The 179739-nt window shown below is 67.5% G+C and carries 174 protein-coding genes, 1 tRNA gene and 3 pseudogenes; 96 read left to right on the top strand and 82 right to left on the bottom strand.

Annotated elements, in window-relative coordinates:
- Positions 1 to 195 (top strand): annotated as a pseudogene (locus tag ASE96_RS18335) (bifunctional D-altronate/D-mannonate dehydratase); the annotation flags it as partial.
- A gap of 141 nt (positions 196 to 336) precedes the next feature.
- On the opposite strand, the gene ASE96_RS18330 reads toward ASE96_RS18335, so the two are convergent.
- The 4 genes from ASE96_RS18330 to ASE96_RS18315 form a co-directional block, all read right to left on the bottom strand.
- The gene (locus ASE96_RS18330) at positions 337 to 546 is read right to left on the bottom strand and encodes a hypothetical protein (protein WP_056433817.1); all 210 of its coding nucleotides are present in this window, start codon (positions 544 to 546) and stop codon (positions 337 to 339) included.
- A 202-nt stretch (positions 547 to 748) separates the two neighbouring features.
- Positions 749 to 1876 (bottom strand): cyclase family protein, encoded by a 1128-nt coding sequence (locus ASE96_RS19335; protein ID WP_162238839.1) that lies wholly within the window; start codon positions 1874 to 1876, stop codon positions 749 to 751.
- Positions 1877 to 1881: 5 nt separating this feature from the next.
- Positions 1882 to 3519, bottom strand: coding sequence for a purine-cytosine permease family protein (locus tag ASE96_RS18320; RefSeq protein WP_056433886.1), 1638 nt, complete (start codon positions 3517 to 3519; stop codon positions 1882 to 1884).
- Positions 3520 to 3645: 126 nt separating this feature from the next.
- Positions 3646 to 4743 carry a hypothetical protein gene (locus tag ASE96_RS18315; protein ID WP_056433815.1) on the bottom strand — a complete coding sequence of 366 codons (1098 nt, stop codon included), beginning with the start codon at positions 4741 to 4743 and terminating at the stop codon, positions 3646 to 3648.
- A 121-nt stretch (positions 4744 to 4864) separates the two neighbouring features.
- Between ASE96_RS18315 and ASE96_RS18310 the strand changes: the two genes are divergently transcribed.
- Positions 4865 to 5647: a phosphatase PAP2 family protein gene (locus ASE96_RS18310; protein WP_056433812.1), complete on the top strand. Its 783-nt coding sequence runs from the start codon at positions 4865 to 4867 to the stop codon at positions 5645 to 5647.
- On the opposite strand, the gene ASE96_RS18305 is transcribed toward ASE96_RS18310, so the two are convergent.
- Complete coding sequence (locus ASE96_RS18305) at positions 5644 to 5937, bottom strand: MerR family transcriptional regulator (protein ID WP_056433810.1); 294 nt, start codon at positions 5935 to 5937, stop codon at positions 5644 to 5646. The two genes, ASE96_RS18310 and ASE96_RS18305, sit on opposite strands and share 4 nt — an antisense overlap.
- A gap of 152 nt (positions 5938 to 6089) precedes the next feature.
- Here ASE96_RS18305 and ASE96_RS18300 point away from each other — a divergent pair, with 152 nt between their 5' ends.
- From ASE96_RS18300 to ASE96_RS18285, 4 genes are all read left to right on the top strand, one after another.
- Positions 6090 to 6515, top strand: a complete 426-nt coding sequence (locus tag ASE96_RS18300) for an Hsp20/alpha crystallin family protein (protein WP_056433883.1) — start codon at positions 6090 to 6092, stop codon at positions 6513 to 6515.
- 116 nt (positions 6516 to 6631) lie between these two features.
- Complete coding sequence (locus ASE96_RS18295; protein ID WP_056433807.1) at positions 6632 to 6985, top strand: J domain-containing protein; 354 nt, start codon at positions 6632 to 6634, stop codon at positions 6983 to 6985.
- Positions 6986 to 7069: 84 nt separating this feature from the next.
- Positions 7070 to 7459 carry a hypothetical protein gene (locus tag ASE96_RS18290; protein ID WP_056433804.1) on the top strand — a complete coding sequence of 130 codons (390 nt, stop codon included), beginning with the start codon at positions 7070 to 7072 and terminating at the stop codon, positions 7457 to 7459.
- A gap of 122 nt (positions 7460 to 7581) precedes the next feature.
- Positions 7582 to 9132, top strand: a complete 1551-nt coding sequence (locus ASE96_RS18285) for a glycoside hydrolase family 1 protein (RefSeq protein WP_056433802.1) — start codon at positions 7582 to 7584, stop codon at positions 9130 to 9132.
- A gap of 16 nt (positions 9133 to 9148) precedes the next feature.
- Here the strand turns inward: ASE96_RS18285 and ASE96_RS18280 are convergent, their stop codons facing one another.
- Together ASE96_RS18280 and ASE96_RS18275 are read right to left on the bottom strand one after the other, a co-directional pair.
- The gene (locus ASE96_RS18280) at positions 9149 to 10219 is read right to left on the bottom strand and encodes an App1 family protein (RefSeq protein ID WP_056433799.1); all 1071 of its coding nucleotides are present in this window, start codon (positions 10217 to 10219) and stop codon (positions 9149 to 9151) included.
- 59 nt (positions 10220 to 10278) lie between these two features.
- Positions 10279 to 11031, bottom strand: coding sequence for a DUF72 domain-containing protein (locus ASE96_RS18275; protein ID WP_056433796.1), 753 nt, complete (start codon positions 11029 to 11031; stop codon positions 10279 to 10281).
- A 46-nt stretch (positions 11032 to 11077) separates the two neighbouring features.
- On the opposite strand from ASE96_RS18275, the gene ASE96_RS18270 reads away from it, so the two are divergent.
- From ASE96_RS18270 to ASE96_RS18260, 3 genes are all read left to right on the top strand, one after another.
- Positions 11078 to 12877 carry a glycoside hydrolase family 15 protein gene (locus tag ASE96_RS18270; protein ID WP_056433793.1) on the top strand — a complete coding sequence of 600 codons (1800 nt, stop codon included), beginning with the start codon at positions 11078 to 11080 and terminating at the stop codon, positions 12875 to 12877.
- A gap of 96 nt (positions 12878 to 12973) precedes the next feature.
- Entirely contained in the window at positions 12974 to 13282 is a 309-nt protein-coding gene (locus tag ASE96_RS18265; RefSeq protein WP_056433790.1) for a YegP family protein, read from the top strand.
- Positions 13283 to 13367: 85 nt separating this feature from the next.
- Positions 13368 to 14129, top strand: a complete 762-nt coding sequence (locus tag ASE96_RS18260; RefSeq protein ID WP_056433787.1) for an SDR family oxidoreductase — start codon at positions 13368 to 13370, stop codon at positions 14127 to 14129.
- 15 nt (positions 14130 to 14144) lie between these two features.
- On the opposite strand, the gene ASE96_RS18255 is transcribed toward ASE96_RS18260, so the two are convergent.
- The 3 genes from ASE96_RS18255 to ASE96_RS18245 are packed head-to-tail and all read right to left on the bottom strand — an operon-like array spanning position 14145 to position 17229.
- Positions 14145 to 14522 carry a sterol carrier family protein gene (locus tag ASE96_RS18255; RefSeq protein ID WP_056433784.1) on the bottom strand — a complete coding sequence of 126 codons (378 nt, stop codon included), beginning with the start codon at positions 14520 to 14522 and terminating at the stop codon, positions 14145 to 14147.
- Between the two features lie 2 nt (positions 14523 to 14524).
- The gene (locus ASE96_RS18250; RefSeq protein ID WP_056433782.1) at positions 14525 to 15541 is read right to left on the bottom strand and encodes an asparaginase; all 1017 of its coding nucleotides are present in this window, start codon (positions 15539 to 15541) and stop codon (positions 14525 to 14527) included.
- Positions 15542 to 15576: 35 nt separating this feature from the next.
- Complete coding sequence (locus tag ASE96_RS18245; RefSeq protein WP_082492845.1) at positions 15577 to 17229, bottom strand: molybdopterin-dependent oxidoreductase; 1653 nt, start codon at positions 17227 to 17229, stop codon at positions 15577 to 15579.
- Positions 17230 to 17520: 291 nt separating this feature from the next.
- Between ASE96_RS18245 and purD the strand changes: the two genes are divergently transcribed.
- Complete coding sequence (purD, locus tag ASE96_RS18240) at positions 17521 to 18831, top strand: phosphoribosylamine--glycine ligase (protein WP_056433779.1); 1311 nt, start codon at positions 17521 to 17523, stop codon at positions 18829 to 18831.
- Positions 18832 to 18833: 2 nt separating this feature from the next.
- On the top strand, positions 18834 to 19805 hold the full coding sequence (locus tag ASE96_RS18235; protein WP_056433776.1) for a phosphoribosylaminoimidazolesuccinocarboxamide synthase: 972 nt from the start codon (positions 18834 to 18836) through the stop codon (positions 19803 to 19805).
- Positions 19806 to 19825: 20 nt separating this feature from the next.
- Here ASE96_RS18235 and ASE96_RS18230 read toward each other — a convergent pair whose 3' ends face one another.
- On the bottom strand, positions 19826 to 21094 hold the full coding sequence (locus tag ASE96_RS18230; protein WP_056433772.1) for a helix-turn-helix domain-containing protein: 1269 nt from the start codon (positions 21092 to 21094) through the stop codon (positions 19826 to 19828).
- Positions 21095 to 21223: 129 nt separating this feature from the next.
- Here ASE96_RS18230 and ASE96_RS18225 point away from each other — a divergent pair, with 129 nt between their 5' ends.
- Positions 21224 to 21478: a hypothetical protein gene (locus tag ASE96_RS18225; protein ID WP_056433769.1), complete on the top strand. Its 255-nt coding sequence runs from the start codon at positions 21224 to 21226 to the stop codon at positions 21476 to 21478.
- A gap of 159 nt (positions 21479 to 21637) precedes the next feature.
- Here the strand turns inward: ASE96_RS18225 and ASE96_RS18220 are convergent.
- The 5 genes from ASE96_RS18220 to ASE96_RS18200 all read right to left on the bottom strand — a co-directional run bounded on the left by ASE96_RS18220 (position 21638) and on the right by ASE96_RS18200 (position 29065).
- Positions 21638 to 21714, bottom strand: a tRNA-Pro gene (locus ASE96_RS18220).
- A 127-nt stretch (positions 21715 to 21841) separates the two neighbouring features.
- Positions 21842 to 23671 carry an ABC transporter ATP-binding protein gene (locus tag ASE96_RS18215; protein ID WP_056433767.1) on the bottom strand — a complete coding sequence of 610 codons (1830 nt, stop codon included), beginning with the start codon at positions 23669 to 23671 and terminating at the stop codon, positions 21842 to 21844.
- Entirely contained in the window at positions 23668 to 25500 is a 1833-nt protein-coding gene (locus ASE96_RS18210) for an ABC transporter ATP-binding protein (protein ID WP_056433766.1), read from the bottom strand. Before ASE96_RS18210 ends, ASE96_RS18215 begins: the two co-directional genes overlap by 4 nt.
- Positions 25501 to 25822: 322 nt before the next feature.
- Entirely contained in the window at positions 25823 to 26770 is a 948-nt protein-coding gene (locus ASE96_RS18205; RefSeq protein WP_056433762.1) for a metallophosphoesterase, read from the bottom strand.
- A gap of 3 nt (positions 26771 to 26773) precedes the next feature.
- On the bottom strand, positions 26774 to 29065 hold the full coding sequence (locus ASE96_RS18200) for a transglycosylase domain-containing protein (protein ID WP_056433760.1): 2292 nt from the start codon (positions 29063 to 29065) through the stop codon (positions 26774 to 26776).
- Between the two features lie 37 nt (positions 29066 to 29102).
- Between ASE96_RS18200 and ASE96_RS19295 the strand changes: the two genes are divergently transcribed.
- Genes ASE96_RS19295 through ASE96_RS18190 form a run of 3 tightly spaced genes read left to right on the top strand, consistent with a single transcriptional unit; the run spans position 29103 to position 30758 of the window.
- The gene (locus ASE96_RS19295) at positions 29103 to 29258 is read left to right on the top strand and encodes a DUF4177 domain-containing protein (protein WP_144671455.1); all 156 of its coding nucleotides are present in this window, start codon (positions 29103 to 29105) and stop codon (positions 29256 to 29258) included.
- A gap of 2 nt (positions 29259 to 29260) precedes the next feature.
- On the top strand, positions 29261 to 29830 hold the full coding sequence (locus ASE96_RS18195) for a RidA family protein (protein ID WP_056433757.1): 570 nt from the start codon (positions 29261 to 29263) through the stop codon (positions 29828 to 29830).
- Between the two features lie 16 nt (positions 29831 to 29846).
- Positions 29847 to 30758, top strand: a complete 912-nt coding sequence (locus ASE96_RS18190) for an NUDIX hydrolase (RefSeq protein ID WP_056433754.1) — start codon at positions 29847 to 29849, stop codon at positions 30756 to 30758.
- Between the two features lie 349 nt (positions 30759 to 31107).
- On the opposite strand, the gene ASE96_RS18185 is transcribed toward ASE96_RS18190, so the two are convergent.
- Positions 31108 to 31785 carry a Crp/Fnr family transcriptional regulator gene (locus ASE96_RS18185; RefSeq protein WP_011693220.1) on the bottom strand — a complete coding sequence of 226 codons (678 nt, stop codon included), beginning with the start codon at positions 31783 to 31785 and terminating at the stop codon, positions 31108 to 31110.
- Between the two features lie 206 nt (positions 31786 to 31991).
- Between ASE96_RS18185 and ASE96_RS18180 the strand changes: the two genes are divergently transcribed.
- Positions 31992 to 33176: a MarP family serine protease gene (locus tag ASE96_RS18180; protein WP_056433751.1), complete on the top strand. Its 1185-nt coding sequence runs from the start codon at positions 31992 to 31994 to the stop codon at positions 33174 to 33176.
- 50 nt (positions 33177 to 33226) lie between these two features.
- Here the strand turns inward: ASE96_RS18180 and ASE96_RS18175 are convergent, their stop codons facing one another.
- Complete coding sequence (locus ASE96_RS18175) at positions 33227 to 34324, bottom strand: DUF2332 domain-containing protein (RefSeq protein ID WP_056433749.1); 1098 nt, start codon at positions 34322 to 34324, stop codon at positions 33227 to 33229.
- Between the two features lie 2 nt (positions 34325 to 34326).
- Positions 34327 to 34800: a type II 3-dehydroquinate dehydratase gene (gene aroQ, locus ASE96_RS18170; protein WP_056433747.1), complete on the bottom strand. Its 474-nt coding sequence runs from the start codon at positions 34798 to 34800 to the stop codon at positions 34327 to 34329.
- Between the two features lie 188 nt (positions 34801 to 34988).
- Here aroQ and ASE96_RS18165 point away from each other — a divergent pair, with 188 nt between their 5' ends.
- On the top strand, positions 34989 to 35963 hold the full coding sequence (locus tag ASE96_RS18165) for an SMP-30/gluconolactonase/LRE family protein (protein ID WP_056433744.1): 975 nt from the start codon (positions 34989 to 34991) through the stop codon (positions 35961 to 35963).
- 14 nt (positions 35964 to 35977) lie between these two features.
- Here ASE96_RS18165 and ASE96_RS18160 read toward each other — a convergent pair whose 3' ends face one another.
- Positions 35978 to 36376: an SRPBCC family protein gene (locus ASE96_RS18160; protein ID WP_056433742.1), complete on the bottom strand. Its 399-nt coding sequence runs from the start codon at positions 36374 to 36376 to the stop codon at positions 35978 to 35980.
- Between the two features lie 25 nt (positions 36377 to 36401).
- A complete protein-coding gene (acs, locus tag ASE96_RS18155; protein WP_056433877.1) occupies positions 36402 to 38432 on the bottom strand; it encodes an acetate--CoA ligase in 2031 nt (676 codons plus the stop codon).
- A 340-nt stretch (positions 38433 to 38772) separates the two neighbouring features.
- Here acs and ASE96_RS18150 point away from each other — a divergent pair, with 340 nt between their 5' ends.
- From ASE96_RS18150 to ASE96_RS18130, 5 genes are all read left to right on the top strand, one after another.
- Complete coding sequence (locus tag ASE96_RS18150) at positions 38773 to 39399, top strand: hypothetical protein (RefSeq protein WP_056433739.1); 627 nt, start codon at positions 38773 to 38775, stop codon at positions 39397 to 39399.
- Positions 39396 to 39878 (top strand): hypothetical protein, encoded by a 483-nt coding sequence (locus ASE96_RS18145; RefSeq protein ID WP_156367661.1) that lies wholly within the window; start codon positions 39396 to 39398, stop codon positions 39876 to 39878. Before ASE96_RS18150 ends, ASE96_RS18145 begins: the two co-directional genes overlap by 4 nt.
- Positions 39879 to 40082: 204 nt before the next feature.
- The gene (locus tag ASE96_RS18140; RefSeq protein WP_056433733.1) at positions 40083 to 41501 is read left to right on the top strand and encodes a US12 family protein; all 1419 of its coding nucleotides are present in this window, start codon (positions 40083 to 40085) and stop codon (positions 41499 to 41501) included.
- A gap of 138 nt (positions 41502 to 41639) precedes the next feature.
- The gene (gene nth, locus ASE96_RS18135) at positions 41640 to 42410 is read left to right on the top strand and encodes an endonuclease III (protein WP_056433874.1); all 771 of its coding nucleotides are present in this window, start codon (positions 41640 to 41642) and stop codon (positions 42408 to 42410) included.
- A complete protein-coding gene (locus ASE96_RS18130; protein ID WP_056433731.1) occupies positions 42407 to 43105 on the top strand; it encodes an NUDIX hydrolase in 699 nt (232 codons plus the stop codon). Before nth ends, ASE96_RS18130 begins: the two co-directional genes overlap by 4 nt.
- A gap of 45 nt (positions 43106 to 43150) precedes the next feature.
- On the opposite strand, the gene ASE96_RS18125 is transcribed toward ASE96_RS18130, so the two are convergent.
- Positions 43151 to 43411, bottom strand: coding sequence for a YegP family protein (locus ASE96_RS18125; protein WP_056433728.1), 261 nt, complete (start codon positions 43409 to 43411; stop codon positions 43151 to 43153).
- Positions 43412 to 43551: 140 nt separating this feature from the next.
- Positions 43552 to 45276, bottom strand: coding sequence for a bifunctional 3'-5' exonuclease/DNA polymerase (locus tag ASE96_RS18120; RefSeq protein ID WP_056433725.1), 1725 nt, complete (start codon positions 45274 to 45276; stop codon positions 43552 to 43554).
- Positions 45277 to 45417: 141 nt separating this feature from the next.
- On the opposite strand from ASE96_RS18120, the gene ssd reads away from it, so the two are divergent.
- The 7 genes from ssd (at position 45418) to ASE96_RS18085 (ending at position 50719) form a co-directional block, all read left to right on the top strand.
- On the top strand, positions 45418 to 46581 hold the full coding sequence (gene ssd / locus ASE96_RS18115; RefSeq protein WP_082492844.1) for a septum site-determining protein Ssd: 1164 nt from the start codon (positions 45418 to 45420) through the stop codon (positions 46579 to 46581).
- The gene (locus ASE96_RS18110; RefSeq protein WP_082492843.1) at positions 46578 to 47948 is read left to right on the top strand and encodes a TadA family conjugal transfer-associated ATPase; all 1371 of its coding nucleotides are present in this window, start codon (positions 46578 to 46580) and stop codon (positions 47946 to 47948) included. Before ssd ends, ASE96_RS18110 begins: the two co-directional genes overlap by 4 nt.
- 179 nt (positions 47949 to 48127) lie before the next feature.
- Positions 48128 to 48769 (top strand): hypothetical protein, encoded by a 642-nt coding sequence (locus ASE96_RS18105; protein ID WP_082492842.1) that lies wholly within the window; start codon positions 48128 to 48130, stop codon positions 48767 to 48769.
- On the top strand, positions 48766 to 49368 hold the full coding sequence (locus ASE96_RS18100) for a type II secretion system F family protein (RefSeq protein ID WP_056433721.1): 603 nt from the start codon (positions 48766 to 48768) through the stop codon (positions 49366 to 49368). Before ASE96_RS18105 ends, ASE96_RS18100 begins: the two co-directional genes overlap by 4 nt.
- A gap of 129 nt (positions 49369 to 49497) precedes the next feature.
- Positions 49498 to 49827 (top strand): DUF4244 domain-containing protein, encoded by a 330-nt coding sequence (locus ASE96_RS18095; protein WP_442853915.1) that lies wholly within the window; start codon positions 49498 to 49500, stop codon positions 49825 to 49827.
- A gap of 107 nt (positions 49828 to 49934) precedes the next feature.
- Positions 49935 to 50318 carry a TadE family type IV pilus minor pilin gene (locus ASE96_RS18090; RefSeq protein WP_056433717.1) on the top strand — a complete coding sequence of 128 codons (384 nt, stop codon included), beginning with the start codon at positions 49935 to 49937 and terminating at the stop codon, positions 50316 to 50318.
- On the top strand, positions 50315 to 50719 hold the full coding sequence (locus ASE96_RS18085) for an Rv3654c family TadE-like protein (RefSeq protein ID WP_082492840.1): 405 nt from the start codon (positions 50315 to 50317) through the stop codon (positions 50717 to 50719). Before ASE96_RS18090 ends, ASE96_RS18085 begins: the two co-directional genes overlap by 4 nt.
- 43 nt (positions 50720 to 50762) lie before the next feature.
- On the opposite strand, the gene ASE96_RS18080 is transcribed toward ASE96_RS18085, so the two are convergent.
- Both ASE96_RS18080 and ASE96_RS18075 read right to left on the bottom strand, forming a co-directional pair.
- Positions 50763 to 53147, bottom strand: coding sequence for a DEAD/DEAH box helicase (locus tag ASE96_RS18080; RefSeq protein ID WP_056433714.1), 2385 nt, complete (start codon positions 53145 to 53147; stop codon positions 50763 to 50765).
- A gap of 53 nt (positions 53148 to 53200) precedes the next feature.
- Positions 53201 to 53893: a GNAT family N-acetyltransferase gene (locus ASE96_RS18075; RefSeq protein ID WP_056433711.1), complete on the bottom strand. Its 693-nt coding sequence runs from the start codon at positions 53891 to 53893 to the stop codon at positions 53201 to 53203.
- A gap of 217 nt (positions 53894 to 54110) precedes the next feature.
- On the opposite strand from ASE96_RS18075, the gene trhO reads away from it, so the two are divergent.
- Positions 54111 to 55004: an oxygen-dependent tRNA uridine(34) hydroxylase TrhO gene (gene trhO, locus ASE96_RS18070; RefSeq protein WP_056433706.1), complete on the top strand. Its 894-nt coding sequence runs from the start codon at positions 54111 to 54113 to the stop codon at positions 55002 to 55004.
- Positions 55005 to 55064: 60 nt separating this feature from the next.
- Here the strand turns inward: trhO and ASE96_RS18065 are convergent, their stop codons facing one another.
- From ASE96_RS18065 to srmL, 4 genes are all read right to left on the bottom strand, one after another.
- Complete coding sequence (locus ASE96_RS18065) at positions 55065 to 55598, bottom strand: DUF6023 family protein (RefSeq protein WP_056433703.1); 534 nt, start codon at positions 55596 to 55598, stop codon at positions 55065 to 55067.
- Between the two features lie 74 nt (positions 55599 to 55672).
- Entirely contained in the window at positions 55673 to 56248 is a 576-nt protein-coding gene (locus ASE96_RS18060) for a hypothetical protein (protein WP_056433702.1), read from the bottom strand.
- Positions 56249 to 56312: 64 nt separating this feature from the next.
- The gene (locus ASE96_RS18055; RefSeq protein ID WP_056433701.1) at positions 56313 to 56768 is read right to left on the bottom strand and encodes a hypothetical protein; all 456 of its coding nucleotides are present in this window, start codon (positions 56766 to 56768) and stop codon (positions 56313 to 56315) included.
- Positions 56769 to 56826: 58 nt separating this feature from the next.
- Entirely contained in the window at positions 56827 to 57984 is a 1158-nt protein-coding gene (gene srmL, locus ASE96_RS18050; RefSeq protein WP_056433698.1) for a PheS-related mystery ligase SrmL, read from the bottom strand.
- 303 nt (positions 57985 to 58287) lie between these two features.
- Here srmL and ASE96_RS18045 point away from each other — a divergent pair, with 303 nt between their 5' ends.
- Both ASE96_RS18045 and ASE96_RS19665 read left to right on the top strand, forming a co-directional pair.
- The gene (locus ASE96_RS18045) at positions 58288 to 59058 is read left to right on the top strand and encodes a MerR family transcriptional regulator (RefSeq protein ID WP_056433692.1); all 771 of its coding nucleotides are present in this window, start codon (positions 58288 to 58290) and stop codon (positions 59056 to 59058) included.
- Positions 59059 to 59180: 122 nt separating this feature from the next.
- Entirely contained in the window at positions 59181 to 60836 is a 1656-nt protein-coding gene (locus tag ASE96_RS19665; RefSeq protein WP_056433690.1) for a DUF7059 domain-containing protein, read from the top strand.
- Between the two features lie 141 nt (positions 60837 to 60977).
- Here ASE96_RS19665 and ASE96_RS19005 read toward each other — a convergent pair.
- Positions 60978 to 62030, bottom strand: a pseudogene (locus ASE96_RS19005) (MFS transporter); the annotation flags it as partial.
- 214 nt (positions 62031 to 62244) lie between these two features.
- On the opposite strand from ASE96_RS19005, the gene ASE96_RS18035 reads away from it, so the two are divergent.
- The 9 genes from ASE96_RS18035 to ASE96_RS17995 all read left to right on the top strand — a co-directional run bounded on the left by ASE96_RS18035 (position 62245) and on the right by ASE96_RS17995 (position 72661).
- The gene (locus ASE96_RS18035) at positions 62245 to 62925 is read left to right on the top strand and encodes an ArsR/SmtB family transcription factor (RefSeq protein ID WP_056433688.1); all 681 of its coding nucleotides are present in this window, start codon (positions 62245 to 62247) and stop codon (positions 62923 to 62925) included.
- Positions 62926 to 63106: 181 nt separating this feature from the next.
- Positions 63107 to 65830, top strand: a complete 2724-nt coding sequence (gene topA, locus ASE96_RS18030; RefSeq protein ID WP_056433685.1) for a type I DNA topoisomerase — start codon at positions 63107 to 63109, stop codon at positions 65828 to 65830.
- 140 nt (positions 65831 to 65970) lie between these two features.
- Positions 65971 to 66429, top strand: coding sequence for an SseB family protein (locus tag ASE96_RS18025; RefSeq protein ID WP_056433682.1), 459 nt, complete (start codon positions 65971 to 65973; stop codon positions 66427 to 66429).
- Between the two features lie 63 nt (positions 66430 to 66492).
- The gene (locus ASE96_RS18020; RefSeq protein WP_056433679.1) at positions 66493 to 67536 is read left to right on the top strand and encodes a Ppx/GppA phosphatase family protein; all 1044 of its coding nucleotides are present in this window, start codon (positions 66493 to 66495) and stop codon (positions 67534 to 67536) included.
- A 108-nt stretch (positions 67537 to 67644) separates the two neighbouring features.
- Complete coding sequence (locus ASE96_RS18015) at positions 67645 to 67986, top strand: YciI family protein (protein WP_056433676.1); 342 nt, start codon at positions 67645 to 67647, stop codon at positions 67984 to 67986.
- A 10-nt stretch (positions 67987 to 67996) separates the two neighbouring features.
- Positions 67997 to 69343, top strand: a complete 1347-nt coding sequence (locus tag ASE96_RS18010) for an RNA polymerase sigma factor (protein ID WP_082492838.1) — start codon at positions 67997 to 67999, stop codon at positions 69341 to 69343.
- Positions 69344 to 69583: 240 nt separating this feature from the next.
- Positions 69584 to 70417, top strand: a complete 834-nt coding sequence (gene proC / locus ASE96_RS18005) for a pyrroline-5-carboxylate reductase (RefSeq protein WP_056433673.1) — start codon at positions 69584 to 69586, stop codon at positions 70415 to 70417.
- Positions 70418 to 70473: 56 nt separating this feature from the next.
- Entirely contained in the window at positions 70474 to 71058 is a 585-nt protein-coding gene (locus ASE96_RS18000) for an HhH-GPD-type base excision DNA repair protein (protein ID WP_056433669.1), read from the top strand.
- Between the two features lie 79 nt (positions 71059 to 71137).
- The gene (locus tag ASE96_RS17995; protein WP_056433859.1) at positions 71138 to 72661 is read left to right on the top strand and encodes an FAD-dependent oxidoreductase; all 1524 of its coding nucleotides are present in this window, start codon (positions 71138 to 71140) and stop codon (positions 72659 to 72661) included.
- A 32-nt stretch (positions 72662 to 72693) separates the two neighbouring features.
- On the opposite strand, the gene ASE96_RS17990 is transcribed toward ASE96_RS17995, so the two are convergent.
- On the bottom strand, positions 72694 to 73332 hold the full coding sequence (locus ASE96_RS17990) for a potassium channel family protein (protein ID WP_175558467.1): 639 nt from the start codon (positions 73330 to 73332) through the stop codon (positions 72694 to 72696).
- Between the two features lie 40 nt (positions 73333 to 73372).
- Positions 73373 to 74803, bottom strand: a complete 1431-nt coding sequence (locus tag ASE96_RS17985) for a TrkH family potassium uptake protein (protein WP_056433667.1) — start codon at positions 74801 to 74803, stop codon at positions 73373 to 73375.
- 103 nt (positions 74804 to 74906) lie between these two features.
- On the opposite strand from ASE96_RS17985, the gene ASE96_RS17980 reads away from it, so the two are divergent.
- On the top strand, positions 74907 to 76130 hold the full coding sequence (locus tag ASE96_RS17980) for an acetoin utilization protein AcuC (protein ID WP_056433664.1): 1224 nt from the start codon (positions 74907 to 74909) through the stop codon (positions 76128 to 76130).
- A gap of 19 nt (positions 76131 to 76149) precedes the next feature.
- On the opposite strand, the gene ASE96_RS17975 is transcribed toward ASE96_RS17980, so the two are convergent.
- Positions 76150 to 76656 carry a hypothetical protein gene (locus ASE96_RS17975; RefSeq protein WP_056433660.1) on the bottom strand — a complete coding sequence of 169 codons (507 nt, stop codon included), beginning with the start codon at positions 76654 to 76656 and terminating at the stop codon, positions 76150 to 76152.
- Between the two features lie 162 nt (positions 76657 to 76818).
- Between ASE96_RS17975 and ASE96_RS17970 the strand changes: the two genes are divergently transcribed.
- On the top strand, positions 76819 to 77397 hold the full coding sequence (locus ASE96_RS17970; protein ID WP_056433657.1) for an ArsR/SmtB family transcription factor: 579 nt from the start codon (positions 76819 to 76821) through the stop codon (positions 77395 to 77397).
- Positions 77398 to 77547: 150 nt separating this feature from the next.
- Positions 77548 to 78885: an NADP-specific glutamate dehydrogenase gene (gene gdhA, locus ASE96_RS17965; protein ID WP_056433654.1), complete on the top strand. Its 1338-nt coding sequence runs from the start codon at positions 77548 to 77550 to the stop codon at positions 78883 to 78885.
- A 35-nt stretch (positions 78886 to 78920) separates the two neighbouring features.
- On the opposite strand, the gene ASE96_RS17960 is transcribed toward gdhA, so the two are convergent.
- Entirely contained in the window at positions 78921 to 80249 is a 1329-nt protein-coding gene (locus ASE96_RS17960) for an alpha-hydroxy acid oxidase (protein WP_056433651.1), read from the bottom strand.
- A gap of 136 nt (positions 80250 to 80385) precedes the next feature.
- On the opposite strand from ASE96_RS17960, the gene ASE96_RS17955 reads away from it, so the two are divergent.
- The 4 genes from ASE96_RS17955 to ASE96_RS19000 all read left to right on the top strand — a co-directional run bounded on the left by ASE96_RS17955 (position 80386) and on the right by ASE96_RS19000 (position 83151).
- The gene (locus ASE96_RS17955) at positions 80386 to 81075 is read left to right on the top strand and encodes a FadR/GntR family transcriptional regulator (RefSeq protein WP_056433648.1); all 690 of its coding nucleotides are present in this window, start codon (positions 80386 to 80388) and stop codon (positions 81073 to 81075) included.
- A gap of 261 nt (positions 81076 to 81336) precedes the next feature.
- A complete protein-coding gene (locus ASE96_RS17950; RefSeq protein WP_056433646.1) occupies positions 81337 to 82449 on the top strand; it encodes a 3-deoxy-7-phosphoheptulonate synthase in 1113 nt (370 codons plus the stop codon).
- Between the two features lie 189 nt (positions 82450 to 82638).
- Positions 82639 to 82851, top strand: coding sequence for a helix-turn-helix domain-containing protein (locus ASE96_RS17945; RefSeq protein WP_024365616.1), 213 nt, complete (start codon positions 82639 to 82641; stop codon positions 82849 to 82851).
- Between the two features lie 201 nt (positions 82852 to 83052).
- The gene (locus tag ASE96_RS19000) at positions 83053 to 83151 is read left to right on the top strand and encodes a 30S ribosomal protein bS22 (protein ID WP_003792170.1); all 99 of its coding nucleotides are present in this window, start codon (positions 83053 to 83055) and stop codon (positions 83149 to 83151) included.
- A gap of 228 nt (positions 83152 to 83379) precedes the next feature.
- On the opposite strand, the gene ASE96_RS17940 is transcribed toward ASE96_RS19000, so the two are convergent.
- Positions 83380 to 84198 (bottom strand): HAD family hydrolase, encoded by an 819-nt coding sequence (locus tag ASE96_RS17940; RefSeq protein WP_056433643.1) that lies wholly within the window; start codon positions 84196 to 84198, stop codon positions 83380 to 83382.
- A 121-nt stretch (positions 84199 to 84319) separates the two neighbouring features.
- Here ASE96_RS17940 and ASE96_RS17935 point away from each other — a divergent pair, with 121 nt between their 5' ends.
- Together ASE96_RS17935 and ASE96_RS17930 are read left to right on the top strand one after the other, a co-directional pair.
- Positions 84320 to 84580, top strand: coding sequence for a glutaredoxin family protein (locus ASE96_RS17935; RefSeq protein WP_056433640.1), 261 nt, complete (start codon positions 84320 to 84322; stop codon positions 84578 to 84580).
- A gap of 90 nt (positions 84581 to 84670) precedes the next feature.
- Positions 84671 to 85366 (top strand): redox-sensing transcriptional repressor Rex, encoded by a 696-nt coding sequence (locus ASE96_RS17930; protein ID WP_056433856.1) that lies wholly within the window; start codon positions 84671 to 84673, stop codon positions 85364 to 85366.
- Positions 85367 to 85471: 105 nt separating this feature from the next.
- On the opposite strand, the gene ASE96_RS17925 is transcribed toward ASE96_RS17930, so the two are convergent.
- The 3 genes from ASE96_RS17925 to ASE96_RS17915 form a co-directional block, all read right to left on the bottom strand.
- Positions 85472 to 86287, bottom strand: coding sequence for a hypothetical protein (locus ASE96_RS17925; protein WP_056433638.1), 816 nt, complete (start codon positions 86285 to 86287; stop codon positions 85472 to 85474).
- A gap of 212 nt (positions 86288 to 86499) precedes the next feature.
- Positions 86500 to 87204 (bottom strand): hypothetical protein, encoded by a 705-nt coding sequence (locus tag ASE96_RS19660; protein ID WP_235500334.1) that lies wholly within the window; start codon positions 87202 to 87204, stop codon positions 86500 to 86502.
- 238 nt (positions 87205 to 87442) lie between these two features.
- Entirely contained in the window at positions 87443 to 87991 is a 549-nt protein-coding gene (locus tag ASE96_RS17915) for a YceI family protein (protein WP_056433633.1), read from the bottom strand.
- Between the two features lie 206 nt (positions 87992 to 88197).
- On the opposite strand from ASE96_RS17915, the gene ASE96_RS17910 reads away from it, so the two are divergent.
- From ASE96_RS17910 to ccsB, 5 genes are all read left to right on the top strand, one after another.
- Positions 88198 to 88863, top strand: coding sequence for a histidine phosphatase family protein (locus ASE96_RS17910; protein WP_056433630.1), 666 nt, complete (start codon positions 88198 to 88200; stop codon positions 88861 to 88863).
- Positions 88864 to 88865: 2 nt separating this feature from the next.
- Entirely contained in the window at positions 88866 to 89486 is a 621-nt protein-coding gene (locus ASE96_RS17905; protein ID WP_056433629.1) for a TlpA family protein disulfide reductase, read from the top strand.
- 13 nt (positions 89487 to 89499) lie between these two features.
- Positions 89500 to 90255 carry a cytochrome c biogenesis CcdA family protein gene (locus tag ASE96_RS17900; RefSeq protein WP_056433626.1) on the top strand — a complete coding sequence of 252 codons (756 nt, stop codon included), beginning with the start codon at positions 89500 to 89502 and terminating at the stop codon, positions 90253 to 90255.
- Positions 90256 to 90470: 215 nt separating this feature from the next.
- Positions 90471 to 92177 (top strand): cytochrome c biogenesis protein ResB, encoded by a 1707-nt coding sequence (resB, locus tag ASE96_RS17895; RefSeq protein WP_156367666.1) that lies wholly within the window; start codon positions 90471 to 90473, stop codon positions 92175 to 92177.
- Positions 92177 to 93286, top strand: coding sequence for a c-type cytochrome biogenesis protein CcsB (gene ccsB / locus ASE96_RS17890; RefSeq protein WP_056433623.1), 1110 nt, complete (start codon positions 92177 to 92179; stop codon positions 93284 to 93286). Before resB ends, ccsB begins: the two co-directional genes overlap by 1 nt.
- A 130-nt stretch (positions 93287 to 93416) precedes the next feature.
- Here the strand turns inward: ccsB and ASE96_RS17885 are convergent, their stop codons facing one another.
- Together ASE96_RS17885 and ASE96_RS17880 are read right to left on the bottom strand one after the other, a co-directional pair.
- Positions 93417 to 94379 carry a hypothetical protein gene (locus tag ASE96_RS17885; RefSeq protein WP_056433620.1) on the bottom strand — a complete coding sequence of 321 codons (963 nt, stop codon included), beginning with the start codon at positions 94377 to 94379 and terminating at the stop codon, positions 93417 to 93419.
- A gap of 118 nt (positions 94380 to 94497) precedes the next feature.
- Positions 94498 to 94923, bottom strand: coding sequence for a PLD nuclease N-terminal domain-containing protein (locus ASE96_RS17880; RefSeq protein ID WP_056433617.1), 426 nt, complete (start codon positions 94921 to 94923; stop codon positions 94498 to 94500).
- A 151-nt stretch (positions 94924 to 95074) separates the two neighbouring features.
- Between ASE96_RS17880 and ASE96_RS17875 the strand changes: the two genes are divergently transcribed.
- Positions 95075 to 95383, top strand: a complete 309-nt coding sequence (locus tag ASE96_RS17875) for a DUF4229 domain-containing protein (protein ID WP_056433614.1) — start codon at positions 95075 to 95077, stop codon at positions 95381 to 95383.
- A gap of 65 nt (positions 95384 to 95448) precedes the next feature.
- Here ASE96_RS17875 and ASE96_RS17870 read toward each other — a convergent pair whose 3' ends face one another.
- From ASE96_RS17870 to ASE96_RS17850, 5 genes are all read right to left on the bottom strand, one after another.
- The gene (locus ASE96_RS17870; protein ID WP_056433611.1) at positions 95449 to 96330 is read right to left on the bottom strand and encodes a 1,4-dihydroxy-2-naphthoate polyprenyltransferase; all 882 of its coding nucleotides are present in this window, start codon (positions 96328 to 96330) and stop codon (positions 95449 to 95451) included.
- 48 nt (positions 96331 to 96378) lie between these two features.
- Positions 96379 to 97527: an AMP-binding protein gene (locus ASE96_RS17865; protein WP_200913092.1), complete on the bottom strand. Its 1149-nt coding sequence runs from the start codon at positions 97525 to 97527 to the stop codon at positions 96379 to 96381.
- 9 nt (positions 97528 to 97536) lie between these two features.
- Positions 97537 to 98490 (bottom strand): 1,4-dihydroxy-2-naphthoyl-CoA synthase, encoded by a 954-nt coding sequence (locus tag ASE96_RS17860; protein ID WP_056433604.1) that lies wholly within the window; start codon positions 98488 to 98490, stop codon positions 97537 to 97539.
- Between the two features lie 21 nt (positions 98491 to 98511).
- Complete coding sequence (locus ASE96_RS17855) at positions 98512 to 98952, bottom strand: VOC family protein (protein ID WP_056433602.1); 441 nt, start codon at positions 98950 to 98952, stop codon at positions 98512 to 98514.
- Between the two features lie 138 nt (positions 98953 to 99090).
- Positions 99091 to 99852: a CPBP family intramembrane glutamic endopeptidase gene (locus tag ASE96_RS17850; protein ID WP_056433599.1), complete on the bottom strand. Its 762-nt coding sequence runs from the start codon at positions 99850 to 99852 to the stop codon at positions 99091 to 99093.
- A 52-nt stretch (positions 99853 to 99904) separates the two neighbouring features.
- Here ASE96_RS17850 and ASE96_RS17845 point away from each other — a divergent pair, with 52 nt between their 5' ends.
- The 3 genes from ASE96_RS17845 to ASE96_RS17835 are packed head-to-tail and all read left to right on the top strand — an operon-like array spanning position 99905 to position 102543.
- Entirely contained in the window at positions 99905 to 100873 is a 969-nt protein-coding gene (locus ASE96_RS17845; RefSeq protein WP_056433596.1) for a metal ABC transporter substrate-binding protein, read from the top strand.
- Complete coding sequence (locus ASE96_RS17840; protein WP_056433593.1) at positions 100870 to 101664, top strand: metal ABC transporter ATP-binding protein; 795 nt, start codon at positions 100870 to 100872, stop codon at positions 101662 to 101664. The genes ASE96_RS17845 and ASE96_RS17840 overlap by 4 nt, the downstream gene beginning before the upstream one ends.
- 3 nt (positions 101665 to 101667) lie before the next feature.
- Positions 101668 to 102543 carry a metal ABC transporter permease gene (locus ASE96_RS17835; protein WP_056433590.1) on the top strand — a complete coding sequence of 292 codons (876 nt, stop codon included), beginning with the start codon at positions 101668 to 101670 and terminating at the stop codon, positions 102541 to 102543.
- A gap of 138 nt (positions 102544 to 102681) precedes the next feature.
- Here the strand turns inward: ASE96_RS17835 and ASE96_RS17830 are convergent, their stop codons facing one another.
- Positions 102682 to 104577 (bottom strand): hypothetical protein, encoded by a 1896-nt coding sequence (locus ASE96_RS17830; protein ID WP_056433587.1) that lies wholly within the window; start codon positions 104575 to 104577, stop codon positions 102682 to 102684.
- On the bottom strand, positions 104574 to 105032 hold the full coding sequence (locus ASE96_RS19290) for a hypothetical protein (RefSeq protein ID WP_162238838.1): 459 nt from the start codon (positions 105030 to 105032) through the stop codon (positions 104574 to 104576). The genes ASE96_RS17830 and ASE96_RS19290 overlap by 4 nt, the downstream gene beginning before the upstream one ends.
- A 343-nt stretch (positions 105033 to 105375) precedes the next feature.
- Between ASE96_RS19290 and ASE96_RS17820 the strand changes: the two genes are divergently transcribed.
- Positions 105376 to 106836: an amino acid permease gene (locus ASE96_RS17820; protein WP_056433581.1), complete on the top strand. Its 1461-nt coding sequence runs from the start codon at positions 105376 to 105378 to the stop codon at positions 106834 to 106836.
- Positions 106837 to 107159: 323 nt separating this feature from the next.
- Here the strand turns inward: ASE96_RS17820 and ASE96_RS17815 are convergent, their stop codons facing one another.
- A complete protein-coding gene (locus ASE96_RS17815) occupies positions 107160 to 107336 on the bottom strand; it encodes a CsbD family protein (protein WP_056433578.1) in 177 nt (58 codons plus the stop codon).
- A 133-nt stretch (positions 107337 to 107469) separates the two neighbouring features.
- Here ASE96_RS17815 and ASE96_RS17810 point away from each other — a divergent pair, with 133 nt between their 5' ends.
- From ASE96_RS17810 to ASE96_RS17755, 13 genes are all read left to right on the top strand, one after another.
- The gene (locus tag ASE96_RS17810; protein ID WP_056433575.1) at positions 107470 to 107928 is read left to right on the top strand and encodes an SRPBCC family protein; all 459 of its coding nucleotides are present in this window, start codon (positions 107470 to 107472) and stop codon (positions 107926 to 107928) included.
- Entirely contained in the window at positions 107928 to 108602 is a 675-nt protein-coding gene (locus ASE96_RS17805) for a pentapeptide repeat-containing protein (protein ID WP_056433572.1), read from the top strand. The genes ASE96_RS17810 and ASE96_RS17805 overlap by 1 nt, the downstream gene beginning before the upstream one ends.
- A 166-nt stretch (positions 108603 to 108768) precedes the next feature.
- Complete coding sequence (locus ASE96_RS17800) at positions 108769 to 109998, top strand: thiolase family protein (RefSeq protein ID WP_056433569.1); 1230 nt, start codon at positions 108769 to 108771, stop codon at positions 109996 to 109998.
- A complete protein-coding gene (locus ASE96_RS17795) occupies positions 109998 to 110828 on the top strand; it encodes an enoyl-CoA hydratase/isomerase family protein (protein WP_056433566.1) in 831 nt (276 codons plus the stop codon). The genes ASE96_RS17800 and ASE96_RS17795 overlap by 1 nt, the downstream gene beginning before the upstream one ends.
- A 2-nt stretch (positions 110829 to 110830) precedes the next feature.
- Entirely contained in the window at positions 110831 to 111748 is a 918-nt protein-coding gene (locus ASE96_RS17790; RefSeq protein WP_056433563.1) for a 3-hydroxyacyl-CoA dehydrogenase family protein, read from the top strand.
- Between the two features lie 107 nt (positions 111749 to 111855).
- Positions 111856 to 112860 (top strand): sugar phosphate isomerase/epimerase family protein, encoded by a 1005-nt coding sequence (locus ASE96_RS17785; RefSeq protein ID WP_056433560.1) that lies wholly within the window; start codon positions 111856 to 111858, stop codon positions 112858 to 112860.
- Positions 112861 to 112997: 137 nt separating this feature from the next.
- A complete protein-coding gene (gene dhaL, locus ASE96_RS17780) occupies positions 112998 to 114755 on the top strand; it encodes a dihydroxyacetone kinase subunit DhaL (RefSeq protein WP_056433557.1) in 1758 nt (585 codons plus the stop codon).
- A complete protein-coding gene (locus tag ASE96_RS17775; protein WP_056433554.1) occupies positions 114752 to 115234 on the top strand; it encodes a ribose-5-phosphate isomerase in 483 nt (160 codons plus the stop codon). Before dhaL ends, ASE96_RS17775 begins: the two co-directional genes overlap by 4 nt.
- 2 nt (positions 115235 to 115236) lie before the next feature.
- The gene (locus ASE96_RS17770) at positions 115237 to 116223 is read left to right on the top strand and encodes a 3-hydroxyacyl-CoA dehydrogenase family protein (RefSeq protein WP_200913091.1); all 987 of its coding nucleotides are present in this window, start codon (positions 115237 to 115239) and stop codon (positions 116221 to 116223) included.
- 34 nt (positions 116224 to 116257) lie between these two features.
- On the top strand, positions 116258 to 117025 hold the full coding sequence (locus tag ASE96_RS17765; protein ID WP_056433551.1) for an SDR family NAD(P)-dependent oxidoreductase: 768 nt from the start codon (positions 116258 to 116260) through the stop codon (positions 117023 to 117025).
- A 12-nt stretch (positions 117026 to 117037) separates the two neighbouring features.
- On the top strand, positions 117038 to 117163 hold the full coding sequence (locus ASE96_RS19735) for a hypothetical protein (protein WP_268753772.1): 126 nt from the start codon (positions 117038 to 117040) through the stop codon (positions 117161 to 117163).
- 85 nt (positions 117164 to 117248) lie between these two features.
- Positions 117249 to 118598, top strand: a complete 1350-nt coding sequence (locus tag ASE96_RS17760; RefSeq protein WP_056433548.1) for an MFS transporter — start codon at positions 117249 to 117251, stop codon at positions 118596 to 118598.
- A 120-nt stretch (positions 118599 to 118718) separates the two neighbouring features.
- The gene (locus ASE96_RS17755) at positions 118719 to 119516 is read left to right on the top strand and encodes a triose-phosphate isomerase family protein (protein WP_056433545.1); all 798 of its coding nucleotides are present in this window, start codon (positions 118719 to 118721) and stop codon (positions 119514 to 119516) included.
- 162 nt (positions 119517 to 119678) lie between these two features.
- On the opposite strand, the gene ASE96_RS17750 is transcribed toward ASE96_RS17755, so the two are convergent.
- Complete coding sequence (locus tag ASE96_RS17750) at positions 119679 to 123302, bottom strand: TM0106 family RecB-like putative nuclease (protein ID WP_056433542.1); 3624 nt, start codon at positions 123300 to 123302, stop codon at positions 119679 to 119681.
- 170 nt (positions 123303 to 123472) lie between these two features.
- Between ASE96_RS17750 and ASE96_RS17745 the strand changes: the two genes are divergently transcribed.
- The 5 genes from ASE96_RS17745 (at position 123473) to ASE96_RS17730 (ending at position 130320) form a co-directional block, all read left to right on the top strand.
- Entirely contained in the window at positions 123473 to 124078 is a 606-nt protein-coding gene (locus ASE96_RS17745) for an SOUL family heme-binding protein (protein ID WP_056433540.1), read from the top strand.
- Positions 124079 to 124230: 152 nt separating this feature from the next.
- Positions 124231 to 126633: a Tex family protein gene (locus ASE96_RS17740; protein ID WP_056433849.1), complete on the top strand. Its 2403-nt coding sequence runs from the start codon at positions 124231 to 124233 to the stop codon at positions 126631 to 126633.
- Positions 126634 to 126871: 238 nt separating this feature from the next.
- Complete coding sequence (locus tag ASE96_RS17735) at positions 126872 to 128266, top strand: OFA family MFS transporter (protein ID WP_056433538.1); 1395 nt, start codon at positions 126872 to 126874, stop codon at positions 128264 to 128266.
- Between the two features lies 1 nt (position 128267).
- The gene (locus ASE96_RS19405) at positions 128268 to 128411 is read left to right on the top strand and encodes an MFS transporter small subunit (RefSeq protein ID WP_200913090.1); all 144 of its coding nucleotides are present in this window, start codon (positions 128268 to 128270) and stop codon (positions 128409 to 128411) included.
- Positions 128412 to 128556: 145 nt separating this feature from the next.
- Entirely contained in the window at positions 128557 to 130320 is a 1764-nt protein-coding gene (locus ASE96_RS17730) for a gamma-glutamyltransferase family protein (RefSeq protein WP_056433846.1), read from the top strand.
- Between the two features lie 5 nt (positions 130321 to 130325).
- Here the strand turns inward: ASE96_RS17730 and ASE96_RS17725 are convergent, their stop codons facing one another.
- The 8 genes and pseudogenes from ASE96_RS17725 to ASE96_RS17695 all read right to left on the bottom strand — a co-directional run bounded on the left by ASE96_RS17725 (position 130326) and on the right by ASE96_RS17695 (position 136770).
- Positions 130326 to 131462, bottom strand: a complete 1137-nt coding sequence (locus ASE96_RS17725) for an alpha/beta hydrolase (RefSeq protein ID WP_235500332.1) — start codon at positions 131460 to 131462, stop codon at positions 130326 to 130328.
- A 153-nt stretch (positions 131463 to 131615) separates the two neighbouring features.
- Positions 131616 to 131753: a hypothetical protein gene (locus ASE96_RS19770; RefSeq protein ID WP_326952862.1), complete on the bottom strand. Its 138-nt coding sequence runs from the start codon at positions 131751 to 131753 to the stop codon at positions 131616 to 131618.
- Positions 131750 to 132583 (bottom strand): HNH endonuclease signature motif containing protein, encoded by an 834-nt coding sequence (locus ASE96_RS19655; protein ID WP_326952927.1) that lies wholly within the window; start codon positions 132581 to 132583, stop codon positions 131750 to 131752. Before ASE96_RS19655 ends, ASE96_RS19770 begins: the two co-directional genes overlap by 4 nt.
- A 25-nt stretch (positions 132584 to 132608) precedes the next feature.
- On the bottom strand, positions 132609 to 133497 hold an 889-nt coding region (locus tag ASE96_RS19650), incomplete at its 3' end, for a DUF222 domain-containing protein (RefSeq protein ID WP_326952860.1).
- 222 nt (positions 133498 to 133719) lie between these two features.
- Positions 133720 to 134457, bottom strand: a pseudogene (locus ASE96_RS17710) (YqjF family protein); the annotation flags it as partial.
- Entirely contained in the window at positions 134457 to 134861 is a 405-nt protein-coding gene (locus ASE96_RS17705; protein ID WP_056433529.1) for a DUF1622 domain-containing protein, read from the bottom strand. The pseudogene ASE96_RS17710 and the gene ASE96_RS17705, both read right to left, overlap by 1 nt.
- Before the next feature lie 45 nt (positions 134862 to 134906).
- Positions 134907 to 135788, bottom strand: a complete 882-nt coding sequence (locus tag ASE96_RS17700; RefSeq protein WP_056433526.1) for an SDR family oxidoreductase — start codon at positions 135786 to 135788, stop codon at positions 134907 to 134909.
- Positions 135789 to 135867: 79 nt separating this feature from the next.
- Positions 135868 to 136770, bottom strand: a complete 903-nt coding sequence (locus ASE96_RS17695) for an MSMEG_6728 family protein (protein ID WP_056433523.1) — start codon at positions 136768 to 136770, stop codon at positions 135868 to 135870.
- A gap of 214 nt (positions 136771 to 136984) precedes the next feature.
- Between ASE96_RS17695 and ASE96_RS17690 the strand changes: the two genes are divergently transcribed.
- Positions 136985 to 137512, top strand: coding sequence for a hypothetical protein (locus ASE96_RS17690; RefSeq protein WP_056433520.1), 528 nt, complete (start codon positions 136985 to 136987; stop codon positions 137510 to 137512).
- 111 nt (positions 137513 to 137623) lie between these two features.
- Here the strand turns inward: ASE96_RS17690 and ASE96_RS17685 are convergent, their stop codons facing one another.
- A complete protein-coding gene (locus tag ASE96_RS17685) occupies positions 137624 to 138295 on the bottom strand; it encodes a transglycosylase family protein (protein ID WP_056433518.1) in 672 nt (223 codons plus the stop codon).
- A 271-nt stretch (positions 138296 to 138566) separates the two neighbouring features.
- Positions 138567 to 141215, bottom strand: coding sequence for an excinuclease ABC subunit UvrA (locus ASE96_RS17680; RefSeq protein ID WP_056433515.1), 2649 nt, complete (start codon positions 141213 to 141215; stop codon positions 138567 to 138569).
- A 48-nt stretch (positions 141216 to 141263) separates the two neighbouring features.
- Here ASE96_RS17680 and ASE96_RS17675 point away from each other — a divergent pair, with 48 nt between their 5' ends.
- Complete coding sequence (locus ASE96_RS17675; RefSeq protein ID WP_235500330.1) at positions 141264 to 142355, top strand: adenosine deaminase; 1092 nt, start codon at positions 141264 to 141266, stop codon at positions 142353 to 142355.
- A 138-nt stretch (positions 142356 to 142493) separates the two neighbouring features.
- Here ASE96_RS17675 and ASE96_RS17670 read toward each other — a convergent pair whose 3' ends face one another.
- From ASE96_RS17670 to ASE96_RS17660, 3 genes are all read right to left on the bottom strand, one after another.
- A complete protein-coding gene (locus tag ASE96_RS17670; protein ID WP_056433512.1) occupies positions 142494 to 143468 on the bottom strand; it encodes an aldo/keto reductase in 975 nt (324 codons plus the stop codon).
- A 92-nt stretch (positions 143469 to 143560) separates the two neighbouring features.
- Complete coding sequence (locus ASE96_RS17665; RefSeq protein WP_156367659.1) at positions 143561 to 144022, bottom strand: helix-turn-helix transcriptional regulator; 462 nt, start codon at positions 144020 to 144022, stop codon at positions 143561 to 143563.
- 9 nt (positions 144023 to 144031) lie between these two features.
- Positions 144032 to 145081 carry a TerC family protein gene (locus tag ASE96_RS17660; protein ID WP_056433507.1) on the bottom strand — a complete coding sequence of 350 codons (1050 nt, stop codon included), beginning with the start codon at positions 145079 to 145081 and terminating at the stop codon, positions 144032 to 144034.
- 260 nt (positions 145082 to 145341) lie between these two features.
- Here ASE96_RS17660 and ASE96_RS17655 point away from each other — a divergent pair, with 260 nt between their 5' ends.
- Complete coding sequence (locus ASE96_RS17655) at positions 145342 to 147075, top strand: SulP family inorganic anion transporter (RefSeq protein ID WP_056433504.1); 1734 nt, start codon at positions 145342 to 145344, stop codon at positions 147073 to 147075.
- A 31-nt stretch (positions 147076 to 147106) separates the two neighbouring features.
- Here ASE96_RS17655 and ASE96_RS17650 read toward each other — a convergent pair whose 3' ends face one another.
- Genes ASE96_RS17650 through ASE96_RS17640 form a run of 3 tightly spaced genes read right to left on the bottom strand, consistent with a single transcriptional unit; the run spans position 147107 to position 149864 of the window.
- Entirely contained in the window at positions 147107 to 147541 is a 435-nt protein-coding gene (locus ASE96_RS17650; RefSeq protein ID WP_056433502.1) for a DUF2177 family protein, read from the bottom strand.
- Entirely contained in the window at positions 147538 to 149406 is a 1869-nt protein-coding gene (locus tag ASE96_RS17645) for an AMP-dependent synthetase/ligase (protein WP_056433499.1), read from the bottom strand. Before ASE96_RS17645 ends, ASE96_RS17650 begins: the two co-directional genes overlap by 4 nt.
- Complete coding sequence (locus ASE96_RS17640) at positions 149403 to 149864, bottom strand: MarR family winged helix-turn-helix transcriptional regulator (protein ID WP_056433497.1); 462 nt, start codon at positions 149862 to 149864, stop codon at positions 149403 to 149405. Before ASE96_RS17640 ends, ASE96_RS17645 begins: the two co-directional genes overlap by 4 nt.
- Positions 149865 to 150029: 165 nt before the next feature.
- Here ASE96_RS17640 and ASE96_RS17635 point away from each other — a divergent pair, with 165 nt between their 5' ends.
- The 3 genes from ASE96_RS17635 to ASE96_RS17625 all read left to right on the top strand — a co-directional run bounded on the left by ASE96_RS17635 (position 150030) and on the right by ASE96_RS17625 (position 153017).
- A complete protein-coding gene (locus ASE96_RS17635) occupies positions 150030 to 150896 on the top strand; it encodes a DUF1295 domain-containing protein (protein ID WP_056433494.1) in 867 nt (288 codons plus the stop codon).
- Between the two features lie 200 nt (positions 150897 to 151096).
- On the top strand, positions 151097 to 151987 hold the full coding sequence (locus ASE96_RS17630; RefSeq protein WP_056433491.1) for a pullulanase X25 domain-containing protein: 891 nt from the start codon (positions 151097 to 151099) through the stop codon (positions 151985 to 151987).
- A gap of 235 nt (positions 151988 to 152222) precedes the next feature.
- Positions 152223 to 153017 carry an alpha/beta fold hydrolase gene (locus ASE96_RS17625; protein ID WP_056433488.1) on the top strand — a complete coding sequence of 265 codons (795 nt, stop codon included), beginning with the start codon at positions 152223 to 152225 and terminating at the stop codon, positions 153015 to 153017.
- Positions 153018 to 153405: 388 nt separating this feature from the next.
- Here the strand turns inward: ASE96_RS17625 and ASE96_RS17620 are convergent, their stop codons facing one another.
- Both ASE96_RS17620 and ASE96_RS17615 read right to left on the bottom strand, forming a co-directional pair.
- Entirely contained in the window at positions 153406 to 155181 is a 1776-nt protein-coding gene (locus ASE96_RS17620) for a glycoside hydrolase family 13 protein (RefSeq protein ID WP_056433485.1), read from the bottom strand.
- Positions 155182 to 155353: 172 nt separating this feature from the next.
- Complete coding sequence (locus ASE96_RS17615) at positions 155354 to 156646, bottom strand: mechanosensitive ion channel family protein (RefSeq protein ID WP_082492836.1); 1293 nt, start codon at positions 156644 to 156646, stop codon at positions 155354 to 155356.
- A gap of 190 nt (positions 156647 to 156836) precedes the next feature.
- Here ASE96_RS17615 and ASE96_RS17610 point away from each other — a divergent pair, with 190 nt between their 5' ends.
- Both ASE96_RS17610 and ASE96_RS17605 read left to right on the top strand, forming a co-directional pair.
- Positions 156837 to 157547, top strand: a complete 711-nt coding sequence (locus tag ASE96_RS17610; protein WP_082492835.1) for a hypothetical protein — start codon at positions 156837 to 156839, stop codon at positions 157545 to 157547.
- 4 nt (positions 157548 to 157551) lie between these two features.
- Entirely contained in the window at positions 157552 to 158340 is a 789-nt protein-coding gene (locus tag ASE96_RS17605; RefSeq protein WP_056433480.1) for a hypothetical protein, read from the top strand.
- Between the two features lie 34 nt (positions 158341 to 158374).
- On the opposite strand, the gene ASE96_RS17600 is transcribed toward ASE96_RS17605, so the two are convergent.
- From ASE96_RS17600 to ASE96_RS17590, 3 genes are all read right to left on the bottom strand, one after another.
- On the bottom strand, positions 158375 to 158749 hold the full coding sequence (locus ASE96_RS17600; protein WP_056433477.1) for an ArsR/SmtB family transcription factor: 375 nt from the start codon (positions 158747 to 158749) through the stop codon (positions 158375 to 158377).
- Positions 158712 to 159989, bottom strand: coding sequence for an MFS transporter (locus ASE96_RS17595; protein WP_056433474.1), 1278 nt, complete (start codon positions 159987 to 159989; stop codon positions 158712 to 158714). The genes ASE96_RS17600 and ASE96_RS17595 overlap by 38 nt, the downstream gene beginning before the upstream one ends.
- 169 nt (positions 159990 to 160158) lie before the next feature.
- Positions 160159 to 160422 (bottom strand): YegP family protein, encoded by a 264-nt coding sequence (locus ASE96_RS17590; RefSeq protein WP_056433471.1) that lies wholly within the window; start codon positions 160420 to 160422, stop codon positions 160159 to 160161.
- A gap of 198 nt (positions 160423 to 160620) precedes the next feature.
- Between ASE96_RS17590 and ASE96_RS17585 the strand changes: the two genes are divergently transcribed.
- The 9 genes from ASE96_RS17585 to ASE96_RS17545 all read left to right on the top strand — a co-directional run bounded on the left by ASE96_RS17585 (position 160621) and on the right by ASE96_RS17545 (position 168458).
- Positions 160621 to 160926 (top strand): acylphosphatase, encoded by a 306-nt coding sequence (locus ASE96_RS17585; protein WP_056433468.1) that lies wholly within the window; start codon positions 160621 to 160623, stop codon positions 160924 to 160926.
- 140 nt (positions 160927 to 161066) lie between these two features.
- The gene (locus ASE96_RS17580; protein WP_056433466.1) at positions 161067 to 161402 is read left to right on the top strand and encodes a cupin domain-containing protein; all 336 of its coding nucleotides are present in this window, start codon (positions 161067 to 161069) and stop codon (positions 161400 to 161402) included.
- Positions 161403 to 161485: 83 nt separating this feature from the next.
- Positions 161486 to 162826 carry a diacylglycerol/lipid kinase family protein gene (locus ASE96_RS17575; protein ID WP_056433463.1) on the top strand — a complete coding sequence of 447 codons (1341 nt, stop codon included), beginning with the start codon at positions 161486 to 161488 and terminating at the stop codon, positions 162824 to 162826.
- 115 nt (positions 162827 to 162941) lie between these two features.
- Positions 162942 to 163844: an ABC transporter substrate-binding protein gene (locus tag ASE96_RS17570; protein ID WP_056433460.1), complete on the top strand. Its 903-nt coding sequence runs from the start codon at positions 162942 to 162944 to the stop codon at positions 163842 to 163844.
- 6 nt (positions 163845 to 163850) lie between these two features.
- Positions 163851 to 164888, top strand: coding sequence for an amino acid ABC transporter permease (locus ASE96_RS17565; RefSeq protein WP_056433457.1), 1038 nt, complete (start codon positions 163851 to 163853; stop codon positions 164886 to 164888).
- A complete protein-coding gene (locus ASE96_RS17560) occupies positions 164885 to 165652 on the top strand; it encodes an amino acid ABC transporter ATP-binding protein (protein WP_056433455.1) in 768 nt (255 codons plus the stop codon). Before ASE96_RS17565 ends, ASE96_RS17560 begins: the two co-directional genes overlap by 4 nt.
- Before the next feature lie 84 nt (positions 165653 to 165736).
- On the top strand, positions 165737 to 166339 hold the full coding sequence (locus ASE96_RS17555; RefSeq protein WP_056433452.1) for a class I SAM-dependent methyltransferase: 603 nt from the start codon (positions 165737 to 165739) through the stop codon (positions 166337 to 166339).
- Positions 166340 to 166415: 76 nt separating this feature from the next.
- The gene (locus ASE96_RS17550) at positions 166416 to 167774 is read left to right on the top strand and encodes an MFS transporter (protein WP_056433449.1); all 1359 of its coding nucleotides are present in this window, start codon (positions 166416 to 166418) and stop codon (positions 167772 to 167774) included.
- A gap of 303 nt (positions 167775 to 168077) precedes the next feature.
- Positions 168078 to 168458 (top strand): VOC family protein, encoded by a 381-nt coding sequence (locus ASE96_RS17545; RefSeq protein ID WP_056433445.1) that lies wholly within the window; start codon positions 168078 to 168080, stop codon positions 168456 to 168458.
- A gap of 132 nt (positions 168459 to 168590) precedes the next feature.
- On the opposite strand, the gene ASE96_RS17540 is transcribed toward ASE96_RS17545, so the two are convergent.
- Positions 168591 to 169673 (bottom strand): glycerophosphodiester phosphodiesterase family protein, encoded by a 1083-nt coding sequence (locus tag ASE96_RS17540; protein WP_056433443.1) that lies wholly within the window; start codon positions 169671 to 169673, stop codon positions 168591 to 168593.
- A 362-nt stretch (positions 169674 to 170035) separates the two neighbouring features.
- On the opposite strand from ASE96_RS17540, the gene ASE96_RS17535 reads away from it, so the two are divergent.
- Entirely contained in the window at positions 170036 to 170455 is a 420-nt protein-coding gene (locus ASE96_RS17535) for an ester cyclase (RefSeq protein ID WP_056433440.1), read from the top strand.
- Between the two features lie 52 nt (positions 170456 to 170507).
- Here ASE96_RS17535 and ASE96_RS17530 read toward each other — a convergent pair whose 3' ends face one another.
- The 11 genes from ASE96_RS17530 to ASE96_RS19765 all read right to left on the bottom strand — a co-directional run.
- Entirely contained in the window at positions 170508 to 171266 is a 759-nt protein-coding gene (locus ASE96_RS17530; protein ID WP_056433437.1) for a DinB family protein, read from the bottom strand.
- A 53-nt stretch (positions 171267 to 171319) separates the two neighbouring features.
- Positions 171320 to 171901, bottom strand: coding sequence for a histidine phosphatase family protein (locus ASE96_RS17525; protein ID WP_056433434.1), 582 nt, complete (start codon positions 171899 to 171901; stop codon positions 171320 to 171322).
- 58 nt (positions 171902 to 171959) lie between these two features.
- On the bottom strand, positions 171960 to 172412 hold the full coding sequence (locus tag ASE96_RS17520) for an SRPBCC family protein (protein WP_056433431.1): 453 nt from the start codon (positions 172410 to 172412) through the stop codon (positions 171960 to 171962).
- A gap of 73 nt (positions 172413 to 172485) precedes the next feature.
- Positions 172486 to 173661, bottom strand: coding sequence for a flavin-containing monooxygenase (locus ASE96_RS17515; protein WP_056433428.1), 1176 nt, complete (start codon positions 173659 to 173661; stop codon positions 172486 to 172488).
- 40 nt (positions 173662 to 173701) lie between these two features.
- A complete protein-coding gene (locus ASE96_RS17510) occupies positions 173702 to 174001 on the bottom strand; it encodes a hypothetical protein (RefSeq protein WP_056433425.1) in 300 nt (99 codons plus the stop codon).
- Between the two features lie 89 nt (positions 174002 to 174090).
- Positions 174091 to 175809 (bottom strand): helix-turn-helix transcriptional regulator, encoded by a 1719-nt coding sequence (locus ASE96_RS17505; protein ID WP_056433422.1) that lies wholly within the window; start codon positions 175807 to 175809, stop codon positions 174091 to 174093.
- 207 nt (positions 175810 to 176016) lie between these two features.
- Entirely contained in the window at positions 176017 to 176766 is a 750-nt protein-coding gene (locus ASE96_RS17500) for an ArsR/SmtB family transcription factor (RefSeq protein ID WP_056433419.1), read from the bottom strand.
- 33 nt (positions 176767 to 176799) lie between these two features.
- The gene (locus tag ASE96_RS17495; protein WP_056433416.1) at positions 176800 to 177699 is read right to left on the bottom strand and encodes a potassium channel family protein; all 900 of its coding nucleotides are present in this window, start codon (positions 177697 to 177699) and stop codon (positions 176800 to 176802) included.
- 94 nt (positions 177700 to 177793) lie between these two features.
- Positions 177794 to 178147, bottom strand: coding sequence for a hypothetical protein (locus tag ASE96_RS17490; protein WP_056433413.1), 354 nt, complete (start codon positions 178145 to 178147; stop codon positions 177794 to 177796).
- 411 nt (positions 178148 to 178558) lie between these two features.
- The gene (locus ASE96_RS19285) at positions 178559 to 179152 is read right to left on the bottom strand and encodes a DUF6994 family protein (RefSeq protein WP_156367658.1); all 594 of its coding nucleotides are present in this window, start codon (positions 179150 to 179152) and stop codon (positions 178559 to 178561) included.
- A gap of 339 nt (positions 179153 to 179491) precedes the next feature.
- A partial coding sequence (locus ASE96_RS19765; RefSeq protein ID WP_326952838.1) for an FG-GAP repeat domain-containing protein occupies positions 179492 to 179739 on the bottom strand: 248 nt, incomplete at both ends.

Raw genomic sequence — 179739 nt, 5'->3', positions numbered from 1 at the left:
GAATACATGCAGCACTCGGACAAGACCAACGAGGTCTTCGAGCAGTCCATGACGTTCGTGGACGGGTACCTGCACCCGGGCGACAAGCCCGGCATCGGTGTCGAGTTCAACGAAGAGGCCGCCGCCGCGTTCCCGTACCAGCAGGCCTACCTGCCCTACAACCGCCTCGTCGACGGAACCGTTCACGACTGGTAACCGGGCACCACTGCTGACACGGCTGCACCGGTAGCCAGGAATTAGTGCCGGGCGCAAAGAAGGTCCCGGGCGGGAGTCGAGGCTCAGCCGCCCGGGACCTGGCTTTGTGCGCCTGAGTATGCTCCCCAGGCAAACTCGGGGTTAGTGAATGAGTTCCCTGGTCATGCCGAAGGGGACCTGATCGGACAGCGCGGCCGTGTAGTGGCCGGGCTTGTGCCGGGTGATCAGGATGCCGTGCGTCCCTGTTGCCATGGCGATCTGCTGGAGTCCGCGAACGGCGTCGTCGAGCCGTTCGTCCAGGACCTGGCGGCTGTCGACTTGGATTTCAATGCACTCGGTTATTGTGGTCATCGCTCTGTTCTTTCTTGGGAGTTACTCGTTGGCCCCAATAATTGAAGCGACAATAACGTCATATTTATCGGCCAGTCAAATCACCACGCGGGCTCTCCTCGGAGCCTGTCGGAGCCGAAGATTCGACCGGCGCCGACCACGTGGCGCTGACCTGCAGTTCCACCGCCGCCGCCGTCCCGGTCGTGAGGATGCTCACCCCGGATCAGCCGGGGAAGAGCGAAAGGTGTTCATGCACGCACCAGACCCTGCCGTCCCCGCTGCGGCTGAAGACGATTGTCTCGCGTTCGTCGCTCGTGTGGCGTCCTCCGTCCGCGTCTGTCCGGGCCGTCGTGACCACACGATGGGAAAACACCGCGGTTGGCCCGAGCAGCTGAATGCGCTGATCCTGGCTGCTGCACTCCAGCACCTGCCAGCCTGATGCCAGCCAGCCGTCCCAGAGGGCGCGGTAGTCGGACCTTGACGCGGGGCTCTCCGCTTCCGGGTGAAAGATGAAGGTAGCGTCCGGGCTAAAGGTAGCGAAGTAGGATTCAGTGTCGCAGGCCGCGAACGCTGCGATCAGACGGTCCGCAGCGTCTTGGACCTCCCTGAGGCTGAGGTCGTGGTCAACGGGCCTGGCCGAAGCCGTGGGCTCTGCTGCCGCCAGCGTCCGTGCCACTGCCCGGATGGGTGCACCGTCGGCGCCGGGGATACTCAGCGGAAAGAGGAAAACCTCGACCCCGGAGCCCGACTCCAGGGCCTCGTGAACCTGCTCGAGGCCCGTGAGGTTCTCCACGATGATGCAGCCGTTTCCGGCCAGGATGTCGTGCGCCGGGAAATCGTGGGCGGCCGCGGATACGACCGCTCCGGCATGGGGGGTGGGATCCACGCTCAAGGCGTCGAGGCCCACGGCGCGGTAGCCGCGGTCAACGATCAGCTGCGCCGCTTCGGCGTCGAGCCACGGGTGTTTCAGGTAGCCTTCCGTTCCCCATGCCTCAGCGAACCCGGTCCGCAGCAGGAGGAGCCTTGCCGGGTGGCCGGGGCCCGCTGAGGCAGCAGCGGCCGGGGCAATCCCCGAGAGATGAGCGGCGGTGATGGGACGCCCGTATTCCACGCCGCGGAGATCCACCAGCTCGGCGGTCCCGCTGAACAGCTCCAGGGGAAGTTTGTCCAGGGACGCCCAGCTGTCACTGACGTGCAGCGGCGCGTCGGCGTGGGTGCCGGAGTGGGTGCCGATGGCGAGCGAGAGCACGTTGGCGCCTTCTCCGGCCACGGTCAGGGCTGATTCGACCCGGACTTCGGGGTCCCCGGGGTAGACGGGCATGCCGGTGACCAGCGGAACACTGAGATCCATCCAGGTCACGGCCTTGCCGCCAGTTCCGCGTCGCGCTCGACCTGACGCTGCAGGTCCGTGCCGGTGCCGCCCACCGGCACAATGTTGCCTGCCGCGTCGCGGACGGGCGGCACAGCGGTGTTCTTCGAGGGGATCCAGCGCGGCCCGGCGGCCGGGAACACTTCGCGCGGCTCAGGGAAGGCCCACAGCAGGCCCAGGTAGAGTACGGCGGCCAGCACCAGCGATGCCGGCAGGCTGATGTCAACGCCCCCGGCCAGATTTCCGAGGGGTCCCTGGAACTGGCCGGGCATGTTGACCATGCTCAGGCCGGCTACGGCGCTGACCAGCCACGCGACCATCCCGCGGGGGTTCCAGCCGTGGTTGAACCAGTACCGGCCTCCGGTCTGGCGACGGTTGAAGACCTGGAGGGCATCGGCGTCGTACCAGCCCCGACGGGTGATGAAACCGATGATCATAACCACCATCCAAGGTGCAGTGCACGTGACGATCAACGTGGCGAAGGTGGAGATGCTTTGCACCAGGTTGAAGGCGAAGCGGCCGACGAAAATGAAGGCGATGGCCAGGACACCGATGAACAGGGTGGCCTGCACGCGGTTGAAGCGCGGGAAGACGCTGCTGAAGTCCAGGCCGGTGCCATAGAGGGAGGTCGCGCCCGTGGACATTCCACCGATGAGGGCGATGGCACAGAGCGGCACGAAGTACCAGGCCGGGGAAACTGCCAGCAGGCCGCCGACGTAGTTGGGAGCCGCAGGATCCATGAACTCCGGCGCCTTCGTGGCGATAATGGAGGCCGTCGCGAGCCCGAAGACAAACGGAACCAGCGTGGCCAGCTGGGCGAGGAGCGCGGCACCCATGACCCGGCGCTTGGGAGTGCTGGTGGGGATGTAACGTGCCCAGTCGCCCAGGAACGCGCCGAATGAGATCGGGTTGGACATCACGATTAGTGCGGCGCCGATGAAAGCCGGGATGAATCCGGCGATGCCCACTCCGTCAAATCCGGTCCCGAAAGCGCCCTCGAAATTCAGGTTGAGGTCACCGGCGAAGGCAACGAAGCCAACGATAAAGAGCAGCGTGGCTGCGGTGACGGCAATTTTGTTCACCAGCAGCATGAACTTGAATCCGTAAACACAGACGGCGAGCACCAAAACTCCGAAGACGCCGTAGGCGAGGGCAAACGAACCCATCTCCTGCGGCAGACCCACCAGCCGGTTCAGGCCGCCGACCAAGGCATCGCCGGAACTCCAGACGGAGATGGAGAAGAACGCCGTGGCTGTCAGCAGCGACAGGAACGACCCCACAACCCGGCCGTGCACGCCCAGGTGCGCGGAGGAGGACACTGCGTTGTTGGTCCCGTTCGTAGGGCCGAACACAGCCATCGGGGCCAGCAGGAGGGCGCCGACCACCAGCCCTGTGACCGTCGCGGCGAGGCCTTGCCAGAAGGAGAGCCCGAAGAGGATGGGGAAAGCACCCAGGAACGCCGTCGCGAAGGTGTTGGCGCCTCCGAATGAGACCCTGAAGAGATCGAAGGGGCTGGCGTTCCGGTCCTTCTCGGGGATCCGCTCGATGCCGTAGGTCTCCACCTCGGTGACCTTGCCTCGGTTCCGTGTATCGGGGGCGGCAAGGCCGCGCCGTGCGTCGGACATGGTGTTCTCCATCCAGCTCATCATCCAGGGTGAGTTGCTTAATAAGCATCACAAGTTGATTGGAAGGCTACATTGTGAAGCGGCTCACAGCAAGGGCGGCAGGCGTTGCGCCATCGGTGGCGCCTCTTAGGTGAGGACGGTGAATTCTTCCGCGGGATAACGGACCCCGTTGACCTGCAGCTGCAGGGTATGGCCGCCGGGGTGGTGGACGCGCGTGGTCATTTGGCGGAACGCGTGGCGCTTTGAAAAGGTCCGTGACTCGCCCGGGGCCAACACGGCCGTTCCCAGCTTGAACACCTTCTCCGCGCGGGTGCCGTTGGCCTTGGCGTAGTGCACCACGTAGTCGACGGCGAGCCGCGCCTCCGCCGGTCCGGTATTGGACACCGCAAACGTGAAGGCGAGCTCCCCGGGAAGCTCGACGACGGCGCGGTCCAGCTGCGGTGCCGTCACGGCGAGCGAAGCAGGCGGGAATCCCAGCAGTTCCAGCGCGCCGGGGTGGGCCTTCTTAAGCAGGGTACGCAACCCGTGCCGGACCACCTTGGACGTGTTCCCGTCGGGCTCGGCCATCCATCTGGCCGCCGTGGCAACCACTTCGTCAGGGGCGTGGCGGGCCAGGTCGTTGAGGTGGTTGGCCACCGAGCGCCGGACATCTTCGACCGGGTCCCGGTACAGGGCGTCGAGGATCGGCAGGGTGGCGGCGGGCCTGTCCGTGATCTCCGGGACGCGGATCGCCCACGGCAGGTAGGCCCGGGTGCCCTCGCTCGCGAGCCGGCGGACGTGCCAGTCCGGATGGGAGGTCCAGTCCTGGATGACGGCCAGGGCCCGGTCAAGATCGGCCGCGAGGAGCCGCCGGATCGCGAATTCCCCGGTGAGCCGCGGCGTCAGCTCGGCGAGGAGCGCCAGGCAGTCCTCGAAATCGCCGGGGTCCGCGCGCGTCAGGGCGAGGGTCACCGCCGCCTCGGTCACGGGCCAGATCATCCAGCCGGTGAAATCCGGATCCTCCAGCGCCCGGCGGAAGATAGCCGCCGTGCCGGCGTAATCTTCCGGCAGGTCAGCCAACAGGGCGCGGCTCAGGAGGTCGGTGCGCCCCCGCAGGCTCAGTGGATCGAGGTGCCCGCCCGTTCCGGCGAGGCCCGGGAATGTGCGTCCCGGCGAGGCAGCACCGAGGATCCGCTCCAGCGAGCGGACGGTGCCCGCGTTGATCAGTTCATTCATGACGCCCATGGCATCAGGCTACCGGGGAGCGCTGCGCGGCAGCAGCGGGGCCTTGCGCCCCCGCTGCTGCCGAACCGGGATATTCTTCACAAAGGAAATGTCCAGACACGGCGTAGAGGCGGATGCGGAAATGGCTAAGGAAACTACCGGGAAATCGCCCGGCCGGTGGCGCGTATTCCACGACAAGTTCGTGGTGGAGGAACGCTACATGGAGGTCCGGGACCGGAAGAACCTGTACCGGATCGCCGTCGGCCTGGTGATTCTTGGCGTCGTCCTGTTCCTCTCGATCCTCGCCGGTGTCCTTCAGCAGGGCGGCCTGACCGCCGGCGACGAACCGGTCCGCTCCTGGCTCCTTACTCTCCGTTCCGAACCGCTGACGACCATCATGATCTTTCTCGCGGTCGTTTTCGGACCCGTGGCACTGCCGATCATCATCCTGGTGGTGACGGTCGCCTGGGGGTTGCTGGCCAAGCACGCCTGGCGGCCGATGCTCCTGGCCGGCGCCATGCTCACCGGGGTGATCCTGGCCCAGATCATCGGGCGCACCATTGACCGCCAGCGCCCGCCCGTGGACCTAATGCTCTTCGGCGCCGACTTCACCTTTTCCTTCCCGTCCGGCCACGTCCTCGGCGCCTGCGACTTCCTGCTGGTCAGCACCTTCCTGATTTTCTCCCGCCGGCACAACCGCATGGCCGCCGTCGCAGGCTTCCTGCTGGCCGGCGTCGGGATCTTCTTCGCCGCGGTAAGCCGGCTGTACCTGGGCTACCACTGGCTGACCGATGCGCTGGCCTCACTGTCCATCTCGTTCGTGATCCTGGGCGGCGTGATCGCCCTGGACACCTGGCGGACCGCCCGGGTCCGCGGCGAGGAGATCACCGGAACACTCTCCAAGGCCGATACCAGCCAGACCTAGGTCCGGCGTGACCGTAGCCGACTCAGCTCGCCCTGCAGCCGGGCATTGACGGCTTCCAGCTCCAGCACCTTGGCCACCCCGGCAAGATTCAGCCCCTCCTCCAGCAGTTCGCCGATTCGCTGCAGCACGGCCAGGTCCGCGTTGCTGTACTGCCGCGTTCCGCCGGCGGTGCGGTCCGGCGTCAACAGGCCCTTCCGCTCGTAGAGCCTGATGTTCTGCTGCCCGGTCCCGACCAATTGGGCCACCACGGAGATCGCGTAAACGCCCAGCTCCTCACCACGTTCGGTCATGGCGCTCCTTCGCAGATATTCGATGTTCGGTTTCCCTCTTGCATCAGTTTCGCACTGGTGCTATAAAAAATCTATATCCACCACTACAGATAATCGGGTGGTTTGGATACAGGAAAATGGCACACTTATCTCGCATAAAGGAGTGGGAAATGATGTTGATGCGTACGGACCCGTTCCGTGAACTGGACCGGCTGACGCAGCAGGTCTTTGGAACGACGGCACGGCCGGCGGCCATGCCTATGGACGCGTGGCAGGAAGACGACGAGTTCGTCGTCGCATTCGATCTTCCCGGCGTCAACGTTGACTCGGTGGACCTCGATATCGAGCGCAATGTCCTGACCGTCCGGGCTGAACGGCGGGATCCGACGCCCCCCAATGTTGAACTGATTGCCGCGGAGCGGCCGCGCGGCGTCTTCAGCCGCCAGCTCATCCTTGGCGACACCCTGGACACCGAGAAGGTCAGGGCGCAGTACGCCGACGGTGTGCTGACCCTCCGCATTCCGGTGCTGGAACGGGCCAAGCCGCGGAAGATTGAAATCACGCACACGCAGGACAAGATGCAGGAGATCGGGACGTAGCTGGGCGGCGGACGGACCCCGCTAGTTCACCGATGAGGGCGGGAACCAGCCGGCGCCAGCGGCGCCTGGTTCCCGCCCGGTCCGTACACCGGTCCGTCCAGAGGGCGGTGAATGGCATGAACCGAGATCCCCGTGACTACTACGCTGCACTGCGCGTACCGCCGGATGCGACGGCCGCCCAGATCCGGCATGCTTTCCGGGCGCTGATGCGCCTCCGCCATCCCGACGTCGGACTGTCCGCCGGAGGTGGCCAGGGTGACGTGCACGACGGCGACGAGGCGCGGCGCATCCTGGAGGCTTTCGCAGTGCTGCGGGACCCGAAATCCCGGGCGGAATACGACCCCGACGGCGGCGTTCCTGGCCCCGGCGGTGCCGTTGCCGGGAGCCGGAACGTTCCGGTGAGGCTGCACAGGGATGCCCAGCCGCTGTTCCGGGCCACCCCGGTGCGCTGGGAACGGGGGCCGTCGTGACCTCGGGCCATGGCCGGGCGCAGCACCAGCCATGAAACGACGGCCGAAAACACACTTCAGAAGGACCACAGAAGGAGGGCGGCCATGAGCGCATGGCGCCGCTACGATTCGCATCTTATGCCGGTCTTCCACGAGCGCTTCGAGGCCCGGTGGGGCCAAGGCACCGCGCCGTTCCTGGACCCGGAAGCCCACGAAGCGCCGCTTCCGCGGGCGCAGTGGATCAATGTCGACACCGGGGCCGCCCTCGCGGTGGTTCCCATCTGGACAATCGATGACAGCCAGCACCGTTCCTTCGGCGTCTTCTACCTGCCTCCGGGCGGGGACATCTGGGTGCTGCGGCCGGGCTACACGAGTTACCTGGAACCTACCGCTGACGAGACCGAACAGCTTCACTCGTTGCGGAACGACGCTTTCAAGAAGGCCGTAGCGCACGCCAAGGAATTCCTGTTCGGGCCTGAGGCCGCGTCGTACTGAGGCGCGGTGAATGCTTGCGCGGTCAGGGACCCGGACCGGCCCGCGGGCGTCGGTCGTGGCGCGGGGGTGCGCCACGGCCTAAAATCAGTCCACTGCCGGAAACTACATAGGGGAATCCACTGATGAAAGCATCCGCCAAGGACGTGGCCGCGCTGCTGCCGCCGCGCTTCACGCTGGGCGTGGCCACCGCCGCCTTCCAGATCGAAGGCGCCCTGGACGAGGACGGCCGCGGCCCCTCGGGCTGGGACCACTTCGCCGCCAGGCCCGGTGCGATCGTAGGGGACCACAGCCCCGCCGTAGCGTGCGACCACTACCACCGGATGCCCGAGGACGTGGCCCTGATGAAGGAACTCGGAGTTGATTCCTACCGTTTTTCCCTGTCCTGGTCACGCATCCAGCCCGGCGGCAGCGGCCCGGTCAACCCCGCGGGCCTTGATTTTTATGACCGGCTGATCGACCTGCTGCTGGCCAACGGGATCGCACCGATGGCCACGCTGTATCACTGGGACACGCCGCTGGAGCTGGATGAAGCGGGCGGCTGGATGAACCGGGACACGGCCTACCGGCTGGGAGAGTTCGCCGCGATCGCGGCGGCCGCGTACGGAGACCGGGTCACCCGCTGGGTGACCGTGAACGAGCCCGCCACGGTCAGCACCAACGGCTACATGCTGGGGATGCACGCGCCGGGCGAAGCGCTCATGCTCAAAGCCCTGCCCAGCGTCCACCACCAGCTCTTGGGCCACGGGCTGTCGCTGCAGGCACTCCGGGCCGCCAACGTGCCCGGCGAAATCGGGATCACCAATGTCTATTCACCAATGGTGCCCGCTTCGGTCAACCCGCTGGACAAGCTCAGCGCCGGCCTGATGGACATGGCCCAGAACCGGCTCTATGCGGACCCCGTGCTGCTTGGCAAGTACCCGGACACCATCCGGGCCGCCACCTTCTTCTCCTCGTTCAGCCCGTCCAGCGAGGACATGGAGCTGATCTCGCAGCCGCTGGACTTCTACGGGCTCAACTACTACATGCCGACCCGCGTGGCCTCCGGTCCGGGGGACGGCGCCGTGCCCAAGGGGATGGCGGAGGCGATGGGCGACGACCTGAGCGGCACCACGCTCGGCTCACCGTTCCACATTGCGTCCTTCCCTGACACCGAGACCACCGCGTACGGCTGGCCCATCAAACCGGAGTACATGGCCGTCGCGCTCGCGGAAATGGCCGAGCGATACCCTGACCTTCCGCCGGTCTATATCACCGAGGGCGGGGCGAGCTTCGAGGACCTTGAGATCCAGGACCCCGACGGCGGGCTCATCATCCCGGACGAGCGACGGGTGCGCTACCTGGCGGACCACATTGCCACCGCCCTTGAGGCGACGTCACCCGGAGGCGCGGCAGCGTCCGTCGACCTGCGCGGCTACTACGTGTGGTCACTGATGGACAACTTCGAATGGTCGGCCGGCTACAGGCAGCAGTTCGGGCTGCTGCACGTGGACCGGGAAACCCAGGAGCGCACGAGGAAAGCCTCGTTCTACTGGCTCCGGGAAGTCCTCAAGGCGCGGCACCGGAGTGCCGCCCCGGAGGCCCCTGTCGCCGCCACGGCGCCGGAAGCCGGCGTCCAGTCTGCCGCCGCCGCGGTGGGGGCTTCCGACGTCGAACGCCCCCACCCTGTGGGCTGAGTCCAGCCGGGGCAGGTTAGAGCAGGTCCAGGTCCTGCAGACTCTTCGCCATGCCTGCGCCGTCCGGGGAGTAGATCCACGGGACCTGGGAGCCGGTATGGTCGCCGGTCTCCGAGTGGCCGCCGGCCAGGACGGATTCGCTGGCGGAGAGCTGGCGGATGCCGATGGCGGCCACCAGGTCGCCGTGCTGCTGGGCGAAGTGTGAGTAGATTGCCTCGTCGTGCTGCCCGTTGTCCCCGAAGAGCAGCCAGCGCATGTTCGGAAACTCCTCGGCGAGCAGTTCCAGGTTGCGGCGCTTGTGCTCCTGGCCGCTGCGGAACCAGCGGTCCTGGGTGAGGCCCCAGTCCGTGAGGAGCAGGGCGCCCGAGGGGTACATGTTCCGGGTGATGAAGCGGCCCAGGGTGGGGGCTGCGTTCCACGGCCCGGTGGACAGGTAAATCACCGGCGCCTCCGGGTACTCCACCATCAGCCGATCCATCAGCACGGCCATCCCCGGCGTCGCCATCCGGGCCCGCTCGTTGAGCACAAAGGTATTCCACAGGGCGAGGAACGGCCGGGGGAGCGCGGTGACCATGATCGTGTCATCGATGTCGGAGACGATTCCAAGTTTGGTGTCGGGGGAAATGACGAAGATCTTCGCGGTGGCAGGCTCGGTCCCCTCGGCGCGCAGCACGGCCGAGTGCCAGCCCGGCGTGAGCTCCACCTGCACCACCGTGTCCACCAGCCCGCCGCGGTCCGCTTGCACCCGGGCCGTCACGCCGCCGATCTCGATTTCCACCTCGGAGTATTGGATCGGTACGGACGTGAACGCCCGCCAGCCGCGGATGTTCTGGTTGCCGTTCTGCGCTGCCTGCTCCGCCCGGCTGCCGGGGTTCGGCTTGCTGGTCAGCACCACCCGGCCGAGTACCCGGACCCACGTGGTGGAGCCGTAGCCCTGGTATGCGACGGTCTGCGGGACGAAGTCCCAGCGGCGGGCAGTTTTCAGACGCAGAGTGTTGACGGTATCCGAGACCCAGTGCGCCAGGCGGAAAGCCCGGTTGCCGGTGGCCGGTTGCTGGGCGGGTGATTGCTGTGACGCCAATTCCATGCCTCAACTCTCCCACATGGGCCTGTTCCACAGCCGTCTGCGTCCGAGGGTGCCACGGTTCAGGTGTCGCCCAGCATGTGGCGCAGCCCCATGGCGTTACGGACGGCGTTGCCGCCGCCGTCGTTGTTGAAATACACAAACACCTCCTTGCCGGCCTCCTGCCATTCGCGGATCCGGTCCGCCCACCAGCGAAGGTCGTCGTCCGGGTAGGAGCCTCCGTAGAGGTGCTCCCGGTCCGGTCCGTGCAGCCGGACGTAGACGAACCCGGCGGTGGCGCGGAGGACGCACGGGAGGCCCGCTCCGCTCATGATGCAGTATGCGGCGCCGTGCCGCTCCAGCAGCGCGTAGACCGCGGGTTCGTCCCAGCTGGGGTGGCGCAACTCCACGCTGACGCGGATCCAGTCGGGAAGCGCCGCCAGGAAGTACTCCAGCCGCTTGTCGTCCCGGGGGAAGTCCGGGGGCAGCTGGACCAGCAGCACCGCCCGATTCTCACCCAGTTCATGCCAGCTCCGGGAGATCCGCTCGATCCATACCTCCGGAGCGAAGAGCTTCTTGCCGTGCGTCAAGCCGCGGGGGGCCTTGACGGACAGCAGGAACCCGGGCGGAAGGCGCCGGCGCCAACTGGCGAACGCGGCCTCCCGGGGCCAGCGGTAGAAGCTGGCGTTGAGCTCCACCGTGGAGAATCGGGCCGCGTAGTACGCCAGCCGCTCCCGCGCCGGCAGCCCGGGCGGGTAGAACACGTCCTCCCAGTGGTCATAGCTCCAACCGCTGGTTCCGACGTGCACACGTCCGGCCTGGTGCCTTTTCAGCATCTACGGATCCTAGTCCCAAGGGAACCGCGTGTGGCACTGTAAGTCCATGGCTCGCATCGAGGATTACGCACTGGTCGGCGATCTGCACACTGCGGCCCTGATCAGCACCGAAGGCTCGATCGATTGGCTCTGCCTGCCGCGGTTCGACTCACCGGCGTGCTTCAACGCCCTGCTGGACACGCCCAGTGCCGGGCGCTGGCTGCTCGCGCCGGAGGGCGGCGGCGAATGCACCGGCAGGCACTACCGCCAGGAGACCCTGATCCTGGAGACCGAATGGGTGACCCCCACCGGGGCGGTCAAGATCATCGACTTCATGCCGCCCCGCGACGGGGTGGCGGACATCGTGCGGATTGTGGTGGGCGTCCGCGGTGCGGTCAGGATGCGCGGTGAGCTGGTCCTGCGCTTCGACTACGGGCACATCGTCCCTTGGGTCCGGCACGACGAACACGGCATCCATGCGGTCGCCGGTCCGGATGCCGCGTACCTCGTGACCGAGGCGCCGCTGCGCGGCGAGCGCCTGCGGACCATCAGCGACTTCACCGTCAGCGCGGGGGACCGGGTGCCGTTCGTCCTCACTTGGACGCCGAGCCATCTGTCCCGGCCGCGCACGGTCGACCCGGAACGAGTCCTTGCGTCCACCGAGGAATTCTGGCGGCAGTGGACTGCCAAGTGCACTGTCGCCGGGCCCCACCGGGCCGCAGTGCAGCGCTCCCTGATCACGTTGAAAGCGCTGACGTTCGCACCTACCGGCGGAATCGTGGCGGCCGTGACCACCTCCCTGCCGGAAGAACTGGGCGGCCAACGGAACTGGGACTACCGTTTTTGCTGGCTCCGCGACGCCACCCTGACGCTGCAGGCGCTGCTCGCGGCGGGCTACACGGAAGAGGCCGCTTCCTGGCGCGACTGGCTGCTGCGGGCCGTAGCGGGGGACCCCAAGGACCTGCAGATCATGTACGGCATCCACGGCGAGCGCCGCCTGCCCGAGGTGGAGCTGCCCTGGTTGCGGGGGTACGAGAACTCCGCCCCGGTCCGGATCGGGAACGGCGCGGCCGGACAGCTCCAGCTGGATGTCTGGGGCGAGGTCCTGGACTGCCTGTCCCTGACCCGGAATTCGCTGCTGACAAGCACCGACGAGTCCTGGGACGTGCAGCTGGCCCTGATGGAGCACCTGGAGTCAGTCTGGGACCGGCCCGACAACGGGCTCTGGGAGATGCGCGGGCCGAGGCGGCATTTCACCCATTCCAAGGTCATGGCGTGGGTGGCCGCCGACCGGATGGTCAAGGGCGTCAGGGATTTCGGCCTGCCCGGCCCGGCGGACCGCTGGGAGGAACTCCGGGACACGATCCATGCCGAGGTGATGTCCCGGGGATTCGATGCCGAACGCAACACCTTCGTCCAGTCCTACGGGAGGCCCGAGCTCGACGCCAGCCTGCTGCTCATCCCGCGCGTCGGGTTCCTGCCCCCGGATCACCCGCACGTGATCGGCACCATTGATGCCGTCCAGCGCGAGCTCACCCGCGACGGTTTCCTGCGCCGCTACAACCCGGCAGAATGCGACGACGGCCTGCCCGGCGAGGAAGGGGTTTTCCTGGCCTGTTCGTTCTGGCTGGTCGAGGCTCTCTTGGGGGCGGGCAGGCACCACGAGGCGCACGAATTGTTCGAGCGGCTGCTGGCGTTGCGCAACGACGTCGGTCTCATGAGCGAGGAATGGAGCATCGAGGACGGGAGGCAGCTGGGAAACACCCCGCAGGCGTTCAGTCATTTTGCGCTCGTGAAGAGCGCCCTGGAGCTGCAGGAAGACGGCGTACACCGCAGCGACACTCCGCTGCCGGGGCGTGGACGGTGAAGTCCGGTTCTTGAGTCCCTGGCGTTGTTCCTCCAGGCCGTAGATAAGTATACTTACTAATATCCCAACGTGGGGTGGAGGATAAAGGAGTGTGCGATGGCTGGCTATTTTGAACTCGTGGACGCGCCCGACGGCGGCTACAGGATCCGCATGCTGGACGGAACCGGCAGCCTGATGGCCGTCTCCGTCACTTTTCCCACGAAGCGGGCAGCCGTGGCCGGTATCGCCCAGGCCCGCGAAATCGCCGGAACGGGACTCATCCGGGACCGCAGCGCCGGCAGTCAGGCCGCGCCGGTGGGTCCGCTCTCCCGGGTGACCAGAAGAACCGCCGGCGGCGCCGGCCGGGGGACCTCGCTGTCCGGAGGATCGCTGGCCGCAGGAAAGCGGGCGCGCGCCCACCACTGAGTGGTCCGCTCCGCGAGATGACACGTCGCCGCAATGTTGTCGCCGAACACTGCCGTGAAATGCGAACTCGGCATACGCTAGCCGGATGACACGACATCACCTGCCCGGCCGAGTCGCCGTAGTCACCGGCGCCGGATCGGGGATCGGACGGGCGGTAGCCCGGCTCATGCTCGCCGACGGCTACCGGGTGGTGCTGGCCGGCCGCCGGGAATCGCCGCTGCTGGAGACCGGCGCGGGACATGCCCAGGCGCTCGCCGTTCCGTGCGATGTGACAGTGCCCGACGACGTCGAACGGCTGTTTGCCGAGACCCTCAAGCTGTGGGGCCGCGTGGATGTGCTGTTCAACAATGCCGGTGTGTTCGGCCCTGCCGCCTCCGTGGATGAGATCAGCCTGGCCGACTGGGACGCCACCGTGTCGGTGAACCTGACCGGCTCCATGCTGTGCGCCGCCGCCGCCGTCCGGGCAATGAAGGCCCAGTCGCCGCAGGGCGGGAGGATCATCAACAACGGCTCGATCGCCGCACATTCGCCCCGGCCCCGGACCGTGGCCTACACGGTCACCAAACACGCCATGACCGGGCTGACCAAGAGCATCGAACTCGACGGCCGCGGCTTCGGGATCACCTGCGGCCAGATTGACATCGGCAACACGGCCACGGAGCTGATGGAAACGATCGGCGTCGGCTCCGGCGCGGTCCAGGCCGACGGCAGCAGCCGTGTGGAACCGACTTTCCCGGTGGACGAGGCCGCCCGTGCGGTGCTGCTGATGGCCGGGATGCCGCCTTCGGCCAGCGTCGGATCCCTCGTCATCACCGCAGCCGGGATGCCGTTCATCGGACGGGGCTAGCCGGGCGCTGACAGCTTAGAGCGGCAGCAGGGCGGACAGATCGGCACGCAGCCCCGAGGCAGCCACGCGTCCGGCGTCGACGGCGTCTGCCCAGCTCAGCCGCCCGCTGACCATCGCCAGCCAGGTGGCGGCGTCGCACTCAATGACGTTCGGCGGAGTGCCGCGGGTATGGCGCGGGCCTTCCACGCACTGCGTCACGCCGAAGGGCGGGACCCGCACCTCCACCGAGTTTCCGGGGGCGCGGGCGGTGACCTCCTCCAGGGAGTAGCGGACCGCCGTCGCGAGCGTGTTGCGGGGGACCGGGGTGCCGGCCTCGGGGCCGCTGTTCGCCTGCCATGCAGCGAGGGCCGCGCGGCCCTCATCGATGGCTATCCGGCGTCGGGCTACGGCCATGGCTAGTCGAGCAGGGCCGAGACGGCGTGGCCCAGCCGGATCTTGCCCACCGGCCGGCCGCCGCCGAGTACGGGGGTGACCACCTTGTCCAGGACACTGGCCACCTCCGGGACTTCGACCGCGCCGGCTGCGGCCAGCAGGGTCAGCCCGACGAGCGTGGTGGCCCGGATGTTTCCGTCCAGGATCTTGATCGCGACCGAGGCGCCGGTGGGGGTGGCCATCACCAGTACGCCCTCGGCGCCGATCTTGGCGAGGATCCCGAGGTCGTCCATCACTACCGTGTTGCACTCGCCCTTGCCCTGCACTGCCCACGGGTAGTCCAGCATCGACGTGGCAATCGTGGCGGCGCGGGCATTGGAGTTCTTGTCCCCGGGGGCCTTGGCGAGTTTGGAGAAGGCCCGGGCCAGCCCGGTCAGGGAGACGGCGGCCACGGGGGCGCCGCAGCCGTCGATGCCGAGGTGGGCGATGCTCTCGCCGCAGTACTCCTCGATCACTGAGCGGATGCGCTGCTGCAGGGGGTGGTTCGGTTCGAGGTAGCTGCGGGTGTCCCAGCCGTTTTCGGTGCAGGCCCAGAGGAACGCGGCGTGCTTGCCGGAGCAGTTGAAAGCGAGTTTGGACTGGCCCCGCTCGGTGCGGACCAGCCAGGTGCGAGCGGTCTCATCCTCGGGCCAGGCCACCGGGCACTGGAGCTGCTCTTCCTTGACGCCGGCGGCCTTGAGCATGCCTTCGACGACGTCCATGTGGTCCAGTGAGCCGACGTGGCTGCCGCAGGCGATCGCCGCCTGCGCGCCGCGCAGGGGGACGCCGGCCTGCATGGAGGCGAGGGCCTGCAGCGGCTTCAGCGTGGACCTGGCATAGATCGGCGTGGTGATGTCGCCCAGTTCGGTGACGACGGTGCCGTCCCCGGCGATGAGGACGGCGGAGCCGATGTGCCGGGACTCCACGAAGCCGCTGCGTTCAACGACGGCCAGTTCGACGGCGGACTCGACGGTGAAGGTGGCATGCGAATTCAAGGGCATGCAGCAAGTCTATGGTGCCCGGCGGGGATACCCGGTTATTCCACGGTCACCATCAGCGACTGCCAGCCGGACGCGCCGTCGGGCACGGGATCCGCGCGCTTGTCTGTCTGGACCTCGCCGGTTCCGTCCGTGGCCCGGGCCTTGATGTAGTGCGGGCCCGGGGTGGCTTCCCAGTTGTAGGACCATTGCCGCCAAGTGACCAGCGAGGCCTCCTCGGAGAGGGTGGCCTCGGCCCAGGGGCCGTTGTCGATCTGCACCTCAACCTTGGTGATGCCGCGCGTTTGGGCCCAAGCGGTCCCGCCGATCGCGACCCGCCCGGCCGGCACCTTGGCGAAGGACTTCGGGACTTCCACGCGGGCCATGGTCTTGATGGGGCCGCGCTCGGACCAGCCGCGCTGCGTCCAGTAGGCCTTGCTGTCCGCGAAACGGGTGACCTCCAGGTCCACCACCCACTTGGTGGCGGAGACGAAGCCGTACAGGCCGGGAACAACCATCCGCACCGGATAGCCGTGTTCCAGCGGCAGGGCTTCACCGTTCATCCCGATCGCCAGCATGGCATCCCGGTCATCCTGGAGGACGTCCAGCGGGGTCGAGGCGCTGAAGCCGTCGACCGAGGTGGAGAGCACCATGTCCGCGCCCTCCGTGGGCCGGGCCATCTTGAGCACGTCACGGATGGGCATGCCCAGCCATTTGGCATTGCCGGCCAGGTTCCCGCCCACCGGGTTGGACACGCAGGTCAGGGAGACATGGGACTCGATAAGGTTCGCGTCCAGCAGGTCCTGGAAACTGAGCCGGACTTCCTGTTCCACGAGACCATGGATGCGCAGCTCCCACTCCTGGGCGTTGATTTCGGGCACGCTCAGGGCGGTGTCGATGCGGTAGAAGTCGTTGTTGGGCGTCAGCCACGGCGTGACCCCGGGCGCCTTGGACTGCACCCCGGCGGGCACCGCGGGAGCAGGCTTCACCGGCGTCGGGAGCTGGAGGGATTCGCGGGCCTGGGCCACGTTGCTGCGGGCCGCGCTGAGCATACGTCCGCCGGTCGCGGCGATGGCCGATGCCGCCGCGGTGACTCCGGTCGCGGCGAAGAAGGCGCGGCGGCTGGTGGCGGGACGCTCCGGGTCCTTGGCGGCCAGGTCAGCGTCCATCTCCGGCCACGGCTGCATCCGCCACAACCTCGTGACGAGGAACCGGAGCGCAATGAGTCCGGCCGCGGTGCCGATCAGCGTAGGAATCGCATCCAGCGGCCGCACACTGGCCCGGGTCACCACACTCCCGACGATCACGGCGCCCATCAACAGCACGCCCGCGACGCCGAGGGCCCACTTGCGGTAGGCCACAATGCCCAGGACGCAGGCGAGCAGCAGGATGGTCACCGCCATGCCGACGAACAGCGCAAGCTTGTCATTGGTGCCGAACGTGGCGATCGCGAAATCCTTCATCCACGACGGCGTGAAATCGATGAAGGTCGAGCCCAGGGCGATCACCGGCGTCGCCCGCGCCGTGAAGAACGCGCCGATCAGCTCCGCCACTGACAGTACGACGGCCGCCGCTGCGACCCCGGCCAGTGCGGCGAGAGCGGTGGGACCGGACAGAAGCCGGGCCGGCCTGTGCTTGCCGGGATGTTTCCGGGCGGGCTTCCCTAGGCTGAGTTCTTCCGCGGGGGGCGTCTGCGTGCTGGGCTTCTCCATAACTAGTCTTCGCAGCCGCACGCGCCGCGGATGGCCCGGGGCGGGGCTTCCATGGGGACATGCCCTCCCCTCGGGCGGAAGGATGAGCATGTGGGCAGTATGTCCAGTGGGTCCGGCCAACGCTGGGCATGTCCCGTGGGCGGAGGTGGCTGCGCGTGGGGCATGCCCTCCCCTCGGGCGGAAGGATGAGCACGTGGGCACTATGTCCAGTGGGTCCGGCCAACGCTGGGCATGTCCCGCGGTGGTCACAGCTTAGGAGCCTGCCGGGTCCACAAAGTACCCTTGGGAACTGTGAAGGTACTTGTCATCGGCCCCGGCGGCCGCGAACACGCCATTGTCCGATCCTTGCTTGCAGACCCGAACGTTACCGAGGTCCACGCGGCCCCGGGCAACGCCGGCATCAGCAAACTGGTCCCCACACACGCCATCGACGCCAGCAATCCCGACGCTGTCGCCGCCCTGGCCACCAAGCTCGCCGTCGACCTGGTGGTGGTCGGCCCCGAGGCGCCGCTGGCCGCGGGCGTTTCCGACGCTGTCCGCGCCGCGGGCATCCCGGTGTTCGGCCCCAGCAAGGCCGCGGCCCAGCTTGAGGCCTCCAAGGCGTTCGCCAAGGAAGTCATGGCCGAGGCCGGTGTCCCCACCGCGATGGCCCGGGTGGCCGGCAATGCCGAGGAAGCCGCCGACGCGCTCGACACGTTCGGCGCGCCCTACGTCGTCAAGGACGACGGGCTCGCCGCAGGCAAGGGCGTGGTGGTCACCAACAACCGGGACGAGGCCCTCGCCCACGCGCAGAGTTGCTTCGATGCCGGCGGCACCGTGGTGATCGAGGAGTTCCTGGACGGCCCCGAGGTCTCCATCTTTGTGCTGTGCGACGGCCGGAACACCGTGGCCCTCTCCCCGGCGCAGGACTTCAAGCGGATCTTTGACAACGACGAGGGCCCCAACACCGGCGGCATGGGCGCCTACACCCCGCTGGAATGGGCCCCCGAAGGCCTCGTCCAGGAGGTTCTCGACCGCGTCGCCCAGCCCACGGTCAACCAGATGGCACTCCGCGGCACCCCGTTCGTCGGTGTGCTCTTTGTCGGACTGGCCCTGACGTCCCGCGGCACCCGTGTGATCGAGTTCAACGTCCGCTTCGGCGACCCGGAAACCCAGGCGGTCCTCGCCCGCCTCAAGACCCCGCTCGGCGGGCTCCTCATGGCAGCGGCCAAGGGCGAACTGGACAAGGTCCAGCCCCTGCGCTGGTCCAGGGAGACCGCCGTCGCCGTCGTCGTCGCGGCCGAAAATTACCCGGACGCCCCGCGCACCGGTGACCGGATCCGGGGGCTGAAGAAGGTCGAGTCGATCGAAGGCGTCCACGTGATCCACGCCGGCACCAAGCTCGACGACGAAGGCAAGGTTGTGTCCGCGGGCGGACGGGTCCTCGCCGTGGTGGCGCTCGGCACGGACCTTGTCGAGGCCCGGGAACGGGCGTACGACGGCGTCGAACTGGTCCAGCTCGACGGAAGCCAGTTCCGCACCGACATCGGCGGCAAGGCGGCCCGCGGCGAGATCAAAGTGCAGACGCCCGGCGCCCCTGCCGCCACGAAAGCGAAGGCCTGAGCATGACCCGTGAATCCCTGCCGGATGCCACCGAACCCACACCGTCCGCGCCGAAGGGCGGCCTGGACACCGCGACGCTGGACCTGCCGGGCTGGAAACACATCTACTCCGGCAAAGTCCGCGACCTCTATGTTCCGGTGGACGAGTCCATCACGGAGCGCATCGGCCAGGAGTGCGTCCTGGTGGTCGCCAGCGACCGCATCAGCGCCTATGACCACGTCCTTGCCAGCGAGATCCCGGACAAAGGCCGCATCCTGACCCAGCTGAGCCTGTGGTGGTTCGAACAGTTGGGCGTGGAGCACCACGTGCTCGCGTCCACGGTCGACGCCGGCGTGCCCGCCGCGGTGGAGGGCCGCGCGATGATCTGCAAGAAACTGGACATGTTCCCCGTCGAGTGCATCGCCCGAGGCTACCTCACCGGCTCCGGGCTCGTGGAGTACCGGGAGTCCGGCACTGTGTGCAGCATCCCGCTGCCGGAGGGCCTGGTGGACGGGTCCCGGCTCGACGAGGCCATCTTCACCCCCTCCGCGAAGGCCGAGGTGGGCGAGCACGACGAGAACATCACCTTTGACGCCGTCGTGGCGACCGTCGGGGAGGGCATCGCGTCCCGGCTGCGCGAACTCACCCTGGAGATCTACACCAAGGCAGAGGCCATCGCCCGTGGCCGCGGCATCATCCTGGCCGACACCAAGGTGGAATTCGGCTTCGACGTCGCTACCGGCGTCATCACGCTGGGCGACGAGGTGCTCACCCCGGACTCCTCACGTTTCTGGGATGCCGCCACTTACGAGCCCGGCAAGGCCCAGCCTTCCTACGACAAGCAGTACGTCCGCGACTGGCTGACCTCGGCCGCGTCCGGCTGGGACAAGTCCTCGGACGTGGCACCTCCGGCGCTGCCGGCCGACGTCGTGGCCCGCACCCGCAGCCGCTACGTCGAGGCCTACGAGAAACTTACCGGCCGGACGTTCGCCTAGGGTGTCAGGAGGCGGCCCGCTTAGGCTCCGGACGACGCGGCGGCCTCCGCTCGGCGCTGGGCCAGCCGGATTTCCAGTACGGCGTCCATCGACTGCTGGACCCGGTCCGAGGCGCCGGCCGCGCTGAACTCCTTCTGGGCTTCCTCGAGATAGACCAGGGCCTCCTCGGAATCGCCGGCCGCCTTGAGCGCCTTGCCGAGCAGAAGCGACACTTCGCCGGCGGTGTGCTTGGCGAGTGCGTCCTTGTCGGCGTGGATCTCGCGCAGTTTCTGGACGGCTGCGACGATGTCCCCGGTCAGGTAAAGCCAGCGGGCCCGGATGAACGCCACCTCAAGCTGGTCCGTCTTGTTGCCGCCCACGATCGAGAGCGCCAGCTCAGCGCGCTCAATCGACGTCAGCGTCTCCGGCTCCACGATCCCGGAGGACAGGCGGACGGCCGCGGAGGCCTTGTTAAACCGGGCCCAGAGGTCAATGTCGTTCGCGGGGGAGAGCAGCTGAGCCGCCCGCTCATGGTACTTAATGCCCTCCGGGTAGTCATGGCGCATAAAGGCCACGTTGCCGATCACCCAGGCGACCTCGCCGGCCAGCTGGGTCATGGAATGCTCGTCCATCTGATCGTTCATGGCCTGGCAGTATTCCCAGGCCTCGTCCAGCCGGCCGCTTTCGGCCAGCGCCCCGATCAGCGCCCGCAGTGCGCCAATGACCAGCGTGGAGCCCTTGGGCAGTTCGGCGCAGAGCCGCACGGCCTGCTGAGCATGCTCGACGGCGGCGGTCAGCTGCCCCTGCCCCTGTGAGGCCGCGGCGAGCATCTGCCGGGCACGCACCCCCAAGCCTGCCGATTCGGCGGCCATAGGGTGATCCAGGAGCCGCTGGACGATGTCCTTGCATTCTTGCCACTGACCCTGCTTGATCAGGCATTCAGCCTGCATATAGGTCATGTTCCACCAAGCGCTGGTGTTCCTGGCTTCGAGGGCGATTTGGGCCGCTGCCGCGGCATGGGTCGCTGCCAGGGAGTAGTCGCGCAGATCCCAGGCCTGGCGCGCATACAGGCCCGAGAGTACATATTCCGCGTCACTGACGGACACTGGCTGGCTCCACGCTTCCAGCGCCTTAGGCGCAAGCTCGAGCCGTCGGGCCAGCTCCTCGATGACGTCGGCCGTCGGTTCACGGCGTCCGGTCTCCAGCAGGGAGATGTAGCTGGGCGAGTACAGGTCCCGGCCCAATTCCGCTTGCGTCAGGCCACGCTCAAGCCGTTCCGCTCGGAGTTTCTCCCCGAATCCGTTCCCCACGGATACCTCCTAATTCCGGACAATCTTTGTACTAAATGCTTGACAGTCTCTGTGGAAATCATTTTACAATGTGTGTCAACAAGGGTAGTGCTGACTTGGTAAGGACCCCGACTCATATTGAGGAACTCTATGTTGAAGAAGATTGCGGCCGGCGCCGTCCTGGCAGGCGCTCTGGCATTCTCCGCTGCGGCTCCGGCCGTCCTGTCCATTGGTTCCACCGGTGACGCTGGCTTCACCGCCGTCGGCAACTGGCCGGATCCCATGAAGGCACCCCAGGCCGTCGGTAACTGGCCTGACCCGATGATGTACTCCACGAATGTCGGCAACTGGCCCGACCCGATGACGTACTCTACGAATGTCGGCAACTGGCCCGACCCGATGTAAGCAATAGCTCTGATAGCTCCGGGACATGCGCGAACCATGTCCCGGAGCTATTTTTTTGCCGTGACACTCATCGACTGCTCCGTTGCCGCCCGTTTGAGGCGTCAAAATCCCGGACACACAAAGAAGAGGGCCTTCCGGATGGAAGGCCCTCTTCTTGATTGGTCGGGATGACAGGATTTGAACCTGCGACCTCGTCGTCCCGAACGACGCGCGCTACCAAGCTGCGCCACATCCCGATCCGTTACTTCAAAAGCAACTTCACAAGAGTATCCGATCAGGGCCCCGGATGCGAAATCGTGCCACGGACGGCCGCGCAGCAGGACGCACCTTGCGCGCGACCGGGCCGCGAAGCGCCGGTGCGAATCAAACCAGCGAGTCCTTCCAAGCGCCGTGCAGCTGCGCGAAGCGGCCGCCGCCGCCGATCAGCTGCTCCGGGGTGCCGTCCTCGACCACCCGCCCGTCGTGGACCACCAGCACCCGGTCGGCGGTCTCCACCGTCGACAGGCGGTGCGCGATGATGAGGGCGGTGCGGCCGCTGTCAGCGCCAATGCCCTGCAGCAGCCCGGCCAGTCCGGTTTGGACGAGCCGCTCGGACGGGATGTCCAGCGAGGAGGTGGCCTCGTCCAGGATCAGTACGGCCGGGCGGGCCAGGAACGCCCGGGCGAAGCTGATCAGCTGGCGCTGCCCGGCGGACACGCGGCCGCCGCGCTTGTTGACGTCCGTGTCGTAGCCCTCCGGGAGTGCGTGGATGAACTCGTGCGCCCCCACGGCCTTGGCTGCGGCCTCGATCTCCTCCCGGGTGGCCCCGGGCCGGCCGAGGGCGATGTTGTCCGCGACGGAGCCGCTGAACAGGAACGCCTCCTGGGTGACCATCACGACGTTCCGGCGCAGATCCGCCGTCGCGAGCTCCCGCAGGTCCACGCCGTCGAGCGTGAGCGAGCCTGCGGAGACGTCGTAGAAGCGGGCGATCAGCTTGGCGAGCGTTGACTTGCCGGCACCGGTCTGGCCCACCAGTGCCACCGTCTGGCCGGCGGGGATGTGCAGGTCCATGGCCGGGATGATGACGGGCCCGTCGCCGTAGCGGAATTCGACCCCCTTGAAATCAATGGTTCCCTGGGCATCGTGCAGGGCCACCGGGTTTTTCGGCGGCCGGACAGTGGGAACTTCCTCGAGCAGTCCGGAGACTTTCTCCAGTGCCGCCTGGGCGCTCTGGAAGGAGTTGTAGAACATGGCCATCTGGTCCACCGGCTGGAAGAAGCGTTTGGTGGACAGGATCAGGGCCAGCAGCACGCCGACGGCGAGGTCGCCGCCGAGCACCCGGAAGCCGCCGAACAGCAGGACGACGGCGACGCAGACGTTGCCGATCAGCACCAGGCCGGGCTGGAAGACGCCGTTGAGGTTGATGGACCGGACCGTGACCTTGCGGTAGTCCTCGGCGAGTTCGGCGTAGAGCGCGGCATTTTCGCGTTCCTTGCGGAAAGCCTTGACCGCGCGGATGCCGGTCATGGTCTCGACGAAGTGCACGATCAGCCGGGCCGAGACCACCCGGGATTCGCGGAACGCGATCTGGGAGTGCTTCTGGTACCAGCGGGCCAGGAAGTACATCGGCACGCCGGCGGCCAGGACCAGGAGTCCGCTCCGCCAGTCGAGCGCGAACACCGTCGCGGCCGTGAACACCATGAACAGCATCCCGGAGGCCAGCGAGCTGACCCCGGAGTCCAGGAGTTCGCGCAGCGCCTCCAGGTCCGAGGTCTGCCGCGCGATGATCCGCCCCGAGGTGTACTTCTCGTGGAATTCGAGGCTGAGTCGCTGGGTGTGCCGGAAGACCCGGACGCGCAGGTCCAGGAGCATCGCCTGGCTCAGTCTCGCCGTCGAGGTCACGTACAGGGCGGTGAGGCACGCCGTGGCAACCGCGGCAGCGAGGTAGGCGGCGCCCGTGAGCATCAGGGGGACGTTGTCGCCGGCGATCAGGGCAGGGAGGGCCCGGTCGATGCCGAAGGCGATCAGCGCCGGCCCGGCGACGCGGGCGGCCTGGGACAGCACGACGGCGGCAATCGTCAGCCAGAACCGCCGGCGGACCGGGCGGATCAGGGAGCGGAGCAAGGCGAGGGAGCGGCGCCGGACGGTTTTGCTCTCGGTCTTGGACAGGTGCGCGTTGTCCTCGTTCGCGGTTCCGAAGGTTGCGCTGCTCATCGGGAAACCTCCTCGGCGTTGAGGCCGGACAGCTCTGAGTCCAGCAGATCGGAGTCCAGGTCGCGCGGTTCCGGGTCGAGGCTGGCAATCACGTAGCGGTAGTGGGGATTCTCCGCGAGCAGTTCGGTGTGGGTGCCGACGGCCGTGATCCGTCCGTCCTCCAGCAGCGCCACCCGGTCCGCCAGCGCGACGGTGGAGGGCCGGTGGGCCACGATCAGCGTCGTGGTGGCGGTGAGCACCTCCCGCAGCCTGGTCTCGACGAGCTCCTCGGTGTGGACATCGAGGGCGGACAGCGGATCGTCCAGGACCAGCACCCTGGGCCGGGCGGCGATGGCACGGGCCAGGGCGATGCGCTGCCGCTGCCCGCCGGAAAGGCTGAGCCCTTCCTCACCGATCAGGGTGTCCAGCCCGTCCGGGAGCGAGTACGCGAAGTGGGCCTGGGCGACGTCGAGCGCCTCCTCGAGGGCCTCCTCGCGGCGCTCGGGCGGGAGGCCCGCCGGGGCGCCGAGCAGGACGTTGTCGCGGACCGAGCTGGAGAACAGCGTGGTGTCTTCGAACGCGACGGCGACCACCGTGCGGAGGTCCTCGACGCTGAACTCGCGCAGATCCACCCCGTCGATGGTGATGGAGCCGGCGGTGACGTCGTACAGCCGGGGGACCAGCTGGAGCAGGGCGCTCTTGCCGCTGCCTGTAATTCCCACCAAGGCCATGGTTTCGCCGGGCCTGATGTCCAGGCTGACGTCGTTGAGGATCGGTTTGTCCGGGGCGTCCTCGTAGGCGAACGTGGCGTGGTTGAAGCTGAGGGCGCCCTGCAGCTCGGCGGGGTGGCGCGGATTTTCCGGGCTGGTAATGGTGTTCACCGAGTCCATCACCTCGAAATGCCGGTCCACGGCGGTCTTGGCGGTGAGGGCCATGGCCAGCAGCATGCCGCAGAATTCCACCGGGGCGGCGATCACGGCGGCGGTGGCGAAGAATGCCACCAATGCGCCGATGCTCAGCTCGCCGGTGGAGGCCAGCATGATGCCGACGACGAGGCCGGTCCCGAGGGCCAGCTCCGGCAGGAGGGTGACCACCAGGCTGAAGGTGGCAACGTGCTTGGCCTTGGCGATCTCCGTCTGGCGGAGCTCCTCCGCCTGTTCGTTGAAGTTCTCCAGGGCCTCGCGGCTGCGGCCGAACGCCTTGAGCACGCGGATCCCGTGGACCGATTCCTCCACCGTGGTGGCGAGGTCGCCGGCCTGGTCCTGGCTGCGCCGGGCCACCTTGCTGAAGCGGGTGCGGAAGCGGAAGCCGTAGATCATGATGGGTACCGCGGCGGCGAGGAAGATCAGTGCCAGCTGCCAGCTCATATTGAACATCACGGCCACACCGATCACGACGGTCAGGGTGGTGACCACGAGCATGATGGCGCCGAAGGCCATCCAGCGGCGCAGGAAGTTCAGATCGGTCATGGCGCGGGAGAGCAGCTGCCCGGAGCCCCACCGGTCGTGGAAGGAGACGGTCAGGTCCTGCAGGTGGCCGTAGAGGGACACCCGCATCCGGGTCTCCACCGTGGTGGCGGGGTTGATCACGAACTGCCGGCGCAGCGCCACGAGTCCGGCCTCGGCGATGCCCAGGCCCAGGATCACGAGGGAGGCGGTCCACACCGCGTCCGTGCTGCCCCCGGGTTCCAGGGACTGGTTGATCAGCACCCGCAGCACCTGGGGGATGGTTAGGGCCACCACGCTGGCGAGCAGGGCGCAGAGCAGGCCCATGACCAGCCGCGGAATGATCGGCTTGACGTGCGGATAGAGACGGCTGATGGAGGAGAAAAATGAGGTCTGCTTGGCCATGCCTGCTTCTTAAAACGCAACTGCGAAATAGCTAACGCAACTGGATGTAGTTTCCTGTAGCAACTACCCTAGGCCATCGGGTGACCGGGTTCACATGAAAATCGACAGCATCAGGATCTCGCCCAGTAATTACATTCCGCAATGGCTTCGCGGCGCGCCCCGCGGGACATGTCCGGTCCCCGGCGCAGGGCGTGGACATAAGCGCTGCCGTGCCGCGGGACATGTCCGGTCCATAGCGCAGGGCGTGGACATAGGCCCACTATGTCCATCCGTGCAGCACAGGGGAGAGCATGTCCAGTTGGTATCGAGGGGAGCGGGCGGCTCAGGAACGCGGAGTGAGCGTCAGCAGAACGGCCTCGGGCCGGCAAGCGATCCTGACCGGAGCGAAACGGGAGGTGCCGATGCCGCCCGAGACGTTCACCGGCGTCGTGCGTCCCTTGCTTTCCCAGTCGTGCAGGCCCTTGGCGCGCCAGGTCGGGAGATCGCAGTTGGCGACGAGGGCGCCGAAACCCGGGACGCAGATCTGGCCGCCGTGGGTGTGCCCGGCCAGCAGCAGGTCGGCGCCGTCCTCGGTGAAACGGTCCAGGACACGCTGGTAGGGGGCGTGGATGACTGCGACGCGAAGATGCGGTCTGCTGTCCCGGCCCTTCGTGCCACGGGGCCAGCCCGCGTAGCGTTCGAGGCCCAGGTGCGGATCGTCGACGCCGGAAAAATCAACGCGCAGGCCTTTGATCACGAGCGATTGGCAGCGGTTGGTCAGGTCCACCCAGCCGCCCATGCCGAAGCCTGCACGGAGCCGGGGCCAGTCCAGCCTGGCCGGCTCCTTGGTGTGCGAGGACGGCCCCTGGAAATACGACACCGGGTTCTTCAGCGTCGGGGCGAAGTAGTCGTTTGAGCCGGGAACAAAGACGCCCGGGAACTCCATCAGCGGATGGAGCGAGTCCAGCAGGGGCTCCACTGACTTGGCGTGGCTGAGGTTGTCGCCGGTGTTCACCACCAGGTCCGGCCGCAGTTCCGCCAGCGAGGACAGCCATTCGGCCTTCCGGTGCTGCCCGGGCACGAAATGGATGTCGCTGAGGTGCAGCACCCGGATAGGGCCAAAACCGGCCGGGAGGATGGGCAGGGTCTCCTCGCGCAGGACGAACTGGTTCTTTTCCCAGAGTCCGTAGCCGGTCACGGCGGCGCCCGTCACGGCACCGGCTGCGGCGGTTACGGCAAAGCCGCGCCCAATGCTTCGGACGCGGCTTGCCAGATCAAATCCCCCGGCCACGGGCTACTTCTTCTTTTCCGGCGGCGCGGACGGCGCCGGCTCCTTGGGAGTAGCGCTCTCCGTCGACGGAGCCTTGGTGTCGCTGTTGTTGCTGTCGCTGTTGTTGTTGCTGTTGTTGTTGCTGGGCGGCTGGTACGGCGCGGCTTCGTACAACAGGTTCGACGGCGGTTCCGGGAACGGCTCCGTGCCGTGCGAGGGGGCGATCTGCGCCATGAACTGGGAGAACATGGGGCCGGCGATCATGTAACCGTCGATGCCCGTGTAGAAGTTCCCGTTGATCGTGATGTTCTGCCCGGCACGCTTTTGGTTGGTCAGCGGGTCGCCGAACCAGGCCGCCGTCGCGAGGCCCGTGGTGTGGCCGACAACCCAGGTGGAACCGTTGTTGTTCGACGTACCGGTCTTGGCCGCGATCGGGAAGTTTGTCCGGGTGGAGATCCGCGGCTGGATGAGCGATCCGGACCCGCGGTTCAGGACCTCCTGCAGCGCGTAGTTCACGCCGCGGGCGACCTCCGGCTTCAGGGCGTCCCGGCAGTTGGTGGCCTGGGCGGGCAGCTGGGCTCCGGTCGCATCGGTCACGGAGGTAATGGCGATCGGGGCGCAGTACCGGCCGTCGTTGGCGAATGTGGCGAACGCGCTGGCCATGGTCAGCGGCGAGGTCTGGGTGGAACCCAGGAGGTTGGCCACAACGGACATGTTGACCGGCGAGTTGTCGAGGCCGTTGTGGATGCCCACCGCGTCCACGATCTTCTGAATCCCGCAGAAGTCCAGCTGGGCGGCGGAGGCGAAGGTGACCGTGTTGATGGAGTTGTAGAGGCCCCGCAGGACCGTCATGGGCTTGTAGTAGTCCGGATCCGCGTTCTGCAGGTCGGGCGCGGCACCCAGACCTTCTTCGGCGGAATTGTAGGCGCCCGTGGTGGTGCCGCAGGAGTTCCGCCACTGGAAGTTCAGGGGGTACTTCCGCACAGAGCCATCGACCACGGTATTCATGGATTTGCCCTCGTCCAGCCACTGGGCGAAGGTGAACGGTTTCATCGTGGATCCCGGCTGGGCGCCGCCGAGGCCGTTGATGTCATTGCCTTTTTCGTCGTACTTGTCGACGTTGAAGTTCAACTGGGTGTCGAACTTCCCCTTGGCGGGCAGCCACGAGGTGTTCTGGGCCATGTTGGTGATTTTGCCCGTGCCCGGCTCCACGGAGACCAGGGCGGCGCCCCACTTGTCCGGGTTCGCCCCGGCAGCGGCATCCACCTGCGCCTGGGCTGCCTTCTGGGCGGCGGGCTCCAGGGTGGTCTTGATCGTCAGGCCGCCGCGGAAGACCTTCCGCTCACGTTCTTTCGCGTCCGCGCCGTACGCCGGGTTGTTGAGCAGCAGGTGCAGCACGTAATCGCAGAAGTACGGCGACGTCGGCGAGTAGGCGCAGCCCTGCCGGGGCTGGGTCACCTTGGTGGTGACCGGCGTGGCGACGGCGGCTTCATAGTCCGCCTGCTTGATCTTGCCCTGCGTGTACATGGCCTTCAGCACCAGGTCGCGGCGGTTCTTGGCGTTCTCCGGGTTGGTGATCGGATCGTAGAACGACGGGCTATTCACAACGCCGGCGAGAAGCGCCGCCTGCGGGAGGGTCAGTTTCTTGGCGGTGGTGCTGAAGAACAACCGTGAGGCTGCCTCAATGCCGTAGGCGTCGCGGTTGAAGAAGACGATGTTGAGGTAGCCCTCAAGGATCTCCTCCTTGGTGAACTTCTTCTCCAGAGCGATGGCGAGCTTCATCTCGCGGAGCTTGTCCCCGACGCCCTTGTTCACGCCGTTCAGGAGGACCTCGTCGCCCTTGCCCTCGGCCTCGAGGGAAGAGTTGATGACATTGTTCACGTACTGCTGCGTGATGGTCGACGCGCCCTGCTTGTTGCCCCGGGCGGTGCTGACCAGCGCGCGCATGATGCCGGTGGTGTCCACGCCGCCGTGTTCGTAGAAGCGGCTGTCCTCGATGGCGATGACCGCGTTCTTGATGTGCGGGGACATGTCATCCAGCGACACGCGGGTGCGGTTCTCGAGGTAGAGGTTGGCGATGACGCTGCCGTCGGCCGCCAGAATCTTGGTGGACTGGCTTGGCGGATCAACCTTCAGCTCCGCCGGAAGGGTGTCGAAGAATTTGATCGACCCGCTGGCCGAGCTGCCGGTGACGGCGGCCGCAGGGACCAGCAGTCCCGCCACCAGGACGCCACAAATGGCGCTCACGCCCAGGAAAAGAAGGATCTTTCCGAGGGTGGTGGCCGTGTCAAATAAAGGGTTCTTACCAGTCGCCATGTTTTCCACTTTACCGGCAAGGACTAGGCTTTAGCTCATGACCAAATGGGAGTACGCCACGATTCCGCTCATTATCCACGCCACAAAGCAGATTTTGGACCAGTGGGGTGACGACGGCTGGGAGCTTGTCCAGGTTGTTCCGGGCCCCGAAGGAAACGGCCTGGTTGCCTATCTCAAGAGGGAGAAGCAGTAGCCATGAGCACCCCCGCATCTTCCGCTCCGGGCGCGTCCGGAGACTCCGAAACTCCGGACCGCAGCACCTCAGGAACGGGCGCGTCGTCCGCCGTCGAGCAGCGCCTCGCCGAGCTGGGCCTGACCCTGCCGGAGGTTGCCGCCCCGGTGGCCGCCTACGTCCCGGCTGTGATTTCCGGCAACCATGTCTACACCTCGGGTCAGCTGCCGTTCATCAACGGCCAGCTGGAAGCGACCGGCAAGGTGTCCTCGGGCACTGAAGGCGCCTCGGACGAGGCCACGGTCTCACCGGACGCCGCCCAGCGGTACGCCGCGGTGTGCGCCGTCAACGCCCTGGCAGCCGTGAAGAGCGTCATCGGGGACCTCGACCGGATCACGCGGATCGTCAAGGTTGTGGGGTTCGTCGCCTCCGACCCGTCCTTCACCGGCCAGCCCGGTGTGATCAACGGCGCGTCCGACCTGCTGGGCAAGGTCCTCGGCGACGCCGGCCAGCACGCACGGTCCGCCGTCGGCGTGGCCGTCCTTCCGCTCGACTCACCGGTTGAAGTCGAACTGATCGCCGAATTCGCCTAGAGGGCCGGTCAGTTCCTTGCCTCAGTTAGCCCGACGACTGTTTGTCCTTCCCCCGGATCTTGAGGGGGCGGCCCGCAGCTGGCTTGAACACGGCGAACGGACGCCCCGCGCGGCACGGTTCGCTTCCTCGGTGGTGCTGCTTCGCGATTCGCCCACGGGCCTGGAGACCTGGCTGGGTTACCGGCCGGGATCGTCACCGCTGGGTGTCCTCGCCTTTCCGGGCGGGTCGCTGGAGGCGTCCGACGACGACGCGGTCGGCTGGCTGGGCCCCTCACCGCAGCATTGGGCCGAGCAGATGGGGACCGTCGACGTCGGACTGGCGCGCCGCCACGTGGTGGGCGCCATCCGTGAACTGTTTGAGGAAACCGGCATCCTCCTGGCCGGCCCGGACCTGTCCACCACGGTGGAGGCCACGTCCTCGGCCGAGTGGATGCGGGCCCGCGTGGCCGTGGCGGAGCAGGAGAAGTCGTTTACCGAGGTGCTGGCCAAGCGCGGGCTCTCGGTGCGGACGGACCTGCTCAAACCCCTGGTCAACTGGCTCAGCCCGGACTTCGCGCACCGCCGCTTCAACACCCGGTATTTCGCGGCCACCGTGCCGATGAACCAGCAGCCCTCGTTGCTCGCCAGCAAGGGCGTGTGGGGCCGCTGGGTGTGCGCCCGGAAGGTCATCGACGGCCGGGACACCACCGAGCTCGGCGACGAGGCGGGCCAGGAGAACACCGTCGGGCTCACCCTGAGCCAGCTGCTGGTGCCCGGCTCGGAGATCATGCTGGAGAAGATGGCGGCGGCCAACGGCTGCATCGCCTACCTGAGCTACAAGCGCAAGGCCCACGTCTACCAGCCGAAGCTTGTCGAGGAAAACGGACAGCTCCTGCTCGAGGTGGAGGCGGCCAAGACGGTCGCCGGAGAACCCCAGCGCGAACGCTGACCCCGGGGCGCTGAAGGGCCGGGGCACTGGCTGGCAGGACCGCTCAAGGGACATGCCCTGTGCAGTGCCCCAACAGTGGACATGCCGCCCGTTCATCCCGCCCTGCCACTGGACATGCCCTCCGCGGGCCCGAGCCAGTGGACATAGTGGCATTATGGCCACTCCTAGCTGCCAGGAACGGGCATGTCCGGTGGGATGTGAGCCCAGGGATGGGCATGTCCGGTGGGATGTGAGTCCAGGGATGGGCATGTCCCGCGGGCGGGCGTTCTTTCGGGCTTAACCACCGAAGGCCGGCGCCGTTTTCACGGGCCGGCCTTCGGGCGAACTGCGGGTGTGCTGCCAAACGGGCCTAGCGGGAACGCTGGCGGAGGCGCTGCATGTCGAGGATAACGACGGCGCGGGCCTCCAGGCGCAGCCAGCCGCGCTGCACAAATTCGGCGAGGGCCTTGTTGACCGTCTCGCGGGACGCCCCGACCAGCTGGGCCAGTTCTTCCTGGGTGAGCTCGTGGGCCACCAGGACGCCGTCGGTCGCGGGACGGCCGAAGCGGTCTGCCAGGTCCAGCAGCGCCTTGGCGACGCGGCCCGGAACATCGGAGAACACCAGGTCGGACAGGGAATCGTTGGTGCGGCGCAGGCGGCGTGCCAGGGCCTGCAGCAACTGTGCGGAAACCTCAGGGCGGGTGCGCAGCAGGGCGTTGAGGCTCTCGTTCTTCAGCCCGGCCAGCCGCGTTTCAGAGACGGCCGTTGCCGTGGCGGTCCGCGGGCTCGGATCGAACAGTGCCATCTCGCCGAAGAGCTCACCCGGGCCGAGGATGGCAAGCAGGGACTCCCGGCCGTCAGGGGACGTGCGGCCGAGCTTGACCTTGCCGGAGACGATGAAATAGAGCTGGTCGCCCTGGTCACCTTCCCGGAATACCGAGGCTCCGCGTGAGAGGTCCACCTCGGTGAGTTCGTCCGTCAGCAGACGGAACGCCTCGTCGTCGAGCGTGGCGAAAAGGGGGGCGCGGCGCAATACCTCGATATCCATGAAATCTCCTGACTAAAACTGTGTCGGCTGGGGCGCTTCAGCCATTGTTTCAGAATTTTGGCGCTTCTGTGACGTACTTGGCACCGAAACGCGCCAAACGTCGTGGAGGGGGAGCCAGCCCGGCTGTCCGTGGCCTCCGCGGACGCTCGGCAAATTGTCAGTCTGCGCCGGTAGAATTGGGGCTTACCCGCCTTTAAGGAGCCTCGGTGTTCGGCTTGACCATCCTGGACCTCGTGTTGATTCTGACACTGCTGTCCTACCTGTTCCACGGCCTTCGCAACGGCTTCCTCGTCACAGTCGGCGGCATCGCCGGGTTCGCCGCGGGCGCCGTGGCCGCGTTTGTGTCCGTCCCCATTGTCAGCGGCCTGGTGGAGGACAGCGGCTGGCGCCTCACGGCGATCATTGCCACCGCCGTTTTGCTGATGATGCTGGGGCATGGGATTGGCACCGCCATCGGGCGCAACATCCGCAGCGTCGTCAAAATCAACCCGCTGCGGTCCGTGGACCGGTTGGCCGGCGGAGGTGTCAACGTGGTGGTATCCGCCCTGGTGATGTCGATGCTGGCGTTCAGTATCGGCGCACTCGGCGTGCCCTTCGTCTCCCAGCCGCTCGCCGAATCCAAAGTGATCCGCTTCATCGACGGCGTAACCCCCGTACCGCTGAAAACCTCGATGGCCCAGCTTCGGTCCGCGGTGATCGGTGAGGGCATCCCGACGCTGTTCGAGGGCATCGGGGAAGGCCAGCCGGTGGCCATTCCGGATACCAGCACCGACACCCCGGCGCTGAACAGGGCCGCGGATTCGGTCCTGAAGATCGCCGGCACCGCCTACCAGTGCGGACAGAACCAGACCGGGACCGGTTTCGTGGTCTCGCCCGGCCGCGTGGTCACGAACGCCCACGTGGTTGCCGGCGTGCCGGAGCCGGTTGTGGAGATCCCCGGCGCCGGTGCCCTGCCCGGGCGCGTGGTGTACTTCGACACCCAGCATGACCTCGCAGTCGTGGCCGTGGACGGCCTGCGGACCGCCCCGCTGCCCCTTAGTTCCGACCTGGCGGCCGGCAGCCCGGCGGCGTTCGCCGGGTACCCCCACGGCGGCCCGTTCCAGTCCAAACCTGCCACGGTGCAGGACATCGCGACAGTGCTGGTGCCGGACATTTACGGCAACAACCCCGCGCCGGCGGACGTTTACCGGATCGCCGGGGACGTCCAGCCGGGCAACTCGGGAGGCCCGCTGCTGACCAACGACGGCCAGGTGGCCGGAGTAATTTTCGCCAAGGCCACCAGCGGATCCCCGCTCGGTTACGCCATCACTATGGCGGACCTGCGACCGGTCGCCTCCCAGGCGCCGGGCCTTGCGAACGCGGTCTCCCCGGGCCAGTGCATCCAGAAGTAACGGGCCAGAAGTAGCGGGCCAGAACTCACTGGGCGCCGGAATGCGGCCGGTCAGAGCCACTCCAGGCTCTGGCCGTGGGGGCCTGTGATCGCCACCGGCTTCCCGTTGTGAAGCAGCAGGAACCGGCCGCGGAGCCGCTCGTCGTCCATCTCCGGGACCACGCTGGAGCCGTCGGCCTGGAGGATGACGGTGTGCCCCTCGTTGGAGAGCCAGTGGCAGCCGGTATCGACGGCGAGCCGCGCCATTGCGGCGCGGAACCGGTCCCGGGCGGCCGCATCGAGGTAGGCCAGGACCGCGCTGTGGAAGACCACCAGAATGGCGTCCGACGGCGCCTGCGCGGCCAAGTCGAGGAACCGGTCGTTGAGGTCCCCGGCCACCAGGAGGGGCGGGTCGGCCCGCGCCACGGCGATCGCCCGGCGCAGCCGCTCGCGGCGGAAGTCCTGCTCCGGCCAGATCAGCGCCTCCAGCCAGGCGACGTCGTCGGGGTTCCGGACGTCGAGGGGGTTCAGATCGATCCCCGCCCGCCACACCACCGGCGGGAGCGCCGCCGGGAGCGGGACCGGGCCGGTGACGGCGCAGCCCAGGACCGGGTAACTGCCGGGAGCAGCGCCGGCCGGGTCCAGCCGGGTGAGCCCGGGGCCGGCGTCGTACTCATAGCCGTAGCGTTCGGGAAACAGGTTGAGCCCGGCCGAGGCCCCGACCTCAAGCAGAGCGAGCGGCCGCCCGCCGGCGGCGGCGATCTGCGCCAGGGAGGGCAGCAGGGTGGCGCAGCGGCCGGCCTCGTTGGTCTGGGTGGCCCGGGTGAGCACTATCCGGGAGACGTCCTCCCAGTGCGCGTCCAGGAACGCCCGGAAATCCGGGTAGGGGCTGATTTGTGCGCCGAGGAAGCGTGCCGCCGCGAGCATCAGCAGGGGCTGGCGCTTGTTGTGCGGCCACTCGTCGATCCGCCGGAGCAGCTCCGGGTCGTCCGCGATGCCCACCGACCATTCGGCGTAGCACGCGGAATTCCCAGGCGCGTCGACGGCGCCGAAGTGCCGGTACCACTGCGATGTCCCGGATTCCGCTCGGCCTGATACCGCCGGGCCTGGTTCCGTTGGGCCGGGCCGGGGAGCGGCCGGCTCCCTGCCGGCGGGATCAGCGGGGGACATGCTCAGTCCCGGCTGGCCTGCAACCCGGCGAGGTACTCAACGGCGAACCGGTAGCCCAGGATCCCCGCGCCGGCGATCACTGCCTTGCTGATGTCCGAGAGGTACGAGTGGTGCCGGAACGCCTCGCGGGCGTGGACATTCGTGATGTGGACCTCGACGGCGGGCAGCTGCACCGCGGAGATGGCGTCCCGGATGGCCACCGAGGTGTGGGTGTAAGCGCCGGCGTTGATCACGATGCCGACAGCCTTTCCGCGGGCGGCATGGATGGCATCCACAAGGGCACCCTCGTGGTTCGACTGGAAGCACTCGACGTCGATGCCGTGCGCCGCGCCGGTGTCCTTGGCGAGTTGTTCGACGTCGGCCAGGGTGGCGGTGCCGTACTTCTCCGGTTCGCGGGTGCCGAGCAGGTTCAGGTTGGGCCCGTTGAGGACCAGGATGGTGCCGCGGCCGGCGCCATCGGGGGTGGCTTCGCTCATGCCTGCCAATGTATCGCGTTGCGCCGCGGGCCGCCGCACCCGGCCGCGGACCGGGCGCTCAGATGACAGCCCGGGACCGGCCCGCGGGCTCTGGCCTGCGCCGGGCGGCGTGCCTACACTGGAAGTACCATCGCGGGGAGCTCCCGTGCTGGCCGACCCGCGCGGAAAGCCCGATCTCGGAGCACATCATGCGCAATATTCAGGTAAAACCAATCCGTTGGATCGCCGTCGGCATCCTCGCCCTGGCGGCATTTCTCGTGCCGGCACCCCTCGCGACCGCCGACCGGGCGCACGGCGATGAGCGGTCCTCGGTGATCAAACTCCCCGGCGCCACCGGTGCTGAGGGCATCGCCGCAGGGGCGGGCAGCACCTTCTTCGCCGGCGACCGGCTCAACGGCAACATCTTCCGCGGAGATATCGACAGAGGCACCGCAAAGCTGTTCATCACGGCGCCGAAAGGCCGGGCAGCCCTGGGTATGAAGGTCGACCGGGACAATGAGCTTCTCTTCGTCGCCGGCGGCGCCACCGGCCAGGCCTATGTGTACGACCTGGAGACGAGGAAGACCGTGGCCGTGTATCAACTGGCCAAGGGCGGCGACAAGTTCATCAACGACGTCATCCTGACCCGCGACGTCGCGTGGTTCACCAATTCCAGCGCCGGTGAGCTTTACCGGATCCCGATCAGCCATGACGGGAACCCGGGCAAAGCCCGGACAGTCGCCCTTGAAGCGCCTGCCGGAACCGTGGACGAAGGATTCAACCTCAACGGCATCGCCGCCGCTGATGAGGGCCGCACACTGATCGTCGCCCACACCGGCCGCGGCGCCCTGTACGCCGTGGACACGCGCGACGGATCCAATAAGAAGATCGAGGTCACTAACTCCGCCGGGGACCCGGTCGCACTGCCGAATGTCGATGGCATCGTCGTCCGCGGTGGCACCCTCTGGGCCGTCCAGAACCTCCTCAACCAAGTCAGCCGGATCGACCTGAACGGACGCGTGAGCTCCGGTGAGGTGGAGGAAGTCATCACCAGCAAGAACTTCGACGTCCCCACCACGGCGGCGCTGTTCGGCAACACCCTCGCACTCGTCAACGCGAAATTCACCACGCCCGCGGCCAAGAGCTTCGAGGCAGTCCTCGTCAGGGCCCGCTCCGGCGACTGAAGGCCCGCGAGCCCCTAATGTGTCGCGAGCCGCTCAATCCGGCGCAGCGCCAGGGCGCACACCGGAAGGTAGGCGGGCGCCCACCACGGGACCGTAAAGGTAACGACGCATCCGCCGCCCTGCGGAACGATCCGGTGGCCGTTGGCCGGGATCCCCGCCACGGACCAGGACCAGTACCGTCCGGGCTCAAACGCCGTCACGGTGTACGGCAGCGCCACGCCCAGAACGGTCCTGACCCTGCCGCGGCTGCCGAAGGCAAGCCCTCCGCGGAAGGGCCCGGACCCGGGCCCGTCCGCGGCCGGCTCGGCACCGGTGATCGACGGCCCCCAGGCCGGCCACTTCCCGGTATCGGTGAGCAGATCCCAGATGTCCTCCGCGGACGCGTCAATCCGGCGCGACACGGAGAAGCTCATCCGGGCAGCCCGGGCCGGTGCCTGCTCACTTTCTCAGCGACTGCGCGATCTGCGCCATGACCGTGTTGTCGGCCAGTGTGGTGGCATCGCCCACCTCACGGCCTTCCGCGACGTCCTTGAGCAGGCGCCGCATGATCTTGCCCGAGCGGGTCTTGGGCAGTTCCGGCACCACGAGGATGGTCTTGGGCTTGGCGATCGGCCCGATTTCCTTGCCCACGTGGTTCCGGAGTTCCTGCACGATCGCATCGCCGGTGTCCACGGCGTCCCCGCGCAGGATCACGAAGGCGACAACGGCCTGGCCGGTGGTTTCGTCCGCGGCGCCCACGACGGCGGCCTCCGCGACGGCGGGGTGGCTTACGAGGGCGGATTCGATTTCGGCGGTGGATAGCCGGTGGCCGGAAATGTTCATCACGTCATCGACCCGGCCGAGCAGCCAGATGTCGCCGTCCTCGTCCTTTTTGGCGCCGTCCCCGGCAAAGTACATGGTCTCGAAACGGGACCAGTAGGTTTCCTTGAAGCGCTCCGGGTCGCCCCAGATGCCACGCAGCATGGCCGGCCACGGTTCGCGGATCACGAGGTATCCGCCGGAGCCGTTGGGCACGGACTCGCCGAGTTCGTCCACAACGTCCACGGCGATGCCGGGCAACGGGACCTGGGCGGAGCCGGGCTTGGTGGCCGTGACACCGGGCAGCGGGGCGATCATCTGCGCGCCGGTTTCGGTCTGCCACCAGGTGTCCACGATCGGCGCGGGAGTTTCCTTCCGTTCGCCGTTCTTGCCGGCGTTGCCGCCGATGACCTCGCGGTACCACATCCACGCTTCGGGGTTGATGGGCTCGCCCACCGAGCCCAGGACCCGGATCGAGGAGAGGTCCGACTTCGCCGGGATCTCCTTGCCCCACTTCATGAACGTCCGGATGGCGGTGGGGGCGGTGTAGAGGATGGAGACCTTGTACTTCTCCACGATCTCCCACCAGCGACCCTGGTGCGGGGAGTCCGGGGTGCCTTCGTAGATCACCTGGGTGGCGCCGTTGATGAGCGGGGCGTAAGCGACGTAGGAGTGCCCGGTGATCCAGCCGACGTCGGCCGTGCACCAGTAGACGTCGGTTTCGGGCTTGAGGTCGAAGACCGCCTTGTGCGTGTAGGCGCCCTGGGCGAGGTAGCCGCCGGTGGTGTGAAGGATGCCCTTGGGTTTGCCGGTGGTGCCGGAGGTGTAAAGGATAAAGAGCGGGTGTTCGGAGTCATGCCCGACGGCGGTGTGCTCGGCAGAGGCGGTCCCGACCGTGTCCGCCCACCAGTGGTCCCGGCCCTCGTGCCAGTCGATGTCCTGGCCGTTGCGCTTGACGACGACGACGTTCTGCACGGTGTGGCCGCTGCCGTCTCCCTCGTGGGACAACGCTTCGTCGACGGCGGGCTTGAGCGCGCTGGGCTTGCCGCGCCGGTACGTGCCGTCCGCCGTGACGACGAGCTTGGCTTCGGCGTCGTCGATCCGGGAGCGCAGCGCCTCGGCGGAGAAGCCGCCGAACACCACCGAGTGGATGGCGCCGATCCGGGCGCAGGCCAGCAGCGTGATGACGGCCTCGGGAATCATCGGCAGGTACACGGCCACCCGGTCGCCCTTGGCGACGCCGAGGGACTCAAAGGCGTTGGCGGCCTTCTTGACCTCCTCGGTGAGCTGGGCGTACGTGTACGTCCGGGTATCGCCCGGTTCACCCTCGAAGTAGATGGCAACCCGGTCCCCGTGGCCGGCCTCGACGTGGCGGTCCAGCGCGTTGTAGGCGGCGTTGATCTCGCCCCCGACGAACCACTTCGCGAACGGTGGCGTGGACCAGTCCAGGGCCTGCGTGAAGTCCTTGCTCCAGCTCAGCAGCTCGCGGGCCTGCTTCGCCCAGAAGGCGGGCCGGTCGGCGTCGGCCTCGGCATAGTCCGCGGCGGTGACCACCGCGTTGGCGGCGAACTCGGGGGAAGGGGCGAACTTCCGGTTCTCCTGTGAGAGGTTTTCGAAGGCATCGCCCTGGGGCGCCTGCGTTGTAGTGGAGCCGGGTGACTGCTGGGACATGGTGAACCTCATCATTCATCGATCCGTGCTGCGCGGGACCGCCGTCCCGCCGCAGCACCGTGCCGCATGCGCGGCGTCGGGCATCGGCTGGTCACGGTCGGACCGCTAAAGCTGTTCCGAAATACACACTATCGCCTGAGCCCTTCCCGACGTGTGCCGCGTCACACAGCGAACCGTGAGCGGTGTTTGTTAAGCGCCGAATGGTGGTGGGGCACCCGGGGGATCTGGTGCTGGTGACCTTACGTCGTCACAATGGGGCCTAGGAGGACGCACTGCCAGTTGGGGGAAGGGGATCGTGAGACTTTTGGGCCGGGCGCCGGATAACCCGTGGCCGAATGACATGGCCATCCGAGTGGACGAAACGCCGCATCAGCTGACTGTCCTGCTGTTCATCCGCCACGCCTGGGTCATAGCGGCCGACGTCGATGTGCCCCGCCTGGACCCGCTGCCCGAGGTGGGCCTCTCCCGGATCCCTGAGACGGCCGCGCCCGCGGGGTGGGACGCCCGCTGGCGCCGGGCCTGGAAGCGGGCCTGGGACTGGTATTCCGTGGAGGAGCCCGACCCGACGATCCACCCCACTCCGGAGTACATCCGGGCCGCCTCGCAGCCGGGTCATGCCCTCGATCCCCTGATTCCGCCGTTCTGGCAGGCGGACCACGGCTGGGAAGGGATCGACGTCCACGCCTACAATGCGTGGGAAATGGCGTCCAGCCCGCGCGCCTACTCCCGTCCTCGCCGGAACGCTGCCGCGTCCCCGGAGCCTCAGAGCCTGGCTGCCCTGATCGCCGCTTGGGAGAGCGGACTGGATACCGTGGTGGTCCTGCCGTACGAAGGCTACTTCGCCCGACGCCTGACCGTCCGGCACCTTGCGGTTTCAGCTGCCACCCGCAATGAACCGGTCGCGTACAGCCGGGCCTTGCGGGCAGCAGCCGGCACCACGCCGCCGCAGGCAACCGGAGAGTCATGAATCAGCCTCCGGGACAACGCCGGCGGATGCGGGCGCTGGCCTGCATCCTTGCGACCGGCGTCGTGCTCGGTGTGGGGGCCTGTGCCGGGCCACCGAACGCCGCCGACCGCAGCTACCGCGGAGTGGTGGCGTCGCCCTACGTCGCGCCCACAGTGTCCGCGGGTCCCTCGACGACGGCGTCCGCCGCACCGCCTCCCGGACTCGGAACGCCCTTGGCGGGGTGGGTGGACAGGCCCCGGCGGTTCGGCCTCACGGTGTGGGGAAGCTCCAGTTGCCCGCCCGTCCCGACCCGGATTGAAGCGACCGGCCCGGACCGGGTGACCATCACCTTCGAGGAGGCCCGCGAGAGGGCCTGCACCGCCGACCTGGCGCCCACGACGTACGAATTTACGGTTCCGGCCGGCGCGGACTCCCTGCCCCTGGCCGTGACGCTGGCCGACAGCCAGGGTCAGGCGATGCACACTCTGGTGCTGGAATGACGCACGCCGGGAGCCGTGGCGCCGGGAAGGGCGGCCTTATTCCATGCCCATGTCCCCGGCTCGTCAGCTAGTGATCGGCCAGCCACTTGACTAGGCTGAGATGAAGTTGTGACATCCGATGGAGGCGACGGGACCGCGCGCGGTCCCGTTTTGGTCTGCCGTTAGACGGTGCTGTCCAGAGCGCCGCCGTGTAAGGAGAACCGAATGAACGAGCAAGCAAACGGGCAGCTCAAGGCGCCCGCCCAAACCCAGGCGAACGGCGGAGCGGACCGGCCCGCCGGCTACGGGGAAGCCCCCCGTTTCACGGTGGACAAGGCCAGCAAGAAGGCCGGCAAGAAGAACGAGGCGGTCCTCGGACCCTTCACCATCCGCGACCTGACGGTTTTCGGCTCGACGCTGATCCTCTTTATCGCCTCGCTGATCCCGATGTTCGCCGTCCGGTATAACCTGTGGAATCTGGGCAGCCTGTTCTTCCTTGGCCTCGGGATCATCCTGCCCGTGATCGTGGCCGCCCTGTTCGTGGCACGCCGTGTCAGCCCGGGAACCAAGATCCGCATCGGCTCGCTGTCAGTGGACCAGTTCGGCTCCGTGGTGGCGTCCTTCGCCGTTGCTTTCTTCTTCCTGTCCGTCGCGGGCGCGTTCGTGCCCAGCATGTTGCTGGCCCTCATCGGCGCCCTCGGTCTCCTCTCGGCCACCGTCCTGGCCCGGTTGATCCCCTTTTTCGCCGGAGATTTCCTCGACCGCGCTGAAGTGCCCGCCCATATTGTGGCCCGCGACTCGGCCGTCCCCGTCCACAAACCCCGCGCGCCCAAGGCTCCGAAAGAGGCCAAGGATGACAAGGCGCCCAAGGCCGCCGGCACCAGTGCCGTCGCCGGCTGGGCGAAGCGCATGACCCCCGGCGGACAGTCCGCGGCCACGGGTACTGCCCCGCATGGCGACGCGTCGTTCGGTCCAGGAGCGGGCGCCGTTGCCGCCTCGGGTGCGGCAGCTGCAGCTGCCGGTTCCGCGGCTTCCGCCCCCGCCGCTGCCCAGGGCAAGCCCGCCCCCGAACCGTCCGCCCACGAAAAGCCTGCCCAGGCTGCCGGCCCCGCCCCGGCCGTCAGCTCCCCGGCAACCCAGGTTGCGAGCACCGTTCCCGCGGCCTCCGCGACGCCGGCCGCCGCGACGGGCCCGGGGGCGCCGTCCGCAGCCCCCGCGCCGTCGGCTGCCCAGCCGACCCAGGCTGCCGCCGTCGCGCCTCCCGCCGCCGAGCAGACCCAGGCTGCCGCCGTCGTGCCTCCCGCCGCTGAACAGACCCAAGCCGCAGAGGTTCCCGCGGCCTCCGATCACAGCGCCCCCACAACGGTGAACCCGCAGGTGCGCCAGCAGGAGCCGATCGGGGCCACCATCGACCCGGCCAGCCGTCCCGAGGAACACGCCGCCCAGCCCGCGTACGAAGCCTTCTGGTTCGCCGTCGCCCAGCCCCGCACCGCCATGGACGAGCACAGCGGTGCCGCCGCCTTCGTAATCCAACCCGGCGGCTGGGTGCTCGCCCTGGAGGACCGCGGCCACGAATTCCTGGTCCAGCACACCGACGGCCGCGTGGGCGTGCTCCGGGACCTCAGCAACATCGAACGCGGTTAGCCGGCACCCGTGGCCACCGACTCCAGCGATCCTGCCGCCGGCAGCGCCACGCCGGCACCCAAAAGCGCTGGTCGCACGAACGCCGGTTCCAGGAACAGCGGGACCGTAAGCGCCGGGCCGCGGCTTGCGGGGGAGTCCCTGCTGGCCCTGAAACGGCGTGCCCGGCGGATCAACAAGGCGCTGGCGGAGCAATATCCGTATGCGCACGCGGAACTGGATTTCCGCAATCCGTTCGAGCTGGTGGTGGCTACGGTGCTTTCCGCGCAGACCACCGACGTGACAGTCAACCAGATCACGCCGCTGCTGTTCGGGCGCTACCCGGACGCGCGGAGCATGGCAGAGGCGGACCCTGACGATCTTGAGGCCATCATCAAGCCCACCGGGTTCTTCCGGGCCAAAACCCGGAACCTGATGGCGTTGTGCAACCGGCTGGTCGATGAGTACGACGGCGAGGTGCCCGGACGGCTCGCTGATCTGGTGACGCTTCCCGGCGTCGGGCGGAAGACCGCCAATGTGGTGCTCGGCAACGCCTTCGGCGTCCCGGGGATCACGGTGGATACCCACTTCGGCCGTCTCGCGAGGCGGTTCGGCTGGACGGATTCGGATGATCCGGTGAAGGTCGAATCCGACGTCGGGGAACTGTTCGAACCGAGGGACTGGACCATGCTCTCGCACCGGGTGGTCTTCCACGGCCGGCGCGTGTGCCATTCGCGCAAACCGGCCTGCGGGGCCTGCGCGGTGGCAAACTGGTGCCCCAGCTACGGCATGGGGGAGACCGACCCGGAGAAAGCGAAAAAACTGTTGAAGTACGAACTGGCACCGGGCCAGGAGGAGCTGCTGTCAAAGCTTCTCGCAGAGACGCACCGGGCCGCGGAAATCCGGATGGAATCGCAGAGGAAGCCGCTATGACGGCCCGGCAGGACCTCATCGACCTGGTGGCCGCAGTGGAAGCCGGAACGGCGCCGTCACCGGATCCCCGGTGGCGTGAACTCGTCGTCGAACCCGGGGAAAGGGTCCGCCGGGCGGCCGTGCTGATGCTCTTCGGCTCCCTCGACAATGTCCCGGCGGCCTCGGTCAAAGCCCTGGCTCCGGCCGATCTGGACGTCCTGCTGCTGCAGCGCGCGCAGACCCTGGATGACCATCCCGGGCAGGTCGCCTTCCCCGGCGGCGGCATTGACCCGGGCGAGTCCGCGACCGATGCCGCTCTGCGGGAAGCGGAAGAGGAAACCGGGCTGGACCCGGCCGGCGTCGACGTCCTCGGCGTGATGCCGGAACTGGCCCTGCCGCGCGGAAACTTCCTGGTCACCCCCGTCCTCGGCTGGTGGGCGTCCCAGTCACCCGTGCGGGTGGTGGACTATGGCGAATCCTCCCAGGTGTTCCGTGTCCCGGTCCGCGACCTGCTGGACCCGGACAACCGCGTGATGGCCACGGTGACCCGGGCCGGACAGACGTTCCAAAGCCCCGCATTCACCGTCAATGACGTGGTGGTGTGGGGCTTTACCGGGATGATCCTCAACCAGCTGTTCGACCAGCTGGGATGGGCGGTTCCTTGGGACCGCTCGAGCTTGCTCAGTGTCGACACGTGGAGTCGGCTCCACGGCTAAGACTGGGCTTCAAACGCGTCCCCCGCCTGGATAACGGGCGAGCGCTCAGCCGGAGGCCAGGCTGGCACTGGCCCGCGCGGCGGCGCTACGGGTGGCAGCCTGCGGGGGGACGGACTTGCTGCGGGCACCGGACTTGTCTACGACAAACCCGGTGGCGGCGTTCTCCCGCACGGCGTTGATACCCGCGGCAGCGCCCTTGATGGTGTTGAACAATGGTGAAACGGCAACCACCGTTCCGTCAGATGCCGTCAGCTTGAAGAAGTACTTCTTCTCGCCGGCCATGGCGATCTCGAAAATGCCAGCCAATGTGCTGCCTCCCCAAAAAATATGCGTCGTTGCATTGCCGGACGACTATCGGATCAGCCACCGGCCTTACCGAGCGTAACCGCCGTCACAGGCGGGCACAACGCTACCGACGGGTACGTTACGGCGGGGGACGCCAGGGCCTATTTGGCGGTATCGTACGAGTCCACGACCGCCACGCTGACCGGGAATTCCACCGGAATCCTGCCGAACAGCAGTTCCTTGGCCGCGGTCGCGGCCTCCTCGATCGCCCGGATGCAGTCGGCCACGGCGGCTTCCGGGCAGTGGACCATAACTTCGTCGTGCAGGAAGAAGACCAGTTCCCCGCCCGGCGTCCCGTCAGCACGCATGGAGCGGAGCCGCCGTCGTAGCTCTGCCAGCCAGCAAGCGGCCCAGTCCGCCGCGGAACCCTGGACGACGAAGTTGCGGGTGAACCGGCCGCGCGAGCGGGCGATCGAATCAGCCCTGCGCTGTTCCTCGGCGCTGGTCGACTGCTGGCTTTGCAGCCATCGCTCGGACGGCGGAGGGCTGCTGCGGCCCAGCCGTGAGGTGACCGTCCGTCCGGCCTCACCTTCGCGGGCGGCATGCTCCACGAAACCGACCGCGCGTGGATACGTGCGGGTCAGCTGCGGCATCAGGCGCCCCGATTCGCCGGTCGTTGCCCCGTAGATAGCCCCGAGCAGGGCAACCTTTGCTTTGGCGCGGTCGCCGCCGAAGCCCTGCGCGGCGATGCCGGCATACAGGTCCTTGTCCCGCGCAGCCTCGGCCATCTTCGAATCCTGCGCCAGCGCCACGAGCACCCGGGGCTCAAGCTGCGAGGCGTCCGCGACGATCAGCTTGTGCCCCGGATCGGCGTGCACTGCGCCGCGGATCTGTCGCGGAATTTGAAGGGCCCCGCCGCCGCGGGACGCCCAGCGGCCGGAGACCACGCCGCCCACCACGTACTCCGGCTGGAACCGGCCGTTCTTGACCCAGGCATCAAGCCAGGCCCAGCCGTTGGCGGCGTGAAGGCGGGAGAGCTTCTTGAAGGCCAGGAGCGGTTCGATCGCCGGGTGGCTGGATTCCTTCAGTTCCCACTGTCGGGTAGTTTTCACCTCGATGCCGTTCCGGTGCAGCGCCCGCATCAGCTCCTGCGGGGAATCGGGGTTCAGCGCGGGCGAATTCAGCAGATGCCGCAGCTCGGCGGTGAGCGCTTCCAGTTTGGCCGGGCGGTGGCCCTGGGGAGGCCTGGGTCCGAGGTAGTCGGCGAGGATCTGCTCGTGAAGTTCCTCGCGCCACGGCACACCGGTGTGCTGCATTTCCGCCGCGATCATGGCGCCGGCGGACTCGGCCGCGAGCAGGAGCTGGAGGCGTTGCCTGCGGTTGTCACCGGGGCGCTCGACACCGGTCCCTCCCGCCTGACTGAGCGCGTCCTGCTGGGCGGCGTATTCGAGGCGAAGGTCTTCAGGGGTGTGGCGGGGCGCGTTCCGCCAGCCGGGATCATCAAACAGGGCGCCCTGGTCGGCCGGCGGTGGCGGCGGCTGCAGGGCGCGCGGAGGCTGCTGCAGCTCGTCGTCCTGGATCAGTTTCTCGGCGTTCTGCGCGTACGCGGTGTGGGCCGTAAACTCCGAGTGCGCCAGGATCGCGCCGCACAACGTGAGGTCGTAGCAGCGTTCCAGCTCCACCCCGGCGGCCAGCAGGGCGGGGTACCAGTCCTGGGTGCGGTGCCAGATCCAGCGCGGCCGCCGCTGTTCGAGTTCACGCACGACGCCGGACAGCCCGGCGGCGCTGACGATCTGCGGTGCCGGTGCGGCCGGGTGCGGCGCGCCGTCCGCGGTGACTTCCTGGAGAGCTGCGCCGTCGGCGTGGGCGGCGAGCAGCAGGTACATAGGGTCAATTCTGCCGTGCGGCGCGGGGTCCTTTGTCCACCGGATTGCCAGTCGGCCTGTCCGCAGGATTGTCCGCGTGGCTTGTCCACATAGCGGCTGGCCCGGGTTACTGCGGGTTTGCGCGACGGGAAGAGTTGCCGCATGAGTCGTCACGAGTTACCCACGCACCGACCCGGTCCCGGGGCTGGCCTTCTGCACGGCGCCGGTACGGTGACCAGCTCCGGGACCGGAGCCGGGGTGGGCGCCGGGCCGTGGCTCCCGGACGGGACGTCGGAGACGCTGCTGGTGACGGGGTTCGAGCTGCTGCGCGGCGAGGTGGAACGGATCGTGGCGGCCTCGGGCGGCCAGCTGCGCACGGTGGGGAACCTCAGGGAAGCGGTGCCCTTCTGGGACACAGCCGCTGCGGTGCTGGTCGGCAGTGACATCAGCGAGTTGCCGCCGCGGGGTCGGTCGCCCGCGGTCCTCGTCGGCCTCAACGACGACGGCGACCGGCTGTGGCACCTGGCAGCTGCCATCGGCGCTGAACGCGTCGCAGTGTTGCCCGATGCCGCTACCTGGCTCGCCGAGTATCTCAGCCGCGTCCGCACACCTGAGCCGGGCGGACTGGTCCTTGGGATTGTCGGCGGCTGTGGCGGCGCGGGATCCAGCACCGCCGCGGTCTGGCTGGCCCACGCCGCCGCCCGGGAGGGTGTGCGTGTCCTGCTGGTGGACGGAGACCCGTGGGGCGGCGGGCTGGAACTGGCGCTCGCCGCCGAAGAAACGGCCGGTCTCCGCTGGCCGGATCTGGCCGACGCAAGTGGCACGATCGATCCCCGCCAGCTCGCCGATTCCCTGCCCCTGGCCGGGGGATTCCCCTTCCTGTCCTGGCCCGGGAACAAGCAACCCCACAGCGGGGTGGCCCCCGAAGTCGTGGCCGGAGTGCTGGACGCCGCCCGGCGCGGCTTCGAGCTGGTGGTCGTGGACATCGGCCGGGGCCGGGAAACGCTGCGGTCTTTCGCGTGGGACTGCGACAGGATGATCGTGGTTGCGCCCGCGCTGCTGCGGGCTGCCGTGGCAACGGCCCGGCTCCTGCAAGACCTTCCTCCGGTGGAAACTGTGTTGGTGGTGCGGGGCAGACCGGGGACCGCGTTGGATGCGGAATTGGTGGCAGAATCCGTCGGGCTGCCCCTCGCCGGCATCATGCCGGACGTCCGGAGGGCCGCGGCCGCCACGGAGAACGGGCGGCTGCTGGACGCCGGACGGCAGCGCAATGTGCGGCGGTTCGCCGGCATGGTGCTTGAGTTCGGCGCGGGACGCCCCGCATGAGCGCCCATTCTGCGCCGGGCCCGCCAGACGTCAGCGGACGCCCGGGGGTTCCGCGGTACCGCCCGCCCGCCCGAGCCACCGTTGATGCGCGGCTTCTGGAGTCCGTCCGGGAATCCGTGATGTCCGACGCCGGGCCGGTGACCCCGTCGCGCGTGGCGGCCGCCGTGCAGGCGAGCGGACGCCTGCTGGGGACTGCCGGTGCCTTGGCGGCGGTCGAAGGGATCAGCGCGGAATTGAACGGCCTCGGACCGCTGCAGGCGCTGGTCCGGGACCCATCCGTGACAGACATTTTCGTCAACGGCCCCGGCGCCGTCTGGCTGGACCGCGGGGACGGCCTCGAAAGGGCGCCGGTGGCCTTCTCCGGTGAGCCGCAGGTCCGTGCGCTGGCCGCGCGGCTCGTGGCTGCCGGTGGACGGCGCCTCGATGATGGTTCGCCCTGCGTCGACATCAGGCTCGAGGGCGGCTTCCGGGTCCATGCTGTCCTGCCGCCCATCTCCACGGCGGGGACCCTCCTGAGTATCAGGATCCGGCGTGAACGGGTCTTCTCCATGGACGAGCTGCGGCGGAACGGGATGTTCGGAGCCCAGGTGCAGGGCGTGCTGGAACGGATGCTGGAACGCCGTTTGAGTTTCCTGATCAGCGGGGCCACAGGCTCTGGGAAGACAACGCTGCTCGCCACACTTCTCGGCCTGTGTGCGCCGGGTGAGCGGCTGGTCCTCATTGAGGATGCCGCGGAACTGAACCCGGTTCACCCGCACGTCGTCTCGCTGGAGGCGCGGCACGGCAACTTGGAAGGCGGCGGCGTCGTGGATTTGGGCGAGCTCGTGCGGCAGTCATTGAGGATGCGGCCGGACCGGCTGGTGGTGGGGGAGTGCCGGGGTGCCGAAGTGCGGGAACTGCTCGCTGCCATGAATACCGGCCACAGTGGAGGCGGCGGCACCATTCACGCCAACACCGCGGCCGACGTCCCCGCCCGGCTGACAGCGCTCGGGGCGCTGGCCGGGATGGGGCAGGACGCGGTGCGCCTGCAGGCGGCCAGCGCCCTCGACGCTGTGGTCCATGTGGAAAGGCTGAACAACGGGCGGACTGTGTCCTGCATCGGCGTGCTCCAAGGCAGCACCGCGGGCCTGGTGGTCGGCTCCGCGCTGGACATTTGCCGCGGGGCTGTCCGCGCGGGGCCAGCCTGGCCCAAACTCGCGGAACGTCTCGGGCTGGACCCTGGCGGATGGGACCCGGGTGGATTGGACCCCGGCGAACTGGACCCCGGCGAACTGAACCCCGGCGGCAAGAACGCGGCCGGCCCCGCGGGACCAGCGCGGCCGCCGGAGAGAGCGGGGCGGGGGGACCGGGGCGGGGGCGAGGGATGACGGCCCTACTCGTGGGAGTTTTGGCACTCGCTGTGTGCCTGGCGTTTTCGCCGGCGGGTGCCCCACACCAGCGGATTCGTGGGGCCCTTGCCGGCGTACGGGGGGTTCCTGCCGGCAGTGCGGAAACGCGTCCCGGCCCGGCGTCCCGATGGCCGCGCAGGAGCGCTCCTGCGGTATCGATGAACCTGATCGTTCAGCAGTTGGCGGCACTGCTGAGGGGTGGCCGCACCCCCGCCCGCCTGTGGGATGAGTTGTGGCTCCTGCATGTGGGCGATCCCGCCGCGTCCGTGTCCGGGGAAGCCACTGCCGGCCAGCAGGTCCTGGCGCCGGAATCCGTGCGGATGCTCGCTGCGGCCCGCGCGGCCGCGATGCGCGGGGCTCCCGTGGGTGCCGCCATCCGCTCCGCCGGAGCGGCGGCATCCGGCCGAACCGCCGGGGCGACCAGAACCAGCGGTGCCCGCGCGTGGGTGTACGAGCGCCGCGTCTGGTTTCAACTCGCCGCCTGCTTTGACGTTGCCGAAGCCACCGGCTGCCCGCTGGCGGACGTGTTGACGCGTTTTGCCGCCCAGCTGGAGGCGGAGGACGACGCCGAGGCCGCCCGTCAGACGGCGTTGGCGGGACCCCGCGCGACCGTACGGCTCCTGACCTGGCTGCCGTTCCTCGGCCTGGGCCTGGGCTTGCTCCTGGGCGTCGACCCCGTCGAGGTCCTGCTGGGAACCCCCTGGGGCGTGGCGGCGCTCGCGGCGGGCCTGGCGCTCACAGTCGCGGGCCGCTTCTGGTCCGCCCGGCTGGTCCGGTCAGCGGAGGGGCTTCAGCCATGACACCAAGCGCAGCGGGACTGGTGGTGGTTGCGCTTTTGGGGGTCGCCGCAGCTATTGCTCTGTCCGACCGGGGCAGGACACGCCGGCGACTCAGACGCCGGATGAAGCGTGCTCCGGACGACGCAGAGCCGGGCCAGGACCGCCGCAACGATGACCCTTCCGGGCAGTCCGGGCTCCGTGACACGGCGATGATGCTGGAACTGATCGGCGCGATGCTCGACGCGGGAGCCGGGCTCGGCCGTGCCCTCGCCCTGGTGGCCGACCTGGCCGACTCGGAACTCCGGGGTCCCCTGCGGCCAGTCGTCGCGGCGCTCGCCGTCGGTGCCGATTGGGATACCGCCTGGCGCAGCTCCAGTGTCCGGTCGCCGGGACTTCTTGCCCTGCGCGATGCCCTGGGATTTGCCGCGCTCACCGGCGCTCCCTCGTCCGCCATCCTCTATGCCCAGGCGGCACGCATGCGCCGCGAGCGGTTCCGGGCCGCGGAGAAACAGGCCGCAGCCTTGGGGGTAAAGCTCGTTGTCCCGCTTGGCCTGTGTTCCCTGCCAGCCTTCGTCTGCCTGGGCGTGGTTCCTGTGCTGCTGGCGATGCTCCCGGGCTGATTCTCAAGGCCGATTCTTACTGGCCCCAGGGCGCGGTTGGCCGAGACTATTCCCCCACAGCCTGCGTGTGCCGCATCTTTTCCACTTGGCAGGAAGCGCACCTTACTGGCGGTGTACGCAAACGGAAGAGTGGAAACTGCCGGCAGCCCCGCCGGAATCCAACGAAGGGAACGTCCCATGTCATCTCATCATTTTGCGCCCACCCGCACGTCCGGGAAGGTTCACACCGGGCCGGAGGACGCCGAGATCCGCGAAATCTATCCCGGAGCAAGTGACGCGCTCCGGACCCGAAGGCCGGGAAAGCTCTTTGGCTCCGAGGCAGGCATGGCGACGGCCGAGTACGCCATCGCCACGCTTGCCGCTGTCGGGTTTGCCGGCATTCTCGTGTTCATCATGCGCAGTGATGAGGTCCGGGGTTTCCTACTGAACCTCATCCGCACGGCGCTCGCCTTGCCATGAGCCCGGGACAGCCGGCCAAGGTAAGGAACGCGGCAGCGGCAACTCCTCGCGCAGCAGCGACCGCGTGGCGGCGGCCGGGATCGGGCGGCCGGACGTGCCGCGGCGCCGTGACGGCCGAATTCGCCGTGGCGTTGCCCTCGGTCCTGCTCCTGCTCGCCCTGCTGCTGGCCGGCTCAGCGGCGGGCGTCACCCAGCTGCGGCTGGAGGAGGCAGCCAGGGCGGGCGCCCGCGCCCTGGCCCGCGGTGAAGATGCAGCCGCGGTGGACGTCATCGTTCGCCGCCTCGCCGGCAACGCGGCGGCATCAGCCGTGGCGTCCGACGGCGGGTGGCTCAGTGTGACGGTCTCGGCCAGAGTTCCCGGAGCGGTCGGCTCTCTTCTTCCGTGGACCCTCTCGGCCCGCGCGTGGGTCCGCGGCGAATCGTCCGGTCCGTCAGCCGCGGCCGGGGTGCCCTCGGTCTGGCACCATCAGGTGCAGGGTCTCGCCGCATGAGCAGGCTGGCGACGCGCGGGTCAGCCCCGGGCGAGCACCCGCAAAACCCGGAAAGCCCGGGACACCTGGAACGTGGTGCCGGAACCGTCCTGGCGCTGGGCCTGGGGATGCTGGTCGTTCTTGCGGCGGTCCTGATTGTGCTGCTGGCCCAGTCGGGGGCAATGGCGTTCCGCGCGGCGGCGGCTGCGGACTTGGCGGCCCTCGCCGCCGCGGATGCGGCCCGCGGGATCACCCCAGGGGAACCGTGCGCAGTAGCCGCGGATGTCGCGCGCAGGAATGGCGCCAGGATCCTCAGCTGTTCGGAAGGAACGGGAAGTACCGTGCAGGTCCGCACTGAGCTGGAAATCCGGACGCCCGTGGGCGGGGCAACCGGACTGGCCAGAGCCGGCCCGCCGCCGTGAGCCGGTGCCAGCCGCCGCCGGGGGCATGTCCCGCCAACCTCGGCTAGGCCTGCAGCGGAGCCGCGTGGTCCGGCTGCCCGGTGCGCATCTGGTCCGTCGCGTCCTCGAGCAGCACGTCGATGAGGGTAACGGCGGCGTCCTTGTCGAGCGGATTGTTTTTGTTGCCGCACTTGGGCGACTGCACACAGGACGGACAGCCGGACTCGCACTCGCAGGCCTTGATTGCGTCACGGGTTGCGGCGAGCCAGACCTTGGCCTTGTCGTAGCCGCGCTCGGCGAAGCCAGCCCCGCCGGGGTGGCCGTCGTAGACAAAGATGGTCGGCACTCCGGTGTCGGCGTGGATGGCCGTGGACACCCCGCCGATGTCCCAGCGGTCGCTGGACGCAACCAGGGGCAGGAGTCCGATCGCCGCGTGTTCCGCGGCGTGCAGGGCGCCGGGGAACTGCGCCTCGATCAACCCCGCACCGGTCAGCGAGCGGTTGTCCATGACAAACCACACCGCCTTGGTGAACAGGTCCCGGGCACCCAGCTGCAGCGGTTCCTCACCAAGGATCTCATTCGAAATCAGGGCCTTGCGCTGGAAGGAAACTACCTGCGTTGTCACCTTCACATCACCGAAATGCACCGCCACGTCGCCCCACTGGGTGGTGCGCTGCGTCTCGAGCACCTCGATCTGGGTCACGTCCCGGGCCGTGGTGTAGTAGTCCGGATTCGCCCGCCGCACCATCACGCAGTGATCGTCCTCGTTCAGGTCCTCCACCACGTAGCTCTCGCCCTGGTGGACGTAGATGGCACCGGTGTGGGCCTGGTAGTGCGTCTGCGGGGAATCCATGGTCCCCAGCAGGGACCCGGTGTCGGCGTCCACAATGCTCACCGGGCCGCCGCCGTCGGCCCTCAGGTTCACCATTGCCGCCGCGCTTTGCGGGTGGGTCCAGAACCATCCGGCGGGCCGGCGTCGCAGGTAGCCCTGGGTCACCAGCTGATCGAGCAATTTCTCGGACGTGGCGCCGAACAGCCCCAGCTCGGCGTACCCCAGCGGCAGTTCGGCGGCGGCGGCACACAGGTGCGGCCCAAGCACATAGGGATTGGACGGGTCGAAAACGGTGGCCTCCACGGAGACGTCGAAGATCGCCTCGGGGTGATTCACCAGGTAGGTGTCCAGCGGGTCATCGCTCGCGACGAAGGCGGCAATGGCATCCTGGCCAGCCCTGCCTGCCCGGCCGATCTGCTGGAACAACGACGCGCGGGTCCCCGGCCAGCCGGCGACCAGCACGGCATCGAGGCCGGAGATGTCGATGCCCAGCTCCAGGGCCGACGTGCTGGAGACGCCCAGCAGCTCGCCGGAGCGCAGCGATTTCTCCAGGGCACGGCGCTCCTCCGGCAGGTAGCCGGAACGATAGGCCGCCACCCGCTGCGGCAGGCTGGGGTCCACCTCGTCGAGGAGGCGCTTGGTGATGGTGGCGATGGTCTCCGCGCCGCGCCGGGACTTGATGAAGGCGATGGTCCGTACCCGCGAGGAGACCAGATTGGCCAGCAGGTCCGCGGTTTCAGCTACGGCCGTCCGCCGTTCCTTGGCGCCGTTCTCGCCGCGGAGTTCGGTCAGGGCAGGCTCCCAGAAGGCGACGGTGGTGGAACCGTGGGGTGAGGAGTCCTCGGCCACCGCACGGACGGGCGCGCCGATAAGCCGGCCGAAGGACGTACCGGGCTCGGACGCCGTGGCGGAGGCTGCGATGAACACCGGTCCTGAGCCGTCCGAGCTGTAGTAGGCGCAGATTCGGCGCAGGCGGCGCATGAGGTTGGCAACGTGGGATCCGAAGACGCCGCGGTAGCTGTGGGCCTCGTCCACGATCACGTAGCGCAGCCGGCGGAAGAACCGGGCCCACCAGGCATGGTTGGGCAGGATCCCGAAGTGCAGCATGTCCGGGTTGGCCAGAATGAAGTTCGCGTGGTCCCGGATCCACCGGCGGGACGCGGGGTCGGTGTCGCCGTCGTAGGTTTCGGCCCGGACAGTGGGGAGCTTCAGCGCCCGGATGGCGGCCAGTTGGTCCGCCGCCAAGGCCTTGGTGGGGGACAGATAAAGGGTGACGGCGCCGTCGTCGTGGATCTTGCCCGGATCGGCGAGGACCCGCAGTTCGGAGCGGTGGACCGCATCGAGGGCCGGCAGTTGGTAGGCCAGCGATTTTCCGGAAGCGGTGCCGGTGGCGATGACCACGTGCTCGCCGGCGTGGGCGAGGTCGGCGGCCTGGATCTGGTGGCGGTACGGCTCGTGGATGCCGAGGGTGCCGTAGGCGTTCACGAGATCGGGGTGCGCCCACTCGGGCCACGGCGCGTGGACGGCCTGGCGGGCGGCGATGGTGCGCACATGACGGAGCTGTTCCGGGTCCGGGCCGCGGCCCAGCAAAGGAATCAGGGACTCATGTGGGTTCACTCGTCCATTCTTTCACCCGGCCTCAAATCGTCCGGGACGCACCACCCTGGGACTCAGACCACGGACAGGTCGGAGCCCTCATCCGAGGCGGAGAGCATCAGCACATGGCAGACGGCGGTCCAGCCGAGGTGCGAATACAGTTTCTGCCCGTCGAGCGAAGCGAGCAGCAGCCCGGATTCGACGTCGTGCTCGAAAGCCTGGGCGGCCAGTGCCCGCATGATGAAACTTCCCAGGCCCCGCCGCTGGAATCCTGGCTCCGTGACGATCTTGTCGAAGATAGCGGTATGGCCCACTACAAACACCCGGCCGCTCGCCGCAACCTCGTCCCCGGCGTAGACCACGGCATGGTGGACACCGTCCGTTCGGGACGGTACCCACCGGAGGTCATCATCCGGAAGCCAGGGATCCTCGGCGTCCTGTGTCTCCATGTCCACGATCATCATCGTCTGCGAGGCTGACGTGACATTGAGCCCGTGCTGCTGGGCGAGGTTGGTGTAGCGCGCCACATCATTCGTGAGGATCGTGAGGATGCGGGCGGGTATTTCAGCGGTGATAGCGGCCAACGCGGTGAACTCCGCATCGGAGGGGTCGTGGGCGAAGTATTCCCACTCGTGGGTGGTGTCCGCCCTGCGGACAGCAGGGAAAGTGCCCTCCTTGCGCGTCTCATATCCCCGGCACCCGGCCCAGCCGGTGACCCAGATTTCCAGCAAATGGCGGGTGTCTTCAACCATGGCCTCAAGACTCATGTGATGAGCGTATTCCAGCCCCGCCACAAGTAACAGGGGCCGGGTCCGGGAACGGGCCTTGCTTACGCAATTGTGATCCAAGTCTCCGTCGCTGCCGGTGCGGCCGCGACTGGACAACAGCTCCGGTTTGGCGGAACTGCCCGGCTGAAGGGCCCCAGGACGGCCACGGGGGTGCCCCGGCTGCCCTGCTTTTTTGTCCACCCAGTACCCTTAAAACGTGGCTTTGAACAGAATTGTGCTCTTTTACGGCTTTACCCCTCTCGCGGACCCGGACGCCATCCGGCTCTGGCAGCGTGCCCTCTGCGAGAAGCTCGGCCTGACGGGCCGCATCATCATCTCCAAGGACGGCATCAACGCGACCGTCGGCGGCGAGCTGAACGCCGTCAAGCAGTACGTCAAGACAACCCGCGAATACAAGGGCTTCCACGGCATCGACGTGAAGTGGTCCGACGGCGGCGCCGCGGACTTCCCCCGGCTAAGCGTCAAGGTCCGCGACGAGGTTGTGTCCTTCGGCGCGCCGGGCGAGCTCAAGGTCGATGCCGGCGGCGTCGTCGGCGGCGGAAAGCACCTCAAACCCGAGGAACTGCACCAGCTCGTAGAAGAGCGGAAGGAGTCCGGCGAGGAGGTCGTGTTTTTCGACGGCCGCAACGGCTTCGAGGCCCAGATCGGCAAATTCAAGGACGCGATCGTTCCGGACGTGGCCACCACCCACGACTTCATCAAGGAACTCGACTCGGGCAAGTACGACGCGCTCAAGGACAAACCGGTGGTGACCTACTGCACCGGCGGTATCCGTTGTGAGGTCCTTTCCAGCCTCATGGTGAACCGCGGGTTCAAGGAGGTCTACCAGCTGGACGGCGGGATTGTCCGCTACGGCGAAACCTTCAAGGACCAGGGCCTGTGGGAGGGCTCCCTCTACGTGTTCGACAAGCGCATGCACCTGGAATTCAGCGAGGACGCGAAAACCATCGGCGAATGCGTCCGCTGCTCGGCGCCCACGAGCAAATTCGAGAATTGCTCCAACCCGTCCTGCCGCACGCTGACGCTCTACTGCAAGGACTGCGGCGCCAGCCCGGAGACGCTCCGTTGCCCGGACGGCTGCGCGGCCTGACACCCTGCGGCCTCGCGTCCGGCCGGGCCCTTGCCCTGGCTGACCGCTGAGCCGGAAGCGTCAGATCAGGCTCACGCGGTAGGCGAAGTTGGCGCCCCTCCGCGCCTCCACCGCGATGTGGAGCACGGCGTCGGCGGGCAGGTAGACCACGTTGACCCGTGAGGTCCCGCAACGAAGGTTCAAGTCCACCAGGTCGAGGTCGCCATGGCTGACGTTGAACGACACCCGTCGCGGGCCCCGGCAGGCCAAGGTCAAGGCATACGTGCCCTCGGGCAGTTTCGCGGTGGTCTCCTCCCGTTCCTCCCCGGCCTCCAAGACACCGTAGTTGGAGTGGAAGACTTCCCCGTCGGCGTCGGGCAGCACCTCCGCGGCCCACTCGTCGAGTTCCGCGCCGGAGACCGGCCGGTTCAAGGCGGGGTCCCGCGGCAGTGCCGCGTCGGTGAATGCCGGGGCGGAGGCGGACGAGCTCCCGCTGGAAAAGTCCTCGTCGTATTCGTAGGCACAGCCGGACAGTGCCGTTCCCAGCACAAGCAGGATTCCCACGGCGGATGCCGTGCGGGTGCGGGGAACGCCCTGCGCTGGAAGAGCGGGCATATGCTGACTTTAAGCCCGCCGGCGTCCTGTCCGCCAGAGTCCGACGGCGGGCGCCGGACGCGGCGCTCCGGTGATTACCGCCCCGGCCCGTCGAAGCTGATCCGGATGCCTGCGACAGCGCCGGTCGCTGGCCCGGGGACGCCTCCGCCATAGCGGACAAGGTGAGCCGAGACATCCCCGGGTTCCAGGACCAGCAGCGCTCCGGTCACGCTGCCGCAGTCGAGGTTGCGCTCCAGGAGGGTGCCGCCCTCGCGGGCGCCCTGGATGACGGACAAATGCGCGTCCGGCGCCCCGATGCAGGCCGCGGAGATCTTGTATCGGCCGGCCCGGGAAATTTCGCCCGACACCGAGAATCCCCCGCTGCTCGTGTCGCCGATTCCGCCCGAGCCGCCGAACAGGAGACCTTCCGGCAACCCGCCGAGGACAGCATCCAACGTCAACAGGTTGCGGGTTTCGGCGGCAACGAGTTCCGGATCCCGGGTAGGCAGCGGCGCGCTGGCCGCGGGAGTGCGGGCGGACGGGCCGGCCGCGGCCGGTACGGTTCCGACGTCGTCGGCGTATTCACACCCCGCCAGCCCCGCAGCGACGGCGCCCGCCGTCAGCAGCAGCGCAGTGCGGACCTTCCAGTGCGTACCCCCAGTAGCAGACATGCACCGAGCCTAGCCGCGGGGGTCGCGGGCGCAAGTCACAGCGGCCCTCGTGGCCGGCGCGCTCCTACGCCGCAGGCGCCAGCTGGTAGGCGTAGATCAGCGGAGCGTCAACACTCGATGTACTGATGCGGAGCGTGCCGTCGGCGGGGACCTTGATGCGTGCCGCCTCCCGGCTGCCGTTGCAGGCCGCTCCGGCCTCGGCCAGCCGGGCGCCGTCGAGGGTGACGTCGAAGAAGGCCTTGCCCCCGCCGTCGCAGGTGATCGTCAGGATGTAGGTGCCCGCCCCGAACCCGGGGGCGGTCTTCACGATCGGTTCCCGGTTGAGGATCTTGCCCGCGTCCTCGAGCACCGTGCCGTCGGCCGAAGGAAGGGCGGTGGCCTTCCACGCCGGCACATCGGCCGACTCGATGGAACCGGCCGGGGAGCATGCTGCGGCGGCAAGTACGATGGCGGCGCCCGCCGCGACGCCAGATGCGCGCTGCAGGATGGCCCGGGCGCGGCGGGAAATGGGGAAGAGCATTCCTCCAACTTACCGCCGATGACGGCGGCACCCGGTTCCTCCCGCGCCCGGACCCGCCTTACTCCGCGGTGAGCTCCAGCACCCGGCCCCGGTGCAGGGCCAGGTACACGCGGTCCCGCAAGCGGTTGGCCTCGCCGTCCGTCAGCGTCCGGTCCAGCGGCTGCAGCACTAGCCGCAGCAGCACATTCACCTGGTCCGGAGCGAGACGGAGCCGTTCGACGGCGGCCGGCGGAAGCGCCGGCGCCGAGGTGACTGCCCTGACCTCCAGCGCAGACAGGACGTCGGCCTCCGTCCCGAGGGCCGTCCGCGCGCGATCACCCAGCAGTTCGACGTCGGCCTCGGCCGCGGAGCCGAGCACGAGGGACAGATCGCGCCTGACCTCCGGCATGACCGACACCGGGCGGTAGGGGAGCAGGTCCAGCAGCTGCGCCTGGATGTCGGGGTTCGCTGCGCGCAGGAGCCGGATGTCCCGGATTCCCTTGCGCAGCATCAGCGCACGGTCCAGGCCCAAGCCCAGGGCGAGGCCGGCCCAGCGACGCGGATCCAGCCCGGAGCCGCGGAGAACCTGCGCGGCGACAAGGCCGCATTCGGCCAGTTCCAGCCATTCCCGGCCGCCGTCCGGCTGGGTCACCAGCACGTCAAGCTGCCTGCCGGTGTCCGTGTAGCTGTGGGTTGCGGGGCTCGCGCGCCATTCGACATCCGGGTGCAAGGAGGCCGGAAGGACCGCCTCCACGACGGCAGCCATCATCTGGTCCAGTTCGGCGGCGCCGAGCAGGCCGCGCGCTTTCAGTCTCCACAGGTCCACCTGGTGCGGAGCGCCGACGTGGGTGCGGTCGATCGAGTCCCGCCGGTACACCAGGCCGGGCAATGCGTGCAGCCGGTCATAGTGGCCCATTTCTGTGCGGAGCGAGTCCAGCAAGGCCGGCACGCCGGCCGAGGTGTGGCTCCGCAGCATCACCGTGGGGCTGACATGGCGGGAGTAGCGCGAATCACGGGTGGCGTCGTGAGGGGAGTAGCCCAGGCGGTCGTAGTTGTCGGCGGTCGCGACGAGGGGGCTGAGCCGGTGGGTTTCCGCCTCGATGTTCCAAAGGCGTTCCAGTGCCCTTGTGATGTCCGCCAGTAGCAGGGACATCGCGTGAGGCCCCTGCTCGGGATCGGCCAAATCGCGGAGTTCCAGGGCGGATTGCAGCTCGGTGGGGGTCAGATAGGTCTTCATGTGGGGTCCTTGGTCGTGAGTGCGGGAGGGGGAGCTTCACCCTCAGCCGCTGCACCGGACGGACCCCGGCGGCTGCAGTTATGCGCGCGACTGGAAGCCCGTGCGGCCGGAAAGCGGCCGAGGGCTGATAAATCGCTGCTGCGTGTGCATGCCACCATGCTACTGCAGGCCGCAGGGGCCCTCCCGGCCGGCGCGCACCCCTTGACCTTGACGTAGCGTCAACCTCTAGCATCGGATTACCGGCCCGGACGGGGCCGGCCAGGCCCGGACAGGGCCGGCGGCGAAGCGGAGGGAGGCAGCCAGATGGAATGGTCCGTGCAGCAGATCGCCCGAACCGCTGGGACTACCAGCCGGACGCTGCGCCACTATGACGACATCGGGCTGCTCAAACCCAGCAGGACTGGAGGCAACGGCTACCGGTTTTACGACCAGTCGACTCTGGTGCGGCTGCAGCGCATCCTGCTCCTGCGGGACCTCGGGCTCGGGCTGCCGGCAATCGCCGAAATCCTCGACCACGAGCCCGATGTCGAACAGGCGCTGGGCCGCCACCTTGACTGGCTGCGGCAGGAACAGGACCGGCTGGCACGTCAGATTGTGTCGGTCCGGCAGACGATGGAAGCACTAAAGGATGGAGGACAGATCATGGCGGAACACATGTTCGACGGCTTCGACCACACCCGCTACAAGGACGAGGTGGAGGAGCGCTGGGGCAAGGACGCGTTCGCGAAAAGCGACGCGTGGTGGCGCGGGATGGCTCCTGCCGAGAAGGAGACGTGGAAGCAGCGTTCCCGGCAGCTGGGCAGCGACTGGATTGCGGCGGCCGAATCGGGTGTCTCAGCGGGCAGTGCGGAGGCGCAGGAGTTGGCCCGGCGACAGGTCGAATGGCTGACCGGGATTCCCGGCACACCTGCCTCGGCGTCCGCGGCTGGTGGCAGCGGCGATGTGAAGGACTACGTCACCGGACTCGGCGAGATGTACGTTGCCGATCCGCGCTTCGCCGCGAACTACGGCGGCGAAGCCGGGGTAATGTTCGTCCGTGACGCCTTGCAGATCTATGCCGCGAAGCACCTCTAGGGTCGGACCCTTTTGTGCCCGCCCGGGGGTCGGACCCTTTTGTGCCCGCTCCGGTGGCCGGCCGTTAAGTGCCCGGCGCCCGGGACCGCCGCGGCCGCCGCGGCCGGGACTAAACTTGTCCGGTGACTCCCTCAACGCATTTCACGGCAGGCAACACCCCCGACGCCCCCCGCAGCGATCTCCCCGACCTGCTCGATTCCCTGGCCCGGGACCTGCGCGGCATCGGCTACACCGTTGACGGCGTCGCCGCACTCCTCGGCCCTGCCGCGCACAGCGCCCTCAGCCGGGATCAGCTCGTTCCCGCGCTGATTGTCACCGAAAAGGCGTGCCACGGGGAGCCGACGACGGCGGCGCTCGCCGCCGTCGTCCGTCTCTGGCTGCTGGCCGAACCGCAGCCGGCCGCAACACTCGACGCCGCCCTGCCCGGGGTCCGCACGCAGGGGCTGCTGGAGCTGGGCCTCGTAGAGCCGGCAACGGAGGGCCGGGTCCAGGCGAAGGTGGATCTGCGGCCGTACGGCTGGGACGGAGCCGCCGGGGAAGACGCCCAGGGGGATAACGCCCAGGGGGAAAACACTGGCGGCGGGGCGGAACTCTGGGTGGCGAGCGATCTGGCCGCCCACCAGCGCCCGGGCGTCCTGCGCCACGACCACGTGCTCGGGATCGGACAGGCGTCCACCACCCTGGTGCAGGTCACCGCCCGACGGCACGCGGCCCGGGCGCTGGACCTCGGCACCGGATGCGGCATCCAGACATTCCACCTGCTGCACCACGCTGAGCACGTGACGGCCACCGACATCTCGGACCGCGCCCTGGCGTTCACCCGCTTCAACCTGCTGCTCAACGCCGGCGAGCTCCACCTGGACCCGGCCGATCTGGAAGCCCGCGTGAGCCTGCGCCGGGGCTCCCTGCTCGACCCCGTGACGGGTGAGGAGTTTGAGCTGGTGGTCTCCAACCCGCCGTTCGTGATCACGCCGCGCACCCCGGGCGAGTCCGCCGCGGACCAGTTCACGTACCGCGACGGCGGCCTGCCGGGCGATGACATCGTCGCCGCGCTGGTCCGGGCCCTGCCTTTGGTGCTGGCTCCTGGCGGAACAGCCCAGCTTTTGGGCAACTGGGAGATCCCGGCGGGCGCTGACTGGGCCGAACGGCCGCAAAGCTGGGCCAGTCCGGACGCGGACGTCTGGTTCATCCAGCGTGAGCAGGTCAGCCCGGAGCAGTACGCCGAGACCTGGCTGCAGGACGCCTCCGAGGCGAGGGACCGGAGGCTCTACCAGGACTCGTACGCCGCCTACCTGGACGACTTCGCCTCCCGCGGCGTTGATGCCATCGGCTTCGGAATGATCTGGCTGAGGCGTCCCGCCGGGGACCCGGTCCTGAGGCGCTTCGAGGAGATCACCTATCCGATCGAGCAGCCCGTCGGCTCGCACCTGGGTGCCGCGGTGGAACGCGCCGACTGGCTGGCCGTTAACGATCTGGCGGCCGCGCACCTGCTGGTGGCCGAGGACGTCACCGAGGAGCGGCACCAGCGCCCGGGCGCCGAACACCCCGGCGTCATCCTGCTGCGCCAGGGTGCTGGCCTGCGTCGCACCAACTTGCTGAGCACCGAGCTGGCCGGCTTTGTTTCAGCGTGCGACGGCGACCTGTCCGTCGGGCAGATCATCGGCGCCCTGGAGGCGCTGCTGGGCGGGGGCGAGGACTGGAACGGCGAGACCTTCCGCGCTGGTCTCCTCACCGAGGTGGCGAACCTGGTTCGCGACGGCTTCCTGCTGCCTGCCTGAGGCGCTAATTCCGGCTGACGGGGCGGCGTCTGCCTCCGGCCCCGCGTCGGCTGCCGGTTCCGCTGCCCCCTCGCTGCCGAAGCGGGGCAGGACATACGCGGCGACGCCCAGGGCCACCAGGACCCCGGCCACCCCGGTGACCAGGAAACTCATCCGGATGGGGAGCAGAGCGCCCAGCAGCCCGCCCAGGGCCAGCGCCCCGATGGAGACGGCCCGGGTCAGGCCTCCGAGGATCGCCATCGCCTGGCCGCGCCCGCTTTCCGGGATCCGCAGGATCGCGATCGCCCCGAAGCACGCGTTCAGCACACCGCAGGCGGCCCCCATGGCGGTGTAGGCCACGAACAGTAGTTCCACACTCGGCACCAGGGCCATGATTCCCAGGAACGCGGAGGTCAGCGCCATCGAGGCCAGCAGCACGCGCAGCCTGGTTGGCGGGGACTTGATCCGGCCGGCCATCGCGGCCCCGGCAGCCATGCCGAGACCGAACGAGGCTGCCAGCAGCCCGTACTGGGTTTCGGTGGCGCCGAGCTCGTCGCGGGCCAGGAACACTTCAAGGACGTTGGTCGCCTCGCCGACGGTGATGAAGAACAGGGCCCCGAGGACCAGGGCCCAGACCAGGCTGTCCCGGCGGATAATGCGCAGGCCGTCCAGCAGGGCGGGAACGTCCTTACCGACCCGCTCGGCGGCAGTTCCACGACGGGTCCGGATGAGCATGGCGGCCACACCCATTGCCAAGTAGCTGGCACTGGCCACGGCGAACACCAGGCCGGATCCGCCCGAGCCGCTGAGCAGCCCGCCTGCGGCCGGTCCGACCATGCCGGCGATCATGATGGTTGCCTGCATGGTGCCCAGCGCCCGGGGGGTCCGTTCTTCCCCGACGATCCTGGGCAGCAGCGCCTGCCAGGTGGGCCCGGCCACCGCCTGGGCGGTATCGAGGAGGAAAGTCATGGCGAACAGTGCCGGAAGGTAGTTGTCCAGATACTGCATGCCCAGACCCATGCCGGCAACCGCCGCGGCACTTACCACGGACGACGCCGTCGCCAGCGTCCGGGAATCCCTAGTGTCCGCCAGCCGGCCGGCCCACGGGGCGAGCAGCACGAGGGGGAGCGCCGAGCAGAACAGATAGGCCGCCATGAGCCAGGGTCCGGCCACCGAGGTCTGGCCCGCGGCGGCGAGGTTCTGCAGGTGCAGCATGACGCTGACGATGACGGCGCCCATGCCGGCCGTGGCGACAAAGCGGGCGCTGCTGGCGAGGAGGAAATCGTGGTTTCGCCAGAGGGGCCGCGCCGCCCGGGACTCGTCCGGCAAGTTATGAAGTATCTGTTTCATAAATAGCAAGCTACTCTTTCCCGGAATGCAGTGTCAAGCAGTTCTTTCATAGTTTGGTGCCGCTCGATAGACTGGTGGGGTGAATGCAGAATCCCCCACGGCGGAGCCACCGGTACCTCCGGCCGCCAAACGCCGGCAGCGCCCGGAAAAGAAAGTGGAAATCACCGACCCCAAGGCAATCCGGGCGCTGGCCCACGCTGCCCGGCTGGAGGTAATTTCCGAACTGTATTCAACCCAGGTGAGCCGGACGGCCACGGAGCTCGCCGCCCAGACCGGCCTCACCCCGAGCGCCATGAGCTATCACCTGCGCGCCCTGCAGAAGTGGGGCATCGTGGTGCCGGCCGCCACCGCGGGCGACGCCAGGGAGCGCCGCTGGAAGGCCGCGGGCACCGACTTCACTATTAACTCGGGCGGAGGTGTGGCGAGCCCTGAGTTCGCCGTGCTGGACCTCGAATTGGACGCCTACCGCCGGCGTGTCAATGCCTACGCCAAGACCCGGGACGAGCAGCGCCAGCGCGGCGAAGCCGTGGACGGGCCCTCCTCCGTGGTGCTGGCCAGCAATTTGCTCTACCTGACGCCGGACCAGCGGGCGGAACTGAACAACCGGCTCTTCGACCTGCTTCGGGACTATGAACTGGAGGACCCGGACCATGTCCCCGCAGGTGCGGAGCGTATGGCGACCATGTGGTCCATGATCCCGGATGACCGGGGAAAGGCTCCTGCGACCCCAGCTGGCACCCCTCCCGGAACCCCGGCCTGACAGCCTCCCGGCCGCGTGGGCCGCGCCCGGCAGAAGGCTGGAATTGCGGGCCTTCATTACGTCCGGAAGTCGTGCCCGGAGGCCCGCGTTTTCATGCGGGATGCGCGGGAATCCGCAAAATATGGTGAACTAGGCGGGTATGGGCGCATCTGCCCGAGAAACCTTTTTCTGTAGGAGCACCGTGCCAAGCAAGGCCAAAACCGGTAAGAAACTCGTGATTGTGGAGTCTCCCGCCAAGAGCAAGACCATCGCCAAGTACCTCGGCGAGGGCTTTATTGTTGAGGCCTCCATTGGTCACATCCGGGACCTTCCGCAGCCCTCGGAACTGCCTGCGGACCTGAAGAAGACCTCGGTGGGCAAGTTCGCCGTCGACATTGAAAACGACTTCAAGCCGTACTACGTGGTGTCTCCGGACAAGAAGAAAAAGGTCGCCGAGCTCAAGGCCCAACTCAAAGACGCTGACGCTCTTTATCTCGCGACCGATGGGGACCGCGAGGGCGAGGCCATCGCGTGGCACCTGCTGGAAGTGCTCAAGCCCAAGGTCCCGGTGTACCGGATGACCTTCGGTGAAATCACCAAGGAAGCCATCCACCGCGCCATGGACAACCTGCGCGACGTCGACCAGGACCTCGTGGACGCGCAGGAAACCCGCCGTGTGCTGGACCGCCTCTATGGCTACGAGATCTCCCCGGTGCTGTGGCGCAAGGTGGCCCGCGGCCTCTCCGCCGGCCGGGTGCAGTCCGTTGTGACCCGCATGGTGGTGGACCGCGAGCGTGAGCGGATGGCCTTCAAAGCAGCCTCTTACTGGGACCTGACCGGACAGTTCGGCGCCGGTTCCGGCTCGTTCAAGGCGAAACTGGCCATGGTCGACGGCGCCAAGGTCGCCAGCGGCCGTGACTTCAACGACAGCGGCGAGCTGACTTCCCGCAATGCCGTGCACCTCAACGAGGAACTCGCCACCTCCCTGGCCGCGGGGCTGCAGGACGCCGATTTCCGGGTCCGCTCCGTCGACACGAAGCCGTACACGCGCCGTCCGGCCGCGCCGTTCACCACCTCGACGCTGCAGCAGGAGGCCGGCCGCAAGCTGCGCTTCTCCTCGAAGAGCACCATGCAGGTGGCCCAGCGGCTGTACGAAAACGGCTACATCACCTATATGCGTACGGACTCCTCCGCGCTGAGCAACGAGGCCATCACGGCCGCGCGGCGCCAGGCCTCCGAGCTGTACGGCCCGGAATACGTCCCCGCGTCACCGCGCGTCTACAGCGGCAAGGCAGCCAACGCGCAGGAGGCGCACGAGGCCATCCGTCCCGCCGGTGACTCGTTCCGCACCCCCGCCCAGGTGGCCAAGCAGCTCTCGGGCGACGAGTTCCGCCTGTACGAGCTGATCTGGAAGCGCACCGTCGCCTCGCAGATGGCCGACGCCAAGGGCTCCACCGCCACCATCCGCCTCGGCGCAGTCGCTGCCGACGGCCGCGACGCCGAATTCTCGGCCTCCGGCACCGTTATCACCTTCCCCGGCTTCCTCGCCGCCTACGAAGAGGGCAAGGACGAAAGCCGCGACGACGACTCCGAGGAAGCCCGCCGGCTGCCGAACGTGGCCAAGGACGACGCGCTCACCGCTTCGGAGATTGCCGCCGTCGGGCACGAAACGTCCCCGCCGCCGCGTTACACCGAAGCGTCGCTGACCGCCGAACTGGAAAAGAAGGGGATTGGACGCCCGTCCACGTACGCCTCCACCATCTCCACCATCCAGGACCGCGGCTACGTCCGGAAGCAGGGCTCCGCACTGGTCCCGAGCTGGATCGCATTCTCCGTCATCCGTCTGCTCGAACAGCACTTCCACGACTACGTGGACTACGAGTTCACGGCCGACATGGAAGCGGACCTCGACAAGATCGCCAACGGTCAGGCCGAGGGGCCCGCCTGGCTCAAGCACTTCTACTTCGGTGAGGATTCCAACCCCGGACTGCTGAGCATCGTCAACAACCTCGGCGAGATCGACGCCCGCGAAATCAACTCCATTCCGATCACCGAGGGCATCACGCTGCGCGTCGGGAAGTTCGGCCCGTACCTGGAAAGCTCCGTCCCGACCGTCGATGCTAAGACCGGCGAAGTGGTTGAGGCCGCCCGCGCCAACGTCCCCGAGGACCTGGCCCCGGATGAGCTCACCGCGACCAAAGCGGTGGAGCTGATGGAAACTGCCGCCCCCGAGGAGCGCGTGCTCGGCACGGACCCCCACACCGGCCACGCCGTCGTCGCCAAGAACGGCCGCTACGGCGCCTACGTCACCGAGATCATCCCGGAGATGACCGAGGAGCAGCTCGCCAACCAGCCGGTGGAGTACTACAAGAACGGCAAGCCGAAGCCGCCGAAGAAGCCCGTGAAGGCCAAACCCCGCACGGGATCGCTGTTCGCGTCGATGAGCGTGGACACCATTACCCTGGAAGAGGCCCTGCAGCTCATGAGCCTGCCCCGGGTGCTCGGCCAGGACGCTGAAGGCAACCCGATCACAGTGCAGAACGGCCGCTTTGGCCCGTACCTGAAGAAGGGCACGGACTCCCGGTCCATCGGCTCGGAAGAGGAAATCTTCACGATTACGCTGGAGCAGGCCCTGGAGATCTATTCCCAGCCGAAGCAGCGCGGCGCCCGCGCCGCCGTCCCGCCGCTGGCCGAGTTTGGCCCGGATCCTGTCTCGGAGAAGAACATCGTGGTGAAGGAAGGCCGGTTCGGCCCGTACATCACCGACGGCGTCACCAACATCACCGTGCCGCGCTCCACCTCACTGGAAGAGCTCACCCGGGAACAGGCTGTCGAGCTCCTCGCCGAGAAGCGCGCCAAGGGACCGGTCAAGCGCACGACGACGGCCCGCAAGGCCCCTGCCCGCAAGGCTGCCGCCAAGAAGTAGATGGTGCTGCCCGAACCGTGCAATCCTCTGCGTGCTCGCTCGTTCCTCGCTTAGACGCACGCTGCCGGATCACTCCGGTTTGGGCAGCGGGGAGAGAGTTAGGAATTGCGGACCCGGGCGCAACGTGATCGAGTAGAGACATGACTGAACAGCCCGATCACTTGGACCTCCAGCCGCTGAACGACCTCGAAGAGAAGCTTGCCCGGGGGGAGCAGCCGGACGCCAACCCCGTTGACGTCATCCTCGCTTTCCTGAACAACGAGGTTTACATTGTCAGCTCCGATGCGCTCGAGGGAGCCGATTCGCAGGTGGAGCCGCTGGTGCTGGCCAACTCCGCCGGGAAGCCTGTCCTGGCCGTGTTCTCCCACCCGAGCCGCGTCACTGAACAGTACCTGGAGGCCGCACCCAACGTGCTCGGCACCCAGGGCGCCGCGATCCTCGGCAACCTCGGCGACGACCTCGGCATGGTCATCAACCCCGGGGCGGCGTTCGGCTTCGAGATCGATCCGGAAGGCGTGGCGAACATCCGCCGCGACTTCAAGCCGGCCGACGAGGCCGATGGTCCCGATGAGGCCACCGGCGGGAACAGCCAGCCCTAATCTGGTGCTCCGGGCACGGCCGGTCCGTTAGGCGGGCCGTGTTCCCGGGGGAATAATGGCACTATGCGTCTAGGCGTCCTTGATATCGGATCAAACACCGTCCACCTTCTGCTCGTGGACGCCCATCCCGGTGCGCGCCCTGTGCCGTTCGCCTCGCACAAGCGCCCGCTGTCCCTCGTGCAGTACCTCGAGAGCGACGGCAGCATCAACGACGCCGGCCAGCACGAGCTGATTGAGTTCGTCCTGGAAGCGTGGGAATTCGCAGCCAAACACAAAGCCGAAGACCTGCTGGCGTTCTGTACTTCCGCGATCCGCGAGGCCGCCAACGGTCCTGCGGTGCTGGCCCGGGTCAAACATGAGACCACCGTGACGCTCCGGGAACTGACGGGCAGCGAAGAGGCCTCAATGACATTCTTCGCCGTCCGCCGCTGGTACGGGTGGGGTGCCGGGCCCATCCTGAACCTGGACATTGGCGGTGGTTCCTTCGAAATGGCCTACGGGGAGGACGAACTCCCCGAACTGGCAACGTCCGTCCCGCTTGGAGCGAGCCGGCTCACCCGGGACTGGCTGCAGGAGGACCCGCCCTCGGCCAAGAGCGTCAAGGAACTCCGCCGCTACATCCGGACCACGCTCAAGCCGGTGGTACGCGACTTGGGGAAGCTCGGCAAGGCGAACCACGTGGCAGGCACGTCCAAGACCTTCCGCTCGCTGGCCCGGATCGCAGGGGCCGCGCCCAGTGCCGCCGGCCCCTACGTCAAGCGGGAACTGTTCGCCTCGGATCTGGGACTCTGGGCTCAGCGCATCTCGGCCATGGACGTGGAGGACCGTCTGAATCTTCCCGGCGTTTCTGAAGCCCGGGCACCCCAGCTACTGGCCGGCGCCCTCGTGGCCGAGGCCGCCCTGGAACTGTTCGAGTTCCCCAGCATGGAGATCTGCCCCTGGGCGCTCCGCGAAGGCCTCATCCTCCGGAGGCTGGACCAGCTGGTCTTCGAGGGGCCGCTGGATCCCGCACCCCACGTGACGCAGATCGACCACCCCGCCGAGCCACAGTCACCCGACGGTGACCCGGCGGACGCCACGCAAGCCGCACCAGCCGACTCCCGGTGAGACTCGGTGCCCCGGTTACCGGCGTCGTGTCGATCCTGGCCCGTACCGTTCGTCTAGAAGGTGAGAGGCCGGCAGGGAGCCGACCGCATCGTCAAGGAGGACACCACCATGGCACAGTATCTGCTCAGCGTTTACCAGCCCGTCGGCCCCGCTCCGACGCCGGAATTTCTTGAGCCCATTATGCAGGACCTCGAGGTCCTGAACCGCGAAATGAAGGCCGCTGGCGTCTGGGTGTTCGCGGCCGGTCTCCATCCCACCGATACCGCCACGGTGGTGCGGCAGCAGGGTGCCGGACTGCTAATCACCGACGGTCCTTTCGCTGAGACGAAGGAGCACCTGGGCGGGTTCACCGTTATCGAAGCGGCGGACCTGGACGCCGCCCTCGGCTGGGCCGGCAAGCTGGCCCGCGCCACCACCCTTCCCATCGAAGTGCGCCCCATCCAGCACTAGGTATTCCGGGATGGTCCGCGAAGCCACGCCAGACCGATCTCCGCCGGAGCCAGGCGGGACCCCCGCACCCGCCCCGGCCAGGGTTCCCGGCGCCGGGGCCCTGGAGGCGGACATCGCCCGCGTCTTTCGGCAGGAATACGGGCGTGCGGTCGCCGTCCTGACCCGTGTGCTCGGGGACATCGACACCGCCGAGGACGCCGTCCAAGATGCCTTTTCCCTCGCCGTCCGGCACTGGCCGTCAACCGGCATCCCGCCAAGCCCGGCAGGTTGGATCATCACCACTGCCCGGAACCGGGCCATCGACGGGTTACGCCGTGAGGCCGGGCGCGGGGACAAACAGATCAAGGCCGCGCTGTTGCAGGCCGGCCGCTCACCGGAACCCTTGACGCCCGAGGATCAAGTCATCGCTGAACTCACGAGGGAGGGCACGGTGGACGATGACAGGCTGCGGATGATCTTTACCTGCTGCCACCCCGCCCTGGCCACCAACGTGCAAGTGGCGCTGACACTGCGGCTGCTGGGAGGGCTCACGACGGCGGAGATCGCCCATGCGTTCCTGGTGCCGGAAACCACCATGGCCCAGCGCCTTGTCCGGGCCAAAGCGAAGATCCGGGATGCCAGGATTCCGTACCGGGTGCCGCAAGGCGCGGAACTGCCGGCCCGCCTGCCGCAGGTGCTTGCTGTGGTGTACCTGATCTTCAACGAGGGCTACAGTTCCAGCTCCGGTGGCCCGCTGATCCGGGAGGACCTCTGCAGGGAAGGGATCAGGCTGGGCCGCCTGCTGGCAGCGCTGATGCCTGACGAACCCGAAGCGACGGGCCTGCTGGCGCTGATGCTGCTGACCGAATCACGACGCCCCGCGAGAGACTCCAACGGCGGTCTGGTGCTCCTGGCGGAGCAGGACCGGCGCTTGTGGAACCGGGCCCTCATCGCCGAAGGCCAGGAGCTGCTGCGTCAATGCCTGCGGAGGAACCGGCCCGGCCCGTACCAGCTCCAGGCCGCGATCAACGCCGTCCACAGCGACGCGTACGATGCCGCAGCAACGGACTGGGGGCAGATTCTCCGGCTCTACGACCAGCTCGCCGGCGTCGCGCCCGGACCCGTGGTGGCTCTCAACCGGGCAGTCGCGCTGGCCGAGCTCGAGGGCCCGGAACCTGCTTTGGTGGTCGTCGACGCGCTCGGGCTGGAGAACTATTACCTGGCCCACGCCGTCCGGGCCGACTTCCTGGTCCGGCTGGGCCGCAGCGCCGAGGCTGCCGCGGCATACCGGTCTGCGCTGAACCTGGCCCGCAACGAGGCGGACAGGACATTCCTGGAAGACCGATTGCGGGCCCTTGGACCGGGCAGGGCTCCATAACCCGGCCATTGACCGCGCAATGTGAACAGGGGAGTTAACGACGAAGGCACCGGCCGTCTGCTGCGGGAAAATGGGGGGAAACCCGCTGCAGACCACCGGTGCCGGGCAGACATCCGCATGTCTGCCGCATCACTCGCACCCTCAATGAGGTAATAACTACGTTAGTCACGGAGTTTGTGAAGATGCTGACCTGAAGATGGGAGCTGGCTGTGAATCGGGGCGGACTGCAATGATGGGGGCATGAGCAACCGAATCGCATTCCTGGGCTGTGGATCAATGAACGAGGCCATCATGGGCGGCCTGATCGCGGGCGGCGCCGACCCGGCAGACATTGTCGCCACCGTTCGCCGCGCCGAACGGGCCGACGAACTCGCCAAACGGCATCACGGCATCACGGCCATCGCCGGCGAGGAAGAGCCTGAGAACAACAAGCAGGCCACCACCGGCGCCGCCGTCGTGATCCTGGGCGTCAAGCCCGTGGGCATCGCGGATCTGGCCCGCGAGATTGGCGATTCGCTGGCTCCTGACGCGATCGTTATCAGCGTCGCTGCAGCCGTCTCGCTGGAGCAGCTGGAAGCCGCCCTGCCGGCTGGCCAGGCCGTGATCCGGACGATGCCGAACACCCCTGCGAAGCTCGGCCGTGGCGTCGTGTCGGTGTCGCCGGGGACGCATTGCTCCGCGGCGCAGCTCCAGCTGGCCAAGGACGTCCTGGCGGCCGCGGGCACAGTCGTCGAAATCCCCGAGTCCCAGGTCGACGCGCTGTCCGCGATCAGCGGGTCCGGCCCGGCGTACGCGTTCTACCTGGCCGAAGCAATGGCGGACGCCGGCGTCGAACTGGGACTCGACCGGGAACTATCGCTGCTGATTGCGCGCGAAACCGTCGCGGGGGCAGGCTTCATGCTGGCCGAACCGGGTGCGGATCCGGCGGCGCTGCGCAAAGCCGTCACCAGCCCCAACGGCACCACCGAACGCGCGATCGCCACTTTCGACGAGCGCGGCCTGCCCGCGATCATTGCCGACGGCGCCCGCTCCGCCGCTGCCCGGGCCGCGGAGATCACCCAGCAGCTCGCCTAGCCGCCCCGCAGGCGGAACCCAAGACCCAGACCGGACCGAGTGGCAGGATAGGACCCATGGAACTGCACATCACGGGGGACCCCGCGGCGGATAAACTTCTCAGCGACGACGCGTTTGCCCTGCTGACCGGCATGCTGCTGGACCAGCAGGTGACCATGGAATCGGCTTTTGCCGGTCCCGAAAAGATCCGGACGCGCCTTGGGTCCATGGACCCCGCCGCGATCGCCGGCTACGATCCCCAAGAGTTCGTCGAGATGTTCAAAGAGCGCCCGGCCGTCCACCGGTTCCCCGGATCCATGGCCGGCCGCGTCCAAGCCCTTGCCGAGACGGTCCACAGCGACTGGAACGGCGACGCTACCGCCATCTGGACGCAGGGTGACCCTGACGGGCAGGAGGTGCTGCGCAGGCTCAAGGCGTTGCCGGGATTCGGCGAGCAAAAGGCGAAGATCTTCCTGGCCCTGCTGGGAAAGCAGTGCGGGCTCCAGGCTGAAGGCTGGCGGGAGGCCGCCGGACACTATGGCCAGGAGAACGCCTTCCTGTCCGTCGCCGACATTGTGGATCCGGAGTCGCTGAGCAGGGTGCGCGCCAGCAAGCAGGCAGCCAAGGCCGCGGCCAAGGCGGCGAAGACCGCCGGGCCCTGATCCTGCGGCAGCTCAGCCAGCGTTGCCGGGATGAGTGCGCCCGACGGCGGAGGAACCCCTAGTGGTGGAGGTCGGGACCATGAACGAACAGCCGGTAGGACGACTCCTCTCCCTCTGGTCGGCCACCGGCGGAACCGCCTCGTACGCGCCCCTCGAGGCGTCCCTGGACGTGGACGTTGCCGTGATTGGCGGCGGCGTCGCAGGACTGACTGCCGCACTGGCCCTGAAACGGGCTGGCCAGACGGTGGCCGTGCTAGAGGCGGCGGGGGTGGGCACCGGCGTCACCGGGAACACCACGGGCAAGGTCACCTCCCTGCACCGGCTTGCCTACTCCGAACTGGCGGCTCGCCACGGCGCCGGCACCGCCGGCACCTACGGGCAGGCCAACGAGGCGGCAATTGAACACATTGCTGGCGTCGTGTTGGCGGAGGGAATTGACTGCGGCTTCCGGCGGGTGGCCAACTACACCTACGCCGAATCCGGGCGGGCGCTTGCGCTGGTCCGGGAGGAAGCGGCGCTGGCCGCGCGGCTGGGGCTGCCGGCATCCTTCACCACAGATGTTCCGCTGCCTTTCGCAGTCCGGGGCGCCGTCCGTTTCGACGGCCAGGCTCAGCTCCACGCGCTCAGGTACGTGCAGGGCCTGGCCCGTGCCGTGGACGGGAACGGCAGCTTTGTCTTTGAGGAGTCGCCCGCCACGGGTTTCCGTGACGGCTCCCCGGCCGTGGTGGCTACGGAGCGGGGATCAATCCGGGCCACGGAAATCATTGTGGCGACCAACCTGCCGTTCGGTGACCACGGACTTTTCGCCGGGCGATGCTACGCGCACCGCTCGTATCTCGTCGCCGGCCGGAGCGCCGTTCCTCCGCTGGACGCAACCTTTGTCAGCGTAGATGAGCCGATGCGCTCCATCCTGACCGTCGACGTCGGGGGCAGCAGTTACGTGCTGGCCGGCGGTGAAGGACACCCGGCCACCGAAAGCGTTGATTCCGCCGAACGGTACCGAAGGCTCGCGGCTTTTGCCCGCGACCGCCTTGGCGCCGGGGAGATCGCCTTCCGCTGGTCCACCCAGGACGCCATGCCTGCCGACGGGCTGCCGTACGTGGGCCTCATGGCTCCGGAGTTCCGGCATGTCCACGTGATCACCGGGCTGCGAAAATGGGGCCTCACCAACGGCACGGCCGCAGCCCTGATCCTGCGGGACACACTGTGCGGCACCGACAACCCGTGGGCCGCCGTCTTCGACAGCACCAGAAGCGCGCATGCAACAGGTGCGGTACCGGCGGTGCCGAAGGAGTCAGTGCCTGACGCCGACGGTGCTGCTCCCTCGGAGATGGCCGTGCCCGAGGTAGCCCCGGGCGAGGGGAAGGTGGTGGAGGTCGACGGGGCCAGAACTGCCGTGTACGTCAGCCCCGAGGGGGACGTCCAAGCTGTCTCGGCAGTCTGCACGCACCTTGGCTGCACTGTGGAGTTCAACTCGACGGACGTGACGTGGGACTGCCCCTGCCACGGCTCCCGGTTCACCACTGATGGCATCGTTATCCAGGGGCCGGCCACGAGGAACCTGGCCGGCCCGGCGCCGGACCGCGCCGAGTCCGCCCGGTAAGGTGCCTAGCGCCGGGGCGCTGTTGACGGCCGCTACGGCCGGGCGGCGAACCGTTCCAGCAGGTCCACGTGCCCGGAAACAATGAGCATGTCCCGTGAGGACACCTTCGTCTCCGGCCGGGCGTAGGTGAAGTCCTCGCCCGGGGATTTGACGCCCACAATCGTGACACCGTATTTCGACCGGACCTTGGATTCGTCCAGCGTGAAGCCCACGGTTTCACGCGGCGGATACATCTTCACGATCGCGAAGTCGTCGTCGAACTCGATGAAGTCCAGCATGCGGCCGGAGACCAGGTGCGCGGCGCGGACGCCGGCGTCGGCCTCCGGGTAGATCACGTGGTTGGCGCCGATCCGGGTCAGGATCTTGCCGTGCGAGGGCGTGATTGCCTTGACCCAGAGGTGCTCGATGCCGAGGTCCACGAGATTCACGGTGATCAGCACCGAGGATTCGATCGACGTGCCCACGCCCACGACGGCGGAGCTGAACTCCTGCGCGCCGAGCTGGCGGAGGGCATCGATGTTGGTGGCGTCGGCCTCGACGACGTGCGTCAGGACGCTGGACCACTTCTGCACCAGGCTCCGGTCGCGTTCGATGGCCAGCACCTCGCGGCCCTGCTTGACCAGTTGTTCGGCCGTGGATGCGCCGAAGCGGCCCAGGCCGATCACCAGCACGGGGGCGTTGTGGGCGGGGCGGTTGACGGCGCCTGAGGAACTAGCCAATGATCGGTCTCTCTTCCGGGTAGTGGTACAGCTGGCTGCGCTGGCGCAGGGCCAGGGCGGCGGCCAGGGTGACGGTGCCGACGCGCCCGGCAAACATAAGGGCGGTAAGGACATAAACGCCCGACGGCGGCAGCTCGGCACTGAGGTTCGTGCTGAGGCCCACCGTGGCGAAGGCGGAAATTGTCTCAAAGAGCACCCGGTCCAGGGATGCCCCGCTGATGTGGAGCAGCAGCATGGCCGACACTGCGACGAGGGTTGCGCCGGCGACGATGACCGAGATGGCCACCCGCATGGTGCCCTCGGGGATGGTGCGGCCGTAGACCTTCACGTCGGAGTCACCACGGGCCTCGGCGGCGATCGCCAGGAACATCACGGCGATGGTGGTCACCTTGATGCCGCCCGCCGTCGACGCTGAACCGCCGCCGGCGAACATCAGCGCGTCGGTGAGCAGCATGGTGGTGGAATCCATCTGGTTCTGGTCCACGAGGTTGAATCCGCCGGACCGGGTCATCACGGACGCGAAGAGCGAATGAATGACCTTGTCCGCCACGTTCATGCCGCCGATGGTCCGCAGGTTCTCCCATTCCATCAGCCCCCACAGCACGGTCCCGCCGACCAGCAAAATGAGCGAGACCTGGATGGTCAGCTTGGTGTGGAGGTTCCACTTCTTCCAGTTCAGACCGTTCTGGTGCAGCACCATGACCACCGGGAACCCGAGGCTGCCGAGGAAGACGCCCACCATCAGCGGGACGAGGATCCACAAATCGGTCTCGTAGGGGACGATGCCGTCAGAGTGCGGGGTGAAACCGGCGTTATTGAACGAAGAAATCGCGTAGAACACCCCGTGCCACACGGACTGGCCGAAGCTTTCGCCCAGCATCAGGAACCGCGGGATCAGCGCCAGCGCCAGCGTCGCCTCGATCACCACTGACGTCACGATGACAATCCGCAGCAGGGTGCCCACCTCGCCGAGGCGGCCGGCGTTCATGGCCTCCTGGGCGATCAGCTTGCCGCGGACGCCCAGCTTCTTGCTCACCATGAGGGCCAGTAGCGAGGCCAGGGTCAGGGTGCCCAGGCCGCCCACGAAAATGCCGACCAGGATGACGAGCTGGCCGAAGAAGGACCAGTGCACTGCCGTGGACACCACGGTCAGGCCCGTGACACAGACCGCAGACACCGCGGTGAACATGGCCTGGTACAGCGGGGTGAAATCACCCGTCGCCGACGCCATCGGCAGGGACAGCAGGGCGGTGAACACCAGGATCACCATGCCGAACGCGGACAGGGCCAGGCGGGCGGGAGAGGTGTTGGCGATGTTGTCGATGAAGTCGCGAAGGCGTGTGAAGATCCACAGGCCTTCCCGCTCCGGAGTGCCGGGGTGCCAGCTGGCCGGGCTCTTGGACCTCGACTGGCTCTGCGTCATGTGTGACATTTCCTTGCTAGAAACTGTTTCCTTCAGTAGTAAACCACTAAACCCCGCGCAATGACCGGGGAGGGGGCTCCCACGCTCGGGTAGCCTGTGATTGATGACATACCTGCCGGGGCTCGCACAGACCGCACTGCCAACGACGGTGGTGTGGGATCCAGCCATGACCGCCTACAATTTCGGCCACGGCCACCCGATGGCCCCGGAGCGGATGGAACTCACCGCCCGGCTGGCCGGGAGCCTTGGCCTGCTGGACCTGGACCACGTCACGGTGGCGGCCCCGGATGTCGCCAGCGACGCGGAGCTGTGCACGGTCCACAGCCCGGACTTCGTCGCCGCGGTGCGGCGCGTGAGCGCGGATCCCGGGACCCCGGACCTGGACCGCGGACTCGGTACTGAGGACGACCCGGCCTTTGCCGGTATGCACGAGGCGAGTGCCCGGCTGGCGGGCGGCTCCCTCCTGGCAGCCGCCGCCCTTCTGGACGGCACCGCCGTCCGAGCGGTGAACTTCGGCGGGGGCATGCACCATGCGGCCCGCGAACGCGCCAGCGGTTTCTGCATTTACAACGACGCGGCCCTGGCCATCCAGCGGCTGCTCGACGGCGGTGTGCAGCGCGTTGCGTATATCGACATCGACGCCCATCACGGCGACGGAACCCAGAGCATCTTCTGGGACGATCCGCGGGTACTGACGATTTCCCTGCACGAAACGGGGCTCACCCTGTTCCCGGGAACCGGTTACGCCAACGAGATCGGCGGGCCCAGCGCCCAAGGCAGCGCCGTGAACGTGGCACTGCCGGCCGGGACCGGTGACGGCGGCTGGCTCCGGGCATTCCACGCGGTAGTGCCGCAGCTCGTCGGGGCGTTCGAACCGGAGGTCATCGTCAGCCAGCACGGCTGCGACTCCCACCGGCTGGACCCGCTCACGCACCTGAACATCAGCGTCGACGGCCAGCGGGAGGCCGCCACCGCCATCGGCAACCTCGCGGACCGCTATTGCGACAACCGCTGGATCTCCACAGGCGGCGGGGGGTACAACGTGGTCACCGTGGTGCCGCGGGCCTGGAGCCACCTGATCGCCATCGCGGCCGGGCGCCCCGTGCCGTTGCGCACGCCTGTGCCGGAGGATTGGCGCAGTTACGTGAAGGAGAAGTACGGGGCCAAATACGGTGTGGCCGCACCGGAGATGATGGGCGACGACGTCGACCTCTGGTGGCGCTCGTGGGAAGTCGGTTTCGATCCGAACGACGCCGTGGACCGGACGGTCATGGCCACCCGCAAGGAAGTCTTTCCGCTCTACGGGCTGGATCCCTGGTTCGACTAGCGGGGACCGGCAGTTGCGGCTAACCAGCGGACGGCTGGGGGCTAGGCTTCTCGGTCTGGAACACGACCCCCGCCGCGCCAATGATCCAGCCCAGCAGCGACAGCGAGAATGCCCCGATCAGATCGGTGGAGGCGGTGCCCTTCACGAGCCACACGCCGAGCACCAGCATCCCGATCACCAGATAGACCATCAACGCCGTGATGACCCGGCCGGACAGCTTTGTGGTGATCCCGCCGGCGTCGAAGATGCCTTCGCTGGCCTGTCCGGCGGACCCCCCGCCGGCCTGTTCCTCCCGGCGCACCTCGGCCATGGTGAAGCCGAGCGCGGAGGCGGTCAGTGAGCTCAGCGACGTGGACAGCGCCCCGGCCGCACAAACGACGGCCCCGTTCAGCTTGGGCGGCGTGCCCGGAATCTCCGGGATGAACACCCAGACCTGGATCAGCACGTTGCCCCAGACGATCACGAAGAGGGCCAGGAACACGGCAGCGATGATGTTGAACAGCTGTTTCCGGAAGATGTCGCCCATGGTCGTGCACTCCTCTGCGTCCTCAGGCTGCGGCCCCACCCGCCGGGCAGGCGGTGGGTCCCGTTCTAGCACCGCGCCGGGCACGGGGCAATGCCCGGCGCATGCAGTGAGGGCCGCAATTAGTGGATGCCATCCGGCGTATATGTCGCTAGTGTGGAGGGCATGGTGACAGACGACGTATTTGCCGTCATTGCTGAGGCAACCCGGCGTGACATTCTGGTATCCCTTCGCAAGGGGGACAAAGCAGTGGGGGAGCTGGTCCAGGAGCTCGAGGCCAGCCAGCCCACCATTTCCAAACATCTGAAGGTACTCCGCGAAGCGGACCTGGTGAGCATGCGCGCCCAGGGCCAGAAACGCTACTACACACTCAATCCCAAGCCGCTGGCCGGGATCGCCAACTGGCTGGAGACGTTCGACGTCGCCAGCGCCGCCTCGGCACCAGCACAGCCACCGGCACAGGAAACGTCATCTGCGCCGTCGCCGGCGCGGATGCCCGACCACCGGCTGCAACCCGTCCCGGACACCTTGGCCGCCGCCGCCACCGCCGCTCCGGCTCCGCAGCCTGCCGCCGCGCTCGCCGGACGGGCCGCCGGCAGCCCGCTGAGTCCCGCCGTCGTTCTCCCCGTGGGGACGGCCGGCGAGGATAAAATGCCGCAGCAGATCGGCCGGACCGTCGGCCGGGCGGCCACCAAAGCCGCCGACCTCCTGGCCAACCTGCCGAAGTTCGGCCGCAAGAAGTAACCCTGCCCGTTTGTGACCCGCGTCACCGGCATTCCTGTCACACGGGGCGATTAGCGGTGCCCGAATGGATATCCCTTCCGGCCCGGTGCAACCATGGAAAGGCTTGTTTTGGTGCGCCCGATGAGGGGCGCTGAAGTTTAGGGAGTTGCAATGGACGCACGGCTTGAAGCCATCCGGGACACGGTGCTGGCACGGAATCCCGGCGAAGGGGAGTTCCACCAGGCCGTCACCGAGGTCTTCGAAAGCCTCGGCCCGGTCCATGACCGGCACCCCGAATTCCTGGAGGGCGCCGTCCTGGAGCGGCTCTGCGAGCCCGAACGGCAGATCATCTTCCGCGTCCCGTGGGTGGACGACGCGGGCCGCTTCCAGATCAACCGCGGTTTCCGGGTGGAGTTCAACTCGGCGCTTGGTCCCTTCAAGGGCGGACTGCGGTTCCACCCCACGGTGAACCTTGGCATCGTGAAGTTCCTCGGCTTCGAACAGATCTTCAAGAATGCCCTCACCGGGATGCCGATCGGCGGCGGCAAGGGCGGTTCCGATTTCGACCCCCGTGGTCGCTCCGACGCCGAGATCATGCGCTTCTGCCAGTCCTTCATGACCGAGCTGTACCGCCACATCGGCGAGTACACGGACGTCCCGGCGGGGGATATCGGCGTCGGCGGCCGCGAAATCGGCTACCTCTTTGGGCAGTACAAGCGGATCACCAACCGCTACGAATCCGGTGTCCTTACCGGCAAGGGCATCTCCTGGGGCGGCTCCCTGGTCCGGCCCGAAGCCACCGGCTACGGCACCGTGATCTTTGCCGAGGAAATGCTCAAGACCCGGGGCCTTTCCCTGGACGGCCAGCGCGTGGTGGTTTCCGGGTCCGGCAACGTCGCCATCAACGCGATCGCCAAGGCGCAGACGCTCGGCGCCAGCGTGGTCGCCTGCTCCGATTCCTCCGGTTACATCGTGGATGAGGCCGGGATCGACGTCGCGCTGCTGCGCCAGATCAAGGAGGTGGAGCGCGGCCGGCTCAAGGAGTACGCAGCCCGGCGTTCCGCCGTCACCTACGTGGACGGCGGCTCCGTCTGGGACCTCGACGCGACTGTGGCCCTGCCGTGCGCCACTCAGAACGAGCTCGACGGCGACGCGGCCGCGCGGCTGGTCCGCAACGGGCTGCTCGCGGTGGGGGAGGGCGCCAACATGCCCTCGACCCGTGACGCCGTCGCGGTGTTCCAGGAGGCCGGCATCCTGTTCGGCCCGGGCAAGGCCGCGAACGCGGGAGGCGTGGCAACCTCCGCGCTGGAAATGCAGCAGAACGCCAGCCGCGATTCCTGGTCCTTCGCGCACACAGAAGAGCGGCTCACCGAGATCATGGTCGGAATCCATGACCGCTGCGCGGCCACCGCGGACGAGTACGGGGACCCGGGGAACTACGTGCTGGGCGCGAACATCGGCGGCTTCGTGAAGGTGGCCGACGCGATGCTCGCCCAAGGCCTCATCTAGGACCTCCCGCGCCGCCCCACTCGCGGAACTGCGGGCTACTTCTTGAGGATCCGCACGTGGTCGGGGGTCAGCTCCGAGATTCGGCTGACGCCCAGCAGGGCCATGGTGCGGAGCATGTCCTTTTCCAGGATCTCGATGGCCCGGTCCACGCCGGCCCGTCCGCCGGCCATCAACCCGTAGAGGTAGGCGCGGCCGATCAGTGTGAAGTCGGCGCCCAGGGCCAGTGCGGCGATGATGTCGGCGCCGCTCATGATGCCCGTGTCCAGAATGACCGCCGCGTCGCTGTTGTCCGCCTTGAGCGCCGCCGAGACGTCCGGAAGCAGGTGGAACGGGATCGGCGCCCGGTCCAGCTGGCGGCCGCCATGGTTGGACACCACAACGCCGTCGGCGCCGTGGTCTACCACCCTGCGGGCGTCCTCGACGGTCTGGATGCCCTTGACCACGAGCTTGCCCTTCCACGTTTCGCGCAGCCAGTCGAGGTCGTCGAACGTCAGGGTGGGGTCGAACATCGAGTTGATCAGGTCCGCGACCGTTCCGGTGTAGCGCGACAGTGACGCGAAGGTCAGCGGCTCGTGGGTGAGGAAGTTGAACCACCACGCCGGCCGGTAGGACGCGTCCAGCACGGTCTTGACGGTCAGTGCCGGCGGGATGGTCATGCCGTTCCGGACGTCGCGCAGCCTGGCCCCGGCGACGGCGGTGTCCACGGTGACCATCAGGGTGTCGTTGCCGGCCCTGGCGGCGCGCTCGATCAGTTCCAACGAACGGTCGCGGTCCGTCCACAGGTAGAGCTGGAACCAGTTCCGGCCGCCGGGTGCTGCGGCGGCCACGTCCTCGATGGAGGCCGTGCCCATGGTGGAGAGGGTGTAGGGGATGCCGGCGGCGGCGGCGGCCTGGGACCCGGCGTACTCGCCCTCGGACTGCATCATCCGGGTGAAGCCGGTGGGTGCGATGCCGACCGGCAACCGGGACGGCTTGCCAAGGATCTGCGTCCCGAGGTCCACGCGGGAGACGTCGCGCAGGATACCGGGGCGGAACTCGATGTCCAGGAAGGCCTCGCGGGCACGGCGGAGCGTGATTTCACCTTCGGCGGCACCGTCGGTGTAGTCGAACGGGGCCTGTGGGGTGCGCCGTTTGGCCATGTCCCTGAGGTCCCAGATGGTGCTGGCGCGCCGCAGCCTGGCGGCGCGGCTGAACTCGGGCTTCTTGAACTGCATCAGCGGGGCGAGGTCCGAATACTTGGGGACACGGCGCTTGAGGGCTGCCGGGATGCTCCCCGGGGCGGGTGCGGCTAAGGGGCTGCCCGTGCCGGTGTCTGCGGGTGTCGTGGGCGCCTCGGGGATGCCGGGTTCGATCGTCTGCGTCATTGCTGCCTCCGGGCAGGTCTGGTGTTCCTGGATGTCGGGACCCCGCCGGACCAAGGAGCTAAGCTCAGCCGTCGGGGGAGTGTGGTCCAACCACAGTCTAGGCGTGTGGTCCAACCACATCAAGTAGTATGAGCGCATGCGTACCCACCAGCTTGTCCTGCAGTGGATCGAGGGCCAGCTTTCCAGCGGCCAACTGGCTGTGGGCGGGCGGCTCCCGGCCGAGCGCTCGCTCGCCGAGCAGCTCCAGGTCTCCCGCACATCCGTCCGGGAAGCCATCCGCGTCCTGGAGGCTATGGGTGTGCTCCGCGCCGGGGTGGGTTCGGGCCCGGATGCGGGGACCGTCGTCATCGCCGATCCCACCGCGGCCCTGGGCTCGGCGCTCCGGCTGCACGTCGCCACCTCGCACCTGCCCGTCCGGGACGTCGTGGAGACGCGCGTGCTGCTGGAGTCTTGGGCCGCCTCCCGGGCGCGGCCGGAGTCGCCCGCCCTCGCCGAGGCGGCCCGGCTGCTGGAGCAGATGGACGGCTGCGCCGGGACGGAGGAATTCCTTGGCCTGGATGTCCGCTTCCATCTGGCCCTCGCGGATGCCGCGGGCAATGCCGTGGTCAGCGCGATGATGGGTTCCCTGCGCGAAGCCATCCAGGATTATGCCGGACGCCTCACCGGAAACCTCCCTGACTGGGATGCCACTGCCACCAGGCTCCGCGCGGAACACCGGGGGATCCTGGCGGCCATCACCAGTCACGACGGCGGCCGCGCGGCGCAGCTGGTGGCGGACCATATCGAGGGCTACTACGCGGAAGCCGGGCTGGGCCCCGGGGCGTGACCCCACAGCTGATCTTTCGGCCAGGGCCACTATGTTACGGGCCGGACTTTGCCGAGGAGACAATCGCCGGGCTATGGTCGAGTCATGACTAACCGTTGGTATGCGTATTTTTCGTTGGCTCTGGAGGGGCCCGCGTCTAGCTGACACGCATCCAACCTTCCTTCAGAGCCAACAGGGCAGAGATCATTCTCTGCCCTTCGCCATTTCCCGGCGGGCTCTGATCTGGGCCCGCTCCGCACCCCCGGAACAGGACCCCCGCACATGAGCATCGAAGCAGCCCCCGAATCCCAGCAGTCCACCTCGAACCTGCGTGTCAGCGAGTTCACCCCGCTGCCGACCCCGCAGGACGTCGTCGCGGAACTGCCGCTGGACACCCGCCTGGCCGACGTCGTCGCCCGGGGCCGGGACGAGGTGCGCGCCATCATGGACGGGGTCGATGACCGCCTGCTCGTCATTGTGGGGCCCTGCTCCATCCACGATCCGAAAGCCGGCCTGGAGTACGCCCGCCGGCTGGTTAGCCAGGCCGAGCAGCACAAGGAAGACCTGCTGATCGTGATGCGGGCATACTTCGAGAAGCCCCGCACCACCGTGGGCTGGAAGGGCCTCATCAACGATCCCCGGCTCGACGGCAGCCACGACATCGCCGCCGGGCTGCGCGCCGCGCGCCGCTTCCTGCAGCAGGTCACAGCGCTCGGCCTGCCGGCGGGGACCGAGTTCCTGGAACCCATCAGCCCGCAGTACATGGCGGACCTGGTCTCCTGGGGCGCGATCGGCGCCCGCACCACCGAAAGCCAGATCCACCGCCAGCTGGCGTCCGGGCTGTCCATGCCGATCGGCTTCAAGAACGGGACCGACGGCGACCTGCAGGTCGCGCTCGACGCGTGCAGCGCCGCCGGGGCGGCGCAGGCGTTCCTCGGCATCGACGGCGACGGCCGGGCGGCTCTGGTCTCCACCGCAGGGAACCCGGACACCCACATCATCCTCCGCGGCGGGCGAAAGGGGCCAAACTACTCCGCCGCCGATGTCGAGGCCACCACCGCCAAGCTCGCGGCCAAGCAGCTCAACCCGCGCCTCATTGTTGACGCGAGCCACGCCAACAGCGGCAAGAACCACCACCGGCAGGCGGAAGTCGCCCTCGAAATCGGCTCACAGCTGGAGCACGGAGGTGCCTCAGCCGGGGCCATTGCCGGCGTCATGCTGGAGAGCTTCCTCGTGGGCGGTGCCCAGAACCTCGACGTCGACGAGCACGCCGCCGGAGCGGACGCGCTGGTCTACGGCCAGAGCGTGACAGACGCCTGCATGGACTGGGACGTCACGGCCTCGGTACTGACGCAGCTTGCGGCGTCCGCGCGCATCCGCCGGACGCGGGCCTAGGAAGTCGGGCCGGCAGGGCGGAGCCGCGGAATTTCCGTTTCCGGCACCTGGGATTGCGGCGCAAGTCTTTCACATGGGCACCATCAGCCCCTACAGTATCTAGTACATGGTTGTTTGATGACTCAGCATCGGCACACCGCCATGTCACTCAGATGGGGCTGTCGTTCGCTTGAGTAAAGGAATAAGGAAATGTCTTCGGAGGCTAACTTCTCCAACGCACGCTTCTTGACCGTGGCCGAAGTCGCGGATGTGATGCGCGTGTCCAAAATGACCGTGTACCGGCTTGTTCATTCCGGCGAGATGCCGGCAGTCCGTTTCGGGCGCTCCTACCGGGTGCCGGAAACCGCCGTCGAGCAGTACCTCAAAGGTGCTGTTGTCGACGGGCACACGGAAACAGCTTGACCCTTCCGCGTCTTCTGCGGCCGGAATAGGGCCTGCAGGAGACCATGAGGCGTCAGCGGTCGTGGTGTGCCCCCGATAGGCGGTACCCTGTTAAGGAACGTTTTACGTCATTGTAAGAACCTGTCAGTTGTACAGTCTGCTGCTTAGACCGCGGACCCTTTCCAACAGGCAGGTACTGCATCTAGCCGGTAAGGAACTTTCGTGGGTTCAGTTATTAAGAAGCGTCGCAAGCGTATGGCCAAGAAGAAGCACCGCAAGCTGCTTCGCAAGACGCGCCACCAGCGTCGCAATAAGAAGTAGAGATACTTCACACCATGTGAATGCCCGTTGCCGTTATGGCAGCGGGCATTTTCTTTGGCGTCCCACCCGTGGTTCGGAGATGCGCCGCGGATTCGGACGGGCGCTCCGGGTTCGGACGGGCGACGCGGGTTCGGACTGACGCTACGCGGGTCCACGCAGCGTCCGTCCGAAAGTGCAGCGTGAGGCAGGAAGCGTAGCGGAAACGGGCGGGTCGGTCGGCGGTGCGGGTCAGACGGTGGGCCCGCGGAAGCGGGAGAACCCCCGCCAGAGGCCGTAGATGGCTCCTCCAACAGTGGCGGCCTTGAGCCCCAGGGTGGCCGCGCGCCGTCCGGAGCGGAAGTCGTAGACCGGCCAGTTATGCTCGCGGGCATGGCGGCGGAGCCGGGAATCGGGGTTGATGGCCACGGGGTGCCCCACCATGCTCAGCAGCGGAATGTCATTGTGGGAATCGCTGTAGGCCCAGCAGCGGGCCAGGTCCAGGCCCTCGGTCTCGGCCATCGCGCTGACGGCCACCGCCTTGGCCGGGCCGTGCAGGATCTCGCCGACCAGCCGGCCGGTGTAGGAGCCGTCCAGGATTTCGCCCACCGTGCCGAGTGCGCCCGTGAGGCCCAGCCGGGTGGAGATCACCGTGGCCACCTCGATCGGTGTCGCCGTCACGAGCCAGACTTTGCGGCCCACCCGGAGGTGCTGTTCGGCGAGGGCCTTGGCCCCCGGCCAGATCCGGGATTCAATCATTTCGTCGTAGACTTCTTCGCCGAGCGCCTCAATGTCTTCAACGGTGAATCCGGAGGCCAAGCCCAGGGCGGTGTCGCGGACCGCGTGGACGTCATCCATGTTTTCCCCGCGCAGCACGAACATCAGCTGCTTCCAGGCAAAGCCGGCCGCCTGGGGAATGGTGAACGCCCCGCGCTGGTGCATCTTGCGGGCCACATGGAACAGGCTGGCGCCGCGCATCAGGGTGTTGTCGACGTCGAAGAACGCGGCTTCGCCGTGCTGCGGTGCTGCAACAGGCTCAGTGACCACAGCGGCGTACTTCTCTTCGGGCATGCCACGAGTCTAGTCAACGCCGGGGCCCGTTCCCGCCGCCCTGCCGCGGCGGTGGTGCCGGATGTGCCGGATGTGTCGGGTCGCGTCGACGCGGGACGGGCCGCCGGGCTACCGTGGAGCCATGCCGAACCCCGACGTCGTCCTCATCACCAAAGCCGACTGCCACCTGTGCTCGGCGGCGCGGGCAGCCGTCGACCGCGTGACAAAGAGCCTGGGAATCGGTTGGCGGGAACAGCCGGTGGATGACGACGCCGAACTGCGGGAGCGCTTTGCGGAGGAGATCCCGGTGGTGCTGGTGGACGGTGTCCAGCGGGACTTCTGGAAGATCGATGAAGTCCGGCTGGAGCGGACACTGCGGCGGGTGCTGGACCGGCAGGCCTGACGCGCCGGGAGCGGTCCGACAGACTGCTTTGTTCGCTGAACCGCGGGGGCTCTAGAGTGGAAGTCACAACGCGACTCAATGGAGCAGATAGTGACTTCGCTCGATTCATCCCCTGAGGCGCTGCCCGGGGGAGCAGGGACTGCCTCCAAGCAGATTCCGCCCGCAGCCGTGGCCCGGCTGACCATCTATCTGCGTGCCCTCACCACCCTGCTTTCGGAGGGCGTGGACAGGGTGTCCTCCGAATCCCTGGCCGAGGCCTCAGGCGTCAGCTCCTCCACACTCCGCAAGGACCTTTCCTATGTCGGCTCCTACGGGACCCGCGGCGTCGGCTACGAAGTGCAGTACCTCAACCGGCACATCGCCGCGGCGCTCGGCCTGACGCACGACTGGAAGGTCGCGATCGTCGGTGCCGGCAACCTCGGCAAGGCCCTGGCCCGGTATGGCGGGTTCGAGTCCCGCGGGTTCGATATCGTTGCGATTTTCGATGCCGACCAGTTGGTGGTGGGCAGCGAGGTGGGCTGGCTGCGTGTCAGTGACGCCGCGGATCTGGAGCCGGTGCTGCAACGGACCGGCGCCAACATGGTGGTCCTGGCCCTGCCGGCCGCCGTGGCCCAGGACGTCTGCGATCGTGTGATTGCCGCCGGTGTGCGCAGTATTCTCAGCTTTGCGCCGGTGATGTTGCAGGTGCCGCCCGGCGTGAACCTGCGCAAGGTGGATATGGCCACCGAACTCCAGATCCTTGCCTACCACGCACAAAGGGCGCAGGACCCGGAGGATGCTGACTAGTTTCAGTCAGCCGTCCGGCTCCCGCGCCCTCAGCGCTGGTACCTGGCCGCCGGATACGGCGGCCGGGTTTCCCTGCTTAGTGCTGGTGCTTGTTAGTGCTGGTGCCTAGTACGGGCCGCCCGGCTGCCCGTACGGGTTGGCAAACGGCTGCTGCTTACTGAAGTACGGCGACGCTGCCGGCAGGTACAACAGCACAATGCCGGCGATCCCGAGGAGAACGGCCAGCGTGCCGAGGCTCAGCGGGAAAATGCTGAAGATCGACAAGGCCGCGAAGACTGTGCCGAGGATCCGTGCCCAGTTCTTGCCTTTGCGCACGTTCAGGGCGACCAGGGCGTAGAGCCCCGCACTGATCAAGGCGAACACGAGGATGCTGCCAACGAGGACGCCCCGGATGTCCTCAAAGCTGACGTCCGCGCCGCTTGCGGACATCTGCTCTTCGAACATGTTCCGCATATCGGGGGAGTCCAGGGTGCCGAGGGCCATCAGCAGGGAGAGGATCCATACCACGCCGGACGCGACGATGAGCCAAAAGGCCGTGTTGACCAGCTGGGGCATGCCGGACGTGGCCTGCGGCTGCTGGGAGGGGTACTGGGCATAGGGGGACTTGCCGTACTCGGGCTGTCCATACCCTTGCTGTCCATACCCTTGCTGACCGGGCTGCGGCTGGTTGTACTGCGGCTGGTTCTGGCCGTACTGGGGAATCTGCGGTGCGTTCTGACCGTACTGCGGCGCGGACTGACCATACGGTGGCGCGGACGGCGCCTGACCATACTGCGGTGCCGAGGGCGGCGTCTGTCCGTACTGCGGGGCGGACGGCGGCTGCTGACCGGGCTGCGGCTGGTTCTGGCCGTAGCGGGGGGCCTGCTGGTCGCCGGGCTCGGGGGCGTCCGGGTTCGACGGCGGGACTGGCGGGATGCTCATGGGCGTTCCTTTGCATGGCGGACTGGTTCGGATACCGGAAACAGCTTCCTGCCCTGCCCCCAGCATGGTTACGTCCACCGTACCGCGCACCGGCGTCAGGGCGGATCATTCCGGAGAGGTATTCTCACCGCGCGTCAGGCGGGCGCCGCGGGGTGCGTCCACGGGCAGGGGGAGGCCGCCGCGGCAGGGCTCGGACGGTAATCAGGGATGGTTCAACTGCGCCCTCGCAGCGAGGCGAACCATGCCTGCGAGTTGGGCAGCCACATCAGCACGGTCGCCACGAGGCTGATGACGAAGCCCGGCCAGCTGCCGCCGCCCCGGCCGTCGGCCGCACTCGCGTTGAGGATGGCCAACAGCAAGGAGATGCCGGCGACCATCGTGAGGGCGAAGCGGGCCCATTCGTGCCCTTCCTTCATTTTCATGGCAAGGATCACCTGCGCCGCGGCGAGGGCGAGTGCCAGGAGCACCAGGAGGAGCACCACGAACCCTAGACCAGGAGCCACTGCCAGGAGCACGAAGGACCCGAAGAGGCCGATGACGCCGCCGAGCAAGCCCAGCAGTCCGCCGATGAGCCAGATCCAATAGGCGACCTTGAGCTCAGTCGGCAGCCACGTCACCGTAAACATGCCGGAGAAACCTTCGCGCGGCATGGCGTCGTTGAAGTTCCGCGGCCGGTCCGTCGGCAGTTCAAAGCGGAAGCCCCCAGCCGGGCGGCCCGGCGCTTGATCCCCAAGTGGCGGCTGGTAATCCCGCGGCTGGTAGCCCGGAGCCTGGTAACCCTGCTGCGGCGGCTGGTTGCCCTCCGGCGGAGCCGGCGTGACCCGAGGCGGCTCGGCGCCAGCGGGCGGGACGGTGCCCGGCTGCGGGGGCCGGGCACCCGGCGGCTGCGGCGGGGGTACCTCATTGGGGTTGCTCATGGGTCTCACTGTAGACCGCGAATCTGGCGGTATCTAGGGAATCTGGGTGTGTTGCGGAGCATGTCGGAGCGGATCAGAAACGGGCCGCCGCGCACTGCTCAAACGGCCCTCGGCCTCGGCGGCCGCAGTCCGGGATAAACGCGGCACCCCGCTCCGTCGCAAGGACGAAACGGGGTGCCGGAGGCTGAAAGCCCCAGGGTGGCCCGGTCGCGGGGACCGGCCAGCCATGTGGTGCGGACTAGGCCGCGGGGGCGATGAAGGCCAGTTCCAGGTTGACGGCAACCTTGTCGCTGACCAGCACGCCGCCGGCTTCGAGGACTGCGTTCCAGGTCAGGCCGAAGTCCTTGCGGCTGATCGTGGTCTCGGCGGACAGGCCGGCGCGGGTCATGCCGAACGGGTCGACTGCAACGCCGTTGAACTCGGTCTCGAGGGCCACCGGGCGGGTAACACCCTTGATGGTGAGCTCGCCCTGGAGTTCGTAGGCGTCACCCTTGGGGACGATGGTGTTGGAGACGAAAGAGATTTCCGGGAACTGCTCGACGTCGAAGAAGTCCTCGCCGCGGACGTGGCCGTCGCGGTTGACGTCGCCGGAGTCGAAGCTCGCGGTCTTGATGGTGGCGTTGACCTTTGAGTCGGCCACGTTTTCGGCGAGGTCCAGGGTGGCCTCTGCGTCCTTGAACTGGCCACGGACCTTGCTGATGCCCGCGTGGCGGACGGTGAAGGCAATCTCGCTGTGCGAGTTGTCGAGGGTCCAGGTGCCGGTGGTGACGTTTGCGGGAAGTGCCATGGTGTTTCTCCTTGAGTCGGGTGCTGCGCTTGGTCTGGTCGTTAGTTGAAGCATCATTTGTTGAAGTCTCAACTAACTGCTTCACCCAGTATAAACATGCATTTGCATCTTTTATTCCAACTGCGGGGAACATTTTTCAAAACGCCTCAGTTCTACTTCATGTAGAAGATTTCGAATCGCCCGACATCTTTGAGAAACTGGTACACATGCCCCAAGCCACTGTTCATTTGCTCCGCCACGGCGAGGTCTACAATCCCGATGGCGTCCTGTACGGCAGGCTGCCGGAATTCCACCTGTCCGAGCTTGGCAGGGAGATGGCCCGGACGCTTGCCGAGCACTTCAGGGAGCGGACCGCACAGGGAGCGAATATCGTCCACCTCGCTGCCTCGCCGCTGACGCGCGCGCAGGAGACGGCGCAGCCCATCTCCGAAACGCTCAACCTCCAGATCGCCACCGAGGCCCGGATCATCGAGGCAGCTAACTACTTCGAAGGGCTCCACGTCGACAAGGCGGAGATCCTCAAGCCGAAGCACTGGCCCATGTTGCGCAATCCGTTCCGGCCCTCCTGGGGCGAGGCCTACAAGGACCAGGCCGCCCGCGTTATGGCCGCGGTGCAGGACGCCCGCCTGCGGGCCATCGAACTCGGAGGCGAGGGTGCTGAAGCCATCCTCGTCAGCCACCAGCTACCCATTTGGGCCACCCGGCTCAGTGCCGAGGGCAAGCCCCTGTGGCATGATCCGCGCAAGCGCGAATGCACGCTCACTTCGGTCACGTCCCTGGTGTTCGACGACGCCGGGAACCTCCTGCGCGTCGAGTACAGCGAGCCTGCTGCCGCCCTTCTCCCCGGTGCGTCCAGCACCCCCGGAGCCTGAGCATGACCGGAAACAACGCCAGCGCGTCACCCGTGTCCCGCCGCAGCGTCCTGACGGCGGGCGGTGCGGCCCTCGCCGCCGTACTGGGCCTCTCCGGTTGCGCCCAGGAGGACGCGCTGGCCCAGCAGGCCAAGGCCGGAGACAACAAGAACTATGTGGCCGGCGACGGCTCGGTGACGGAATTCGCCGTCGCAGACCGCAAGAGCCCCATCGCCATCCAAGGCACGCTCTTTGACGGCACTGCTGTGACTGCTGAGGCCTTCCAGGGCCAGGTGACGGTGCTCAACTTCTGGTTCGCGGCCTGCGCACCCTGCCGGGTGGAGGCGCCCACACTGGAGGCCCTGCACCAGGATTTCAAGAGCCAGGGCGTGCAGTTCTTCGGCGTCAACCTTCGCGACGAAAAGGCCACGGCGGAAGCGTTCGACAAAACCTTCAACCTGACCTACCCGAGCTTCAACGACAAGGACGGCGCCGTGCTGCTGGCCGTATCAGGCCTGGTCCCCCCGGGAGCGGTGCCTACCACGCTCGTCCTGGACAAGCAGGGCCGGGTGGCGTCCCGCGTTCTCGGCGAGATCCAAAAGGGCACCTTGAAGTCACTTATCGCCGCTGCCGTGGCCGAGTAGCGGGCCGGCCACCGTGAACAGCCCCTTCGCCGAAGCCATCCTGAGCGGATCGCTAGTGCTTGCCATCCCGGTGGCGCTGCTCGCCGGGTTCGTCTCCTTCCTGTCGCCCTGCGTGCTGCCCCTCGTGCCGGGGTACCTGGGCTACGTCACGGGACTGACCGGCGTCGACCTCCAGAAGCAGAAGCGCGGCCGCATGCTGGCCGGCATCGGGCTGTTTGTCCTGGGCTTCTCCGTGATCTTTGTCTTGCTGGGTGGGGCGTTCGGGCAGCTGGGGACCCTGATCACCGGCTCGCAGAACGCCTGGATCACGCAGGTCCTGGGCCTGCTCGTGATCGTCATGGGCGTCGTGTTCATGGGCGGCTTCGGCTGGCTCCAGCGCGACGCCAAGATCCAGTCCAAGCCGCCGGCGGGGCTGTGGGGTGCGCCGCTGCTGGGCATCACCTTCGGCCTGGGCTGGGCGCCCTGCATCGGCCCGACCTATTCCGCGGTCCAGCTGCTGAGCCTCTCCGGCGGATCGTCGGCGACCAAGGGGGCCTTCCTGGCGTTTGTGTACAGCCTGGGCCTGGGCATCCCCTTCCTGCTGATTGCCCTGGCCGTGCGCCGCGGCATCGGCGTGATGTCCTTCTTCCGCAAGCACCGGCTCGCCATCCAGCGCATTGGCGGCGGAATCCTGGTGGGGCTGGGCCTGCTGATGGCCACCGGCTTGTGGGGGACCTGGGTTTCCGAGTTGCAGTACTGGTTCCAAACCGATGTGAAATTGCCGATCTGATGAGCGAGCGAGTGAACGAAGAGAAGAATCTCCCAGCCGACGGCACGAAGCGCGCCGGCCCCCAGCCTGACGGCCCCCAGCCCGACGGCACGAAGCCGGACGTCACGTCCGGCGTCACCAAGCCCGGCGGCACGTCCGGCGGAGCCGGTGTGAAATCCGGCAGCAGTCCAGTCGCGGCCGCAAAGGCTGAGGCTGTCCTGCCCACGCTTGGCCCAATGGGCATGCTCCGCTGGGCCTGGACCCAGCTGACCAGCATGCGCACCGCGCTGTTCCTGCTGCTCATGCTGGCCGTCGCTGCGGTCCCCGGCTCGCTCTTTCCGCAGCGGCCCGCCAACCCGTCGATCGTCACGCAATACATCAAGGACAACCCGGATTACGGCAAGATCCTCGACTCGCTCCAGCTCTACGATGTGTACTCCTCGGCGTGGTTCTCTGCGATCTACATCCTGCTCTTTATCTCGCTGATCGGCTGCGTGGTCCCGCGCGCCATCGCGCACTACAAGGCAATGCGGTCCCAGCCCCCGCGGACGCCTGCGCGGCTGTCCCGGCTGCCCGAATACGGCACGCTCGTGATCCCCGCCAAAGCCGGGATCCCGGCGTCGGAGGCTATTGAGGACGCGGCCGCACTCCTGAAGAAGCGCGGCTACCGCGTCGACGTCCGCGATCGCGACGGCGCCCGGCCATCGGTGGGCGCGGAACGCGGTTTCCTGCGCGAAGTCGGCAACCTGGTCTTCCACACCTCGCTGATCGGCGTGCTGGTGTCCGTCGCAATCGGCGGGCTGTTCGGGTACAGCGGGCAGCGGATCCTCGTCGAGGGCGACACGTTCGTGAACACCCTCGTCGGCTATGACCAGTTCACTCCGGGCACCAACTTCCAGAGCAGCCAGCTGCAGCCGTACTCGGTCCAGCTGGACAAGTTCCAGATCACTTTTGACCGGGAATCCGAGGGCAAGGTCGGCCAGCCGATCGACTTCAAGGCCGACGTGACCACAAAGGAATCGCCGGATGCGCCCGCCAAGAAAGACGTGCTGAAGGTCAACGACCCTCTCACCCTCGGCGGCACCAGCATGTACCTCACGGGCAACGGTTACGCCCCGGTGGTCACCATCCGCGACGGCGCTGGCAACGTCGCCATGCAGGGTCCGGTGGTGGCCAAGCTGCAGGGCGATAACTACTATTCCTCCGCCGTCATCAAGGTCCCGGACGCCAAGCCGGAGCAACTCGCCTTCGCCGGCTTCTTCCTGCCCACCGCGTTTGTCACGGATGAAGGCGTGTCCTTCAGCGGCGATCCGGAACTGTTCAACCCGCAGCTGACCCTGAACTCGTACTACGGCGACCTCGGCCTGGACGACGGCGCCCCGCAGAACGTCTTCGAACTCGACGTCAAGAAGCTCACACCGCTCAACGCCCGCAACCTCGACGCCGGCGGCATCACCCTCGCACCGGGCGCCAGCTACACCCTGCCGGACGGCAAGGGCTCCATCAGCTTCGACGGCGTGAAGCGCTACGTCGGCGTCGATATCCACCACAATCCGGGCCAGCTGTATGCCCTGATCTTCGCGCTCCTGGCGGTGGCCGGCCTGGTCACTTCCCTGTACGTGAACCGCCGCCGTGTCTGGGTCCGGACGGGTACCCACGACGATGGCCGCACCATGGTGGAGTACGGGCTCCTCGCCCGCGGCGAGGACCACCGGCTGGCCGGGGAGGCTGCCGCGATCCGCAGGCTGCTCGCCGGCGCCTGGGATCTCGAGGACCAAGGCTCCCAGTCGGCTCCCAGCGGGAGCGCGGATAATGACCGGGCGGACACCTCCAATCCCGGTACCGGTACGGGTGCTGATACCGAGCAGGACTCAGCGGACCACCCCGCAGCAGACTTCATCCAGTCAACAGCAGGCTCTTCCGAGTCAAAGAAGGATCAGTAATGCTCCCCATCAACGAAACCATGGGCCAGTACAGCGAGTTGTTCATGCTCCTCGCGGCGGGCACCTACACGGTGGCTTTCATCGCCTTCGCATGGGACCTCGCCAAGAGCAGCAAGACGCTGCGCGCGGTGGACCTGAAGGCCGCCGAGCTGTCAGGTGCCGACGCCGCCCGCGTTCCGGTCGCTGCCGGCGTCGGGGAGTCCTCCGGTGCTGTTAACCGGGCCGACGGGGACGTGGCAGGGCCCGTTGGCCGGGCTGAACGCCCGACGTCGTCCGTGGCGGGTGCCGCTGCCGGGAACGCCGCCGGGGTTGGCCAGACCGCCGACGGCACCATGCGCTACTCCGCCGAGCGCCGCGCCCCCGCACGGGTCGCCGTCGCCCTAACCGTGCTGGGTGCCGCCATCCACGCGGCCGGCGTCATCACCCGGGCCATCGGCTCGGGCCGGGTGCCGTGGGGGAACATGTACGAGTTCCTGACCACCGGTGCGTTCGTGGCCGTGGCCGTCTTCCTGCTGGTCCTGGTCCGGCGCGACCTGCGCTTCCTGGGCACCTTCGTGGTGGGCCTGGCGATCATCATGCTCGTGGCCGCCTCTGTGGCGTACTGGACGCCGGTGGGCCACCTCGTGCCCGCGCTGCAGAGCTACTGGCTGATCATCCACGTTTCTATCGCGGTGCTGTCCTCCGCGCTGTTCACCTTGACGTTCGCGATGTCCGCGCTGCAGCTGGTCCAGTCGCACCGGCAGAAGACCATCGCTGCCGGCGGCGCCGACAAGCTGGGCTTCATGCGCCTGGTCCCGTCCGCGCTGAGCCTCGAGAACCTCTCCTACCGGATCAATGCCATCGCCTTCGTCGGCTGGACCTTCACGCTAATGTTCGGCGCCATCTGGGCCGAGAAGGCCTGGGGCCGCTTCTGGGGCTGGGACACCAAGGAAGTCTGGACGTTCGTGATCTGGGTGGTCTACGCCGGCTACCTGCACGCCCGCGCCACTCGCGGCTGGACCGGAACCCGTGCCGCCTGGCTGTCGATCGTGGGGTACCTCTGCGTGGTCTTCAACTTCACCATCGTGAACCAGTTCTTCAACGGCCTGCACTCCTACTCGGGGCTGTAACCGGCCGCTCCATGGCTCCGCGAGCTGCCACGAACGGCCGCTACGGAACTCCACGGGGCTCCCTGGGCTCCGCGATGCTGCCGTTCGCCACAAGTGGCCGCTATCCCACCCCGGATAGCGGCCATTCGTGTCAGCTGGGTGGAGCGGGGGCGGTGCGCTTGGGACTCCGGGCCGGCTCGGAGGTCCAGCCGCGCTCCTGTAGCGCCGCCCGCACCCGGGTCACGGCAGTCGGCGTCATGCCGGGTGCCAGCGGGTCCAGGTCCGTCTGCGTCAAGACGACAACGCGCCATCCGCCATCCCTGGCGTTTTCATCTCGAAAGATGTCGCTGCGGCGCTGCGCCGGATCGGCGTGATGCGCGCCGTCGTACTGGATCGCGACCTTCTCCCGCTCGTAGGAGAGATCCGGGTCCTGGATCCAGCAACCGGTCTCGTCGAAAATCGGGACGTTGATCCCGGGCTCCGGCAGACCATGGCGAGTCAGGAGCAGCCGGAGTTCGGTCTCTTTGGGTGAGTCCGTGTGGGCGCGCATCAGTGCCCGGGCACGCATGGCACGCCGGTAGCCCGGCTTGCCCCGTTTCCCGGCGAGCAACGTGTCCAGGGCATCGACCGTGGTCAGCGGGTTCCTCCGGCGCAGCAGAAAGTCGCCGGCCATCACCAGATCATCGAGGCTCAGTGTGCCGGCGAGGTCGAACCACGTCCGCAGTGGGGACGTGCAGCTCACCCAGACCCCGGCCACGATCTCGCCCGGTTCGAGTGACTGCTGATGGCCCACGACATCCTTGTAGCGCACGGCCCGTCTGCCCGGATCACTCGTCAGGTGCACGACAGCCAGGTCCGCCAGTGAAGCCGGCAGGGGGAAGCCCCACAGCGCCGCCGCAGACAGGTAACTCACTACAGTGCCGGTCACAGCAGTCAGGGCGCGCAACCGTTCCATCAGGCCACTCTGGGTGGTTGCCGGGACGCGCACACCGTGGCAGGGGTTGACGAGATCCCGGGCCCGGGTTCGACGTCGGCTCAGCCCGGCGGCGCGGGCCTCGGCCACGGTGAAGGGGTGGTTGCGAAGCTGCGGGGGAAGCTCGCTGGGCAGGTGCATACGGGCATCCTGCGACCGTCAGGAAGTGTCTCGGAGGTTATCCACAGTGTGGAGGAGGAGAGGGTCCTGTGAGCGGCCGCGAAAAGGATAACGAATGCTGTGAGGCGCCAGCCGGGTACTACTTGACCTCGTCGGTGCCCTGCGCGTCGCCGCTGCCGGAGGCCTCGCCTGACTCGGACGCCCGAGTGCCGGGGGTGCCCTTGCCGTCGTCGAGCTTCTTTTCTTTGGCGTCCAGCTCGTCCTTGAGCTTCTTGAGCCGGTCGGCTTCGGTCTGCTGGCGGCGGCGGAGTTCGAGATTGCGCAGGAATTCCGGGTCGTCGTCGGGAGCTAGGGGGTGGCTGTAGTTGGCGCGCGCTGGGCTGGTGCCGCGGGGGCGGCCGATGAGGAACCACAGGATGGCACCGATCACCGGAAGGACAATCTGCACCACAATCCAGGCCGGCTTTGAGATGCCCTTGGTCTCGCGAGGGTCAGTGCGGATCACGTCGACGAGCCCGTAGACGAACACGACGATGACGGCGACGACAACCACTACACGGAGCATGTAATCAGTCTAGCCTCCGGGGGACTCTCCGGCTTCTCCCGGTGAGCCGGCGCCCGAGGAATGCATTTGTGGGGCGCCGGAGATGGGTCCCAGGCGGGCAGGATACGGGCGTCGGTGGGCCGGGCCGCCACGGGGCGGCTAAACTTTGAGTGTGGCTTTCCTGAAATACTCCCTGATCCGGCTGGCGCTCTTTGTGCCCTTGTTCGCGCTGTTCGTCTACCTGCAGCTCGGATGGCTACTGGCCGTCCTCTGCGCGGGAATGATGGCCTTCGCGATCAGCTTCCTCTTCTTCCAGAAGCAGCGCGACGCCGCCGCCGCATCACTGCACCACCGATTCTCGGGCCAGGCCAAGCCGTTGCGTAGCGCCGGAGAAGTTGACGATGCCGACGCCGAAGACCGCCTCGTCGATGAGCACCCGGACATCACTGTCCACACGGACCGCCGCCCAAAGGACGCCTAGCCTCGTCACAGCTGGCGAAAACCCCGCGGCACAGGCCGCGACACCCGCGCCCGCCCGAAGTACCGCTAGAACCCGTGGCTCAGCACCAGGCCCAGGGAGAACAGCACCGCATATCCGAGGTTGATCAGCCCTGTCTGCTTGAGCACCGGAATCAGGCTCTTGCGGCGCCGGCCGGAGATCATCAGCCAGGACGGCATCAGGCTGGCCGGGATCAGCAGCAGCACGATCAGCATCCAGGGCCGGGTCGGAGCCAAGACGATCGGCAGCAGGATCGCGACGGCGAGCATCAGCACGTAGCTTTCCCGCGCATGTTTGTCGCCGAGCCGCACGGCCAGGGTCTTCTTCCCGGCCTTCCGGTCGGTGGGGATATCGCGGACGTTGTTGGCCATGAGCAGCGCACAGGCGATGAGGCCCGTGCCGATCGCACCGATGATGGCGGCGAGGCTGATCTGGCCGGCCTGCGTGTAGGTTGTGCCGAGCGTGGCGACAAGGCCGAAGAACACGAACACGAACAAATCGCCCAGGCCCATGTAGCCGTAAGGGTTCTTCCCGCCCGTGTAGCCCCACGCCGCGAGGACGCAGCCGATGCCCACCAGGATCAGCCACCACGTCTGCGAGAGGATGACCAGCGCCAGGCCGCAGACCATCGCCAGCCCGAACGCGGCGAATGCCGCGTATTTGACGTGCTCGGGCTTCGCCGCGCCGGAGCCGACCAGCCGGAGCGGGCCCACGCGGTCCTCGTCGGTGCCCCGGATGCCGTCCGAGTAATCGTTGGCGTAGTTCACGCCGACCTGCAGCAGCAGGGCCACCAGCGCGGCCAGCACGGCATGGAGCGGCAGGAATGCGTCCATCTCGTACGCGGCCGCCGTGCCGATCAGGACAGGCGCGATCGCGGCCGGCAGCGTGCGCAGTCGGGCGCCTTGGATCCATTGAGCGGCAGTTGCCACGTTGAGTACCTCGTGTTGGTTTGGTTCAACCGGGAGTGCCCGGCTGTTCTATTTTCCCTGATGGAGCTCGGTGAGCCGAACCGTCATGGCCAGCCGGTCGGGTTTCCCGTTCGGCAGCATGAGCAGTTCGCCGGTCGCCAGGACGGTCTTTGGGGCCAGGGCGCCCAGCGCCGGGGACCAGGCGGCCCCGGCGGTGAAGCCTGCGATGCCCTGCGGGGAGCCGTCCGCTAGCGCCACGTATGCGGCGAGGGCCTGGCCCCATTCGGCGGACGGGACCCCGGCGACAAAGGCGGCCTGCACGCCGTCGAGCCGCTCAAGCTCCGCCTGCACATGCGCGGCGGAGACCTTCACGCCGCCGGTGATGACGACGTCGTCGGCCCGGCCGAGGACGGTCAGTTTCCCGTCCGCGTCCAGCGCGCCGAGATCATTGGTCCGGTACCACCGCACGCCGTCGTCCTCGACGAACGCCTCCGCGGTGAGTTCCGGGGCGTCCAGGTAGCCGGCGGCGATGGTGGACCCGCCCAGCAGGATGCGCCCGTCATCGGCCAGCCGCACCTCGACACCCTCGAGCGGAACGCCGTCGTACACGCAGCCCCCGCAGGTCTCGGCGGAGCCGTAGGTGGTCACTACGCGGACGCCGGCGTCGCGGGCCGCTGTGAGCAGCGCCGGCGGGACCGGCCCTCCGCCCAGCAACACCGCGTTGAAGCGGCGCAGCGCGGCCAGCGTCTCGGCCGACGGGGCATCCAGTAGCCGCTGCAGCTGCGTGGGCACGAGTGAGGTAAACCGCAGCTTGTCGGTCATTTCCTGCGCCGCCGCGGTGAAGGCCTCCGGGGTGAAACCGCCGCTGAGGTCCATCGCCCAGGGCCGGGTGCCGGCGAACAGGGAGCGGACCAGCACCTGGAGTCCGGCCACGTACTGCACAGGAAGGGCGAGCAGCCACTGGCCTTCTCCCTTGAGCGCCAGGGCGGTGGCCATCGAGGACGCCGCCAGAGCGTCGAGCGTCAGCACCGTCGCCTTGGGCGTGCCGGTGGAGCCGGAGGTCCGCACCACGGCTGCGGCGTCCTCCACTCCCGGGGTTTCGAGCAGCTCCACAGCCGGGGACCCGTCCGGACCGGCGGAGAGTTCGACGGCGGGGCCCTCACCGCGGAGGGCGGCGGCCAGCGCCGTGAGTGCGGGCTCGATGTTCACAGCAGTCACGTGATCGCCCTAGAAGTAGTAGGGGAAGTTGGACCAGTCCGGATCGCGCTTCTCCAGGAAGGCTTCCTTCCCCTCCACCGCCTCGTCCGTCATGTACGCCAGCCGGGTGGCTTCGCCGGCGAAGACCTGCTGGCCGGCCAGGCCGTCGTCGGCCAGGTTGAACGCGAACTTGAGCATCCGGATGGCCTGCGGGGACTGCCGGGCGATGTCGGCGGCATATTCCAGCGCCACGTCCTCGAGCCGCTCGTGGTCCACGGCCTCGTTGACGGCACCCATCCGGACCATGTCCTCGGCCGAGTATTCCCGGGCCAGGAAGAAGATCTCCCGGGCGGCTTTCTGGCCGATCTGGCGGGCCAGCAGCGCAGAGCCGTAGCCGGCGTCGAAGCTGCCGACGGTGGCGTCTGTCTGCTTGAATTTTCCGTGCTGGCGGGAGGCGATGGTCAGGTCTGACACGACGTGGAGGGAGTGCCCGCCGCCGGCGGCCCAGCCGTTGACGACGGCGATCACCACCTTGGGCATGGTGCGCATGAGCCGCTGGACCTCCAGGATGTGGAGCCGGCCGGCGCGCGCGGGGTCGATACTTTCCTGGGTCTCACCCTCTGCGTACCGGTACCCGTCCCGGCCGCGGATCCGCTGGTCCCCGCCAGAGCAGAACGAGTGGCCGCCGTCCTTGGCGGAGGGGCCGTTGCCGGTGAGCAGCACGGTGGCCACGTCCGGGGTCATCCGGGCATGGTCCATGGCGCGGTACAGCTCGTCCACGGTGCCGGGGCGGAAGGCGTTGCGCACCTCGGGCCGGTTGAAGGCAATGCGGACGGTCGGCAGGTCGCGCACCACGGTGCCGTCCGCGGAACGCTCCACCTGCCGGTGGTAGGTCATGTCCTGGAAATCGTCGAAGCCGGACACAGTGCGCCAGCGGCTGGGGTCAAAAACGTCGGATACCTTGGCGGGGATTTCGTTGCTCACAGTCCGAGTCTAGTAATCGGCTCAGCTGATGCAGAACTCGTTGCCTTCCGGGTCCGCCATGGTGTGCCACGAATGCGGGCCCTGGCTGGCAGTCCAGAGGAACGTGGCGCCGCGGGCTTCGAGGGCGGCGCGCGCCCGGTCCTTGTCCGCGCCGGCGAGCCTCACGTCCCAGTGGACCCGGTTCTTGATGGTCTTCTCCTCCGGGACCGTCTGGAAGAGGATGCGTCGCTCGGGCGATGTGGCGTCGAGTTCCTCGGGCGGGCGGATGGCTGCCCCGGCACCCCACACAAGATGGCCGTTGTGGATCGTGGTCTCGGCCTCCGTGGCGAAGCCCTGCGCGATCATGGAGCGGATGAAGGACTCGTCCTGCGGCTCCACGGCCCACTCGAGGGTTTCGGCCCACCAGTCGGCGAGCTCATGCGGGTTCCGGCAGTCGACGGCGATCTGGATGTTGAGTGTCATGGAAAGAAACTACGACGCCGGGGCCCGCGGCGGTAGGTCCCAGAAGCAAGTTCCGGCCACGCACCAAGCAACGCGGGGTGACTTAGCGCCCATAATGGGCGGCGGAATGGGCCGGCGGTGACCCCGCGTTGCTTTTGGTCAGGGCTGGGCGTTCTGGAGCTGCTCCATGAGTTCCGGCGGGATGGCATAGATGAAAACGACGGCCAGCAAGTTCTTGGAGGCGTGCACGAAGTAGGCAAACATCACGTTCTTGCCGGTCCAGACATACACGAAAACGAGGACCGCGCCCATCGCGAGGTAGGGCATCAGCACCGGCAGGGTCAGGTCTTCCTGTCCGACAATATGCAGGGCGGCGAAGAGCACCACGGACAAGGCACAGCACACCCACAAGTTGACGCGGCGGCTGAGCTTGCCGATCAGCAGGTGCCGGAAGATGTACTCCTCCACAAAGGGGCCCACGATCACCAGCAGCGGCACCATCAGCCAGGCCGGCACCTGCTGCATGAGCGCCTGCAGGCCGGCCTGGTTGGCGGACGTCTGCGGCGGCCCGGTGAGCGAGACGAGGACCGCGGTGAGGATCATCATGGCCACCACCGCGAGGGGGACCATCAGCATCGTAAACCAGGGCCTCGTGGCGAGGACCTTGAGATCCCGGGCGGCGACGTGCCGGACGGCGGCCAGTGCCAGGACCCCGATGCCGCCGTAGAAGATCAGATTGACGGAGTAGGACGCCACGGCAGGGTTGGGCGACAGCTGGAGCATCAGCGGCACCAGCAGCCCGCCGGCCACAGCGAAGAAGACGGCGACGGCCACATACATGCCTGCCGTGATGAAATCGAGCCGCGAGAACCGGTACAGTTCCGGCCGCGGCGCCGGTGGTGTGCGGAGAGCGGTGCCCATGCCACCAGCCTAGCGCCGCAGCCGAAGGGCCGAGTCACGTATAATATTCGGTATGCCTAATATTTTGTTTCGGTCCACCAAAGTCGTTGGCCGAACTCCCCGCCTCCGCGGCGTTGGCGCCGCCGTCGCCGCGGCTCTGCTCGGACTGTCCCTGGCCGCGTGCGGGGGTGTGGGGCAGGGGTCGGTGGCCGGTGACGAGAAGCCGGTGGTGCTGACCACCTTCACCGTGCTGGCCGACGTGGCGCAGAACGTGGCGGGGGACAAGCTGCAGGTCGAGTCCATCACCAAGGCCGGCGCCGAGATCCACGGATACGAGCCCACGCCCGGGGATATCCGCAAAGCATCCAAAGCTGACCTGATCCTGGACAACGGACTGAACCTTGAGGCCTGGTTTGCCCAGTTCGTTGAGGGCCTGGACGTTCCGCATGCCGTGGTGAGCGAAGGCGTGGAAGTGATGTCCATCAGCGAAGACTCCTACGAGGGCAAGCCAAACCCGCACGCGTGGATGTCGCCGGTCAACGTGCAGCTCTACGTGGACAACATGGTGAAGGCGTTCTCGGAGCTTGATCCGGCCAACGCCGCGGCCTTCGAAGCGAACGGCGCAGCCTACAAGGCCAAGCTGCAGTCCGTGAAGGACGAAATGGTCCGGAAGCTCGCAACCGTCCCCGAGGCGCAGCGTGCCCTGGTGACATGCGAGGGCGCCTTCTCGTACCTGACGCGCGACGCCGGCCTCCGCGAGGTTTACATCTGGGCCGTCAACGCCGAACAGCAGGCCACCCCGCAGCAGATCACCAAAGCCATCGAATTCGTGAAGGCCAACAAGGTCCCCGCCGTCTTCTGCGAGTCCACGGTGTCGGACGCCCCCATGCGCCAGGTGGTGGACGCGACGGGGTCGGCGTTCGGCGGCGTGCTGTACGTCGATTCGCTCTCCGAGGCGGACGGCCCCGTCCCCACCTACCTGGACATGATCCGGCACGATTCCAAAATCATCACCGAAGGCCTGACGGGAGCGGCATCATGAGCAATCCGGCAATTTTGGTGGACCACGTCACCGTCCACTACGGGGAGGTCCTGGCGCTCGACGCCGCCTCCCTCTCCGTGGATGCGGCCCGGATCTGCGGGCTAGTGGGCATGAACGGGTCCGGCAAATCCACGTTGTTCAAGGCGATCATGGGAATGGTCAAGCCCGACGCCGGCCGTGTCCTCATCAACGGCGAACCTCCGGCGAAAGCGCGCAAGTCGGGCGGAATCGGCTATGTCCCGCAAAGCGAGGACGTGGACTGGCAGTTCCCGCTGTCCGTCCGCGATGTAGTGATGATGGGCCGCTACGGGCACCAAGGCTTCACCCGCCGCTCGTCCAAGGCGGACCGCGACGCCGTCGACCTCGCCCTGGACCGGGTGGAGCTGTCCGAATTCGCCAACCGGCAGATCGGCCAGCTCTCCGGCGGGCAGAAAAAGCGTGCGTTCGTGGCCCGCGGAATCGCCCAGGGCGCCACCATCATGCTCCTGGACGAGCCGTTCGCCGGGGTGGACAAACGCTCGGAGGCCACGATTACGCGCCTGCTGAAGGAACTCGCCGCCGATGGCTGCACCATCCTCATTTCCACCCATGACCTGCACGCCCTGCCCCAGCTCTGCGACGAGGCGGTGCTCCTGATGCGCAAGGTCCTGATGCACGGCCCGCCCGAGGTGGTGCTGCAGCCGGAGCACCTGGCAAAAGCCTTCGGGCTCGACGTCCTCAACCGGGAGCTCCCCGGCCCTGACCGGGACCTTCCGGCCCGCGGCGTTTCGAACCAGCCGGGGAGGAACTGAGCCATGGACCTCTTTGACCTCCTGCTGGAACCGCTGAGTTATGACTTCATGGTCCGCGCCATCGTCACCACGGCGCTCGCGGCCATCGTCTGCGCCGTGCTGAGCTGCTGGCTGGTGCTGATCGGCTGGTCGCTGATGGGGGACGCAGTCTCCCACGCCGTGCTGCCCGGGGTTGTGCTCGCCTACATCGTCGGTGCCCCGTTCGCGCTGGGAGCGCTCGTGTTCGCCCTCATCGCCGTAACCCTGATCGGGGTGGTCCGCAACACCAGCCGGGTGAAGGAAGACGCGGCGATCGGGATCGTGTTCACGTCGCTGTTCGCCCTGGGCCTGGTGCTCATCTCGGTCACGCCGAGCCAGACAGACCTCAACCACATCATTTTCGGAAATCTGCTCGGCGTCAGCGTTCCCGACCTCATCCAGGTTCTGGTGCTGGGAGTCGTCGCCTTTGCCATTCTGATTCTCAAGCGGCGTGACCTCACGTTGTACGCCTTTGACCCCACGCACGCCCATGCAATAGGGCTGTCCCCGAAACGCCTCGGTGCCCTGTTGCTGGGCCTGCTGGCGCTGACCTCCGTGGTGGCGCTGCAGACCGTGGGCGTGGTGCTGGTGGTGGCCATGCTGATCATTCCCGGAGCCACGGCGTACCTGTTGACGGACCGGTTCTCCCGCATGCTCGTGATCGCCCCGGTCATCTCCGCAGTGTGTTCCATCGCCGGGATCTATCTCAGCTACTACCTGGACACCGCCTCGGGCGCCATGGTGGTCCTGACGCAGGGGGCCGCGTTCGCCGTCGTCTATCTGTTCAGCCCGCGGCAGGGGCTGATCGGCACCCGGCTGGCGATGGCCCGGCGCCGGAAAGTGGCAGCGCTCGCCGCCTGATGCGGCCCGGGCCGCGTCCGGCGACGGGCCCCGGATACGGCTAACGCCCGGGCCGAGGGCGCCGGGCGTTAGCTATTGGGATTGCAAGTGCTCAGGATCTAACGGAACTGCTCTGGATCTAACGGACCTGTTCCAGATCTAACGGAACAGGGACCCGTACGTACCCATGATGATCCGGTCGCCCGGGGTGGACTTGCGGAGGTAGTCCACCACGGCCCAGTCATCGAGCGAGATGCATCCGGCTGTCGGCACCTTGTTCATGTGCAGGAAAATGGCGAAGCCGGCGTCCTGGACGATGTTGGGCCGGTTGTAGTTGATGACTGCGCCCTGGCGGTAGTAGCCGCCGCTCGCGAACCACCACATGTTCTCGTCATAGCCCACCCAGGAGGACGACTCGTGGTACTTGTTGTACGTCGCCGTCCAAGGGTTACCGCCCCACCGCGAACGGGGGTTCAGTGTACGGTAAGGAAGCTTCGTGCCCGGGTTGCCCAGACCGAAGGCTTCCGTCACGGAATACGAGCCGGTGGGGGAGTACAGGTTCCGGGTGGGACCGGACGGGACGCCCGGCGGCTTGAAACCTGAGGCACCGACGTAGCCGTCAGTCCGCCAGTCCGGCACATAAGCTCCGGCGACGTTCATGCAGTACAGGTTGGTCGCGTGGGACACTCCGTAGCCCGAGGTCCAGGTGAGGAGGACACGGTTCGCGCCGTGCGTAGGGTACTTGGACTGGCCGTTGTTGAGCTTGTGGCATTCAGACATGCCATAGACCCTGGTCCCGGCGGAGCGGGACCAGGTGATTTCCCCGCGCTGGTAGGACTGCACGCAGGCGCTGCCAACGCAACGCTCGCTCGCGATGGGGTACCCCAGCGAGCCACCGGGGCCGCCGGCTGAGATGAACTTGCTGTCGATCCCCCGGCCGGAAATCCAGGCACCCGTGGTGGGCGACCAGTAGATGCGTCCGCCCTGGAAACGCTGCACGCAGCCACTGGCGGCTTGTCCGCAGGTCTCGCTGGCGAGCGGGTAGCCCAGCATACTTCGCGACGATCCGACGGCGGAATACCGGCTTCCGATGGCGCCGCGGGCCACGTGCGGGCCCGTGGCGGGCGACCAGAAGATGCTGCCACCCTGGAAGCGCTGCACGCAGCCACTGGCAGTCAGGCCGCAGGTTTCTTCCGTTACCGGGTAACCCAGCACACTGTTCTGCGCTCCGCCTGCCTTCCAGCGGCCCAAAATCCCGCCCCAGACGACGTGGCCGCCGATTCCCGGTGCCCAGTAGATCTGGCCCTTGTCGAACTGCTGGAAGCATCCGGATGCCTTCAGCCCACAGGCCTCGGCAGCGACGGGGAGGCCAAGGACTGCCTCGCCGCCGGCGGCGGCCCAACGGCTCCCGATGCCGCTTCGGGCGGAGAATTCCAGAAACTTCGTTCCGGTCCATGCCACCACGCGGCCGCTGGAGAACTTCTGGAGCGTTCCGCCGGACACGGCAGTCTCATCCGTGACGGGATGGCCGTAAAGCGCCAGGCCGCCCTTGGCATGCCAGCGGGGGCCGGTGTGTCCCTCGGTCCGCAGGACCGGGTGCGCCCCCGTTGCCGAGGTCCAGAAAATGGATCCGCCTTCGAACGCCTGGCTGCAGACGCCGAGTGAGCAGACCTGGTTGGCGGTCGGTTCACCGAGGGGGCCGGCGGCACCCTTCAGTGAAGTCCACTTCGCCTCGAAGGGTCCTTGGACGACGAAGGCCGGAGGCGTCGGCTCTTCCGTCGGGCTCGGCGTCGGCGTTGGTTCGACCAGGGGCAGTGTCTCCTCCGCGGTGGGTTTCGCCGTTGCTGTTGCAGTCGCAGTGGCGGTGCCTTCCGGAGCCGGTACGGCGGGGACCGGGGCGGTCCCGGTCGGCGTCGGTGTTCCGGTTGGCGTGGCCGCCAGGGTGGTTGGCGTCGGAGCAACCGTTGCGTCATCGGCGAAGGCCGGCCCGACCGTCAGCGGCCCGGCCGTCAGCCCGACGATCACCGCCGTGATGAGAAGCAGCTTCTTTTTCATGGGGCATCCTCTACGGAGACGACTGGCGTGCAGGTACCGTTGCTGTCTTTGGTCTTGGCGAAGTTCGCCGCGGCTATGTCAGCCGACTGGCCGGCGGGAACTGTTTTGGTGATGAGCGTGTGCCCTGCCACCGCCGGGCCCGCGGTGACCCCGATTGCCACGGAAAACACTTTGTTCTTGTCGCTGTTGTTGACGAGGGTCCCCTTGAAGGACCACGACCCGTCGGCTGTTGCGGTGCAGACGTGCTGCTGCAAGGCGTCGGGTGCGTTCAGCGACGTGGAAACATCGGCGGGCTCGGAGGTACCCGGCGCCGGAGATGCTGATGTTTGTGGTGCTGATGCTGCTGGCGTTGCTGCTGTGCGGCTCTCGCTGGGTCCGGCCGGGCCGGAACCGCCGCTCGAACACCCCGCCAATACGAGAAGCAGCACTGCAGGCAGTAGCGCTCTCTGTTTCATGTTCCCCCCTGAATCACGGCGTTACTGCCACGGCCTGCAGTGACGGTGCAGGCGCCCCGGCCAGGAAAATCCCTCGCCGGCATGCTCAGAGTAATGGAAGCAACGCCCTGACCAGCGCTTTTGCGTCAAAACATCGCTATTACTGCGGTTCGCGGGCGGCCTGGGATGTAGCCCGGGTCACGCCGGGGTCCTGAATGCTAGTACGATGGATGAGCCGCGCGAGCTTCGACACTTGTGAGGTTCGGTACACGCCTTGGTCCCTTCCGGGGGCTTGGGCCCGAATTTTGTGTACTTGAATCCACGGTCCTGTCCCGGCCATACCTCGACCTACAAGGAAACAGCTGTGCCATCAACTACCCCCACAGAACTTAAGAGCCCGACGGCGCAATCCGCCGTCGTCGACTCGACTCTCAGCGCCGAGGGCTACAAAAAGTCCCTGAGCGGCCGGCAGGTCACCATGATCGCCATGGGCGGCGCAATCGGCGTCGGCCTCTTCATGGGTGCCGGCGGACGCCTGGCCTCCACGGGTCCCGCGCTGATCTTCTCGTACGCCATTGCCGGCGTCATCGCCTACCTGCTGATGCGCGCCCTGGGCGAGCTGATCATGTACCGCCAGACGTCGGGCTCGTTCGTCAGCTATGCCGGCGAAATGTTCGGCAAGAAGGGCGCGTATGTGTCCGGCTGGATGTACTTCATCAACTGGGCCATGACCGGGATCGCCGAACTGATCGCCATCGGACTGTACTTCCAGTTCTTCTTCCCCAACGTGCCGGTGGAACTGACCGCCATCGCAGCGCTGCTGCTGCTGGTGGGCGTCAACCTCCTGAGCGTCAAGGCGTTCGGTGAATTCGAGTTCTGGGCTTCCTGCCTGAAGGTGGGCGCCATCCTCATCTTCCTGGCCGTGGGCACCTTTATGGTCATCACCAACGCCCAGGTGGGCGACGGCAACGCCTCGGTCAACAACCTCTTCGCAGCCGAAGGCGGGATGTTCCCCAAGGGTGCGCTGGTCATGATCCTGGTCCTGAACGCCGTGATCTTTGCCTACAACGGAATTGAGCTCGTGGGCATCACCGCCGGCGAAATGCAGGACCCGGCCAAGGAAGTGCCCAAGGCCATCCGCGCGGTCGTCTTCCGCATCGTGGTGTTCTATGTCGGTTCCGTGACCCTCCTGGCCATGCTGCTGCCCTCGGACCAGTACGTGGCCGGCACGTCGCCGTTCGTCACGGTGTTCGGCCAGATGGGCCTTCCCTGGATGGGCGACGTTATGAACATGATCGTCATCACCGCCGCGCTGTCCTCCTGCAACTCCGGCCTGTACTCGATCGGCCGGATCTTCCGCACCATGGCCAACAATGGACATGCTCCGGAGTGGCTGACCAAGATGTCCAAGAGCCACGTGCCGTATGCCGCCATTCTGGCCATCGGCGGCGTGTACCTCGTCGGTATCCTGCTCAACATCTGGCTCGGCGGCTCGTACGCCTTCGACCTTGCGCTGAACTCCGCGTCGATCGGCGTGATCTTCACCTGGGGCGCCATCTTCGCCAGCCAGATCGCGCTGCGCAAGACCAAGGGCAAGGTGTCGTCCCTGCCCGCGCCCGGTGGAACCTGGACGAGCTGGGCGGGCCTCGTTGCGCTGCTGGCCATCACGGTGCTGATCGGCTTCGACACCATGACCAGCAAGAGCGGTGACGTGTTCCACCTGGGCCTCTGGACCCTTGCGACCATCCCATTCTTCGCGCTGCTGCTGTGGCTCGGCTGGCACAAGGTCAAGAACAACGAACCCAAGAACGCGCTCTTCAACTAACCGTTCAGGGCAAGAAGCAACGCAGACGACGGCGGTCCTCCGGTGAGGGGGCCGCCGTCGTTCGTTTAGGCCGGTGACGCCGTGCAGGGCGTGGGGGCGCTTGAGCCCGGGTCTCGGCCCGTGCTGTTCGCGGCTACGCCGACGATGCGCCCATTGGACGAGAATGGCCGCTATCCGGGGTGGGTTAGCGGCCGTTTGTGGCGAATCGGTGGGGCCGGGCGCCTGCAAAAAGGCCTGCCCGCGCAGCCAAGAACCCTGCCCACAAAAAAGCGGCGACGGACATCCCCCAAAGGAATGTCCGGCGCCGCCGTCTTGCGTCAGGACTAGTCCCGCTTGAAAGCGTCCTTGGCGTTCTCGCCGACCTTCTTGGCGTCCGCGACTACCTGGTCCTTCTGGCCCTCGGCGCGCAGTTCGTCGTTGTTGGTGGCGTTGCCAGCAGCTTCCTTGGCCTTGCCGCCGAGGTGCTCTGCTTCGTTCTGAATCTTGTCTCCGATACCCATGGTGTGAACACCTTTCGTTTCCGGTTGAAATTCAACGTCTTTTCAGAATAACACAAAGCATGCTTACTAATTCAAGGGGGTATCAGGTTGCGAGGGATGAAATCCGCGGGGGAGCCGGGCTAGGCTCAATGGCATGGAGCACAAACTCAGCCTGACCCAGCACGTCAACGCACCGGCGGACAAAGTGTGGGCGGTCATTTCCGACATTCCTGGTTCGGCCGCAACCGTGTCCGGCATCGACTCGATCCAGATGCTGAGCGACGGCCCCTACGGCGAGGGCACGCGCTGGAAGGAAACCCGCACCATGATGGGCAGGTCGGAAACCGTGGAAATGTGGGTGTCCCAGGCGAGCCCTCCCCGGAGCACCACGGTGAAAGCGCTGCAGGGCGGGGCCGACTACACCTCACGCATGACGCTGGCCGATCGCGACGGCGGCACGGACCTCACAATGACCTTCGGCGCCGACCTGATCAATCCCTCCCGGATGAGCAAACTGGCGATGGCGCTCTTCGGAAGGCTGGGCATGCGCATCACCCGCAAGGCCCTCGCCAAGGACCTGGCAGAAATCGCGGCCAAGGCCGAGTCGCTCTAATGGCGCGGGGCATCGCGTCCAAAGCGCCAAAGATCACCGCGCCGCGGCTCAGCCCCGTCCGGCTCGAAGAGCTCCAGGACGACCCGGCTCCGGACTTCCAGCCGGGGGCGAGGTACGACGGCGTCCGGTTCAGCAGGGCGTCGGCCGACGGCCGGGAACTCGCCGGCGCCGATTTCGCCGAGTGCGACTTCCAGGGCGTGTCCTTCAATGAGACCCAGCTGCGCGGCGCCAGTTTCCGCGACTGCATCCTGGCTGAGATGTACGCCCCCGTGTTCACGGCAGCCCGTAGCACGCTGCGCGACGTCGAGATCGGGAACCCGCGCTGGGGTTCCGCGGAACTCTACGAGAGCGGCTGGCAGTCCGTTCGGATCGACGGCGGCAAACTCGACTACGTGAATCTGCGCGGGGCCAAGCTCACGGACGTCCAGATCAGCGACTGCATCATCAGTGAACTGGACCTGGGTTCCTGCACGGCAACACGGGTGGCGCTGAAGAACTGCACCATCGGCACACTCGACGTCGCGGGCGCCAGGCTTAAGGACTTTGACATCCGCGGCACAGATTTCCGCGTCATCAGCGGCCTGGGGAGCCTCGCGGGCCTGGTGATCGATGACTACCAGCTCGGCCTGCTTGCCCCGCTGATGGCGAGCCATCTCGGCGTCGTGGTCGCGTAATCCGGCGGAGGCCTGATTGACCCCCTTGCCGTGCCGTGTAATCTTTATAGAACGAACGGTCGGTAAATTGGCGCGCTGACGGTTGGCCGTGGAGGCCGCCGCCGAAAAGAGTTCGCTCGATGACAGATTCGATGACAGAGACGTTTATCGCGTGAAGGGTGTACCCATGGCATCAGCAGCAGCAGGACCACAGGCATTTCTCGTAGGCGGTGCCCGCACTGCGGTGGGCCGCTACGGCGGGGCGCTCTCCGCGGTCCGCCCCGATGACCTGGCCGCCCTGGTGATCCGCGCGGCCGTGGCGCGGGCCGGACTGGATCCGGACCGCATCGACGAAGTCATCATGGGCAATGCCAACGGCGCAGGCGAGGAAAACCGCAACGTCGCCCGCATGGCCACCATCCTGGCCGGTCTCCCGCTGCACATTCCCGGCATCACCGTGAACCGGCTCTGCGCCTCCGGCCTGAGCGCCATCATCATGGCCAGCCAGATGATCAAATCCGGAGCCGCGGACATCGTGATCGCCGGCGGCGTCGAATCCATGAGCCGTGCCCCCTGGGTCCAGGAGAAGCCGCAGGCCGCCTTCGCGAAGCCCGGACAGATCTTCGACACGTCCATTGGCTGGCGCTTCGCGAACCCGCTGTTCCAGAAGGGCGAACTCTCCCGCGGCGGCAAGATGACCTACTCCATGCCGGAGACGGCCGAGGAAGTCGCCCGCATGGACGGGATCACCCGCGAGGACGCCGACACCTTCGCCGTCCGCTCCCACGAACGTTCCCTCGCGGCCATCGCCGCCGGCCGCTTCGCCGGCGAGATCGTCCCGGTCACCGTCAAGACCCGCAAGGGGGAAACCGTCGTCGACACCGATGAAGGCCCCCGCGCCGGCACCACGATGGACGTCCTCTCGGGCCTCCGCCCCGTCGTCGCCGGCGGGTCCGTGGTCACGGCAGGAAACTCCTCCACCCTTAACGACGGCGCCTCAGCGATCATCGTCGCGTCCGAAGCCGCCATCGAGCGGCTCGGGCTCACCCCGCGCGCCCGGATCATCGACGGCGCCTCCGCCGGCTGCGAGCCTGAGATCATGGGCATCGGGCCCGTCCCGGCCACCCAGAAGGTGCTCGCCCGGACCGGTCTTGGCGTCGGCGACCTCGGCGCCGTCGAACTCAACGAGGCCTTCGCCACGCAGTCCCTCGCCAGCATGCGCCGGCTTGGGCTGGACCCCGAGATCGTGAACCGCGACGGCGGCGCCATCAGCCTGGGCCACCCGCTGGGTTCGTCCGGGTCACGGATCGCGATCACCCTGCTGGGCCGGATGGAGCGCGAGGACGCCCGGATCGGCCTCGCCACGATGTGCATCGGCGTGGGCCAAGGCACTGCGATGCTGCTGGAGCGCGTGTAGTGGCGGCCGCCGCGACGGGTCTCAACCCGCAGGATTTCAGCACGCTGCTGATCGACGAACGCGAGGACCGGCTGGTGGTGCTCCTCAACCGGCCCGAGGTCCGCAACGCCATCGACCAGCAGATGGTCGACGAGCTGCACGCCGTCTGCGCCGCGCTGGAGCAGACCCCGAAGGTGCTGATCATCGCAGGCACGGAGGGAGTCTTCGCGTCCGGGGCGGACATTGGCCAGCTCCGCGAACGCCGCCGCGACGATGCCCTGCAGGGCATCAACTCCACCATCTTTGTGCGGATCGCCAAGCTCCCGATGCCCGTCATCGCGGCCCTGGACGGCTTCTGCCTGGGCGGCGGCGCCGAACTGGCGTACGCCGCGGACTTCCGGATCGGCACCCCGTCCGTGCGGATCGGCAACCCGGAGACGGGACTGGGGATTCTCGCCGCTGCCGGCGCGAGCTGGCGGCTGAAAGAGCTGGTGGGGGAGCCCGTGGCCAAGGAAATCCTGCTGGCCGGTACTGTGCTGCGGGCCGAACGGGCGCTCGCGGTCAACCTCATCACCGAGATCCACGAGGCGCCCGAGCTGATGGCGGCGGCCCACGCCCTGGCCGACAGGATTGCCGGCCAGGATCCCCTCGCGGTCCGGATCACCAAGTCGGTGTTCCATGCCCCCGCCGAGGCGCACCCGCTGATCGACCAGCTGGCGCAGGGGATCCTCTTTGAGTCCCAAGCCAAGTTCGACCGCATGCAGGCTTTCCTGGATAAGAAATCCGATAAGAAATCCGCCAGGAAGCCAGCCGACACGTCCGACCAGGATCCAGACCGGAAGAAGAACTGAAGATGAGCAACTCCGCAAACCCCGCGAACCTTCCCGACGGCGGCCTCCCCAACAGTGCCCTCCCCGACTGTAACCTCCCCAACTTCGTTGGAGTCCTCGGCGGGGGCCGGATGGGCGCCGGCATCGCCCACGCCTTCCTGATCAACGGCGCCAGTGTCCTCGTCGTCGAGCGCGACGAACAGTCCGCGGAGGCTGCCCGCGAGCGGGTGGAATCAGCGGCGGCCAAAAGCATCGAGCGCGGCGCCACGGACGGCAACCTGGACGAGATGGTGTCGCGGCTCTCCGTGACCGTGGACTACGACGACTTCAAGGACCGCCAGCTGGTCATCGAGGCCGTTCCCGAAGACTGGGACCTGAAAGTCGTGTCCCTGCGGGGGATCGAGGAACGCCTCGCCGCCGACGCCTACCTCGCCTCCAACACGTCCTCGATCTCCGTCAACGCGCTGGCCCGTGAGTTGCAGCGCCCGCAGAACTTCCTCGGCCTGCACTTCTTCAACCCGGTGCCGGCGTCCACCCTGATCGAAGTGGTGCTCGGCGAACAGACCTCGGAGCCGCTGGCCCAGGCGGCCCGTGGCTGGGTCGAAGCGCTGGGCAAGACCGCCGTCGTCGTCAATGACGCGCCCGGTTTCGCGTCCTCACGGCTGGGGGTCGCGATTGCCCTCGAAGCGATGCGCATGGTCGAAGAAGGAGTGGCGTCCGCCGAGGACATCGACAACGCCATGGTGCTGGGCTACAAGCACCCCACCGGCCCCTTGCGGACCACGGACATCGTGGGACTGGACGTCCGGCTCGGTATTGCCGAATACCTCGCCTCCACACTGGGCGAGCGCTTCGTCCCGCCGCAGATCCTGCGCGACAAGGTGGCCCGCGGCGAGCTCGGACGCAAGACCGGCAAAGGGTTCTTCGACTGGACCGACTAGTGTCCTATAGGATCTTCGATTGTCGCCATGAGCTCGGATGTGATCTTGACAACATCCTTTAGATAGTAAATCCTATAGGAAACAGGATTCCACGAAGGAGTGAACCCATGGCTTATACAGCCGAAAACTGGCCCATCACCGCAGCGCTCCTGCAGTTCCCGGGAACCGACGCACAGGGCAACCACATCAACGACGCCGAGGCGTCCGACTGGGCCGAGGTCCTCACCGAGGTCAAGGACGCCGGCTTTGCCAACGCTGACCTCACCGACAGCTGGGTCCGCCCCGGCGACCTGAGCACGGCCCGCCTGGCGGAATTCAAGCAGACCGCTGCCACCGTTGGCATCGGCATCCCCGTCATCTCCGCCATCCGCCGCAGCGTGATCGAGGAGCGGAACTGGGAAGCGAACCTGGCCTACAGCCACCGCACCATCGACGCCGCCGCGGAACTCGGCTGCGAAGTGGTCTCCTTCGGGCTGCACCAGGCGCTCACGCCCGAGCAGCGCAAACAGCTCTGGTTCTGGACTGTCGAAGGACACAAAGACCCGGTGGGGGACAAAGAAACCTGGGGCAAGGCCGTCACCAGGCTCCGCGAACTGGGCCAGCACGCCGCCGAGGCCGGGATCCTCCTCTCGCTCGAAATGTACGAGGACACGTACCTCGGGACCGCGGATTCCTCCGTTCAGCTGGTCCAGGACATCGGACTGGCCAACGTGGGCATCAACCCCGACATCGGAAACCTCATACGGCTCCACCGTCCGATCGAGGACTGGCGCGAGATGGTGGCCAAGACGCTCCCGTACTCCAACTACTGGCACATGAAGAACTACATCCGCGATGAGGATGTGGCCCGCGACAGCTACGTCGCCATGCCCGCGCCGATGGAAAGCGGCCTCATCAACTACCGCGAGGCGTTCAAGATCGCCCTCTCGGTCGGCTTCCAGGGAATCCTCTGCACCGAGCACTACGGCGGCGACGGACTCAGTGTCACCGCCAGCAACCAGGACTACCTGCGGCGCCGGATCCTGCCGAAGACCGACGGCTACGCCCTCGGCCAGAGCCAGGTGGCACAGGGCCGGCGGCAGCCGGCGACGTCGGAACTCGCCGGCGTCTGACCCGGCGCCTAGACCGGCGCCTCACGCTGGCGCCTGGTGCGGCCGTCAAGTCATTTGGGGGCGGCCGCACCACCCCGATCTACTTCAGCTCTCTTTCCACTGCATTAGTTCTCCAACACGGATTCAATGAGGAAACCATGACCCAGATCTTCGACAATCCCGCTGATTTCGCGGATGAGGCACTGGACGGCTTCGTTGCGGCCAACCGCGGCTACGTTGCCCGTGTCGACGGCGGCGTCGTCCGTTCCACCGAGGTCCCGGCCGGGCAGGTCGCGCTGGTGGTCGGCGGCGGCTCCGGGCACTACCCCGCCTTCGCCGGCCTCGTGGGGCCGGGCCTGGCCGCCGCCTCGGCCTGCGGCAACATGTTCGCGTCGCCCGCGGCCGGCCAGGTCTACCGCGTGGCCAAGGCGGCCAACGCCGGCGGCGGCGTGCTGCTGAGTTACGGCAACTATGCCGGTGACGTCCTGCACTTCGGCCAGGCCCAGCTGCGCCTCAACGCCGAAGGCATTGAAACCCGCACAGTCCTGGTCACCGACGACATCGCCAGCGCCCCGCTGGACCAGATCGAGAAGCGGCGCGGCATCGCTGGCGACCTGACGGTCTTCAAGATCGCCGGCGCCGCTGCAGAGGCGGGACTCGACCTGGACGACGTCGAACGGCTCGCCATTCGGACGAACTACCGCACCCGCTCGTTGGGTGTTGCCTTCGACGGCTGCACGCTGCCCGGCGCGGATGCGCCGCTGTTCACTGTCCCGGCGGGGCACATGTCCCTCGGCCTGGGCATCCACGGCGAACCGGGCATTTCCGATCACCCCATGCCCACGGCCTCCGAACTGGCCGAGCTCCTGGTCAGTCAGCTGCTCGCTGACAAGCCTCACGACGCCGGCAGCCGCGTCGTGGCGATCGTCAACGGCCTCGGCACCGTCAAGTACGACGAGTTGTTCCTGCTTTTCGGAAAAATCGAAAAGCTTCTGGTCGCGGCCGGGCTCACCGTGGTGGAACCCGAATGCGGCGAGCTCGTCACCAGCCTGGACATGTCCGGGCTCTCCCTGACCCTGCTGTGGCTCGACGACGAACTGGAGCAATACTGGGCGGCCCCGGCCGACACCCCGGCGTTCCGCAAGGGCAATCTGGCCTCGCGGCCGGCGCGCCAGATGGCCGCTGCGGACGCCGAAGTGGCGTCCGCCGTCGAACGCCCCACACCGGCCGCGGCAGAGCTCGGACGGCAGGCGGCCGCAGTGCTCCGCCAGGTCCGGGACGTCGTCGTCGAACATGAGGAGGAACTGGGCCGGCTGGACGCAGTCGCCGGCGACGGCGACCACGGCATCGGGATGCGCCGCGGCGTGGAAGCAGCGGTCACCGCGGCTGAGCAGGCGGCCGCGAACGACGGCGGCGCTTCGCCGGCGCGCGTCCTGACCGCCGCGGGGGAGGCCTGGAGCGAACGCGCGGGCGGCACCTCCGGCGCGCTCTGGGGATCCGCGATCATCGCCGCAGGGCTGGCGCTGGGAAACCGGGACAGCTACAGCGGCGGGGATGCCGCGGCCACGGTCACCGCCTTCGCCGCCGCGATCACCGAACTGGGCAAGGCAGATCCCGGGGACAAGACCATGGTGGACGCCCTGCTGCCGTTCCGGGACGCGTTCTGTACGGCGCTCGACGGCGGCGCTTCCGCCGGTGACGCGCTCGCCGCCGCCGCGGCCGCCGCCCGGACCGCCGCGGACAGGACCGCGGACCTCCGCCCGCTCAAGGGACGCGCCCGGCCGCTCGCGGAAAAGAGCCTGGGCCACCCCGACCCGGGGGCGGTTTCGTTCGCCCTCATCGCAGCAAGAATTTCCGCCCACACAAACGGCCGGCTCGCTAACCCCGAACTGGCCAAGCAAGGAGCACAGGCATGAGCACAACAACAGGCTGGCGCGTCGTCGTCGGCAACGACGAGGCCGGCGTCGAATACAAGAACGCACTCAAAGCCCTGCTCGAGGCGGACCCGCGCGTCGCCTCCGTGCAGGACATCGGAGTCGGCGCCAACGACTCCACTGCCTACCCCCACGTCGCCGTGGACGCCGCACGCAAAGTCGCCGAGGGCGACGCCGACCGGGCACTGCTGATCTGCGGCACCGGCCTGGGCGTGGCCATCGCGGCCAACAAGGTCCCCGGCATCCGCGCCGTCACCGCGCACGACAGCTACTCGGTGGAACGGTCCGTGCTCAGCAACAACGCCCAGGTCCTCACGCTCGGACAGCGCGTCATCGGCCTGGAACTCGCCAAAAAGCTCGTCAGCGAATGGCTGGGCCACCGCTTCGACGAAACCTCTTCCTCCGCCGCCAAGGTGGACGCCATCTGCTCCTACGAGCCCGAATACACGAAGGCAGTCTGACCATGACCGAATCAACAGGTAACGCCGCCGCCATCAACGCCGCCCGCAGAATCGCCGTCGTCGGCTCCGGATACATGGGCGGCGGGATCGCGCAGGTCCTGGCGCTCGGTGGTGCCCGCGTGGCGCTCGCCGATGTGTCCGCCGAAGTGGCGCAGAAGAACTACGAGCGGCTGCTCGCCGAATCGGACGAGTTCGTCGCTGCCGGGCTCTTCCCGGAAGGCTCCACCGCCATCCTGAAGGAAAACCTCTGGGCGGCCAAGGACATCGAGGAAGCCGTGGCAGATGCCGACTTCATCGAGGAAGCCGTCCCCGAAGTCATCGCCATCAAGCACCAGACGCTGGCGCGCATCAGCGCCGCCGCCCGCCCGGACGCCATCATCGGGTCCAACACGTCCACGATCTCCATCGCGGAGCTGTCCGAGCCCGTCGCCAACCCGGGACGCTTCCTGGGCGTGCACTTCTCCAACCCGTCCCCCTTCATCCCGGGCGTGGAAATCATCCCTCACGCCGGCACCTCAGCGGCCACCATCGGCGCTGTCCGCGAACTCGTCCACGCCGCGGGCAAGCAGACCGCCGTCGTCAAGGACGTCACCGGCTTTGTGCTCAACCGGCTCCAGTACGCCTTGTTCCACGAGGCCGCCCAACTGGTGGAGCAGGAGATCGCGACGGCGGAGGACATCGACACCCTGGTCCGCACCACCTTCGGTTTCCGGCTGCCGTTCTTCGGACCCTTCGCCATCGCCGACATGGCAGGGCTGGACGTCTACAACTTCTGCTACAAATCGCTGCAGACGGAGTTCCCGGAACGTTTCGCGACGCCGAAGGTCCTCAGCGACCTCGTCGACGCCGGGAAGCTTGGCACCAAGACCGGCGCCGGCTTCCTCAATGTCCCCGCCGAGCGCACCCCGGAACTCATCGCCTATCGGAACAAGGCGTACGTGGCCATGCAGAAGCTCATTGACGAGCTCGGCCCCGCCCCCATCAACTAAGCCCCGCCACTTTCACGCCTTCAGGAGCACTCCCATGAGCACTTACCCCGCAGAACGCACCGCGATCGTCACCGGCGCCGTCTCGGAGCGCGGCATCGGCCGTGCGACCGCCAACTACCTGGCCGCGCAGGGCTGGAACGTCGGCATCATCGATCTGGACGACGCGCTGTGCAAGGCAGCAGCCAAGGAACTGGCCGCCGAGCACGGCGTCAAGGCGTTCGGCGCCGGCGCCAACGTCTCCGACGAGGCGTCCGTCCGCGCGGCGATCGACGCGATCGAGGCCGAACTGCCGCAGATCGTCGCCCTGGCCAACGTGGCCGGCGTAAGCTCGCCGGTCCCGTATCTGGAACTCGACGCCGCCGAGTGGGACCGGGTGCTGAGCATCAACCTCAACGGCGTGCACTACGCCACCCGCCGGGTGGCCGAATCCATGGTGAAAAACAGGATCGGGCGCATCGTCAACATCTCCTCCGTCTCCGCGCAGCGCGGCGGCGGCACGTTCTCCAAGACGCCGTACTCCGTGGCCAAGGCCGGCGTGATCGGGCTGACCCGCGCCACGGCCCGCGAACTGGGCGAGTACGACATCACGGTCAACGCGATCTCGCCGGGTCCCATCGACACCGACATCATGGGCGGCACCCTCAGCGAGGAACGCAAGGACGAACTCACCAAAGACCTCGTGGTCAACCGCGTCGGCTCCACCCGGGACATCGCGGCCGCCATCGCCTTCCTCATCAGCGAGGACGCCGGCTACATCTCCGGCCAGACGCTGAATGTGGATGGCGGACTCTACATGCACTAGGGAAGAAGCAATATGGCACAGCCCAACAACACCCCCGCCTCAGGGTTCGCGTCCTGGAGCAAAGGACGGAAGCTCTATCTCGCCGTCGGAATCCTGGCCTGCCTGGCCGGAATCATGATCATCGCCTTTTCACGCTAGGAACTTCTGCTGACCGGCTCCACCGTTTTTCGCACCTGATCCATCCCCTGAGTTACACCACTGATTGCTCGACGAGGAGTTTTTGATGTCCGTAACAACCACGTCCACTAGGGACCTCCTGGATACGCCGGTACTGAAATCGGCGATTTCCAAGGCGTCCTTCCGGCTGATGCCCATGCTGGTCATCCTCTATGTGGTCGCCTTCCTGGACCGCACCAACGTGGGCTTCGCCGAAGCCGCCCTCGGAGTGGACAGGGGCATCACGGCCGGCGCCTACGCGCTGGGCGCCGGGATTTTCTTCATCGGCTACGCCATCTTCGAGATCCCCAGCAACCTCCTTTTGACGAAGTTCGGGGCCAAGATCTGGCTGGCCCGCATCGCCATTACCTGGGGCATCGTCTCCGCGTGCTTCGCGTTTGTCCAGGGCGAGACCTCGTTCATCATCCTGCGGTTCCTCCTCGGTGTCACGGAGGCCGGGCTCTTCCCGGGGGTCATCATGTTCCTCGCCGCGTGGTTCCCCAACAAGGTCCGCGTCAAAATGTTTGCCATCTTCTATCTGGCGCAGCCCTTCTCGCAGATGCTGGGCGCGCCGCTGTCCGGCTGGCTGATCAACATCGGCGACCAGGTGCCCGGCGTCCAGGGCTGGCAGGTTATGTTCTTCGTGGAAGGCATGCTGGCGGTTGTGGCCGGCGTTGCCGCGTTCTTCTTCCTCATCAACAGCCCGCAGGACGCCAAGTTCCTCGACAAGGACGAGAAAAAGGCACTCCTGGACGTCATGGAGCTGGAGGACTCCGTCAAGGAGGAGACCGGTCCGCGCGGCGTGCTCGCCGCCATGAAGAACGGCAAGGTCTGGTACTTCACAGTCATCTACTTCTGCCTCCAGATCGCCGTCTACGGTGTGACGTTCTACCTGCCGCAGCAGGTCGCCCAGCTGACCGGCCAGAAAGTCGGCTTCGCGGTGGGCATGCTGGCCGCCATCCCGTGGTTCTTCGGCATCTTCGCCTGCTACTTCATCGGCAAGGCCGCAAACACCGTGATCCGCCGCCGCGTCTGGGGCACCGGGCTGTTCATCTCCACCGGCCTGTGCATCTTCGGGTCCGCGTGGGCGGGCGCCAACCACCTTCCGGTGCTGGGCATCCTCTTCATCACGCTGGCTGTCTGCAGCTTCCTGTCCATCGGTCCCATCGCCTGGTCCTACCCGACGGCGTTCCTCACCGGCACCGCCGCGGCGGCGGGCATTGGCCTCATCAACTCCCTGGGCAACCTGGGCGGTTTCGTGGCTCCGATCCTGCGGACCTCGGTCAACCAGATCACCGCCTCGGACACCGGAACCATGGGTGTCTACGCCCTGGGTGTGCTCCCGTTCCTGGCCGCGGTCATGATGTTTGCGACCAAGCGGTTCAAGAACAAGGCCGACGACCTGCTGGAGCAGTAGATACCGTTCAGGGGCCTCCGGCGCGCCTGGCGCGCACTTGGCGCGCACTTGGCGCGCCGGGCGCGTCAACCGCGCCTTGCGCATCAACCGGTTCGCCGGTTCGAGTAGAAAGCACCAACAATGCAGCAAAGTGACACCAGCCCGACCACCCCGCCACTGCTGGTGGGTGTCAGCTCCAAGATGTATCTGGGCTACCAGGACAGCCTGGAGTGGCTGGCGCAGCTGCGCCACGAAGTGGACACCCGTCCGGCCCTCGCGGCCGGGCGGGTTGTCCCGTTCGTGATTCCGTCGTTTCCGCTCCTCCCGGCGGCCGCCGCGCTGCTGGACGGTTCGCCGCTATTGCTGGGTGCGCAGAACTGCGGGTGGGCGGACGGGCCGTGGACCGGGGAAGTGGCCCCGTCCATGCTCGCGGAGCTTGGCGTCGGTCTCGTTGAGATCGGCCACGCGGAGCGCCGCCGGCACTTCGGCGAAGACGAAGCCATGATCGCCCGCAAAGTCAGGGCCGCGGCAGCAGCCGGGCTGACGCCCCTCCTCTGTATCGGAGAGTCCGACCACGGCAGTGCCGCCGACGCCGCGGCATTTGTGTACCGCCAGATCCGGTCGGCCGTGGACGGCGACTGGGAGCTCGCCGGCCGGCTCGTCCTCGCGTACGAACCCGTCTGGGCCATCGGTGCGGCCGAGCCCGCAGCCGCCGGGTACGTGTCCGACGTCGTCCGGCAGCTCCGGAGCCACCTCGCCCCCACGGGGCTGGGCGACCTTTCCGTCATCTACGGCGGCTCGGCCAAGCCAGGTCTCCTGCCGACGCTCGACGGCGTCTCGGGTCTGTTCCTGGGCCGGTTCGCGCACGATCCGGTGAACTTCGGCGCGGTGCTGGATGAGGCACTCCTGCTGGCCGAGGGCATCCCGGCGTCCCGCTGAGCATGTCCCATGGGAGCCAACGTTCACAGCTGGACATGCCCCACGGGAGCCACGAGCACTGGGCAGAATGCCATTGTGCTCACTGGTTACGGCGAAGAATGAGCATGTCCCCTGAATGCGCTGACAAAGAATGGGCATGTCCCGCTGGCAGGCGGGCAAAGCTCAAGCAGCCACTGACCGCCGGCATAGCCCGATGAATCCGCCCAGCTGCTCCAGGCCCTCGGGGTGCGCGGGGAGGTAGTTGGTCAGCTCGGGCGCCCGGATGACGACGGCGCGCCATTGGCCGCGGGAGACTGCCACGTTGATCCGGTTGCGCGAGAGCAGGAACTCCATGCCCCGCGGCGCCTCGGCCACCGCCGAGCACGCCATGGACACAATCACGACGGCGGCTTCCTGGCCCTGGAACTTGTCGACCGTTCCCACCCGGACGCCGGCATGGCCCGCGGCATCGAGGGCATCGCGGATGACGTTGACCTGGGCGTTGTAGGCGGCCACCACCAGGATGTCGGCGGCGTCGAGCGGCCGGGTACCCTGCTCCGCATGCCAGCTCAGCCCCAGATGGCGCCGCACCTGGCGGACCACCTCGGCGGCCTCCTCCGGGGAGGAGGTGATGTTGCCGCTGTGCTCCACCATGACCGTTTCGATCCCGGCCGGAACTCCATCGAGCCGCCGGAGGTCAGCGGCCGGGGCCGAGCGCAGCCGGCCCTCATAGGAAAGTTCGGAGACGGCCCGGCACAGCTCGGACGTCATCCGCCACGAGTCAGCGAGGAAAAAGCCAAGTTCCGGCGGAAGCGTGGCATGACCGGCGGAAACCCAGCCCAAGGCCGATTCGTTCACGGGTTCGGGGTGTGCACCCTGGCTGACCTGCGGCAACTGCTGGGGATCACCGAGCAACAGCAGCCGGCTGCTGGCCTGGGCCACGGCCAGAGTATTGGCCAGGGAGAACTGACCGGCCTCGTCGATCACCAGCAGATCCAGCGACCCGGCCGGGACATTGGATCCCGTCATCGTCCACGCCGTGCCGCCGATCAGCGCCCCGCCGGGAGAGCTGAGCAGTCGCGCTACATCCTTTGCCGACCGCAGCTCCCACGGAAGGGAATCCGCGTGTTTCACTTCCTTGGCGACTCGGGCGGGATCGACGCCGGCCTTGGTCACCGCCGTCTTCAGCAGGTTCTCCACCACGGCATGGGACTGGCCGACAACGCCGACTTTCCATCCGCGGGCCACCAGCCGGGCGATGACGTGCGATCCCACATGGGTCTTGCCGGTCCCGGGCGGACCCTGCACCGCGACGTAGGAATGGTCCAAGGCACCGACGGCCTCCGTAATCGCGTCAACGAACCGGTCGGGGCCTTCATCCGGTGCGGGCAGCCGCGCCCCTGCGGCAAGGCGCGGCGGAACCCGGCGGACCAGATCCAGGGCCGGATGGTGCGGAAAAGCGGACGGGCTGGCCTGCAACGCCGCGGTGACGCCGGAGGCCAAGACTGCCAGGGCGTCCTCGAGGCTCTTGGTCTGGATGGGTTGGTCCTCGGTCAGCGCGACCGGCACCTGGGCGTACGGTTCGATGGCCCTGCGGAGCTTGTCTCGGATGACGACGGTGTCCTTGCCGTCCTCGTGGCCCAGCTCCAGGACCTCGGTGCCGAACCAGCCGTTGCGTCCGGTCCCGTTGATCCCCGTGCCCTCGAGCCCGGCCGGAAGCGGCGGCTCGTACATACGGAACCACGTGCTGCCTTCACGAAGGTCAGAGCCCGGGCTGACCGTGCCGATCAGTTTCACTCTCCGTTCCGGAAGCTTGGCGCCGTCCTTCCACCAGTCGTCGAGCACCTCCGCCTCCTCGACCAGGAAAACGTTGCGGCCCTGCTGGTGATGCGTGTCGGGGCCGTTCTCGCAGCGGTCGAAGTGCGCCCACCAGAACGCTTTGCGCTCCCGGCGGTGATAGCTGACCGCTGCCGCCAGCATGGACACCGCCTTCCGGTCGTCCTCGGACAGCCCGACGCCGGGCCCCGCCAGCTCGGCCAGCGCCACTTCCAGCGGGTCCACGTCAGCGGAATCCGCTCCCGCGTCCGTTCCGGAATCCGCGCCCGCGCCGGCCGCCGTCGTTGCGGTGCCGGATGCCACGTCGGCGCCCGGCCGGATGCCGCGGGCACGGGCCAGACCCAGGAGCCAGTTCCGGAGTTCCAGGGTGGAGAGGCAGTCGTATTCGTTGTAGTCGGAGATCCCGGCGAGGATTGTGGCGGCTTCCTCGGCCCGGCCGTCGTCGCGCGCATCGCAGTAGTGGGCATAGGCAACCACCGAGGCGCCAGCGTCCTTCACATCCCCGGAGCGCAGGTTGGTCCCCATGTAGAGCGGCTCGAGCTTCTTGATGCTGTAGGAATTCTCGGAAATCCGGATGCTGTTCCGGACGGTCTGGTACAGATCCACCAGGAGCCCGTCCCGCAGCCACCCGTCGACGATGTCCTCGCCGGCAACGTGCATCACAGAGAGCTTCCGGAGCGCCGTCTTCTCGTAGGCGGCGTAGTGGTAGACGTGCATGTCCGGGAAGTCCTGCCGGCGCTTCTGCACATACTCGAGGAAGTCGAGGAAGGCCTGTTTCTCCGCCTCCCGGTCGTGGGCCCAGAACGGTTTGAACACTCCCGCGACGCCGGGTCCCGTCGGCGCCTCGACGACGCCGAACAGATACTCCAGCCCCCAGACTCCGGTGGCGGCTTCCTGCCACAGCGGATCGCCCTCGAAGTCGAAGAAGATGTCGCCGTCGCTGGGCGGGGGAAGATCGGCCAGCGTGTTTTCGGGAATCACGCCGAAGCGGATGCTGTGCTCTTCGCCGTCCTTGCTGAACCGGACCTCACCGTCCGCTGCGCCGACGCCGCTCTGCATCCGGGCCTGGTCCTGCAGGCGCAACAGCGAGGCGTTGGGATTGGCCAGGGTGGCTTCCGCGAGCTCCCGGACCGTGCGGATACCGTCGGCACGGAGTTTCTTGCGCTGGGCCGAGTTCATCCGCGCCACGAGGAGCAGGTCATCGGTGGCGGCGACCTGTTCCTGGCAGTAGTCGCAGCGGCCGCAGGCGGTGAGCCCGGGCGTCTCCCACTGCACGGTGCCGGGCTGCGCCAGATGCGAGGAGGTCAGGGCCAGGAAGCGGTCCCGCCGCTCGCGGAAGACCGGCAGGATGTCGGAAAGTTTGTGGTGGCTGCGGACGTAATCGTAGCCGCCGTCCGGGAGCTGAACCGTGGCGCCCAGGACCAGTGTCACCATCGGATCCGGGGTGATCCCGGCCTGCAGCAACTGGTCGCCGTAGGCGGCAAGCTGGAGCAGCGCGGTCACCTTGGCGTGGCGGGCCAGCTTCGTGTCGAACACGGCGTAGCTGCCGTCGGCCTGGCGGACCAGGAAGTCCGAGCGGCCATGGAACTGGCCGTCGAAGAAGGCAGCCTGGAACACCACGTCGGCGCCCGAACGCAGGGCATCAATGGACTCGCGGTGCTTGGCCAGCAAAGTGGCGCGGTCCATCGCCGCAGCCGGGACGACGTCGTAGACGCCGCGTCCGGCGGCCGGATCCCAGGGGCCGAACTCCTCCACGAAACCGTCGAGGACCTTTTGCTCGTGACGGTCGCCCAGCACGGCGGCGTGCCGGAGCATCTCGTCGTCGTCGAACACCGCCCTGGGGGACCGGCCCAGCTTCTCGTCGAGCTTCCGGAGCAGCTGGTACTCGCAGCCGGCCGCGATGACGAGGTCGCTCGCGGAAAAGACCAGGTCCTGTGCGGAACCCGGCACTTCCGGTTCAAGAAAAAACACTGTGCCCCCGATGCTTACTGCCGTGTGGAAGGTTCTGCCGCCTGGGGTGTGCAGTCAGCGCAGCCTCGCCTTATGTCTTTCAAGCTACCAAAGCCCTCTGACAATCCGTCGACCACAGCGGTCGGAACGGGCTGGTTCTTGTCGGAGGCCCGGCGTATGGTCTGAGGACCATGACCGAACAGCAACCCTATGAGCTGGTCCAGCGCTTCGCGCACTTCGAGCTGCGCCGTTATCCCGCGTATGTTGTGGCCGAAATACAGGTCACCACGACGTTTGACCGGGCCGGGAATGCTGCCTTCCGGCCTCTGTTCAACTACATCAGCGGCAGCAACAACGCCCGTCAGAAGCTGGCAATGACGGCTCCGGTGATCCAGGAGCCCGGTCCTTCGCAGAAGCTGGCCATGACCGCCCCGGTGCTCCAGAGCGGTCCGCTGCCGGGAAGCGACGGTACCGCTGACTTTGTGGTCGCCTTTGTGCTCCCCGCTGGCGTGACGGCGGAGTCGGCCCCGGTCCCCGTGAACTCCCAAGTCCAGATCCGGACCGTTCCCGGGTCCCTGACGGCTGCCCTTCGATTCTCGGGCAGCGGCTCGGAAACTGCCTTTGAACGGCGCAACGAGGGCCTCCAGGCGGCCCTGGTGCTGGCCGGCCTGACGGCCATGGGCCCGCCCCGGTTCGCCCGCTTTGATCCGCCGTTCAAACCGTGGTTCCTCCGCCGCAACGAGGTCCTTCAGGACGTGCGGGAGTCTCCTCCAACATCGGGCGAGCCCGGCCCCTGACCCCGGTGAGGCAAAATGGCAGGGTGACCCAACTCCCGCAGCGCCCCTCCCCGTCAGCCTCCGCCACGCCCGCAACGAGCCAGCCCGCCAGGACCCAGGCGCCCCATGCCCCGTCGCCCCAGACCCGGGCGCCGCAGGCCCAGGAGTCCGGCATCGCCGCCCAGATTGCCGCAGAACTGGGCGTGAACCCCTGGCAGGTCAAAGCCGCCGTGGACCTGCTCGACGCCGGGTCCACCGTGCCCTTCATCGCCCGGTACCGCAAGGAAGCCACCGGGACGCTCGATGACACCCAGCTCCGCGACCTCGAGGAACGGCTGCGCTACCTGCGCGAGCTGGAGGACCGCCGTCGGACCGTCTTGGAAGCGATCGCAGCGCAGGGCGCGCTGACTCCGGAACTGCAGGCCGCCGTCGTCGGCGCCGACACGAAGTCGCGCCTGGAGGACATCTACCTGCCGTTCAAGACCAAGCGGCGGACCAAAGCGCAGATTGCCCGCGAAGCCGGGCTGGAGCCGCTGGCCGACGCGCTGCTGAAGCGGCCCGAGCTGGACCCCGAACGTGAAGCCCACAAGTACCTCAACGCGGAGCATTCCATCGGGGATGCCGCCGCGGCGCTCGCCGGGGCGCGTTCCATTCTGGTGGAACGCGTCGCCCAGGACGCCGACCTGGCCGCCACCCTGCGGGAGCGGCTATGGACGCAGGGCAGGATGGTGTCCCGGGTGAAGAAGGGCAAGGACGCCGAGGGGCAGAAGTTCAAGGACTACTTCGAATTCTCCCAGCAGCCTTCGGGGATGCCCTCGCACCGCGTCCTGGCGCTGCTGCGCGGCGAAAAGGACGGCGTGCTGGAGCTGGACCTCGCTGAGGCAGAACCGAACGACGACGCCGCCCTCACCGCCGCGCGCGGCCGCTACGAAGCCGCCGTGGCCCGCTTCCTCGGGGTCGCCGACCGCGGCCGGCCCGCCGACGCCTGGCTGCTCCAGACCGCGCAGCTCGCCTGGCGCTCGCGGGTGCTGGCCCGGCTGACCGCGGATCTGCGGAGCCGGATGTTCGCGGCCGCCGAAGACGAGGCCGTGCGGGTCTTCGCTGCCAACCTCCGGGATGTGCTCCTCGCGGCGCCGGCGGGAAACCGTGCCACCCTGGGCCTGGACCCGGGACTGCGCACAGGGGTCAAGGTGGCGGTGGTGGACGGCACGGGCAAAGTGGTGGCGACGGACACCATCTACCCGCACGCCCCGGCCCGGAAATGGGACGAGGCGCTGCGGACCCTCGTCACCCTCGCCCGGAAGTACGGCGTCGAACTCGTGGCGATCGGCAACGGCACAGCCTCGCGGGAAACGGACAAACTCGCCGCTGAACTGCTCAAACAGCTCGCCGCCGGCCCGGACACTGCGCACCAGGGCGGCAAGCCGCAGAAAATCGTGGTGTCGGAGGCCGGCGCCTCGGTGTATTCGGCCTCGGCGCTCGCCGCCGCCGAGCTGCCCGGCATGGATGTGTCCCTGCGCGGCGCCGTGTCCATCGCCCGGCGCCTGCAGGATCCGCTGGCGGAACTCGTGAAGATCGAGCCGAAGTCGATCGGCGTCGGGCAGTACCAGCACGACGTCACCGCCGCCAAGCTGGACCGCAGCCTCGACGCGGTGGTCGAGGACTGCGTGAATGCCGTGGGCGTGGACGTGAACACCGCCTCGCCGGCGCTGCTGAGCCGCGTGGCCGGCGTCGGGCCGCTCCTGAGCGAAAACATTGTGGCGTACCGGAACGAACACGGCCCGTTTACCAAGCGCACCGAACTGAAAAAGGTGCCGCGACTGGGCGCGAAAGCGTTCGAACAGTGCGCCGGGTTCCTGCGCATCACCGGGGGAGTCGAACCCTTGGATGCATCCAGCGTGCACCCCGAGGCCTACCCGGTGGCGCGGAAAATCAAAGCCGCCGCCGGCGGGAGGGGGCCGGCCGCGGGAAGCTACGCCACACTGAACCCGCAGGACTTTGTCGACGGCTCCTTCGGCCTGCCCACGGTGCAGGACATCATCGCCGAACTCGAGAAGCCCGGCCGTGACCCGCGCCCGGCCTTCGCGGCGGCGACGTTCTCGGAGGGCATCGAGAAGATCTCCGACCTCCGGCCCGGGATGGTGCTGGAGGGGACCGTGACCAACGTGGCGGCGTTCGGTGCGTTTGTCGACGTCGGGGTGCACCAGGACGGCCTGGTCCACGTCTCCGCGCTGGCCAACCGCTTCGTCTCCGATCCCCGCGACGTGGTCAAGTCCGGCCAGGTGGTGCGCGTCAAGGTGCTGGAGGCCGATCCGGAACGCAAGCGCATCTCCCTGACCTTGAGGCTCGACGACGAACCGGCCGCGCCCGGCGGGCGTGCGGCGGCGCAGGCGCCGTCCAAGCAAGCGCCGCCGAGGCAGAACTCTGGTCAGCCGTCCGGGAAGCCGTCTGCTCAGCCGTCCGGGAAGCCGGCGCCCGACCGGCGGACGCCTGCCAGGCAGCCGCAGAAGCCGACGCCGGCACCGGCCAACACGGCGATGGCCGAGGCGCTCCGGAAGGCCGGACTCGGAAAGTAGGTTTCGGGAGTCGGCCCTCGGGAGGTAAGCCCCGGGAGTCGGCCGCCGAGAGGTGGGCCCGGAAGCGGGCCGCCGAGGCCATCACCACCGCTCGTCGCGGAATTCCTACCGCTTGTCGCACAAGTAGTACGTTTGCTGTCGATCTGCACCATGATTGCCGGAGGCAACGGCCCGATCTGGGGCCATTCGCCTCTATGCACTGGGACACCGACGTCTTCGACAAGCAAGAGGAGCACTTATGGGCTGGCTGGACCGTGAACGAACGATCGCCCCGCCGGGATTCAACCGGTGGCTGGTGCCGCCCGCCGCGCTCGCTGTGCACCTGTGCATCGGCCAGGCGTACGCCACGAGTGTCTACAAGACTGCGCTGGTAAAGCACTTCGGCGCCAGCCTGACTGAAATCGGCGTGATCTTCTCGATCGCGATTGTGATGCTCGGCCTCTCCGCCGCGATCATGGGCACGTGGGTGGACAAGAACGGCCCGCGCAAGGCGATGTTTACCTCGGCCGTGTTCTGGGCCAGCGGCTTCCTGGTCGGCTCGCTCGGGATCTTCAGCGGCCAGTTGTGGCTCGTTTACCTCGGCTACGGATTCATCGGCGGCATTGGCCTGGGCATCGGCTACATCTCGCCGGTGTCCACCCTCATCAAATGGTTCCCCGACCGCCCGGGCCTCGCGACCGGCATGGCCATCATGGGCTTCGGCGGCGGCGCCCTCATCGCCAGCCCGGTCTCCACCGCGCTGCTGAAGATGTACGACCCCAACTCCGGCGCCAAGGGCTGGGTTGCCAGTGGCGACTCCGTCGGCAAGCTCTTCCTGACCCTCGCCGTCGTGTACCTCGCGTATATGATGTTCGGCGCGTTCACCATCAAGGTCCCGGCCGAGGGATGGAAGCCGGCCGGTTTCGACCCGGCTAAGGTGAAGGCCGCCACGCTGGTCACCACGGACAACGTCTCCGCGAAGAACGCCGTCAAGACCAGGCAGTTCTGGCTCGTCTGGATCGCCCTCTTCTGCAACGTGACAGCGGGAATCGGCATCCTGGAGCAAGCCGCACCGATGATCCAGGACTTCTTCCGCCAGTCCGACGGCGTGTCCCTGGTGAGCGCCGCCGTCGCCGCCGGCTTCGTGGGGCTGCTCTCGATCGGCAACATGTCCGGCCGCTTCGCCTGGTCCGCCACCTCGGACGTGACCGGCCGCAAGCGCATCTACATGATGTACCTCGGCGTCGGCGCCGTGCTCTACACGGTGCTGGCCTTGGCCGGCTCCACCAGCACGTTCCTCTACGTGGCGCTCGCGTTCGTCATCATCTCCTTCTACGGCGGCGGCTTCGCGACCGTCCCGGCCTACCTGCGCGACCTGTTCGGCACGTTCCAGGTCGGGGCGATCCACGGCCGGCTCCTGACGGCGTGGTCCGCGGCCGGTATCGCCGGGCCATTGATCGTCAACGCGTTCCTGGACGCACAGGGCAAGCCCGGCCAGTTGACCGCAGCGTCCTACCAGCCCGCGCTACTGACCATGGTGGGGCTGCTGGTGATCGGCTTTGTGGCGAACCTGCTGGTCAAGCCGGTCGACGCCCGGTTCCACGAACCACGCCCCGACCGTGTCCGCTCCGAAGAACCTGCCATGGAGGCCTGAGATGAGTACTGCGCAGACAACTGTGAACCCGACACCTGTAAACCCGTCGACCGGGAAGCTGGTGGTCGCCTGGGCGCTGGTGGGAGTGCCGCTGGGCTACGGCGTGTACGAGACCTTGACCCGTGTGGCGGCCCTCTTTGGCTGACACCGCCACAGGGTTCCCGGCTTCGCCGCGCACCCGCACGGGGGAGCCCCGAGTGGAGCCCCTGGCGGGCATCGCGCCAGCGTCCCCGGCGTTCACCCGGCCCGATACGTTCACCACCAGGCCCACCCTGCAGGGCACCTTCGGGATGAGTGCCTCCACGCACTGGCTGGCGACGGCGGCCGCCCAGGCGGTGCTGGAGCGCGGCGGCAACGCGTTCGACGCCGCGACGGCGGGAGCCTTCGTGCTGCACGTCGTCGAGCCGCACCTGAACGGGCCCGGCGGGGACATGACCGGGGTCTTCGTCACCGCGGACGAGCCCGGCCGGCCCGTGGTCCTCATGGGGCAGGGCCCGGCCCCCGCCGGAGCCACGGTGGAGCACTACCTCGCGGAGGGCCTGGATCTGGTGCCCGGCTCTGGCGCGCTGGCCGCCGCGGTTCCCGCCGCCGTCGACGCCTGGCTCCTGCTGTTGCGAGACCACGGGACCTGGGAACTGGGCGACGTACTGGACTTCGCGATCGGCTACGCCCGCGACGGGCACCCGATGCTGGGCAGGGTGGGGACCACCATCGCCGCCGTGGCGGAGCTGTTCCAGATGCACTGGCCGACGTCTGCTGGGCTGTGGATGCCCGGAGGCAGGATCCCGGCTGAAGGGGAGCTGGTCCGCAATCCTGCCTACGCCCGGACGCTGCAGCGGCTGGTCGACGCCGGGACCGCCGGGCCGGCTGGGCATTCGCGCGAAACCAGGATCGACGCCGCCCGCCGCGAGTGGCGCGAGGGCTTCGTGGCCAAGGCCATGGTGGAGTCGGTCCAGACCCCGCACCGGCATTCCTCAGGTACGGATCACCGCGGTGTCCTCGCACTGGAGGACCTCTCCGGATTCGAGGCTGGCTACGAGGACGCCGCCACGGTGGAATTCCGCGGACACACCATCGCTAAGACGGGACCGTGGGGGCAGGGTCCCGCGCTGCTCCAGACGCTCGCCATTCTCGAAGGGTTCGACGACGAGTACCTCGATCCGTCCACCGAACTCGGCGCGCACACCATCCTGGAAGCCCAGAAGCTGGCGCTCGCGGACCGGGAAGCGTACTACGGCGACACGGATGTGCCGTTGAACTATCTCCTGTCCGCCGACTACTGCGCCCGCCGCCGGGCGCTGATCGGAGAGCAGGCATCACACGAATTCCGGCCCGGCACGGTCCCCGGATATGAGCCGTATGTGCCCACACTGCGTACCCACTACGAGCCGCCGACGGGTCCGGGTTCAGAGGGGTCGGCCGGGCTGGGAGTGGGGGAGCCTACCGTGGCGCCGAGCGGGGAGACCCGCGGCGATACCTGTCATATTGACGTCGTGGATCGCTGGGGCAACATGGTCTCGGCCACGCCGTCGGGTGGCTGGCTGCAGTCCTCGCCGGCCATCCCGGAATTGGGCTTCTGCCTCGGCACCCGGCTGCAAATGACCTGGTTGGAGCCGGGAACGCCCTCTACCCTGACACCGGGGAAGCGGCCGCGGACAACCCTCACGCCAACTCTTGTGCTGCGGGACGGCGAGGCCGTGACCGCTCTTGGTTCGCCGGGCGGCGACCAACAGGATCAATGGCAGCTGCCGTACCTGCTGCGCACGATTGTCGGCGGCTACTCGCCGCAGCAGGCCATTGATGCCCCCACCTTCCATACGACGTCGATGCCCGGTTCGTTCTGGCCGCGCACCTGGGAGCCAGGCGGCGCCGTCGTCGAGGAGCGGCTGGGCGAGGACGTTATCGCGGGACTTGAGCGCCGTGGTCATGTCGTCACCGTCGCGGGCGGCTGGACGCTGGGACGCCTGTCCGCCGTCGTGCGGGATCCTTCGACCGGGGTTCTGCAGGCGGCGGCGAATCCCCGCGGCGCGCAGGGTTACGCTGCGGGGCGATAACGGCACTATCCACGAGGGCCGGAACCGAGCCGGTCCATAAATCGGATCGAGTCCGCGGCGATCTGCTGCTGCGCCTCTTGGCGGGAGATGCCTGGCTCGCCGTCCCCGGGCTGTTCGCCGTAGTCCCCGAAAAACGCGTGCACTCCGCCCTCCACCGTCGCGAAACCGGTGGCCGGCGGTAGCAAGGCCTTTGACGCCGAGATCTTGTCCGGAGTGGTGAGTCCGTCATTGGAGCCGGAGATGGACAGCACCGCGAAGTCGACGGCGTCCGCCATGCTTTCCGCGGGGTACGAAGCAAACAACAAAAGCCCGGAGACGTCCCGGTTCGACGTCGCGAAGGAGGACGCGCTGACTCCTCCCAGCGAATGGCCGCCGACTGCCCAGGAAGTGATCTCGGGGTGTTCGTCCATCGTGCCGCGGGCTTGGCTGATGTCCAGCAAGGGGATTCCCAAGGGTACTTTCAGGATGACAACAAGATAGCCCGCGTTCGCGAGCGGCCCAAGGATGTCTTGATACGCGCGCGCGTCAACCCGTGCTCCCGGGTAAAAGACGAGTCCCGCGCGGGCCTTTCCTTCCGGGGCGAGGGTTATGGTGGTGGCGTCTTCGGTGGTGGTCCCCGTGGTTTGGCCCTCCGCTCCGCTGGGCTGGTAGGGGAACGGATTGAGCCACGCCAGCCCCGCAACGAGACCCAAGACGGCCAGCCGTCCCGCGAGGCCCCGGACCAGTTGCCAGCGTGAAACTGAGCGCCGGCTTGGCGGGTGGTTCACCGGCCCATGCTGTTTGCTTCGAGGCCAGCCTTCGAGGACAGTGGTGCGTTTGACCAGCACGAACGCCCAGAGAAGGCCCGCTGCGGCAGCAACCATCAGGAGCGCAGGCAGCGCCGGGTGGCCGCCGAGGACGGCGCTGTTGCTCAGCAGCATCCAGAGCGGAACCAGGACCAGCGCGCCCGACATGAAGGCGCCGCTCCAGTCAAGGACTGCGACGTCATGCCCGTGGGCCTGCACCCGGGCGCTCTGTTGAGCGCTGTCAGCCGGGCTGTTCAACGGAGGGGCGGCGACGTCATGCTCGTTGGCCTGCACCGGGGCGCTCTGTTGAGCGCTGTTAGCCGGGCTGCCGGGGTCCTCCGGCGTCGCATCCTTCACGATTCGATGTTATCTCCATCATCGAGATAACTGGATACCCTCGCCCCCGGCGTCCCGAACGGCACATCTGATCAGCGTCCGCGAGCCTCCAGCCAGATAGTGCACCCCAGGCGTTAGCCGCTTTTTGCGCGGCCGGTCTTTTTGCGGCCGGTGTCAGGCGGCGGTGTTGAGGTTTGCGGGGTGGAAGTAGTTGTTGCGTCGGGGTTTTTGGCGTGGGTCGATGTGCGGGGGCGGGATGAACCAGGGGATGCCGGTGCGGATTTGGATGGTCCATTGCTCTTTGTGGATCACGTGGTGGTGGTGTGAACAGAGCAGTACGCCGTTCTCGGTTCCGGTGTAGACCCCGCAGCGGCCTTCCGCGGAAGCCTCGTGCTGGTGATGTGGTGGGCTTCGCACCAGGGGGCGGGGATGGTGCAGCCGGGGAAGGCGCAGCCCTGGTCGCGGGCGGTGAGGGCTTTGCGGATGTGGGGCGGAAAAACCCGTGAGGCGCGTCCGATGTCCAGGATCCGGCCTTCGCCGCCGAGCAGGACCGGGATGATGTCCGCGTCGCAGGCGATCTTCCGGACCGTGGCGGCGGTGACAGGGCCGGTGAACAGCATCGTGCCGGTGTGCGCCATCGCTGCGCCTGGTTGGAAGGGCGTGCCGCTGGTGTGGTCAGGGCTGGTTCCCGGCAGGTCGGCGTCGCCGGTGATGTGTTCGAGGCGGGCGAGAAGGTCGCGGTAGTCGATGGTGACCATGACCTGCGGTCGGAGCCCTCCGGCGGCGGGAAGGGCGCCGGTGGCGAGGGCGACTTTGCAGGCGCCGACGAGGCCGTCCAGGCGTTTCTGCGGCTGCGAGCGGAGGTCCAGGCACGGGGCACCGGGAACATTTTCCGGCGTGCCGGCGGCACCGGAGGGACCCTCACAGGCTGCCGCGCCTCCCTCGTCTCCAGGTGCCGCACCTGTCCCGGTGGGGGTGGTGCGGGGGTTGGTGGCGGTGTTCATGACGGTGAGGAGGTGTTCGCATTGTTCGGCGGTCGCGAAGATTTCCAGGTGCTGGAGTCCGTGGCGGGGTTTGCGGATGAAGGCGCCCTGGAGTTGGCGGAGGAGTTCTTCGGTGGGTTCGGCGCCGTCCTGGTCCAGGGCGTCGGTCCAGTTCCGGGCTGCNGGGGTTTGCGGATGAAGGCGCCCTGGAGTTGGCGGAGGAGTTCTTCGGTGGGTTCGGCGCCGTCCTGGTCCAGGGCGTCGGTCCAGTTCCGGGCTGCGCGGGCGAGGAGGTCGGGGTCGTTCTCGGCTGCGGAGCGGGTCAGGGCGTGTTCCATCCCGGCGGCGGCTTCGGGGTTGCAGGTGTGCCGGACCCGGTCCAGGGCCAGGGTGATGATGGTCGCGGTCCGGGACGAGACCTCGCCGGCGGCGACGGCGGCACCGAGTTCCTCCCGTACCGGGGGCAGGGGGTCTCCGGAGAAGCCCTGCCGCGGCAGGAGATCCCCGGCGAGGGCGAGCCGGCGGCGGGCCTCGGTGGCGCTGATCCGCAGCCGCGCCCGCAGGAACTCCGTGGTGTTCCGGTACCCGTCGTCCACGGCCACCCGGGAAGCTACGGCACCCGCGGCAACTTCCGATCCGGATGCCGCCGAGGCATCTCCGCCACCCGCGGCACCCGCGGCAACTTCCGACCCGGATGCCGCCCACGCGCCCACAGCGGCTGACGCGTTGTCAGGCCTTGGGGTGCCGTAGGCGGAGTCGTCTCGCCAACCGGTGGTCCATGCCGTGTTCGCGTTCGGGGCGGTGGTGGCCTGTTTCCTGGTCCGGTCCACCGCACCGGCAGCCACCAGCTGCAGGTAGTCCAGGGCCCGCGAGAGCTCCTCCACCGTGCCGGCAAAATCCGCGGCCTCCCGGAAGTCCCATAAGGCAGCGTCCCCGGCAGCCGTCGACGCCACCTCCCGGACCAGCGCCAGGGCCGTGTCCACGCCCTGAACACCGGCCACACCGGACGGCCCTACCGGAGCGATGCCCCGGCCTGAGTCCTCAACGGCGATGAAATCCCTTACGGCTTCCATGGAACCCACACTAGTGGCGAGCTACGACAAAATAACGCCGGCCAGCATCGGGCCCAGACTTGGGCCAAAATCATCCAGCCGGCGCCCGTCCCGGTCCGCCGGCATCGGATGCCGCCGGCGCCCGTCCCGGTCCGCCGGCATCGGATGCCGCCGGCGCCCGTCCCGGTCCGCCAGAGCCCGGCCCGGTCCGCCGGCGCCGTCCCGGTCCGCCGGCGCCCGATCCAGCGCCCGCGGCCGGCCAAACTGGGTGCGGACCCCCGGCGAGAAAAGCACGGATTCTGGCGGACCCGCGACGCTGATGCCGGCCGCGGCAACCAGCTGGTCCTCACAGCGAGTCAGCTGCGCCCGGTACAGCGGCCACGGGCTGTGGGTGTTGGGGACGTACAGGGTCCGGCCCCGGAAGCGCGTGTGCAGACCGAACCGGGCGGTGAGATGGATGGAGAGCGGGTCGGTTGCTTCGGCGTCGGGCTCCGGCGCAACCGCAGCCGCAAAGTCGCTCCGCGCGCCGCCGCGAAGCCGCCGTACCCAGTACCCGGCAGAGGAGCGCATGGGAGCATTCAAAGCACCCGCACCCCGAAAGCCCGCCCGGGACCAAACATAGGGAATCCCGGCCGCCCGGGCAGCCAGCACCACGGCCAGGCGCGTCGCGTCCAAGCTGAGGAACACCACACCCCGGGTGCCATCCGGCTCCCGGGAGTAGAGGCGCACGTTGATCTCGGTGAAACTCCCGAAGTACGGAATCCCGGGTCCCCTGCCCAGGCCGGCGCCCTGCATGCGGAAGCCGATCAGCCCCACCCACGAGGATCCGTCGAAGCTGTCCGGCACCACGCCGGGAGGCATGAACGAGGCCGCCACCGCATCAGGGATCCGCCAGTGCAGAAACACCGCATCCGTCCAGTGCTGAGCCATGATGACCGGGGCCGGAAGCTCGGGGGCGTCGGGCCAGGGATCAGGACCCATCAGAGGGTCCGCCGGCCCGCCGGCAAAGCCGCGGAGGCGCCGCCGTCGGGCTCCTTTTGCCAGGGCCAGCGGCCGGTGATTTCGAGTTCGAGGGAGAAGCTCAGGAACGTCCGGATCAGCACGATGATGGCGAGCACGCCCACGCTTTCGTAGGTGGGTGCGACGGCCACGGTTCGGATGATGTCGGCCGCCACGAGCAGTTCCAGCCCGAGCAGGATGGAGCGGCCCAGGAGTTGCCGGTAGGAACGGTAGACGGAGAGCGGTTCGGCCCCTTCCGGCGGCTTCCTCGGCTGGAATCCGCGGAGCGCGAGGGGGAGGGACACAACTGCGCCGATCACCATAACGGCCACGCCGGCCACATCCATATACCGGCCTGCGGCTTCAATAATTTCCGGAAGTTCCATAGTTCCCCTCATTCGAAGCTGGGCGGTGACGGGAGCGCGGCAGCCTTAGGGGTACCGTACGCCCACTCCGGCGAGAATGTCCCGGTAGCCCTCCCGGAACGTCGGGTAGGTGAATTCGAATCCGGTGCTCCGCAGCAGTGCGTTGCTGCAGCGTTTGTTGCCGCCGCGGGACGGCTCGCCGCCCTGCCCGCCGCCTTCCGACGCGCCCGACGGCGGCTGGGGGAGTCCCAGCTCGGCGGCCAGGAAACGGAGCACCTCGCCCATCTCGGCCGGCTCGTTGTCCACGCCCAGATAGACCGGGGCCGGGACGCCGGCCATGGTGCAGAGGTGGACGATCGCGGCGGCGGCGTCGTCTCGGTGGATGCGGTTGGTGAAGCGCGGCTCTGCCGGAATGGTTGCGGAGGCGCCGCGCACCTGGTCGATCAGCCGGGTCCGGCCCGGGCCGTAGATGCCACCGAGCCGCAGTACCACCGGTGTGATCCCGGTGCCGTTCAAGCGGCTGACGAGCAGATCCTCCGCCTCGCTGATGATGCGGCCGGAGAACCCGCCGGGCTCCGGCGTCGTGGTTTCATCGATCCAGTCCCCGCCGGCGTCACCGTAGACGGCGGTGGAGGAGACAAAGAGCACCCGCCGGACAGGCGCGCCCGAGCCCACGACGGCGTCGAGCACGTTGGACAGCCCGTCCACGTAGGCGGCACGGTAAGCATCTTCGGAGGGGGAGTCTGCCGCAATCGCGACGACGACGGCGGTAGTGTCCGCCGGGATGGGCGGCAGTTCGCCGGAGCTCAGGTCAGCCGCCGCGCCTTCGATGGCGGCCGGCAGTTTCTCCGGAGAGCGCCGCCAGCCCACCACCCGGTGGCCCGCCGCGGCGAAACGCAGCCCGGCCTCGGTGCCCAGATCGCCGCAGCCGGCCATAAGTACAGTCATAGTGGCAAGTCTGGCATTATCCGCGGCCCGACGTTGGACCTTGCCCGACGTCGCAGCCGGGGGCGTCCCCGGCGCCGGGTTAACGCGCCGGGATCGGGAAGAAGACCCGCGGATCCTGCAGGAGTGCAGGGTAGTCAAAGGCCGAGCGGGACAGGACCTCGTCCACCTTGAAGTTGCGCGCGAAGCGGCCCTCCACGGTGATCGGACGGCCCAGGACCTTGCCGACAGCAAAGGACGCGCCGCCGTCGAACGGAATGGCGACGGTCGAGTTGCCGGGAAGCGTGTTGAACGCTTCTTCCTGCTGCTGGCGCTTGCGGGTGGGCTTCTTGACGAGCTGCTTCGGCGGGAGTTTGCGCACCTTGGGGCGGCGGGAACCGGAATCGGCGTAGACGAACTGGTAGTCCTCGTCGCCGGTAGCGGCGGCGGCCTTCGCGCGGCCCACGAGGGGCAGGCTGACGGTGTCCAGCTTTTCCGGCTCGGTGTCACCGAGCGGGAGGCGCAGGACCCACATGCGGTCGCCGGAAGGATCCTCCGGTACCAGTTCGTGCTTGGGCTCGGGCCAGACGTACTCCAGGTCAGGGTCCGTGTCCGGGAACAGCGGCGTGTAGAACCGGGGGTCCTTGGCGATCAGCCGGGAGCGGTGGCTGAGGTGCAGTTCCGGGGCCCCAAGCCACGGCGGCATCGGGATCTTGGCGGCATAGTCGGGGTGGGCCGCCTGGGGGGCGAATTCCATGATCTTCTCGCGCGTGGTGTCCTCGCCGCCGCGGGCCGTCCACTCGTCCACCATGGTCAGGCCGTAGAGGGTCAGTGCGGGAACGTACCCCATCCACATCCGGATGGCCGGGTGCGACTGCCAGCCGTACTCCGGGATCACCAGCGCACGCAGGGTCTGCAGCGCTTCAACGCGCTGCTTGCCGAGCCGTTCGCGGTCCAAAGCCGCGGCGCTCTGCTGGAAATCGGGGAAGGGGAGAAAAGTCTGCATCTCTCCAGTTTGAGGCCACGGAGCCAATGCACCAATTGCGGGAGGTTGCGGGTGAGCGTGTTCACATTTCGGAATGGGACAGACAGCCCCCGCATCCGGCGCGTAAACTAGCACAAAACATCCCTGCGCCGCGGAGGGCACGCCAATGTCGACGAATGTAGTACTTGCACCTGCGGCGCCGCAGGTGCCCGCACCACTGCCCAAATACGGACAGATGCTGAGCCCTGAAGCTCATGGAATTCTGGTCCTGGAAGAGTTCACGATCGATCCCGCGGCGGCCCGCAATGAGCAGCACGGCTTCCGGACGGCGCTGGCCTCTGTTGCGCTGACCATGCGGCGGCTGCTGGCGCTCCGGCTGTTCATCGCGGTCGTGGCCATCGCCAACCTTCCCCTGTTCCTGCTCTCCAGCGGCTGGGAGGTCTACGCTGTCTCGTTGACCGTCGTGGTGGCGGTCCACGCTGCGGTGTCGTGGCTGAACCGGCACGAGCCGAAGATCAAGCAGCAACGGATGCTGGAACTGCACGTCCATCGCGAGAAGAGCGACAATTACCGCAAGGTCCGCGACGCCGTGAAGTACGTCATCGATGCCCCGGCCCGCATGAACGAGAGCCTCTATCTCGAACTGCTGGCCGCCAAGCGGGTGGCCCTGCACCTCGCCATGGGCACGGTGGCCCTGCTGGATACGAGCGACGACACCGCCTGGAAGGTGCGGATCGTCCGCGAAATCCCGCTGGCCGCCTAGGTTCACGCTTACGTTCACACAAGAACCACAGCACGACGCCGGAGGGTCCCCTGAGGGGGACGCTCCGGCGTCGTGGTTTAAGCGCCTTGCGGGCGGCTCGAGCGGAACAGGCTAGGCCGGCAGCTGCAGCACCTGGCCCGGGAACACCACATCAGGATCGCTGATGGTGGCGGCGTTGGCGTCGGCCAGCAGTTGCCAGCCTCCGGCGATGTCGAGCTTGTCGGCGATCTTGCTCAAGGTGTCGCCGCTCTGGATGGTGTAGCTCTCCCCGCTCAAGGGAACAGCCGCCACGTGTCGCGCTGCCGGGGCAGCGGGGGCGGCGACCACGGGCGCCGCGGTCCGGACAGGTGCCTGGACGGGCGCCTGGGCCGGGGCCGGAATAGAAGCAGGCGCCCGCGGCGCGCTTTGCGGAGCAACTGCGCCGCCGGTGAGGCCCAGCTTGGCGGCGCAGGCAGGCCACGCTCCCCAGCCTTGGCCGGCCCGCACCTTTTCGGCAACAGCGATCTGCTGCTCACGGCTGGCACTCGCCGCTGACCCCGTTCCGCCATAGGCGGCCCAGGTGCCCGGGCTGAACTGCAGCCCGCCCGAGTAACCGTTTCCTGTGCTGATGCCCCAGTTGCCGCCGCTTTCGCATTGGGCCAGTGAGTCCCAGGTGGAGGCGGGGGCTGCGGCGCTGGGGACAGCCGCGTTGGCAGCTGACGCGGAAAGTGCGACGCCGGCGATCGAGACGGCCGCGAGAGTGGCGCCGCGGCGCGCGGCAGTGATGTAGGTTGATTTTTTCATGGGAGTGATGCTCCTGAGGGCCACCGGTGCTCGGTCCGTCCCCGGACGTTGGCGCACTACTGCCCGCCCCTGACAATAGAGGTCAGTACGGTGTCTACCGGTCGGGCAGTATCTGGTGGTGGCAGCACCGGGCATTCATGCCCGGTGTTCGGGCATGTCCACAAGGCTAAGTCAGGCCGACGCCGTTATCAAGACGTTATTTTCCGCAATGTGGCCGGTAAAATGGGTCGGCAGTCTCCCGGCGCGCCTGCCCGTCGAGTCAGCCGCCGCGTCAGCCGCCGAGTACCGCGGCGAGGTACGGGGCCGTCCGGCTCTTCGTGGAACGCGCGACGGCGGCCGGCGTTCCCACCGCGATGATCTTGCCGCCGGCGTCGCCCCCGGCCGGGCCAAGGTCGATTACCCAGTCCGCTGCGGCCACCACGTCCATCTCGTGTTCCACCACGATCACCGTGTTGCCGGCGTCCACCAGCCGGTGCAGCTGCGCCATGAGAAGTTCGACGTCGGCCGGGTGCAGTCCTGTGGTGGGCTCGTCCAGCAGGTAGAGCGAATGCCCGCGCTGGGCGCGCTGCAGTTCCGTGGCGAGCTTGATGCGCTGGGCTTCGCCGCCGGAGAGTTCCGTGGCAGGCTGGCCGAGCCGGAGGTAGCCCAGGCCCACCTCGCGGAGGGTCTGCAGGCTGCGTGCGGCGGCGGGGACCGCGTCCAGAAACTCGGCGGCGGCGTTGACCGTCATGCCGAGGACCTCCGCCACGTTCTTTCCGCGGTAGGTGACCTCAAGCGTTTCCGGGTTGTAGCGCGAGCCGTGGCATTCGGGGCAGGGGCCGTAGCTGCCGGGCAGGAACAGCAGTTCGACGGCGACGAAGCCCTCGCCCTGGCAGGTCTCGCAGCGGCCGCCCGCCACGTTGAAGGAGAACCGGCCGGCACCGAAACCGCGGGACCGTGCCTCGTCTGTGGCCGCGAACTCCTTGCGGACGGCGTCGAACAGTCCGGTGTACGTGGCCAGGTTGGAGCGTGGAGTGCGGCCGATCGGCTTCTGGTCCACCTTGACCAGCCGGTCCAGCTGGTCCAGGCCGGAGACCGGGCCCACGCTGAGCGGCGCGGCGCCCGCGGCTTCGGCGTCGTCCAAGTCATCCGTGGCTTGCGCCGCGGCATCGGCGTCCGGATGCAGCCGGGCGCCCACCACCTCGGCGAGGACTTGGCTGACCAGGGTCGACTTGCCGGAACCGGAGACACCGGTGACCGCGGTCAGCACGCCAAGCGGGAAGTCGGCGTCGAGGTCGCGCAGGTTGTGCCTGCTGATGTCGCGCAACTCCAGCCAGCCGGCAGCCTCCCGGCGTGTGGTGCTGCGGCGGCCGGCTGCGGAGGCACCGCCGCCGCCAGAGCCTCGACGGTGAGCGCCGCCGGCCGCGCCGCGACGGTGAGCTCCGCCGTCGTCGTCCGTTGTAGCCGAGCCGTCCGGGAACAGGAACGGCCGCGTGACGGACTCATCCACCCCGGCGAGCCCGGCGACCGGGCCGCTGTAGAGGACCTCGCCGCCGCCTTCACCGGCACGCGGACCGACGTCCACCAGCCAGTCGGCGCGGCGGACGATGTCCATGTTGTGCTCCACCACAAACACGGAGTTGCCGGAGGACTTGAGCTGGTCCAGGACCGCGAGGAGGGGCTCGGCGTCGGCCGGGTGCAGGCCGGCGGAGGGCTCGTCCAGCACATAGATCACCCCGAACAGGCCGGAGCGGAGCTGGGTGGCGATCCGCAGCCGCTGCATTTCGCCGGGGGAGAGGGTGGGCGTGGACCGGCCCAGGGCGAGGTAGCCCAGGCCGAGGTCCAGCAGCACGGTGACGCGCTGCAGCAGATCGCGGGTGATGGCCACGGCCACTTCGTTGCCCTCGCCGGAGGTCTGTTTGCGGGAGGCGGTGCCGGCGGCCGTCAGTTCGGTGGTTGGGCGGATGATCCCGGCCAGTTCGCTCATCGGCAGGGCGTTGAGCTCGGCGATGGTGCGGCCTGCGAACGTCACGGCCAGCGCGGCCGGGGTCAGGCCGCTGCCGCCGCAGACCGGGCAGGGGCCGGTTTCCATAAAGCGCAGCACCCGGTCGCGCATGGTGGTGCTCTTGGAATCCGCGAGGGTGTGCAGTACGTAGCTCTTGGCGCTCCAGAAGCGGCCCTTGTATGGCTTGGCCACCCGGTCGCGCTGGGGCGTCACCTCCACGACGGGCTGTTCCTCGGTGAAGAGGATCCAGTCGCGGTCCTTTTTGGGCAGCTTGCGCCAGGGGGTGTCGACGTCGTGGCCCAGGTGCGTGAGGATGTCGCGCAGGTTCTTGCCCTGCCACGCGCCGGGCCAAGCGGCGATCGCGCCGTCGCGGATGCTCAGCGAGGTGTCCGGCACCAGCGAGGACTCGGTGACGGTGTGCGCGATCCCCAGGCCGTGGCACTCCGGGCAGGCCCCGGCCGCGGTGTTGGGCGAGAAAGCGTCCGAGTCGAGCTGGCTGGCGCCGTCGGGGTAGCTGCCGGCGCGGGAGAAGAGCATGCGCAGTGAGTTCGAGAGCGTGGTGACGGTGCCCACCGTCGAGCGGGAGCTGGGTGTGCCGCGGCGCTGTTGGAGTGCGACGGCGGGCGGCAGCCCCGTGATCATCTCCACCTTGGGGTTGTGGCCCTGCTGGATCAGCCGCCGGGCGTAGGGCGCCACGGATTCGAAGTAGCGGCGCTGGGCCTCGGCGTAGATGGTGCCGAAGGCCAGCGAGGATTTGCCGGAGCCGGAGACCCCGGTGAACGCGACGATCGCGTCGCGGGGCACGTCCACGTCCACGTTCCGCAGGTTGTTCTCCCGGGCGCCGCGCACCCGGACAAAGCCGTCGGTGGGGTGACTGGCATCCAGCCCTGGTATGGCCGGGCCGGACAGATCGGAAGCATGCTGATCACTGTGCATCCCATCGACTCTATCCGTGTCTGCCACCTGCGGGCATATCCTTACCGAATGGAAACTAACGACGGCGTCGCTGCCCCCGAGGGCGTTGCCCCGGACAGCGCAGCACCCGCCACCCCTGTGGTGCCCGAATTCGCCGAGGTTCCCGAGGAGGTGCACGGTCCGCTGCCGGTCGCGGAACTCCACCTCCACATCGAGGGCACCCTTGAGCCCGAGCTGATCTTCGCCCTCGCGGAACGCAACGGAATTCAGCTGCCCTACGCGGACCTGGCCGAGCTGCGTTCCCGCTATGAGTTCACCGACTTGCAGTCGTTCCTGGACCTGTACTACGCCAACATGGCCGTGCTGCAGACCGAGCAGGACTTCGCGGACATGACGCGGGCGTACCTGTCCCGGGCTGCGCTCGCCGGGGTGCGGCACGCCGAGATCATGCTGGACCCGCAGGCTCATCTGTCCCGCGGCGTCGCTCTCGAGACGTGTGTGAACGGCGTGGCCTCGGTGCTGGCCGGGTCGGAGCAGGAGTTCGGCATCTCCACCCTGCTGATCGCCGCGTTCCTGCGGGACCTGTCCGAGGACTCCGCGCTGGAGGTGCTGGAACAGTTGCTGGCCATGGACGCGCCGATCGCGGGCATCGGCCTCGACTCGGCCGAGGTGGGCAACCCGCCGGCCAAGTTCCAGCGGCTGTTCGCCCGGGCCAAGGACGCCGGGCTGCGCCGGATCGCGCACGCCGGGGAGGAGGGCCCGCCGTCGTACATCATCGACGCGCTGGATCTCCTGGAGGTGGAGCGGATCGATCATGGCATCCGCTGCATGGAGGATCCCGAGCTGGTGGAGCGCCTGGTGCAGGAGCTCATGCCGCTGACTGTGTGCCCGTTGTCCAACGTCCGGCTCCGGGCCGTGGACAGCCTGAAGGAACACCCGCTGCCGGCCATGCTCGCCGCCGGGCTGAACGTGAGCGTGAACTCGGACGACCCCGCGTATTTCGGCGGGTACGTGGACGATAACTTCGCGCAGCTCAAATCCGTGATCGGTCTGTCCGAGTTCGACTGTGTACGGATGGCGGCGAACTCGATCCGCTCATCCTTCGCGAGCGACGAGCGCAAGGCAGAGCTGCTGGCCGAACTGGCGGCGTCCGGGCACTGACCCCACCCGAGTTGCCCTGGATTCCCCGGTTGCCCTAGCACTTCTGGTTGCTAACACCCGCGGTTGGGCACCAAAACTGATAGGGCAATCGGGGTGGGCGCTACGGGATCCTGCGTTGCAGGTTCCGCCACGGTCGGCTTAGACGTCGATCGAGTCCATGTGCGGGTACCGCGCTCCGGCTGCCGCCCCGGCTGGAGCGAGTTCGTCCAGACGGTTGAGGTCCTCGGCGGAGAGTTCGACGTCGGCAGCGCCCAGGTTCTCCCGCAGGCGGTCGCGCTTCTTAGTGCCCGGGATGGGAACGATGTGCTCGCCCTGGGCCAGCAGCCACGCCAGTGCCAGTTGCGCCGGGGTGCAGCCCAACGCACCCGCCAACTCCTTGACCCGATCCACGAGTTGGAGGTTCCGGTCAAAGTTCGCGCCCTGGAATCGCGGGGAGTGCCGGCGGAAATCGTCTGCCGCAAAGTCGTCCGGGCTGCGGAACTGGCCGGTCAGGAAACCCCGGCCCAGCGGGCTGTAGGGGACAAACCCGATGCCCAGCTCGGCCAGCACCGGGAAGACCTTGGTCTCGGGCTCGCGTTCCCACAGCGAGTATTCGGTCTGCAAGGCGGTGATGGGGTGCACCGCATGGGCCCGGCGCACGGTGTCGGCGCTGGCCTCGGACAGGCCGAGGTGCCGGACCTTGCCGGCCTGTACCAGCTCAGCCATGGCCCCCACGGTGTCCTCGATCGGGACGGTCTTGTCCACCCGGTGCTGGTAGTAGAGGTCGATGTGATCCACGCCCAGCCGCTGCAGGCTTGCGTCGCAAGCGGCGCGCACGTAGTCGGGGGAGCCGTTGATGCCTACCCAAGACCCGTCGGCCCGGCGTTCGTTGCCGAATTTGGTGGCCAGTACGACGTCGTCCCGGCGGCCAGCGATGGCCCGGCCGACAAGCTCTTCGTTCGTGAACGGGCCATACATGTCAGCAGTGTCGAGCAGGCTTCCGCCGGCGTCGAGAAAGGCCTGGATCGTGGCGACGGATTCGTTTTCCTCACCGTGGCCATAGAACTCGCTCATGCCCATGCAGCCCAAGCCCAAGGCGGAGACGGTGAGCGAACCTAGCGTGCGGTTTTCCATAGGTATCTCCTCGATCAGAAGTGGGAGCGGCTTCCAGCACATGTGCGTGCCGCGGTGCGGCAAGCAGTTGGCCGATGGCCACTCTAGGCCTATCAGTCCGGGTGCACAACCGGCCCGCGGGACCCGGCCAACTCCGGGGCAAGCTGCGGCCCATCGCGCGGCCGCGGGCTCTCCCGGCGTGGCGGGACCTCCCTGGGTGGCAGCGCGTCGGCTGACGGCGCGGGGCCTGAGAAGAGGCCGATCAGGCCGTCGATTTCCCGGTTCGCGGTGGCGGGGTGACGGAAGTGACGGTGGGGTTCAATGGCGTAGCGGGTCCGCCGTCCTGCCCGGACGCGGTGAAGGTATCCTCCGTCTTCGAGATCCTTGAGGATCTGGAGGGTTGAGCGTGGGGTGATGCCAACCCTCGCAGCGATGTCGGTAATGCGGGCTTGAGGGTCGGCGGCCACCGAAAGCAGGACGTGCCCGTGGTTCGTGAGGAAGGTCCACGCGGGACGGCGGGGTACCGGTGGCGAGGCAGGCTCCGGATCCTTTTCCGGTACCGGGGAGTCTGGCATGGTTGTTCCTTACTGTCGTTTCGACGACGCCGACGGCGACGCTTTCGTGGCGGAGCGCCGGCGCCACAGTGGCTCCAGAGCGGCGATTTCCTCGGCTGAGGCGGTTCCGAACGGGGAGTGCGCCGGCGCCGTGGGAGCCCTGCGGGCCTGTCCGCGGGTTGCCCAGAGGCTTGCGCCGATGGACACTCCAAGGATCGTGGCGATGACGGCCAGGGACAGCGGGGTGGGGATGTAGTAGATGTCGACCTTGAGGAGCATCTTGAGCCCCACCCAGATCAGGACGAGGGCGAGTCCGATCTTGAGGTAGATGAAGCGGTGGATCAGGTCAGCGAGCAGGAAGTACATGGCCCGCAGACCCAGGATGGCAAAAGCGTTGGCCGTGAAGACCAGGAACACTTCGTCGGTGACTGCGAAGATCGCGGGGATGGAGTCCACGGCAAAGATGATGTCAGTGACCTCGACGAGGACCAGGACGGCCAGCAGCGGGGTGGCCAAAACGGCGCCGTTCCTGCGGATCAGGAAACGCTGGCCGTGGAAGTCGTCCGTCATGGGCACGCGCCGGCGGAAGAGTTTCAGTATCCGGGACTTTTCCGGGTCCAGGTGGTCATTGCGGTGGCGGATCATCCGGTAGCCCGTCAGGAGAAGGAAAGCGGCAAAGAGGTACAGCACCCACCCGGCACTGGCGATGATCGCGGAACCCGCCGCGATGAAGATGCCACGGAAGATCAGGGCACCCACCACCCCGAAGAACAGCACCCGGTGCTGGTATTCGCGGGGGACTGCGAAGTACGTGAAGATGATCGCCCAGATGAACACGTTGTCCACTGCCAGGGATTTCTCGATCAGGTATCCGGCGAAGTATTGCTGGCCGAATTCTGCCCCGTAGATGTGCCACACCAGGGCGCCGAAGCCCAATCCGAAAGCGACCCACACGCCGGACCACAATGCCGCTTCGCGGACACCGATGGCGTGCGCCTTTCGGTGGGCGAACAAGTCCACGGCCAGCATCAGGACAATGACAGCTAGAACGGCCAACCAGGCCCAGAAAGGAACACTCATGAGGGGACACCGCTTCCAGTCAGTTCAACCAACTGGAGGTCTTTCCCGGTCCCAGGGGGACCTGTCCCGCCGGGCCGCTCAGGGTCGGCCGTACTGACGACGGTACATTCAGGGGATACTCCCCTCCGTGGAAAATAGTGAAGCACACTTCACCTATCGAGACAAGGGCGGTCAGCCTGCACCGCGCGACGGCGCCCGGCTGGCCCGGTTCACCCTCGGCGGAGGATGCAGCGGGCCCCGCCGCCCGGCAGAGTTCCGTTATGACCGAGACCCCAGAGCGGCGGAAGGGCTGGCTGCGTCAGGTGATGCCCGGACTCGACGTCGCCGCGACCTACCGGAAGAGCTGGTTCGGCAAGGACATCGTCGCCGGCATTGTCCTGGCGACCTTGTTGGTGCCCCAGGGCATGGCCTACGCGGAGCTGGCAGGACTGCCCCCGATCACCGGGCTGTACACCACCGTCCTGTGCCTGCTCGCCTATGCGGTTTTCGGCCCGTCCCGCATCCTGGTGCTGGGACCGGACTCGTCCCTCGGACCGATGATCGCGGCCACGGTCCTGCCGCTCGTAGCCTCCGACGGCGACCCGCAGAAAGCGGTGGTCCTCGCGTCGATGCTCGCCATGATGGTCGGTGTCATCATGGTCCTCGCGTCCGTCGCGAAACTCGGTTTCATCGCGGACCTCATCTCCAAGCCCACGATGATCGGCTACATGAACGGCCTCGCGATCACCATCCTGGTCGGCCAACTCCCCAAGCTTTTCGGCTTCTCGGTGAGCGGGGAAGGGTTCATCGGGGACCTCGTCGGCTTCTTCCAGGGCGTGGCCGGGGGCGAGGCGGTGGTTGCCGCGGCCGCCGTCGGTATCTCCGGGATTGTGCTGATCCTGGCGCTGCAACGGTGGCTGCCAAAGGTCCCGTCGGTGCTGGTCATGGTGGTGCTCGCGATCGGGGCGACGTCGCTCTTCGGACTCGCGGACCGGGGCGTCTCGCTCGTGGGAGAGCTGCCGCAGGGCTTCCCGCCGTTCACCATCCCGTATCTGGAATTCTCGGACTTCGCCCTGATGTTCGCCGGTGCGCTCGGAATCGCGCTGGTGTCCTTGACGGACACGATCTCGACGGCGTCGGCGTTCGCCGCGCGCTCCGGCGAGGAGATCCGGGGCAATCAGGAAATGATCGGCATCGGCGCGGCGAACCTGGCGGCGGGCCTGTTCCAGGGCTTCCCGGTGAGCACCAGCGGTTCCCGGACCGCGGTCGCGGAACGCGCCAACTCGAAGACCCAGCTCACGGGCGTGACGGGTGCCGTGCTGATCCTGCTCATGCTGGTGCTGCTGCCGGGGCTGTTCCGGAACCTGCCCCAGCCGGCGCTGGCGGCCATTGTGATCACCGCATCAATATCCCTCGCCGACATCCCGGGCACGGTGCGGCTCTGGCGCCAGCGCAAGACGGAGTTCAATCTTTCGATCGCGGCCTTCCTCGGGGTGACGCTCTTGGGGGTCCTGCCCGGCATCGGCATTGCCGTGGGGCTGTCCATCCTCAACATCTTCCGCCGGGCCTGGTGGCCCTACGAGACGGTGATCGGGCGGGTGCCCGGCGTCGAAGGGTTCCATGACGTGCACTTTCACCCGGACGCGAAGCACCTGCCCGGCCTGGTGATCTACCGGTTCGACGCGCCGCTGTTCTTCGCCAACGTCCGGCCGTTCCGCGAAAACATCCGGCGGCTGGCCCGGACCGAACCCAAACCGCGGTGGATCGTCATCGCGGCCGAACCCATCACGGACGTGGACACCACGGCCTCGGACGTGCTGCTCGAGCTGGACGTCGAGCTGAACGCCCAAGGCACCTCCCTGGTGTTCGCGGAACTCAAGCACGGCGTCCGGGCAAAGATCGAACGCTACGAACTGACCAGCCAAATCGACCCGCGCCACTTCTACCGCACCGTCGACGCCGCCGTGGCCGCCTACATGGCCGAGACCGGCGCCGAATGGAGCGCCGGGGACTGACGGCCACACCAACGCCATTGCAACGCGCGTCCTATTTTGCGGTGCCGGCCCGCGCGAACATACGCCGCAGCAGGGTGGCCGTGAGCCACGTGACAACGCTGCACACCGCGACGCCCCATGCGATATCGGTCAGGGCCACGACGGTGGGGAAGTCCTTCAGGACGGCGAGCGCGGTCAGAGCCCAGGTGGCGTAGGTAAAGAAGCCGAACAGGGCGGCACCCGTCACGCGCTCCCGCATGGTGGCGTCCGGGTGGCTGGGCCGGATGCCGTAGTGCACGATCCCCACGACATACACGAGGTAAAAGGCCACGGCGCCCGCGAGGTTGACGCTGGGTGCCAGCAGGTCACCGATCTGGCTTTCGTACTGGTTGTTCGCCACGGTGCCGATCCAGACGACGTCGACGGCGGCAAAGATCACGGCAGCGACGGCGTAGGAAAGCAGCCATCTCTTGACCTGGACGTTCATGCTTGGCTCCTCGGGTCGGCGTAAAGGGTATCGACGATATGGCGGGTGCGTTCGGTGAAGGCGCCGCGTTTGAGCTTCATCGTGGGGGTCACGATGCCGTTGGCCTCGCTGAGATCAGTGAGCAGCAGCACAAAACGGCGCACCTGCTCGGACCGCGCGATCTTGGCGTTGGCGGCGCTGACGGCCTTGCCGATCGCCGTGAGAAGCCGCGCGTCGTCGATCTGGACGGCGCCGCCGTCGTCCGGGATGCGCAGGCCGGCCAGATCGGCGATGCCCTCGCGCTCTGCCCAGGCCTCGACGGATTCGGGGTCCAGCAGCACCAGCCCGCCCAGGAAGGGTTTGCCTTCTCCCACCATGACGGCATGCGCTACGAGGGGGTCGCCCTCAACGTAACCTTCCCAGATGGCGGGGGACACGGTCTTGCCGCCGGCCGTGACGATGACGTCCTTGATCCGGCCCTTGAGGGTGAGCCGTCCCTGCTCGTCGAGCTCGCCGAGGTCGCCGGTGCGGAAGAACCCGTCGACGAACGCGTCAGCGTTGTCGGCCGGTCTGCGGTAGCCGGCAAAGACCCCAACGCCGCGGGCGAGCACCTCGCCCCGCTCCGAGAGGCGCAGGGTTGTTCCCGGCATCGGGACGCCCACCGACCCGGCCCGGATCGACCCGGGCATGTTCCCGGTCAGCGGGGCGGTGGTTTCGGTGAGGCCGTAGCCCTCGATGACCGGCAGGCCCAGACCGCGGAAGAAGAGGGAGAGCTCGGCGTCGAGCGCGGCCGCGCCGGACAGCAGGTAGTCGAGACGGCCGCCCATCAGCGTCCGGAGCCGGGCGTAGAAGAGGCGGTCGAACAGGGCGTGCCTCACCCGCAGGCCCGGCGCCGCTTTGGCCGCCGGATCGGCGTCGCGGGTTTCGGCGAACCGGCCCCACGCAACGGCGGTGCTCTGCGCGGACGCCCAGACCGGGCCGAGGCGCTTCTTCGCCGCGGCGGCTGCGGCGGACGCCTGGATCTTCTGCAGCACGCGGGGGACCACCACGAGGAAGGTGGGCTTGAGCGCGCCGAGGGCGGGCACGACGTCCCGGGGGTCGGACAGGTGGGCGATGCGCATGCCGTTGGCCAGGCAGATCAGCTGCAGTCCGCGGGCCAGCACATGGGCCATCGGCAGGAAGATGATGGTGTTGCCGTCCTCGCGGACCACGCCGGTGTAGGCGGCGGCCACGTTGAGCACCTGGCCCACGAAGTTGCCGTGGGTGATGAGGGCGCCTTTGGGCGCGGCGGTGGTGCCGGAGGTGTAGACGATGGTTGCCACCGCGTCGAGGTCGGCGAGCATGCGCCGCTCCTCGACGTCGTTGTCGGAGACCCCGGCGCCGCGGAGCACGAGGTCGGCCAGGTCCGCTCCCGGACCGGCGTCCATGGTCCAGATCCCCAGGGCGCGGATCCCGGCCTGCTCGAAGCCGTGCTCCAGCAAGTGGGCATGCTCAGCGGTGCCGGCGATTGCGAGGCGCACCTCGGCGTCGGCGAGGATGGCAGTCACCTGGGGTGCGGCCGACGTCTCATAGATCGGGACGACGACGGTGCCGGCGAACCACGCGGCCATGTCCGCCAGCGCCCACTCGTACCGGGTGGGGGACATAATGGCGAGTGCTTCGCCGGGCTGGAGGCCGGCAGCGATGAAGCCCTTGGCCAGGGCCCTGACCTCGTCGACGAACTGCCCCGTGGTCACCTGCCGCCAGGGATCCGTGATCGCGGCATTCCCGGCCCGGACCTCGAAGGCGATGTGTTCCGGAGAGGTCCGGTACCGGCGCATGAGCAGCCCGGTCGCGTTTCTGTAGCCGGACGCGTCAGCCAGTTGCGGGGTGGAAAATTCTTTCATCGGGGGTTCTTCTCCGAAAGTGTGTGCAGGTGGTCCCGCATGAGGTGCTGGGCGACGTCGAGGAAGTCCGCGACGACGGTCTGGTGTGCCGCGGGCAGGGACTGGAGGTGCTCATTGGTTGCGGTCATCAGGGGCCGCATCAGGTTCATAATTTCGTGGCTGGCTTCCTGGGTGACGTTCACCTGGACCTGGCGGCGGTCCTCGGTGTTCCGGTGGCGTGCCATGTAGCCGCGGGCCTCCATCCGGCTCACGATCGCGGTGGCGGTGGCCGGCGTGGCTCCCAGATCCTCGGCGAGCTTGCCGACAGTGACCGGACCCGACTGTGCGAGGGTCGCCAGGGCGCGGTAATCGGTGAGGTTAAGCCCGAGTTCCCTGGCAACTTCATGCTCGGTCTCGTTGGCGAGGGTGAACAGGCCCTGCAGGGCCAGCGCGGCCGGGTGGTAGGACGACGCGGTCATGGTTCCTCCTTCGGTTCCGAGTTCCTATAATATTCAATCTTGTTAGATTATCTATTATTCAATCCTATTTGATCATCTACTAGGATTGCTACAAACTGCCGATGCCCGGCGGTCGTCCTGGGTCGTGCCAGCCTCGGCCGGCTCCGTGTGTGAAAGGACTTCCTGATGAAGGAATCAGACCGTAAGGCGCTCATCGCCCTCCCCGTGGTGGTGCTGCTCGGAGCGCTCGTCGCCGTCGCCGGCAGCCAGGGCGGGGCCACCCTGGCCGGGATCCCCGTCTTTGCGATGGCTGTTGGTGCCGCGTTCCTGATTCAGTGGCTGGCGTTTGTCCCGTCGTTCATGGCCCAGACCGAGAAGTTCTATGACCTGACCGGCACCCTGACCTACACCGCCATCACACTGCTGCTGGTTTTGCTCACCCCGGGAATCGACGCCCGGGCGCTGCTGCTGGCAGCCATGGTGCTTGCCTGGACGCTGAGGCTTGGCACGTTCCTGTTCCGGCGCATCAGCAAGGCCGGGAAGGACGACCGCTTTGACGAGATCAAGCCCTCCTTCATCCGGTTCCTCAACGTGTGGACCATCCAGGGACTGTGGGTGGTCTTCACCGCAGCCGCGGCGTGGGTGGCGATTACTTCAGCCACAAGGGTGGCACTGGACTGGATCGCGCTGGTCGGCTTCCTGCTGTGGACCGTCGGCTTTGGTATCGAAGTTGTGGCCGACCAGCAGAAGGCCCGTTTCAACTCCGACCCCGCTAACAAGGGCAAATTCATCTCGACCGGCCTGTGGTCCAAATCCCGCCACCCGAACTACTTCGGCGAGATCCTGCTCTGGATCGGTGTGGCAATCGTCGCCCTCCCTGCGCTGGAGGGGTGGCAGCGGGTGGCCCTGATCTCACCGGTGTTTGTCACCTTGCTGTTGACCAAGGTCAGCGGCGTGCCGCTCCTCGAGAAAAAGTCCGACAGCAAGTGGGGCGGCCAAGAGGACTATGAGGCCTACAAGAAGAACACGCCCGTTCTGGTCCCTAAGTTCTAGCAGCAACACTGGCGCCCGGGGCCGGGTAATCCGCGACCATCAAGAAACTACTCACCAGTACCCCCGTCTGAGGCCCCTCGTGCCCGCCGGAATGGGGTGTAATAGTGGGTCACGACACACAGAGTTAACAGTTTCTACTCGCGGAAACGCCTCCAACCTTGGCAAAATGCAGGTGGATCAATTGCTTCTAGAGGAGACCCATGGGCGCGAACACTGCCGAAAACACCACCCTTCGACTGAAGGCCGTACTGGACGTTCTGGCCGAGGGGGTGTGGACGGACCAGAAGCTGAACGCCGGAGCGGTGCTGGGCGAGGCCATCTCACGCGTTCCGCTCAATGAGTTTGAACGCGAGCTGCTGAGCGGCGGAATCCCGCGCGGCCACAAGACGCTGACCACCGCCACGGCGAAGCTGGTCAAGGCCGGCTGGCTGGTCAAGGGCCGTTCCGGCTGGACCATCACCGAGGACGGCCAGCGCGCCACCGTGGCGTTCGCTGACCCTGCCGCTTTCGCTGCAGCGCTCGACGCCGGAACTCCCGTTCCCGCCGACACACCGCTGCCGTCGGCGCCCGCCGTAAAGCCGGCCGCGAAGACCGCCAAGGTCGCCCCGAAGGCCGCTAAGGTTGCCGAAAAGGTCGCCGACAAGGCTGCCAAGCTGGTCGAAGAGGCGGTTGCTCCGGTCGCCAAGGTGGTCCGCAAGCGCAAGGCCGCCGACAAGGCCCCCGCCGCTGAAGCCTCAGTCGCCGCAACGCCGGCGGCCACTGACGCGCCGGCCGTCAGCGTCGAGACCGTCGAGCAGCCGGAAGCCGTTGCCGTGGCCGGCGACTTCAACATCCTGCTGGGCGCACCGGCCAACTGGGCCCCGCAGTACGACGAATCCCAGATGGAACTGGACCTCGTGGACCAGCTCTGGAAGCTCGCGGCGGATCTCCCGGCCGGCACCTACAGCTTCAAGATCGCGCTTAACCGCTCCTGGGACGAGAACTTCGGTGCCTTCGGTGCGTTCGACGGCGCCAACCACGAGGTGCACCACTCCGGCGGCCAGCTGGTCATCCACTACGACCACCGGACCCGCGACATCGTCCTGGCGTAGCCGCCGACCCCAACCCTCCCGAGCTCGCTCCGGCGACGCCCGTTCGCCCTGTCGACGCGCAAAAGACCCCTCGACACCCAAATTCGGGTGTCGAGGGGTCTTGTGCGTAGCGCGGGCGGCTTAGGGAGTCGTGGAGCGTCTGCGCCTGCGCATAGCGCGTGGCTCCTTGAGCCCGGGCGACTTCGTCAGCGGCCAGAGCCTGCACGCCAGCGAGGGAGCGGCCTAGCATTGGTTTATGGAAACCGTCGAGGTTGATGGGCTGCGGATTGCCTATGAGCGGGTTGGCCAAGGACCCGCGCTGGTCCTGTTCCACGGGGCCGGGGAGGACAGCCGGATCTGGCGTCTCCAACTGGAGGGGCTCTCGAACGACTTCACGGTGATCGCCTGGGACGCTCCGGGGTGCGGCCGGTCAGGCGATCCCGTATCCGAGATGTCCGCCGGAGACCTCGGCGCCATCGCCGCAGGGTTCCTGCGCGAGGCAGTGCCGGCGAAGCCGCACCTTCAAGGCCTGTCGTGGGGATCCATGGTGGCACTGGAGCTGTACCGCGGGTATCCCGGGATTCCGGCGTCCCTGGTGCTAGCCTCCGCATACGCCGGCTGGGCAGGTTCCCTGCCTCCCGAGGAGGTGGAACGGCGGTACGCCCAGGTGCTGGCCGAGATCGATCAGCCTCCGGAGAAGTTCGTCGCTGAGTGGCTGCCGACGCTGTTCACAGACAAAGCCGATCCCGCCGTGGTTGATGAAGTCGCCAGGATCATGGCAGACGTCCGCCCTGCCGGACTGCGGCTCCTGCTCTCCGCCAGCGGCCGGTCCGACTACCGCCCGGTGCTGCCCACCATCACTATTCCCACGCTCCTGCTGTACGGCGCGGACGACCAGCGATCCCCGCTGGGCGTCGCCCGCGAGCTGCACCGCCAGATTCCGGGGTCACGACTATCCGTGATTCCCGACGTCGGGCACGTGGCTCAGATGGAAGCGCCCGACGCCTTCAACACCGAAGTACGCAACTTCCTACACGGCATTGCGGCCTGAACCCGCCAGCCGGCCGAACCGGCCAGCCAACTGAGCCGGGACAGCCGTCTGAAGCACGCCCGCCGGTCGGAACGGCCACGGCCCCTGCTGACCGCCGCTAAAACCGCGTCGGGTCCGGTCCCGGTGGGACCGGGCCGGGGTCGGGGATCGGCAGCGGTCCGGGCGTGGGGAACGGGCCGGGCGTTGGCGCGGGGCCAGGCTCCGGAATCGGCGGCGGGGGAGTGACCGGACCCGGTTCCGGCGGGAACGGATCCCCGGGCTGCGGCTCGGGCGTGGTGGGCCCGGGTTCCGGAGGAAACGGCTCAGGTTCGTGCGGCGGCGGAATGGTCATGCCAGGCTCCCTCACTCGTGTGGATCGCAGGATTTTTCGGGTTGTTCGACCGGCGGGCTACTCGGCGGCCCGGATTGCTCCGGCGCGGAAGACCTTCAGCTCCCACGGACGGAGATGCAGGCGGGGCACCGCACCGTCGGCAGGATAGTTGCCCAGGAGCAGCTCCGCGCTGCCCCACGCGACCGGAACGTCGGCGTCGTCGAGCGTCACCTCCTGGTCTTGGCCGGAGAAGTTGCCCAGCACCAGCAGCTGGGTTCCCGGCACCGAGCGGAGGAAGGCGTAAACGTGCTCGTCCCGCGGCAGGAGCATAGTGAAATCCCCGTGCGAGACCACTGGTTCGGTGTGCCGCAGGGCGATCACCTTCCGGTAGAAGCTGTATACGGAGTCCGGGTCGTCCACCTGCGCGGCGGCGTTGATGTGGTTGGCATTTGGATTGACCGCGATCCAAGGAGAACCGGTGGTGAAGCCGGCGTGCCGCGAGGCGTCCCACTGGACCGGGGTGCGTGCGTTGTCGCGGTTCAGCGGCGCCAGCGCGGCGAGAACATCGGCATCGGTGTGGCCCAAGTGGGTGGTGGCTTCGCGGTGGTGGTTGAGGACCTCGATGTCGCGGTAATCGCTGATCGCCCCGAAGGTCATGTTGGTCATGCCGAGTTCCTCGCCCTGGTAGACATAGGGCGTGCCGCGGTGCAGGTGCAGGATCCCGGCGAGCATTTTCGCGGAGAGTTCACGGTACCGGCCGTCGTCGCCAAAGCGGGACACGGCCCGGGCTTGATCGTGGTTGCCCCAATAGAGGCTGTTCCAGCCGCGCTCCGCCAGCCCTGTCTGCCAGCGCCCCAGGGACTTTTTGAGATCGGTGAGTTTGAGTTTCTTGGGCCGCCACTTGTTGCCGTCCTCCTGGTCCAGGGCCACGTGCTCGAACTGGAAGACCATGTCCACCTCCGCCCGCGCGGGGTCGGTGAACAGGACGGCTTCGTCCACAGTGACGCCGGGCATTTCGCCGACGGTGAGCAGCGGTCCGGTGCGCCCGGCGAAGACCTCCCGGTGCATCTCCTGCAGGAACTCGTGGATCCGCGGGCCGCCGATGTAGAACGGGGTGCCGTCGCCGTAGAGCTTGCCGGCAGCGATGGGCCCGTCCGGCAGGGCAGTGTCCTTGGAGATGAAATTGATGACGTCCATCCGGAAGCCGTCCACGCCCCGGTCCAGCCACCAGTTCATCATCTCGTAGACCGCCGCCCGGACCAGGGGGTTTTCCCAGTTCAGGTCCGGCTGCTTCCTGGAAAAGATGTGGAGGTAGTACTCGCCGGTGGCCTGGTCGAACTCCCACGCCGGGCCGGAGAACGCCGAACCCCAGTTGTTCGGCGCCGCACCCGGGCCCCCGGCGGCGTCGCCGGCATCCTCGCGCGGCGGCCGCCACCAGTACCAGTCCCGCTTGGGGTTGTCCTTCGAGGACCGTGATTCGATGAACCAGGGATGCTCGTCCGAGGTGTGGTTGACCACCAGGTCCATGACCAGCTTCATGCCCCGGGCGTGCAGCCCGTCCGTCAGTTCCCGCAACTCCTCGAGGGTGCCGAAAATCGGGTCCACGTTGCGGTAGTCGCTGATGTCGTAGCCGTTGTCGTCCTGCGGGGACGTGTAGATCGGGGACAGCCACACGACGTCGACGCCCAGCCGGTGCAGGTAGTCGAGCTTGCTGATGATGCCGCGCAGGTCCCCGATGCCGTCCCCGTTGGAATCGGCGAAACTGCGCGGATAGATCTGATAGACGACGGCGCTCTGGAACCAATCGCGGGCAGGAGCCTCAACGGATTCGTCAGTGGGCTGTTCTACCGTCATCGGGTCTCCTCAGCTGGTCCAGCAGGGTCGGCGGTCAGCACCGGCGCTGACTCACCAACGTCTGATTATTGACCAGTTCCCGCAGGCAGGGAAGACCCCTTCGGCGCTATGTGGACGGCGCCGGGCGGCGCCGGGCAGTGCCGGACGACGGCGGCCTGCCGCCCGCAGCGCCTCAGGTCTGGGCGGCGATGCTCTTGTCCCGGTCCTCGAACACTTCCTCGCCGGGGCCGGTGAACGCCTTGGAACGCTGGATCGCCTCGATGGAGCCCGTGAACAGCTGGGAGTCGTGCGGATCGGCCGGGTGCCGGCCGGGCTCGTCCGCGGCGGAGAGCTTGCCGGGCCGCTTCGCCGCGGAAGTACCGGAAGTACGGGCCGGACCAGCCGCATCGGAGGCCCCGGTCGTCCCGGCCCTCGGCGCCGCGGCACCGAGCGATTCGAGCCGGACGTGGGGGAGCGCCGTCGGGTGTTCCTGCTGCAGGAACAGCACCAGTTCCTCGCGGATGAGGCAGCGCAGGTCAAAGAGCTGGGCACTGTCGGCGGCGCTGACCAGGATCCGTACCCGGACAAAGCCGGCGGTCGCGTCGGTGATCTGCAGGATGCCCACGCGCTCGTCCCAGAGTTCGGTGGTCGCCAGGACCCGCTTGAGCTCGGCGCGCATGTCTTCGACCGGGGCGCGCCAGTCGAGGTCGAACTCCACGGTGCCCATGACCTCGGACTGCCGCCGGGTCCAGTTCTCGAAGGGGGTGGTGGTGAAGTACGTGGAGGGCAGGATCATCCGCCGGTCGTCCCAGATGTGGACCACCACGTAGGTCAGGGTGATCTCCTCGATCCGGCCCCATTCCTTCTGCACCACCACCACGTCGTCCACGCGGATCGCATCCGTGAAGGCGAGCTGGATGCCGGCGAAAACGTTCACCAGGGAGGTCTGCGCGGCCAGGCCCGCCACAATCGAGATCACGCCGGCGGAGGCCAGCAGCCCGGCGCCGAGGGCCTGGATCGCGGGGAACGTCAGCATCGCGATGCCGAGCGCCACGATGGCGATCAGGGCGACGCCGATCCGCCGGGCCAGGATCACCTGCGTGCGGAGCCTGCGGGCCCGGCGGTTGTCCGCCACGTCCACCCGGTAGCGGGCGAGCACCATGGTTTCGATGATGAGCAGCACGGCGATGGCCAGCCAGGCGAGCGAGCCGATGAGTGCGATCTGCAGCGCGTGGTCCACGTTGCGGCGCCATTCGGCGTCCTCGGTGGTCAGCCCGAGGGCGATCCGGATGCCGATCAGGCAGAGGGCCAGGCGCAGCGGCAGCCGGGCTATCCGGGATGTCTCGCGGAGGGCTTCCTGCTTGCGGTTGAGCCGGAGCACCACCCGGCGCACCAGCCAGGAGGCGAGGAGGCCGCCGGCCACGGCGAGCGCGACCGCGAGGATGGGAACCAGGAAGGGCATGGCGGGATCGAGGGCGTCTTGCATTACTTAAGCTCTAGCAAGCTTCCGCGGCCAACTGAAATCAGGAGGCACTCAACGTGGGAAGCATCACGGCCGGGGACTCCGCGGCCGCGGAGCCTGCACAGGGGGACACCAAGGGTCCAAAGGCCCTAGTTTCCTCGCCGAAAGCCCCCAGAATGGTCCAATCACTGAATATTCCCAGGGGGAGGGTGTCATGCGCCCAGCCGCATCGTTGGCCACAGTCATTTCCGCTGTTTGCGCGGCGGCCGTCCTCGCGGGATGCGGGACACCGTCGGCGGCCCCGTCCACCAGCCCGCCGGCCACCAGCGCCACGGCGAGCGCCCCGCCATCGGCGGCCACCTCACCTCCCGTCACGGTCCCGGCGGGATGGAAGACCTTCACGACGTCGGACGGTACGCTCGCATTCGACTACCCGGAGGCGTGGACCATCGTGGACCCGGCCGGGCCGCCTGCCGAAGGTGGTGTGTTTGTGGCCTTGGTGAGTGACTACGGCAAGACGATGGCCACCCTGCGGACCGGCATGGTCTCGGGCGCCGAGTGCCCGGAGAAGTTCCCGTTCATGGTGTACGACACCGAGCCCGTCCCGGCGCTGGCACAGGACGGAACGACCCCCAGGTTCGTGTACGAGGGGCGGACTGACCCGACATCGAAGGATCCGTCGAAGTCCCTTACTCTGGCCTACGGGATCACCTCCGAGCCGGAACCCGCCGGGGACACGGCCTGCCCCATCTCCCACTACTTCACCTGGCCGCCCAACCGTGCCATGTTCAGCGGCATCTATGACCCGTTCGACACCACCCCGGGGGCTCCCAAGAATGTGGACACCCCCGAGGTATATATGGACACCACCGAGTACAAAGACGTCAAGCAGGCCATCACTTCACTGCGGCCGGCCGGAAAGTAGGGACGTGCGGAAGCCGGCCGGATCGCCCGGCGCCACCCTGGGCGCCACTGTTGGCGCCGCCATCGGGGTGGTCCTGTTGCTGGCGTCCTGCGGCCTGGTGCCGGAGCCGGCTCCTCCCACGAGCCAGGCCCAGAGCAGCGCCGCAACACCGTCACCCACGACGCCGGCCGGGTCGCCGTCCGAGGAGGGGACGCCGTCGTCGGGCTGGAAGACGTTTACGACGACGGACGCGGGACTGTCGTTCGACTACCCCGCGGGCTGGACGGTCAAAGACCCCGGCGGGGCGCTCGGCGGAGAGTTCGTGGACGTGCTGAACGCTGAGGGGAAATCGATGGCCGGCCTGCGGACCAACATTGTCACCGGCGCGGAATGTGTCGGGAAGACCCCGTACGAGGTCTACGATTCGGAGCCGATGGTGGCCCTCGCCGAGGGCGGGGGCGCCGACGGCGGGGTGCCCCGCTACGTCTTCGAGTCCCGGGGCGACGACCCGGATCCTGTATCCACACAATCCACCATCGCGGCGTACGGCATCACCTTGGTCCCCGAGGAGCCCGGCGAGCTGGCGTGCCCCATGTTCCACCTGTTTCTGTGGCCGCCGAGCGGCGCGTTCTTCGGCGGGACGTACAACCCGGAGAACAACACAACGCCCGGCGACCCCAAGCGGCCGTATCTGGAGAAGGCCAAGCTGTACGCGTCGACGCCGGAGTACCAGGACATCCGGAAGATGATCACGTCCCTGCGCCCGGCCGATGCGCCGACCGGCAGCGCCACACCGTCGGGGGACTCCCGGTAGAAATCGCCGTAGAGGGCCGCCGTCTGGGGACTCGTCAGTCGTGGACGGGTTCGCCGGTGATCTTGTGGTCGGCGTGATTGATGGTTTCCTGGATGAGCCGGATGAGGTGGCCGTCATGCAGGGAGTAGATGACGCGCCGGCCGTCCTTGCGGGTGTCCACGATGCCGCTGAGCCTGAGCTTGGCCAGATGCTGGCTGACCACCGTGCGGGGCGCCTGGGCCGCCGTCGTCAGTTCGGTGACCGACTTTGGGCCCTGGGCGAGCTGCCAGAGCAGGTGCAGGCGGGTTGGTTCGGCCAGCATCCGCAGAGTTCCGGCGGCGGTCTCCAGCAGTTCCGCTCCGGGCGCTACCGCGTGGACGAGCGAGGGTTCCTCAGGAGCGCGCGGCGGTACGTTCGGCTGGCTGCTCAACGGTGTCCTCCTCGCGGGTTCCTGCTCCCCGGGTGCGTTGTCCGGGCCAGGACAGGAAAGCTCCTGCACTGCCCAGTATCGCAAGGATTGTCAGTAACAGTGCTGCCCAGCCCAGCCCTGCGGCGGCGCCCACCCACCCGGCCAGCGGGTAGGCGACGATGTAGCAGGCGTGGGAGAGGGAGAACTGGGCCGTGAATACGTACGGCCGGGTGGCCTCGGTTGACGCGTCGCGCAGCAGCCGGGCGGACGGCGTCAGGATGGTCGAGTTCCCCGCCCCCAGCACGAACCACAGCCCCAGGAGCAGCCACCACCCGGTGCCGGGCGGGGCCAGGAACATGGGCGCAGTGGCACCGCCGAGGGCCACCGGAATCACGACGGCGCCGGTCAGCATCACTGCCCTGTCCCCGAACCGCTCCAAAGCCCGGGGCGCGAACACCGCCACCAGCATGGAGCCGATACCGAAGCAGGCCAGGGCCAGGGCCAGATCGGTGTCCGGGCGGCGCAGGACATCGCGGACGTAGACCACGGTGTTGACCAGCACCAGGGCCGTTGGTGCCGCGACCACCAGGTTCAGCGCCAGCAGGGACCGCAGGCGCCGGTTGCGCCAGAAGATGCGGGCCCCGAGGGTGGTCCGGTGCCATACGGACATCACGGGCCCGTCCAGTGCCTCGACGCGGGGCAGCGCGGTGATCACAACCATGAAGGCGGAGAACAGGAACCCGGCCACCGTGCCCAGGAACAGGTTGTTGTAACTCAGAACGGTCAGCAGCAGAGCGGCCGCGGCCGGGCTGACCAGCGCTTCCATGTCATACGCCAGCCGGGACAGGGACAGCGCACGGGTGTAGTCCCGTTCATCTTTCAGCACCGTCGGGATGAGTGACTGGAACGCCGGTGTGAACGTTGCCGAGGCCGACTGCAGCAGGAAAATGACCGCGTAAATCTGCCAGGCCTCCGTGATGAACGGCAGGCACAGAGCCATCGCCGCGCGCACCAGATCCGCACCGATCAGCACCGGCTTCTTCGGCAACCTGGCCACCAGGGCATTGACCACCGGGGCGAAGCCCACATAGGCCAGCATCTTGATCAGCAGCGCCGTGCCCAGCACTGCCCCGGCGTCGCTTCCCGCCAGATCAAACGCGAGCAGGCCCAGCGCCACGGTCAACAGACCGGTGCCGATCAGTGCCACAACCTGCGCGGCGAACAACCGCAGGTAGGTACCGTTTTTGAGAACTGAGAGCATTCAGCCATCATAGATGCATATGTGCACGAGTGTGCACATATGCGTCAGGAGTCATCATGCCTTTCAGCAACCGCGGCAGGGGCGTTCGACGCCGGCAGGCAGCACTTGCTCGCGTTGCTGCTACCGATTACGCCGGGCGCGGCCGCCCGGAAGGTTGCTGCTTCGCCGCTTAGACGGCGGGGATATGCCGGTGCCGGCGGTGCGCCGGTTTCGGCAGGCCCGCCCGGGTGGTGCCTGTGCCGCCCCAGGCGTTGGACCGGGCTTCCTTGATCAGGCCGGTGCCGGCGCACTCGCGGACTGCCGTGATGCCCTCCGCGGCGGCCCGCTTGTCCTCGAAGGCCTTGGAGATCGCCAAGACCGTTCCGTCGGCGCCGAGGAGCCGGAAACGGACGTTCGCCTCAGCGTCCGTGAAGATTTCGAATTGTCCTGCCATCGTCTTTGTCCTCTCGGCAATGCAGCGCGGCGGGAGGTTAAGACACGTCCATGTGCCATGCCATTTTCTCGACACGTCCCCGCAGCACTTGACCATCATTCCTACTCTGCTCTGCGGAAGGTAAGGGGCGAAGGTCCCTATGTGGAAGGTGCGACAGTCCTCTGGCGGTGGTCTCCGTGCGGGGCGTTAGATTGGGGCATGGCTGAGTTTCCGAAGGGCGATTCCGGTGAGTGGGTCCGGCTGACGGCGCGGGTGGACGGTGTGGTGCAGGCAGTCGGCTTCCGCTACTGGACCGTGCGCAAGGCCGAGGAGCTGGGGCTGACCGGCACGGTCAGGAACAATGCCGACGGCACAGTCGGCATCGCGGCGGAGGGGCCCCAGTCAGTGGTGCTGGAATTCCGGCGCTGGCTGCGCTCGCCGGACGCGCCGGGACGGGTGGACAACGTGGATGAGTCGATCTCCCGGGCCACGGGAGCCTTCAGCAATTTCCGGGTGGTGTATTAGGGGTTGAGGCAGGGCGCGCCACCGGCCGTTGATTTCAGGGTAGGCCGTGCCGGAGCAGCTACCAAGGTATGCCATCCGGCCCGGCCAGAACGGGGCAAAGGACCCTCGGCAGGGAGCCTGTTTCTGAGTAGGGTGTCCCCATGCAGAAGATATCGCTGGATGCCCTCGCGCGGCAGCAGATTGCGGCTGCGGTGGCGGCACCCAGCGGACGTGCTGCTGACACTGCGTTTGGCGGGCATGAGAAGACCCTCCGGCAAACGGTGATGGCGTTCCGGGCGGGGACGCAGCTGAGCGAGCACCAGAATCCGGGCGAAGCCACCGTGTTCGTCCTCCGCGGCTGCGTCCGGCTGCGTGCGGGCAAGGAATCCTGGCAGGGCAAGGCCGGGGACCTGCTGATCGTGCCGGACGGGCTGCACAGCCTGGAAGCGGAAGAGGACTCGGCGATCCTGATGACCGTCGCGAAAATCAAAACCTGACGGCACAGCCGCAGCCGGGACCGGGCGACGCGATCAGCCAGCGAGGCGCTCGGCCGGGGCCGGAAAACCGCAAGGAGCAGGATATGACTGTCATTCCTTTCGAAGACGTCCCGCAGACCCGGCGGTGGTGGGCGAGGGCCGCGTATGTCGCGCTGTTCTGCGCGGCGGTGGTTCCGCTGGTGGCGGCAGGCGTGGCGGGCACTGTTGCCCTGCTCCTGACCGGTGCCGGCGGCGTTGTGGTGACGGTGGCCGGCATCTATTGGTTCCTCATCAGCCGCGGTTTTCTGCGCTGGTGTGCCTTGGCGCTGGCGGTGCTGGCCCCGCTGGTGGTCGTTTTCCTGTACGTCCAGGCGGGCCTGCTGTTGGAGGTCTTGATCTCCGTCGGGCTAGTGTTCGTGGCGGTGGTGTGTGCCCGCGCTGCCCTTCGGGAGCGCCGGGAGGGGTCGAAAATGACCGAGTACCCCGCCCCCGCATGGCAGCACCCCTTTGTGGTGATGAACCCGCGGTCCGGCGGGGGCAAGGTGGTGAAGTTCGATCTGCAGCGCAAGGCAGAGGAGCTGGGTGCCGAGGTGGCGCTCCTCGAGGGACCGGGGCAGGTGGACGTCGCGGTGCTGGCCCGGGACGCGGTGGAACGAGGCGCCGATCTGCTCGGCGTCGCCGGTGGTGACGGAACCCAGGCCCTGGTGGCCGGCATCGCGGCCGAGCACAACCTCCCCTTCCTGGTGATCAGCGCTGGCACCCGCAACCATTTCGCGCTGGACCTCGGCTTGGACCGCGAAGACCCCACGGGCTGCCTGGATGCCCTCCGCGACGGCGTGGAGTTGCACGTCGACCTCGGCAAGATCAACGGGCGCACCTTCGTCAACAATTCCTCCTTCGGGGTCTACGCCGAGGTAGTGCAAAGCCCGGAGTACCGCGACGACAAGACCGGTACCGTGCTGCAGATGCTTCCGGACCTCATCAAGGGCGCCAAGGGCGCGCGGTTGCACGCCAAAATCGACGGCACCACTGTGGACGGGCCCCAGGCGGTGCTGGTGAGCAACGGCCCGTACGGCAGCCACGACCTCGCGGGCCTGGGCCGCCGCACCCGGCTCGACCGCGGCGTGCTCGGTGCCGTGGCGCTCTCCGCCTCCAGCACCCGTGAAGCCGTCGGGCTGCTGCGCCGGGCGACCAAGCGCGGCCTGATCCAGCGCACCGCGGTGGAGGTGATGGTCGACGCCGATGTGCCCGAGATCCCGGTCGGCGTGGACGGGGAGGCGCTGATGCTTGCCACCCCGGTGCGGTGCACCATCGAACCCGCCGCCCTGCGCGTCATCGTTCCCCGGAAGCGTCCGGGCGTCCCGCCCGCCCAGCCGGCGCTGGACCTGATCCGGCTCCGCGAACTCGCGTGGGGGCGCCGGACGGCGGCGCACGCCGTGGCTTAGTTGTACGCACCGTCGGCGCAACACGCATTAGCGAGTTCTGAGCTTGCAGGCACGCAGTGCCCTCCTCCCGCAGACTTGCGGGAACCTAGTGATTCTCTGAACAACTAAGGAAACCATGCGCACCCGATACGTTCTCCCCGTCCTCACCATCGCTACAGCGCTCGCGCTCTCCGGCTGCGTCAACAACAGCGAACCGGCCGCCACCGGCGGGGCATCCGGAACCGCGGACGCCATCGAGGTGAAAAAGAATGACTCCATTGCCTCGATGCTCCCGGAGAAAATAAAGAGCGCCGGCGTACTGAACGTCGGCATGGCGAACAACTACCCGCCCAACGAGTTCAAGGACGACAACGGTGCGCCGGCCGGTTGGTCTGTGGACCTCACCAACGCCCTGGGCCAAGTCATGGGTTTGAAGGTCAACTTCGACATCGGCACGTTCGACAACATCCTTCCGGCGGTGAAGGCAGGAAAGGATGACATGGGCATGTCCTCCTTCACAGACACCCTGGAACGCGAAAAGCAGGTCGATTTCGTCAACTACTACTCCGCCGGGATCCAGTGGGCCGCCCCCAAGGGAAAAACGGTGGACCCCAACAACGCCTGCGGACTCAAGGTCGCCGTCCAGGCAACCACCTATGAGGACACCCACGAGGTACCCGCAAAGTCGAAGGCCTGCACCGACGCCGGCAAACCCGCCATCACCATCTTCAAGTACGACGCCCAGGACCAGGCCACCAACGCTTTGGTAGTCGGCCAGGTGGACGCGATGAGCGCCGATTCGCCCGTTACCCTCTACGCGATCTCCAAGACCAAGGAGAAGTTGCAGACCGCCGGCGACGCCTTCGAAGTGGCACCCTACGGCATCCCCGTGGCCAAGGGCAGCGAATTTACGCCCGTCCTCCAGAAGGCTCTCCAGTCGTTGATCGACGACGGCACCTACAACAAGATCCTGTCAAAGTGGGGCGTGGAAGCCGGCGGAGTTAAGACGGCCGACCTCAACGTGGCAGCCAAAGGGTGATAGCAGATGAGCGAGCCGGAATCGGACCGGATGATTGAGGCGGAACCCGGGGGCAACCGGGAGTCCGGCCGGAAACCGCGTGCTGGCAGGGGACGGGACGCGGACGACGCGCCGCCAGAGGCGATCGTCGCAATCCCGCTGAGGCACCCGTGGCGGAACGTGGTGGCGGTGCTCCTCGTCCTTGGGCTGGCGGTCTTTGTGCTGGATGCGGCCCAGCGCTCCGACTATGGCTGGTCGGACGTGGGCAAGTACATCTTTGATCGCCGGATCAGCCAGGCTGCGTGGGTGACGTTATGGCTGACGATCTACGCGATGATAGGCGCGATCGTCATCGGACTGCTGCTGGCCATCATGCGGCTTTCGCCGAACCCGGTTTTGAAGAGCATCGCCTGGCTGTACATCTGGATCTTCCGGGGAACCCCGGTCTACGTGCAGCTGGTTTTCTGGGGCATTGTGTCCTTGATTTATCCCGTGTTCACGCTGGGCATTCCGTTCATGGAGCCGTGGGTCACAGTCCCGAATGAAGTGTTCACCAACCTCTTCATTACCGCCGTGATCGGGCTGGCACTCAACGAGGCTGCCTACATGTCCGAGATCGTGCGGGCCGGCCTGCTCTCAGTCGATGAGGGTCAGGAAGAGGCCTCGACGGCGCTGGCGATGTCATGGGGACAGACTATGCGGTACGTCGTGGTTCCGCAGGCGATGAAAATCATCATTCCGCCTACCGGCAACGAGGTGATCTCGATGCTCAAGACCACCTCGCTGGTGGCCGCGATCCCGTTGAGCATTGACCTTTACGGGGTGTCCCGCGGTATTTCCGCCGTGACGTTCACTCCGGTGCCACTGCTGATCGTGGCTTCGCTCTGGTACCTGCTTTTCACCTCCGTCCTGATGGTTGGGCAGCATTTCATTGAAAAGCGGTTCTCGCGCGGAACCGGGAGGCTCAAGACGGGCAAGGAGCCGGCGACGCCGGCACCTGCGCCGACGGCGGTCCCCGGTACGCCCGCCCCACCGCTCGGCACAGACTTTGGAGGAAAAGGATGACGGACGCGCCGATGGTGCTTGCGGAACGGGTTTCCAAGAATTTCGGCACCAATAAGGTGTTGCGCGGGATCAGCCTCGAGGTCGACGCCGGGGAGGTGCTCTGCATTGTGGGGCCCAGCGGTTCCGGTAAATCGACGTTCCTGCGGTGCATCAACCACCTGGAACGGGTTGATGGCGGCCGCCTTTCGGTCGACGGACAGCTGGTTGGCTACCGTCAAAAGGGGGACAAGCTCTACGAGCTGAAGCTCAAGGAAGCAGCCTTCCAGCGCCAGGAGATCGGGATGGTCTTCCAGCGGTTCAACCTCTTTCCGCACCTGACCGCCGTGGAAAACATCATCCTGGCCCCCATGCGGGTGAAGGGTCTTTCCAAGGCCAAAGCCACGGCCCGGGCCATGGAGCTGCTGGAGCGTGTGGGCCTGGCGGACAAGGGGGATGCTTATCCGGCACACCTGTCGGGCGGTCAGCAGCAGCGTGTGGCTATCGCCCGTGCTCTGGCCATGGACCCGAAGCTGATGCTCTTTGATGAGCCGACGAGTGCCCTGGACCCGGAACTGGTGGGCGAGGTGCTCGACGTCATGAAGGAATTGGCGAAGAGCGGTATGACCATGATCGTGGTGACCCACGAGATGGGGTTCGCCCGCGAAGTGGCGGACACACTGGTGTTCATGGACGAAGGCGTGGTGGTGGAGGCCGGCCCACCCCGGCAGATCCTGAGCGATCCGCAGCACGACCGGACCAAGGCCTTTCTTTCCAAGGTTCTCTGACATGGACATCTGACCGTGCGGGGTCGGGCTGGGGCCCAACCGGGACCTGTGGCTTCGCCGCCGCCCGAGTGGAAAAATGAACCTGTGGACAGCCTCGCGGGCACCAAGGTCTGGGCTGACTACAACGCGGCCCAGGCAACCCGTCCCGTGCGCTCCCTCTGCCTGGACGCCATGGCGCTCGCCGGTCCGGGCGGCGGCCGCCAGGCCATAGATCTGGGGTGCGGCGCGGGCAAGGAAACGCTGGCCCTGCTGCGGGACGGCTGGCGGGTCCACGCCGTCGACTCCCTTCCGGACACCCGGGACCGGCTGCTGGCGATCGTCCCGGCGGACGCGGACGGCCGGCTCAGTATCGACGTGCGGACCTTCCAGGAACTCCGCGCCCTTCCGCCGGCGGACCTCATCTTCGCCGGCTATTCACTGCCGTTCATCCACCCGGATCACTTCGGGACGTTCTGGACCGTGATGCTGGGCGCCCTCGGGCCCGGCGGCGTCGTGGCCGTCAACTTGTTCGGTGACCGGGACACTTGGGCCGACGTCCCGGAATGGAATTTCCACACGGAAGACGCGGCACGGCGGCTCTTTGATGGCCTGCAGATCCTGAAGTTCGAGGTGTACGACGACGACGGGCAGTCCTTCCGGGGGCCGAAGCACTGGCACATTTACGACATCGTCGCCCGCAGGCCGTGAGGTAGCAGCCGGCCCGGCGCCGCGGACTGTGTCGGTGGGTTCGATATTGGCAGGCAGTCTGGGACAGACTGTTGCCGTGAGCAACTCTCCCCGGACGGGCCTGGCCGTCGCAGGACTCAGCCTGGGCACGGCGCTGAACCCGCTGAACTCTTCGATGATCGCCGTCGCGCTGGTGGTGCTGCGTGAGGATTTCGGGCTCGACGTCGCCACCGTCACGTGGGTGATCACCTCCTTCTACCTCACCTCCGCGGCGGGACAGCCGCTCATGGGCCGGCTGGCGGACCGGTTCGGACCGCGGCGACTGTTTGAGCTGGGCATGGTCCTGGTGGCCGTGACCTGCGCGGTGGCTCCGTTTGCGCCTAACTTCGCGGTGCTTTGCGTGGCCCGTGCCGTCATGGCCCTCGGCACGGCGGCCGCGTACCCGTGCGCCGTCGTGATGGTCGGGGCCCTGGCAAAGCAGGCGAACGTGAAGTCCAGCCGGCCGCTGGGCCGGATCCAGATGGCCAACACGTCCGCGGCCGCCGTCGGGCCGGTGGTGGGCGGGCTGCTGGTGGGTTTCGTCGGCTGGCAGGCGCTGTTTGTGTTGAACGTTCCGCTGGCCCTGGCTGCCATCATCCTGGTCCGCCGTTTCGCCCCTGCGGACGGTGCCCGGGAACGCGGTTCGGCGTCGGAACTGCTGCGGGACTCGGACATTCCGGGCATCCTGGCCTTCATCGGCTCCATGGTCCTGGTGATGATGGCGCTGCTCAACGTCCTGCCGGGCTACCGCTGGTGGCTGCTCGGCGCAGGCACACTGCTGGCCGTCCTCTTCGTGTGGCGCGAGCTGCGCTTCAGCCCGCCGTTCCTGGACCTGCGGCTGCTGGGCAGGAACCGGCCGCTGCTGCTGGTCTATCTGGGCTTCGCCCTTTTCAGCTGCGTCTACTACTTCGCGTTCTTCGGCCTGCCGCAGCTGCTGCAGGAAGCCGGCGGCTATGATCCCCGCGTGGTCGGACTCCTGGTGCTGCCGCTGGCCGCGGTTTCGGTGGTGTCGACGCCGGTGGCCGTCCGCGCGATGGACCGGTTCGGGGTCAAACGCGTGCTGGTCACCGGCGTCGTCATGCTCATGGTGGCGTCCGCGGCGATGTGGCTGCTGACCGCCTCGTTCGCCATCCCGCTGGTCATTGCGCTCACCGCACTGCTGGGTGTGCCGTACGGGGTGGCCAGCATCGCCTACAACCAGGGCATGTACCTTTCCACCCGGCCGGAGGAGCGCGGTGTGGCCGCCGGGATTTTCCAGACCTGCCGGTACCTCGGGGCGATCATGGCGACGGTCCTGATCGGGATCTTCTACGGCACGGGCGTGAACCAGGCCAACTGGGGGCTCGTGGTCACGGTGATGCTGGGGCTCGGAGGCGTGGTGCTGGCGGTGTCGCTGCTCTGGCGGGAACGGCGCTAGTCACGGCGTCCTGGGGCGCCTGATGCCCCGGTGTGGCTGCCGCCGTCGTCCCCTTGTTGCCGTCTTTCGCCAGCGTTTCTGATCCTCTGTTTCCGCAGGCCCAAGTCGGTCCATAATGTCCACATAAGCTTCGGGGACCCTCGCGCCGATGATGGCTGGGGCGGCACCATAGAGTCCCAGGTGGCTGCCCCGGAACTCGGCGCGACGGGCGGTCACGGGTCCGGGCAGGGACGTTCGGGGACCGAAAGCGGGGGGAGAGCATCGCCATCGCTGCGACACATTAATGCACACAAGGAGATCATCATGCTGAAGGATTCAAACATCATGGCTGTCCTCCCCGCGAAGGACATCAACCGGGCCAAGGATTTCTACCGGGACAAGCTGGGCATCGAACCCTCCGAGTCCATGGAAGAGGGCAGCGTGATGTACCGCTGCGGCAACGGAACGGGCTTCCTCATTTATCAGACCGACAACGCTGGTTCAGCCAAGAACACCCAGATGGGCTGGGAAACGGACAACCTCGACCGCGAGATGGAGGAACTGCGGGGCCGTGGCGTCGTCTTTGAAGACTACGATTTTCCCGGTCTGAAGACGGAGAACGGCGTTGCCACCGCTGACTGGGGCAGGTCCGCCTGGTTCCTGGACAGCGAGGGCAACATTCTCAACATCGCTCAGCGCACGTAGGCCGGAGGCTGGCGTCGATCCGCCACGCGAAGCCTTGCTGCGGACGGCAACGAAACCGGCCCCCACCTTCAAGGAGGGAGCCGGTTCCAGCGTGGACACCAGCGTCAAGGACGCGGCGCCCGGAGGCAGGGATCAGCCCTTGAGCTCGTAGGCTTTCGGAAGCTTCAGTCCGCGTTCTTCCATGACGGTGCGCAGGCGGGTGGGGTAGTCGGTGATGATGCCGTCCACACCGAGGTCCATCAGCCGTGTCATGTCCGCTGTGGTGTTGACGGTCCAGGGGACCACCGGCAGGCCAAGCTCGTGCGCCTCAGTGATCATCCCGGGGGTGACGGAGCGGAAGGCGGGGGAGACGGCGTCGTAGCCCTGGGCGGCCGCGGCTTTGGCAAGGGATCCGCCGTAGGTATCGATGTCGATGCCGCCGAGGTTGGCGCTGGCGCCGGGCTGGCCGACCTCGAGCCAGGCATCGCCGCTGGACAGGGCCACGAGCGGCAGCTCCGGGGCGATCTCTTGGGTCAGGTTCAACGATGACCAGTCGAACGACTGCACGGTGGTGCGATCCGCCATGCCGGACGCCCGGATCTCCGCGACCACGGCCGTGGTCAGCGCCACCATGCCCTCGCCGCCGGACATCCCGTCCTCCACCTTCGTCTCGATGTTGAAGCGCACCTTCTTGGCGCCGGCGTCGCGCACCAGCTGGAACACGTCCTGGAGCTCGGCGATCCGGTTGCCCTCGATCACGTCCTGCTCCGGGTAGCCCTTGAGCTGGGTGAAGCCGCAGTCCAGCGTCTTGATCTGGGCAAGCGACAGCTCGGCAACCCGGTCACCGACATACGGGAAAGCGGCGTCGCCCGGAGTGACCGGCGCGGTGTCCTGGCACTTGTCGGCCTGGATCGTGTCGTCGTGCCAGACGATGACCTTCCCGTCGGCGGTCAGGTGGGTGTCGAGCTCCAGCGTGGTCACGCCGAGTTTCAGCGAGTTGGCGAAGGCGGCCAGGGATTCCTCGGTCCACTCGCCGCGGCCTCCCCGGTGCGACTGCAGGTCAAAGGACCCGTTGCTCTGGTTGGTCTTGACGCCGGCTGGTGCCTCGGCGGCAGCGGTTCCGGCAGCGTTCGACGACGGCGCTGAGCCAGCTTCGGGGTGTGAAGCGGCGACGGCGGGGCTCGCCAGAGAGGCGATGAGCGCGGCGGCGGCCGCGGCAGTCAGGACTGTGCGCATGGTGATGGTTCCTCCTGGGTGACGGTTGCCGGCGCTCCGCCGGCGACCCGACCACCCTAGGGAGGCGAGGTGGACGGCGTCGTTCGGAGAACTGGATCCCGGGTGAACATTTCGTCGCCGGGGGTAGGCCGGGACCGCTGCAAACGCGGTAGCCACGGCATCTTGACACACCCAAACCGCCGGAATAAGTTCGGCCTTAACGGAGCGTTCCGCCCGTTTAACATCACTTTTTACAGTCTCTCTCGGCGCTCCACGCGGCGCCGACCGCTGGGAAATGGCGGTTTGGCGGCGTGGGGTCGTGTGGTGTGCCCGGACAAGGCGCTGGGGATCCAATTCGGTCTCTCGCCTATAAGGAGTCGGAAATGTCGGAAGGTATTGGACTGATAGAGCGGTTTTACAAGGATGTCATGGAGAGCGGAAACGTCGCCCTGGTCGATGAGCTGGCGACGGACAGCTATGTCGATCACGAAGAGGGCTTCCCGGGGCAACCGGCCGGCAGGGACGGCGTGAAATTCTTCGTCAACACAATGCGGTCGGCGTTCCCTGACATCAAGGTCAAGGAGATCGCGCCCTCGCTGAGCGCCGGAAATATGGAGGCGTGCCACGTGATCCTAACGGGCACCCACCGTGGCGAGCTGGCCGGCATCCCGGCCACCGGCAAGAGCGTGGAGTTCGACTGCACGGACATCATCCGTGTCGAGGACGGGAAGGTGGCCGAGCACTGGGGCACCACGGACAACATGAAGCTCATGCAGCAGATCGGCGCCATGGCTATGGCCTGAGTAAAACCGAAGCACGACGGCGGCCGGAACCGCCGCCGTCGGGCTTCACGTTCTAATCCTCGAGACCCGCCTCGATCGCCTCCAGATCACGCACGGCGTAGCGGTGGTGCTCCCACTCCTCGTTAAGAATTGTGTGCAGGCACGACAGGATGGTCACCGCATGGTCGGGGCCCCAGGGATTTTTGCGCACCTTGGCCAGGTCAGCCGGGGTTGCAGCGGCGAGGAAGTCGCGCACCATGGCTACCCGGCCTGCCCGGACCTCGAGCACTTCCGCATACGACGGTGCCGGCGTCGAGAAGACTGACATGTCGTAACCGTCAGGCTCGTACTCAAAGTTTGGCTGACCTGCGGGGTGATACGGCTGCTCGATCTCCAGAATGGCCCGGCCCAGCCATGTATCGGTGGCCATGACCAGATGACGGAGCGTCTGGGCGAATGACCACTCACCATCCACCGAGATATCGACAGTGCCGGCCGGCATCGCCGCCGCGCGCTCGAGCGTCGCCGACCACGTACCCTCCAGTGTGGCCCAGGCCTTACGAAGACCGTCCGGATCGCCCGCGCGTCGCTCGGAGCGGCCGGGAAAACGGCGGTTGAGCTCGGCCTCGACGAAGGGGGCCACATCGACGCCGTTGACGCGCAGGGCGTTCCCGCCGTCGAACAGCCACGGTGCGTCGATGTCTGCCCCGCCCACGTCCACCCCCCGCATCACCGCGGCGGACAGGTCAGACCGGACGAACCGGGCTCCGTGCAGGTTGACGTCGACGAATTCTGCTCCATGGAGGTCGTCGGACTGATTGAAAGCTGCCATGGCGAAAACTGTCCCACGATTTTCCCGCGGACGCACGAGAAATACGGAAGTGGTCAGCCGACGGCGGCGGTCAGCCGCTCGCCGTTGAAGTATTCGAGGTTCCAGCCGTCTGCGGGATGGTGGTGGGCCAGGTTGAGCACGGCGTTGTCGACGCTCGGCAGGGTGCGTCCGACCGCGCGGCTGAGGCTCACCCGGAGGAGCGAGCCGTGCGTGACCACCAGGATGCGGCCGCCGCGGAGCTCCTCGGCCAGCGCTTCCAGTGCGGCGAGACCGCGGCCCGCTGCCTCGTCCTCGCCTTCGGCGCCGTGGAAACCGCCGGGGGTGCGCAGGGCATCGAGCTCGGGACCCTGCTGCAGGCCCTCTGCGGGGCCGAAGCTGCGCTCGGCGAGGTCCGGGACGCGCCGGGCCACGGTGAGCCCGAGCCCGGCGGCGATCAGGTCGGCGGTTTCCGCGGCGCGGCTCAGCGGTGACGACACGATGGTGTCCCACCCGTGCCCGGCCAGGGCTTCGACGGCGCCCCGCGCCTGGTCACGCCCGATGTCGTTCAGCGGAATGTCGGTGGATCCCTGCAGCCGGCGCTGCGCATTCCAGTCGGTCTGGCCGTGGCGGATGAGCGCAAAGGTTGTAACGGTCATGGTTCCAGTCTGCCTTGGCGGGCGGTGGAACCGGACATCGCAGGGGCGCGGGACCGTCTCAGGTGCGGCTGTTCAGTACCGCCTGCAATTTCTCGAACGATTCGGTCCATCCGTTGCGGTGCAGGTCCACCCGCTCTTCCGTCAGGAACGGTCCCTGCGAGAGCGCCAGGCGTGTGGCTTCGCCGGTAGTCCCGAGCGAGAGGTCGACGACGGTTTCCCGGTCGTCCGGCGTCGGTTCCTCCCATAGGAAGGTGTACACCAGGTGCCATGGCGGATCGATCTCCAGGAACTCGCCGGCGAGATGGAACGGTTCGCCGTCCGGCGGCGCCATGCGGAACCGGTAGCGGCCGCCTTCTGTGAGGCTCAGTTCGGCTGCCGGGATGGTGAAGCCCTGCGGACCCCACCACTTCGCCAGTTCGGTCGATTCCGTCAGCATCCTGAAGACTTCTTCCGGGGGAGCATCGAGGGTGCATTCCAGGTTCAGGACCAGTCCGCCGGTTTCCTCGTTCATAGTTCAACTCTGGCACCCTGCGGACGCGAACGGAAGCGGATCGGGCGGTCAGCCGACTGTCTGAATTACTGCATTATGCCGCCAGCCCGGTCTGCGCCTTCGCTGCGTGCTGCGGAGCCCGGGTGGCGGCGAGCTGCTTCGCCAGGTATTTGGCGTCCCGGCCCACGCCCGGGAGGGTTTCCGAGGCTTCTGCGAAGATGAGCTCCTTCCCCAGCAGGTACAGGCCCGGCAAGGCGTCCACGATCCCGCGGTGCTGCTGCTCCCGCCAGTTCACGGGCAGCGCCGGGATGTCCAGCCAGGGGTAGGCCTCGGTGAAGCCGGTGCACCAGATGACGTTTGCCACCGGAAGGCGTAGGCCGGCGTCGAGCATGACGTCGCCGTCCTCAACTCCGGTGACCCGCGGCACCAGGTGGACCCCGGCTGCGCGCAGGTCCGCGAGCTTGGTGCGGATCAGCGGCCTGGCCATGGCAGCAATCTTGGGCAGCGCCCTGCGTCCGACCGGCGTGTTGGTGGTCAGCACATGCAGCCCGGCGAAGCGGACCACCGGGAACACAAAGCGCGCCGCGGCCCGGCCGTGCCGGAACGGGAGCTCGGCACTCGGCTTGCCGGCCAGCCAGGTTTCATGCGTGCGGCTGGTCTCCAGGGCGATCTCCGCTCCGGAGTTGCCCACCCCCACCACCAGGACGGGGCCGGGCTTCAGCTGGGTCGGGTTCTTGTAGTGGCGGGAGTGGAGTTGCATGACGTCGGACGGCAGGTCCGCCGCAAAGCCCGGCGTCTTGGGCAGCTGGCAGGCGCCGGTGGCGAGGACGACGTTCGCCGCCGTCCAGCGCCGCGTCCCGGCCGTGACCTGGAACCGCTGCCCGTCGTGGCTCAGCCGGGTGACGGCCGTGTTGGGCCGGACCGGCAGGTGGAACCGGGAAGCGTAGTCCTCTAGATAGTCCGCCTGCTCGTCCTTGGTGGGGAAGGCCAGGGGGTCGCCCGGGAAGGGCCGGCCGGGCAGGCCGTTGTACTTGGCGGGGGTGAACAGCCGCAGCGAGTCCCAGCGGCTCCGCCACGCATCGCCAACCCGTGTGCCGGCGTCGAGAATGACAAAGTCCTGGCGCTGCTGCGCCAAGTAGTAGCCCAGCGCCAGTCCGGACTGACCGGCGCCGATGATGACGGTGTCGACGGCGGCAGGGCCGACTTTGCCAGTGCCGCCTGTGCCAGTGCCGGCTGCGCCGGCGGTGTCAGCTGCTGGGGTGGTATTCATGGTGGGTGACTCCTTTGGAGTTGCATCTGCAGTGGGGTGGTTATGAACGCTGTGCCTGCCGCGGTGCCGAGTGGTCGGCGGGTCCGGACCGGAACCGCAGGTACCAGATGAGCAGCAGCGCGGAGGCGACGACGTAGAAGAAGTGCAGCAGCCAGATCGGCCCCAGCGGGAGGCTGAAGACGTAGATGGAGTGCACTGCGTTGGCGACGTTGCTCAGCGCGAGGTAGCCGAGGCTGTAGGAGTCAAGATCCCTTGTGTGGAGGGCCTTGAGCAGCATGGGCAGGTAGCTCACCGCGAAGAGGCCGGTGGACACCATTCCTGCGAGCACTGAAACGTTCATGCCATTAACGCTATTTTTCGCAGCGTCGCGGCGAATCGGGCGAATCACCCATTTCTTGGGGGCGGGGGAGAACCCGGGTATGGGTACTTTTATGCAGGGCGGGAGGTCAGGGCGAGTCCGTGCTGGTAGGCGTAGGCCGTGACCGCGGCCCGGGAGGTCAGCCCCAGTTTGGTGAAGATATTGCTCAGGTGCCGGGCCACCGTTTTTTCGCTGATGAACAGCTCGGCGGCGATGTTGCGGTTGCTCAGTCCGGCGGAGACGAGCCGGACCACCTCGGTTTCGCGGGCGGTGAGCGGCCCGGCATCGGCGGCGTGATGAGGGCCGTTCCCGGTGCTGGGCGCCGGGGCTGTCCGGGCGTCCGCCGCTGCGGCCGCCGATTGCTCAGGTTCCGCCAGTTCAGGCCCCGCCAGTTCAAGCTCCGCCAGTGCCGGCGCGGCGCCCAGCTCGGAAAAGACCACCCGGGCCGCCTCGCGCTCCAGCCGGGCGGATTCCTCATCTCCGAGCGCGGCGCACACCCTGGCCAGGAGGGCGCGGCAACGGGCCGCCTCGAACGGTGCGTCGAGGCTGAGCCAGCGGGACCATGCACGGCGTAGCGGGACCAAGGCAGCCCCGGGGTCGCCGTCGTGGAACAGGACAGCGGCTTGGGATTGCTCGGCGAGAGCGTGCAGCAGGGGCATGTCGATCGAGGCGCACAGCGAGTCCAGCTCCTCCACGGCGGCCCGTGCTGCCGGTGCGTCGCCTGCTGCCAGTTCGATCTCCACCCGGGCGGCGAGCATCAGGCGCCGGTAGGCGGGGTCGATGCCGTCCATGGCCTGCCGGAGCAGGGACTGGGCCTGGTCCGGCCTGCCTTGGGCCAGGCGCAGGAGCGCCAGCCCGGGCTGCGCCGGGAAACCGGTGTCCTGGGCGTGCAGGTAGGCGGCCTCGGCGTCGTCGAAGTCGCCCCGGAGCCGGTGGATTTCGGCCTGTTGGTAGAAGCCGCCGTAGGTGGCCATCCGGTCGCCACGGAAGGCGAGGTCCTGCGCCGTTTTGGCGGCGTCGATCGCCTCGGTCCAAGCGCCGTGCAGCCGGTAGAGCTCGGCCCGGTGCATCTGGCACTGGCCGCTGAACGCCACCAGCTTCTGCTGCGCGTCGCACCACCGGTCCAGCGCCCGCGTCCACTCGTGGGCGCGGCGCAGATCGAAGGCCAGATGGCAGGTTTCAATCACCGCGCAGTAGATGATCCCGGCGGGGATCGGGGAGATTTCCCCGACGGTGACGGCCACCATGGCTTCGTCGAGCAGGGCCAGGCCGTCGTCTAACTCGCCCAGCATGATCTTTGCCTGCCCAAGGCCCAGCGTTCCGAGGGCCGCCGAGTCAGCGTCGCCGCGCGCCCGACCCAGCTCGGCAGTCCGGGTGAAGGCTTCCGCGGCGGAGGCGCCGTCGCCCTGGTAGAGGGCGCCCAGCCCGACAGGGACGGACAGCAGGCCCTCGAAGGGGCAGGGCTCGGGCAGGTCCTCGACGATCCGGCGGGCGCGGGCCAGCCAGCCGGCGCTGCGGGCCGGTTCGCCCAGCAGGATGAGGTTCATTCCGGTCCAGACGGCGCAGCGGGCGGCCGCGGGGTAGTCGCCGTCGGCGAGGTACTTCAGGTGCGCCCGGGCCAGGATGTCCACCCCCTCGGAGCCCCGGCCGGTGAGGATGACGGAGATGGCCAGCTGTTCCAGATCGCCGGCGGGAAGTTCCTCGTCCTGGTCGGCGGCGGTGTACTGCCCGACGGCGTCCGGCCAGCGCCGTGCGGCGTAGGCTTCCCGGCCGTCTGCGAGTGTAGACATCGCGCCTCCCCGTTCCCGGTGGCGGGTCTGAGCCTGTGGGCACAGCCCGCCCGGCCCTCCCGGAACCGGTGGTGGGCGGCGTGGCCCGTCATCTGCTTTTCAGGCTACAGCCGGGGTTTAGGGGCGGCAAGGTGCTCGGTCGAGGCGCCCGTAGGCCCGGGGATTCAACGACGACGGCGGCGTCCGGCCGGCGCTCGCCGGCCCGCCTCAGGTGTACATCAGGGAGCCGGGGGTGGTGAGGAGTTCACCGGTTTCCAGCCAGGTCTTCAGGCCGGAGAGGATCATCGGCCAGCCGCCGTAGAGCTGGTCGTTGGCGCCTTCGCGGAGCTGGTCGTGGGTGACGGTCAGGCGGCAGGAATCGCCCACCGGTTCGATCTCCCAGGTGATCCGGGACGTGCCTTCGGCCTTGACGTCCTCGCCCCAGAGCGCGCGCATGCTTTGGACGAGCCGGCGGGGCGGGTCAACCTCCAGGTTTTCGCCCTCGCCCAGGGGTTCGCCGCCCTTGGGTGCCATCTCGAACCGGGATCCCGGCGTCCAGTCCGAGGTGATGACGGACCCGAACTGGTACTTGCTGCGGATCTCGCCGTCCGTGATGGCCTCCCAGAGCCGCTCCGGGGTGGTCTTGATATAGATTTCGAAGATCTTTTCCATGGGACTTTCCAATCTGGTTTTGAGGTCGCTGAGGCCAGCGGCCCATGGTTCGGCATATTTGCTCACCCAGCGGTCGTGGACCAGCCGGATGGGTACCGGATTCAGGAAATGGAGTTTCTCGCGCCCCCGACGGCGGGTCACCACCAGGCCGGCGTCCTCCAAAACTTTGAGGTGCTTCATTACGCCGTAGCGGGTCATCTCGAAGCGGGCCTCAAGAGCGTGGAGGGTCTGCCCGTCGTTCCTGAAGAGTTCATCCAGGAGATCGCGGCGGGTGGCGTCGGCAAGGGCCTTGAATACGGCGTCCACAGCTCCAGAATAGGTGACTGATTGGTCACATGTCTAGGGTACGTCCGTGTCCGGTTTCCCGCGCCGCAGGTGTCGGTGGTGTCGCTCGTAGCTGTCGAAGACGGCGGACGATGTGGCTCCTGTATGGCCGAATTTGCCGCGAAGGACCTCCGCGAGAGCGTCCAGCGATGCGTGGAGCATCCGTCCGGCGAACTGGAGTTCGAGGCTGTCGCTGTGCTGGGCCTGGGATGCCAGGTCCTGGGCGTAGGCCACAGTGGCGGGCAGGGAGCCGCGCTGCTCGATTTCACGGAAGTAATAGGTTTCATGGAACGCAAGCAGATCTATGCTCACCGACGCCACGTTTCCGGCCATTGATTCCAGTAGTCCGGCAGCATGCCCGGGGTCCAGCGACAGTACACCCGACGGACCTGCAGCCTCCCTGAACAGGTTCAGCTGGTGGGCAAGGGTCCGGCGGCGGTTCAGGGCCGGGTACATCTGCAGGATCCAGGTGACCGTTGCCGTCAGCAGCCCGAAGCCGGTGACGGCCTGGAGGGCCACAACCAGCCTGAGCAGCGGATTCGCCGGCACGATGTCGCCGAACCCCAAAGTGGAAAGCGTGACAAGGGAGATGTAGAGCGCTTCCGCAAAGTCGCCCCGCTGTGGAACTCCGGGTCCGTGAACAAAGCCGGCCGGCAGTTGGGGCAGATAGAGCAGGGCCCAGCCGATGGCCGCCAGGCTTGCCCAGGCTCCAATCACAGCGGCCATGGCCAAAGGTGCCGCGATGAAGGAGCCCCGGCCCCGCAGTTTTCTGGACACCAGCCAGAATCCGCGCATGATCGCCCGGCCCAAAGGACCAGAGCCATGCGGGTAAAGGAGCGTACGAAAGACATCAACGAGCATCAGCAGGACCAGCCCGGCCCCCAAAACCGTCCAGAGCGTGCCCTCGAAGTCCATGCCTCATCTTATGGGCGGCGCCCTGGGCATAGTGACAAACAGAGGAACCCCGCAGTGCCGGGCACTGCGGGGTCCCTCGCTGGCTGGATCCAGGTTACTCGGAACCGGGTTTCTGTTCCCGGTCCCGGAGATTCTTCTTGATCTCGTCGAACTTCTCCTTGATGACCCGTTCCGCCTCCGAGAGCGTTTTGCTGGCACTGCTCAGGGGATCCATCTGAACGTAGACGTTGTGGCCGACAGGCAAGTCGTACTCGTCCTTCAGATGGGTGCCGCCGCCCACGCCCTGAAGAGACAGGTACACCATGGCGTCCGTCCGGGCGACGCCGGAGAGTGTTCCGAAGACAACTGTGAAGTCGTTAGGTTCAAAGCTCACAGTCTGACCGATATGGCTGCGGTCCAGGTCGCCGGCTGCCACCGGCTTCTCGGACGGACTTCCGCTGTAGCTCATGAACTTCTCCTAATAAGTCGAGGGACACGTACCCGAGCAGTCTATATACGGGGCCCGTGAAGGTCCGGCGGTTCCGCTTTGGGCGAGGAAGCCGCGGTGGCGGTATTGTCCGCTTCCGTGGTGCTCAGCGCGGATGACCCCCGGCCTGCCGCTTCTGCTGAAATGACCGTGTGCGACGGCGGGGCGTCCTGAATTACGCCAGCGGCTCGGCGCCCTTACCTTGGAGGGACATCCCTGCCCGGGAACTGAGCCCGTCGTTCGCGGTGCTCCTCGTACCGGTTCGGTGATCAGCCGAGCGCGAAGCGGCAACTACCCGGTCGCGTCCAGGATGCGCTGGCGGCGTGCCTCAAATAATTCCAGACTGTCCAGACGGTAACGAGCGTATGTTGGGACGTCGGAGGGCAGCACCGGCTACTCGAAGTTGTCGAAAGGGAGCAAGAAGCGCACTGCACCACTTTCATCTACGAAGTCGCCGAGATGGAAATGCTTGACGTATCCGTCGAAGGAGCCGAATAGCGCGAAAAAGCCCGCAAAACGATCCATGGTCGTGGCCAGGGGACTCGTGCCACCCTCGTAGAAGCGCCGGATCGCTTCGAGGGTCAAGTCCCATCGGTCTTGGATCCGGGGATGAGTGCCTCGATTCTGGTTGAGGCTGCCCTGAGAGACTGGGAAGATCATGAAGCCGCAGATCGTGTACGAGCGTCGCAGAAACGCATCGTTGACCTCGTCTGGAAGCTGCGCGTAGAGGTGGATCAATTTCCTTCGATGCCGCGTCGCAATCGTGTCGCTTCCGAGAACAATTCTCGTGCCGTCTCCTTCATATACAAGATACGGTGAGCGAGCGCGCCCAGCGTGAAGCTCGAACGGCCGCCCGTCAGGGAGCGGCTTGCTCCATAGGAGCTGGTGGTATCGCCGGAGTGTGGGGCTGTGACTGTCGGGATCCTTACCCGCCGGAGTGTCATCGAAGAAATTGTAGTCGACGTCAATCTCTCTAAGCTCGCTCATGAGCTGAAGCTAGCAGGAGCGGCCGACGTCGGGTCCCGTCGACACGCTAGGTGCCTTCGCCTTAGTGCAGCCACCCTCCGCGGCCTCGTAGGAATCGAGTGCTGCGTCCGTGCCGGGATGAACATCGTGGGAGAGGACCTGGCCGATGACCCCCTGTCCTCTTTCCTCATGTCTGCTCCGGGCGTCTCGCAGCTTAGAAGACCCGAGCGGTGGCCTGGCTGTCTAAGTCATGTCAGTGCGGTCATGGCGTTCCAGCCGCTGCCGATTCGTACCCGGGTGAGGAAGGATCCTTTGCCGTTGCCGGGGTAGAACCACAGGACGCCGGTGTTGTCCCTGGCNGTCATGGCGTTCCAGCCGCTGCCGATTCGTACCCGGGTGAGGAAGGATCCTTTGCCGTTGCCGGGGTAGAACCACAGGACSCCGGTGTTGTCCCYGGCYAGCAGGTCGGCCCGGCTGTCACCGTTGAGGTCTCCGGTGCCGGTAATGGATGTCATGGCGTTCCAGCCGCTGCCGATTCGTACCCGGGTGAGGAAGGATCCTTTGCCGTTGCCGGGGTAGAACCACAGGACGCCGGTGTTGTCCCTGGC

It is taken from the genome of Arthrobacter sp. Leaf69, from assembly GCF_001422645.1.
Lineage (GTDB): Bacteria > Actinomycetota > Actinomycetes > Actinomycetales > Micrococcaceae > Arthrobacter.
Note: the sequence above shows the minus strand (reverse complement) of the source record. Positions and strands in the feature narration are given on the sequence as shown.

Coding starts and splice junctions, on each gene's coding strand:
- ASE96_RS17925 (WP_056433638.1), bottom strand. CDS start 86,287: ATGAGCATCCCGCCAGTCCCGCCGTCGAACCCGGACGCCCCCGAGCCC.
- ASE96_RS18150 (WP_056433739.1), top strand. CDS start 38,773: ATGGCCATCCGAGTGGACGAAACGCCGCATCAGCTGACTGTCCTGCTG.
- ASE96_RS17830 (WP_056433587.1), bottom strand. CDS start 104,577: ATGAAAAAGAAGCTGCTTCTCATCACGGCGGTGATCGTCGGGCTGACG.
- ASE96_RS18160 (WP_056433742.1), bottom strand. CDS start 36,376: ATGAGCTTCTCCGTGTCGCGCCGGATTGACGCGTCCGCGGAGGACATC.
- ASE96_RS17595 (WP_056433474.1), bottom strand. CDS start 159,989: ATGCTCTCAGTTCTCAAAAACGGTACCTACCTGCGGTTGTTCGCCGCG.
- ASE96_RS18260 (WP_056433787.1), top strand. CDS start 13,368: ATGACACGACATCACCTGCCCGGCCGAGTCGCCGTAGTCACCGGCGCC.
- ASE96_RS17560 (WP_056433455.1), top strand. CDS start 164,885: ATGACGGACGCGCCGATGGTGCTTGCGGAACGGGTTTCCAAGAATTTC.
- ASE96_RS17590 (WP_056433471.1), bottom strand. CDS start 160,422: ATGGCAGGACAATTCGAAATCTTCACGGACGCTGAGGCGAACGTCCGT.
- ASE96_RS18265 (WP_056433790.1), top strand. CDS start 12,974: ATGGCTGGCTATTTTGAACTCGTGGACGCGCCCGACGGCGGCTACAGG.
- acs (WP_056433877.1), bottom strand. CDS start 38,432: ATGTCCCAGCAGTCACCCGGCTCCACTACAACGCAGGCGCCCCAGGGC.
- ASE96_RS17635 (WP_056433494.1), top strand. CDS start 150,030: ATGAAGGAATCAGACCGTAAGGCGCTCATCGCCCTCCCCGTGGTGGTG.
- ASE96_RS17580 (WP_056433466.1), top strand. CDS start 161,067: ATGCAGAAGATATCGCTGGATGCCCTCGCGCGGCAGCAGATTGCGGCT.
- ASE96_RS18225 (WP_056433769.1), top strand. CDS start 21,224: ATGTTGAAGAAGATTGCGGCCGGCGCCGTCCTGGCAGGCGCTCTGGCA.
- ASE96_RS17650 (WP_056433502.1), bottom strand. CDS start 147,541: ATGAACGTCCAGGTCAAGAGATGGCTGCTTTCCTACGCCGTCGCTGCC.
- ASE96_RS18025 (WP_056433682.1), top strand. CDS start 65,971: ATGACTGAACAGCCCGATCACTTGGACCTCCAGCCGCTGAACGACCTC.
- ASE96_RS17905 (WP_056433629.1), top strand. CDS start 88,866: ATGACCGGAAACAACGCCAGCGCGTCACCCGTGTCCCGCCGCAGCGTC.
- ASE96_RS17510 (WP_056433425.1), bottom strand. CDS start 174,001: ATGAACGTTTCAGTGCTCGCAGGAATGGTGTCCACCGGCCTCTTCGCG.
- ASE96_RS17705 (WP_056433529.1), bottom strand. CDS start 134,861: ATGGAACTTCCGGAAATTATTGAAGCCGCAGGCCGGTATATGGATGTG.
- ASE96_RS18245 (WP_082492845.1), bottom strand. CDS start 17,229: ATGGAGAAGCCCAGCACGCAGACGCCCCCCGCGGAAGAACTCAGCCTA.
- ASE96_RS17880 (WP_056433617.1), bottom strand. CDS start 94,923: ATGCTCCGTGTAGTGGTTGTCGTCGCCGTCATCGTCGTGTTCGTCTAC.
- gdhA (WP_056433654.1), top strand. CDS start 77,548: ATGGACGCACGGCTTGAAGCCATCCGGGACACGGTGCTGGCACGGAAT.
- srmL (WP_056433698.1), bottom strand. CDS start 57,984: ATGAAGACCTATCTGACCCCCACCGAGCTGCAATCCGCCCTGGAACTC.
- ASE96_RS17565 (WP_056433457.1), top strand. CDS start 163,851: ATGAGCGAGCCGGAATCGGACCGGATGATTGAGGCGGAACCCGGGGGC.
- ASE96_RS17585 (WP_056433468.1), top strand. CDS start 160,621: ATGGCTGAGTTTCCGAAGGGCGATTCCGGTGAGTGGGTCCGGCTGACG.
- ASE96_RS18270 (WP_056433793.1), top strand. CDS start 11,078: ATGGCTCGCATCGAGGATTACGCACTGGTCGGCGATCTGCACACTGCG.
- ASE96_RS17515 (WP_056433428.1), bottom strand. CDS start 173,661: ATGAATACCACCCCAGCAGCTGACACCGCCGGCGCAGCCGGCACTGGC.
- ASE96_RS17530 (WP_056433437.1), bottom strand. CDS start 171,266: ATGGCAGCTTTCAATCAGTCCGACGACCTCCATGGAGCAGAATTCGTC.
- ssd (WP_082492844.1), top strand. CDS start 45,418: ATGAGTCGTCACGAGTTACCCACGCACCGACCCGGTCCCGGGGCTGGC.
- ASE96_RS18250 (WP_056433782.1), bottom strand. CDS start 15,541: ATGCCCTTGAATTCGCATGCCACCTTCACCGTCGAGTCCGCCGTCGAA.
- ASE96_RS17575 (WP_056433463.1), top strand. CDS start 161,486: ATGACTGTCATTCCTTTCGAAGACGTCCCGCAGACCCGGCGGTGGTGG.
- ASE96_RS18055 (WP_056433701.1), bottom strand. CDS start 56,768: ATGCTCTTCCCCATTTCCCGCCGCGCCCGGGCCATCCTGCAGCGCGCA.
- ASE96_RS17735 (WP_056433538.1), top strand. CDS start 126,872: ATGGGCTGGCTGGACCGTGAACGAACGATCGCCCCGCCGGGATTCAAC.
- ASE96_RS17940 (WP_056433643.1), bottom strand. CDS start 84,198: ATGCCCGAAGAGAAGTACGCCGCTGTGGTCACTGAGCCTGTTGCAGCA.
- ASE96_RS18280 (WP_056433799.1), bottom strand. CDS start 10,219: ATGGAATTGGCGTCACAGCAATCACCCGCCCAGCAACCGGCCACCGGC.
- ASE96_RS18165 (WP_056433744.1), top strand. CDS start 34,989: ATGCGCAATATTCAGGTAAAACCAATCCGTTGGATCGCCGTCGGCATC.
- aroQ (WP_056433747.1), bottom strand. CDS start 34,800: ATGAGCGAAGCCACCCCCGATGGCGCCGGCCGCGGCACCATCCTGGTC.
- ASE96_RS18145 (WP_156367661.1), top strand. CDS start 39,396: ATGAATCAGCCTCCGGGACAACGCCGGCGGATGCGGGCGCTGGCCTGC.
- ASE96_RS18065 (WP_056433703.1), bottom strand. CDS start 55,598: ATGCCCGCTCTTCCAGCGCAGGGCGTTCCCCGCACCCGCACGGCATCC.
- ASE96_RS18300 (WP_056433883.1), top strand. CDS start 6,090: ATGTTGATGCGTACGGACCCGTTCCGTGAACTGGACCGGCTGACGCAG.
- ASE96_RS18175 (WP_056433749.1), bottom strand. CDS start 34,324: ATGTCCCCCGCTGATCCCGCCGGCAGGGAGCCGGCCGCTCCCCGGCCC.
- ASE96_RS18315 (WP_056433815.1), bottom strand. CDS start 4,743: ATGGGCGTCATGAATGAACTGATCAACGCGGGCACCGTCCGCTCGCTG.
- ASE96_RS17680 (WP_056433515.1), bottom strand. CDS start 141,215: ATGCACAGTGATCAGCATGCTTCCGATCTGTCCGGCCCGGCCATACCA.
- ASE96_RS19405 (WP_200913090.1), top strand. CDS start 128,268: ATGAGTACTGCGCAGACAACTGTGAACCCGACACCTGTAAACCCGTCG.
- ASE96_RS17695 (WP_056433523.1), bottom strand. CDS start 136,770: ATGCAGACTTTTCTCCCCTTCCCCGATTTCCAGCAGAGCGCCGCGGCT.
- ASE96_RS17645 (WP_056433499.1), bottom strand. CDS start 149,406: ATGAAAGAATTTTCCACCCCGCAACTGGCTGACGCGTCCGGCTACAGA.
- ASE96_RS18000 (WP_056433669.1), top strand. CDS start 70,474: ATGGAACTGCACATCACGGGGGACCCCGCGGCGGATAAACTTCTCAGC.
- ASE96_RS17845 (WP_056433596.1), top strand. CDS start 99,905: ATGCCTAATATTTTGTTTCGGTCCACCAAAGTCGTTGGCCGAACTCCC.
- ASE96_RS17545 (WP_056433445.1), top strand. CDS start 168,078: ATGCTGAAGGATTCAAACATCATGGCTGTCCTCCCCGCGAAGGACATC.
- ASE96_RS18200 (WP_056433760.1), bottom strand. CDS start 29,065: ATGGCGACTGGTAAGAACCCTTTATTTGACACGGCCACCACCCTCGGA.
- ASE96_RS19660 (WP_235500334.1), bottom strand. CDS start 87,204: ATGAGCAACCCCAATGAGGTACCCCCGCCGCAGCCGCCGGGTGCCCGG.
- ASE96_RS17945 (WP_024365616.1), top strand. CDS start 82,639: ATGTCTTCGGAGGCTAACTTCTCCAACGCACGCTTCTTGACCGTGGCC.
- ASE96_RS17610 (WP_082492835.1), top strand. CDS start 156,837: ATGCGCCCAGCCGCATCGTTGGCCACAGTCATTTCCGCTGTTTGCGCG.
- ASE96_RS18255 (WP_056433784.1), bottom strand. CDS start 14,522: ATGGCCGTAGCCCGACGCCGGATAGCCATCGATGAGGGCCGCGCGGCC.
- ASE96_RS18275 (WP_056433796.1), bottom strand. CDS start 11,031: ATGCTGAAAAGGCACCAGGCCGGACGTGTGCACGTCGGAACCAGCGGT.
- ASE96_RS17850 (WP_056433599.1), bottom strand. CDS start 99,852: ATGGGCACCGCTCTCCGCACACCACCGGCGCCGCGGCCGGAACTGTAC.
- ASE96_RS17745 (WP_056433540.1), top strand. CDS start 123,473: ATGACCGAACAGCAACCCTATGAGCTGGTCCAGCGCTTCGCGCACTTC.
- ASE96_RS17495 (WP_056433416.1), bottom strand. CDS start 177,699: ATGGACTTCGAGGGCACGCTCTGGACGGTTTTGGGGGCCGGGCTGGTC.
- ASE96_RS18195 (WP_056433757.1), top strand. CDS start 29,261: ATGAGCACCCCCGCATCTTCCGCTCCGGGCGCGTCCGGAGACTCCGAA.
- ASE96_RS19335 (WP_162238839.1), bottom strand. CDS start 1,876: ATGGATCTCAGTGTTCCGCTGGTCACCGGCATGCCCGTCTACCCCGGG.
- ASE96_RS18305 (WP_056433810.1), bottom strand. CDS start 5,937: ATGACCGAACGTGGTGAGGAGCTGGGCGTTTACGCGATCTCCGTGGTG.
- ASE96_RS18120 (WP_056433725.1), bottom strand. CDS start 45,276: ATGTACCTGCTGCTCGCCGCCCACGCCGACGGCGCAGCTCTCCAGGAA.
- ASE96_RS17785 (WP_056433560.1), top strand. CDS start 111,856: ATGGCTTATACAGCCGAAAACTGGCCCATCACCGCAGCGCTCCTGCAG.
- ASE96_RS17540 (WP_056433443.1), bottom strand. CDS start 169,673: ATGCGCACAGTCCTGACTGCCGCGGCCGCCGCCGCGCTCATCGCCTCT.
- ASE96_RS17685 (WP_056433518.1), bottom strand. CDS start 138,295: ATGAAAAAATCAACCTACATCACTGCCGCGCGCCGCGGCGCCACTCTC.
- ASE96_RS18215 (WP_056433767.1), bottom strand. CDS start 23,671: ATGAGCAGCGCAACCTTCGGAACCGCGAACGAGGACAACGCGCACCTG.
- ASE96_RS18075 (WP_056433711.1), bottom strand. CDS start 53,893: ATGAGTCTTGAGGCCATGGTTGAAGACACCCGCCATTTGCTGGAAATC.
- ASE96_RS19285 (WP_156367658.1), bottom strand. CDS start 179,152: ATGAGCGAGCTTAGAGAGATTGACGTCGACTACAATTTCTTCGATGAC.
- ASE96_RS17640 (WP_056433497.1), bottom strand. CDS start 149,864: ATGACCGCGTCGTCCTACCACCCGGCCGCGCTGGCCCTGCAGGGCCTG.
- ASE96_RS17960 (WP_056433651.1), bottom strand. CDS start 80,249: ATGACGCAGACGATCGAACCCGGCATCCCCGAGGCGCCCACGACACCC.
- ASE96_RS17675 (WP_235500330.1), top strand. CDS start 141,264: ATGGAAACTAACGACGGCGTCGCTGCCCCCGAGGGCGTTGCCCCGGAC.
- ASE96_RS18310 (WP_056433812.1), top strand. CDS start 4,865: ATGGCTAAGGAAACTACCGGGAAATCGCCCGGCCGGTGGCGCGTATTC.
- ASE96_RS17655 (WP_056433504.1), top strand. CDS start 145,342: ATGACCGAGACCCCAGAGCGGCGGAAGGGCTGGCTGCGTCAGGTGATG.
- ASE96_RS18085 (WP_082492840.1), top strand. CDS start 50,315: ATGAGCAGGCTGGCGACGCGCGGGTCAGCCCCGGGCGAGCACCCGCAA.
- ASE96_RS17690 (WP_056433520.1), top strand. CDS start 136,985: ATGCTGAGCCCTGAAGCTCATGGAATTCTGGTCCTGGAAGAGTTCACG.
- ASE96_RS17995 (WP_056433859.1), top strand. CDS start 71,138: ATGAACGAACAGCCGGTAGGACGACTCCTCTCCCTCTGGTCGGCCACC.
- ASE96_RS17570 (WP_056433460.1), top strand. CDS start 162,942: ATGCGCACCCGATACGTTCTCCCCGTCCTCACCATCGCTACAGCGCTC.
- proC (WP_056433673.1), top strand. CDS start 69,584: ATGAGCAACCGAATCGCATTCCTGGGCTGTGGATCAATGAACGAGGCC.
- ASE96_RS17615 (WP_082492836.1), bottom strand. CDS start 156,646: ATGCAAGACGCCCTCGATCCCGCCATGCCCTTCCTGGTTCCCATCCTC.
- ASE96_RS17810 (WP_056433575.1), top strand. CDS start 107,470: ATGGAGCACAAACTCAGCCTGACCCAGCACGTCAACGCACCGGCGGAC.
- ASE96_RS18140 (WP_056433733.1), top strand. CDS start 40,083: ATGAACGAGCAAGCAAACGGGCAGCTCAAGGCGCCCGCCCAAACCCAG.
- ASE96_RS17840 (WP_056433593.1), top strand. CDS start 100,870: ATGAGCAATCCGGCAATTTTGGTGGACCACGTCACCGTCCACTACGGG.
- ASE96_RS18320 (WP_056433886.1), bottom strand. CDS start 3,519: ATGTCCGACGCACGGCGCGGCCTTGCCGCCCCCGATACACGGAACCGA.
- ASE96_RS17805 (WP_056433572.1), top strand. CDS start 107,928: ATGGCGCGGGGCATCGCGTCCAAAGCGCCAAAGATCACCGCGCCGCGG.
- ASE96_RS17855 (WP_056433602.1), bottom strand. CDS start 98,952: ATGACACTCAACATCCAGATCGCCGTCGACTGCCGGAACCCGCATGAG.
- ASE96_RS18130 (WP_056433731.1), top strand. CDS start 42,407: ATGACGGCCCGGCAGGACCTCATCGACCTGGTGGCCGCAGTGGAAGCC.
- ASE96_RS18330 (WP_056433817.1), bottom strand. CDS start 546: ATGACCACAATAACCGAGTGCATTGAAATCCAAGTCGACAGCCGCCAG.
- ASE96_RS19290 (WP_162238838.1), bottom strand. CDS start 105,032: ATGAAACAGAGAGCGCTACTGCCTGCAGTGCTGCTTCTCGTATTGGCG.
- ASE96_RS17625 (WP_056433488.1), top strand. CDS start 152,223: ATGGAAACCGTCGAGGTTGATGGGCTGCGGATTGCCTATGAGCGGGTT.
- ASE96_RS17700 (WP_056433526.1), bottom strand. CDS start 135,788: ATGACTGTACTTATGGCCGGCTGCGGCGATCTGGGCACCGAGGCCGGG.
- ASE96_RS18060 (WP_056433702.1), bottom strand. CDS start 56,248: ATGTCTGCTACTGGGGGTACGCACTGGAAGGTCCGCACTGCGCTGCTG.
- ASE96_RS18290 (WP_056433804.1), top strand. CDS start 7,070: ATGAGCGCATGGCGCCGCTACGATTCGCATCTTATGCCGGTCTTCCAC.
- ASE96_RS18015 (WP_056433676.1), top strand. CDS start 67,645: ATGGCACAGTATCTGCTCAGCGTTTACCAGCCCGTCGGCCCCGCTCCG.
- ASE96_RS17505 (WP_056433422.1), bottom strand. CDS start 175,809: ATGTCTACACTCGCAGACGGCCGGGAAGCCTACGCCGCACGGCGCTGG.
- ASE96_RS18285 (WP_056433802.1), top strand. CDS start 7,582: ATGAAAGCATCCGCCAAGGACGTGGCCGCGCTGCTGCCGCCGCGCTTC.
- ASE96_RS18100 (WP_056433721.1), top strand. CDS start 48,766: ATGACACCAAGCGCAGCGGGACTGGTGGTGGTTGCGCTTTTGGGGGTC.
- ASE96_RS17970 (WP_056433657.1), top strand. CDS start 76,819: ATGGTGACAGACGACGTATTTGCCGTCATTGCTGAGGCAACCCGGCGT.
- ASE96_RS17980 (WP_056433664.1), top strand. CDS start 74,907: ATGACATACCTGCCGGGGCTCGCACAGACCGCACTGCCAACGACGGTG.
- ASE96_RS17790 (WP_056433563.1), top strand. CDS start 110,831: ATGAGCAACTCCGCAAACCCCGCGAACCTTCCCGACGGCGGCCTCCCC.
- ccsB (WP_056433623.1), top strand. CDS start 92,177: ATGCTCCCCATCAACGAAACCATGGGCCAGTACAGCGAGTTGTTCATG.
- ASE96_RS19735 (WP_268753772.1), top strand. CDS start 117,038: ATGGCACAGCCCAACAACACCCCCGCCTCAGGGTTCGCGTCCTGGAGC.
- ASE96_RS18295 (WP_056433807.1), top strand. CDS start 6,632: ATGAACCGAGATCCCCGTGACTACTACGCTGCACTGCGCGTACCGCCG.
- ASE96_RS17770 (WP_200913091.1), top strand. CDS start 115,237: ATGACCGAATCAACAGGTAACGCCGCCGCCATCAACGCCGCCCGCAGA.
- ASE96_RS17950 (WP_056433646.1), top strand. CDS start 81,337: ATGAGCATCGAAGCAGCCCCCGAATCCCAGCAGTCCACCTCGAACCTG.
- dhaL (WP_056433557.1), top strand. CDS start 112,998: ATGACCCAGATCTTCGACAATCCCGCTGATTTCGCGGATGAGGCACTG.
- ASE96_RS18020 (WP_056433679.1), top strand. CDS start 66,493: ATGCGTCTAGGCGTCCTTGATATCGGATCAAACACCGTCCACCTTCTG.
- ASE96_RS17985 (WP_056433667.1), bottom strand. CDS start 74,803: ATGACGCAGAGCCAGTCGAGGTCCAAGAGCCCGGCCAGCTGGCACCCC.
- ASE96_RS17755 (WP_056433545.1), top strand. CDS start 118,719: ATGCAGCAAAGTGACACCAGCCCGACCACCCCGCCACTGCTGGTGGGT.
- ASE96_RS17670 (WP_056433512.1), bottom strand. CDS start 143,468: ATGGAAAACCGCACGCTAGGTTCGCTCACCGTCTCCGCCTTGGGCTTG.
- ASE96_RS17910 (WP_056433630.1), top strand. CDS start 88,198: ATGCCCCAAGCCACTGTTCATTTGCTCCGCCACGGCGAGGTCTACAAT.
- ASE96_RS17885 (WP_056433620.1), bottom strand. CDS start 94,379: ATGCACCTGCCCAGCGAGCTTCCCCCGCAGCTTCGCAACCACCCCTTC.
- ASE96_RS17535 (WP_056433440.1), top strand. CDS start 170,036: ATGTCGGAAGGTATTGGACTGATAGAGCGGTTTTACAAGGATGTCATG.
- ASE96_RS17520 (WP_056433431.1), bottom strand. CDS start 172,412: ATGAACGAGGAAACCGGCGGACTGGTCCTGAACCTGGAATGCACCCTC.
- resB (WP_156367666.1), top strand. CDS start 90,471: ATGGGCATGCTCCGCTGGGCCTGGACCCAGCTGACCAGCATGCGCACC.
- ASE96_RS17730 (WP_056433846.1), top strand. CDS start 128,557: ATGAGTGCCTCCACGCACTGGCTGGCGACGGCGGCCGCCCAGGCGGTG.
- ASE96_RS18045 (WP_056433692.1), top strand. CDS start 58,288: ATGGAATGGTCCGTGCAGCAGATCGCCCGAACCGCTGGGACTACCAGC.
- ASE96_RS17665 (WP_156367659.1), bottom strand. CDS start 144,022: ATGCCAGACTCCCCGGTACCGGAAAAGGATCCGGAGCCTGCCTCGCCA.
- ASE96_RS17620 (WP_056433485.1), bottom strand. CDS start 155,181: ATGACGGTAGAACAGCCCACTGACGAATCCGTTGAGGCTCCTGCCCGC.
- ASE96_RS19295 (WP_144671455.1), top strand. CDS start 29,103: ATGACCAAATGGGAGTACGCCACGATTCCGCTCATTATCCACGCCACA.
- ASE96_RS17955 (WP_056433648.1), top strand. CDS start 80,386: ATGCGTACCCACCAGCTTGTCCTGCAGTGGATCGAGGGCCAGCTTTCC.
- ASE96_RS17915 (WP_056433633.1), bottom strand. CDS start 87,991: ATGGCACTTCCCGCAAACGTCACCACCGGCACCTGGACCCTCGACAAC.
- ASE96_RS18235 (WP_056433776.1), top strand. CDS start 18,834: ATGACCCGTGAATCCCTGCCGGATGCCACCGAACCCACACCGTCCGCG.
- ASE96_RS17660 (WP_056433507.1), bottom strand. CDS start 145,081: ATGAGTGTTCCTTTCTGGGCCTGGTTGGCCGTTCTAGCTGTCATTGTC.
- ASE96_RS18010 (WP_082492838.1), top strand. CDS start 67,997: ATGGTCCGCGAAGCCACGCCAGACCGATCTCCGCCGGAGCCAGGCGGG.
- ASE96_RS17760 (WP_056433548.1), top strand. CDS start 117,249: ATGTCCGTAACAACCACGTCCACTAGGGACCTCCTGGATACGCCGGTA.
- ASE96_RS17800 (WP_056433569.1), top strand. CDS start 108,769: ATGGCATCAGCAGCAGCAGGACCACAGGCATTTCTCGTAGGCGGTGCC.
- ASE96_RS17630 (WP_056433491.1), top strand. CDS start 151,097: ATGGGCGCGAACACTGCCGAAAACACCACCCTTCGACTGAAGGCCGTA.
- ASE96_RS18110 (WP_082492843.1), top strand. CDS start 46,578: ATGAGCGCCCATTCTGCGCCGGGCCCGCCAGACGTCAGCGGACGCCCG.
- ASE96_RS18210 (WP_056433766.1), bottom strand. CDS start 25,500: ATGGCCAAGCAGACCTCATTTTTCTCCTCCATCAGCCGTCTCTATCCG.
- ASE96_RS17815 (WP_056433578.1), bottom strand. CDS start 107,336: ATGGGTATCGGAGACAAGATTCAGAACGAAGCAGAGCACCTCGGCGGC.
- ASE96_RS18105 (WP_082492842.1), top strand. CDS start 48,128: ATGAACCTGATCGTTCAGCAGTTGGCGGCACTGCTGAGGGGTGGCCGC.
- ASE96_RS17525 (WP_056433434.1), bottom strand. CDS start 171,901: ATGACCGTTACAACCTTTGCGCTCATCCGCCACGGCCAGACCGACTGG.
- ASE96_RS18185 (WP_011693220.1), bottom strand. CDS start 31,785: ATGGATATCGAGGTATTGCGCCGCGCCCCCCTTTTCGCCACGCTCGAC.
- ASE96_RS17975 (WP_056433660.1), bottom strand. CDS start 76,656: ATGGGCGACATCTTCCGGAAACAGCTGTTCAACATCATCGCTGCCGTG.
- ASE96_RS17765 (WP_056433551.1), top strand. CDS start 116,258: ATGAGCACTTACCCCGCAGAACGCACCGCGATCGTCACCGGCGCCGTC.
- ASE96_RS17490 (WP_056433413.1), bottom strand. CDS start 178,147: ATGAGCTACAGCGGAAGTCCGTCCGAGAAGCCGGTGGCAGCCGGCGAC.
- ASE96_RS17935 (WP_056433640.1), top strand. CDS start 84,320: ATGCCGAACCCCGACGTCGTCCTCATCACCAAAGCCGACTGCCACCTG.
- ASE96_RS17775 (WP_056433554.1), top strand. CDS start 114,752: ATGAGCACAACAACAGGCTGGCGCGTCGTCGTCGGCAACGACGAGGCC.
- ASE96_RS17835 (WP_056433590.1), top strand. CDS start 101,668: ATGGACCTCTTTGACCTCCTGCTGGAACCGCTGAGTTATGACTTCATG.